Annotated in this window: 198 protein-coding genes, 5 pseudogenes, 2 CRISPR repeat arrays and 2 riboswitches (1 of these 207 running past the window's edge); of the genes and pseudogenes, 181 read left to right on the top strand and 22 right to left on the bottom strand. The window is 39.2% G+C overall.

Translation table 11 applies throughout. The features are described 5' to 3' along the window. The 12 genes from AC1TO5_RS13990 to AC1TO5_RS14045 form a co-directional block, all read left to right on the top strand. Window positions 1-385, top strand: partial view of an extracellular solute-binding protein gene (locus tag AC1TO5_RS13990; protein ID WP_482063437.1) — the 3' portion only. The gene continues 1,247 nt to the left of window position 1, outside the view; the window shows 385 of its 1,632 coding nt (coding positions 1,248-1,632); the start codon falls outside the window, past its left edge; it ends in the stop codon at window positions 383-385. A 74-nt stretch (window positions 386-459) separates the two neighbouring features. Continuing rightward, window positions 460-1,368 (top strand): ABC transporter permease, encoded by a 909-nt coding sequence (locus AC1TO5_RS13995; protein WP_482063438.1) that lies wholly within the window; start codon window positions 460-462, stop codon window positions 1,366-1,368. Between the two features lie 29 nt (window positions 1,369-1,397). Continuing rightward, a complete protein-coding gene (locus AC1TO5_RS14000; protein WP_482063439.1) occupies window positions 1,398-2,276 on the top strand; it encodes a carbohydrate ABC transporter permease in 879 nt (292 codons plus the stop codon). A gap of 9 nt (window positions 2,277-2,285) precedes the next feature. After that, window positions 2,286-4,538 carry a helix-turn-helix domain-containing protein gene (locus AC1TO5_RS14005; protein WP_482063440.1) on the top strand — a complete coding sequence of 751 codons (2,253 nt, stop codon included), beginning with the start codon at window positions 2,286-2,288 and terminating at the stop codon, window positions 4,536-4,538. 20 nt (window positions 4,539-4,558) lie between these two features. Next, window positions 4,559-6,298, top strand: coding sequence for a prenyltransferase/squalene oxidase repeat-containing protein (locus tag AC1TO5_RS14010; protein ID WP_482063441.1), 1,740 nt, complete (start codon window positions 4,559-4,561; stop codon window positions 6,296-6,298). 130 nt (window positions 6,299-6,428) lie between these two features. Beyond that, complete coding sequence (locus tag AC1TO5_RS14015) at window positions 6,429-7,586, top strand: YecA family protein (protein WP_482063442.1); 1,158 nt, start codon at window positions 6,429-6,431, stop codon at window positions 7,584-7,586. 50 nt (window positions 7,587-7,636) lie between these two features. After that, window positions 7,637-7,831, top strand: a riboswitch (cobalamin riboswitch). A 140-nt stretch (window positions 7,832-7,971) separates the two neighbouring features. After that, window positions 7,972-11,964, top strand: a complete 3,993-nt coding sequence (locus AC1TO5_RS14020; RefSeq protein ID WP_482063443.1) for an S-layer homology domain-containing protein — start codon at window positions 7,972-7,974, stop codon at window positions 11,962-11,964. Between the two features lie 69 nt (window positions 11,965-12,033). Beyond that, window positions 12,034-12,993, top strand: a complete 960-nt coding sequence (locus AC1TO5_RS14025; protein ID WP_482063444.1) for a DUF4430 domain-containing protein — start codon at window positions 12,034-12,036, stop codon at window positions 12,991-12,993. Continuing rightward, on the top strand, window positions 12,990-13,883 hold the full coding sequence (locus AC1TO5_RS14030; protein ID WP_482063445.1) for an energy-coupling factor transporter transmembrane component T: 894 nt from the start codon (window positions 12,990-12,992) through the stop codon (window positions 13,881-13,883). Before AC1TO5_RS14025 ends, AC1TO5_RS14030 begins: the two co-directional genes overlap by 4 nt. Continuing rightward, window positions 13,856-15,526, top strand: coding sequence for an ABC transporter ATP-binding protein (locus tag AC1TO5_RS14035; protein ID WP_482063446.1), 1,671 nt, complete (start codon window positions 13,856-13,858; stop codon window positions 15,524-15,526). The genes AC1TO5_RS14030 and AC1TO5_RS14035 overlap by 28 nt, the downstream gene beginning before the upstream one ends. Then, a complete protein-coding gene (locus AC1TO5_RS14040) occupies window positions 15,508-16,233 on the top strand; it encodes an ECF transporter S component (protein ID WP_482063447.1) in 726 nt (241 codons plus the stop codon). Before AC1TO5_RS14035 ends, AC1TO5_RS14040 begins: the two co-directional genes overlap by 19 nt. A gap of 136 nt (window positions 16,234-16,369) precedes the next feature. Beyond that, on the top strand, window positions 16,370-17,200 hold the full coding sequence (locus AC1TO5_RS14045; RefSeq protein ID WP_482063448.1) for a flagellin N-terminal helical domain-containing protein: 831 nt from the start codon (window positions 16,370-16,372) through the stop codon (window positions 17,198-17,200). 26 nt (window positions 17,201-17,226) lie between these two features. Here the strand turns inward: AC1TO5_RS14045 and AC1TO5_RS14050 are convergent, their stop codons facing one another. Next, window positions 17,227-17,535: a hypothetical protein gene (locus tag AC1TO5_RS14050; protein ID WP_482063449.1), complete on the bottom strand. Its 309-nt coding sequence runs from the start codon at window positions 17,533-17,535 to the stop codon at window positions 17,227-17,229. Window positions 17,536-17,695: 160 nt separating this feature from the next. Here AC1TO5_RS14050 and AC1TO5_RS14055 point away from each other — a divergent pair, with 160 nt between their 5' ends. The 5 genes from AC1TO5_RS14055 (at window position 17,696) to AC1TO5_RS14075 (ending at window position 22,373) form a co-directional block, all read left to right on the top strand. Then, window positions 17,696-18,082, top strand: a complete 387-nt coding sequence (locus AC1TO5_RS14055; protein ID WP_482063450.1) for a hypothetical protein — start codon at window positions 17,696-17,698, stop codon at window positions 18,080-18,082. A 322-nt stretch (window positions 18,083-18,404) separates the two neighbouring features. Next, window positions 18,405-19,385, top strand: a complete 981-nt coding sequence (locus AC1TO5_RS14060; RefSeq protein WP_482063451.1) for a ring-cleaving dioxygenase — start codon at window positions 18,405-18,407, stop codon at window positions 19,383-19,385. Between the two features lie 9 nt (window positions 19,386-19,394). Further along, the gene (locus tag AC1TO5_RS14065; protein ID WP_482063452.1) at window positions 19,395-19,994 is read left to right on the top strand and encodes an NADPH-dependent FMN reductase; all 600 of its coding nucleotides are present in this window, start codon (window positions 19,395-19,397) and stop codon (window positions 19,992-19,994) included. Window positions 19,995-20,187: 193 nt separating this feature from the next. Further along, window positions 20,188-21,087 (top strand): LysR family transcriptional regulator, encoded by a 900-nt coding sequence (locus AC1TO5_RS14070; protein ID WP_482063453.1) that lies wholly within the window; start codon window positions 20,188-20,190, stop codon window positions 21,085-21,087. A gap of 167 nt (window positions 21,088-21,254) precedes the next feature. Continuing rightward, a complete protein-coding gene (locus tag AC1TO5_RS14075) occupies window positions 21,255-22,373 on the top strand; it encodes a 5-methyltetrahydropteroyltriglutamate--homocysteine S-methyltransferase (RefSeq protein WP_482063454.1) in 1,119 nt (372 codons plus the stop codon). A 111-nt stretch (window positions 22,374-22,484) separates the two neighbouring features. On the opposite strand, the gene AC1TO5_RS14080 is transcribed toward AC1TO5_RS14075, so the two are convergent. The 4 genes from AC1TO5_RS14080 to AC1TO5_RS14095 form a co-directional block, all read right to left on the bottom strand. Beyond that, complete coding sequence (locus AC1TO5_RS14080) at window positions 22,485-22,670, bottom strand: YjzC family protein (RefSeq protein WP_482063455.1); 186 nt, start codon at window positions 22,668-22,670, stop codon at window positions 22,485-22,487. 208 nt (window positions 22,671-22,878) lie between these two features. Then, entirely contained in the window at window positions 22,879-23,271 is a 393-nt protein-coding gene (locus AC1TO5_RS14085) for a hypothetical protein (protein ID WP_482063456.1), read from the bottom strand. 66 nt (window positions 23,272-23,337) lie between these two features. Then, window positions 23,338-25,170 (bottom strand): ABC transporter ATP-binding protein, encoded by a 1,833-nt coding sequence (locus tag AC1TO5_RS14090; protein WP_482063457.1) that lies wholly within the window; start codon window positions 25,168-25,170, stop codon window positions 23,338-23,340. Further along, window positions 25,163-26,893 (bottom strand): ABC transporter ATP-binding protein, encoded by a 1,731-nt coding sequence (locus tag AC1TO5_RS14095; RefSeq protein WP_482063458.1) that lies wholly within the window; start codon window positions 26,891-26,893, stop codon window positions 25,163-25,165. Before AC1TO5_RS14095 ends, AC1TO5_RS14090 begins: the two co-directional genes overlap by 8 nt. Before the next feature lie 179 nt (window positions 26,894-27,072). On the opposite strand from AC1TO5_RS14095, the gene AC1TO5_RS14100 reads away from it, so the two are divergent. Then, complete coding sequence (locus AC1TO5_RS14100; RefSeq protein WP_482063459.1) at window positions 27,073-27,357, top strand: DUF6509 family protein; 285 nt, start codon at window positions 27,073-27,075, stop codon at window positions 27,355-27,357. 703 nt (window positions 27,358-28,060) lie between these two features. Here the strand turns inward: AC1TO5_RS14100 and AC1TO5_RS14105 are convergent. Both AC1TO5_RS14105 and AC1TO5_RS14110 read right to left on the bottom strand, forming a co-directional pair. Beyond that, window positions 28,061-28,222: a hypothetical protein gene (locus AC1TO5_RS14105; RefSeq protein WP_482063460.1), complete on the bottom strand. Its 162-nt coding sequence runs from the start codon at window positions 28,220-28,222 to the stop codon at window positions 28,061-28,063. A gap of 87 nt (window positions 28,223-28,309) precedes the next feature. Then, window positions 28,310-28,612 carry a DUF2627 domain-containing protein gene (locus AC1TO5_RS14110; protein ID WP_482063461.1) on the bottom strand — a complete coding sequence of 101 codons (303 nt, stop codon included), beginning with the start codon at window positions 28,610-28,612 and terminating at the stop codon, window positions 28,310-28,312. Window positions 28,613-28,899: 287 nt separating this feature from the next. Here AC1TO5_RS14110 and lpdA point away from each other — a divergent pair, with 287 nt between their 5' ends. Beyond that, window positions 28,900-30,324, top strand: a complete 1,425-nt coding sequence (gene lpdA, locus AC1TO5_RS14115; RefSeq protein ID WP_482063462.1) for a dihydrolipoyl dehydrogenase — start codon at window positions 28,900-28,902, stop codon at window positions 30,322-30,324. On the opposite strand, the gene AC1TO5_RS14120 is transcribed toward lpdA, so the two are convergent. Beyond that, on the bottom strand, window positions 30,290-30,517 hold the full coding sequence (locus tag AC1TO5_RS14120) for a hypothetical protein (RefSeq protein WP_482063463.1): 228 nt from the start codon (window positions 30,515-30,517) through the stop codon (window positions 30,290-30,292). The two genes, lpdA and AC1TO5_RS14120, sit on opposite strands and share 35 nt — an antisense overlap. 203 nt (window positions 30,518-30,720) lie before the next feature. Here AC1TO5_RS14120 and AC1TO5_RS14125 point away from each other — a divergent pair, with 203 nt between their 5' ends. From AC1TO5_RS14125 to AC1TO5_RS14145, 5 genes are all read left to right on the top strand, one after another. Beyond that, window positions 30,721-31,752: a thiamine pyrophosphate-dependent dehydrogenase E1 component subunit alpha gene (locus AC1TO5_RS14125; RefSeq protein ID WP_482063464.1), complete on the top strand. Its 1,032-nt coding sequence runs from the start codon at window positions 30,721-30,723 to the stop codon at window positions 31,750-31,752. Then, window positions 31,752-32,735 carry an alpha-ketoacid dehydrogenase subunit beta gene (locus tag AC1TO5_RS14130; RefSeq protein ID WP_482063465.1) on the top strand — a complete coding sequence of 328 codons (984 nt, stop codon included), beginning with the start codon at window positions 31,752-31,754 and terminating at the stop codon, window positions 32,733-32,735. The genes AC1TO5_RS14125 and AC1TO5_RS14130 overlap by 1 nt, the downstream gene beginning before the upstream one ends. A gap of 80 nt (window positions 32,736-32,815) precedes the next feature. Next, window positions 32,816-34,120, top strand: coding sequence for a dihydrolipoamide acetyltransferase family protein (locus tag AC1TO5_RS14135; RefSeq protein ID WP_482063466.1), 1,305 nt, complete (start codon window positions 32,816-32,818; stop codon window positions 34,118-34,120). Window positions 34,121-34,354: 234 nt separating this feature from the next. Further along, window positions 34,355-35,041, top strand: a complete 687-nt coding sequence (gene lipB, locus AC1TO5_RS14140; protein WP_482063467.1) for a lipoyl(octanoyl) transferase LipB — start codon at window positions 34,355-34,357, stop codon at window positions 35,039-35,041. 469 nt (window positions 35,042-35,510) lie between these two features. Then, entirely contained in the window at window positions 35,511-36,647 is a 1,137-nt protein-coding gene (locus AC1TO5_RS14145) for a M20/M25/M40 family metallo-hydrolase (RefSeq protein WP_482063468.1), read from the top strand. Between the two features lie 3 nt (window positions 36,648-36,650). Here AC1TO5_RS14145 and AC1TO5_RS14150 read toward each other — a convergent pair whose 3' ends face one another. Beyond that, on the bottom strand, window positions 36,651-36,818 hold the full coding sequence (locus AC1TO5_RS14150) for a hypothetical protein (RefSeq protein WP_482063469.1): 168 nt from the start codon (window positions 36,816-36,818) through the stop codon (window positions 36,651-36,653). A gap of 112 nt (window positions 36,819-36,930) precedes the next feature. Here AC1TO5_RS14150 and AC1TO5_RS14155 point away from each other — a divergent pair, with 112 nt between their 5' ends. The 35 genes from AC1TO5_RS14155 (at window position 36,931) to AC1TO5_RS14325 (ending at window position 68,892) form a co-directional block, all read left to right on the top strand. After that, the gene (locus AC1TO5_RS14155) at window positions 36,931-37,497 is read left to right on the top strand and encodes an NUDIX hydrolase (RefSeq protein WP_482063470.1); all 567 of its coding nucleotides are present in this window, start codon (window positions 36,931-36,933) and stop codon (window positions 37,495-37,497) included. Window positions 37,498-37,578: 81 nt separating this feature from the next. Beyond that, the gene (gene spoIIM / locus AC1TO5_RS14160) at window positions 37,579-38,187 is read left to right on the top strand and encodes a stage II sporulation protein M (protein ID WP_482063471.1); all 609 of its coding nucleotides are present in this window, start codon (window positions 37,579-37,581) and stop codon (window positions 38,185-38,187) included. 99 nt (window positions 38,188-38,286) lie between these two features. After that, a complete protein-coding gene (gene fur, locus AC1TO5_RS14165; RefSeq protein ID WP_482063472.1) occupies window positions 38,287-38,742 on the top strand; it encodes a ferric iron uptake transcriptional regulator in 456 nt (151 codons plus the stop codon). A 222-nt stretch (window positions 38,743-38,964) separates the two neighbouring features. Further along, complete coding sequence (locus AC1TO5_RS14170; RefSeq protein ID WP_482063473.1) at window positions 38,965-39,195, top strand: DUF4227 family protein; 231 nt, start codon at window positions 38,965-38,967, stop codon at window positions 39,193-39,195. Between the two features lie 104 nt (window positions 39,196-39,299). Then, window positions 39,300-40,190, top strand: coding sequence for a site-specific tyrosine recombinase XerD (gene xerD, locus AC1TO5_RS14175; protein ID WP_482063474.1), 891 nt, complete (start codon window positions 39,300-39,302; stop codon window positions 40,188-40,190). 117 nt (window positions 40,191-40,307) lie between these two features. Further along, window positions 40,308-41,489, top strand: a complete 1,182-nt coding sequence (locus tag AC1TO5_RS14180) for a phosphopentomutase (RefSeq protein WP_482063475.1) — start codon at window positions 40,308-40,310, stop codon at window positions 41,487-41,489. A gap of 96 nt (window positions 41,490-41,585) precedes the next feature. After that, window positions 41,586-42,413 carry a purine-nucleoside phosphorylase gene (locus AC1TO5_RS14185; protein ID WP_482063476.1) on the top strand — a complete coding sequence of 276 codons (828 nt, stop codon included), beginning with the start codon at window positions 41,586-41,588 and terminating at the stop codon, window positions 42,411-42,413. A gap of 127 nt (window positions 42,414-42,540) precedes the next feature. Beyond that, a complete protein-coding gene (locus AC1TO5_RS14190) occupies window positions 42,541-42,723 on the top strand; it encodes a Spo0E family sporulation regulatory protein-aspartic acid phosphatase (RefSeq protein WP_482063477.1) in 183 nt (60 codons plus the stop codon). Between the two features lie 183 nt (window positions 42,724-42,906). Then, the gene (locus AC1TO5_RS14195) at window positions 42,907-44,235 is read left to right on the top strand and encodes a pyrimidine-nucleoside phosphorylase (RefSeq protein ID WP_482063478.1); all 1,329 of its coding nucleotides are present in this window, start codon (window positions 42,907-42,909) and stop codon (window positions 44,233-44,235) included. A gap of 251 nt (window positions 44,236-44,486) precedes the next feature. Further along, the gene (locus AC1TO5_RS14200) at window positions 44,487-45,689 is read left to right on the top strand and encodes a D-alanyl-D-alanine carboxypeptidase family protein (protein ID WP_482063479.1); all 1,203 of its coding nucleotides are present in this window, start codon (window positions 44,487-44,489) and stop codon (window positions 45,687-45,689) included. 172 nt (window positions 45,690-45,861) lie between these two features. Beyond that, window positions 45,862-46,215 (top strand): anti-sigma F factor antagonist, encoded by a 354-nt coding sequence (gene spoIIAA / locus AC1TO5_RS14205; RefSeq protein ID WP_482063480.1) that lies wholly within the window; start codon window positions 45,862-45,864, stop codon window positions 46,213-46,215. Then, complete coding sequence (gene spoIIAB / locus AC1TO5_RS14210) at window positions 46,212-46,658, top strand: anti-sigma F factor (RefSeq protein ID WP_482063481.1); 447 nt, start codon at window positions 46,212-46,214, stop codon at window positions 46,656-46,658. Before spoIIAA ends, spoIIAB begins: the two co-directional genes overlap by 4 nt. A 19-nt stretch (window positions 46,659-46,677) precedes the next feature. Next, window positions 46,678-47,433 carry an RNA polymerase sporulation sigma factor SigF gene (sigF, locus tag AC1TO5_RS14215; protein WP_482063482.1) on the top strand — a complete coding sequence of 252 codons (756 nt, stop codon included), beginning with the start codon at window positions 46,678-46,680 and terminating at the stop codon, window positions 47,431-47,433. 225 nt (window positions 47,434-47,658) lie between these two features. After that, window positions 47,659-48,495: a hypothetical protein gene (locus AC1TO5_RS14220; protein WP_482063483.1), complete on the top strand. Its 837-nt coding sequence runs from the start codon at window positions 47,659-47,661 to the stop codon at window positions 48,493-48,495. A gap of 281 nt (window positions 48,496-48,776) precedes the next feature. Next, a complete protein-coding gene (locus AC1TO5_RS14225; RefSeq protein ID WP_482063484.1) occupies window positions 48,777-49,430 on the top strand; it encodes a stage V sporulation protein AA in 654 nt (217 codons plus the stop codon). Then, the gene (locus AC1TO5_RS14230) at window positions 49,423-49,851 is read left to right on the top strand and encodes a stage V sporulation protein AB (protein WP_482063485.1); all 429 of its coding nucleotides are present in this window, start codon (window positions 49,423-49,425) and stop codon (window positions 49,849-49,851) included. Before AC1TO5_RS14225 ends, AC1TO5_RS14230 begins: the two co-directional genes overlap by 8 nt. A gap of 28 nt (window positions 49,852-49,879) precedes the next feature. Next, a complete protein-coding gene (locus tag AC1TO5_RS14235; protein ID WP_482063486.1) occupies window positions 49,880-51,448 on the top strand; it encodes a spore germination protein in 1,569 nt (522 codons plus the stop codon). A gap of 118 nt (window positions 51,449-51,566) precedes the next feature. Continuing rightward, on the top strand, window positions 51,567-52,898 hold the full coding sequence (gene lysA, locus AC1TO5_RS14240; RefSeq protein WP_482063487.1) for a diaminopimelate decarboxylase: 1,332 nt from the start codon (window positions 51,567-51,569) through the stop codon (window positions 52,896-52,898). A 52-nt stretch (window positions 52,899-52,950) separates the two neighbouring features. Further along, entirely contained in the window at window positions 52,951-53,382 is a 432-nt protein-coding gene (locus AC1TO5_RS14245; RefSeq protein WP_482063488.1) for a peptidylprolyl isomerase, read from the top strand. Between the two features lie 31 nt (window positions 53,383-53,413). Further along, a riboswitch (FMN riboswitch) is annotated at window positions 53,414-53,587 on the top strand. A 289-nt stretch (window positions 53,588-53,876) separates the two neighbouring features. Then, window positions 53,877-54,539: a riboflavin synthase gene (ribE, locus tag AC1TO5_RS14250; RefSeq protein WP_482063489.1), complete on the top strand. Its 663-nt coding sequence runs from the start codon at window positions 53,877-53,879 to the stop codon at window positions 54,537-54,539. Between the two features lie 69 nt (window positions 54,540-54,608). Beyond that, window positions 54,609-55,820 (top strand): bifunctional 3,4-dihydroxy-2-butanone-4-phosphate synthase/GTP cyclohydrolase II, encoded by a 1,212-nt coding sequence (locus AC1TO5_RS14255; protein ID WP_482063490.1) that lies wholly within the window; start codon window positions 54,609-54,611, stop codon window positions 55,818-55,820. A gap of 64 nt (window positions 55,821-55,884) precedes the next feature. Further along, window positions 55,885-56,355, top strand: a complete 471-nt coding sequence (gene ribH / locus AC1TO5_RS14260) for a 6,7-dimethyl-8-ribityllumazine synthase (RefSeq protein WP_258203293.1) — start codon at window positions 55,885-55,887, stop codon at window positions 56,353-56,355. Window positions 56,356-56,639: 284 nt separating this feature from the next. Beyond that, complete coding sequence (locus AC1TO5_RS14265) at window positions 56,640-57,419, top strand: segregation and condensation protein A (RefSeq protein WP_482063491.1); 780 nt, start codon at window positions 56,640-56,642, stop codon at window positions 57,417-57,419. After that, a complete protein-coding gene (scpB, locus tag AC1TO5_RS14270; protein WP_482063492.1) occupies window positions 57,388-57,993 on the top strand; it encodes an SMC-Scp complex subunit ScpB in 606 nt (201 codons plus the stop codon). The genes AC1TO5_RS14265 and scpB overlap by 32 nt, the downstream gene beginning before the upstream one ends. 52 nt (window positions 57,994-58,045) lie before the next feature. Next, window positions 58,046-58,744 (top strand): DUF2953 domain-containing protein, encoded by a 699-nt coding sequence (locus tag AC1TO5_RS14275; RefSeq protein WP_482063493.1) that lies wholly within the window; start codon window positions 58,046-58,048, stop codon window positions 58,742-58,744. Window positions 58,745-59,070: 326 nt separating this feature from the next. Then, entirely contained in the window at window positions 59,071-59,541 is a 471-nt protein-coding gene (gene ytfJ / locus AC1TO5_RS14280) for a GerW family sporulation protein (RefSeq protein ID WP_482063494.1), read from the top strand. A gap of 245 nt (window positions 59,542-59,786) precedes the next feature. After that, entirely contained in the window at window positions 59,787-60,953 is a 1,167-nt protein-coding gene (locus tag AC1TO5_RS14285) for a D-alanyl-D-alanine carboxypeptidase family protein (protein WP_482063495.1), read from the top strand. 46 nt (window positions 60,954-60,999) lie between these two features. Next, on the top strand, window positions 61,000-61,671 hold the full coding sequence (locus AC1TO5_RS14290) for a nucleoside recognition domain-containing protein (RefSeq protein WP_482063496.1): 672 nt from the start codon (window positions 61,000-61,002) through the stop codon (window positions 61,669-61,671). After that, entirely contained in the window at window positions 61,664-62,200 is a 537-nt protein-coding gene (locus tag AC1TO5_RS14295) for a spore maturation protein (RefSeq protein WP_482063497.1), read from the top strand. Before AC1TO5_RS14290 ends, AC1TO5_RS14295 begins: the two co-directional genes overlap by 8 nt. Window positions 62,201-62,254: 54 nt before the next feature. Continuing rightward, window positions 62,255-62,995 carry a pseudouridine synthase gene (locus AC1TO5_RS14300; protein WP_482063498.1) on the top strand — a complete coding sequence of 247 codons (741 nt, stop codon included), beginning with the start codon at window positions 62,255-62,257 and terminating at the stop codon, window positions 62,993-62,995. Window positions 62,996-63,082: 87 nt separating this feature from the next. Next, entirely contained in the window at window positions 63,083-63,610 is a 528-nt protein-coding gene (locus tag AC1TO5_RS14305; protein WP_482063499.1) for a redoxin domain-containing protein, read from the top strand. Between the two features lie 135 nt (window positions 63,611-63,745). Next, on the top strand, window positions 63,746-65,413 hold the full coding sequence (gene resB, locus AC1TO5_RS14310) for a cytochrome c biogenesis protein ResB (protein WP_482063500.1): 1,668 nt from the start codon (window positions 63,746-63,748) through the stop codon (window positions 65,411-65,413). After that, window positions 65,410-66,672, top strand: coding sequence for a cytochrome c biogenesis protein CcsA (gene ccsA / locus AC1TO5_RS14315; RefSeq protein WP_482063501.1), 1,263 nt, complete (start codon window positions 65,410-65,412; stop codon window positions 66,670-66,672). Before resB ends, ccsA begins: the two co-directional genes overlap by 4 nt. Window positions 66,673-66,711: 39 nt before the next feature. Continuing rightward, window positions 66,712-67,428, top strand: coding sequence for a response regulator transcription factor (locus tag AC1TO5_RS14320; protein ID WP_258203281.1), 717 nt, complete (start codon window positions 66,712-66,714; stop codon window positions 67,426-67,428). After that, window positions 67,429-68,892: a HAMP domain-containing sensor histidine kinase gene (locus tag AC1TO5_RS14325; RefSeq protein WP_482063502.1), complete on the top strand. Its 1,464-nt coding sequence runs from the start codon at window positions 67,429-67,431 to the stop codon at window positions 68,890-68,892. A 186-nt stretch (window positions 68,893-69,078) separates the two neighbouring features. Here AC1TO5_RS14325 and serA read toward each other — a convergent pair whose 3' ends face one another. Together serA and AC1TO5_RS14335 are read right to left on the bottom strand one after the other, a co-directional pair. Then, entirely contained in the window at window positions 69,079-70,668 is a 1,590-nt protein-coding gene (gene serA / locus AC1TO5_RS14330) for a phosphoglycerate dehydrogenase (RefSeq protein WP_482063503.1), read from the bottom strand. A gap of 217 nt (window positions 70,669-70,885) precedes the next feature. Beyond that, window positions 70,886-71,800 carry a hypothetical protein gene (locus AC1TO5_RS14335; protein ID WP_482063504.1) on the bottom strand — a complete coding sequence of 305 codons (915 nt, stop codon included), beginning with the start codon at window positions 71,798-71,800 and terminating at the stop codon, window positions 70,886-70,888. A gap of 53 nt (window positions 71,801-71,853) precedes the next feature. Between AC1TO5_RS14335 and AC1TO5_RS14340 the strand changes: the two genes are divergently transcribed. From AC1TO5_RS14340 to AC1TO5_RS14650, 63 genes are all read left to right on the top strand, one after another. After that, window positions 71,854-72,456: a CPBP family intramembrane glutamic endopeptidase gene (locus AC1TO5_RS14340; RefSeq protein ID WP_482063505.1), complete on the top strand. Its 603-nt coding sequence runs from the start codon at window positions 71,854-71,856 to the stop codon at window positions 72,454-72,456. Beyond that, a complete protein-coding gene (locus AC1TO5_RS14345; RefSeq protein WP_482063506.1) occupies window positions 72,453-72,689 on the top strand; it encodes a hypothetical protein in 237 nt (78 codons plus the stop codon). Before AC1TO5_RS14340 ends, AC1TO5_RS14345 begins: the two co-directional genes overlap by 4 nt. 99 nt (window positions 72,690-72,788) lie before the next feature. Next, on the top strand, window positions 72,789-73,121 hold the full coding sequence (locus tag AC1TO5_RS14350) for a hypothetical protein (protein WP_482063507.1): 333 nt from the start codon (window positions 72,789-72,791) through the stop codon (window positions 73,119-73,121). A 223-nt stretch (window positions 73,122-73,344) separates the two neighbouring features. Beyond that, entirely contained in the window at window positions 73,345-73,959 is a 615-nt protein-coding gene (locus AC1TO5_RS14355) for a genetic competence negative regulator (protein ID WP_482063508.1), read from the top strand. Between the two features lie 144 nt (window positions 73,960-74,103). Beyond that, window positions 74,104-74,799 carry a glutamic-type intramembrane protease PrsW gene (gene prsW, locus AC1TO5_RS14360; RefSeq protein ID WP_482063509.1) on the top strand — a complete coding sequence of 232 codons (696 nt, stop codon included), beginning with the start codon at window positions 74,104-74,106 and terminating at the stop codon, window positions 74,797-74,799. A gap of 91 nt (window positions 74,800-74,890) precedes the next feature. Continuing rightward, window positions 74,891-75,043 (top strand): hypothetical protein, encoded by a 153-nt coding sequence (locus tag AC1TO5_RS14365; protein WP_482063510.1) that lies wholly within the window; start codon window positions 74,891-74,893, stop codon window positions 75,041-75,043. Window positions 75,044-75,116: 73 nt separating this feature from the next. Then, complete coding sequence (ypeB, locus tag AC1TO5_RS14370; RefSeq protein ID WP_482063511.1) at window positions 75,117-76,463, top strand: germination protein YpeB; 1,347 nt, start codon at window positions 75,117-75,119, stop codon at window positions 76,461-76,463. 63 nt (window positions 76,464-76,526) lie between these two features. Next, complete coding sequence (locus tag AC1TO5_RS14375; RefSeq protein ID WP_482063512.1) at window positions 76,527-77,186, top strand: flagellar brake protein; 660 nt, start codon at window positions 76,527-76,529, stop codon at window positions 77,184-77,186. 55 nt (window positions 77,187-77,241) lie between these two features. Further along, window positions 77,242-77,427, top strand: a complete 186-nt coding sequence (locus AC1TO5_RS14380) for a hypothetical protein (protein ID WP_482063513.1) — start codon at window positions 77,242-77,244, stop codon at window positions 77,425-77,427. 253 nt (window positions 77,428-77,680) lie between these two features. Beyond that, a complete protein-coding gene (cmk, locus tag AC1TO5_RS14385) occupies window positions 77,681-78,376 on the top strand; it encodes a (d)CMP kinase (RefSeq protein WP_482063514.1) in 696 nt (231 codons plus the stop codon). Beyond that, on the top strand, window positions 78,377-78,958 hold the full coding sequence (locus AC1TO5_RS14390) for a lysophospholipid acyltransferase family protein (protein ID WP_482063515.1): 582 nt from the start codon (window positions 78,377-78,379) through the stop codon (window positions 78,956-78,958). 145 nt (window positions 78,959-79,103) lie between these two features. Next, entirely contained in the window at window positions 79,104-80,318 is a 1,215-nt protein-coding gene (rpsA, locus tag AC1TO5_RS14395) for a 30S ribosomal protein S1 (RefSeq protein WP_482063516.1), read from the top strand. A 134-nt stretch (window positions 80,319-80,452) separates the two neighbouring features. Further along, window positions 80,453-81,091, top strand: a complete 639-nt coding sequence (locus tag AC1TO5_RS14400) for a hypothetical protein (RefSeq protein ID WP_482063517.1) — start codon at window positions 80,453-80,455, stop codon at window positions 81,089-81,091. 333 nt (window positions 81,092-81,424) lie between these two features. Further along, on the top strand, window positions 81,425-82,747 hold the full coding sequence (gene der / locus AC1TO5_RS14405) for a ribosome biogenesis GTPase Der (RefSeq protein WP_482063518.1): 1,323 nt from the start codon (window positions 81,425-81,427) through the stop codon (window positions 82,745-82,747). A gap of 11 nt (window positions 82,748-82,758) precedes the next feature. After that, complete coding sequence (plsY, locus tag AC1TO5_RS14410; protein WP_482063519.1) at window positions 82,759-83,355, top strand: glycerol-3-phosphate 1-O-acyltransferase PlsY; 597 nt, start codon at window positions 82,759-82,761, stop codon at window positions 83,353-83,355. A 4-nt stretch (window positions 83,356-83,359) separates the two neighbouring features. Further along, complete coding sequence (locus tag AC1TO5_RS14415; RefSeq protein ID WP_482063520.1) at window positions 83,360-84,388, top strand: NAD(P)H-dependent glycerol-3-phosphate dehydrogenase; 1,029 nt, start codon at window positions 83,360-83,362, stop codon at window positions 84,386-84,388. 69 nt (window positions 84,389-84,457) lie between these two features. Further along, window positions 84,458-84,730 (top strand): stage VI sporulation protein F, encoded by a 273-nt coding sequence (locus tag AC1TO5_RS14420; RefSeq protein ID WP_482063521.1) that lies wholly within the window; start codon window positions 84,458-84,460, stop codon window positions 84,728-84,730. Window positions 84,731-84,893: 163 nt separating this feature from the next. Then, window positions 84,894-85,073 (top strand): DUF2768 family protein, encoded by a 180-nt coding sequence (locus AC1TO5_RS14425; protein ID WP_482063522.1) that lies wholly within the window; start codon window positions 84,894-84,896, stop codon window positions 85,071-85,073. Window positions 85,074-85,112: 39 nt separating this feature from the next. Continuing rightward, complete coding sequence (locus AC1TO5_RS14430; protein WP_482063523.1) at window positions 85,113-85,412, top strand: 2Fe-2S iron-sulfur cluster-binding protein; 300 nt, start codon at window positions 85,113-85,115, stop codon at window positions 85,410-85,412. Between the two features lie 16 nt (window positions 85,413-85,428). Then, window positions 85,429-85,773, top strand: coding sequence for a 2Fe-2S iron-sulfur cluster-binding protein (locus AC1TO5_RS14435; RefSeq protein ID WP_482063524.1), 345 nt, complete (start codon window positions 85,429-85,431; stop codon window positions 85,771-85,773). A 6-nt stretch (window positions 85,774-85,779) separates the two neighbouring features. Beyond that, window positions 85,780-86,526: a hypothetical protein gene (locus AC1TO5_RS14440; RefSeq protein WP_482063525.1), complete on the top strand. Its 747-nt coding sequence runs from the start codon at window positions 85,780-85,782 to the stop codon at window positions 86,524-86,526. Between the two features lie 566 nt (window positions 86,527-87,092). Next, a complete protein-coding gene (gene spoIVA, locus AC1TO5_RS14445) occupies window positions 87,093-88,571 on the top strand; it encodes a stage IV sporulation protein A (RefSeq protein ID WP_482063526.1) in 1,479 nt (492 codons plus the stop codon). Window positions 88,572-89,147: 576 nt separating this feature from the next. Beyond that, window positions 89,148-93,951: direct repeats of the CRISPR family, unit length 32 nt; unit sequence GTCTCACCTCACGTAGGTGAGTGGATTGAAAT. Window positions 93,952-95,081: 1,130 nt separating this feature from the next. Continuing rightward, window positions 95,082-97,523, top strand: coding sequence for a CRISPR-associated helicase Cas3' (gene cas3 / locus AC1TO5_RS14450; RefSeq protein WP_482063527.1), 2,442 nt, complete (start codon window positions 95,082-95,084; stop codon window positions 97,521-97,523). A gap of 15 nt (window positions 97,524-97,538) precedes the next feature. Beyond that, entirely contained in the window at window positions 97,539-98,264 is a 726-nt protein-coding gene (cas5c, locus tag AC1TO5_RS14455; protein ID WP_482063649.1) for a type I-C CRISPR-associated protein Cas5c, read from the top strand. Continuing rightward, the gene (gene cas8c / locus AC1TO5_RS14460) at window positions 98,265-100,280 is read left to right on the top strand and encodes a type I-C CRISPR-associated protein Cas8c/Csd1 (protein ID WP_482063528.1); all 2,016 of its coding nucleotides are present in this window, start codon (window positions 98,265-98,267) and stop codon (window positions 100,278-100,280) included. After that, a complete protein-coding gene (cas7c, locus tag AC1TO5_RS14465; protein WP_482063529.1) occupies window positions 100,261-101,139 on the top strand; it encodes a type I-C CRISPR-associated protein Cas7/Csd2 in 879 nt (292 codons plus the stop codon). Before cas8c ends, cas7c begins: the two co-directional genes overlap by 20 nt. Next, on the top strand, window positions 101,129-101,785 hold the full coding sequence (gene cas4 / locus AC1TO5_RS14470) for a CRISPR-associated protein Cas4 (protein WP_482063530.1): 657 nt from the start codon (window positions 101,129-101,131) through the stop codon (window positions 101,783-101,785). The genes cas7c and cas4 overlap by 11 nt, the downstream gene beginning before the upstream one ends. Further along, window positions 101,782-102,813: a type I-C CRISPR-associated endonuclease Cas1c gene (cas1c, locus tag AC1TO5_RS14475; RefSeq protein WP_482063531.1), complete on the top strand. Its 1,032-nt coding sequence runs from the start codon at window positions 101,782-101,784 to the stop codon at window positions 102,811-102,813. Before cas4 ends, cas1c begins: the two co-directional genes overlap by 4 nt. Window positions 102,814-102,824: 11 nt before the next feature. Next, the gene (cas2, locus tag AC1TO5_RS14480) at window positions 102,825-103,115 is read left to right on the top strand and encodes a CRISPR-associated endonuclease Cas2 (protein ID WP_482063532.1); all 291 of its coding nucleotides are present in this window, start codon (window positions 102,825-102,827) and stop codon (window positions 103,113-103,115) included. A 167-nt stretch (window positions 103,116-103,282) separates the two neighbouring features. After that, window positions 103,283-108,156: direct repeats of the CRISPR family, unit length 33 nt; unit sequence GTCGCACTCTGTATGGAGTGCGTGGATTGAAAT. Window positions 108,157-109,508: 1,352 nt separating this feature from the next. Further along, window positions 109,509-109,787 (top strand): HU family DNA-binding protein, encoded by a 279-nt coding sequence (locus tag AC1TO5_RS14485; RefSeq protein ID WP_482063533.1) that lies wholly within the window; start codon window positions 109,509-109,511, stop codon window positions 109,785-109,787. A 163-nt stretch (window positions 109,788-109,950) separates the two neighbouring features. Next, complete coding sequence (gene mtrB, locus AC1TO5_RS14490) at window positions 109,951-110,172, top strand: trp RNA-binding attenuation protein MtrB (RefSeq protein ID WP_482063650.1); 222 nt, start codon at window positions 109,951-109,953, stop codon at window positions 110,170-110,172. Between the two features lie 192 nt (window positions 110,173-110,364). After that, window positions 110,365-110,895 (top strand): hypothetical protein, encoded by a 531-nt coding sequence (locus AC1TO5_RS14495; protein ID WP_482063534.1) that lies wholly within the window; start codon window positions 110,365-110,367, stop codon window positions 110,893-110,895. Window positions 110,896-111,013: 118 nt separating this feature from the next. Then, window positions 111,014-111,871, top strand: a complete 858-nt coding sequence (locus AC1TO5_RS14500; protein WP_482063535.1) for a heptaprenyl diphosphate synthase component 1 — start codon at window positions 111,014-111,016, stop codon at window positions 111,869-111,871. Then, window positions 111,868-112,584: a demethylmenaquinone methyltransferase gene (locus tag AC1TO5_RS14505; RefSeq protein WP_482063536.1), complete on the top strand. Its 717-nt coding sequence runs from the start codon at window positions 111,868-111,870 to the stop codon at window positions 112,582-112,584. Before AC1TO5_RS14500 ends, AC1TO5_RS14505 begins: the two co-directional genes overlap by 4 nt. A gap of 54 nt (window positions 112,585-112,638) precedes the next feature. Further along, window positions 112,639-113,613, top strand: coding sequence for a polyprenyl synthetase family protein (locus AC1TO5_RS14510; protein WP_482063537.1), 975 nt, complete (start codon window positions 112,639-112,641; stop codon window positions 113,611-113,613). A 32-nt stretch (window positions 113,614-113,645) separates the two neighbouring features. Next, window positions 113,646-114,089 (top strand): nucleoside-diphosphate kinase, encoded by a 444-nt coding sequence (ndk, locus tag AC1TO5_RS14515; RefSeq protein WP_482063538.1) that lies wholly within the window; start codon window positions 113,646-113,648, stop codon window positions 114,087-114,089. Window positions 114,090-114,111: 22 nt separating this feature from the next. Then, window positions 114,112-114,891 (top strand): CheR family methyltransferase, encoded by a 780-nt coding sequence (locus AC1TO5_RS14520; RefSeq protein WP_482063539.1) that lies wholly within the window; start codon window positions 114,112-114,114, stop codon window positions 114,889-114,891. Between the two features lie 621 nt (window positions 114,892-115,512). Further along, the gene (aroC, locus tag AC1TO5_RS14525) at window positions 115,513-116,682 is read left to right on the top strand and encodes a chorismate synthase (RefSeq protein ID WP_482063540.1); all 1,170 of its coding nucleotides are present in this window, start codon (window positions 115,513-115,515) and stop codon (window positions 116,680-116,682) included. 1 nt (window position 116,683) lies between these two features. Beyond that, window positions 116,684-117,781, top strand: a complete 1,098-nt coding sequence (aroB, locus tag AC1TO5_RS14530) for a 3-dehydroquinate synthase (protein WP_482063541.1) — start codon at window positions 116,684-116,686, stop codon at window positions 117,779-117,781. Continuing rightward, window positions 117,781-118,149, top strand: a complete 369-nt coding sequence (gene aroH, locus AC1TO5_RS14535) for a chorismate mutase (RefSeq protein WP_482063651.1) — start codon at window positions 117,781-117,783, stop codon at window positions 118,147-118,149. The genes aroB and aroH overlap by 1 nt, the downstream gene beginning before the upstream one ends. 315 nt (window positions 118,150-118,464) lie before the next feature. Beyond that, window positions 118,465-120,012: an anthranilate synthase component I gene (trpE, locus tag AC1TO5_RS14540; RefSeq protein WP_482063542.1), complete on the top strand. Its 1,548-nt coding sequence runs from the start codon at window positions 118,465-118,467 to the stop codon at window positions 120,010-120,012. A 16-nt stretch (window positions 120,013-120,028) separates the two neighbouring features. Next, complete coding sequence (gene trpD / locus AC1TO5_RS14545) at window positions 120,029-121,072, top strand: anthranilate phosphoribosyltransferase (RefSeq protein ID WP_482063543.1); 1,044 nt, start codon at window positions 120,029-120,031, stop codon at window positions 121,070-121,072. Beyond that, window positions 121,062-121,862, top strand: a complete 801-nt coding sequence (gene trpC / locus AC1TO5_RS14550; RefSeq protein ID WP_482063544.1) for an indole-3-glycerol phosphate synthase TrpC — start codon at window positions 121,062-121,064, stop codon at window positions 121,860-121,862. Before trpD ends, trpC begins: the two co-directional genes overlap by 11 nt. Continuing rightward, window positions 121,859-122,578, top strand: coding sequence for a phosphoribosylanthranilate isomerase (locus tag AC1TO5_RS14555; protein ID WP_482063545.1), 720 nt, complete (start codon window positions 121,859-121,861; stop codon window positions 122,576-122,578). The genes trpC and AC1TO5_RS14555 overlap by 4 nt, the downstream gene beginning before the upstream one ends. Then, on the top strand, window positions 122,575-123,771 hold the full coding sequence (gene trpB / locus AC1TO5_RS14560) for a tryptophan synthase subunit beta (protein ID WP_482063546.1): 1,197 nt from the start codon (window positions 122,575-122,577) through the stop codon (window positions 123,769-123,771). The genes AC1TO5_RS14555 and trpB overlap by 4 nt, the downstream gene beginning before the upstream one ends. 12 nt (window positions 123,772-123,783) lie before the next feature. Next, window positions 123,784-124,590 carry a tryptophan synthase subunit alpha gene (trpA, locus tag AC1TO5_RS14565; protein WP_482063547.1) on the top strand — a complete coding sequence of 269 codons (807 nt, stop codon included), beginning with the start codon at window positions 123,784-123,786 and terminating at the stop codon, window positions 124,588-124,590. A 220-nt stretch (window positions 124,591-124,810) separates the two neighbouring features. After that, on the top strand, window positions 124,811-125,908 hold the full coding sequence (hisC, locus tag AC1TO5_RS14570; protein WP_482063548.1) for a histidinol-phosphate transaminase: 1,098 nt from the start codon (window positions 124,811-124,813) through the stop codon (window positions 125,906-125,908). Between the two features lie 3 nt (window positions 125,909-125,911). Continuing rightward, entirely contained in the window at window positions 125,912-127,003 is a 1,092-nt protein-coding gene (locus tag AC1TO5_RS14575) for a prephenate dehydrogenase (RefSeq protein ID WP_482063652.1), read from the top strand. Between the two features lie 427 nt (window positions 127,004-127,430). Then, window positions 127,431-128,027, top strand: a complete 597-nt coding sequence (locus AC1TO5_RS14580; protein WP_482063549.1) for an RNA polymerase sigma factor — start codon at window positions 127,431-127,433, stop codon at window positions 128,025-128,027. Continuing rightward, window positions 128,024-128,632, top strand: a complete 609-nt coding sequence (locus AC1TO5_RS14585) for an anti-sigma factor family protein (protein WP_482063550.1) — start codon at window positions 128,024-128,026, stop codon at window positions 128,630-128,632. Before AC1TO5_RS14580 ends, AC1TO5_RS14585 begins: the two co-directional genes overlap by 4 nt. A gap of 64 nt (window positions 128,633-128,696) precedes the next feature. Continuing rightward, window positions 128,697-129,296: a histidine phosphatase family protein gene (locus AC1TO5_RS14590; RefSeq protein ID WP_482063551.1), complete on the top strand. Its 600-nt coding sequence runs from the start codon at window positions 128,697-128,699 to the stop codon at window positions 129,294-129,296. Window positions 129,297-130,426: 1,130 nt separating this feature from the next. Further along, on the top strand, window positions 130,427-132,283 hold the full coding sequence (locus tag AC1TO5_RS14595) for an ABC transporter ATP-binding protein (protein ID WP_482063552.1): 1,857 nt from the start codon (window positions 130,427-130,429) through the stop codon (window positions 132,281-132,283). Then, the gene (locus tag AC1TO5_RS14600) at window positions 132,273-134,093 is read left to right on the top strand and encodes an ABC transporter ATP-binding protein (RefSeq protein ID WP_482063553.1); all 1,821 of its coding nucleotides are present in this window, start codon (window positions 132,273-132,275) and stop codon (window positions 134,091-134,093) included. The genes AC1TO5_RS14595 and AC1TO5_RS14600 overlap by 11 nt, the downstream gene beginning before the upstream one ends. A gap of 507 nt (window positions 134,094-134,600) precedes the next feature. Continuing rightward, window positions 134,601-135,743, top strand: coding sequence for an SEC-C metal-binding domain-containing protein (locus tag AC1TO5_RS14605; RefSeq protein WP_482063554.1), 1,143 nt, complete (start codon window positions 134,601-134,603; stop codon window positions 135,741-135,743). Window positions 135,744-135,957: 214 nt separating this feature from the next. Then, window positions 135,958-137,130, top strand: a complete 1,173-nt coding sequence (locus AC1TO5_RS14610; RefSeq protein ID WP_482063555.1) for a hypothetical protein — start codon at window positions 135,958-135,960, stop codon at window positions 137,128-137,130. A gap of 55 nt (window positions 137,131-137,185) precedes the next feature. Next, window positions 137,186-137,692, top strand: a complete 507-nt coding sequence (locus tag AC1TO5_RS14615) for a gamma carbonic anhydrase family protein (protein WP_482063556.1) — start codon at window positions 137,186-137,188, stop codon at window positions 137,690-137,692. A 22-nt stretch (window positions 137,693-137,714) separates the two neighbouring features. Further along, entirely contained in the window at window positions 137,715-137,894 is a 180-nt protein-coding gene (locus AC1TO5_RS14620; RefSeq protein ID WP_482063653.1) for an IDEAL domain-containing protein, read from the top strand. Window positions 137,895-138,041: 147 nt separating this feature from the next. After that, window positions 138,042-138,464, top strand: a complete 423-nt coding sequence (locus AC1TO5_RS14625; RefSeq protein WP_482063557.1) for a DUF2487 family protein — start codon at window positions 138,042-138,044, stop codon at window positions 138,462-138,464. Between the two features lie 240 nt (window positions 138,465-138,704). Beyond that, the gene (locus AC1TO5_RS14630) at window positions 138,705-139,235 is read left to right on the top strand and encodes a Rieske (2Fe-2S) protein (RefSeq protein ID WP_482063558.1); all 531 of its coding nucleotides are present in this window, start codon (window positions 138,705-138,707) and stop codon (window positions 139,233-139,235) included. A 16-nt stretch (window positions 139,236-139,251) separates the two neighbouring features. Continuing rightward, window positions 139,252-139,923, top strand: coding sequence for a menaquinol-cytochrome c reductase cytochrome b subunit (gene qcrB / locus AC1TO5_RS14635; RefSeq protein ID WP_482063559.1), 672 nt, complete (start codon window positions 139,252-139,254; stop codon window positions 139,921-139,923). Between the two features lie 18 nt (window positions 139,924-139,941). Continuing rightward, window positions 139,942-140,808, top strand: a complete 867-nt coding sequence (locus tag AC1TO5_RS14640; RefSeq protein WP_482063560.1) for a c-type cytochrome — start codon at window positions 139,942-139,944, stop codon at window positions 140,806-140,808. Between the two features lie 60 nt (window positions 140,809-140,868). Beyond that, the gene (locus AC1TO5_RS14645) at window positions 140,869-141,507 is read left to right on the top strand and encodes a DUF1405 domain-containing protein (protein WP_482063561.1); all 639 of its coding nucleotides are present in this window, start codon (window positions 140,869-140,871) and stop codon (window positions 141,505-141,507) included. Between the two features lie 44 nt (window positions 141,508-141,551). Beyond that, window positions 141,552-142,424, top strand: coding sequence for a hypothetical protein (locus AC1TO5_RS14650; RefSeq protein WP_482063562.1), 873 nt, complete (start codon window positions 141,552-141,554; stop codon window positions 142,422-142,424). A gap of 186 nt (window positions 142,425-142,610) precedes the next feature. Here the strand turns inward: AC1TO5_RS14650 and AC1TO5_RS14655 are convergent, their stop codons facing one another. After that, entirely contained in the window at window positions 142,611-143,477 is an 867-nt protein-coding gene (locus tag AC1TO5_RS14655) for a YitT family protein (RefSeq protein ID WP_482063563.1), read from the bottom strand. A gap of 131 nt (window positions 143,478-143,608) precedes the next feature. On the opposite strand from AC1TO5_RS14655, the gene AC1TO5_RS14660 reads away from it, so the two are divergent. From AC1TO5_RS14660 to AC1TO5_RS14790, 27 genes are all read left to right on the top strand, one after another. Continuing rightward, window positions 143,609-143,959 (top strand): nucleotide pyrophosphohydrolase, encoded by a 351-nt coding sequence (locus tag AC1TO5_RS14660; protein WP_482063564.1) that lies wholly within the window; start codon window positions 143,609-143,611, stop codon window positions 143,957-143,959. Continuing rightward, a complete protein-coding gene (gene dapB, locus AC1TO5_RS14665; RefSeq protein ID WP_482063565.1) occupies window positions 143,956-144,753 on the top strand; it encodes a 4-hydroxy-tetrahydrodipicolinate reductase in 798 nt (265 codons plus the stop codon). Before AC1TO5_RS14660 ends, dapB begins: the two co-directional genes overlap by 4 nt. A gap of 36 nt (window positions 144,754-144,789) precedes the next feature. Beyond that, entirely contained in the window at window positions 144,790-145,212 is a 423-nt protein-coding gene (locus AC1TO5_RS14670; RefSeq protein ID WP_482063566.1) for a methylglyoxal synthase, read from the top strand. Further along, entirely contained in the window at window positions 145,212-145,904 is a 693-nt protein-coding gene (gene bshB1, locus AC1TO5_RS14675; protein WP_482063567.1) for a bacillithiol biosynthesis deacetylase BshB1, read from the top strand. The genes AC1TO5_RS14670 and bshB1 overlap by 1 nt, the downstream gene beginning before the upstream one ends. A gap of 57 nt (window positions 145,905-145,961) precedes the next feature. Next, complete coding sequence (bshA, locus tag AC1TO5_RS14680; RefSeq protein ID WP_482063568.1) at window positions 145,962-147,134, top strand: N-acetyl-alpha-D-glucosaminyl L-malate synthase BshA; 1,173 nt, start codon at window positions 145,962-145,964, stop codon at window positions 147,132-147,134. Between the two features lie 14 nt (window positions 147,135-147,148). Then, window positions 147,149-148,408, top strand: coding sequence for a CCA tRNA nucleotidyltransferase (locus AC1TO5_RS14685; protein ID WP_482063569.1), 1,260 nt, complete (start codon window positions 147,149-147,151; stop codon window positions 148,406-148,408). A 3-nt stretch (window positions 148,409-148,411) separates the two neighbouring features. Further along, complete coding sequence (locus AC1TO5_RS14690) at window positions 148,412-149,416, top strand: biotin--[acetyl-CoA-carboxylase] ligase (protein ID WP_482063570.1); 1,005 nt, start codon at window positions 148,412-148,414, stop codon at window positions 149,414-149,416. Window positions 149,417-149,926: 510 nt separating this feature from the next. After that, window positions 149,927-150,778 carry a 3-methyl-2-oxobutanoate hydroxymethyltransferase gene (gene panB, locus AC1TO5_RS14695; RefSeq protein WP_482063571.1) on the top strand — a complete coding sequence of 284 codons (852 nt, stop codon included), beginning with the start codon at window positions 149,927-149,929 and terminating at the stop codon, window positions 150,776-150,778. 5 nt (window positions 150,779-150,783) lie between these two features. Beyond that, entirely contained in the window at window positions 150,784-151,677 is an 894-nt protein-coding gene (gene panC, locus AC1TO5_RS14700; RefSeq protein WP_482063572.1) for a pantoate--beta-alanine ligase, read from the top strand. Next, window positions 151,670-152,053 carry an aspartate 1-decarboxylase gene (panD, locus tag AC1TO5_RS14705; RefSeq protein WP_482063573.1) on the top strand — a complete coding sequence of 128 codons (384 nt, stop codon included), beginning with the start codon at window positions 151,670-151,672 and terminating at the stop codon, window positions 152,051-152,053. Before panC ends, panD begins: the two co-directional genes overlap by 8 nt. Window positions 152,054-152,160: 107 nt before the next feature. Further along, complete coding sequence (locus AC1TO5_RS14710; RefSeq protein ID WP_482063574.1) at window positions 152,161-152,910, top strand: hypothetical protein; 750 nt, start codon at window positions 152,161-152,163, stop codon at window positions 152,908-152,910. A gap of 16 nt (window positions 152,911-152,926) precedes the next feature. After that, window positions 152,927-155,797, top strand: a complete 2,871-nt coding sequence (gene dinG / locus AC1TO5_RS14715; RefSeq protein ID WP_482063575.1) for an ATP-dependent DNA helicase DinG — start codon at window positions 152,927-152,929, stop codon at window positions 155,795-155,797. Between the two features lie 4 nt (window positions 155,798-155,801). Beyond that, the gene (locus AC1TO5_RS14720) at window positions 155,802-156,446 is read left to right on the top strand and encodes a redox-sensing transcriptional repressor Rex (RefSeq protein ID WP_482063576.1); all 645 of its coding nucleotides are present in this window, start codon (window positions 155,802-155,804) and stop codon (window positions 156,444-156,446) included. Continuing rightward, the gene (locus tag AC1TO5_RS14725) at window positions 156,439-157,734 is read left to right on the top strand and encodes an amidohydrolase (protein ID WP_482063577.1); all 1,296 of its coding nucleotides are present in this window, start codon (window positions 156,439-156,441) and stop codon (window positions 157,732-157,734) included. Before AC1TO5_RS14720 ends, AC1TO5_RS14725 begins: the two co-directional genes overlap by 8 nt. 1 nt (window position 157,735) lies before the next feature. Further along, on the top strand, window positions 157,736-158,263 hold the full coding sequence (locus AC1TO5_RS14730) for a hypothetical protein (RefSeq protein WP_482063578.1): 528 nt from the start codon (window positions 157,736-157,738) through the stop codon (window positions 158,261-158,263). A 279-nt stretch (window positions 158,264-158,542) separates the two neighbouring features. Next, window positions 158,543-159,085 (top strand): hypothetical protein, encoded by a 543-nt coding sequence (locus AC1TO5_RS14735; protein WP_482063579.1) that lies wholly within the window; start codon window positions 158,543-158,545, stop codon window positions 159,083-159,085. Then, window positions 159,078-160,571 carry an AAA family ATPase gene (locus tag AC1TO5_RS14740; RefSeq protein ID WP_482063580.1) on the top strand — a complete coding sequence of 498 codons (1,494 nt, stop codon included), beginning with the start codon at window positions 159,078-159,080 and terminating at the stop codon, window positions 160,569-160,571. The genes AC1TO5_RS14735 and AC1TO5_RS14740 overlap by 8 nt, the downstream gene beginning before the upstream one ends. 107 nt (window positions 160,572-160,678) lie before the next feature. Beyond that, entirely contained in the window at window positions 160,679-161,551 is an 873-nt protein-coding gene (locus AC1TO5_RS14745; RefSeq protein ID WP_482063581.1) for a 3-hydroxyacyl-CoA dehydrogenase family protein, read from the top strand. Beyond that, window positions 161,548-162,741 (top strand): acetate/propionate family kinase, encoded by a 1,194-nt coding sequence (locus AC1TO5_RS14750; protein ID WP_482063582.1) that lies wholly within the window; start codon window positions 161,548-161,550, stop codon window positions 162,739-162,741. The genes AC1TO5_RS14745 and AC1TO5_RS14750 overlap by 4 nt, the downstream gene beginning before the upstream one ends. Before the next feature lie 284 nt (window positions 162,742-163,025). Then, window positions 163,026-163,706 carry a DnaD domain protein gene (locus AC1TO5_RS14755; protein ID WP_482063583.1) on the top strand — a complete coding sequence of 227 codons (681 nt, stop codon included), beginning with the start codon at window positions 163,026-163,028 and terminating at the stop codon, window positions 163,704-163,706. Between the two features lie 122 nt (window positions 163,707-163,828). Then, a complete protein-coding gene (locus AC1TO5_RS14760; protein WP_482063584.1) occupies window positions 163,829-165,397 on the top strand; it encodes a response regulator transcription factor in 1,569 nt (522 codons plus the stop codon). Next, on the top strand, window positions 165,394-167,172 hold the full coding sequence (locus tag AC1TO5_RS14765; RefSeq protein ID WP_482063585.1) for a cache domain-containing sensor histidine kinase: 1,779 nt from the start codon (window positions 165,394-165,396) through the stop codon (window positions 167,170-167,172). Before AC1TO5_RS14760 ends, AC1TO5_RS14765 begins: the two co-directional genes overlap by 4 nt. A gap of 165 nt (window positions 167,173-167,337) precedes the next feature. Further along, entirely contained in the window at window positions 167,338-168,630 is a 1,293-nt protein-coding gene (locus AC1TO5_RS14770) for an ABC transporter substrate-binding protein (RefSeq protein ID WP_482063586.1), read from the top strand. 117 nt (window positions 168,631-168,747) lie between these two features. Continuing rightward, entirely contained in the window at window positions 168,748-169,641 is an 894-nt protein-coding gene (locus tag AC1TO5_RS14775) for a carbohydrate ABC transporter permease (RefSeq protein ID WP_482063587.1), read from the top strand. Beyond that, window positions 169,638-170,462, top strand: coding sequence for a carbohydrate ABC transporter permease (locus AC1TO5_RS14780; protein ID WP_482063588.1), 825 nt, complete (start codon window positions 169,638-169,640; stop codon window positions 170,460-170,462). Before AC1TO5_RS14775 ends, AC1TO5_RS14780 begins: the two co-directional genes overlap by 4 nt. 77 nt (window positions 170,463-170,539) lie before the next feature. Continuing rightward, a complete protein-coding gene (lacZ, locus tag AC1TO5_RS14785; protein WP_482063589.1) occupies window positions 170,540-173,569 on the top strand; it encodes a beta-galactosidase, LacZ type in 3,030 nt (1,009 codons plus the stop codon). 439 nt (window positions 173,570-174,008) lie between these two features. Further along, a complete protein-coding gene (locus tag AC1TO5_RS14790; protein WP_482063590.1) occupies window positions 174,009-176,135 on the top strand; it encodes a pectate lyase family protein in 2,127 nt (708 codons plus the stop codon). 107 nt (window positions 176,136-176,242) lie between these two features. On the opposite strand, the gene AC1TO5_RS14795 is transcribed toward AC1TO5_RS14790, so the two are convergent. Next, a complete protein-coding gene (locus AC1TO5_RS14795) occupies window positions 176,243-176,944 on the bottom strand; it encodes a glycosyltransferase family 2 protein (protein WP_482063591.1) in 702 nt (233 codons plus the stop codon). Window positions 176,945-177,070: 126 nt separating this feature from the next. Between AC1TO5_RS14795 and AC1TO5_RS14800 the strand changes: the two genes are divergently transcribed. The 5 genes and pseudogenes from AC1TO5_RS14800 (at window position 177,071) to AC1TO5_RS14820 (ending at window position 180,251) form a co-directional block, all read left to right on the top strand. Then, window positions 177,071-177,220 (top strand): hypothetical protein, encoded by a 150-nt coding sequence (locus tag AC1TO5_RS14800; protein ID WP_482063592.1) that lies wholly within the window; start codon window positions 177,071-177,073, stop codon window positions 177,218-177,220. Continuing rightward, window positions 177,174-177,644: pseudogene (locus AC1TO5_RS14805) on the top strand (CocE/NonD family hydrolase); the annotation flags it as partial. The gene AC1TO5_RS14800 and the pseudogene AC1TO5_RS14805, both read left to right, overlap by 47 nt. 116 nt (window positions 177,645-177,760) lie before the next feature. Further along, a pseudogene (locus AC1TO5_RS14810) lies at window positions 177,761-178,697 on the top strand (IS30 family transposase). A 279-nt stretch (window positions 178,698-178,976) separates the two neighbouring features. Beyond that, window positions 178,977-179,573 carry a TetR/AcrR family transcriptional regulator gene (locus AC1TO5_RS14815; RefSeq protein WP_482063593.1) on the top strand — a complete coding sequence of 199 codons (597 nt, stop codon included), beginning with the start codon at window positions 178,977-178,979 and terminating at the stop codon, window positions 179,571-179,573. 21 nt (window positions 179,574-179,594) lie between these two features. Beyond that, a complete protein-coding gene (locus tag AC1TO5_RS14820) occupies window positions 179,595-180,251 on the top strand; it encodes a CPBP family intramembrane glutamic endopeptidase (protein ID WP_482063594.1) in 657 nt (218 codons plus the stop codon). 176 nt (window positions 180,252-180,427) lie between these two features. On the opposite strand, the pseudogene AC1TO5_RS14825 reads toward AC1TO5_RS14820, so the two are convergent. Continuing rightward, a pseudogene (locus tag AC1TO5_RS14825) lies at window positions 180,428-181,036 on the bottom strand (DsbA family oxidoreductase). A gap of 414 nt (window positions 181,037-181,450) precedes the next feature. Here AC1TO5_RS14825 and AC1TO5_RS14830 point away from each other — a divergent pair. From AC1TO5_RS14830 to AC1TO5_RS14895, 14 genes are all read left to right on the top strand, one after another. Next, on the top strand, window positions 181,451-182,347 hold the full coding sequence (locus AC1TO5_RS14830; protein WP_482063595.1) for an alpha/beta hydrolase family protein: 897 nt from the start codon (window positions 181,451-181,453) through the stop codon (window positions 182,345-182,347). A 386-nt stretch (window positions 182,348-182,733) separates the two neighbouring features. Then, on the top strand, window positions 182,734-188,460 hold the full coding sequence (locus tag AC1TO5_RS14835; RefSeq protein ID WP_482063596.1) for a bacterial Ig-like domain-containing protein: 5,727 nt from the start codon (window positions 182,734-182,736) through the stop codon (window positions 188,458-188,460). A 262-nt stretch (window positions 188,461-188,722) separates the two neighbouring features. Then, the gene (locus AC1TO5_RS14840) at window positions 188,723-189,541 is read left to right on the top strand and encodes a methyl-accepting chemotaxis protein (RefSeq protein WP_482063597.1); all 819 of its coding nucleotides are present in this window, start codon (window positions 188,723-188,725) and stop codon (window positions 189,539-189,541) included. 409 nt (window positions 189,542-189,950) lie between these two features. Then, window positions 189,951-190,253, top strand: coding sequence for a hypothetical protein (locus AC1TO5_RS14845; RefSeq protein ID WP_482063598.1), 303 nt, complete (start codon window positions 189,951-189,953; stop codon window positions 190,251-190,253). Further along, a complete protein-coding gene (locus AC1TO5_RS14850; protein ID WP_482063599.1) occupies window positions 190,240-190,686 on the top strand; it encodes a DUF4760 domain-containing protein in 447 nt (148 codons plus the stop codon). The genes AC1TO5_RS14845 and AC1TO5_RS14850 overlap by 14 nt, the downstream gene beginning before the upstream one ends. Window positions 190,687-190,777: 91 nt before the next feature. Next, the gene (locus tag AC1TO5_RS14855) at window positions 190,778-194,455 is read left to right on the top strand and encodes an S-layer homology domain-containing protein (protein ID WP_482063600.1); all 3,678 of its coding nucleotides are present in this window, start codon (window positions 190,778-190,780) and stop codon (window positions 194,453-194,455) included. A 194-nt stretch (window positions 194,456-194,649) separates the two neighbouring features. Continuing rightward, on the top strand, window positions 194,650-194,958 hold the full coding sequence (locus AC1TO5_RS14860) for a hypothetical protein (RefSeq protein ID WP_482063601.1): 309 nt from the start codon (window positions 194,650-194,652) through the stop codon (window positions 194,956-194,958). A 306-nt stretch (window positions 194,959-195,264) separates the two neighbouring features. Next, complete coding sequence (locus tag AC1TO5_RS14865) at window positions 195,265-196,332, top strand: amidohydrolase family protein (protein ID WP_482063602.1); 1,068 nt, start codon at window positions 195,265-195,267, stop codon at window positions 196,330-196,332. Window positions 196,333-196,376: 44 nt separating this feature from the next. Next, on the top strand, window positions 196,377-197,270 hold the full coding sequence (locus AC1TO5_RS14870; protein WP_482063654.1) for an ABC transporter permease: 894 nt from the start codon (window positions 196,377-196,379) through the stop codon (window positions 197,268-197,270). Then, complete coding sequence (locus tag AC1TO5_RS14875; RefSeq protein ID WP_482063603.1) at window positions 197,270-198,145, top strand: carbohydrate ABC transporter permease; 876 nt, start codon at window positions 197,270-197,272, stop codon at window positions 198,143-198,145. The genes AC1TO5_RS14870 and AC1TO5_RS14875 overlap by 1 nt, the downstream gene beginning before the upstream one ends. A gap of 16 nt (window positions 198,146-198,161) precedes the next feature. Further along, window positions 198,162-198,554, top strand: a complete 393-nt coding sequence (locus tag AC1TO5_RS14880) for a Rieske (2Fe-2S) protein (protein WP_482063604.1) — start codon at window positions 198,162-198,164, stop codon at window positions 198,552-198,554. Between the two features lie 81 nt (window positions 198,555-198,635). Next, complete coding sequence (locus AC1TO5_RS14885) at window positions 198,636-200,105, top strand: extracellular solute-binding protein (protein WP_482063605.1); 1,470 nt, start codon at window positions 198,636-198,638, stop codon at window positions 200,103-200,105. Between the two features lie 94 nt (window positions 200,106-200,199). After that, complete coding sequence (locus tag AC1TO5_RS14890) at window positions 200,200-202,503, top strand: helix-turn-helix domain-containing protein (protein WP_482063606.1); 2,304 nt, start codon at window positions 200,200-200,202, stop codon at window positions 202,501-202,503. A gap of 19 nt (window positions 202,504-202,522) precedes the next feature. Further along, window positions 202,523-203,983, top strand: coding sequence for a glycoside hydrolase family 88 protein (locus AC1TO5_RS14895; RefSeq protein WP_482063607.1), 1,461 nt, complete (start codon window positions 202,523-202,525; stop codon window positions 203,981-203,983). Window positions 203,984-204,111: 128 nt separating this feature from the next. Here AC1TO5_RS14895 and AC1TO5_RS14900 read toward each other — a convergent pair whose 3' ends face one another. After that, the gene (locus AC1TO5_RS14900) at window positions 204,112-204,981 is read right to left on the bottom strand and encodes an AraC family transcriptional regulator (protein ID WP_482063608.1); all 870 of its coding nucleotides are present in this window, start codon (window positions 204,979-204,981) and stop codon (window positions 204,112-204,114) included. A gap of 204 nt (window positions 204,982-205,185) precedes the next feature. Between AC1TO5_RS14900 and AC1TO5_RS14905 the strand changes: the two genes are divergently transcribed. Both AC1TO5_RS14905 and AC1TO5_RS14910 read left to right on the top strand, forming a co-directional pair. Continuing rightward, a complete protein-coding gene (locus tag AC1TO5_RS14905) occupies window positions 205,186-206,709 on the top strand; it encodes a tagaturonate reductase (protein WP_482063609.1) in 1,524 nt (507 codons plus the stop codon). After that, the gene (locus tag AC1TO5_RS14910) at window positions 206,702-208,216 is read left to right on the top strand and encodes a UxaA family hydrolase (RefSeq protein WP_482063610.1); all 1,515 of its coding nucleotides are present in this window, start codon (window positions 206,702-206,704) and stop codon (window positions 208,214-208,216) included. The genes AC1TO5_RS14905 and AC1TO5_RS14910 overlap by 8 nt, the downstream gene beginning before the upstream one ends. Here AC1TO5_RS14910 and AC1TO5_RS14915 read toward each other — a convergent pair. Beyond that, on the bottom strand, window positions 208,206-209,015 hold the full coding sequence (locus tag AC1TO5_RS14915) for a helix-turn-helix domain-containing protein (protein WP_482063611.1): 810 nt from the start codon (window positions 209,013-209,015) through the stop codon (window positions 208,206-208,208). The two genes, AC1TO5_RS14910 and AC1TO5_RS14915, sit on opposite strands and share 11 nt — an antisense overlap. A 134-nt stretch (window positions 209,016-209,149) precedes the next feature. Here AC1TO5_RS14915 and AC1TO5_RS14920 point away from each other — a divergent pair, with 134 nt between their 5' ends. The 5 genes from AC1TO5_RS14920 (at window position 209,150) to AC1TO5_RS14940 (ending at window position 216,532) form a co-directional block, all read left to right on the top strand. Beyond that, a complete protein-coding gene (locus AC1TO5_RS14920; RefSeq protein WP_482063612.1) occupies window positions 209,150-210,433 on the top strand; it encodes a Gfo/Idh/MocA family oxidoreductase in 1,284 nt (427 codons plus the stop codon). A 32-nt stretch (window positions 210,434-210,465) separates the two neighbouring features. Then, window positions 210,466-211,575: a rhamnogalacturonan acetylesterase gene (locus AC1TO5_RS14925; protein WP_482063613.1), complete on the top strand. Its 1,110-nt coding sequence runs from the start codon at window positions 210,466-210,468 to the stop codon at window positions 211,573-211,575. A 53-nt stretch (window positions 211,576-211,628) separates the two neighbouring features. Beyond that, window positions 211,629-213,038 (top strand): glucuronate isomerase, encoded by a 1,410-nt coding sequence (gene uxaC / locus AC1TO5_RS14930; protein WP_482063614.1) that lies wholly within the window; start codon window positions 211,629-211,631, stop codon window positions 213,036-213,038. 301 nt (window positions 213,039-213,339) lie between these two features. Beyond that, window positions 213,340-214,041 (top strand): ABC transporter ATP-binding protein, encoded by a 702-nt coding sequence (locus AC1TO5_RS14935; RefSeq protein ID WP_482063615.1) that lies wholly within the window; start codon window positions 213,340-213,342, stop codon window positions 214,039-214,041. 13 nt (window positions 214,042-214,054) lie between these two features. After that, window positions 214,055-216,532 (top strand): ABC transporter permease, encoded by a 2,478-nt coding sequence (locus AC1TO5_RS14940; RefSeq protein WP_482063616.1) that lies wholly within the window; start codon window positions 214,055-214,057, stop codon window positions 216,530-216,532. 75 nt (window positions 216,533-216,607) lie between these two features. Here AC1TO5_RS14940 and AC1TO5_RS14945 read toward each other — a convergent pair whose 3' ends face one another. The 4 genes from AC1TO5_RS14945 to AC1TO5_RS14960 all read right to left on the bottom strand — a co-directional run bounded on the left by AC1TO5_RS14945 (window position 216,608) and on the right by AC1TO5_RS14960 (window position 220,813). After that, window positions 216,608-218,089: a copper amine oxidase N-terminal domain-containing protein gene (locus AC1TO5_RS14945; RefSeq protein WP_482063617.1), complete on the bottom strand. Its 1,482-nt coding sequence runs from the start codon at window positions 218,087-218,089 to the stop codon at window positions 216,608-216,610. Between the two features lie 489 nt (window positions 218,090-218,578). Further along, the gene (locus AC1TO5_RS14950; protein WP_482063618.1) at window positions 218,579-219,160 is read right to left on the bottom strand and encodes a 50S ribosomal protein L25; all 582 of its coding nucleotides are present in this window, start codon (window positions 219,158-219,160) and stop codon (window positions 218,579-218,581) included. A 451-nt stretch (window positions 219,161-219,611) separates the two neighbouring features. Continuing rightward, window positions 219,612-220,346, bottom strand: coding sequence for an AIM24 family protein (locus AC1TO5_RS14955; RefSeq protein ID WP_482063619.1), 735 nt, complete (start codon window positions 220,344-220,346; stop codon window positions 219,612-219,614). Further along, window positions 220,298-220,813: a hypothetical protein gene (locus AC1TO5_RS14960; RefSeq protein ID WP_482063620.1), complete on the bottom strand. Its 516-nt coding sequence runs from the start codon at window positions 220,811-220,813 to the stop codon at window positions 220,298-220,300. The genes AC1TO5_RS14955 and AC1TO5_RS14960 overlap by 49 nt, the downstream gene beginning before the upstream one ends. A 381-nt stretch (window positions 220,814-221,194) precedes the next feature. Between AC1TO5_RS14960 and AC1TO5_RS14965 the strand changes: the two are divergent. Both AC1TO5_RS14965 and AC1TO5_RS14970 read left to right on the top strand, forming a co-directional pair. Next, window positions 221,195-221,564, top strand: a pseudogene (locus AC1TO5_RS14965) (ATP-binding cassette domain-containing protein); the annotation flags it as partial. 369 nt (window positions 221,565-221,933) lie between these two features. After that, window positions 221,934-222,119, top strand: coding sequence for a nucleotidyltransferase domain-containing protein (locus AC1TO5_RS14970; RefSeq protein ID WP_482063621.1), 186 nt, complete (start codon window positions 221,934-221,936; stop codon window positions 222,117-222,119). A 31-nt stretch (window positions 222,120-222,150) separates the two neighbouring features. Here the strand turns inward: AC1TO5_RS14970 and AC1TO5_RS14975 are convergent, their stop codons facing one another. Further along, window positions 222,151-223,053, bottom strand: a complete 903-nt coding sequence (locus AC1TO5_RS14975; protein ID WP_482063622.1) for an ArsR/SmtB family transcription factor — start codon at window positions 223,051-223,053, stop codon at window positions 222,151-222,153. Between the two features lie 204 nt (window positions 223,054-223,257). Between AC1TO5_RS14975 and arfA the strand changes: the two genes are divergently transcribed. Further along, a complete protein-coding gene (gene arfA, locus AC1TO5_RS14980) occupies window positions 223,258-224,769 on the top strand; it encodes an arabinosylfuranosidase ArfA (RefSeq protein WP_482063623.1) in 1,512 nt (503 codons plus the stop codon). Window positions 224,770-224,885: 116 nt separating this feature from the next. Here arfA and AC1TO5_RS14985 read toward each other — a convergent pair whose 3' ends face one another. Then, window positions 224,886-227,120: an MMPL family transporter gene (locus AC1TO5_RS14985; RefSeq protein ID WP_482063624.1), complete on the bottom strand. Its 2,235-nt coding sequence runs from the start codon at window positions 227,118-227,120 to the stop codon at window positions 224,886-224,888. 646 nt (window positions 227,121-227,766) lie between these two features. Between AC1TO5_RS14985 and AC1TO5_RS14990 the strand changes: the two are divergent. From AC1TO5_RS14990 to AC1TO5_RS15000, 3 genes and pseudogenes are all read left to right on the top strand, one after another. Continuing rightward, a pseudogene (locus AC1TO5_RS14990) lies at window positions 227,767-228,036 on the top strand (4'-phosphopantetheinyl transferase family protein); the annotation flags it as partial. Window positions 228,037-228,321: 285 nt separating this feature from the next. Beyond that, window positions 228,322-229,134, top strand: coding sequence for an AMP-binding protein (locus AC1TO5_RS14995; protein WP_482063625.1), 813 nt, complete (start codon window positions 228,322-228,324; stop codon window positions 229,132-229,134). 395 nt (window positions 229,135-229,529) lie between these two features. Further along, window positions 229,530-230,477, top strand: coding sequence for a ketopantoate reductase family protein (locus tag AC1TO5_RS15000; RefSeq protein WP_482063626.1), 948 nt, complete (start codon window positions 229,530-229,532; stop codon window positions 230,475-230,477). Window positions 230,478-230,686: the final 209 nt, after the last annotated feature.

Raw genomic sequence — 230,686 nt, forward strand, 5'->3', positions numbered from 1 at the left:
TAGTAATGCTGATACGAAACTTCTATATAACACTGGTGATAATCTAATTATTACGAATGGTATTGATTTTGGTTCTCCAGAAAAAAATAATGAATACTTAGCACTTAATGTCGTTGAAAAGCATCGTGAACTTGCTATGCAATCTCGAGATTTCTCAAACAAAGATGCAGTTGCTCAACCTATTCGCTTCAACAAGCCACTTGACTCTGAAGCAAAATATTCTGTAGTGATGCTTGAGAAATATGAGGAGTTACTAGTTAAATCAATTATGGCAAAATCAACTGATTTTGATAAAGTGTATGATTCGGCGCTAAATGATTTCATGACTACTGCTGGAAATGAAGTTATCGAAGAGCGTGCAGCAGCATTTGCGGAATTGAAATAGTAACAAGTTGTGTGGGCGGGAGTTAGTGCTCTCGCCCAATTTAATAAAGCATGATTGAGGAGTGGGAGACAAAGATGATAAAAAACAACACAATCTACTTCATAAAGCACTGGCAATTATATATTATGTTGGTTCTTCCATTAGCTTTTTTTATTGTATTTAAGTATTTTCCAATATACGGTGTCCAGATTGCATTTAAGGACTTTAATGTCTTTAAAGGGGTTGCAGAAAGTGGATGGGTAGGTCTATCTGTATTTAAAGATATTTTTACTCAGCAAGGCTTCTACATCGCATTGCGAAATACTTTTTTGTTAAATGGATTAGATCTTTTATTCGGATTCCCGGCACCAATTATTTTAGCAGTTCTATTGAACGAAATAAAATTTATTCGTTTTAAGAAAATTGCACAAACTTTGCTTTATTTACCCCATTTTATCTCATGGGTAATTATTGGTGGCATTGTATATCAAGTGTTCTCAACAAACTTCGGGATGATTAATTTATTTTTAGATCATTTTGGCATAGGCCCTATTCCGTTCCTTTCTGACAAAAATTCATGGCTTGTAACTTATACAAGTGTAGGAATATGGCAAAGCATAGGTTGGGGAAGCATTATTTATTTGGCTGCTATTACTGGTATTAATAAGGAATTGTATGAGGCAGCTGAAGTCGATGGCGCAGGTCGTCTTCGTAAAATATGGAATATAACATTACCTGGTATTCGATCAACAATCATTGTGTTATTGATCCTTCGAATTGGTGATATGATTGATATTGGCTTTGATAGACCATTCATTATCGGTAACGTAATGGTAAGAGAGTATTCAGATGTATTAAGTACTTATATTTATCGAGTGGGCTTGCAAAGTGGACAATATGAAAATGCAACAGCGGTTGGATTATTCCAAGCAGTTGTCGGACTCGTGTTTATATTGTCAGCAAACTATATCTCCAAAAAGACTACCGACGAAGGAATTATCTAACAGCTGATGATCGAAAGGAGCCGAAATGAATGGTTAAGAAAAATAAAATTACATTATTCGATGGGTTAAATACGTTAATTATACTAATTTTAGTATTAGCATGCTTATTGCCATTCTTACATATTTTATCCGTGTCACTAAGCTCAAATGGACCGATTATGTCAGGTAAAGTTACTTTCTATCCAATTGACATTAGCTTTGAAGCGTACTCAAGAGTATTTACTGATATATTGATGTTAAAGTCATTATGGTTTACCATCATATTAACTTTAGGTTTTACATTACTAGCTATGATCATGACAACGATGGCAGCGTATACATTATCTATAAACAATCTAAAAGGTAAAAAGCTGTTTATGTTTATTATTGTTTTCACGATGTTCTTCTCGGGTGGTTTAATTCCTGAATATCTATTAATGAAAGATTTGAACTTATTAGATAGCTTATGGGTTCTAATTCTACCGGGCTTGATTAGTCCATTTAATATGATTATTATGATTAGCTTCTTTAAGAGTACCATTCCTGATAGTTTGATTGAAGCTGCTGAAATTGATGGTTGCTCAGACTTTGGCAAGTTATTCCGAATCGTATTACCATTATCTACTCCCGTATTAGCGACACTTAGTTTATTCTATGCAGTAGGTAGATGGAACGGTTTTCGAGATGCATTGTTCTATATTAGTAATCAAGAATTATATCCAATGCAATTAAAATTGTATCAAATGGTCATGAATAACATGGTCTCTGAAGTCACTTTGGCAGAGGGAGCTAATGCTGGGATACAATTGCTTCCAGAAAGTTTGAAGGCTGCGAGTATTATGTTCGCAACGATCCCAATTCTACTAGTCTATCCATGGTTACAGCGCTATTTTGTAAGCGGTTTAACACTTGGTTCTGTAAAAGGATGATGAATATATATGAAAAATAACTGGTATAAGAAAACATTGCTTTCTTATATTCCGATTTTATATGTCACGATAGCCATTATCGTATTTATCGCAATATTTGTCGTTGCGGAAATTTCGATGAAGGAAGCGGAGCAAACGAAGCAATATACGACGCAATATCTTGTAAGTTCACTTGAAACGCAGCTTGCAACGTTAGAGCGTCGTATGATCGAAAAGCTTCTTGTTGGAGACGGTTTATATGATTTTTATAATTATACGGATAATAAAAATGCGGGAGAGAGTGGTCTCATTAATTTTGAGGCGAATAAAACGATGCGATTTCTCTTAGCGGAGTTTCCTATTATACATTCTGTATACTTATATCGAGCATATGATCAGAAGGTACTAACACTTGATTCATATGAATCTGTTAATGATTTTGCTGATCAACCATTTATTTTTCATGAATTACAAAAATCAGATAAAACTCGTGCCTGGTCGATTCCTCGAAATTTTTCGGATGGAATCGGCCTTGAGCCATCACATGATCATGTTATTTCATTTACCCAGCGTACCCAGCTGCCAATGGGAGATCAAGGTATAATAGTGATTAACGTTTCGGTTAATAAGTTATTGTCAATTGTGGATCATATCGTTGATCCCAATCATACCTATATGATGATTTTTTCAAGCGATAATGAGCTAATTTACGCTACGAATGAGCTAGATGACTCTAAACGAATTACAACTACCATCGCATCTAAATACATGCAGTGGGAGTTTCAGAGTGGACTCCAGACGACGTTTTCACTGTACGCTTTAAGAACCATTTCACGAAGTTGGATAGCCTTTGGGTTTGCTGTCATATTAATTAGTCTAATCTACACCATTCATATTACAAAGCGTAATTATCGACCGATTGAGAAGATTGTTTCTCAAATTCAATCGTTTCAGCAACATGTCATTACGCATAAAGGTTCTACGGACGAATTTTCATTTATTCAAAAGGCACTTGAACGTTTAAATGATGAAAATATGCAGTATGAAGCCAAAGTTCAAGAAAGTATGCAACAAAGTAAAACGCAAGCCTTTATAAAACTACTTGAAAGTAATAATGAAGGTAATTACAAAAAATGGGGATTGACATTGAACAGATTAGTCATCCCTAACGAATTCAAACAAGCTGTAGTAGTCATTGTTGAAATTGATCACTATACTAATTTTGAGAAGAAATACAAAAATTCATATGATCAAGGTCTTATTAAGTTTGCGATTAGTAATGTGCTACATGAGTATTTATTCAATATTGGGCATGTATGGTCTGAATGGACAAGATTAAATCGTATGGGCTTTATTCAAATGATGAATAACGAGCAGCAATATGAGGAATGGAAGCAAGCACTAGACACGTTCCGTGTGTGGGTTGCTGTTAATATGGGCTTAACGGTTACGATAGGAGTAGGAAAAGTCATTCATAACTGGGAAGACATGCATCACTCCTATACGGATGCTGTTGAAACTTTGAAATATAAGTTTTCATATGGGAGTAATCGTATTTTGCCTTATGAGCAGGTGGTCCCGTTACGAAGTAATAATATTCACTTATATTATCAAGAGATTAATAGCTTAGTTCAAGATTTTCGAAGAAACCAGAAAGATTGGCCACAACGACTTGAACAGTTTTTTGCCAATTGGCAGGCTGAATTATTTACAAATGATGAAAATATGAACCTGATGCAGTATTTCAAAAGATTACTCGTCCAGCTACAGGCTAAGCTCCCATCCGAATTGAAGAAAACTTGGAATGAAGTTCTTGAAACGAAGTGGGATGTTATGGTTTATAAAGAGTCTGTACAAGAGGTAGCGCTTTCAATAGTTACTTTACTTCAAGATCTGTATAACCAGTTTACTGAACATATGAATGCAAAAGATTCAAAGCAGACTATTCATCATATCCGAAAATATGTGGATGAAAATTTTATAAGTCCAGAGCTATCTCTGAATCTGATCAGTGAACAATTTAACTTAAATAGTAAATATGTTAGTCAGTTATTTAAGGAGCAATTGGGTATTAATTTTGCAGATTATGTAATGGAGCGTCGTATTGAATTGGCAAAGACGTTGTTACTATCTACTGATGATTCCATCAATGAAGTCGCTTCTCAGATCGGTTACGAGATTCCATTATCCTTTGGTAGAGCTTTTAAGAAACATGTGGGAGTGAGTCCTACAGATTATCGTAAAAATAAGGTCGAAGAAGAGGGCATGAAAGAGGTTCAATAAAATAGAGAAGAGGATGACCGATGAATCCACAGCTTTTGCGGAAATTAGTTGTGCTTAATGATCAAGAAGTAGCCTATGCCTTAGAGAGACAAATCAGTGATGGTGGGCGGAATGACGGAGGAGTTAGAGAGCCGCATACTGGGTTGCCAACGCCAACCCATGTTGGAACCGGAAGTTCTGTTGCCTCGATGGTTGCTGCACTATATTCTAATGAATCATATTATTATCAAAGTAATACGGTGCGTGTAGCTTTATATAAAGCACTTGATTTTATTAATCGCCGCCAACATGAGGATGGTACGATTTCACTTGGTAGCACGAATTATAATTCTCCTCCGGATACTGCGTTTATGGTAAATGGGATGGCTCAAGTTTATAGCATTTTATTGAAGGATTCCTCTGAACAAGGGGGGGAGTTGGCTGAAAAATCGAGATTGTTTCTACTTCGTTCGATTCCAGCGATGCTGACAGGTGGTGGACATACGCCTAATCATCGATGGGTCATTACAGCAGCGTTATCATGGTTATATTATTATTTCAAGGATGAGGCTTTAGTTGCACGGATAGAAGAGTGGTTGGATGAGGGATTAGATTGTACATTAGATGGTGAATGGAGCGAGCGCAGTAACGGAATATACAATGCGGTTACGAATATTTCATTAATCTTTGCTTCACAGTGGTTGGAGCGACCAGAGTTACTAGATTCAGTTAGACGTAATCTGGAAATGATGGCTTACCTTATTTATGAGGATGGAGAAGTAATTACCGATTATTCTGGTCGTCAGGACTGGGGAGCACGTCATTCCATTTGTGAATATTTTCTATGTTATCAATGGATGGCAGCACAAGATCAACATTCGTTGTTTGCAACGATGCTTGATCTCGCAGGTCAGAATTTGAGTCATATGGGCTCAATCAATAACCATGTGTTGCTTGGTTCAATGGTCATGAATTATCCGAATCTTGACAATATATCACGAGTTCCACTACCTGATGGTTACACGAAGAAAATTAATTTTAACTATCCGATTGAAGAGCATTTAGAGCAGATGAAAACGGTTGGTCATCATGGTTTAATTGAACATAGTAGTATGCATACATCCTTTGGATCTCCAATTGTTCGTTATAAGGATGGCAACGAAACGGTTTTGTTAATGACGAGAACGCCTTCTTGCTTATCCGTAAGAAAAGGAGCAGCCAAATTACTAGCAGTAAGTATTGCAAGCACATTTAGCCCAGGAATTACTACGATGGAACAATTAACAGAAACCGAAACTGGCTTTGCTTTACGTGGTGGATTTAAGAAGGGATATTATGGACCGATTCGTAAAGATATATTACCGTCTTCTGCTCAAGAAGACATTAGTCCGTGGTATCTGCTACCACATCAGCATCGTCCATTAACGCATGTACAAGAACAACGGATTGATGTGAAAGTAGATCATCATGAGAAACAATGGATTGTAACGATTGAAAGTGATGACCGTCCCGATGTGATTACGCAAGTAGCCTTATTATTCTCACCAGACACCGTAATTTCTGGTGAAGGACTTGAGGCTACTGAACCGCATGTTTGGTATTGGAGTGGGGAACCATTGCAAGTTGCAGGAACTGATGGCAATACATTTGTCATGTCTGGTGGAGCTAAAGATCATCTCCAGGTTCAGTTACGCAATGCAATACCATCAGGATTATCGAAAAAGGTCATTATTAATTTGGTGACGCCATTTAAACATAAACTTGTTATTGATATGTCGTAACATAGAAAATCTAACTTCGGCAGGGTAATATAATTTCCTTTCGAAGTTAGTTCTCTAGTTGCTCTAATGCTATAATGTAATATACTAACTTAATAGTACAGAAATAATTCGAATAGATTGAGGGTTGAATATGAAGGAATCATCTGAAGCGGCATTATATCACGCATTGAATATAGAATATGCGATCCATAGTGAAGCTAAGTACAAGCTAGCTGAGCTGTTAACAGAAGTTAAAAAAGACGAGTTAATACAATTTGCGAAGAAAGTAAAACTTGTAGGTTACTCTAAATTGAATAAAGAAAATTTAGCGTCCGCATTAACGCAACATCTTGCAAGTGTTGAGTATTTAACAGAAAGTCTAATGTTATCGACGGATCAAGAGCTTGAGTTTTGGCAAGCTGTGTACCACAATCCTGAACAATTGACGGTAGAGATTATACCTGGAAAGTATCGCTTCCTTCAAATGCAAGGTATCTTGTACTCATTCTATCATCAAGAGAAGCTTATCTACGTCATCCCTGAAGAGATTAAAGCTCTGTATGATGAGTTAAATTGGAATGAATTAATGAAAGATCGTGAATTAAAGCAGTTAGTTTTACAATATACATTAGCAGCTGCTCATTTGTATGGAACAATTAGTTTACAGGAACTCGTTGATATATATAATGGACACAATGAACAAGTGATTACGATGGAAGAGTTTGAGAATATTGCTAATTACTATTTACAAAGACCTCAAAGCTATGATTGGTACAGTGGTCAATTCATTTGTACTTATTTTGAAGAGGACAATATGGATGAATATGAGGACTTACTTGAGTTAGTGCAGGATAAGCCTAGATATGTGCCGAGCAAAGAGAGCTTCTTAAAGTACGCGGATGATTTGTATTTCGAGATTACTCCTAGCTATAAGCAACTTTATCAGTACTTAGTTGATGAGCTACATGTGAATGTTATGCTAGCTACGGATATTACAGATGATGTACAGCTTGCTTGCTCAATGGAAGAACCGTTAAATGAAATTGTGTTCGAAATTGAGAGAAGAGATATAGTATTCAAAGGCAGGAAGCAAATACAAAAAGTAACGGCGTTGGTCATTGAACTATATAATGATACTAGGCTATGGTCCAATGTTGGATTTACTCCGGCCGAGCTAGCGAGTTTCTCGCAAGAGGTACAATCAAAACCGCCTGTACTATCTCTGGTAGGTCCCTCCAATAAGATTGGTAGAAATGATCCTTGCCCATGTGGTAGTGGCTTGAAATATAAAAAATGCTGTGGAAAGTAATACAATATAACAATGACAAATAGCTAGTTATCAGCTATGATGAACAAATAATTGTATATCCAACGATAGGTGCCGATATTGATCCTTTAAGGATTCGTTATTGGTTAAAAGGGAAGTGGGTGAAAATCCCACGCGGTCCCGCCGCTGTAAAAGAGGAGTTTATGCTTAATGCCACTGGGAAACTGGGAAGGCGGCATAAATGATGAATCTTGAGCCAGAATACCTGCCTATCGTGTCACACCAATTTTTCTACGATGGATAGGAAGGTGTTTATTTTTGCGTGCAAATGATAACCTATCGCAATTTTAAACCTCTTATCTCATGGTAAGAGGTTTTTTGTTGTGATTAGGATGCAACTAGAGAAGCTTGAGAGGAGTTTTTGGAAGTGAGAAGAAACAAATGGTTAGCGTGGTTATTGATTGTCAGTTTGATTTTATCGACATCTATGACCAATGGATCTGTAGCATTGGCAAGTGTTGGTGAAAGTATTGAGGTCGGACAAGTTGAGGTAAGTAATGATGCTATATTAATTAATACAGAGGGTCTATCTGCGGCTATTGATGCAATCGATAATAGTGCGATACAAGCGAAGCTCTTATCGAAATCTTATGTACTTGAAGCATATGATCAGGCTAATATAGTTCTTAACGATTTGGAAAGTGATCAAGTGAGTGTAGATCTAGCTCAATCTGAACTTGAAGATGCTATATTTCTTGCTAATCAACTAGAACTTAATCTAGCATATATTCTTCGCACAGTAACTAATCCGACGTTCGGTACTGGTGGTGGTGAATGGTCAATCCTTTCACTTGCTAGAGCCAATTATGATGTGCCAGAAGGTTACTATGATCTTTATTATGAAAATATCGAGAAAAATGTAGCACAGCTAATGGTTGCCAACAAAGGACTACTACATAAAGTCAAAGGAACAGAACATACCAGATTAATACTTGGTCTTACATCTATAGGAAAAGATATATATGATGTTGCCGGATATGATATTTCATATGCTCTTGCAGACTATAGTTATGTTGTTAAGCAAGGGATTAATGGTCCAATCTTCGCACTTATTGGATTGAATACATATCAGTATCCTTTCCCAATCAATGACTCTGTCGCTGTCCAATCAACTGAGGATATGTTAATTGAATATATTTTGGGTAAAGAGATTAATAAGGATTCAGTTTCCGCTGGTGGATGGGCATTAGGTGGCGCAGTAGCTGATCCTGATATTACAGGGATGGCGATTCAAGCACTAGCTCCATACTATGAAACCAATGCTGAAGTTCGAGAAGTAATAGATCGTGCAGTAATTTGGCTTTCTTCGGCTCAATTAGTGACTGGTGGATATATGACTTGGGGAGCAGAAAATGCAGAGAGCACCGCACAAGTAATTGTTGCGTTAACGGCAATTGGCATTAATCCACATTCTGATGATCGTTTCATTAAAAATGGATTATCAGCAGTCGATGCACTTGTGGAATACACGATTCCTAGCGGAGGATTTAAGCACACACTTACTACTGGTGTTAATGGGATGGCAACAGATCAAGGAACATATGCTTTAGTTGCCTACGAGCGTTTCCTAGAAGGAAAGACTGCGCTATATGATATGACGGATGTTGTATTGGAAAAAGAGGAAGCTCCTGATACACCTGATACACCTGATGAAGATGATGGTTCTATTAAAGTTCCAGAAGGTAATACGCCTGAAATTAAGATCGCAGATGATGGTAAGCCTTATGAAATTGCTATTACAGCGGATGATAACAATAAAGAGATTACTATTCTAATAGATAGTCAGAAAGTTGACCCTGTTCGTATCAATGTTACACCTGAAGAAGCATTGCCAGCTATTACGGCTACAAAAGGGAATGTATCTATTACAATTCCTAAAGATACAAAAGTCAAAAGTCATAATACAGGTTCAATTGAACTTCTTACGACTGCTACATTCGATGCTGATGCGCTAAGTCAACAGATTAGTACGATTATGGCAGTAAATAAAAAACTCGAAGATATCGCGTATTTTGTTACGATGGGCAGTTCTTCTAAAGTAGAATTTAGCAACGTTGTCACAATGACATTTGCTGGAGCGGCTGGTCAAGAGGCTGCCTATATTCAAGAGAATTCTATTTACCCTATTACGAAATTTGCAACAAAAGCTCAAGGGATAGTAAGTGGCTTATCAGAATTTGCTTATGATCAAGGTAATGATTTAATTATCGAAACGAATCACTTTACACAGTTCGTTGCCTACTCTACTGCTACCATTGATCAATCTGGTGGTGGAGGAGATGGAGGGAATTCCAGCAATCCAGGAAACGGTGGAGTTACTACAGCTACAGTAACTTTATCCGTTGATAAATTAACGATCGATAAAGGTTATGTTGTTAGTCCAATTACTGTCGAGCTGCAAACTGGTGATACAGCTTGGTCGGTGTTGAAACGAGTGTTAGATAGTAAGTCTATTGCTTATAACTATCAATGGACAGAAAAATACAACAGCGTCTACATTCAATCTATTGCTGATGATGGTGAATTTGACCATGGCGCAGGCAGCGGTTGGATGTACAATGTCAACGGGATCTATCCGAATTATGGCGCTAGTCTATATAATCTTCAAGGTGGAGAATCCCTACAATGGCGATATACGACTAATTTGGGTGATGATCTAGGTGTCGATCCATGTGAGTGGGACGACGATAATGCCACTTGTGATAGAGATGATGATTCTGTCGAAGATGGAGACGATAATTCTACTGAAGGCGGAGCCTCTGGAGATGGTAATAATCAAACAAATGGTAACAATTCAAATACGAATAATGGTAATGTTGCTAATTCTGAGACTGACCAGGAGCAAACGAATAAGCCTTCAATTAAAGCACTCTACAGTGATTACAAGTCAATTTCAGCTTGGGCAGTTGATGCTATCCAGCAAGCAACTAATCAAGGTTTTATTCAAGGTAGTAACGATAAGTTTAATCCTCAATCATCGATAACTAGAGCTGAATTCACCAAAATATTAGTATCACTATTAAATCTCGAAACTGAAGTAGATCAAGCGATAACATTTACCGATGTAGCAAGTAGAGATTGGTTCTATCCTTATATTAATGTAGCTTACAAAAATGGTTTAATTAATGGCTACAACAATAAATTCAATCCGCAGGCAACAATTACTCGTGAAGAAATGGCAGTCATTATAGCTAGAGCTTTGGAACTGACTAAGGGTGACTCTACAAGTTCCATTAAAGATATTGATAAAGTATCAGCTTGGGCTAAGCTAGATGTTGAAGCGGTAGTTGCCTTAGGTTTAATGGTTGGTGACGCAACAGGCTTTAATCCACAAGCAGCAGTGACAAGAGAAATGGCAGCTGTTGTAGCTGTCCGATCTTATTTATATAAGCAGGATACTACTGCTTATCAAGCATCGCTAGAAGTTACTAATATTAATAATCAGCTTAGAAAAACAGCTTCGTTCTTACAGGCATCTGTAACCGACCCTGTTATTGCTAGCATTGGCGGCGATTGGACTGTGCTTGGTTTAGCACGTTCTAGTCAGCAAATTGATCCATCCTATTATGCTAACTATTATGAAAATGTGGTACAGACACTTACAGACAATGCTGGGAAACTTCATAATGTAAAATACACGGAATATGACAGAGTGATTCTAGCACTTACTGCGATTGGAAAAGATATTAAGGATGTAGCTGGCTATGATTTGAGAAAGCCACTTGCTGATTATGAAACAGTAATTAAGCAAGGGATTAATGGTCCAATCTTTGCACTTATTGCTTTGGACAGTAACAACTATGAAATTCCAGTAGTTGAAGAGCTCAAAACGCAAACAACTAGAGAGTTGTTAATTCAATTTATTTTGGATAGGGAAGTATCTGGTGGAGGCTGGGCACTTGGAAGTAAACCTACGGGTGCAGACCCGGATATTACTGCGATGGCTATTCAAGGTTTGACACCATATTACAAGAGTGATGTGAAAGTGAAAGCTGCAGTTGACCGTGGACTTGCATGGTTATCTCAAGCACAACAATCCGATGGTGGTTATACAAGTTGGAATGCACTGAACTCTGAAAGTATTGCACAAGTGATCGTAGCATTGACTAGTGTTGGAATTAATCCTGATCAAGATCCAAGATTTGTTAAAAATGGTCATTCTGTCGTAGACGCACTATTGGGCTACGCTGCATCTAATGGCGGATTCTATCATGTGAAATCTGGTGGAGCAGATAATGGCGGTGCGAAGCCAGGTGAGGTTGATCTAATGGCGACAGATCAAGCTTTCTATGCACTATCTTCCTATGAAAGATACCTTACCGATAAGAACAGACTTTATGATATGACCGATGTAAAATAATACATTTACACAATAAGCAGAGGCGCAATGAAGCGCCTTTGCTTCATTGTTTCATGTGGAGGTTTTAAGATGAATAGAAAGAAATGGGTAACAGCGATTGTAATCGTTAGTATTCTTGCTGCCGCATTTTTCTGGGGAGGAGATTTTCAGAAAAAACCGATAACTACGATTGATCCTCCTACAGATATTGCTAACTTGGCTACCAATAATGAAGAATTCGAATCGACAATCACAGGTGAAGATTCTGAAATGATTGAAGAAGATGAAATAGTCGATGACACTGTAAATTTGGATGACTCCATTGCGATAGAGGATATAGCGAGTGAAAATATTGCGAACACTGGCTCCATAGAGCCAAAATTAACAGATGCGGTTGATAGTGGAACTAAGCAAGGAGTAGAAACTGAGCAACAGGCGAAGTCTGATGAAGTAACTGTGAAACCCACTACTACTCCGAAGGTTAAGCCAACTACAGTACCAGTTGCTACGCCAAAAGCTACTGTAGCACCTCAGGAAAAGGAAAAAGAAAAGTATGAAACGGATCCTATTCCAGCTGGAAAACCAAAGCCTGTCGAATGGCAAGATGTTGACATTGACACGGAGAAAGAGCTAACCGTTACATTATCTGTGTCAGCTGCAACGATACTTAATAACCTTAATATTTTCAATGAGGATAAGCTTGAAGTACTTCCGAAGGATGGCAACATATATGCAGCCCGAAAAGTTGTTTTCTATGAAGGTGAATCGGTGTTCGATGTTTTACTGCGAGAGATGAAAGCAAATAAGATTCATATGGAATTCGAGATGACACCCATCTACAACAGTAACTACATTGAAGGAATTAATAATCTATACGAATTCGATTGTGGAGAATTAAGTGGATGGATGTATAAAGTTAATGGATGGTTTCCAAATTACGGAGCAAGTAGATATGCATTACAAGATGGAGACATCGTGGAGTGGGTATACACTTGTGATCTGGGCCGAGATGTTGGTGGTTATGTTGCAGTAGCGGGAGATAAGCAATGAGTAGAGATACATTCTCAACCTATCATCCAATTGTTAATTTCACTTATTTTGCTGCAGTTTTATGCTTTAGTATGATCTTTATGCACCCAATTTTTCAAATTATTGCATTGATAAGTGCCGTGACCTATTCGATCTTGTTGAAGGGGAGAAAAGCAGTCATCTTCAACTTTATCTATATGCTACCGTTAATGCTATTCATGGCAGTGCTCAATCCAGTCTTTAATCATGAGGGAGTTACAATTTTATTTTATCTCAACAATGGAAATCCGATTACAATGGAATCGATTCTGTATGGAGTGGCAATGGCATGTATGTTTATTACAGTAATGATATGGTTTTCTTGCTATAACGCAGTCATGAGTTCTGATAAATTCATATATTTGTTTGGAAAAATGATACCTGCATGGTCACTTATATTGTCGATGGCATTGCGATTTGTACCACGCTATAGAGAGCAACTTATTATCATTTCAAATGCGCAAAAATGTATAGGTAGAGATATTACACAGGGGAATTTAATTCAGAGAGGACGTAATGGATTAACTATTCTTTCGATCATGACCACTTGGGCATTGGAAAATGCTATTGAAACGGCAGATTCCATGAAATCCAGAGGCTATGGATTGCCAGGCAGAACAAGCTTTTCAATTTACCGATTCGATGGTAGAGATAGAAAAGCATTTGGACTTCTTGTGCTATTCATTATCATTATTCTAATTGGAGCATCGTTAGGTGAGAATAGTATTCGTTATTTTCCTTCTATTAAATACGTAGATATTACTGCTATGAGCATAGTTACTTATGGCACTTATTTTATTTTGTGTATGGTACCAGTCATATTGAATATTGCGGAGGAATGGAAATGGAATTATATCGAATCGAACAATTAAGTTTTTCATTTCCAGAAAGTGTGCAAGAAACGCTTTCCAATATTAATTTAACGATCCAAAGTGGAGAGTTTATCGTGATGTGCGGACGGTCAGGTAGTGGGAAAAGCACATTTCTAAGACAATTGAAAACAGTACTTTCGCCGCATGGCAGTCGCAAAGGTGAAATTTATTATTGTGGAACAGAGCTAAGAGAAGTGGGATTTCGTACAGAAGCATCTGAAATTGGGTTTGTTCAGCAAAACGTAGATAATGGAATTGTTACGGATAAAGTGTGGCATGAGCTTGCTTTTGGACTTGAAAGTTTAGGCTTCGATCAAGCAACGATACGACTTCGTGTTGCGGAGATGGCTAGTTTTTTCGGTATTCAACATTGGTTTCATAAAGATGTATCAGAGCTTTCTGGCGGTCAAAAGCAGTTATTAAACTTAGCTTCTATTATGGCGATGCACCCTTCTATACTAATTCTGGATGAACCAACATCTCAACTTGATCCTATTGCAGCTACAGAATTTTTGACGACATTGAAAAAAATCAATCAGGAGCTAGGAACGACGATTCTAATGACTGAGCATCGTTTGGAGGAGGTTCTTCCACTGGCAGAGCGACTTATTGTCATGGATGAGGGAAGAATTTTACTAGATGATACGCCGCGTAAAGTGGGCCAAGAACTGGCTCATATGACACATCCTTTATTTACTTCGATGCCTTCTCCGATGCAAATTCAAGCTGCTGTTATGAATGATGGAGAAGCGCCTATTACGGTAAAGGAAGGACGACAATGGCTTGATACATTTCTTGTGGGCAAAGATTCTGTTACTACAGTTCCGCAGGCTGTACATATTAAGCGAAAAGAAGATCAGGTTATCGAGTTTAGAGAGGTGTGGTTTAAGTACGATAAGGCTGGACCGGACGTTATCAAAGATTTATCTTTTTCAGTGAGCAAGGGAGAGTTTTACTGTATCGTAGGTGGCAATGGTGCAGGTAAAACGTCAACATTATCACTCATCAGTCGTATTCATACGCCATATCGAGGGGAAATATGGCTTAGTGGTCAGAAGTTGAAAAGCTGGAGCAGTACGGAGTTATTTACTAATCATTTAGGAATATTACCCCAAAATTCGCAGACCTTGTTTGTCAAGAAAACAGTAGAGTTAGATCTCTATGAAATGTTGAAGGGTACTTCACTTAGTCTTGAGCAAAAGCAATTGAAGATTCGGGAGATTGTTCAGTTTGCGGAGCTGGAGCCACTACTGAATAGACATCCTTATGATTTGAGTGGGGGAGAACAGCAACGTGCAGCCTTAGCTAAAGTACTTCTATTAGAACCAACGATTCTGTTACTGGATGAGCCTACGAAAGGACTTGATGGTTACTTTAAAGAGAAGCTAGCGCAATTTTTAATAGCTTTGAATAAGCGAGGCATTACAATTGTGATGGTTTCTCATGATATTGAGTTTTGTGCACGCTATGGCGAGACATGTGCCATGTTTTTCGATGGAAATATGATTACTACGAATCAAACTAAACAGTTTTTTGCTGGAAATAGTTTTTATACAACTGTGGCCAACCGAATGTGTCGTCATATTTGGCAAGAAGCAGTCACCATTGAGGATGTGATTACACGATGTCGCAGCATCAGTTAACTAAGCAGCGCTTAAGTAGAAGGACATGGCTATCTGCAATTCTCATCTTAATTGTAATACCTGTAACGATTGCGATCGGTATTTTTATATTAGACGATCGAAAATACTATTTTATTAGTTTACTTATTATATTGTATTCGATGCTACCATTTCTAATGGTATTCGAGAAACGTAAGCCGGAGGCAAGAGAACTTATCGTCATTGCTGTGCTCGTAGCTATTGCTGTTGCGGGAAGGGCAGCCTTCTTTATGCTACCTCAAATTAAGCCAGTGGTAGCAATCGTTATTATAGCTGCTGTGTGTCTTGGTGCTGAAGCGGGATTTCTCGTTGGTGTTACTGCGGGATTTGTCTCGAATATCTTCTTTGGGCAAGGACCTTGGACACCATGGCAAATGTTTTGCTTTGGCATTATTGGATTTATTGCAGGTCATCTATTTCAAAAGGGTTGGCTGAAAAGATCAAGGCTTTCACTCTGTATATTTGGCGGATTAGCAACATTTATTATTTACGGTGGTATTATTAATATAGGATCACTGCTTATGTTTACTGCACAATTCTCATGGCCGGCATTATTAGCTACCTATATTTCTGGATTTTGGTTTGATATGATCCATGCCATAGCTACAGTTATATTTTTAATGGTATTATCCAAGCCGATGATCGAGAAGCTAGAACGAATTAAAATAAAGTATGGTTTAGTGGAGTAGTTTTTTATTTGAATTTGTATTAAATATTTACTTGAATAGCTTATTATTATATGTTAGTTGACTTATTGTGTAATTAGGTTAATTTCATTATAATGGAAATAGTAGAATACAAATATCTAGAGGGAGGGTTATATTCATGTATATTAGAACGAATATTATGGCAATGAATGTTCTCAACAATCTTTACGCTCATAATAATCAAATTTCTAAAGCAATGGAGAGACTTTCTACTGGATATCGTATTAACAGAGCGGCTGATGATGCAGCAGGCCTTGCTATTTCTGAAAACATGAGATATCAAATTAATGGACTTAATCAAGCTTCTAGAAATATACAAGATGGTATTTCTTTAATTCAAACTGCTGAAGGTGCGACGCAGGAAATTCATGCGATGCTGCAAAGAATGAATGTACTAGCGAATCAGTCTGCTAATGGTACTTATTCGGATTCGGATCGAGCAAAACTTCAATTGGAATTTTCGCAATTAAAGGAAGAAATTAATGCTATAGCTGAAAAAAGTAATTTTAATGGAATTAAGCTACTTAACGGTGATTTGTCATTACCTGGCCAGGGGCTAAGGATACAGGCAGGTTCGGGTGCTGATGATCATATCATTTTTGATATGCCGAATATTAGAGATGCAATGATCGGAATAGCTGGACTCGATATTTCTACAGCCGCAGGTGCAAGCGGGGCGTTAGCTTCCTTGGAAGTAGCTGTTGATGATGTGTCAACTGGGCGTGCGAAGCTCGGTGCTTATCAGAATCGGTTGGAGCATAGATATAATAGTGTAGTAAATATGTCTATAAATTTAAGTGCTGCTGAATCGAGAATTAGAGATGCTGACATGGCCCAGGAAATGATGAATCTTGTAAGATCACTAATGTTGGCTCAGGTAAGTGTAGCTATGTTGGCACAAGCGAATATGATGCCAAGAAATATATTGAAATTATTAGAGAGTTTATAATAGGTAGGCTATAGCTGGTAACTCAGCTATAGCCTTTTTTTCACGCTATAGTCCTCCAAATAATATGGGTTCAAGATCATTTTCACTTTATTGAGCGCAAACCATTCACCATCCATTTTAATGCTCCCCCGAGAGGTATCGATATCCTCAATCATTCCAATTAGCCGTAAGTCTTCATATTCATCAAACAATTGAAGCTCGATGACAGCATGCTCTAATTTTATAGCTGTAATGTGCTGAAGTATTTGCTCGTAGTGCGGATTGTAATCTATAGCTGTAGTTATATTAGACTGCGGTGCAGCTTTTAGTTCCAAGCATTCGTTTATGATTATCACCTCGTATATCATTATATACGAACGTTTGTTCTAATTCAATGTATTTTTTGAATTCGTGTCGCATATTGTGGGAAATATTTCGATTATTATATACACTAATAATAGTAGAATATTATACATACCTGAAAATACGGAATTACTATATAAAGGAGTGAATCGAATGGACGACGATACGATAGTAGAAAATACGACGATTACGATTAAAGGGAAGTACTATAAGCAATGGTTTTCATACCCTAAATTTGAAGGATCGTTTATTATTAATAATTATGAATCTACAAAAAATACGAATTCAAGCTATATAGCATTTATAGATAAGGATGATAGAAGGTCAATTGGTTATTTATCTTATTCTTTATTTAGTGAGAGGACATTCCAACCAACATTGAATGGAGTATTTAGAATGACTGATAATTTTGAAAATATAAGTATCAATTTGTTTGAACCAATATATGGTGATTCAAAATCTACGAAAGATTTGTGGATTGTTGCACCAGCAAGCTCAAGGGAAGAAGCACTTATCCTATTGAAGGATTTACAAGATTGATTTTGATTTCTTCATTCGATGGAGAGCGGATGTAAATTAGCGATCATACAAGAAATTTAGAAAAGTATTTGACATTAGAAATCACTCGTGATATTATTATCTTAAATTAAAGATGTTCGAAATTGAGATATGGAAAACTAATTATAACTTCAAGCTATTGTGTAGTTAATGACATTAGTGAGAGGATGGAATATGTCCGATTTTAATATCAAGTTAATATTTATTTTTAGCTTATATCTTTAATTAAAGATATATCATCATTTACATTCATATTGAGCATTCTAAAATCAATATATAAAAAGTGTAAGAGAGGGAGATACTAATGGTAAATGAATTAAAAGGTATACATCATGTTACTGCAATTACGAGTAGCGCGGAGAAAAATTATGAATTTTTCACTTACGTACTTGGTATGAGACTTGTTAAAAAGACAGTTAACCAAGACGATATTCAAACGTATCATTTATTTTTTGCAGATGATAAAGGTTCTGCTGGAACGGATATGACATTCTTTGACTTCCCGAATATTGCTAAAGGCGTACATGGGACGAATGAAATTTCCAAAACGTCCTTCCGAGTACCAACAGATGCTGCATTGCAATATTGGGTGAAACGTTTTGACCGACTTAAGGTTGAACATAGTGGAATTCAAGAACAATTTGGCAAGAAGACATTATCTTTCGTCGATTTTGATGATCAGCAATATCAGCTTATTTCAGATGAGCATAATAGTGGAGTTGCTTCGGGTACACCATGGCAAAAAGGTCCGATCCCACTAGAGCATGCAATTACTGGACTCGGTCCAATCTTTATCCGAATCGCTAACTTCGAATACTTTAAGGAAATGTTGGAAAAAGTAATGCTGTTCCGTGAAATAGCTCAAGAGGGCAGCTATTATCTATTTGAAGGCGGTCAAGGTGGTAATGGTGCGCAGATCATAGTTGAGCATAATGATAGCTTACCACCAGCTCGTCAAGGTTATGGTACGGTACATCATGCAGCTTTCAGAGTTGAAGATCGTGCGGTATTGGATGAGTGGACAGCACGTTTTGAGAGCTTTGGGTTTAATACTTCGGGTTATGTTAATCGACATTTCTTCGAATCTTTATATACAAGAGTTGCACCACAAATTTTGTTTGAGCTTGCAACCGATGGGCCTGGCTTTATGGGAGATGAGGAATATGAGACAGTTGGTGAAAAATTATCACTACCACCATTCCTTGAACCTAAGCGTGAGCAAATTGAGAAGCAAGTTAGACCTATAAATACGGTAAGAAGCACAATTGAATTTACTAAGGAGTAAAGAAAAATCATGGGGTTTTTAAGTAATCTATTTGGCACAAACAAAAAAGAAGAAAATAATGGAGGTATTCAAATGTTGAAAATTGGTATCGTTCTAGGTAGTACTCGTGAAGGTCGTGTAAGTCCACAGGTTGGTGAATGGGTAAAAAGCATTGCAGACAAACGTAATGATGCCCAATACGAAATTATCGATATCGCTGATTTCAAATTACCGCTACTTGGTGAAGCAGGCGGCGACGCATCAGGAGCAGGCGAATGGTCCGCTCGCATTAAAGATTGCGATGGCTTCGTATTTATTGTACAAGAATACAATCACTCGATTACTGGCGCTTTGAAAAATGCATTAGATTATCTTCGCGAAGAGTGGAATAACAAAGCTGCTGGTATTGTATCCTATGGTTCTGTGGGTGGAGCGCGTGCAGCTGAGCATTTACGCGGTATTCTTGGTGAACTATTAGTTGCTGATGTTCGTGTACATCCGGCATTATCACTATTCACTGATTTCGAAAATGGCACAGTATTCAAACCAAAAGAAGTTCAAGCGGATTCGGTGAATCAAATGCTTGATCAAGTTATTTCTTGGTCTACGGCGCTAAAAACTATTCGCTAATTGAATAAAGTATAATTGGCTTAGTAGTCATAAACCAGCATGTGCTCATTGCATATGCTGGTTTTTTGACTTTGCAATGAAATGAAATAATCTAACTACCTATAATGATGATACGTTTTCTATGATGCAAGTACTAGTCAATATGATTGTGTTTCGTTATGATGAAGTTATATCATGTTCGTAGGAGGAAATAATGACTCTTCAGCAATTGAAGTACGTGCTAGAAATTAATAAACGAGGCTCGATGAATGAAGCAGCTAGATTTCTCTTCATTTCACAACCAAGTCTCTCCAATGCGATCAAAGAGCTTGAAAATGAACTAAGTATTACGATTTTTGAGCGTACCAATAAAGGAATATCGTTAACACAAGAGGGTATTGAATTTTTGAGCTATGCTCGTCAAGTTGTTGAGCAAGCCGAGCTATTAGAAAATCGTTACTTGAATGCTGCTCCATCACCGCAACATTTCTCTGTATCTACTCAGCATTACGCTTTTGCGGTCAATGCTTTTGTACAGCTAGTGCAAGAGCATGGACAATTGCAATATGAACTAGCACTACGCGAGACAAGAACGTATGATATTATCGATGATGTGAAGTCGATGCGCAGCGAGATTGGCATATTATTTCTTAATGATTTCAACAGAAAAGTTATTTCGAAATTACTTCGTGAAGGTAGATTACTTTTTCACCGCTTATTTATTGCGAAGCCGCATGTATTTATTAGCGTCAATAATCCTTTGGCTAAGCAAGCGTCGGTAACAATGGAAGATCTTGAGGAATATCCGTATCTAAGCTTTGAACAAGGAGAATATAATTCGTTCTATTTTTCCGAGGAAATATTAAGCACCGTTTCCCGTCCCAAAAGTATTAAAGTAACTGACAGAGCAACTTTATTCAATTTGCTTATCGGTCTAAATGGGTACACGATTTCATCGGGTGTATTAAGTAAAGACCTCAACGGAAATGAGATTATACCTGTACCGCTTGATATTGATGATAATATTGAAATTGGTTGGATTGCACATAAAAATGTGAGTTTATCACATTTAGCGGAATTTTATATTGAAGCATTGCACCAGCATATCGAATAAATGCTTAATTTTTTAGTTGATATAGCTTAAAACTATATCTAGACATAGGTTATTGGCTTTACTTATAGGGAGCTTGGCTATGGTAATCTTAATTCAACGACTAATAGAACAGCGGCTTCTAGCAAATACGACTAGAATATGAGCCGCCTTCAGAGGAGAGATTATTTATGTGCACAACTCAGCAATCACCATTCAAAAATGATGTTGTAGGTAGCTTCCTACGACCAGAAATATTAAAACAAGCTCGTCAGCAATTTCTTGACGGAGCAATTACAGATGAGCAACTGAAAGCTATAGAGGATCAAGAGATTATTAATTTAGTAGCGAAGCAAAAAGAAGTTGGCCTACAAGCAGTAACCGATGGGGAATTCAGACGTTCATGGTGGCATCTTGACTTTATGTGGGGATTAGACGGCGTTGAGAAAGCGGCTGTTCCTCAAGGTTATGTATTTCATGGCGTAGAATCTCGTCCAGAAACGGCGCGCGTATCTGGTAAAATCGGATTCAGCTCGCATCCATTCATTAATGATTTCAAATTTTTGCAAGAGGTTGCAGGTGATAATGCGATTGCACGACAAACGATCCCTGCTCCAGCGCAGTTATTGCTTGAGCTGCAACGCTTTGAAAATCAAGCAGCATTGCAACAGTTCTATCCTAATTTCGATGAGCTATTGCATGATATTGCTAACGCTTATCAAGGATTTATTAAAGCGCTCTATGAAGCGGGATGCCGTAGCTTGCAAATAGATGATTGCACTTGGGGAATGCTTTGTGATGAATCGTTCATCACTGCTAGAGAAGCAGAAGGTATATTTGTTGGAGATATTGGTAAAGTGTATGCTGACCTGAACAAGCAAGCAGTAGCTAATTTGCCAGATGATCTTGTCATTACTTCTCATGTGTGCCGTGGTAATTATAAATCTACTTGGGCTGGTGCAGGTAGTTACGATCCAGTAGCAAATACATTATTCAGTATTACCGATTACGATGCATTTTATCTTGAATTTGATACAGACAGATCAGGTACATTTGAGCCGTTGAAGCATGTCCAAGGACAAAAAATCGTGCTTGGTCTTATATCTTCCAAAATTGGTGAGCTAGAAGAGAAAGAAGCGATTATTGCTCGTATTCATGAGGCTGCACAATACGTTCCTCTTGATCAGCTTTGCCTAAGTCCACAATGTGGCTTCGCCTCTACTGAAGAAGGTAATATTATATCAGAAGAGCAACAATGGAATAAGCTGAAATTCATTAAAGAGATTTCTGAAGAAGTATGGGGTAAGTAAGCCCCAATCGAAAAATTCTCTAAAATAATGCTGCCTCTTCAGAAAATGAGAAGGCAGCTTTTTCGTGCGAAAATAATTATTTCATCGATAGGCTACTATGCTACAAACGTTTTAATTTCTCTCCTTCTTTGACCACTTTCGATTGTGGTTTGAAGTGTTTGGAAATGTGTCTCCAGCAGACAATGATATCTGCTGTGGGTTTTTAACTCCCATAACGTGGTTCTTTTCTCCGATTTCGATATAATGAGCGGTATTGGGCGCCTTCTCACCTGCACTGAATACTGTTTTTTCTCCCATACATTTTCACCTCCACATAAGTATCGTTAGTATAAACAGCGGCATGATGAAATATGTATGCTTGCTTAAAATGTAATTATCCTTATAGCATTTTACAGTATTTAGTTTCCACATCTCCAATTAGATGTGATTCCTCACAAATCACTCCAGTTGATATTAAAAATTTAAACTTACCACTATGCTTTTCTAACCAAAAATTTATCTAAGATCACTCTGTCGTTTCTTCAAAGAACTGCTGAATTGAAATCGTTAAGCTTTCATCAGTAATATAGTTCTTATTATTAAATCGAGAAGGGGAGAAAACCATCTTGTGCTTCTCTCCTTCATATAGCTCTACTGCATAGCTGAACCCATCACGTTCGCCTTGATCAGAATCAAGGGTGAACGTCTCATCCTTAATCGCTTCCAGCAAGGAAACAATATGATCTACATCCATATAGCGCTTTAATTCTCCAGTTCCTCCATCCAAAATCTCAATTCTATCTACATTCATAATGTTCCCCTTATAGAGCTCACTAATCGTTTTCGGATTGCTATTTTCGTTGAAGCAACCCGTGCAGAGAATACAGATTAGTAACAGACCGATCATTATTTTTTGCATAAATTCACACACCTCAAAAATCTTGACATTTTCCTATTAGACGAATCGGAAAAGAGAATGTTGCACTTAACTATTCCGCTTAAATTGACTATTATATAGATCGTGGTAGAAGCCATGCTCCGCAAGTAATTCATCATGACTACCACGTTCAATGATCGAACCATCTTTAATAACTAATATTTGATCGGCATCACGAATCGTACTAAGACGATGGGCAATGACAAAGCTCGTTCGACCCGCCATCAACTTCTTCATCGCAGCTTGGATATGCATCTCTGTTCTTGTATCGATACTACTCGTAGCCTCGTCGAGTATAAGAATAGCGGGATTAGCAAGAACAGCTCTAGCAATGGTCAGTAGTTGTCGTTGACCTTGACTAATATTACTGCCACCACTTGTTAGCATCGTATCGTATCCAGCAGGCAACTCCTTGATGTATCGATGCGCGTTAGCAATCTTCGCTGCTTGTTCTACTTCCTCATCGGTAGCATCTAAGCGACCGTAGCGAATATTTTCACGAATACTCTCTGAGTACACATAGGCATCCTGGAGCACGATGCCGAGTTGACTACGTAAGTCATTTTTCTCATATTGATGTAACTCTTGACCGTCAATCCATATATGCCCTTGTTGGATGTCGTAAAATCTAGTTAGTACGTTAATGATCGTTGTTTTTCCTGCTCCTGTCGGTCCAACCAGAGCGATCGTCTGTCCTGGCTTTGCATGAAGCGATATATTTTTCAGAATCGGAGTATCTGCTTTATATCTAAAGTGAACATTGTCAAATATGACTTCACCAACAATTGGTTTTCTGTTCTGGTTCAACTGCGCATCACCGTATTCATCTTCCATATCTATCACTTCGAAGACACGCTCTGCACCAGCAACAGCGGATTGCACCATATTGAATTGATTGGCAAGATCATTAATTGGACGTTGAAATTGCTTAGAATAATTAACGAAGGCAACGATAATTCCTACTGATGTATACTCGCGGAATACCATCCAGCCACCAACAGCTGCGATAAGTGTGAAGCTAGTATGATTTAATACATTCATCGTAGGCCCAATTAAACCTGAGTATATTTGGGCAGAAATACTGCTTTTCGTTAATGTACTGTTCAGCTTGTTGAAATGTTCTTCTACAACTTGTTCTCTAGCATACACTTGGACAACTTTTTGACCGGAAATCGTTTCTTCAATATAACTATTCAATTCACCAAGCTTTTTCTGTTGTGCAGAGAACTGTTTGCGAGTATAGCCGGCTACATACTTAGTGAATAACATAACGACTGGAATCGTGACCATACTGAGCAACGTTAACCATACATTAAGGTACAGCATAATTGCTAACGACCCAATTAATGAAATAATACTAGATAGTAATTGTGTAGTCGTAGAATTCAATGTTACCGATACATTCTCAACATCATTCGTCGTGCGACTCATAAGTTCACCATGAGTGCGCGTATCGAAGAAAGAGATAGGCAATTTCTGCATCGCATTGAAGATAGATTGACGCATATCTCTTACTGTTAACAGTGATACTTTAACCATCATATGTTGTTGGACCCATGCCGTTAGCGAGACACTAATATAGACAATGAGTAAAAGTATCGCGCACTGAACAAGACCATTCCAATTACGAGGGATAATGTAATCGTCAATCGCAACGCCTAGCAGATAAGGCGCTGCAAGGGAAAGTAACGTCGTTACGATTGTCGCGATAACAACGATGATTAGACCGCTACGATTCATAGATAGGTAGTTCCATATTCGCTTCAACGTAGACCATGTATTTTTCGGTTTCACTTTCTTCATACCGATATGGCCTTGAGAGCCGCCGCGCATACTAAAGTCTGGAGTTGAAGGGGGTGGTGTGCTTGTTGACTTACTCATAGCTGACCTCCTCCTGTCCAAGTTGCGATTGATAGATTTCACGATATTGAGGAGAGTGAATGATTAATTGTTCATGTTTCCCTTGAGCAATAATTTCTCCATGTTCCAGTACAAAGATCTGGTCAGCATCAATGACAGAACTGATTTTCTGAGCGACGATAAATGTAGTTCGACCTTGCATAAGTTGACGTAGTGCAGCTTGAATATATCCTTCTGTACGAGTGTCAATTGCACTTGTACTGTCATCTAGTAGCAAGATGGCAGGCTTCATTAATAAAGCTCTCGCAATCGAGATCCGTTGCTTCTGTCCACCTGATAGATTGACGCCACGTTGTCCAATCAACGTATCGTAACCATCTTTCATCGTTACGATAAATTCATCAGCTTGAGCCGCCATTGCTGCATCGATTATCTCTTGCTCGGAAGCTTCTGGTCGTCCATAGCATATATTTTCACGAATAGTCCCAGAGAATAGAATCGTTTCTTGCAATACCATTGCAGTTTGTGATCGAAGACTCGCGAATGAATAATTTTTTACGTCAATGCCATCAATTAGAATCTGACCTTCTGACACATCATATAGCCTTGGTATTAGTTGAAGTAAAGTCGATTTACCTGACCCCGTTGCGCCGATAATAGCAATCTTTTGACCTGCTTCTACTTTACAATTAATATGTCGTAACGTATCACTAATTTGATCTGATCTATAGCGGAAGGACACGTTATGATACTCGACTTTCCCAATAATTTTACGATGCTGTGTCGTATTTTCGATAAGATCTGATTCGGTATTCAACACTTCTAACACACGATCTGCACTAATCTTCGCACTACTTACACGAACGAGATGCATTGCTACGGATGATACAGCAAATAGCACCTGTGTCACATAGTTAATGAAAGCTACTAAGCTACCAACTTCGAATGAGTCATTAATCACATCTTTACCGCCTAATAATAATACGGCGATTACACTGACGTTCAAGATCATCGATAATATCGGAGCATTAATAGATACAAGCCGTTGTGCTTTAACAGAATGAGTAGTGAAATCATCATTTACTTTTCCGAAGCGATCTTTCTCGTATTGACGTCTAACGAAAGCTTTGGAAACGCGCATACCAGCTAAATTCTCTTGTAATACCGTATTAATTCGATCAAGTCTCATTTGTACCTTTGTGAACAGCGGTAACGTCCCGCGAATGATGAAGAACATGACGATGAACAGGATAGGGACGGAAATAGCGACAATGATTGCTAGTTTCGGACTAATGAAAATCGTCATAACAATACTGCCGACCATCAACAACGGCGAGCGGACAAGTACTCGTAATAGCATTTGTACAACATTTTGTAATTGAACAATATCATTTGTTAATCGTGTAATAAGTGAGCCTGCTTCTAATTGATCAATATTACGAAATGAAAATTTTTGAACATGATGAAATACATCCTGCCTCAAGTCTTGACCAAAGCGCATCGAAGCATAAGAAGCAAAGATGGTACAGCCAACACCCCCGACTAATCCTATAATGGCTGCGGCAATCATATATAGTCCTGTTTGTAAAATATGTGATTGTGAACCTGCCATAATGCCATCATCAATGATTGTCGCCATAAATAATGGCTGAAGCAAGTCCATACTAACTTCCAGTATCATAAATAATGGAGCTAATATGGCTGCGGCCCAGTGAGGACGAATGTATTTGAATAATTGTTTCATATAACACCTCAGTATCTTTCATCAAATATGTATATTACTTTACTACAATAAACTTAATTGTACTGTAAATTTACGACGTATAATACGGATTCTCGAATAAAATGATGTAGTGATGGCATATGTTACACTCTAATGCTATAATCAGTATTACGCTAAGTTGAAACAAGAGGAGATAACCTATGTTTAAAATTAAAGAGTTTACTGTAGAAACGATTGCTGACCCGTTCAAAATTTTGGTGGGAGATCGCTACGAATTTATTATGGATCTTGAAGTAGAAGAAGATGATGAACTATTCCATGATGAAGGAGTTATTCTTCGTGTCATATATGTCGTTGATGAGGGTACAGAGAAAATCGTAAAACACGAGTTCCAAACCGGAGACGCAGGCAAGTATATTGATTTTGAGATGGAAGATGATGAACTTGAGATGGTAGCTGCTTTTTGTAAAGTGAACTTCTCTTAAGATCAGATGAAAAAGGCTTAAAACTGTTGCACGTCAAACGTGCTGTAGTTTTAAGCCTTTTTGTTTCGAATCGTAAGCTTTAAGGGGGAGTTCAAAACATTAAATGCTTAGAACAACACGTGTATAACGTTTAAAATCATCCAAATGGTTTTCGATGATTGCCTTCAAAATTTCCGGACGTTGTTCATTAAGTGATACATAAAGCGACAATGCTTTCATTCGTTCCTTATAAAGTGAGTTTTGATTTGCACAATGTAGGACTTCTCCTGTTGAGTAAATCTGTGCAGCGAATACAGTATCAATTTCTTTTAAATCGACTAAATCTACATCTATATTGACGATCTGCGCTAGTTCACCTGCTAATAAAAATCGTTAATAGTGGGAAAGAGTTACGTCACTGAAATAAGCGATTATCCAAAATTTCAACAACTTCTAATATTGGAACGTCCCTCATGATAACGCTTTCCTTCATTCTTATTAGCCAAAGAAGCCTCTTTTATTCAACATGTTCTCCATTAGAGCTACATTACCTTCTTTTTTTCTGTAAATATATTTCATGCAGTTTTTCGAAAATTGAGGTTGGAAGTATATATGGTGAAAATCACTCTATTTAGTGTGTTTTCACTAGGTGCCATGATGGGGGAATTAAAGTGCATATATTAAAAGTAGCTTATTTCAATACAAAAAAAATAGACAATTCGATTTAATATTCGAATCGTCTATTTAAGTGAACATTTTGTCCATACTTCTCAACTAATTGCTCAAATTGTTGCTCGATGAAATGTGTTAATTCTCTTAGCTTGGAAGTCATCGGTCGTAATGTATCAACTTTAGCTCCATCTACAATGACATCAAATACGATCATTCATATCACCTGCCTCTCTACTAGCATAATATTAGTATAGAGTAGGTTTGTTACAGGAATATTAAAGCTATATCAATTTAATGTTAATTATTGTGCTGATTTTGTAGGCTTAGGTGGTTTTTCACGTTTTACTTTGAATCGCGTAGCAACATAATTGCGTTTGCGATCACGGAAAAATGTCCAGCCTGCAATAAATCCTGTCCCAGCAAGGAACATAATTAGTCCTAACATGAATTTCCAAAATTGAAATGAAGGGTCGGCCCCATCTATGCCAAAGGAAACGAAATAATCATATAATGAATCCTTTACTTTCAAAAATCCAAAACAAGCAATTAATCCAGGAATAACAAGCATAAACATAGCTATAATACGTTGCGCAGTTAATTTCATAATTATCTCCTAAAACAGTTCGTATTGTTAAATGCAATCTGTACATTATATTACCACATAACGTCACCAACGGTATAGTGAATACGTTTACGATGATTTCTGAAGCGAAAAGATGTACAATAAGATATACTAAGCAATTACATATGGTTCAGTTTTAGAAAAAAGCAACTTAATATAGTTACTTGTAAATACGTTATTGTGCTGACAAACGTCACTTGGGACTTTAATTGAAAAAGGATATTTTATAAGTATGTGCATATATTGATAGAAATGATGGGGGTATATTAATGAGTATTCAAGTAGATGTTGCAATTCTCGGTGGTGGACCAGGTGGATATACTGCCGCTATTCGCGCGGCTCAAATGGGGAAATCCGTAGCTATCGTAGAAATGGATAAGGTAGGTGGGACGTGTCTGCATAGAGGCTGTATCCCAAGTAAAGCTTTACTTCGAAGCGCAGAAGTATATCGGACATTGTTGAATAGTTCGGACTTTGGTATAGATGTCAGTACAGATTTCTCAACGTTTCAATTCAATAATGTTCAACTTAAAAAAGAAGAGAAGGTAGAGCAATTATTTAAAGGACTGCAGGGTCTCATAAAACGTCATGGTATTCAAGTGATTAAAGGTAAAGGCCGTGTCGTGGGCCCTTCTATTTTCTCGCCACGCAGTGGAACTCTTGCTGTTGAATTATCAGATGGAGAAATGGAATCTGTTGTAAGTCAGAATCTTATTATTGCGACTGGATCTATTCCGCGTAATCTGCCTGGTCTTGAAGCAGATGGAGTTACAATACTGAATAGTGACCAAGCTTTAGTGATGGACAAGCTGCCTGAAAGTATGCTGATTGTCGGTGGTGGCGTCATCGGGGTAGAGTGGGCATCATTATTGAATGACTTTGGCGTTCAAGTAACGATTGTAGAGCTTGGTTCTCGTCTATTGCCAGGTGAGGATACTGAAATCTCAATGGAGATGACGAGATTGCTGGATAAGCGTGGTATTCGAACAATTACGGGCGTGCAGCTTGATGTATCTTCCTATACAGTGAGGGAGAATGATTTCTCGATTACAGCAAAAACAGCAGAAGGTAATGTCTTGCTAGAGGCTAATCAAATGCTTGTCTCTGTTGGTAGAATTGCCAATTGCCATGATATTGGCTTGGAAAATACGGATGTTAAGATCAAAAAAGATTTAATAGTTGTTAATGATTATGGTCAAACGAGTGAGCCACATATTTATGCGATTGGTGATTGCATTGGCGGTGTTCAGCTTGCCCATGCTGCCGCACATGAAGGATTGACAGCAGTAAATCATATCGCTGGGCGCCAAGTTAATCTTGTGGCAGCTCATCTTATCCCGCGTTGCATCTATTCATCGCCAGAGGTTGCTTCGTATGGCTATACAGAAGCGGCGGCGGTCGCTGCTGGATATGAGATTAAGAAAGCTAAAGTTCCATTTGCTGCACTTGGTAAAGCTATTGTAGCGGGACATCCATCAGGATTCGTTAAAGTTATTGCTGATAAGAGTTCAGATGACATTCTCGGCGTTCATATTATTGGCGAACATGCAACGGAGCTTATTTCTGAAGCGGCGTTAGCGGGTTGGCTGAATGCAGCGCCGTGGGAAGTGGGGGCGGTTGTGCATCCGCATCCAACCCTATCAGAAGCAATTGCAGAAGCTATGCTGGCGGTGGCTCAAATTGATCACCTGTGATCACGATGATTATGCTAACGTAGCGTAGTCGGCGGCGAATATGCCCTCCATCGAAAGCCAAGCATATGCTTCCGATGTATGTTTCTTGCAGAAACATTGAATGTGCTCGTGTACCAATAACATCTACTAGCGCTACTCGTTTTCGCTGTAGTGCATCTTCTTGGTGCTGACAGGCGACAATTTGAGCTTCCATTATAAGTCTCGTGTTTTGTTCGCTTGTGTACTTAGGTGTACACGTTGCTGGTATCTACTGGGGGCTGATTACTGCCATTCATCGAGGGCTTTAAGTTTTGTTATAAATGTCACATGTTATTTTTGGAAAGATAAGAGTATAATAGATATATGACGTGGTATTAGTACCAGGTTACAATTTATAAAGAGAAGGAGGAAGATAATATGACAGTATTGTCTTCGACAGGTCAGCAAGCCAAGCATCAGCAATTAGGCATTAGCGAGGAAACCGTTATTGCTATGTATACAAATATGCTGACAGCAAGGATGTATGATGAGCGGAGTATGCTTATGCAGCGAGCTGGTAAACTTAATTTTCACGTATCTGGTATCGGCCAGGAGGTTGCTCAGATCGCAGCTGCATTTGCGCTTGATCGGAACAATGATTATTTTCTTCCTTATTATCGGGACTACGGTTTTGTTCTTTCCGTAGGTATGACGCTCAAAGATTTATTTCTTTCTGCATTTGCAAAAGCTGAGGATCCTAATAGTGGTGGTCGTCAAATGCCTGGTCATTTTGGAAGTAAGAAATTGCGGATTGTTACTGGATCTAGTCCTGTAACGACACAAGTTCCGCATGCTGTTGGTTTTGCGCTTGCCGCAAAAATGAATAAGAAAGATTTTGTAAGCTTCGTTACGTTTGGTGAAGGTTCTAGTAATCAAGGTGATTTTCATGAAGGCTGTAACTTTGCTGGAGTACACAAGCTGCCTGTCATTTTAATGTGTGAAAATAATCAATATGCGATCTCTGTACCTGTTCATAAGCAATTGGCGGGTAAAGTATCCGATCGTGCGCTTGGCTATGGTATTCATGGCGAGCGAGTAGATGGCAATGATGCCTTTGAAGTATATCGAGTGGTGAAGGAAGCAAGAGAACGTGCCATCGCAGGTGAAGGTGCTACTTTGATCGAAGCGATGATGTATCGTATTTCTCCACATTCTACTTCTGATAATGATTTAGCATATCGTACCCAGGAAGAAGTCGATTATAATAAAACATTAGATGGACTTCCGAAATTCAAACAATATATGGTTGATCATGGCATCTGGAATGAAGAGCTAGAGGCTGAATTACGTGCTGAAATTAAGAAACAGCTTGATGAAGCGAGCACTTATGCAGATAAAGCTCCTTTCCCTACTCCTGAATCTGTTATGGATCATGTGTACGCTAATGATAATAAGGGAGGAGTAGAGTAATGGCTAAACTAGATTATATCGAAGCGATTCGTCTAGCGATGAAGGAAGAAATGGAACGAGATGAGAATGTGTTCATTCTCGGTGAAGACGTTGGCCTTAAGGGCGGTGTGTTCACAACGACAAAAGGTTTACAAGAGCAATTTGGAGAACAACGTGTAATTGATACGCCTTTATCCGAATCAGCAATCGTCGGTGCTGCCATTGGTGCTGCAATGTATGGCATGAAGCCGATAGCAGAGATGCAATACTCTGACTTTATGTTCCCAGCTACGAATCAAATTATTAGTGAAGCTGCGAAAATTCGTTATCGCTCTAACAATGACTGGAGTTGCCCGATCGTTATTCGTGCTCCTATCGGCGGTGGCGTATTCGGCGGATTATATCACTCGCAATGTCCTGAATCTGTATTTTTCGGTACACCAGGGCTGAAAATTGTCGCACCGTATACACCTTATGATGCGAAAGGTTTATTGAAAGCTGCTATTCGTGATGAAGATCCTGTATTATACTTCGAGAATAAGAAAAGTTACCGACTTGTCAGTGGTGAAGTGCCTGATGATGATTATATTGTACCGATCGGCAAAGCTAATTTGCTTCGTGAAGGTGATGATATTACCGTTATTAGCTATAGTCTCCCACTACGTTTTATTGAACAAGCGGCTGCTGAGCTAGCTGAAGAAGGCATTAGTACACATATTCTTGATCTACGTACGATTCAACCACTGGATAAAGAAGCTATACTTGAAGCGGTTCGTCGTACAGGTAAAGTGTTAATTGTCCATGAAGATAACAAAACAGGAGGAGTTGGCGCAGAAGTGGCAGCCATTATTGCAGAAGAGCTACTGTTTGAGCTCGATGCTCCGATTATGCGACTTTGTGGTCCAGATGTACCTGCTATGCCGATTAACCCGCCGGGCGAGAAGTTTTTCTTGCTGAATACAGATAAAGTTCGAGAAGCTATGAAGCAATTAGCTGAATTCTAGCTATTATTACTATAATAAATATAGAAAAATGCTAAAAAATTCGTACATAGCTTATTTATGACGATTGGAGTTGGAATAAGATGAGTGCAATAACTGAAATTACTCTGCCTCAATTAGCGGAATCTCAAATAACTGCAACAATCGATCGCTGGTTGAAACAACCGGGTGATTGGATTGAAGTGTATGAACCAATCTGTGAGATTAATACAGATAAAGTGACTGCGGAGATTCCATCTACTGTGGCAGGGAAATTAGTGAAAATTTTAGTAGGGACAGGTGAAGATGTACCTGTAGGTACGGTTATCTGTCTTATTGAAACAGAGGAAGAAGCAAGCAATGATACTGTAGCACCGGTCGCGTCTGTAGAAGCTACTGGAACATTGAATACATCAGTAGCAGCTGTACAAGCTACAGCTGACGATTCGATGCGCAATCGCTTCTCGCCAGCTGTTCAACAGCTTGCTGCACAGCATGATATACAGTTAGCCAACGTACCTGGTACTGGCATGGGTGGACGGATTACTCGTAAAGATGTACTTGCCTATGTAGCTGCTGAAGCATCAATGGTGCGTACACCTGCACCGCAACAAGAAGCAACGTCTTCACAAGTTCGTTCGACAGGTATGCATTTATCTGAATCACCTCGTATGCCTAAAATTGAAATTGATGATCCTTATGCACATGGTCGCGGAGAAACTTATATTGATATTACTCCAATTCGTAATACAATTGCTCGTAATATGCGACAAAGCGTCAGTGAAATTCCACATGCTTGGACGATGATCGAAGTCGATGTTACGAATCTAGTATTACTTCGTAACAAGTATAAGGAGGAATTCAAAAAACGTGAAGGTGTTAATCTTACGTATCTTGCGTTCTTATTGAAAGCTGCTGTTAATGCGATTCGTGATTTCCCAATTATGAACTCTGTGTGGGCGGTAGACAAAATCATCGTAAAGCGTGATATTAATATTTCTCTTGCAGTAGGAACAGAAGATTCTGTAATGACACCAGTTATCAAAAATGCGGATCTGAAAAACGTGGCCGGTCTTGCGAAGGAAATTGAAGAGCTTGCGCGTAAAACGCGTGAAGGAAAACTTTCACTTGCTGACATGCAGGGTGGCTCATTTACAATTAATAACACAGGTTCATTTGGTTCGATATTGTCATATCCGATTATTAACTATCCACAAGCGGCAATTCTTACGTTTGAATCTATTGTGAAGAAGCCAGTTGTAATTAATGACATGATCGCAGTGCGTTCAATGGCTAATCTTTGTTTGTCACTTGATCATCGTATTCTTGACGGAGTCATCTGTGGTCGTTTCTTGCAGCGTGTCAAAGATAATTTGGAAAGCTTTAACCTTGAAAGCTCGATATACTAAGGTCCACTTTTTGAACCACCCATTCCAATAAAGGTTCAAAAAGCGGGCTTTAAGAACCGAGCAGGTGGAGCGCTACTTGAGAAAGGCGGAAGCGCAAGTGTACATGATTACGTACACGCGAACCGTACTTTCCAAGTTCGTTTCAGATGCGATGTCGAGTACGCTGCGTTAGTGTATTCACCGTTATCAAAGTCCACTTTTTGAACTACCTTTAAATAAAAGGAGATAACCTTTATGTCTGAAGTGGATACAGTACGCAAAATGTTGGATGCTCGTTATATCGGTATGCTGGACTACAAAGAAGCTTGGGATCTGCAAAAAGCATATGTGAAGGAAATAGATAAGGGGGAGCGTCCTGAGACGCTGCTCCTTCTTCAGCATCCACCAACCTATACACTGGGCTCTGATCGTCACCCAGAGCATCTTCTGCTTGATAAGGATACATTGAGTCAAAAAGGAATATCGGTCTATGATATCGACCGTGGTGGGGATATTACATATCATGGTCCAGGTCAGCTTGTTGGTTATCCATTACTTTATCTAGATGCCATTGGACTGGATCTTCGTGGATATTTACGAAATATGGAGCAAGTAATCATTGATTGGTTAGCTCAATATGGTATAAAAGCTGGCAGAAAACCCGAATATACTGGGGTATGGATCGGTGATGAGAAGATAACTGCGATAGGTGTAAAGTTTAATAAAGCTAGGCAGCGTCGTGGCTTTATAACAAGTCATGGTTTTGCACTTAATATTAAGTCAGGAATCGCTGCCGAAGGCTTTAGTGGTATTGTACCATGTGGAATCGGACAATTTGGCGTTACTTCTTTTAATGATATTACAGGAAGCTCGATGACCGTTGAGGAAGCAGCAGAGCAAATTGCTCCGCTGTTCAAGGAGCAATTTGGCTTTTCACAATAATTATCTATGCTGCAACGCGATACCAGATGATGCTAAGGCAATGAAACAAACCCCAGCAACGTGTACGGCACGAGTACACAAGCGACCAAATGCTCGAAACTTACAATGAAGGTTCAAAAAGCGGGCTTTCAGAACCAAGAAGATGGAGCGCTACTTGAGAAAGGCGGAAGCGCAAGTGTACATGATTACGTACACGCGAACCGTACTTTCCAAGTTCGCTTCATCTTCGATGTCGGATACGCTCCGCTAGCATACCCATCGTTATCAAAGTCCGCTTTTTGAACTTCTGCTAAAGGAAGAAAGAGCCTATGCCTGCGAATAGTGTTGTAACTAACAGGGCAGCTGCAACGATAATTGCAACAAGACGAATAATTTTTTGTTGACGCATAATTGAAAAAGCTCCTTTCGATGAATAGAATTTCATTAATACATTCTATTGTATACGAAAGAGACGGATGGAGGAAACAAAATGGTACAAGAAAAACGTTTAGTAACGCAATTTATTGATTTGGTGACCGTTGATAGTGAATCTGGTCACGAAGGTGCAATCAGTAAAGTGCTGAAGGCGCGACTGACTGAATTAGGATTGACAGTTACAGAGGATGATGCGGCAAAGGTGACAGGACATGAAGCTAACAATTTATTCGCAATTCTTGAAGCGACGGAAGATGCGAAGGATCAGCCTGCGATCTTGTTTACTTGTCATATGGATACCGTTACCCCTGGGGTAGGTATTAAGCCGCAAATTGATACAGATGGATATATTAGATCTGATGGCACGACAATTCTCGGGAGCGACGACAAAGCAGGAATTGCCGCTTTATTCGAAGCGATTGAGACGATTAAGGCTAGCGGAGCATCACATGCGAAAGTTCAAGTCGTGATCACAGTTGGTGAAGAATCCGGATTGTTAGGTGCTCGTGCGATTGATCCAACGAATTTAGTAGCCAGTTATGGCTACGCGTTAGATTCTAATGGTGACATCGGTGATATTGCCGTTGCTGCACCTACTCAATCGCATATTGAAATTGAGTTTTACGGAAAGTCAGCACATGCTGGTGTAAGCCCTGAAAAAGGAATTAGTGCGATTCAAGTGGCTGCGAAAGCAGTGAGTGAGATGTCACTAGGTAGAATTGATGAGGAAACGACTGCGAATATCGGTCGTTTTGAAGGTGGAGGACCAACGAATATAGTATGTGACTATGTAAAGCTGATTGCTGAAGCTAGAAGTATTAAGCAAGATAAGCTTGATTCTCAAGTGGAAAGTATGAAGCAAGCCGTCGAAAGAACGGCGCTGAAATATGGAGCTACTGCAAAATTTAATAGCAATATCGTCTATCCTGCTTATTGTCATGATGCCAATTCGCCCGTTGTGCAATTAGCGAGCGCGGCAATTGAAGCGATTGGTGCTTCGCCACGGACTTTCCATTCAGGTGGAGGTAGCGATGCGAATGTGTTCAATGGGTTAGGAGTTCCAACGGTAAATCTTGCAGTGGGCTATGAACATATTCATACGACCAATGAACAAATAAAAGTAGAATGTCTTGTACAAACAGCAAAATTAGTTGTTGAAATATTGAAGCAATCCGCTACGTTCAAAATATAATTGTTACGAATCCAAATTGCCAAGAGTTATGCGCATCTGCGGTCGATTAGCAGTATATTGAGCTAACGTACAATGGCCATATTGACTCTTGGCAATACCATTCAATACGAGTTTAATATGCTTTGCTTTTCCAGAAAGCATAAGGTTATTTTTATTAATATGTTGTTTCAAAATTATCCAGCTCCTTAATCATCATAATGGAGACTATGAAAATTAAAGAAACATTATGACAACTTGTCTAAGTCGATCTAATTACATGTATCATGAATGGAGGTTATCGAACATGAAGGAAGATACGAATAAAACAATTTGGAATGAGCCTACTATTTCTACAGAGCATATATTTACAGGGAAAGTGATTAGTTTGCAAGTAGATACGATTGCTTTGCCAGATGGCAGAACTGCAACTCGTGAAATTATTAAGCATCCTGGGGCAGCGGCAGTCGTTGCGATCCATGATGAGAAATTAATTGTCGTGGAACAATATCGGAAGCCACTGGGTAAAACTCAAATTGAAATTCCCGCGGGTAAGCTTGATCCAAAGGAAGAGCCGATTGTAGCGGCAGCTCGTGAGCTTGAAGAGGAAACGGGCTATATTGCTCATAACCTACAATTATTGCATCAATATTACACTTCACCTGGCTTTGCTGATGAAATACTTTATACTTATTTCACCAATGAAGTTACAATTGGACAACAAAATCTCGATGATGATGAAGATGTTATTGTGAAATTAATTACAATTGAAGAGGCAGATGCTTATATTGCTAGCGGAGATATTAGCGATGCGAAAACTTTGTTAGCGGTAACTGCTTGGAAGTTATTGCAGCGGACAGGCTCTCTTACTTAAGTTTGAAAATAGTGTGATTTTGCATAAACTCTATCAATCTAGCATATGTGTAGTAGACATAAGTTAGATTGAAAGGGTGATATGATGTTGAAAAGTAATTTATCGAAGTGGATTTATCTTGGTGTGGTCATGTTTGCCGGTGCCGTATTTGGAAGTATATTTATTCAAGTATTACCTAGTGAGCAACAACTAGGACTGGGCCATCAGATTACGATATATATGAATTGGATGAAGCAAAGTAGCGATGTAAATAGTTCATATTTGTTTTGGGAAGCATTTTTCAAGTACTTCATATGGGTCGCTTTATTATTCGTTTTAGGAATTACGGTTATCGGCGTTCCGCTTATTATTGTATTAAACTTTTTGAAGGGCTTTCTTTTAGGGTGTAGCATTCATATTGTTGTACAAATGTTTGGTACTCAAGGTGTATTATTAAGTCTTGCAACGGTTGTTCCACATAATCTTGTAGCTGTTCCCGCCATATTGATACTTAGTTCAACAGCGATCGGGTTCTCTACTTATATTGTGAAAAAGCGACTAATGACGCATACAGGTAATTTACGAGATGCTTTTGTTTCCTATAGTACAGTTGCAATGTCGATGCTGATCTTGCTTGCGATTGCAGCATTTGTTCAAGTATATGTATCTCCTCAAGTGATGGAATGGTATTTGGTGCAACTGCCGTTGTAGTTTCATAGAGCAACAAACGATGAAAAAGTTTGACTTCTATTGCTCTATACTAATATAATTAAAACAGATTTAGCAGGGTGAAATAGTAGGAGGAGAGAGATGGAAGCCCAGATTAATAAGATAAAACAGCAATTGCTAGATAAGGGCTATAAGTTGACTCCACAGCGTGAAGCCACCCTTCGTATTCTGCTGGAAAATGAGGAAGATCATCTTAGCGCAGAGGATGTATTTTTACTTGTAAAGGCGATTGCTCCTGAGATTGGACTTGCTACTGTCTATCGCACATTGGAGCTTTTGACAGAGCTGCATGTCGTAGAAAAGATCAACTTCGGCGATGGTGTTGCCCGTTACGACCTTAGAGGAGATACGAATCATCACCATCATCATCATCTTATTTGCATACAATGTGGTACGATGAGTGAGATTAAGGATGATTGGCTGTTACCGCTTGAAGAACGACTATTGTCTCAATTGGGTTTTGTGACAGTCGATCATAGATTAGATTTTCATGGCGTTTGTCGAAGTTGTCGAGACTTGAACGAAAATAAACAATAACTGGTCCTGCTCATCCATGTAAGTGGTTGCAGGCCTTTTTTCATACTAAAGGTACTAGACTTCATAAATTGGCGTTACCTAACATACTACTTTAACAGGCATGTACATATAATTAGTATAGGCCTGTTAAAGTAACAAAATTTTTGGCTTAAGCTTTCGATGCTACTTTTTATTCGCGGTAGCATAGCAAGTAGTCAATTAAAAGTTTTGGGAGGTATGCTAATGATTATGGTGAAAGATATGGTACATAAATTAATATTCTTCTTATTATTTATTGTGTTGCTTGTCATGGTTGCATCTGCTTATCATTGGGTGCAGCAGGTTATCCAACCGAATACTCATTACCAAAAACCAATCGGTGATGCTGTGAAGGTTTTTGATAGTACACCGCATTACATCGATAAAAGCTCAATGCCAGATCGCTTAGTTTGGTTTTTATGGTATGGTGAATGAATAATAGGAAATGATATATCTCGTAAAAGCTTATGCTTTCGATGTGCTTTTCATTTGCGAGAATTATAACCGAGATGTTAATGAAAAGTTGAAGGAGTGGGAGGATGTACGAGCAATTACATCAATATTTGAAGGTTTTACAACAAGAACGTAAGCTTACGACAAACTCCTATCAGTCATATGAAAGAGACCTGTTGAAATTTACTGGTTATCTTGAGGGTGAAGGTGTTAAGGTGTGGACAAGCGTCCATAAGCATCATACTTTGAAGTATATGCTGGGATTAAAGGAAGCAGATCTAAAGTCTTCAACGATAGCTAGACATGTGGTGTCCATCCGTGCTCTTTTTCACTATCTCATTACTAATGATTACATATCACACGATCCATCCATATATATTGAAGCTCCGAAACTTGAAAAAAAAGCACCACAAATTATCTCTCAAGAAGACACGAATCGTTTGCTGCAAGTTCCTGACGTTGCTACAGCAGTCGGTATTCGCGATAAAGCAATGTTGGAGCTACTATATGCTACAGGGATTCGAGTAACAGAATTAGTTTCGTTAAATATAGAGCATATTCATCTATCGCTTGGTTTTATTCAAGTGATAAGTCCGAGTCAGAAGGAACGTTTTGTACCATTTGGACAATATGCCAAAGAGGCTGTAGAAGCTTACTTGGAACAAGGTAGAGCTCAGCTCGCAACTAAGAGCAGCTCAGAGGAAGTATTATTTCTAAATCATTTAGGTGGTCGCATGACGAGGCAGGGCTTCTGGAAAATCATGAAGAAATATGCACGTGAAGCGGGAGTATCAGATGAGATTACCCCGCATACACTTCGACACTCCGTTGCTGCTCATTTACTAGAGAATGGTGCTGATGTAAGAGCGGTACAAGAGCTGCTGGGACATGTTGATATTACTTCTACAATGAAATATACTGCGATTGCTAAGTCGAAAATTAAGGAAGTCTACAGCAACTCCCATCCGAGGGCATAAGGCGGAGAAGTACCTCAATTCGAAGCGATAAAAAGTTAAGTTAATGCTTCCGATGTTACTTTTCATTTACAAGTAGTGGATACAGGATGACTATGAAAAGTTGTAGGAGGGTTCATATTGAAGTTTGATCGGATTGCTGTCATTGTCATGGATAGTGTTGGTATTGGTGAATTGCCAGATGCTGATCAATTTGGTGATGTAGGAAGTCACACGCTCGGGTCTATTGCCCGAGAATATGCAACACTCGATTTACCTCACCTTCGAGCGTTGGGGCTGGATCGCATTGCGCCTATTCATAATTGGACGCCAGACTTAACTAAGCAACCTCAGGCGTATTATGGGAAAATGGCAGAGGCTTCAGTTGGCAAAGATACAATGACTGGTCATTGGGAGCTTATGGGATTGCAGATTGAAACCCCATTTCAAACGTTCCCTAACGGTTTTCCAGCTGAATTAATTGAACAATTCGAGTCTCGTACCGGCAGAAAAGTGATGGGCAATAAACCTGCAAGTGGTACAGAAATATTAGACGAGCTCGGTGAAGAACAAATGACGAGCGGTGCATGGATTGTCTACACAAGCGCGGATAGCGTATTCCAATTAGCTGCTCATGAGGATACTATTCCTCTTGAAGAATTATACAGAGCATGTGAAATCGCTCGAGAACTAACGATGGAGGATCGATTCTCGGTAGGTCGCGTAATCGCTAGACCATATGTCGGTACTCCAGGTAACTTTAAGCGTACACCGAACAGACATGACTACGCTTTGAAGCCACCACAAAGAACAGTGCTTAACGAATTGCAGGATGCCGGACTTGAGACGATCTCAGTCGGGAAGATTTATGATATATTTGATAGTGAAGGAATTAATCAATCACATCCTTCGAAAAGTAATGAACATGGTATCCAGCAGACGATTGAGCTATTGAAAACATCATTCAAGGGGTTTGTTTTTACAAATCTCGTTGATTTTGATTCTCTATATGGCCATCGTCGAGATCCCATTGGATATGGCAAGGCATTAGAACAATTTGATGCCGCGTTACCTGAAATGATGGAGCAAATAGGTGAACATGATCTATTAATTATAACAGCTGATCATGGTAATGATCCTACTCACCCGGGAACGGATCATACACGTGAATATGTTCCAATCTTGCTGTATAGTCCTTCGTTCAAAGAGCCGCAACAGCTTGATACAAGGTCAACATTTGCAGATTTGGGCGCTACAATCGCTGAAAATTTCGAGGTGGCTGCGACGCCGACGGGAAGCAGTTTCTTATCCTTATTAAAATAAAGTAGTTCAAAACATCACTTATGCTTCCGAAGTAACTTTTTATCACTCAAGAAGATACTTCGTGGAAGCTACAAAAAGTTTGTAGGGGGAATTGAAATGAGTATAATAACGGCAAGTCAGCAAATTAATGAGGCAGCACAATTTATTGCTCAGAAAATCAATGTGAAGCCAGAAATCGGGCTTATACTAGGATCAGGATTAGGTGTGTTAGGTGATCATATTGAAGGCGCAACGGTCATCGCCTATGAAGATATTCCTCATTTTCCTGTGTCAACGGTAGAAGGACATGCAGGTGAATTAATGATCGGTACAATTGCTGGTAAAACAGTTGTACTTATGCGTGGACGCTTCCATATGTATGAAGGATATGCTCCAGAAGTAACTGCGTTTCCAGTTAGAGTGATGAAAGCACTAGGTGTCAAATCGCTAATTGTAACGAATGCAGCAGGTGGTATTAATCTTGAATTCGCATCAGGCAATCTGATGTTAATTTCCGATCATCTGAACTTAACAGGTAAAAATCCATTGATTGGGTCTAACGATGCCGATCTAGGTGCGCGATTCCCAGATATGTCAGAAGCGTACAGTAAACGACTAAGAGCGATTGCCAAAACGGTTGCGGCAGAAAAAGAGATTGGTCTTGTTGAAGGCGTATATGCCGGATTACTTGGTCCGTCTTATGAAACACCTGCTGAGATTAGAATGTTAAGAATTATTGGTGCTGATGCTGTTGGTATGTCAACAGTTGCTGAAGTGATTGCAGCAAGACATAGCGGCATTGAAGTTGTCGGTATCTCATGCATTAGTAATATGGCAGCAGGAATTTTGGATCAACCATTGTCTCATGTGGAAGTGATGGAAACTACGGATCGAGTTAAATCGCAGTTTTTAGAGCTGGTTACGTCATTAATCGCCAAAATTTAGATTAACTGTCACAAATTTGTCACAACTCAACTGACGTAATGTGACAACATTCTAATATCACTTCGTCGTATAATGTCTCTAGACTTTGAGTAAATCAAGTAATTATGAAGAAGGATGGGTAGACAAAGTGATAGAAAGTCAGCTTAATACGAAAATTGAATTTCTCCGCAAGCAAATGGAATTAACGGCAAGCCAACGAGGTAGCCTGCTGCATCGTGATGTTATTGCTTTAAGTCAAACGCTGGATGAATACATCATGAAAGCACAGTATAGTCATTCGAGTTATCCGTTGCTAACTTGTGCCTTGTAAAGTGTGATCATAGAGCTTTCTATTGATCAAGAATTATAGAAGAAACATAATCGACATCGAAAGATTTGCAGTCGTGAATATAGCTTTGTCAAAGTGTTATGTTTCTTATCTTAAAATCTTAGATGCTCATATACATATTCAGTATATTGTGCATCTTTTTTTAGCTAATTGATGGAGGGACTCATGAGAGCAGTAGATTTTATTCAAAAGAAGCGTGATGGAAAAGAGTTATCTACTCAAGAAATTAATGAATGGATCCAGCAATATTGCGAAGGTAACATTCCAGACTATCAGATGTCTGCATGGACGATGGCTGTTTATTTTAATGGAATGACTGCGCGCGAAGTCGCAGATTTAACTTTAGCGATGGCTAACTCTGGTGATCAAGTTGATTTGTCAGCTATTAACGGTGTGAAGGTAGACAAGCATTCTACTGGCGGAGTCGGTGATAAGACAAGTTTGATTTTGGCTCCTCTTGTTGCTGCTTCAGGTGTCCCTGTTGCGAAAATGTCGGGTAGAGGTCTTGGTCATACGGGAGGTACGGTTGATAAGTTAGAGTCAATTACTGGTTTCCATACGGAGCGCACTCAGCAGCAATTTGTTGATCAAGTAAATAAGATTGGTGTATCTATTATTGGTCAAAGTGGTGATTTGGCACCAGCAGACAAACAGTTGTATGCTTTGCGCGATGTCACTGCAACGGTAGAATCGATTCCACTTATTTCGAGTTCTATTATGAGTAAGAAAATTGCTGCGGGTGCAGATGCGATCGTGCTTGATGTGAAAACAGGCAACGGTGCATTTATGAAAACGTTAGAAGAGTCCATTCAATTGGCAAAGATGATGGTTAGCATTGGAACGGAAGTTGGTCGTGATACGGCAGCAGTAATAAGCGATATGGATCAGCCACTAGGCTTTGCCATTGGTAATGCACTCGAAGTTGAAGAAGCGATTGTTACACTTCAAGGAAATGGACCAGCCGATCTAACGGAGCTATGTATAACACTTGCAGCCCATATGGTGGTGCTTGGTCAACGAGCTAATAGTTATGACGAGGCAAGAGTTATTGTTGAGAATAGCTTGCGAAGTGGCAAGGCATTACAGAAATTGCAAGAGCTTATAGAAGCGCAAGGCGGGGATGGTTCAATTGTTCATGATGTGAGTAAACTTCCCCAAGCATCTATGCAATATGATGTGTTGAGCCAGCGGTCAGGTTATGTGAGTGCGATTGGAGCTGAGCAGCTCGGTATTGCAGCGATGAAGCTTGGTGCAGGACGAGCGACTAAGGATGAGTCGATTGATCACGCTGTCGGCATTGTGCTTCGTAAGAAGGTAGGAGACGCCCTGCAGCAAGGCGAAGTGTTGGCTACACTTTATGTGAATAAGGAAGTTAACGAGCAGAGTGAGCCGGTCATCATGGTTCATAGCGCTTATGGAATCAAAGAGCAGCAGCCACAATTACGTCCTCTATTGATGGCGATTGTAACGAAAGATGGCGTAACCACTTTGTAATGTATAATATGACGACACGAAGCCTCTATTGAAAGTTTAGCGTTACGCTAAACTTTCAATAGAGGCTTTTTTGTATAATGGAATAAATTTCAGTCTATTCGTCAACAATGACTAAGTAAGTGAGACTGCGAGTGAACACATCATTCATCACGTCTAGTAGATCAACTAGTTTGGTTTATGCTTCCGAAGTAACTTTTCGTTACAAGGAAGCTTCTCAAGAAAATACGAAAAGTTTGTAGGAGGGACTTAAGTTGAAAAAAATAGTATTGATGTTTGTATTAACTTGTCTCATATCGACGAGTTATTCCGGGGCAACGATTGGCGCACTTACGCTATCAACTGAAGAGGTAGACACCATTGTAGCGAACTCTAACGTAGGGCCTTCGCTAGCACTTAACGCCGCCTCGGCGGTATTAATAGATGCTGATAGCGGCACCGTTATTTTCGAAAAAAATAGTAGTGCGAAGTTAGCTCCTGCCAGTATTACGAAAGTTATGACGATGTTGCTCGTTATGGAAGCAGTTGGAGAAGGTAAACTAAAGCTGACTGATATGGTTCGGACAAGTGCGAACGCTGCCTCGATGGGAGGATCACAAATTTTCCTTGAAGAAGGAGAAGAAATGTCAGTAGAGGAAATGCTGAAAGGTGTTGCGATGGCATCTGGCAATGATGCTTCTGTTGCATTAGCAGAAAAGCTGAGCGGAACAGAAGAAGAGTTCGTCAAGCTAATGAATGAACGTGCGAAGCAACTAGGAATGAATAATACGCATTTCATGAATTCTAATGGATTACCAGTCGAAAATCATTATTCTTCTGCTTATGATATCGCGATCGTATCACGCGAGCTAATGAAATATGATCTCATCAGACAGTTTACTGGAAAGTATCAAGACTATCTTCGTAAAGACTCGGAAAAACCGTTCTGGCTTGTCAATACGAACAAATTAGTGCGCTTCTATCCAGGTGCAGATGGCGTTAAAACAGGCTACACAAGTGAAGCGAAGTTTTGTTTGTCGGCTTCTGCATCGCGTGATGGAATGCGGGTTATCGCAGTCGTTATGGGTGCACCAAATACGAAAGTCAGAAATGCCGATGTCACTCAAATGATGGATTACGCATTTGCACAATATAGTAATCATGTCGTGATAGAGCAGGGAGCAACGATAGGTTCTCTCGAAATTGAAAAAGGCATGGAGAGCAGAGTTGATCTAATGGCAGAGCAACAATTCTCTATTCTTATTAAACGCGGTAGTGATACAACGAAAATTTACTATGAAGTGGATATGGACAAATCAATTAAAGCACCAATTGTTGCAGGTCAGCCAATTGGCAAGTTGACGATCTATCAAGGCGAGCAGGCGATGAAAGAATTTGAACTAATCGCACCGCAAACGGTTGAAAAAGTGAATTGGTTCAGATTATTAAAACGTTCAACTCAAAGCTTATTTAAGTAATTTTTTTGAATTACATATTTCAATGAAAGTCCGCTTGTCGGTAATTGACTGTTTTCTTCTACTTTTGTCGTGGTGCAGGAATTAACAACGCAAATGTGGAATGATTCTCTATTCGCCAAAAAGCAGCTAGTTTTATTTGAAACAAATATAACGATGAGGAGCTGAGCGATGGATGTCATTGCGCACAGAAGTGGTACACAATCGAAATGTTGTTATTGTACGCCTAACGGGAGAACTAGACCATCACACTGCGGAGGATGTTCGACTAAGACTGGATGAAGTACTGTTGAAGGAAAATTCACATCATATGGTGATGAATTTGGAAACTTTAACTTTCATGGACAGTTCAGGTATTGGTGTGCTGCTCGGTCGTTACAAGCAGTTGAAGAATAAGGGCGGGAAGTTAATTCTTTGTCATATTGATTCTCCAGTATACAAGCTTTTAGAGCTATCTGGTTTATTCAAAATTATTGATGTATATGACGATGAGGTTCACGCACTTTCTAGCTTGGAGGTGGTTTCATGAACACGGGAAACAAAATGAGACTAGTATTTAATGCTAGGTCTGAGAATGAATCGCTTTCGCGTATTGCGATTGCGTCATTTGCCAGTCAACTTGATCCGACACTAGAAGAAATAAATGATTTGAAAACCGTTGTATCTGAAGCTGTAACCAATTGCATTATTCATGGTTATGATAATGATCCAACCAAAGAAGTAGAGATTAATGCAAGTATTGAAGATGATCGTATTGTCATTGAAATTAGTGATAATGGTAAAGGGATTGAAGATATGGAGCTTGCACGTCAGCCATTATTCACAACTTTACCTGATGGGGAACGGGCTGGAATGGGTTTTACGATTATGGAAAATTTTGTGGATCATTTTGAAGCTTCAAGCACTGTCGGCGGTGGAACTCGTATTATGATGGCAAAGCGCATTGAATCAAAAAAAGCGCTCTATTACTAGAGCATAGGGGTTGAACCTCATGAAAGTTGATTTTAAGCAAACGGGCCAACCGTATTTGGAAGATTCTGAGGTGAAGCGATTAATCGCCCTAAGCCAATCAGGTGATAGGGATGCGCGAGATCGTCTTGTTAACTCAAATATTAGGCTTGTCTGGTCAGTCGTGCAGCGCTTTATGAATCGAGGATATGAGCCAGAGGATCTTTTTCAAATCGGATGCATTGGATTGCTCAAGTCAGTAGATAAATTCGATTTATCTTATGATGTAAAGTTCTCTACATATGCAGTTCCCATGATTATTGGTGAGATTCAACGTTTCTTACGTGATGATGGGACACTCAAGGTTAGCCGATCCTTGAAAGAAACTGCCAATAAGGTCCGTAAAATGAAAGATGAACTTTCCAAAACGATGGGAAGATTACCGACTATTTCTGAAGTTGCAGAGCGATTAGGGATTACACCTGAGGACGTTATCTTTGCTCAGGAGGCTAATAAGCCACCAACATCCATTCACGAAACAGTTTTTGAAAATGACGGTGATCCGATTACGTTAATGGATCAAATTGCGGATGACTCGCAAGATAAGTGGTTCGATAAATTAGCGTTAACAGAAGCGATTGGTGGGCTAAGCGAGCGTGAACGAATGATAGTATATTTACGTTATTATCGCGATAAAACTCAATCAGAAGTTGCCAATCGATTAGGTATTTCGCAAGTGCAAGTGTCACGGCTTGAGAAAAAAATATTGCAGCTTATTAAAGATCAGATTGCTTTATAAGAAATGTCAGCTATATTGATCAATATAGAGGGTTCGGAATGATTTTATTCCGAGCCCTTTATCTATGTACGACACGTATGGCGCAAAACGCATTAGTTGATTCGAACCCATTATTGATGTGTAGGAGATTAATCCCGAAAATCGTCATTAGTGCTAAAGAAGGTTGCTTAATCGCGGTACTCTCTATTACTATAGAAAGAACGATTATTTTTGGAGGGTCTCCCGATGACGAAAGAAATGACAGCAAACTTATCCCTTAATGAAGCGACACTCCAATTTGTTAATCTGTATGCTGAAAACGTATTGGAAATTATTGAGATTGAACCACATACATTACAGGAGCTTTTCCGAATGTCGCTTTTTTATAATAAACGATACGACGAGAACAATTCGTTAGCGGTTGGTAAATCAATCAGTTATGCATTGAGTCGTTCTGATTATTGGCAAAGAATCAAGATTGGTCTCTATCGAAACATACTGGTAGCAACGGATGAAATTTTTGTTGAATTGGAAGATGACATAGCACCAATCGAAGATATTATTATCCCTATTAGCCTACCTAGTACTGATTTTCGAAATGAGTTAATCGATTACCTTGCTGAGCGCTTATTCGATAAATTGAAGCTTAATCTCCATTCGGGGAATAACGATTATGAAAAGCAAAATATGAGTACGCAAGAAATCAGCTCTGATCTCTATTTTTTAATGGAGAGCTACTATAAGGAGCAAAAGCTTCCACATATGCCTTACAAGATGGGTGATTATGTTAGTGAAGAGGCGAAGCAGCTTATTGAGCTGAAAGGGAGAAAGAAGAATCTTGCCTTTGAACATATGGTGCCGACAAACCTTTATATTAATGAATTTATTAAGCTAACTGTTAATAACGAATTAACACAAGCATTCATTCATAGTAGTCTTCAGCGAAATTATTATACTTGTATCGTTACGCAGCAAGAAAGAGAGAAATTAATCCCATTCGTAATGGGTGAGGGCTGGGATGGTCAAGATCCGTTCTATCGATATGATGAAGCAGGTATTCGCTATTTTGAACAGGAGCGATGAGGAGCAATCGGAGATCGCTGTGAGAACCAATCGCTGTTCCGATCGCCGCTGGTGCACAGGGGAGATTAGTTCTCTCCGCTAAGGCGTAGGTGCAGGATGGAGAAGAAGGTTAGTTTTTCAATATACTATTTTAACTAAGATCATCGAACACGCACTCTTCGTTTCAACGGATGAGTGGTGATACGATTGATCTTTTTTTTGTTTTATAGAGTAGGAACAGCACAATTGCAAATACTATGTATCATCTAACTATTATTGCAGTCAAAAGAGGTGTAAATAGTATGGCTGGGGATAATAATACGCTTTATTTGCGCTTAAAACGGAGAATTAGTATTCGCCAGCAAGAGTGTGTAAAACTCTCTGATGCAGCGCATATTCTTGTTAATGACAAAGAAATAGAGGGTCAGCTTGCTGAGCTAATTCTTTATAAGCACAGTCTTAAGGATGGCAATCGAGTTGTTATTGATCTTCTACAAATTATTGAAAAGGTAAAACAACAATGGCCTACTATGGCAATTGATGTCTATGGTGATCCTCAAGTATTAGTGATGATTTCAAGTGATGAGAAAAAACCACGCTACATATTACTTGTCGTATGTTGGTTATTACTATTTTTCGGATCTGGATTAGCACTTATGAATTTTCACTCTGATGTCAACATGAAGGATACGCATATTCGCATCGTAGAGCTAATTACAGGAAAACGTGAAGATCATCCACTGTGGTTTCAAATTCCTTATTCGGTGGGAGTAGGAGCCGGAATGATTATATTTTTCAACCATATTTTCCGCAAAAAATTTAATGAAGAACCTAATCCACTCGAAGTTGAAATGTATATGTATCAAGAGAATGTTAATACATTTGTAATTGCTGAGGAAATTAGAAATCGACAAGATAAAACGAAAAATTCGGTAGGAGAGGAAGGATATGATTGAGTTTTTGCAAATAGGTTTTATAATGTTTATTGCACTCTCTGGTGGGGTTGTTGTCGGGACGAGCTTTGTAGCCTTACTCGTTATTTTCGATCTTATTCCGAGACTTGCGCAGTTAACGAATAGCTATCACTTGTCTATTTGGTTTGAAACGGCATTAATTAGCGGAGCGCTGTATTTTACATTAACAGATTTTTTGAATATCCAATTGCATTTACCGCTGCCGCCTTTAATTGGATTTATAGGGCTGCTTAATGGCATGTTTGTAGGCATGCTAGCAGCAGCGTTAACAGAAGTGATGAACGTCCTGCCGATTATTGCGAAGCGACTAAGTTTGTCACGGGCTATGGTTGCCTTAGTGATGGCGATGGTAATAGGGAAGACTGTAGGCTCATTTTTCGATTGGCTCATTTTCCAGTGGTAATTCAACTATAGTAAAGGAGTGAAGGGCAATGACCTATGAAAATCAGGATGAACAAAAAGAAGATCAATCCGACGGGGAAGGCGAGCACTATCATTCTAGTGAAGTTAGGCGTCAAAAACAGACAGCTCCTGTAGAGCCGATTCCTTCTAATATTGATGATATTCTGATTCGACTTGAAGAAGAAATTGGGTACAAAAAAAGTTTTGATGTATCTGTTAGAGAGATGACAATCGGCAATACTCGAATTGCCATGCTCTGTGTAAGTGGATTAGTTAATTCCACAATTATGCTAGAAATATTGAAAAGATTAACTTTTCTTGAAGCAAAGGATTTGGGATATGATGCGCTACATAGCTTTTTCACTTACTATGTGCCCTCTGCACAAGTACGTAAGGAAGAAGATTGGAATTTGTTGATTGCGAGTGTGCTAGGCGGTGAATGTGCATTATTTATCGACAATCAGCCAATCGCCTTATCTATTGAGGTTCGTAATTTTCCTGCGCGTGGGTTATCTGAGCCTTCATTAGAGAAAGTTGTTCGTGGTAGTAGAGATGGTTTCAATGAAACATTGATGGTTAATATCTCACTCGTAAGACGACGTTTGAAAGATCCGATGCTTCGTTACGAATTATTACGGGTTGGTACAAGAACGAAGACGGATGTTTGTATTGCCTATATTGACGATATCGTTGATAAAAAACTGTTAGCATCCATTAAAGAGAAAATCGAAGCTGTACGTATTGATGGACTGCCGTTAGCGGATAAACAACTAGAAGAGGTGACGATTAATCGAGCTTGGAACCCATTTCCGCTTGTGCGTTATTCGGAACGACCAGACACTGTTGCCTCTCACCTGCTAGAAGGTGCTGTAGCGGTATTTGTTGATACTTCTCCAAGTGTAATGACAATGCCGACGACTTATGCGGATTTGATGCAGCATGCCGAGGAGAACCGTCAAACTCCGTTCGTTGGAACCTATTTACGCTGGGTACGGTTCATTGGCATAATGATGTCGTTGATGTTATTACCATTATGGTTATTATTTGTGTTGCATCCAGAATATCGCCCGGATTTTCTTTCATTTGTTGGTCCCAAAGAGACCGGTGAAATTCCAATTGTTATTCAATTTATAATAGCCGAGATTGGGGTTGACCTACTGCGAATGGCTTCGGTGCATACACCGACTTCGCTCGCAACTGCGATGTCACTCGTTGCTGCTATTCTGATCGGAGACATTGCTGTACAAACAGGATTATTTGTTAATGAGGTCATCCTTTATATGGCGATTGCTGCAGTAGGCATGTTCGCGACGCCGAGTTATGAGTTAGGACTGGCCAATAGGTTAATTCGCTTGCTATTAATTGTTACGGTTTCGTTATTTGGATTAGCGGGGCTAGTTATCCCTGTTACACTAATCATTGTGGCACTTTCTATGGAGCGTTCCGTGAACCGACCATATCTTTGGCCGTTTATTCCATTTGATCTAAAAGCGGTCATCAATATTTTAATTCGAAAGCCAATGTTGTATAATCGTACGAGGCCGAATATTATGAGACCACAGCAATATGATCGTATGCCGAATGAGGATACCAACTGAAAAATACAAACTTCATGTGAAAATATCCATTTCTTAATGCTTACGATATGAGTTATACTGTGGGAAATGATGAATATTGGTCTATCTTGCAGTGATAGAGGAAAGCAGAGGAGAATATATGTATTTACACGGTACAACTAAAGTGAATAATAATGGTCACTTGGAGATTGGTGGAGTTGATGTAGCCAATTTGGCGAGTGAATTTGGTACTCCGCTATATATAGTAGATGAGGCATTAGTGAGACAACGTGCGCGTGAGTATGTAGATGCATTCACTGCTACAGGATTGAAATTCCAAGTTGCTTACGCAAGTAAAGCATTTTCAGTAAAAGCGATGTGTATATTAGCAGAGCAAGAAAACTTATCTCTTGACGTTGTTTCGGATGGGGAATTATATACAGCGCTTGAAGCGGGTTTCCCGGCTTCACGTATTCACTTCCACGGAAATAACAAAACAGAAGAAGAAATCAATATGGCTTTAGCAGCCGATATTGGTTGCTTTGTTGTAGATAACTTTATTGAATTACATGTTCTCAATGATCTTGCAGCACAACAAAATAAAGTAGTGAATGTGTTATTGCGAATTACACCAGGCGTTGAAGCGCATACTCATGACTATATTTCAACAGGTCAAGAGGATTCGAAGTTCGGCTTTGATCTTGGAAATGGTTCGGCAAGAGAAGCAGTTATTCAAGCGAATGATCTAGCTAACTTGAAACTATTGGGTGTTCATTCCCATATCGGATCGCAAATTTTCGAGGTTGAAGGCTTCCGAATGGCAGTTGAAAAGGTGACGAAATTTGCGGTAGCTGTTCGTGATGAGTTAGACATTATATTCACAGTAATTAATGTTGGTGGCGGCTTTGGTATTCGTTATGTGGAAGGTGATTCTCCACTGCCAATTAGCGAATATGTCAATGCCATTGCCAATGCGATTATAACTAATTTCACAGAAGCTAACTATGCTTTACCTGAAATTTGGACGGAACCAGGTCGCAGTATGGTTGGTGATGCTGGAACAACATTGTATACAATCGGTACAAGCAAAAATATTCCTGGTGTACGTAAATATGTTGCAGTTGACGGCGGGATGACAGATAATCCACGTCCAGCTTTATATCAATCACAATATGAAGCGGTATTAGCTAATCGTGCGAATGAAGAAGCTACAGAACTTGTTTCTATCGCGGGTAAATGCTGCGAGAGCGGTGATATGTTGATCTGGGATGTTAATCTTCCAGAATCAAAAAGTGGCGATCTGCTAGCTGTATTCTGTACAGGAGCATACAATTATGCAATGGCAAGCAACTACAATCGTATTCGTCGACCAGCAGTCGTATTTGTGAAAGATGGTCAAGCTGATCTCGTTGTAAAACGTGAATCTTTGGAAAACATTGTGTGTAATGACGTCGTTCCTGCACGTCTGCAAAAATCTTCACTTGCGAAATAGGCTCAAAATTGGTAACGTATTGTTATCTCTATGAAGGAAGGTAGATGTCAAAATGGCAAAACAAGCAAAAATTAAATTAGCTGAAGGTGGAGAAGTTGTTATCGACTTATTTGACCAAGACGCTCCCAATACTGTTGCAAACTTCGAAAAACTTGTAACAGATGGATTTTATAATGGACTTTCATTCCACCGCGTTATCCCTGGTTTCATGGCTCAAGGTGGCTGTCCAGATGGTCGTGGTACTGGTGGTCCAGGCTACAATATTAATTGTGAGATCAACCCTAACAAACATGAGCGCGGAACACTAGCGATGGCACATGCTGGTCGCAACACTGGCGGTAGCCAATTCTACATTTGTTATCAAGCTCAACCGCATTTAGATGGACAACATACTGTATTTGGCAAAGTTTCAAAAGGTATGGAATTCATTGATGCAGTATCTAATGGTTCCAAAATGGAGACAGTTGAAGTTTACGAAGTATAATATTGCAGTAACTCCAATTGAATAGTAGTTAGCTAACCTTCGGGGGTAGGGTGCAATTCCCAACCGGCGGTGATCGCACTATGAGGTGAGTTTCGCTTCATAGTGTGTAAGTCCGCGACCCAATCTAATTATGGCAACATAATGGATTGGCTGATCTAGTGTGAATCTAGAACCGACAGTAAAGTCTGGATGGGAGAAGGGGAAGCTTCGGTATATCTTTGTGATGAATGATACTTTTTTGAGTATATCCATTATGTAAGGTATATTTGTATTCGCTTTTTTATGGGATGCATACAATGAAACCGTCTACGTAGCATTATGTCAATTTTGACGTATAGCTCTAGGCTTTTTCAGCGTCGAAAACTCTACATAATCTACCCCCGATGGCCTTTGCCGTTCGGGGGTTTTTATATTTTTAGCAATCATCCAGAACGAGTTTTCCTATTTATGAAGAAATAGTAGATCTGAAGGTTGAAAGGAGGGATGAAAGGATTATGTTTACTGGACTTATTGAAGAAATTGGAATCATTAAAGGGATTCATAAGCACGGGGAAGTTATGCAAATCAATATAGCGGCCAAAAAGATTATGGATGACGTTGCTATTGGCGACAGTATCGCGGTTAATGGTGTGTGTCTAACCGTAACGAAGTTCCATGCTAGTGATTTTACTGCTGATGTTATGCCCGAAACTTTTCGGAAAAGCTCATTATCCCAACTTTCAATAGGACGTACCGTTAATCTAGAACGCGCAATGATCGCTGGTGGTAGATTTGGCGGTCATATTGTACAAGGGCATGTTGACGGGACAGGAGCTATCGCAGCACGATATATTGACGGAAACGCAGTGGTGTTCGAGATTGAAGTAGAAGATCGAGACTTGCTTAAATATATTCTACCTAAAGGTTCAATAACGATTGACGGTGTTAGTTTGACGATAGTTAGTGTTCACCAACGTATTGTAAAAGTATCCGTCATTCCCCACACTTTAGCCGAGACAGCATTACAGCAGCGAGTTGCTGGCGATATTGTGAACCTCGAAGGTGATATTATTGGCAAATATGTAGAGCATTTATTACGTTTTCAAGATAAAGATGTAGAAAAGCCCAAAAAATCTAATTTATCGAGTGCATTTCTGACCGAACATGGATTTTTGTAGTTATGAATAGTTATAGCTCATGCTTTCGATGTTACTTTTTGCTCACAAAAAGTTTTAGGAGGAATACCGATGAGTGGACATACCGATACGTTTGACAGCATTGAATCTGCATTAGAAGAATTGAAACAAGGTAAGGCAATCATTGTTGTAGATGATGAAGACCGTGAGAATGAAGGCGACTTAATCGCCCTAGCTGAGTATGTAACGCCAGAGGTTGTTAATTTCATGATTACTGAAGCAAGAGGGCTTGTCTGCGTACCGATTACAGAGGAAAGAGCAGTAACGCTTGATTTGCCTCCCATGGTAAAACAAAATACTGATTTTCATGGTACAGCATTTACAGTTTCGGTAGATCATGTATCAACAACAACTGGAATATCTGCACACGAGCGAGCGATGACCATCCTTGCATTAATTGATGATAAAGCAATATCTACAGATTTTCGTCGCCCGGGACATATTTTTCCGCTTATTGCCAAACCAGGTGGCGTTCTGCAACGGGCTGGTCACACAGAAGCAGGGATTGATTTGGCAAAATTAAGTGGTGCGAAGCCAGCGGCACTTATTTGCGAAATTATTAAAGAAGATGGCAGTATGGCTCGAATGGATGATCTCAAAGTATTTAAGGAAAAGCATCAGTTGAAATTAATTACGATTAAGTCGCTTATTGAATATCGCAGTCATACAGAAAAATTAATTACTCGTGAAGCTTCATGTAAGCTACCTACCGACTTTGGTGACTTTACAGCAGTTGCTTATACTAATGTAGTTGACGACAAGGAGCATATTGCCCTTGTGAAAGGGGAGATCGACTCTGCCCAACCAGTATTGCTGCGTGTTCATTCCGAATGTCTGACCGGCGATGTATTCCATTCTCATCGTTGTGACTGTGGGCCTCAACTTGAAGCGGCACTTCGTCGTGTGAATGAAGAAGGTACAGGGATCGTATTGTACATGCGTCAAGAAGGTCGCGGCATAGGACTAATTAATAAGCTGAAGGCTTACGAATTGCAAGAGCAAGGACTGGACACTGTTGAGGCCAATATTAAACTTGGATTCGCTGCTGATTTGCGCGAGTATGGCATTGGTGCTCAAATCTTAAAAGATCTTGGTGTCAAACAGATCCGTTTGCTGACGAACAATCCACGTAAAATTAAAGCGCTAGAGGGCTATGGTCTAGAAGTAGTTGAGCGTGTCCCGATTCAGCTTGAGCATAATAAAGATAATGAAAAATATTTGCATACGAAGAAAGATAAACTGGGTCATATGTTGAAATTTTAACGAAATCTTATAAAAGTAATGCTTTTATAAGAAATAATCATTAGAATAGAGAGGGGAAATTAAGATGGCATTTGTATATGAAGGTAATTTAATTTCTGAAGGATTAAAATATGGAGTTGTTGTTGGACGGTTCAATGAATTTATTTCAAGTAAGCTATTAGCTGGAGCATTAGATGGATTCAAACGACATGGTGCGCAAGATAATGAAGTTGAAGTAGCATGGGTTCCTGGAGCATTTGAAATTCCACTTATTGCCCAAAAGATGGCCGAGAGTGGAAAGTATGATGCCGTCATTACATTAGGTGCAGTTATCCGCGGAGCAACACCTCATTTTGATTATGTATGCAATGAAGCTGCAAAAGGCGTTTCTGCTGTAGCATTAAAGACAGGTGTACCAACGGTATTCGGTGTCTTAACTGTTGATTCGATCGAGCAAGCGATTGAGCGAGCTGGAACGAAGGCGGGTAATAAGGGGTATGAGTCAGCCATCACAGCGATAGAAATGGCCAACCTTTTGAAGGAAATTCAAAAGTGATCGCATGTGATCACTTCGTTGCATAAGCATCATCATAGCTTTGCTATGATGATTTTGAAAGATAAATTGAACTAACTTAAAATGAAAGTTTAAAAAGCGGGCTTTCAGAACCGAGCAGGTGAAACGCTACTTGAGAAAGGCGGAAGCGCAAATGTACATTATTGGTACATGCGAACCGTACTTTCCAAGTTCGTTTCAGATGCGACGTCGATTAAATTTCGAAGCATACGCATCGTTATCAAAGTCCGTTTTTTAAACATCCTTACAAGACAGGAGGTTATGATGTGTCCGTACAATACAAGCTAGATTCCTTCGAAGGTCCGCTCGATCTATTGCTGCATTTGATTGATCGCTCGGAAATTGATATTCAAGATATTTCCATTAGTGAGATTACGAATCAGTATATGGAATATTTGAATGCAATGAAAGAATTGGAGCTAGACATCACAAGTGAATTTTTGGTAATGGCTGCTACGCTATTAGCAATTAAGAGCCAGCAGTTATTACCGAAGCCTCCTGTATTCGAGAATGAATATGAAGAGTGGTATGATGATGGACCTGACTTGCGGGATGAATTGATTCAGAAATTGATTGAATACCGTAAATTCAAACAGATTGCACAGGATTTGAAGGATAAGGAATTTCAAAGAAGTCTTGTTTTTTCGCGTGAGCCTGAAGATATGACCGCATTTATGAAAGAGTCTTATGTTAATCCTTTAGAAGGTATCCAATTATCTGATCTTGTCTTAGCATTGCAGAAGGCTATGAAACGTGCGAATCGCCGAGAGGTTATTGCAACGATACAGCGAGACGAAATATCGGTTAAGGATCGTATCCGAGATATTGTTGAGGTGTTGAAGCAATTCGAGACGGTGCGATTTTCTAAGCTTATTCGCGAAAATATGTCCAAGCATGAAATCATTGTTACTTTTCTATCTGTTCTCGAATTGATGAAGATGAAGCATATCCGGTGCTATCAGCACGGACTCTTCGATGATATTGTTATACAGTGGAGAGGAGAAGGTTTGACCGATGGAATTTCAGCAATTGAAGTCGATTATTGAAGGTTTGCTATTCATGGCAGGAGATGAAGGGCTTAACAAACGTCAGCTTGCCGATATTATGCGCATTGATCTAGAGTATGTAGAAGAGCTCGTTTTTGATTTGCAGCGTGATTTGGAACGTGATGGACGAGGCGTACAGATTGGGATTTTTGCTGGGTCGTACCGATTAACAACACATCCAGAACACGCGGAATATTTTGAACGAATGGCATATACGCCAACGAGAGCACAGCTTTCGCAAGCAGCACTAGAAACATTATCCATTGTGGCATATAAACAACCGATTACACGAGTAGAGATTGAAGAAATTCGTGGTGTAAAATGTGAGCGTGCGATACATACATTAGTCGCTAAAGATCTGATCGAGGAAGTTGGGCGAGCTGAAGCGATTGGCAGGCCGATTTTATATGGAACAACGAAGGTGTTTCTTGATAGTTTTGGTCTTGCTTCGATCAAAGAGCTTCCAGAGGCGAAGGAAGTATCTCTAGATGCTGAAGATATGGACGAGCAAACACAGCTATTATTCGAAAGATATGAAGGTCGTCAGATGACGTTAGATGAAGTGAAGGAATGATAACAATAAGACTGGTCATACTATGGTCAATATACTTAAGTAGAGGAGGTAGATGATGCTACCTTGGATTCTGAGTAATTGGGCGTGGTGGATCAGTCTTTTTATTGTTGTAATAGTTATCGCTGCTGGTTTCTCAACACTTACTTTTGATTGCTACGCACGGAGTCGTAAGGACGAAGATTATATTTTAATCAAAATTGTCGGCTTGTACGGTCTCTTTAAGTTCAAAATTGTAATGCCTCAATTTGAGCTAGGTAAAAAAACATTTCAGACTAGCGACGGAAAAAATGATACTAATGTTAATAATGGTAATGAGCAAAATTATCCATCGGAATGGGATGTAGATGTAGCGCTTGCGCAATATAAACAATGGCATGCAGCATTAGAATTAGTTCGTAATGTTAAAGGGAGATTCAAGAAAGTTTTAAGAAGAGGTATATTAACGGAATGGAAATGGTACAGCTATGTAGGGACAGGCGATGCGATGACAACAGCGATGACATGTGGTTTGTTATGGTCTGTAAAAGGAATGATTTTCGGAACATTGTCTGGAATGGTTAGAGTTAAAGAGTCACCCATCGTTAAGATTGAGCCTATTTATCAGACAAGCTTTTTTGCGACGGAATGGTCTTGCTTAGTTCAAATGAGACTTTGGCATGCGTTATATTCAGGTGCATATATAATGTATCGCGTATCAGTATGGAAGAAAAGATTTCTAGTACGCAGTAATATACCAGCGGGCACAAGCTAATACTTCTTGCTAAAGGTGCAACCTCAAAAATCAAACTTTTTGAATTTTCTTAAAATGAAGGTTCAAAAGCGGGATTTCAGAACCGAGCAGGTGAAACGCTACTTGAGAAAGGCGGAAGCGCAAGTGTACATGATTACGTACACGCGAACCGTACTTTCCAAGTTCGTTTCAGATGCGACGCCGAATATGCTACGTTAGCAGACCCATCGTTATCAAATTCCGTTTTTTGAACTTCCTCTTAAGGTAATAATTGATGCTTATATTATGGGGTGATGTTGAGCAACCTATTGTGTAGGCTTCATATTATCAATTAGGAGTGAGTGCAGATGTCAGAACACCCTATTCAAGGACTAATGTCCACCAGCTTAGAAAACATTAAGGAAATGCTAGGAATTAATACGATTGTCGGTGATCCGATTCATACACCAAGTGGCGATACGATTTTACCGATCTCACGCGTTGGTGTAGGGTTTGTTGCTGGAGGTAGTGAAATTCGGATGGAGCATGATGAACCACATCAAAATCAACATGATGGACTAAACATGATATCGAATTCGTTGCCGTTCGGTGGTGGTAGTGGTGGCGGTGTATCGATTACACCAATCGCATTTCTAGTTGTAGGTGCACAAGGTATTAAAGTCGTTCCGCTAGATAATCAAACTCATTTATTAGATAAAGTTATTGATTCGGCCCCTGTCTGGATGGATAAAATTCAATCGATGATTACTTCGAATACAAATTCAACTACTTCACCAACGGAACAAGGATCTAACGATACGACAGGTAATTATCAGTAATAAGTCGCTGAAAGACTCAATAATTGAATTACTTGTTACGTTTATGCCAACTAACGATGGATAACCTTCATTGTTAGTTGGTTTTTTGTGCTAATCAGCAATGACTTTGAATATGCTAATGGAAAGAGCTGGGGGCTCGTCTACAATTCCAACTTTCTGCATATACTACATCAATAGGTTGTTCAAAAAGCCCACTTTTTGAACTTGCACTTTATGGTAAGTCTAGCGACAGCAGGAGGAGAATTATGAAGACTACACATTGGATGAAGGGCTTAATTGGAACAATTATCGGATGCTTGTTCTTTGGCATTGTTAGCACCGAAATAGTACGAGCTACGCCGGATATATCAACTCATGCACAAGCAACGACGTTAATTGATGTGCAATCTGGGCGGATTTTGTATAGTGAAGATGGTGACACACCTATGCGGATCGCCAGTTTAACAAAAATTATGACAGCAATTGTTGCTATAGAATATGGTGATTTAAGCTCAAAAGCTAAAGTAACCAAACGAGCAGCGGGAAGAGAAGGTTCCTCTATCTATCTAAAGCTTGGCGAGGAAATGACGTTGTCGAATATGCTTTATGGTCTTATGCTGCGAAGTGGAAATGATGCTGCTACAGCCATTGCTGAACATGTTGGAGGGTCAGAAGCAGGATTCGTATATCTAATGAATGAGAAGGCTCGTGAACTAGGGTTGGTTAATACTCAATTTCGTAATCCGCATGGGTTAGATGAAGAGGGACATATATCCTCTGCCAATGATCTAGCCATACTAACGGCTTACGCACTGAAAAATAAAGTTTTTGCTGAAATCGTCAAGACAGAGGAGAAACAAGCTCCAAATCCATATGAGAAATGGAATTATTCATGGCGCAACAAAAATAAGATGCTTTATATGTATGAAGGGGCAGACGGAGTGAAGACAGGCTATACGAAAAAGGCGTTTCGTTGCCTTGTTAGCTCAGCAACGAGAAACGGCCAGCAATTAGTTGCAGTTACGTTGAATGATGGAGACGATTGGCAAGACCATAGTAAATTACTAGATTGGGGCTTCAAACATTATCCGTTATCCATTATAGCGAAAAAAGCTGATACGATTACAGGCAGTACATTTGTATATGGACAACAATACGTTTACCCTTTGGATGAAAATGAGCTTGGGAAAATTACAGCAGATATTGAGCTTTTAGATCCTAAATCAGTTTATTTTTCTTTAGGAGAAAGAGGGAAAATGAATTTCTATCTAGAGGGCGAGGTTATCGGGAATGTTCCGATTTATGAATCAAATAGTCCAAGACTTTCATTAGGGCAACAAGCTGCATCCGAAGAGACATTTGCGAAATTCAAGAAAAATAGTAAGGATCATATCAGCTGGCTGGAGAGGATGTCAACTTGGCTAGAAGAGTAATGTAAAGAAATATCGATAATCGTTTCATGTTGGGGGAGGCATGGGAATGGTCAATTGGATATGGTTATTTCTAATTGTAGTCAGTGTTGTTTTTGGCGTAATTAACGGAAATTTGGATGTGATTACGCAAGCGGCATTTGACGGAGCAAAATCTGGTGTTACGGTTAGTTTTGGTTTAATTAGTATTATGGTGTTTTGGCTTGGTATGATGAAAATAGCGGAGGAAGCGGGATTACTAAATAAGTTATCTCGCTTACTTCACCCTATTGTTCGGTGGTTATTTCCTGATATTCCAAAGGGTCATCCTGCACTGGGCTATATTATGAGTAATTTAAGTGCTAATATGTTTGGACTTGGTAATGCGGCAACACCGATGGGAATTAAAGCTATGCAAGAATTACAAACGCTTAATCCGGACAAGCATACAGCAACACCTGCGATGTGTACGCTGCTTGCGCTTAATACGTCAAGTATTACGCTAGTTCCGACAACGTTGATTGCGATCAGAATGAATTATAACTCCGCTAATCCAGCGGAAATTATTGGAACAACATTAGCTGCGACTTTCGTTGCAACACTAACAGCTATATTTGTAGATCGATGGTATCGTAGTCGAGATAAAGGACCACCTAGTACATACACCACGATGACTGCCTCGGTAAAAAGCAATTCAACAACGATAGAGCGTGCCTCGAGTGGAGGTGAGCCATTTGTATAATATATTCACACAACTATCATCCTACTTGATTCCAGCTATTATTGTATTTATTCCTCTATATGCGTTACTTAGAAAAAAACAGCCAGTATATGAAGTATTTGTAGATGGTGCCAAAGATGGATTTGAAACGGCAATTGCTATTATTCCGCATCTCGTTGGTATGATGGTCGCGATTAGTATGTTCAGGGCATCTGGCGCCATGGATATGATGCTTCTAGCGTTTAGACCGATCTTTGATTCGTTTGGCGTACCAAGTGAAGTATTGCCTCTTGGTATATTGCGACCAATTACGGGGGCGGGCTCATTAGCATTTACAGCTGATCTAATTGCGACCTATGGACCAGACTCTTTAATCGGCAGAATTGCCTCAACAATACAGGGAAGTACAGATACTACGCTATATGTTTTAACGGTATATTTCGGTGCGGTAGCAGTGCGTAACTCCAAGTACGCCTTGAAGGTAGGCTTGATCTCAGATTTGGTTGGTTTTGTAGCTGCGATCGTAATTTGCATGCTTGTTTTCGAGTAGGAATACTTGTGCTTTGGCGTCGTAATCGTTATGATGGTAGATGAGGTGAACATAGTGGAACGATTACAAAAAATATTGGCTCAGGCTGGTGTTGCTTCTCGTCGTAAATGTGAGGAGTTAATATTGTCTGGAGCTGTTGAAGTAAATGGCGAGCAAGTGACTACAATGGGTGTAAAAGTAAATCCAAATGATGATGTCATCACGGTGAACGGTCGTCCAATTCGTAGTGAGAAAAAAATATATGTTATGTTAAACAAACCAAAAGGTGTAATTACGAGCGCAAGTGATCCACAAGGTCGTAAAGTTGTATCGGATTTCTTACCAGGAATTAAGGAACGCGTCTATCCTGTAGGTCGTCTAGATTATGACACAGAAGGATTGCTACTGCTAACGAATGATGGAGATTTTGCGAATATGTTAACACATCCCAAGCATCATGTGCCCAAAACATATTATGCAACGGTAAAAGGTGTACCACACGGTAGTTTGTTAGAAAAACTACAGCGTGGGGTAGAGCTTGAAGATGGTATGACTGCTCCAGCGGCTGTCGAATATCAAGATGTGAAGATGGAAAGTAATGAAGCTACCATATCTATTACGATTCATGAAGGACGTAATCGTCAAGTTCGACGTATGTTTGAAGCAATCGGCCATAAAGTTGTTCGTTTGAAACGTGTTCGTTTTGGTGAAGTTACACTTGAGGGATTACCTCGTGGCAAGTTTCGTCATCTAACGGAATCCGAAATAAAACAGCTTATAAAAGAAGCGAGTAAGACACAAAAAGTTCATAATTAAGGAATGACGACGGCATATTATGCCGTCGAATTTTCGTTATAATGAGAATATCATTTAGTTGATATAAATAGTGGTGGTGTATACATAATGGGTAAGTATAGGAAAAAGGTGCAAGTCGTCGTTTTACTTGCAGTACTTATTATTGGCGGTTATGCAATTTTCCAGTCGTTCCAAAGCAATGATCGTACTAATTTGGTCAAAGTTGGTCAAATGGCACCGGATTTTAGACTAGCTAACTTGAATAATGAACCTGTTACACTTTCAGATTATATCGGAACTCCAGTTGTCATTAATTTTTGGGGTACTTTTTGCGAGCCTTGTATTCGTGAAATTCCGTCGTTTCAAAAGCAATATGAGAAGTGGAATGAACAAGGGCTCGAAATTATCGGAATTAATCTAAGTGAAGATTCATTAACCGTTGCCAACTATGCTCGTAAGTTCAATATGACCTACACGGTTGTAAGAGATGTTGATCGTAAAACAGAGAAAAAATATGGGCTTCGTTCTTATCCAACAACATTTTTCATGAAAGCTGACGGCACGCTGCAAGCTGCAGTCGTTGGTGAGATGACAGAGCAGCAAATGGATGAGCATATCGAGCAAATAATGCAGTGATGCTTCCGAAGCAACTTTTCGTTTCCAAGAAGTAGCTCTAGAAGTTACAAAAAGTTTTAGTGTATGCTTTCGAAGCAACTTTTCGTTTCTAAGAAGTAGCTCAAGAAGTTACAAAAAGTTTTAGGAGGTTGAAGTGTGCTTTTACCAGAGAATACAAAATGTGAGTGCGGGCATCAGAATGCAGTAGGTACTGTATTATGTGAAACATGCGGTAAACCTATTGTTCAAGAGATTATTGAGTCTAGTGAGCCTCTTGAGATGCGTTATGATGGTGTAGCACGTCGTTCACAAAAAGCAAATCCTGATCTGCTAGATAAGATTTGGAATTTCTTTTCCTCTGTGAAGATCGCTATTTATCTAATCATTGCTACATTTGTTGGAGCGATGTTCGGTACTATTTTCCCGCAAGCAAACACCTTTATTAATAACTTTGATCCAAGTATTTATTATGAAGAAACGTACGGAACGCCGGGTAAAATATATTATTTGCTAGGACTTCATAATACTTATAATAGCTGGTGGTTCATTACTTTGCTTGTTATGATCGGAACTTCACTTGTTATATGTAGTATTGATCGAGTACTTCCGTTATATCGCGCATTGAATAAGCAACAAATACGTAAGCATCATTCCTTTCTCACGCGTCAGAAAGTTACTTATACAACAACGATTGAAGGTAATGCGCAGCAGTGGGTGCAAAATTATGGACAAGCTCTTCGAAAAAAGGGATACAAAGTCCATATTGATGATACAGCATTACTAGCCGAGAAAAATCGTTTCAGTCGTTGGGGTCCGTATATTAATCATATTGGCCTTATACTCGTCCTATTAGCACTGCTAGCTAGAGGAATCCCTGGCTGGAATTTGGATGGTTATGTTAAAGTTGTAGATGGTGATACTGTGCCGATTAGTGGTACGAACTACTATGTGAAAAGCGAAGGCTTTAAGATGGAGCTGTATGACAATGCAGAACTGCCTGAAAGTCTGCAAAATACCGGTCGTGTGAAAAATTTTGAGACGAACGCTGTTTTGTATGCGTGTGAAAGCAATTGTAATGATGATTTTGAGCAGCCTCAGCTAACGGAAGTGCTTCGCCATACTATTCTTATTAATGATCCGTTACGCTATGAGGATTTGAAGCTGCATCAATTTGATTATGATCTTACGCCTCGTATCAATGCGGTGTCACCTATGATTATTAACAAAGAAACGGGTGAATCGTTTGGTCCGTTTGATCTGTCCATGGTAGATCCTGAGCTGAGTTATGAGGTTGGCCCATATCGAATGAAATTAATAGATAAGTATATGGACTTCTCCATTAATAGCGATGGAGAGCCAATTACGTTATCTCGTGAACCGAATGCACCTGCGTTTATCTTTAATATTCAAGGTCCTAATCTGAAAGAAACAGGAGAAGTGTTTATGTACTTCCCACTTCAAAAGGATAAAGTTCGGTTCTCACAAAATACAATTAACCGTGAACTAACAGATAAAATCGATATTAAAGTCGATGGGATGGAAAACGTTTCTTTCTCAGAGGCAACGACCTTTTTGAATGTGCGCATGGATAAAGCGGTCAAATATTTATGGATAGGTGCAATTATTAGTATGTTTGGCTTATTGCTAGGAACGTATTGGCAGCATCGTCGGATTTGGCTACGAATTGATGATGATACATTGACACTTGGTGCTCATACGACTAAAAACTGGTATGGTATGCGAGCAGAAACATCCTATGCACTGGGAAAAGTTGGGATTGAGTTAGAACCTAAGAGTCTTGATAACGGAGGAAACAAAGGATGAGTTTATTAGATTTTAGTAGTTCGATTTTTATTGTTGCATTCTTTTTATATTGCTTTGCGTTTATTTTTTACTGTATTGCTGTTTCTGGTAAAAAGTGGAGCAATCGTGATCCGAAAGAGCATGAAGCACGTTGGAGTAAAATTGCCTTTATCACTTCTTCATCAGGCTTAATTGCTCATATTGTATTTTTCGTCACACGCTGGATTGGTGGCGGCCAAGCGCCCGTAAGTAATATGTATGAGTTTATTACGTTTTTAGGTATGGCGATTATGGTTGCTTATACGATTATTCATTTCATATATCGGAAACCATTATTAGGTATGTTTGCTTTACCGTTAACGATTATTATTGTTGCTTATGCATCCGTATTCCCACAAGAAGTACAACCATTAATACCAGCATTGCAATCGATTTGGTTGAAAATACATGTAACGATGGCAGCTACTGGAGAAGCTTTCTTCGCAGTTGGTTTTGCAGCGGGTCTAATGTATTTACTCCGAGTGGTAGACTTTAAGGACACGTCCAAAAAAGGGCGTAAAGCGCAGCGTTGGGTAGAGTTTACGCTAATTTGTATTCTTATTATTTGTGGATTTATCGTTGCTTCGTTTGGTTTCAAAGGCGCAGGCTACATTGCCCAATTCGAACAAGAAACGGTGTTAGTTTCGGGACTTGGGGAAATTCAAACTAAAGTGGCAACGGTAGAATATACGATGCCTCCAATTTTCAAGCCATTCAATAGTACAGCGCAATATGTCACACCGTTTTTAGGTGTCGATAATGCGTTGTTAGAAACGCCATCTTGGTTTGATGGGGTCAATGCAGGTCGCAAGCTTAATACAGTTGTTTGGTCTATTATCGTAGGACTATTAATGTATGCTATCATTCGTCTTATTATTAGAAAGCCAATTGCAGCGGTTATCCATCCAATGCTTGATGGCATTGATCCCGATGATTTGGATGAAATAAGTTATCGCGCTATCGCTATCGGTTTCCCGATATTTACACTTGGGGGCTTAATCTTTGCAATGATCTGGGCTGAGATTGCTTGGGGCAGATTCTGGGCTTGGGATCCGAAAGAAGTATGGGCATTAATAACTTGGTTATTCTATAGTGCATATCTCCATTTCAGACTTTCTCGCGGCTGGCATGGTAGACCGTCAGCTTGGCTTGCAGTTATAGGGTTTGTTATTGTACTATTCACATTAGTAGGTGTTAATCTATTGATCGCTGGTATGCATTCATATGCGGGCGTCGACTAAGTAAAGGTTAATGATTGTCATAGGAAGGGGTATGCTATAATGACAGAATATTTGAGTCGTATATTAGTCGTTGATGATGAGGAAAGAATTCGCCGTTTACTGAAAATGTATTTGGAAAAAGAAGGATATGAAATCGAGGAAGCAGAAGATGGAGAAACAGCGTTATCGCTTGCGATGAATAGAGATTATGCGCTGATTTTACTTGATGTTATGTTGCCAGGCATTGATGGGATCGAAGTATGTACACGGCTTCGTCAAGTAAAAGCAACACCAGTTGTTATGTTAACTGCAAAAGGTGAAGAGATGAACCGAGTCCAAGGCTTTGAAGTAGGCGCCGATGACTATGTGGTTAAGCCATTTTCACCTAGAGAAGTGATCTATCGTGTGAAAGCGATTCTGCGTCGTTCTTCTGCAACGGCATTTTTGACAAAAGAGATGAACACATCCAATAGCATTGTATTTCCACATCTCATTATTGAGCATGATGCGCACCGTGTAACAGCTGGTGGGCAAGAAGTAAGCTTAACGCCAAAAGAGTATGAATTGCTTCATTACTTAGCGGTATCTCCTGATAAAGTGTTCTCTCGTGAAGAGTTATTGAAAGATGTATGGAATTATGAATTTTTCGGTGACCTTAGAACCGTTGATACTCATGTCAAACGACTGCGTGAGAAATTGAACAAAGTATCTGCAGAGGCTGCAAGCATGATTACAACGGTTTGGGGAGTCGGTTACAAGCTAGAGGTGCCGAAGTAGATGAAATGGCTTCGTAGACTGTTCGGGATGCTGTGGCACAGTGTTGTAGGCAAGCTATGGGTAACGATTATGGTATTAGTAGCAGTAGTGCTACTAATACTAGGTGCTTTTTTGCTGCAATATATTGATGTCTCTTTTGATGAAAATGCTCATGACATTAAGGTGCTCTTCATTATTACAGCAATTATTGGTTTCTTGCTATCAACATTTTTTGCTTTTTTCTTGTCGGCGAAAATTCAGCAGCCACTTCTCCAACTAAAGGATGCTGCCGTTTCGATATCAGAAGGAAATTACTCGACCCGTGTTCATATTGACTCCTCGGATGAGATCGGTCAACTGGCACAAACATTTAATAATATGACTGAACAGCTAGAGAAGCTTATTCATGAACTTCATCATGAAAGTAATCACTTATCAAGTATATTGCGTAGTATCGGTGATGCTGTTATTACATTTGATGCTAACGGTGAAATTATATTGACTAATCCTGATGGACATTTGTTAACACAAATGTGGCAAAATATGGAGGAAGAATGGTCAACTGGTGAAATCGTTAATTATCCGATGGTTCCTGCACCGATTCGTGATAGTTATGTGAAGGTACTCCATCATGGTAAAGAAATTACAGATAAAATACATGTACAGAGTCTTGTATGGTCTGTTGTATTAACTCCGTTAATGTCTGCTAGTAAGATGCGAGGTGTCGTCGCTGTTATCCGTGATGTGACGGAAGAGCATAAGGTTGACAAAATCCGGCGAGATTTTGTTGCAAATATTTCACATGAAATACGCACCCCTTTGCAAATGCTACAAGGCTATAGTGAAGCGCTATTAGATGACATTGTTGTTTCTCCAACAGAACGTCAGGAGCTCGTTCAAGTTATTCATGATGAATCGCTCCGAATGGGTAGGCTAGTCAATGATTTTCTCGACGTTGCTAGAATGGAAGCCGGTCATATGAATATGAAGTTCCAGTACGTAGATGTTAATATGCTTCTCTCGCGTGTTACACGCAAGTTTATCGTGTTCGCTAAGGAAAGAGATGTAGAACTAATATCGGAGCTATCAGAAGCAGCTCTGGAGCTGCAACATGCCGATGAGGATCGACTTGAGCAAGTGTTTACGAATTTGATTGATAATGCATTCCGTCATACAGATTCCGGAAAACAAGTTGTCATTCGTTCGAGTAGTGTTATATTGAATCATGAAACATTTATCCAATTACAAGTGAAGGATCAAGGACACGGAATTCCGTCCGAAGATATTCCTTATATATTTGAACGTTTCTACAAAGCGGATAAAGCTAGAAAACGAGAAGATAGCTCAGGAACGGGGCTTGGACTCGCAATCGTGAAAAATATTATCGATCAGCATCATGGTAATATTGCAGTTGATAGTATGATTGGTCACGGTACGACGTTCACGATTCTTTTGCCAGTGAAAGTCCATGAGATGATGCAATAATAAAAAAGGTTCCTTGAATCGGTAAATGTGATGTAGATTGCTGTAGCAATTTGGCAGTCGCAGCTAATACCGTCGAGGAACCTCTTTTTTCGTAGAATTGTCATTGTTTTTCTTGTTAATCGTGGAACATGAAAAAGGGTATCGAGAAGAATTCTCGATACCCTTTTTATTAACATTAACTTAATATTAGATAATAATTTCTTTTGCTGTAATCAATTCAGGAAGGTCTGTTAGCTGAGTTAGAACCTCTTTTGGAGTTCCTTTATCAACGCGTAGTATCATGACTGCACTACCGCCTTCATCTTGACGACCAACTTGCATCGTAGCGATGTTAACATCGTTGCTACCAAGCAATGTACCAACGCGACCAATTGTACCTGGTTTATCATTGTGAGAGATCAGAATGAAGTGACCACGAGGTGTAACGTCGACATTGTACTTGTCAATTTGAACAATACGAGGACCGTAGCCAGATAATAAAGTACCAGCTGCAGAACGCTCTTCTTTATTCGTGCGTAGTGTAACCGTTACTAAGTTAGTAAACGTGTGTGCCGTACTAGATTTTTGAACAATGATATTAACATCACGTTGTTTTGCAGTATGCATAGAGTTAACAACATTTACAGTGTCTTTACCCAGATAATGAGCTAGAATTCCACGAACAATATAACGTGTTAGTGGTTGTGTATCTACATCAGCTAGATCGCCAGAATAGTTAACAGAAATTTCTTCAACAGCACCTTCTGTACCTTGGGCGATAAAGCTACCAAGTGTTTCACCAAGCTCGAAGTAAGGCTCAAGCACTTTACGTACTTCCGCTGGAATTGGAGGCATGTTAACAGCATTCATGAACGGCTCATCGCGCAAAATATGGATAACTTGCTGGGATACATCGATTGCAACGTTTTCTTGTGCTTCAACAGTTGATGCACCAAGATGAGGCGTTACAATAATTTTTGGATGATTCAGGAACGGGTGATCCGCTGCTGGAGGTTCAACTTCGAATACGTCGAATGCCGCACCAGCAACAATACCTTCATTAATTGCATCAACTAGTGCGATTTCGTCAATAACGCCACCACGAGCGCAGTTAACGATACGCATACCAGGCTTCATCACTTCGAATTGGGCTTTACTAATCATATGTTTTGTCTCAGGAGTTAATGGTGTATGAACCGTCATGAAATCTGCATTACGAATAATTTCATCAACTGTAGCTAATGTAATACCTTGCTTTTGCGCACGTTCTTCAGTTAAGAATGGATCATAGCCAAGAATGTTCATGCCAAATGCTTTAGCACGTTTTGCTACTTCGCTACCGATACGTCCCATACCAAGCACACCTAATGTTTTTGTGCGAAGTTCAACACCAAGGAAAGACTTGCGATCCCAAATTCCTTCAGTAGTCTTTTTGTAAGCTTGTGGAATGTGACGAGCAAGTGCCATCATCATTGCAAAAGTATGTTCACATGTTGTAATAGTGTTACCGTCTGGAGCATTAATTACGATGACGCCAAGTTTCGTTGCTGCTTCAAGATCGATGTTATCTACGCCAACACCAGCGCGACCGACAACTTTTAATTTTTTTCCAGCTGTCAAAATTTTCTCAGTTACTGTTGTTTGGCTTCTTACAAGTAAGGCATCGTATTCACCAATAATGGATACTAATTCATCTTCAGATAGACCAGGCTTTTTGTCTACTACGATATCTTCGGCATCAACAAGTTGTTGAATACCAAGGTCACTAATTGGATCGGATACAAGTACTTTGAACATAATTACAACTACCTCCTGGATGTGCGATGTAATCATCGCAATTAGTATAGACTTAAAAAACTCTCTTCCGCACCGATGAAAAGTGGGTCGAGAGTTTCATCAACGAACATAACGGTCATTCTTATTCTATAGCAAATCGATACATAAAATCAATGCTCTAGAATGAACAAAAAGCGAATTTTCGATCTGATTTGTGAAATTCCGCAAAAATCCAACTTTATTCTACATTAGGATAGAAGAAAGGAATTTGTGGAAGAAACTCTTGTGAATACAACTTATTCTTATTAAGATTATAATCGCCAGGTCTTACAGCTGCAGTATTCATTAATAAAGTCATAATCTCATCAATAGTCGTTAGATTCATGGCTTTTGCTTGTCCAGAAGCAATAAATTGATCAATTGAACTTGTCAAATCATGTGGCAAAAATTCAACAAATGTTTTTTGCTCCGCTAAATAGTTCGCAATAATTTCATTTTTAATTACGAGTGGATATTTGCTCCATGTTGAAATTTTTTGACTAACGTTTTTGTCGAAATCAGCTGGAATGTTCGGATCTATCGATTTTGCCCATAAGTACATTGTCTCAAAATAAAGGTCTTGACCTGTTAATGCTTGAGATATGGCTGTTTGATAAGCATCGTTAGCGTTTAGCAACTCAATGACCTCTTCATACGTAATAGATGAAGATTTCTTTTGCAGTGTAGCGGCCACCTTTTCGAATTGATTAAGGCTGCGAATATAATTTTGTTGTGCTTCGCCTAGCTGTCCAGCTGCTTGTAGGTTGAAACTTGCAGCTTCAATTGCTTTTTTACTTGCTTGACCTTCTAATTCTTTATATAGTGAAGAAACATTACTGACTTTTCGATTAGAAATATTATAGAGTGCCTCAGACCAATCTAATTGAAATTCTCGGTAAGGAGAGTATACAGTAAGATAGAATGAAGCAAGCTCTTGTTGTTGATATTGATAATCAGTTTTGTCTACGTGTACCTCATTAAGATGAGCATATTTTGTTTCGACACGCTGTGTACCAAGATTCAAACCATAGAAAAAAGCGACAACTGCAAAGACAAGCATTCCTAGAAACATAATTGTGTAAAGAGTGGCAGTTCTTGAAAATCGGTTATCCATTTTATTTCTCCTTTATGTAAAATAATGATCTAACTAAGAACGGATGTGTACAGATGAAAAAAAATAAATTCAAATTTAGAAAAGTTCAGTTCCGCAAAGTAACGATTGATGATCTTGATGATCGGATGTTGCTCATTAACTTATATGCAACTCAAGCACTTACTCTTATTATCGGCTTAGTCTGGGTAATTTTACAACAACAAAATTTGTTTTCATTATTATCTATTCCTTCATCAATTACAAATGTTTTTTTATGGGGTGCAGGATTAGCGGCTGTAGCCATTTGTGTCGATTTGGTGTTATCCAAATTTGTGCCTGACGAGGTTGGGGATGATGGAGGGGTTAATGAGCGAATATTTGGCACACGTGCTGTATGGCATATCGCACTTATTTCGTTTGTTGTTGCCATATGTGAGGAACTATTGTTTCGCGGAGCAATGCAGCACGCAATTGGCCCCTATTGGACAAGTATTATTTTTGCTGCCATTCATGTAAGATATTTGAAGCACTGGATACCAACAGGTCTTGTTTTCTCGATTAGCTATGGGTTAGGATGGATATATATCCAAACAGATTCTATTTGGGCTCCAATTATTGCACATTTTCTCTTCGATTTTATAATGGGCTTAATGATTCGTTTTAGGAGGGAATCATGAGTAGGAAAGAAAAGTTCAGTCGTACTACACGAAAATTTAGACAGCGAGAGACGTACGATCGTATTTACTTAGATAGTGACAGCGAAGAGACGAAGCTTCCAGCACGAAGCAAAAAACATCCTTCAAGTAAAAATAAGCTTAGTCGTATTTATTATAATGTTTTATTTATTTTGTTTGTTGCTCTTGTTGTATTTTTATTTTGGTACGGCAACAAATATTATTCATCAGCTTAAGGGAAGTTTGCACCTATTTACCTTTCTAATTTTACGTATGAGCTCTTGAGTGGATGGTCATTCTATAGAAGAAGTCATAAGAGAAGAGAGGTGTCAGTTATGCGAATGAATAGCTTAATTGTAGGTGGCGTAATTGGGATGATGGGTGCGGTGTATATCATGCAGCGCAAGCCAGAAACGGTTAAAACGGTGACGAACATGATGTCTGATGTGAAAAATAATATGTGGAATAAGGCGGCTTCTAGTCTCTTCGCGGGTGGAACATCAACTAGCGCAAGTAAGATGGGGGCATCCGCTTCAAGTGAAACAGACATCAAAAAGCAGGAACATGGTAGTAATGAAACGCTCATTAAAGACATTATTGAAAGTGATCCGCAATTACAAAGTCAATTTAATGAAATTACAAAAGAGTCTCAAACTGTTAAGCACTAATCAATATTAATTATTGGACTGATCCTCTTCATAGGGGATCAGTTTTTATTTTTTAAATTACTAATCTAATGATGAATTTATAAGAGGTATAATTTTTGTTTTTGTAGTGCAATCATGTTCAAGACATGATAAAGTATGCTTATAGCGTTGTAAAAGAATTTGGAAACATTCGCTTTTTCTTCACATAAGCTATAGTCAGATGCTGCAAAGGGGGGATCCTGTCATGAAGATCGAAAGATTAGGTCAGGACAAGATAAGGATTTTCCTCACTTACGACGATTTGTTGGAGCGGGGTATCCAGAAGGAAGATATGCTGCGCGAACCTCCAAAGCTACATGATCTATTTATGGAATTAATGGAACAAGCTTATACTGAGCTTGGCTTTGAGGCAAGTGGTAGACCATTAGCAGTGGAAGTGTATGCGATGCCTGCACAAGGCATGTTTGTTGTCGTTACACGAGGTAAGCGTAGCGGTGAATCTGTTAATGGCTTTGGTGAGGACGATGATCTTGATGATGAGTTATATGATCTAGATGTAACGATGGAGCATAGTGACATCATCATGTATTCTTTTAATGACTTTGAGCATATCATTTCGGTTTGTAAAGCCTTAAAGGCTTCTCAATTAACAGACGGCGGAACATTATTTTCGTATAAAAATAAATGGATCTTATCCATTGAACCATCAGATATAGAATCAACAAGCTTTAATTCTGTATTAGCGATTCTAGCCGAATACGGTGATGCGACGTCAGTAACTTATGCAATGTTAGAAGAATACGGTAAAATCATTATGGCTGAAGAGGCTGTAGATCAGATTTGTACTCACTTTCAATAATGTTCAATTAACAGGAAAAACGAAAAAAGAACTTTGACAGTTAAAAGTCAATGTTCTTTTTTTCGTTTTTCGTTATAATGTAATAGTGAAATATAATTTGATTAAACTTGTACATTTCCAATCTGAAAGAAAGCAGGCAATATAATGTTACTATTTTCCGTTATTTCTGCCGCGGTTGCTCCAGGGCTCTCATTACTTACTTATTTATATCTTAGAGACAAATACGAAGCCGAACCGATTCATATGGTTATTCGTATCTTTTTATTAGGCATATTACTCGTTATTCCTATTTTAGTATTACAACGTGGTGTTGAACTATGGCTCGGAGATGGACTCTTTGTGCAAGCCTTTATCCAATCTTCAGGTGTCGAGGAAAGTATTAAATGGTTTGTTCTGTTTCATCTGATCTATAATCATACTGAATTTGATGAGCCTTATGACGGTATTTTATATGCTGGGGCAATCTCACTTGGTTTTGCTACACTCGAAAATATTTTGTATTCGATTTTCATGCCAGCAGATTTCAGTGCAATGCTATTGCGTGCATTATTACCGGTATCAGGTCATGCATTGTTTGGTGTGTTAATGGGCTACTACTTAGGCCGAGCGAAATTTTCTCAAGGCAAGGAACGGAAATATTATTTGGTAGTGTCACTGCTTGCGCCAATTCTAATGCATGGTGCTTATGATTGGATCATCCTCGTAAGAGAAAATGATTGGATCTTTGTTATTGTTCCGTTTATGATCTTGATGTGGATATTTGGTTTATCCAAAATGAAATCTGCCCATCTGCGATCACCTTTTCGATATGTTCGTGCAAAAGACGAGGTTAATTTATAAACTTTCCGTTCATACTATGACTACTGGTGAAAGTTCAAAAGGTCTGCTTTTTGAACTACCTCTATTAGTTTTGAATGTGGAGGAATAAATAATGACTCGTATCAAAGTATCAATACGTTGTAGAGTATGTGGTGAAAAGTATATTTTGCGAGGTCGCAAAGATAATGGAGTATATGATACCGGATTCAAAATGTGTATTTGTGATAATTGTGACGACCTAGATATTGAAGAACACCCAATCTAATACTAATGATGCATAAAGCTTCCTATAAGAAACCAAACTATAGTCAAATTGGTTTTCAAGGAGGCTTTTTTGTATGTACAAACGTTTAAGTGCTGTTTTGTTCCCACTTATGACAATACTGTTTATAGGTGCTATGTATTGGGGCTATCAGGAACATCAAGAAAAGAACACGGTATTAATGAAAGCCGAGAATCAGTATCAGCGAGCATTTGGCGATTTGACCTATTATGTAAATCAATTGAACGGTGAGCTTGGCAACACGCTTGCTGTCAATGCGACTTCTATGGACTATCATCGCAAGGGATTAGTCAATGTTTGGAGAATATCGAGTGAAGCGAAGAATCAAATCGCCCAGCTGCCACTTAGTTATTTGCCATTTGCAGATGCGAATAACTTTTTATCGCGCGTATCTAATTTCGCCTATAAAACCGCAGTCCGTGATTTGACAAAACAACCACTTAACGATGATGAATTTCAAACGCTTCAGTCACTATATAAAAATTCAGATGAAATTTCCAATCAGTTAACCCAACTACAAACTAACATTATGAACAGTAGCTTAAGGTGGATGGATGTAGAACTTGCGTTGTCCGTTAATGAATCTGGAACCGAAAATCCAGTTATAAGTGGTCTTCGTGGCGTCAATGATGATGTTAGCCAATATGCCGAGCTTAATTGGGGCCCAGCGGTTAATGGGATGTATAATGATGACAATATTGAGCTGTTAAGTGGAGTACCTGTGACTGCTGAGCAAGTGGTTGAACTAGCGAGTCAATTTACAGGAGTAGATGCACAGCAGATTGAAGTAACTGAAAATGGTAAGGAAAGTGATTACGCTACGTTCACTGCATTAGTTAAGCAAGATGATAATGATATGAAGCTTACATTTTCAGTGAAAGGTGGTCAATTACTTTCTTTTGTTCATATGAGAGAGGTGAACGGGAGTGAGTTAACGATCGAACAAGCAAAAGTAAAGGCAGAAACCTATCTACAAGAGCATGGATATAAAGATATGGCAGCTGTAAGTTATGATGAATTCGCCAATACGGGAACGTTCACATATGTGTACAATCAGGATGATGTATATATTTATCCAGATAAACTTACAATTAAAGTAGCGTTGGACGATGGTGAAATCGTTGGCTTCCAAGCAAATGAGTTCGCAGCACATCATCGTGAGCGTCAAGTTCACGAGCCTGCAGTTTCTCTTGCAGATGCGAAGCAAGCTCTCAATCCGAATTTGCGAATGAAGGAACAGCGGATGGCAATTATTAAGGGCGACCTAGGTGCGGAAGTACTTTGCTATGAATTCACAGGTGCGATTAACGGTAATTTGTATCGCATCTATATTAACAGCGACACGGCACTTGAAGAAACAATTGAAAAATTGAGTAAAGAAGATCAAAAAGCTAGTGATTAAGTAAAGTTTATGATAGCTCCTCCTGTACGTAAGTGGTATAATATCACTTGCGGAGGGGGAGCTATGTTGATTGTACCTAAAGTTAGTCAAATGATGTTCTTTCATCTTAAGTCTGATGAGGTTGAGGATTCATTAATGGAGTTCAAATCTCGTGTAGCTGATGAAAATGAAGATAGTTTATTTATTGAATTTCCAATTGAAACAGTAACGGGAAGAGTAAAAAGATTGCATGTTGGAGATGTACTATCCGCTCATTTTATTACAACAACAGGAGTAAAACATTTTTTTGAAACTCATGTTACGAATGTAATGCTGGGGGAATTTCCACTTGTTGAATTAGCTAGACCAACTCAAGATAACATGACGTCTATCCAACGTAGAAACTTTTTCAGAGTTATGATAGAAGTCGATATAGCGGTTCGTGATGAGAAAGGGCAACAGTTAATATTTAAGACGGATGATATTAGTGGCGGCGGAATTTCTTTTATAATCGACCGACATATACATTTTGAAGCAACTGAAAAACTTAATTGCTGGGTGTTATTACCGCATCGTAACGGAACGATTGAACATAGTAATTTCATAGGCGAAGTATTACGATTGAAGGAATTAGAAACAGGTCGTAAAATTGTTATGATGAAGTTTGACGAAATTGTTGAAACAGAGCGTCAACGAATTATTCGTTTCTTATTCGAAAAACAGATCGAATTACGCGAACGATGAATATTAGATACACAATGGGATACGATAACGATATCTAACATTTCGAGGTGTCATTATGAAATCCCGCAGCCCATACATAAAATGGATTGATCGATACAGTAAATTAGCGATGAAATGGATCTTTATCTGCTTACTAGTCATTATAATTGTGCAAACAATATTGCAGGTTGAGAGCATAAGGCAACTTATTGTACCAACGGAACGATGGGAAGGTAAAGGTAGTTCAAAAAGTGGACTTTGATAACGATGATTGGCTATCGTAGGTTACTCGACATTGAATATGAAGCGAACTAATGCTTCCGAGGTATGTTTCTTTCAGAAACATTGTAAGTTCGCGTGTACGTAATCATGTACACTTGCGCTTCCGCCTTTCTCAAGTAGCGCTCTATCTCCTTAGTTTTGCAAGCCCATACTTTCTATGTTATAATTTGTTCTACTCGCGGGCTATGCCTGCTTTTTGTTTTGCGTTAATTTGAAGGGGGTTGTCTTATAGCATGACAATGGATGGAGTGAGTCGCATTAATATTGCGATTGATGGACCTGCTGGAGCTGGGAAAAGCACAGTAGCACGTCAAGTAGCTTCTAAGTTAGGCTATATATACGTCGATACTGGTTCGATGTATCGTGCAGTTACATTACATGCACTGCGTAACGGTGTAAGTGCTAATCAATCATCGGCATTACAGCAAATGGTTGAGCAGCTAGAGATTGAATTGATTCCAACTTCAGTCGGACAAATGATTCTATTGCAGCAAGAAGATGTTACTGCATTGATTCGTACGCGAGAAGTTACAACGGAGGTTTCACATTATGCATCCAATGAACATGTGCGTAGCCATCTAAGTAAGCTGCAAAGAGCACTTGCTGTTAACAAAGGAATCGTTATGGATGGCAGAGATATTGGCACACATGTATTGCCTAATGCAGAATTGAAAGTTTTTCTAACGGCATCCGTAGAAGAACGTGCACTTCGTCGTTATAAGGAATTAACATCTGACAATTACATTCCACTAGAGCAACTCGAAGCGGAAATCGCGACGAGAGACAAGTTAGATGAAACAAGAGAAATCGCACCTCTTATTCAAGCTGAAGATGCTATTCTAATAGATAGTAGTCATATCGGTATTGATGAGGTTACCGATCTAATTGTAAGTCTAAGTCAAAAAAAACTAGCGGGGGTAATGGGATAGATGTCATATAAAATTTTTCGAGCTATATTACGTTTCTTCTACCGTATACTATTCCGAATCAATGTGGTTGGCACAGAAAACATTCCAGCTGATGGAGCAGTAATTATAGCTTCCAATCATACTAGTCTATTAGATCCGCCCGCGGTTGGGATATTAATTAATCGTCAAGTTCGCTTTATGGCAAAGGAAGAATTGTTCAAAGTGCCTGTACTGGGCTTGTTAATTCGATCTTTCGGTGCATATCCTGTGAAGCGTGGTGGGGTAAGTATCGATGCTATAAAGTCTTCTATTAACCTATTGAAATCGGGAGAAGTAATGGGAGTATTCCCAGAAGGTACTCGCAAAAAAGGCGATGATGGTGCAGGAGCTAAAAAAGGCACAGCTATGATTGCCTTACGTAGTAAAGCGACGGTTATTCCTACCGCAATTGTAGGTAATTATCGTTTATTTAGAAAGACGACCATTGTCTATGGCAAGCCTGTTGATATTCAAAATGTTACAGCAACAGAAGATATCGATCAATATGAAGCGGTAACGAATGAAATCATGAAGCAAATTTATTTGCTTAAGGCACCAGTATAAATGTTTTATTGCTGAATACCATTTCAAAGTATTGAGCTTTAAATAATAAAGTAGGGTAATGAATTTTGCCCATGCTTACGATGAGACTTTTTGTTAACTTAAGAAGTCGTTCGAGAAGCTACAAAAAGTATAGGAGGTTATGAACATGTCAGAAGAAGTAAAAGAACAAGATTCTGTAGTTGAAGAATCCAATCAGGCGGCATTAGATCATATGGTGTCATTAAAGAAAGGTGACTTCGTAAAAGGAACGATTGTTAAAATTGAAGACAACGTAGCTTATGTTAGCGTTGGATATAAATATGACGGTATTATTACTCTTCGTGAATTATCATCCGTTCAAGCTCAGCAAGCTACTGATGTTGTTCAAGTTGGTCAAGAAGTGGAACTTAAAGTGCTTTCGATCGACGACAACAAAGAAACGATGACACTTTCCAAACGCCTTGTTGATAATGAAAAGGGTTGGGATGATATCGACAAGCTTTTTGAACAAAAAGAAGTTTTCGAAGTCGTTGTTGCAGAAGTTGTTAAGGGTGGATTAGTAGTAGACGTTGGCGTACGTGCTTTCATCCCAGCTTCTATGGTAGAACGCCATTTCGTAGAAGATTTCAGTGATTATCAAGGACGTACATTGCGCGTTATTGTGAAAGAAATCGATCGTGAAAATAATAAAGTTATTTTGTCGCAAAAAGATGTCCTTGAGGCAGAATATCAAGAACAAAAGGCTGCAAAGCTTGCTACTATTCAAGTAGGACAAGAGCTTACAGCTACTGTACAACGTACTACAGCTTTCGGTGCATTCGTTGACCTTGGCGGTATTGATGGTCTAGTTCACGTATCTGAGCTTGCTTGGGAACATGTGACGAATGCAGCAGATGTTGTAACTGTTGGACAACAAGTACAAGTGAAAGTGCTTAAAGTTGAAGCTGAAAAAGGAAAAATTAGCTTGAGCATTAAAGCAGTACAACCAGGACCATGGGAAAACATTGGTTCACAATTCAATGTTGGTGATATCGTTACTGGTAAAGTGAAACGTATTGCTACTTTCGGTGCATTTGTTGAAGTTGCAGCTGGAGTTGAAGGTCTAGTTCATATTTCTCAACTCGCATATCGTCGTGTTAACTCACCGTATGAGGTTGTTAAAGAAGGACAGGAAGTACAAGTTAAAATTGTAGAGTTCAACCCTGCCGACAAACGCATAAGCTTGAGTATTAAACAAACACAAGAAGCTCCTGCAGGCGAAGCAGCAGATATTGAAGTTAATATGGACGAAGTGGATAAATCCAATGTTAGTCTTAATGGCGACAATATGAGTTTCTCTTTAGCTGAGCTTTTTGGCGATAAATTAAGTAAATTCAAATAAGATAATGTTATCTATCGATCGTTAGATGAAGTATGAATAGTCTTGTTACAACAGCGGGTCTGTTGTAGCAAGGCTTTTTCTTTTTCATGCGTGAAATCCAGCCCAATAGCGCATATTAATGCTAGGTGATCAATATGACAGAAGGCTACTGGACAATATTACTATTCATTATGTTACTTATATTGCTTTTAACTGGCTGGAAAGCTTGGCTTGCTCAGCATTTCAGTATTGCGTTTATCTGTTTATCATATGTAAGTATATGGATATCAAATTGGCTTGATTGGGTTATCCCGTTAAATGTTCATAGCTTTGAACTGACGATAGATGGCTCTATTATACTGATCGTACTATTACAACTAGCGTTTTTATTGAAAGGGCTACCGCAAAAATCTCAAATGTTGTACAGCACGATGTATATATTACTAATAGCATTTCTCGCTACAATTAGTCATGCTATCATTATATATTCACCGTGGGTTAAAGCTAATATTACTTTGTGGTACATTCCAGTATGCTCTGGAATGTTGTTAGGGGCACTTGGAGTATCATTTAAGCAACTTGGTGTAATTGTATTCTGGGGCGCTATTGTTGCAGATGCCTTGTTGCTATGGCAACAAAAAGGTGAATATATTGCTCGGATAGGCACTTTATTATGGTGGGATCTGATTTCTATGACTATAATATTTAGTTTCATATTCATTCTTGTATTGGAAACTATAGTGAGAATTGGACGTAATTTCATAGATGAACGATTAAATAGAACGAAAAGTTAGCCAATTGTTAACTTTTTTGCTATGATGGGTAACGAAAGTGTGATGAGCCATGCTTCAGAAGTAACTTTTCATTTAGATGAAGTTTATTAAAGAGGTACCACAATAAAAAGTAAGTTTATGCTTTCGAAGCAACTTTTTATTTATAAGAAGTTACTCGAGAAGTCAAACAATAAAAAGTAAGTTTATGCTTTCGAAGCAACTTTTTATTTGCAGGAAGTTGATTCAAGAAGTAAACAATAAAAAGTAAGTTTATGCTTACGAAGCAACTTTTTATTTGCAAGAAGTTGATTCAAGAAGTAAACAATAAAAAGTAGTAGGAGTGGAAATAACTATATGGCTAGACCCGTTATTGCAATTGTAGGTCGACCGAATGTTGGTAAGTCAACAATATTCAATCGTATTATTGGTGATCGACTTGCTATCGTTGAAGATAAACCAGGTGTTACCCGTGACCGCTTGTATGGTACAGCGGAGTGGGCCGGAAAAGCATTCAGTATCATTGATACTGGTGGTATTGAGATTGATGGTGAAGATGAAATAATGAAGTCTGTTCGTATGCAAGCTGAGCTTGCTATTGCTGAAGCAGATGTAATTATATTTATGGTTGATGCAAAAATTGGTATCACTCATGCGGATGAAGAAGTAGCCCAAATGCTATATCGTTCAAAAAAACCGATTGTACTTGCGGTTAATAAAGTAGATAACGAAGGTCGCCAAGATGAAGTCTATGAATTTTACTCTCTAGGTTTTGGTGAGCCAATTGCTATCTCTGGTTCTCATGGTATCGGTATCGGAGATTTATTAGAAGCTGCGACTGAGTTATTGCCTGAACCGAAGGAAGATGAGTACGATGATGACGTTATTAAAGTAGCTTTAATTGGTCGCCCGAATGTTGGGAAATCATCGCTTGTCAATGCTTTATTAGGCGAAGAACGCGTCATCGTAAGTAATATAGCTGGTACAACGCGTGATGCAATCGATACACCATTTGAAGTGGATGGTCAAAAGTATGTATTGATCGATACAGCGGGTATGCGTAAGCGTGGGAAAGTATATGAAAACACTGAAAAATATAGTGTTATGCGCGCGATGAAAGCTATTGAACGTGCTGACGTTACCTTAGTCGTCATTAATGGTGAAGAAGGTATTATTGATCAAGACAAACATATTGCTGGTTATGCTCATGAAGCCGGTAAAGCATCTATATTTGTAGTCAACAAATGGGATGCTGTAGAAAAAGATGAGAAAACGATGCAGAATTTCACAGCTAGCATCCGCGATGAGTTTTTATTTATGACTTATGCACCAATAGAATATTTATCCGCAACAACAAAGCTGCGATTACATAAGTTAATCCCAGTTATTAACTATGTATCTGAACAGCATGCTTTGCGAATTGCAACTCATCTTCTGAATGATGTCGTATCGGATGCAGTTTCAATGAATCCTACGCCAACTGATAAAGGTAAGAGACTAAGAATTAACTATGTGACGCAAGTTGCTACTAAACCACCAACGATCGTCTGCTTTGTAAATCATCCTGAATTGATGCATTTCTCCTATGCACGTTATTTGGAAAACAAAATCCGTGCTGCATTCAACTTTGAAGGTACACCTGTGCGCATCTTTTCTAGAAAAAAATCTGATCAAGATTAGGGGAGAACAGTGTGGTACCATTTTTATTAATTATTATCAGTTATTTAGTAGGGTCGATTTCTTTCAGTATTGTTATTGCAAAGTTATTCAAAGGGATCGATATTCGAAGTCATGGAAGCGGCAATGCCGGTGCGACCAATACATTACGAGTACTAGGAGTAGGCCCAGCTATTCTAGTACTTGTGCTTGATTTGCTGAAGGGTATGGCTAGTGTATTAGTTGCCAGTAGCTTGTCAGATCTATCTTGGCTGCCAATTATGTGTGGATTAGCTGCTATTATTGGTCATAACTGGCCAATCTGGTTCAAATTCAAAGGTGGAAAAGGGATTGCGACTGCTATAGGTGTGCTTACTACAATAGCGTTTATTCCTGCATTAATTGCAGGGATAATTGCCATCCTTTCAATCGTCTTTACTCGTTATGTATCATTAGGGTCGTTGATTTTCACATTCTTAACACCGATTTTTATACTTAGTTTACAATTTAATTGGCCTAACTTTATCGGAACGCTAATCATTTGTATTTTTGCATTCATACGTCATCGTTCTAATATTGTGAAACTGATGAATGGAACTGAGAACAAATTAGGTAGTAAGAAAGGAGCATAGTGCTATGTCTTTGAGCGAAGCCAAACGAAAAGCGACCGTTCTCGTTGCAGGTAGCTGGGGAACTGCGCTTGCTTTTGTACTGGCATCCAATCAATATGATGTCGTAGTATGGACGAGAACGGAGCAACAAGCGGAAGAAATTAATGTGAGTCATCACAATAAAAAGTATTTGCCTAATATTACATTGCCAAACAATATTAGAGCTACTACGAATATGGAAGAAGCATTAGCTCATTCAACGCTTGCATTGTTCGTTGCGCCTTCAAGTGCGATGCGATCCGTTGCAGAGTTGGCAAAACCATTTCTTGCAGATGATACGATTGTTGTTCATGCAACGAAGGGCTTTGAGCCTGAGAAGCTGAAGCGTATGTCTGTTGTGCTATCAGAAGCTCTTGAGCGTCCGTTAGCGAATATAGCTGTATTATCAGGGCCTAGCCATGCAGAAGAAGTTATTTTGAAGTTGCCAACGACCGTTGTTGTAGCTGCGGAAAATATACATATCGCTGAGAAGGCACAAGAAGCATTGATGAATACGGCTTTTCGTGTATACACGAATTATGATGTCATCGGCATTGAGGTTGCAGGTGCATTGAAAAATATTATTGCATTGGCTGCGGGTATTATTAATGGCTTAGAGCTAGGAGATAATGCAAAAGCAGCACTGTTAACTCGTGGTTTGGCGGAAATCTCAAGACTCGGAACAGCAATGGGGGCCAATCCATTGACGTTTATTGGACTTGCTGGTGTCGGTGACTTAGTAGTTACTGCAACAAGTCAGCATAGTCGAAATTTCCGTGCAGGCTATATGCTTGCAGATGGAACACCACTATCCACTGTTCTTGAGAAAATGGGAATGGTTGTTGAAGGTGTTAAGACGACTAGGGCAGCTCATGAACTTTCTCAAATTCATGGCATTGAAATGCCTATAACGAATCAATTGTTTGATGTGTTGTTCAATAGCAAGCCGATTAATAAAGCGGTTGAAGTGTTGATGGGTAGAGTTCGTACGAATGAGATGGAACCTAATTCATAATTGAAATCACAACCTAATAAACCTCCTCATATGATATATAGAAATTGTATCGTAAGAGGAGGTTTTGTTATGTCCAAAGATTTATCGAATGATGTACTTGGTGCCATCAAAAGAAAAACAGGTAAAAATATTAGTACTAATTCTGTTACTAAAATTGCAAATACTGTTCAGCCTGATTCATTAGAAAACGAAGATGAGCTACGCAGGCTAGTTAAATCTGTCGCCAATATGGCCAAAGTGAAAATGAGTGACGCACAATTTGAGCATATTGTAAAGACGATCAAGTCAAGCGGTATGAAAACTTCAAACATTGAAGCATTGATGAAAATATTAATGAAATAGCAAGCGTTGGCATTGGCATAGACTAATGATTTTCATTCCGATGAACATTACTCTATGTCATTTTTTTGTCTATCACGCGACTAGCTTTGTCACAATATTAGAGAGATGCTATAATGATGTAGAATAAATAATACAAACATAGATAGATAGGAGTTAATTTTACATGGATCCAATGGCTAAGATGTGGATGTCTCTAATCGGAATTGGCTTAATGGCAATTGCGGCAGTAATGATTACAGTTGCAAGAACGAAAACAAAAGGTGTCGTTAAAGGCGTTTTATCTGGAATTGCTTTTATATTTCTATGTATCGGATTTTTATTGGGTCTTCTTTCCATTATATAATACGCAATATTGTTAGCGAAAGGAATTGAGGTTGTACATATGGAACTAGAACTTAGAGGCAGAACGATTACAAGTACTGTAGAGGCTGAGGATGGATTAACGATCTTGGATCATGCCATTAAGCATAAAGTAGATTGGAGCTTTTCCTGTACAAGAGGGACATGTGCTCGTTGCCGCTGCCTTATTGTTGAAGGCGCTGATCTTCTGGATGAGGTTACTGATGCAGAATGGGATCGTCTTGAGCCTGAAGAATTTGAAGAAGGCTATCGTTTAGGCTGCCAAGCCGTTATTACAGGAACTGCAGGCAAAATTGTAGCAATAAATAAGACATATTTCTAATTGTGGGGTGTTCCCTATGGATGCGGATGTTGTTTTCTTGCCGTTGAATCGATCAATTAAAGTAAGACCAGGTACAACCGTGTTACAGGCTGCTAGAAAGGCCGGTATTGCCATTGTCACTAGATGTGGCGGCAATGCTGCTTGCTTTATGTGTAAAGTGAATATCGCTGATTGTAGTGGCTTAGCGCCAATGAAAGATAATGAACGTCGCAAGCTCGCAGGTCTTGAGCTGACAGGTACTCGCTTAGCATGTCAAGCAATTGTACAGACTGCGGTTACTGTGGAGTTACCGCCTGATCCACTTCGTGCGGCAATTGCAAGGCAAATTAAAATGCAAGAAGAAGAAGACTCTCTATGGTAGGAGATTATGATGAATAAACTAATTGAGAAAAGTAAAATAAGCTCTGTAATAAAGATGTTACTGATCGTTACTACTTTACTTGTCGTTATGACGGGTTGTATGTATCCCAAGCCCGATTCAAGCTCAGGAGTTGTTGTATCCAAAGAGGCCATTCGTAATATACAAGGTGCGATTGAGCAGTATCTTACGACTACGGGCGTGCTACCTATTCAGAATAGTGATAGCTCTGTTGGGAAATATGAAAAATTCCGTATTGATTTTGAAAAATTAACAAAGGGAAGTTATATCGAATATATACCTAATTCCGCATTTGAATCTGGTGGAAACTTCTATTTCTTAGTATTGAATGAAGAAGAAGAGCCTATAGTGAAGGCTCAAAGTATTTTATTAACTCAACAAGTTATTGATCTGCAGTCCAAAGTATCGGATTATATTGCCGCTAAAGGTGAGATTCCAGCAGGAATGGAAGCCTATGACGGAATCTACTATATTGATTTCGATAAGCTTAACATCAAGAAGCCTGCACTGAAAAGTGTATATACTGGAAATATAAGTGAATTACTCGTTAGTAGTAACGGTACAGTCTATATTGACTATGCATTGGATATTATGCAATTACTGCAAAAGGATAGCTCGTTAATCGTATCTGACCAGCTTGATCTAAGAGAATTGCTTGTAGCTAATTCCGATTATGTACCTGTCAAATCGACGGCGTATAAGTTAGTTAATGGTGAGCCTGTAGCTTATGAATAAGGTTAGAAGTTGTTCAAAATTAACGACTGTGATCACGCGGTAATGCTAACGTAGCATATTCGGCATCTAATATGCCCTCCATCGAAAGCCTGCGTGTGCTCGTGTACTAATAACGTACACTGTGCTACTCGTTTCCGCTGAAGAGCATCTTCTTGATGCTGACAGCCGATCATTTTGAACCTTTATTGGAAGAGGTTGTTCAAAATGAACGACTGTGATCACGATGTGATACTTCGGAGACTAAATGTAATAACAGGGGTGCTCCTTTAAGTCTTGTAATAATGACTTAAAGGAGCATCCTCTTTTTTTGCGCTAATTTATATGTTGAAAGATCATAATCTAGTCATTTGTGGAATATAACATTATCTATATACATATATTTGAGTCTTGAAGGGAAGGCAGGTAGCCATGAAAAACTAAAAACTTTTCGAAGCTATCGGAATAATTGGACAAAGTGAACATAAGCTATTACTAGTCCAATAAGTATGTACGAGTTGCGTCGCTGGCCTGCCCTCTTGTCCGGTGGATGGCGGCGAACCGGAAAATCAATTGGGAGGGGATATTCAGTGGATAAAGTAGATATTTTCAAGGACATTGCCGAAAGAACTGGCGGGGATATTTACCTCGGCGTGGTCGGTGCGGTCCGTACGGGGAAATCAACGTTTATCAAAAGATTCATGGAAACGGTGGTTCTTCCCAACATTGCAGTAGAGTCAGAACGAATTCGTGCTGTTGATGAGTTGCCACAAAGTGCCGCAGGTAAAACAATTATGACGACTGAGCCGAAGTTTGTACCCAATCAAGCGGTGCAATTAAGAGTAGCTGAAGGCTTAGAAGTAAATGTAAGACTAGTAGATTGTGTTGGGTATGCAGTTGAAGGTGCGAAGGGTTATGAGGATGAGAATGGACCTCGCATGATCACTACACCTTGGTTTGATGAAGCAATCCCGTTCCAAGAAGCAGCAGAAATCGGTACTCGTAAAGTTATTCAAGAACATTCTACTCTTGGTGTTCTTGTTACAACGGATGGTACGATAGCTGAAATTCCGCGTAGCTCATATGTGGACGCTGAAGAACGAGTAGTTGAAGAGTTGAAAGAAGTAGGCAAACCATTCGTAGTTATTATTAACTCTACTCGCCCACGTAGTGAGGAAACTCAAGCTCTACGCCAAGAGCTGCAAGACAAGTACGATATTCCGGTAATCGCACTTAGCGTTGCGACAATGAACGAAGAAGAAGGACTTGCGATACTACGCGAAGTACTATATGAGTTCCCTGTTCATGAAGTGAATGTCAATCTTCCTAGTTGGGTTATGGTGCTTGCTGAGCAGCATTGGTTACGTAGCAACTTTGAAAATTCTGTACGAGACACAGTTAAGGATATTAAAAGATTGCGTGATGTAGATCGCGTCGTCCAACAATTCCTTGAGTATGACTTTATTAGTCGTGCAGGGTTGAGTGGTATGGATATGGGGCAAGGCGTCGCTGAAATTGATTTGTACGCTCCGGATGAACTATACGACCAAATTCTAATGGAAGTGGTTGGCGTAGAGATTCGTGGTAAAGATCATTTGCTATCTTTAATGCAAGAATTCGCTCATGCTAAAAAAGAGTATGATCGCTTCTCAGAAGCACTCGAAATGGTGAAAACAACCGGCTACGGCATTGCAGCACCATCGCTTGCAGAAATGGCACTTGATGAACCAGAATTGATCCGTCAAGGTTCTCGTTTCGGCGTTCGCTTGAAAGCGACAGCACCTTCTATCCATATGATTCGTGTAGATGTGGAGTCTGAATTTGCTCCAATCATCGGCACTGAAAAACAAAGTGAAGAGCTTGTACGATACTTAATGCAAGATTTTGAAAATGATCCAATTAAAATTTGGGAATCCGATATATTTGGTCGTTCTTTACACAATATTGTGCGTGAAGGTATTCAAGGTAAAATTGCGATGATGCCTGACAATGCACGTTACAAGTTGCAAGAAACGCTTGGTAGAATTATTAACGAAGGATCAGGTGGCTTAATTGCGATCATCCTCTAGTAAGATGTGAAAACGGCAGTCTTAGTCGACAATATCGTCGCTATGACTGCTTTTTTTCTGTTTACCTAGTGTACGCAACGAGAACCAATCGCTGTTTCAATTGGAGACCACTGCGAGAACTAATCACTGTTCCAATCGCCGTTGTCTTCGGAAATATTCAGAACAAAGAAAAAAATTGCTTTAAATTGAGTAGGAGCACTGTTTGTGCGGCAAACAAAGAAAAAAAATTGTTATTTCACACGGTGGAAATGACATAGACTGCATAAATCGGATAGTTATTATGTTAAAATGAAATTAACACCAATCTAAGAAGAAGAAGAAAAATTCTATTTGACACTTGATAAGTAAGGTCCGTCATCATTGCTTGATATCGAACTGTTAATAATACTACTGTGAACATTCTGTTGGTGCGAATGCTAAGCTCACATGTATTTACTAGTAGTTTCGCACCACGTTTTTCGCTATATAAAGATTGGACCTGAGTGTATTGATCTCAATTAGTGATAGATAGTAGGGTATTTTGATAGTTTGTTAAAGAAATAGCGGATATTGAGATCATTTTCTTCGATATTCGCAGTCTCACCTCACGTAGGTGAGTGGATTGAAATTATGAGGTGATCAGATGAAAATAGAACTTTTAGCGTCTCACCTCACGTAGGTGAGTGGATTGAAATAACTTTATTTGTTAACCTTACCGTTTCATATCCCGTCTCACCTCACGTAGGTGAGTGGATTGAAATTTCCAGTGTTCCGACTTGTTTAGCGATGTGAATGGTCTCACCTCACGTAGGTGAGTGGATTGAAATAAGTGACTATTGGATATATCTATAGCAGATTTCGTCTCACCTCACGTAGGTGAGTGGATTGAAATAGTAGTATCATTAGAAAGATTGATACTTGTTTTAGGTCTCACCTCACGTAGGTGAGTGGATTGAAATTCTATATTGACGATTGAACGCAATTAAATCATGGTCTCACCTCACGTAGGTGAGTGGATTGAAATCCCTAAAGGGGGCTATACCTTTTAGTGATCCCATGGTCTCACCTCACGTAGGTGAGTGGATTGAAATCGTAAATGCTGTAAAATCTACAGCCGAAGTAGTGTCTCACCTCACGTAGGTGAGTGGATTGAAATCAGTGATTGATTAGCTTGCCTTTTTCGCCAAATTGTCTCACCTCACGTAGGTGAGTGGATTGAAATGCCTCGTAAAACACTGTCGCTGTTCCGTCATTACGTCTCACCTCACGTAGGTGAGTGGATTGAAATAACTTTATTTGTTAATTTTACCGTTTCATATCCCGTCTCACCTCACGTAGGTGAGTGGATTGAAATGTCCAGCAAAAGTAATGTACTATCTTCCTTTGAGTCTCACCTCACGTAGGTGAGTGGATTGAAATTGGTGTCAACCCATCGAATTCACCTTCAATATCGTCTCACCTCACGTAGGTGAGTGGATTGAAATATCGAATATACAATTAGATAAATTTACAGATGATGTCTCACCTCACGTAGGTGAGTGGATTGAAATTTCATTGTATCCAGCAGCGTGCAACGCACTAGCTAGTCTCACCTCACGTAGGTGAGTGGATTGAAATTTCGATTAACATTTCTAAGCCTGGAAGCTTCCGTGTCTCACCTCACGTAGGTGAGTGGATTGAAATTCTTGAAGGCACTGTTTCCGCAGTGTCTTTTTTTGTCTCACCTCACGTAGGTGAGTGGATTGAAATCATTTTTTCACCACCATTTAATCATATCTTTAAGGTCTCACCTCACGTAGGTGAGTGGATTGAAATAACACTTGCAATAACATCATCTTCATTATGAATTGTCTCACCTCACGTAGGTGAGTGGATTGAAATAAAATACACTTGATCATCTGTAAATTTATCTAATTGTCTCACCTCACGTAGGTGAGTGGATTGAAATCAGCGTCATCGTTTTATATGCAGCGCCCCTCATAGTCTCACCTCACGTAGGTGAGTGGATTGAAATATTAAGTGTGAGTTCGTATACTTTCATCGTTAATGGTCTCACCTCACGTAGGTGAGTGGATTGAAATTTTACATTCTTGTTTGTGCCAATCTGTTGTCCGTGTCTCACCTCACGTAGGTGAGTGGATTGAAATGATTGTGTAGGGTAAATAGACTCTATAAACTCATAGTCTCACCTCACGTAGGTGAGTGGATTGAAATCGATGTTAGTTTCGGTTACAAACAATTTGTCAGGTCTCACCTCACGTAGGTGAGTGGATTGAAATCACCCAAGGGAAATATACAACTCCAATCCCCTTCGGTCTCACCTCACGTAGGTGAGTGGATTGAAATTATTCATCGTGTGGATCATAGTCTTTCCGTTTGATAGTCTCACCTCACGTAGGTGAGTGGATTGAAATCAGTATTGCATTGTATAAGCACTAGTTAGCGGAGCGTCTCACCTCACGTAGGTGAGTGGATTGAAATGTTTAGCGTATAATGATTGATCTCGTACTAATCTGTCTCACCTCACGTAGGTGAGTGGATTGAAATGTTTAGCGTATAATGATTGATCTCGTACTAATCGTCTCACCTCACGTAGGTGAGTGGATTGAAATGAATATTGGAGATAGCAGCATGTATATGCCGTCAGTCTCACCTCACGTAGGTGAGTGGATTGAAATGAATTTAAGGCGAAGTTTATATAAAAACGGAGGTTGTCTCACCTCACGTAGGTGAGTGGATTGAAATCACCGTGGCGGTATCGTCGGACAAGGTAACTTTTGTCTCACCTCACGTAGGTGAGTGGATTGAAATCGTGATCGCTATGTTTAGGTTGGGGGTGCGGCATGTGTCTCACCTCACGTAGGTGAGTGGATTGAAATTTTTTAGTCGTTGTTGCATCGGCGGCGTATTGTGCGTCTCACCTCACGTAGGTGAGTGGATTGAAATATTTTTAGTTAAAGGTACTGATACAAATAAAGCACGTCTCACCTCACGTAGGTGAGTGGATTGAAATCCAACACCACCACCGAATAAGACGAATGAATTTTGTCTCACCTCACGTAGGTGAGTGGATTGAAATATTTCATCAGCTCCTATTAAAATAAAAAAAAGGGGTCTCACCTCACGTAGGTGAGTGGATTGAAATACTATATGGAGATCCAAACGCTATTTTCATTACCGTCTCACCTCACGTAGGTGAGTGGATTGAAATACCATCATCAGCTACGGTTAACCGAATTAGATAAGTCTCACCTCACGTAGGTGAGTGGATTGAAATCGTTTGACAACGCCGCTTAATCCTGCATTATCGGGTCTCACCTCACGTAGGTGAGTGGATTGAAATTTTTACAAAAGAGAAATCCACCTTCTCAACAGCGTCTCACCTCACGTAGGTGAGTGGATTGAAATCAATTGTTGACGAACCAGTTAGCTACGTCTACGACGTCTCACCTCACGTAGGTGAGTGGATTGAAATTACTGGTAAATCCGTTGTCGTAAATGTAAAAATATCGTCTCACCTCACGTAGGTGAGTGGATTGAAATCGACAGATGACGGCATGAAAGTAATACCAGGTATTGTCTCACCTCACGTAGGTGAGTGGATTGAAATTAATGGGCGTTACAGTTAAAAGCACTAATAACAGTCTCACCTCACGTAGGTGAGTGGATTGAAATTAATGACATTTAACTCTGTCGTGTATGCCGCCAACGTCTCACCTCACGTAGGTGAGTGGATTGAAATTCCCTTGTGCTACTGTTGAAAATATTCTTGCTGCCGTGTCTCACCTCACGTAGGTGAGTGGATTGAAATTCCTGCGCCACTTTCCCTTTAACACATCGTACAACGTCTCACCTCACGTAGGTGAGTGGATTGAAATCATATCCCCATTCGCTCGTTTTTATTAGCCTCACCGTCTCACCTCACGTAGGTGAGTGGATTGAAATGTTTAGCCATCTCACTCACCGCCTTTGTAATACGTCTCACCTCACGTAGGTGAGTGGATTGAAATTCTAGTTGCTCTATGAGCCAAGTGATATCCGTTGGGTCTCACCTGACGTAGGTGAGTGGATTGAAATTCATCACGAATAAATCTATAATTTTCTCGTTCTAGTCTCACCTCACGTAGGTGAGTGGATTGAAATCAACTAGCGTTAAACTCTGCATATCTATTAGCAGTCTCACCTCACGTAGGTGAGTGGATTGAAATCGTCATATCTCTTTATAGGATCTACTCCGTTTGAGGTCTCACCTCACGTAGGTGAGTGGATTGAAATTGTATATATGGTTTTACTTCTGAATCATCCTTAAAGTCTCACCTCACGTAGGTGAGTGGATTGAAATCAAAAACTCTACATTATCGGCAAATTCCCCACTTTGTCTCACCTCACGTAGGTGAGTGGATTGAAATAACTTTGTTACCGCTCGCCTCAATGTCTGCCCAGTCTCACCTCACGTAGGTGAGTGGATTGAAATCAAGAATTCTACGATTACATCTTTTGCAAAAATGTCTCACCTCACGTAGGTGAGTGGATTGAAATTCCCAACGTAAATAACCTTGAATATAAGCCAGTGTCTCACCTCACGTAGGTGAGTGGATTGAAATCGTTGTCTCCAGACGGCGTATAAGTATAATCCTGTCTCACCTCACGTAGGTGAGTGGATTGAAATCGAGGACGCAACACATTGACGGTGAAGCAGCTAAAGTCTCACCTCACGTAGGTGAGTGGATTGAAATTCTCGTTACCTTAATTAACGTCGCCAAACGGTAAGTCTCACCTCACGTAGGTGAGTGGATTGAAATTTTATCATCCACGACTAGATGAAAACTTGCTACACGTCTCACCTCACGTAGGTGAGTGGATTGAAATCATAAACCCTTTTCGATACACACTGAACATTTCCGTCTCACCTCACGTAGGTGAGTGGATTGAAATGGCCGATGAAAATAAGATTGAACAAATGATTGCAGAGTCTCACCTCACGTAGGTGAGTGGATTGAAATAAGCGTGTAACCTTCTCTGAATCTAGCATTAATCGTCTCACCTCACGTAGGTGAGTGGATTGAAATGTTACGTCCAGGGAAAGAATCATCTAGAAGCTTAGTCTCACCTCACGTAGGTGAGTGGATTGAAATTGTTTCTTGGAATACAGGCGTATATGTTGGTCTAAGTCTCACCTCACGTAGGTGAGTGGATTGAAATTCTCTTGCAATGTAATCCTCATACTTAGTTCTGAAGTCTCACCTCACGTAGGTGAGTGGATTGAAATCATCTTCAATCGTAATGATGTAATCTGTACTAGCGTCTCACCTCACGTAGGTGAGTGGATTGAAATGGTATACCGGTAATCAATCAGATAGACAAGAGTAGTCTCACCTCACGTAGGTGAGTGGATTGAAAAAAAAGTACCTCCGAATGGTTTCAAATCAATGTATGATAATTCAGTCGCGTCTTTCGTCGATGAATGGATTGATATTCATTAAAAACATGATACAATACTAAAGTTACTTGTCGCACTTCGAACGGGGTGTGTGGATTGAAAATATATATTATTTTATATGAAGGAAAACAGGCCTTTTTTACTTTTAAGTAAAAAAGGTCTTTTTCTATTGATAACACTGCAAGTGTAATTGAATACCTCTCTCAACAGACGATAGCTAATAGCATCTTTAGCAAATATAATTAATATGATTATTTTTTTGAAATTTAGGGTTCAGCATATGCTTCATTAAAATTAGATTATAAAATTACGGAAAATTGTCGAATTCAAGGGGGATAAGGTGAGCTGATGTCGAAAGAGTAATTAATAAGATGAATTAACACATAATGGATATGAGTATTGGTAGTTTACGTAATATTGACTTTATTAAATAAATAGTCTATATTATGGTTATTATTAATTTCTATATATAATAATATATAGAAATAAAAAAAAGTCGACTATAGATTGTTTATCAACATTCCCTAAGATACCATTAAGTTTATCCAACTTTTATTAATATATCTGATACTAGTGCAATGAACTTCGAGCATTGCTGGACTAAGAGTAGACAATCTGGATTAGCTATACTTGATTGGATAGAAAAATAAGGGTTAATAGAATGAATAAAACATGTGGAGGAGCGATCTAATATGTCAAGACAACGCCTTAATTATATCGATGATTTCAAAAAAAAGAAATGGTTCGGCTAAGCAAGAATGAAATCATTGCTTTGCAGGAAAAGGATCAGTGCCACCGAGCTGAAAGTGATATTTTACAGCAAGCTGTACTTATTATTGGTCGAAGATAACGATCATCAAGCGTAATTGAGACAAATATTCGGTATGAGCAATGAGTGACCTCTTATCATCTAAAAACGAACAAACTATTATAAAGCGTCAGAAAGTGATCCTTTTAATTGAAAGATTATTGGTTCATAAGCGATGTAGCAATAGAATGTAGGAATTTCATCAATTCTAGAAGATTCACTTCACAAAAAAAGTCTTATTTACTGTTAATAATTTTATCAGTTATAAATAAGGAGAGTTGTCATGATTGCTCATATGAGAAAATCGGATTATAAAGAACAGACGGTACAGGAACATTTGGAGGCGGTATCATTTATTTCGGGGAAACATGGGAATAAGATAAATGTTCAGAGAATGGCTGAGTTGGCTGGTTTCTTGCATGATATGGGAAAAAATACGGAAGCCTTCAGTACATATATTGAAAATGCGGTGAAAGAGACAGGGGTGCCACTAGAAAAAATTGATCATTCATCTGCAGGAGCGAAATATTTATATGAAAGATATTATGTCGGTTCACCAAAACAATTAAATGAAATGATATCGAATATAGTTATTGAAATAGTAGGGATGGTTATCCTTTCACATCACTCGGGATTGCAAAATTTTGTGCAGACGGATGGAAGTCAATCGGACTATTTTAGAAGAGTGTGTAGGGAAGATCTCCCTTATTATGAGGAAGTATGTACTACCTTTTTGGGCATCACAGGTAATGAAGAGAGAGTTGAGGAACTTTATCAAGAATCGTTGAAGGAAATGAAAACATTTTTATTGAAGCTACTACAATTAAAGGAGCAATGGCAGAGCACAACCCCGATCTCTGATTTTGTTTACTATAGCATTTTGATGAAATATATTTTTAGCTGCCTTATTGATGCGGATCGCACAGATTCTCGCCGATTTGATGAAGAAGATCAATCGGATTTATTTTCGTCTCATCAGCAGTTTTTCAAAAAGAGTTATGAGAATCTGATAGAAAAAGTACAAGAATGGGCAACAGATTCAAAGGTATCACATCCAATCAACGAACTGCGCGCTTCAATGTCAGAACAATGTGATCGATTGGCAGAAGAGCCTTCATCTATTTACCAACTTTCAATACCTACCGGAGGAGGTAAAACATTTGCGAGTCTACGATATGCATTAAAGCACGTACAATTAGAGGGGATAGAAAAGGATAGAATCATCTATGTCGTTCCATACACAACCATACTGGAACAAAATGCGGATGCTGTACGGGAAATTATTAAGAATAGGGACATGGTTTTGGAGCATCATGCGAATGTCATTGATGATGCGACAGGCGATGATCAGTTGGATTATTACCAAAAGTCTACGCAGAAAAAAATGCAGCTAGCTCGTGATAATTGGGATCACCCGATTATTTTTACGACGATGGTACAATTTCTGGATACATTCTATGGGAAGGGGACTCGTAAGGCACGTAGATTGCATAATCTAGCCAATGCCGTTGTTATTTTTGATGAAGTACAATCTGTCCCTGTTAAGCATATTTCTTTATTTAATAGTGCAGTTAACTTTTTGCATTACTTTGGAAAAAGCAGCATTGTATTATGCACAGCTACACAGCCTTCACTTACAACTACAGCCTACCCACTGCTAATGCATTCAAAATCTGAAATGGTCAAGGATTTATTGAATGTCGTGAAAGCGTTTCAACGAGTAAGCATTAAAAGCGAAATAACATCGGAAGGATGGACCGCGACCGATATAAGTAGTTTTGCTTTAAAGGAATTAGCAGATAAGCAATCAGTTCTTATTATTTTGAATACTAAAAAAGCAGTTCTAAACGCTTATCATGAAATGAAGGAATCGACAGGACATAGCGTATACCATCTAAGTACATCGATGTGTCCGCAGCATCGAAAAGATATATTACAAGAGGTCAAGAAGAAACTTAAATCTAGTGATGAGAAAGTAATCTGTATAAGTACACAACTCATTGAGGCCGGGGTAGATATTAGCTTCGAATGTGTAATTCGTTCACTAGCTGGACTAGATTCTATTGCTCAGGCAGCAGGTCGCTGCAATCGTAATGCTGAGTATGCACAAGGGACTGTATATATCATTCGTGCACAGGATGAGAGTTTATCGCGATTACCAGAGATCGCATTGGGTCAGAGAGTAACCGAAGAAGATGTGCTAACTCGAAAGGAATTAGCAGATGATTTGCTTAGCCCGGCAGCGATTCAGACGTATTTTGATTACTATTTAGCGAAGGCAGCAAGAACGATTCGAATGTCGGATAGCAAGCTCGACATCCCGCTTATTCAATTAATTGACGACTGTGCAAAGTACGTTCAGGCACCATCGAAAGAGAAGCCTCAAACTTCAGTGCGATCAATGTATAAGACGCTAGAGTCTCGCTTTGAAGTGATCGAAGCCCCGACAACAGGTATCTTAGTGCCATATAAAGGAGAAGGTCGAAATTTAATTGCAGATCTCAATGAGGAGGTGCGCGATTATGATAAATTGAATCGTTTGTTGAAAACAGCGCAGCTATATAGTGTCAACGTATATAGTCATACGTTACGTCAGCTAGTTCATGAGGATTTGATCTATCCACTGCATAATGAGGGGATATACGCACTTAGAGATAATGGCTATCATAAGGAATTTGGTCTGTCTCTTTCTGGTGAAGGGGAATGGAATTTACCTATTTTTTGAAGGAGGTGAGAAATGATGAGAAATAGTATTGAATTTATTGTACATGGAAAATATGCTCTGTTTACTAGCCCTGAAACGAAAATTGGAGGGGAAAAGTTTACGTATCAAATTCCAACCTATCAAGCGCTAAAAGGAATTGTCGAATCGATCTATTGGAAGCCGACTATCATTTGGTATATCGATCGAGTGAGAGTTATTAATCCAATACAAACAGAAGTGAAGGGATTACGTCCTACTAAATATGATAGCGAAAAAAATGAACTAGCCTATTACACCTATTTGCGAAATCCATCCTATCAAGTTCGTGCATATTTTGAATTTAATGAACATCGTGAAGATCTTGAGCATGATCGCAATGAGCATAAGCATCATAACATAGCTGTGCGGGCTGTTCAACGTGGAGGACGTCGAGATATTTTTCTTGGGAGTAGAGAGTGCCAGGGTTATGTTGAAGCCTGTGATTTCGATAGCGGTGAAGGCTATTATGATCAGTATGGTGACATTAATTTTGGACCAATGTTTCATGGATTTAACTACCCGGATGAGACTGGGAAAAATGAGTTAGAGGCACGGATTTGTAATCCTACAATGAAAAATGGTGTTATTGAGTTCGATAGACCTGAAGTCTGCTTGGCTGTTCGTCCTATTAAAGAGAAGGAACTCAAATCATTTATACTAGGTAAGAATCTGAAGTCTATAGAGGAAGAATATTCCGAAATTTTTCAAGAGGGAGGTGAATAAATGAGTTGGATGAAACGTTTGCACGATGTTTATGAAAACAATACCGATGAAGTAGGAGTATTTAAAACGCGGGGTGAGGGTCAGCGTTTCACTTTATTGCCAATCTCTCATGTAACTCAAAGTGCTCAAATTGAAGTGACATTAGATCGTGAGGGGAATTTCTTTAAGGCAAAGGTTGTACAAAAAGAAGAAGCACGAACGATTGTACCGGCAACGCTAGATTCTGCTAATCGCGCTGGAGCAAAGGTAGCGGGTCACTTCATACATGATAAGTTGTTTTATGTCGCAGCAGATTATATGAAGTATGGTGGGGAACAAAAACGTGCAGATAATTACACACAATATATTAATCAAATGAAAGATTGGGTGGCAAGTGAGTTCTCACATCCCAAGGTTGAACTGATTTACAACTATGTGAAGCATGGTCATATTATCCGCGATCTGATTGCAGCAAAGGTTCTGTTTATAGATGAGACTGACAAGTTAATCGAAAAGTGGACAAGTCGGGACGATACAAAATACGGAATTGATAAACCTGATATTTATAAAACTGTAACCGGGGATAGTAGCGAGTCGCTAGTACGCTTTAATATATTAAGCGAATATGCAGCCGATCCTCCAGTGTGGGAGGATACAGAGTTATTTCATACCTTTCAAAAATATCTTGCTCATAGGATGGAAGAAACAGCTGCCAAAGGAATCTGTTACATAAGTGGTAAGTTTACAATATTGGCAGAACAGCATGGATCAAGACTACGAAATGCAGGAGACATGTCCAAGTTAATTTCTTCTAATGATGACAAAGGTTTTACGTATCGTGGTCGTTTCGAGCTTCCGATTCAAGCTGTCCAGATCGGATACGATGTATCACAGAAAGCACATAGTGCGTTAAGATGGCTCATTCAACGGCAAGGGTTTCGTGCGGATACACGGAATTTTATTACATTCGGAATCAGGGAATCAGAGCTGGTACAACCATTTCACGGATCGTTGGATTTATTGAAGAGCCTGAATGAGTCGGAAGAAGTGACAAACCTAGAGGAATTGAATGAACTGGAGCTTGGACTAAAGTCTGTACTGTCATCTAATAATGTGATTGCAGGAGATGATACCAAGCTTATCGTCGCTGAGCAAGTTCAACTAGCATTTAAAGGAATGAAGCATAATCTGAATTTGGAAGATGTAGATCATGCTATTGTTATGGCTGTTGATGCCGCAACTACCGGTAGATTAGCAATCGTGTATTATCAAGAGTTAGATAGTAAGCTATTTATCGAAAGTTTATCTCATTGGCATAATACGTGTAAGTGGTATCAGACTTATTATGATAAGGATTCGGGCAAGGTAGTAAATTATCTCGGAACACCATCGACATACCATATTGTTGAGTCAGTCTATGGTGACAGAGCAGATCCTAAAATTAAAAAGGAATTGTATACGCGACTGCTGCCTTGCATCGTTGACCGTGCGGTAATACCTAAAGATATCGTAAGAACGATCTTTAATCGAGTTAGAAATCCAATGAGCTTCGAAGATGATTTATTAAGTGCGACAGGTGATTGGCAAAGGACATTGAACATCGCTTGTGCATTGATTCGCAAACAATATGAAACGGAGGAGATCGATATGGCATTAGATGAAGTAAATCCAACACGTGATTATTTATTTGGCAGATTGCTTGGCGTGGCAGAAGTGCTTGAGCGTAATGAGTTACATCGCCGTGGAGAGAGACGTGCAACGAATGCATTACGGTATTTCAATGCATTTTCCCAACGTCCAGCACGTACATGGATGACGATCCGTAAACAAATCCATCCCTATCAAGTAAATCAAGGGGAAGACATGTCTTATTATAATAAGTTAATTCGAGATATTGAGGATCGTATTGAAGCTAAAGATATGAATAACGATGCCTTAGGACCGTTATTTTTACTTGGTTATAGTAGTCAAGTGAAGGAGCTTTACACAAAAAAAGAAAAGAAAGAGGAGATAATCGATGAATCCAATTCAAAATAAAATCGACTTCGCTATTGTATTTACTGTAGACAAAGCTAATCCAAACGGTGATCCACTAAATGGAAACCGTCCTCGTCAAGATTATAATGGACACGGAGAGGTATCTGATGTCGCAATTAAGCGAAAGCTTCGTAATCGGCTGCAAGATGCAGGGGAAGCTATTTTAGTACAATCCGACGAACGGCGTTCTGACGGCTATCGTAGCATTTTGGCTCGTGTAGAGAGTAACGAAGTCATTGCTCCATACTTTGCTAAGAATAATAAAACTGCGAATAAAGAAGAATTAATTGAAATAAATGCAAGTAAAGCATGGTATGATGTTCGAGCATTTGGACAAGTATTTGCATTTAAAGGAACGGATGTTTCCGTTGGAGTGAGAGGTCCTGTCTCTATTCATGCGGCTACGAGTGTTAGTCCAGTGGAAATTACAAGTATGCAAATTACGAAAAGTGTTAATTCTACGACGAATGATAAGGATCCTAGTAAAAAGACTTCCGATACGATGGGGATGAAGCATCGCGTTGATTTTGGGGTATACGTATTTTGTGGAAGTATCAATCCGCAATTAGCTGAGCGAACAGGATTCTCGGAAGAGGATGGCGAGAAGCTGAAGCAAGCATTGATAACATTATTTGCAAATGATTCGTCTTCAGCTAGACCGGATGGAAGTATGGAAGTGAATAAAGTATTCTGGTGGGAGCATAACTCGAAATTAGGTCAGTATTCCTCTGCTAAGGTCCATCGTTCAGTTAAGGTAGAATTGAAAGAAGAAGATAAAATTCCGAGCTCGATCAATGACTATGAAATCACGGTAGATGAGCTTGAGGGTCTACTCGTGGAAAGATACAATGGACTATGATGCATCTGAACTTCTCCTATTATCAGGCATTCAGCATTTCGAGTTTTGTGAAAGACAATGGGCGCTGATCCATATTGAACAGGAATGGCAAGAAAATGTGCTCACTATCGAGGGTAGTCATCTGCATGAAAAAGCAGATGATCCCTTCATTAGAGAAAAGAGAAAAGATGTCATTTATGTACGTGGATTACCTGTACACTCATCAAAAATGGGACTTACAGGAATTTGTGACGTGGTAGAGTTTCATAAAGATCCTCTCGGTGTACCGCTCCAGAATGAAGCAGGGACATATGTACCGATACCAGTTGAATATAAAAGAGGCAAGCCTAAAAAAGATCTATCCGATATATCTCAACTTGTAGCGCAAGCCATTTGTTTAGAGGATATGTTATATTGTACGGTTACGCTAGGGTACCTCTTTTATCATGAAACAAGGCGTCGTGTGGAAATTGAAATAACAGAAGAATTGAAAAATAATATTAGACAAACTGCTCAACGCATGCATGATTACTATGTAAGGCGGCATACACCTCGTGTGAAAACAGGGAAGCATTGCGAGAGCTGTTCGTTACGTCATATTTGCTTGCCAGAATTGTTAACGAAGGAATCTGTCACACGATATATGAAAAGGATGTTAGCAGAATGAGAAAACTGTTAAATACGATATATATCACCACACCTGATGCATACCTTGCTTTGAAAGGCGAGAACATCGCCATTATTAAAGATGATGAAACGATTGGTCGAGTACCGTTGCACAATGTAGAAACCATTTGTACGTTTGGACATCAAGGTGCGAGTCCTGCGCTAATGGCTGCTTGTGTAGAAAGGAATATCGCAGTTGTATTTCTAACAAGTAATGGTCGATTCAGGGCAAGAGTAATAGGACCGTCTAATGGAAATGTTATATTAAGGAAGACGCAATATAGAATTTCTGATAACGAGATGAAAAGTGCACATATTGCCAGACATTTTCTAATTGGAAAGTTGTACAATGCTAAATGGACTTTAGAGCGAATGACAAGAGATCATGCACTTCGCATAGATGTGGATCGATTTAAGAGGGTATCAGCACATTTAACAGAATCAATGCAACAACTGATGACTATTGATGATCTAGAAGTGCTGCGAGGTATAGAAGGAAATGCGGCTAGCGCATACTTTGCGTTGTTTGACGATATGATTTTACAGCAGAAGCGGGATTTTTACTTCAAAGGGAGAAATAGAAGACCACCACTGGATAACGTTAATGCACTTTTATCATTTACTTATTCATTGCTATCTACCGAGGTAGGAGCGGCTTTAGAAGGTGTTGGCTTAGACGCTTATGTTGGGTTCCTACATCGAGATCGTCCAGGAAGGATGTCGCTTGCGCTTGACATGATGGAAGAATTGAGAAGTGTCTATGCTGACAGATTCGTTCTTTCTTTAATTAATTTGAAACAAGTACAGGCTTCTGATTTCCACAAAAAAGAAAGCGGAGCCGTACTTATGACTGATGATGCACGTAGAAAGATACTAGAGTTGTGGAAAGAGAGAAAAGAAGAGAAGATTACACATCCATTCTTAAAAGAAAAAATATCTTGGGGACTTGTCCCGCATGCACAAGCTCTGCTGTTGGCACGATTTATAAGAGGTGATATTGATGCATACCCACCATTTTTGTGGAAGTAAGTGTCTATATAATGCTAGTATTGATTACGTATGATGTGAGTACAATGTCAGATGGCGGTAAAAGAAGATTGAGGATGGTCGCGAAAAAATGCGAAGACTTCGGTGTACGTGTACAAAATTCAGTCTTCGAATGTATTGTAGATGCAGCACAATTTAAAAGGCTAGAAATAGAGTTAGAACAATTGATTGATCCATCCACTGATAGTTTAAGATTCTATATACTAGGAAACAACCATAAACAAAAGGTCAAACATATCGGTGCGAAGCCAAGTCTCGACGTTGAAGGTCCGTTAATATTTTAGTGCGAACCTGAAGCACATACGAAAAGTCTGGGCGGTTCGCACTGAATTCAAGTAGTAAATATCCATAAAGTGGGTATTAATGAGGAGTAAGTGAGTGTTTTTTAGGAAAAATAGATGTATTTCGTTATAAAGTGATTGAATATACGCTTATATAATGATTTTTCGCAGTCGCACTCTGTATGGAGTGCGTGGATTGAAATTGACCATGATATACGAACAGCTGTTGACATTAGTGTCGCACTCTGTATGGAGTGCGTGGATTGAAATTCGATATGTAGTGGAATCAATGTCTTTTGCTCTTGTCGCACTCTGTATGGAGTGCGTGGATTGAAATAGTATGCCACCAAAGATAAACAAGGCGACAGCCGCGTCGCACTCTGTATGGAGTGCGTGGATTGAAATAATATCATCAGAACCAACGTCAACCACATTTTCTGTCGCACTCTGTATGGAGTGCGTGGATTGAAATATTTCTGTTAGATTTGTTGATATATTATTCAAGGTCGCACTCTGTATGGAGTGCGTGGATTGAAATCATGTGACTAGCAGCTCTTTCTTTTTATCTACCGGTCGCACTCTGTATGGAGTGCGTGGATTGAAATAATTTGAAAATCGTATAACGCTTAAGCTCGGCCCGGTCGCACTCTGTATGGAGTGCGTGGATTGAAATTACAACCTTCACCAGTGATAATAATATGTATGCCGTCGCACTCTGTATGGAGTGCGTGGATTGAAATTGTAAAAGTTGATGATGCTGAGTTGCTATCTATGGTCGCACTCTGTATGGAGTGCGTGGATTGAAATTGGCTACGTGGTAAGTTCAAGCAATCCGTTTCTGGTCGCACTCTGTATGGAGTGCGTGGATTGAAATTTCATCTAATAGCTCACTCCAAATTTCGTTGAGAGTCGCACTCTGTATGGAGTGCGTGGATTGAAATTACTATGCGATCTGAGAGAAAATGACCGCTTACGGTCGCACTCTGTATGGAGTGCGTGGATTGAAATACTAGCTTTATACTCATACCAAACTTCATTGACCGGTCGCACTCTGTATGGAGTGCGTGGATTGAAATTACTAGTAACATATCGTTAAGCAAGAAAATCACCTGTCGCACTCTGTATGGAGTGCGTGGATTGAAATCACACTATTCTAGCTACTGGCAAAAAAATTGCTGTCGCACTCTGTATGGAGTGCGTGGATTGAAATTCATCATTTAAACAACACTCCCAATAGCAATACTCGTCGCACTCTGTATGGAGTGCGTGGATTGAAATATTTCCTGCCGTATCAATGGCAGTTACATAGATACGTCGCACTCTGTATGGAGTGCGTGGATTGAAATCTTTGATATCTCAATAAAATCTTCAAACGTTTCGTCGCACTCTGTATGGAGTGCGTGGATTGAAATTGCATCACCTTTATCCTCAAAATACACTTGATCATGTCGCACTCTGTATGGAGTGCGTGGATTGAAATTAAAGAAGCCAACAACAATGGCACCGAAAAATTGGTCGCACTCTGTATGGAGTGCGTGGATTGAAATAGTTAATTTATCAACACCATCTGCAATCATTTGGTCGCACTCTGTATGGAGTGCGTGGATTGAAATAAGGATGGAGAGAACAACGACTATGTTGTTATACCGTCGCACTCTGTATGGAGTGCGTGGATTGAAATAAAATGGCATATACAGACGCAATAAGTGTTGCGTGGTCGCACTCTGTATGGAGTGCGTGGATTGAAATCTGCCGAGGTATTGATGGATGTACACAACCGCTTACGTCGCACTCTGTATGGAGTGCGTGGATTGAAATACATCATCACCACCATTTAATTAATGACTTAAACGTCGCACTCTGTATGGAGTGCGTGGATTGAAATCGGTATACAATTCATTCAGTGTCAGTTTATGCACGTCGCACTCTGTATGGAGTGCGTGGATTGAAATTAGTACCACGATCCGTGGCAAGCTACACCTTGTAGTCGCACTCTGTATGGAGTGCGTGGATTGAAATTGTTACATCAGGTGTAGCTTGATAAGATAAATCACGTCGCACTCTGTATGGAGTGCGTGGATTGAAATGAGCTTCGTTGTTGCTTTCTGCTTGTTGTTTCTGTCGCACTCTGTATGGAGTGCGTGGATTGAAATAAACTTCGATGTTCTTTGTCTAGTTTCTTTCGCCGTCGCACTCTGTATGGAGTGCGTGGATTGAAATCTCAAAAATTATGCTTCGGGGAAATTACGCTATAGTCGCACTCTGTATGGAGTGCGTGGATTGAAATTTACAAGCCAGTAGATATAAAAAGTGTCAAAAAAGTCGCACTCTGTATGGAGTGCGTGGATTGAAATTGCTTGTTGATTTGTAAGTGATACACCATTATCGTCGCACTCTGTATGGAGTGCGTGGATTGAAATATTATCATTATTATCTAATAGCATTGTTGTCATGTCGCACTCTGTATGGAGTGCGTGGATTGAAATTATCTAAGTTTGGTTTGATAGATTTAACGGATGGTCGCACTCTGTATGGAGTGCGTGGATTGAAATTCTTTAGCTTTGTTCTCTACCTTTACCTTGGTGAGTCGCACTCTGTATGGAGTGCGTGGATTGAAATCTGTTCCATGAAAACTACAACTCTTGCATTACCTGTCGCACTCTGTATGGAGTGCGTGGATTGAAATGTCAAAATGGTGACAAGTAAAATTTTCTTTGCCCGTCGCACTCTGTATGGAGTGCGTGGATTGAAATTTTAAGCATTTCATACCCAGATGAGGGATAGTTGCGTCGCACTCTGTATGGAGTGCGTGGATTGAAATAATAGCACCTTTGAATCTTTCGGGGTCAGCAGATGTCGCACTCTGTATGGAGTGCGTGGATTGAAATCTCCTGGATACAACATATGAAGAATCGTTAAGAGTCGCACTCTGTATGGAGTGCGTGGATTGAAATCGAAAATTGCTCATCACTCATCAAGTACTTCCTCGTCGCACTCTGTATGGAGTGCGTGGATTGAAATCGCCCCTACCGTGTACCCATTTACGCCATTGCCTGTCGCACTCTGTATGGAGTGCGTGGATTGAAATACCTTCGGACGGAATCCAACCGAAATGGCTGCCGCGTCGCACTATGTATGGAGTGCGTGGATTGAAATGCCATTGCTGCGTTACCATCACGTATAGCTATATCGTCGCACTCTGTATGGAGTGCGTGGATTGAAATTTACCGAACACTTTCAGTATGCCACCAAAGATAAACGTCGCACTCTGTATGGAGTGCGTGGATTGAAATTGCATGTATTCCTCACCGAACTGATGAAATGATGCGTCGCACTCTGTATGGAGTGCGTGGATTGAAATTTTTTAATCCCCACAACTTTGCAAGGCGGTCTATGTCGCACTCTGTATGGAGTGCGTGGATTGAAATCACTCGCTATGTTATTTTCGATTATCGACTTGATAGTCGCACTCTGTATGGAGTGCGTGGATTGAAATCCTTGTGGTAAATTTACATTGTCTCCGTATGTTGTCGCACTCTGTATGGAGTGCGTGGATTGAAATTTCCTGCGCCAGCACGTTTTCCGCCCCGAGCATTTGTCGCACTCTGTATGGAGTGCGTGGATTGAAATACCAGTGATAATAATATGTATACCCATATCATCTGTCGCACTCTGTATGGAGTGCGTGGATTGAAATCTTTAAGTTTGCAGATATAAAAGTTCCATTTACTGTCGCACTCTGTATGGAGTGCGTGGATTGAAATTCTGCACCCTTGACCAGTCATTTGCAAGTGTATGGTCGCACTCTGTATGGAGTGCGTGGATTGAAATTTATTCCACTTATTGAATGTTTCTTCTGTCATGTCGTCGCACTCTGTATGGAGTGCGTGGATTGAAATATAGTTTATTTTATCTATTGACTTTTTTCTTGATCGTCGCACTCTGTATGGAGTGCGTGGATTGAAATTCTTTCGCTCATTTGCGATCAGCTCGTTTTAATGTCGCACTCTGTATGGAGTGCGTGGATTGAAATAAATTTCTAAGTCTAGAAGCTTCGGACTTATTATTGTCGCACTCTGTATGGAGTGCGTGGATTGAAATTTCCAACACATCAGCATTATTTGATATTTTCGCTAGTCGCACTCTGTATGGAGTGCGTGGATTGAAATCCACAATAACCATCCAGTGACCACGACTGGGAAACGTCGCACTCTGTATGGAGTGCGTGGATTGAAATTGTTAGATGTTGGAACGCTCAAAAAGTCCATGCGGTCGCACTCTGTATGGAGTGCGTGGATTGAAATTCTGCGATCTTGACCTGCAGCCTGGAGTCCAGCGTCGCACTCTGTATGGAGTGCGTGGATTGAAATTCCTGCTGATGTAAACAAATCTCCAAAACTTTCCCGTCGCACTCTGTATGGAGTGCGTGGATTGAAATTGTTGGATGTATTAATTGCATAGGGTTGTTCGTCGTCGCACTCTGTATGGAGTGCGTGGATTGAAATATCCCCAAACCACTAAAGAAAACGATAGAAATTGTCGCACTCTGTATGGAGTGCGTGGATTGAAATTGATTGCTGTTCTATCCATAACAGATCGTTTATAAGTCGCACTCTGTATGGAGTGCGTGGATTGAAATTCTTACTTCCTTGCTCTCCGCCATCCTCTTGCACCGTCGCACTCTGTATGGAGTGCGTGGATTGAAATAAATAGAGAGGGGTTTATCAGATACCTACCTAGAGTCGCACTCTGTATGGAGTGCGTGGATTGAAATTAGTGATATTGTGGTAGAAAATGTGGTTGACGTTGGTCGCACTCTGTATGGAGTGCGTGGATTGAAATATCGTCAATGTTAAGTATTACTTGCATGGTATCGTCGCACTCTGTATGGAGTGCGTGGATTGAAATCGTTGGTATCTTGTGTGTATGCATCACCCGTGCGTGTCGCATTCTGTATGGAGTGCGTGGATTGAAATCATTAAGTATTAATGGAGCTGTAAATCATACGCCTGTCGCACTCTGTATGGAGTGCGTGGATTGAAATTGCACTACGTAGCGCTTGACCTGCTGACGTAATAGTCGCACCTCACATAGATGCGTAAAGTGAAATGTTTTCGTCGTAATCTTTTTCGTACTGCGACATATTGTTTTCTATCTATTACCTCATCAATATGTTAAAATTACCCATAAAGTGTGGCAATCTAATTTGTTTATTGCGTGGGTTGCCTTATTGAACTATTGGGCAGTTAAATTCGGTATTATACGGTACGATTATCCATAAGAGATGGGGTGCCTTTATCAAGAAGAAATATGCTTTCCTAATATTTTTCATATTATTATTTGTGATGGTTTATACAAAACCAAGTACTCAAGATTATAATAATTACCTCCATAAGGTCCATGGTCTTAAATGTGACAGTTCCGAAATCTCAAATTGCTTTCATACTATTAATGATTTGAAATCATCAAGTCTCACACATCAGCTTATTTTTATGACAGCAGAAACAAAGATTTTTGGAGAGGTAGATAATAAAATACGAGTAGTAGGTATTTTCAATCATTTTTTGTAATAGAAAATAGTCTTCATCCTAAATCGGATAATAACAATAATATCGAAATTCCGTAGCTAAGGGGAACATTAGCTGAATAAAGAAACTTCATTTAGGATAAATCGTATTAACTATTTTATTAAGGGTGGTTACTATTAATCAAGAAAACTTAACTTGTAAAGCTTGTGGAAGTACTACATTTACTAAAGGTGAAGTGAACAATGAGTATGCTAGAGTCAAGCCCATTGGAAAAATATTCACTTTTGGATCCCCAGTTATATATACTTTTTGTAAAAATTGCGGAGAAGTGGCATCAATTAAAATTGCAAAACCAGAGAAATTTTGAGCCCACAATATGGGCTTTTTTGAATTCCCCTATTGCGCATTATGTGTCTACTCTGTATTATCCGTCGTACCATAGCAGACACCAGAAACCTTATTTGCTGTGTATGCCTCTATTATCGATCTTTACCGGACACAGACGCACTTATTCCACACCAATTGATGCATTTTGGCTCCTTTAAGGACAAATAACGGTTTCTATGTCCGTTAGAATGCCATTCGACCCTAAAATTCACAAATAACTACTTACAACATTACTAATCAGAAAAAAATGATGAAATTTCTCGGAATTTACAAGTAATTAGTTCTAAAGTTCCTAGTACATTAGATGCATTAGCGTTATGCTCAATAAATGTGATTTAGTTTACTTCCCCACTTGTAATTGTCTTTTTGCTGTATTACTATAGTTTTATTGCGAAAAAGGTATATATTTCAAAAAAACAGGTCAATATGAGGAATAATAAAGTACTCAATAAAGGAATGCCTATTTTAAGGAGGTGAAACAATGAACAAAACAGATTTGATTAACCAAGTTTCTGAGCTTTCTAGTCTTTCCAAAAAAGATGCTGGTAAAGCTGTAGATGCAGTGTTTGAAGCAATCGGTGAAGCATTACAAGGTGGAGATAAAGTACAACTTGTTGGCTTTGGTAACTTTGAAGTGCGTGAGCGTCAAGCTCGTAAAGGTCGCAACCCTCAAACGGGACAAGAAATCGATATCGCTGCAAGCAAAATTCCTGCATTTAAACCTGGTAAGCAACTTAAAGAATTAGTTGCTCAACAATAATTTGCAATTTAGAGGCTACTTTTCGTATATTCTGTATACTGAGAAGAAGCCTCTTTTTAATAGTAAACACTATCTTTTCGAGCTAAGCATTGCACAATAGAGTTGATTCTAATATAATGCTTTGAGGTAAACTAGATTGTCTTCAAGAATGCGAGGGAATGAGATGGAGCAACAGGCAAGTGATTATGTAGTAATTAAAGCCAAAGATCAAGGCGTAACCGTAATGGGGCTGACAAGAGGTCAAGATACTAAATTTCATCATACTGAAAAACTTGATAAGAATGAAGTACTTATCTGTCAGTTCACTGATCATACATCCGCAATTAAAATTCGCGGTAAAGCTACCGTCTTGACGAAATATGGTACCGTCCATACAGATGAATAGAATTACTAGAAATATCGCATCCCAATAGATGACATCCATGTCTCTGTTGGGATTTTTCTGTGAAAATGAATATTGCTCGTACTACTACCGTACACTATAGATAAGCTGCACTAGAGCTTAAGCTTTCGATGCTACTTTTTATTTGCTGTAAATATCTTAAGTAGTTAATAAGAAGTTTTGGGAGGTAGTAGGTTGAGGCATATGAAGGGCTTATTACTAGGATCGATGATAACGCTAATCATTAGTCTTATTTTATATTACAGTATGCTGCATACGAATGAAGATTCATATAATCAGCTATCAGTAAGCGCGGGTGTGCATGTGAAGCAGGTGACGCTGAATAATGACAACATCGTTGATATGATAAGTAACTATATAAATACAGATCATTTATCTAAAGTTAGTTTGAATAGACATGTTCTGGAGGTAGTACTTTCAGTCGATGATAACCAGACAGCAGAGCAACTTGTCTACGCTGAGTTTCCGCAATTTGTTTCTTTTGCATTTGAACGTACATTGAATATTGAACAGTTGAAGATAAAAGTGATGCAAAATCAACTCAATCGTAACGATAGTGTCATAATTTTGACTTGTAATCTGTATCGTAATGATGCATGGTTAAAGAATGGAAGCGGGCAGCTGAGAGAGCTGCAATGGCTTATTGACCCTGACTGGGAGCAAAGACTACGGATCAAAAAGACGATTTATTGGCAGCAGCATTAGAGACTCTAGTTAGCCGATCCAATTGCAAATAACCTTTCTAGGAAACAAATCATATTTGTGTTATAATGATTAGCATTGTTATGCGGATATAACCTAATTTTGTACGGAGGCTTCATAGATGAAAAAATACTCTGTAGCGGATGCGGCAGAACCATACGTAAGCTACGATATGATCCACGCTCATACTGAACTACCGTCGTATTCGGAACCTAGATTACAGTTATTATATGCTGTATTAGCGCAATCTAAAGAGACGAGAGAACGTAGTGAATTATTTAGTCTTGTGACGGCTTTAGTTCAACTTGGTATGGATACGCATGATCTTGTTGACACGGAGACTGGACAACGAACAGAAACGCAAATGCGTTCTAGACAATTGAAAATTTTGGCGGGAGATTTCTTTAGTGCGAGATTTTATCAATTGCTTGCTGTTAAAGGTGAAATTGAATTAATTTCCATATTAAGTAAAGCGGTTGCAGATGTTAATCGTTTGAAAATTTCTTTCTATACAGCAGCTGAATCGGCTTCATTAACGGCAGAACATTACTTAATGAACAGAATATCGCTGAAAAGTGAATTGTTTGTTCCATTTCAAAAATATTTGAGTCAGCCTATTGCGAAAGTATGGAAAGAATTATTACAACAAGTTACGGCCTTTGAAGTAATGCACGATGAGTTGGGAAATATTTTCGAAGCCGGTGGATACGCTCGTAGTTTTGCATATTGGAATTTACATAATGTGGTCACTTCGACTGAAGAAAAGAAAATGCTACAACAAAATAGCTATAACCTACTAGTAGACAAGTACCATGTACGTCGCTATATGCTTGATTATTTACATACAGCTTATGAAGCGGTAATTAGTATACTTGAAGCAGAGCAGCTTATAGAACTTAAGAACGAATTTGCTCAGACAGTTGAATATATGAAACATCAACTTGGTAATTTTTCGATGAAAGAAGTTGAAGCACAATGAGTAGTAATAACTTAAATGATCCAAAAAGCCATGTTCATGATCTATTTGAGACAATTGCACCGAAATACGATATGATGAACGATCTAATGAGCTTCGGACAACATAAAGTATGGCGTAAAAAGACGATGAAGATCATGAACATGCAAAGGGGTCAAACGGCACTTGATCTATGCTGTGGAACTTGTGATTGGACGATTGATCTTGCCAAAGCAAGTGAATCTGGTCACATAACAGGGCTTGATTTCAGTGAGCAAATGCTTGCAGTAGGACGCCAAAAAGTAGCTGAAGCAGGATTGGGTCAACAAATTACACTTGTGCAAGGCAATGCGATGGAGCTTCCGTTCGAAGATCATTCGTTTGATTATGTAACGATTGGATTTGGCTTAAGAAATGTACCCGACTATGAACAGGTCGTTGCAGAAATGCTTCGAGTTGTGAAACCAGGTGGGCAAATTGTTTGTCTTGAAATGTCCAAACCTCAGGCGCAACCATTCAAATTCATGTACTACTTATATTTCGAAAAAATGGTTCCCTTGTTAGGAAAAATGTTCGCGAAGCAGTTTGCTGCATATAAATGGCTTCCAGATTCTTTGAAATTATTTATGGATGCTAAAGAGTTACGTCAGCTATTTGAGAAAGTTGGAGCTGTTAATGTTTTTGTCAAAAACTTTTTCTGGGGTGTAGCAGCATTGCATATCGGTAGAAAAAACTAATCATGTTAGAAGCTATGTTATATAGTAACCTAGAGTAATTCAAAAGGTGAGATCATGAAACTATTAGAAATATACGCCAAGATGAAGGGCGACATTAACAAAATAGAGAATGAGCTAGAACGAGTTGTCACGGATGAGCAGCCGCTATTATCTGAGGCAGCACTCCATTTACTCAAAGCTGGTGGGAAAAGAATTCGTCCAGTTTTTGTTTTGCTAGGTGGAAAATTCGGTGTGTATAACTTGAATGAACTGAAGACGGTGGCCGTAACGTTGGAATTAATCCATATGGCTTCGCTTGTTCATGATGATGTTATTGATGATGCCGAGACACGCCGAGGTCAGCTAACTGTGAAGTCCAAGTGGGATAATCGAATTGCGATGTATACTGGTGACTATATTCATGGAAAAGCACTTTTACAGATTTCACAAATTCATAATAAAGATGTACATACGATGCTTTCAAAAGCACTTGTTCAAATGTGTATTGGAGAAATGGAACAAATTCGTGATTTTTTCAATACAGATCAAACAGTGCGTAACTATTTATTACGTATTCGTCGCAAAACAGCGTTATTGCTTGCTATCAGTACGCAATTAGGTGGTATTGTAGCGGGCTGTACACCACAGCAATATAATGCGCTATATCGTTATGGATACAATGTGGGGATGGCGTTCCAAATTATTGATGATCTTCTTGATCTATATGGTACAGAGAAGCAAATCGGTAAGCCGCCTGGGTCAGATATGCGCCAAGGAAATATAACGTTACCTGTTATTCTTGCACTTCAGGATGATGATATTCGTGATGATCTATTAATCGAAATTCGTAATATCCATGCGAATGGAGATGCAGCTAACACAAAAAAAGCAATTCAGCTTATTCGTAATAGCAAAGGAAGTCAATTAGCTGAGGAGATGGCAAATCGATATATTGCGAAAGCACTTGCGGTACTTGAAGAACTGCCGTCGATCCCAGCCAAGAAGAACCTTGTTGATATTGCTCATTTTGTAGGGAAACGCAATTATTAATATACCGCCTACTAGCGGAAGGGGCATATACTGTGGAGAAAACGTTTTTAATGATTAAGCCAGATGGAGTACAAAGAGGTTTGATTGGTGAAATTGTAGCACGTTTTGAGAAGAAGGGGCTGCAACTTAATGCCGCTAAATTCATGATGATATCGACTGAACTAGCGGAAACACATTATGGTGAGCATAAAGGGAAAGTATTTTATGAGCCGTTGCTCAAATTTATTACTTCAGGTCCTGTGTTTGCAATGGTCTGGTCTGGTGACAATGTTATTGCTTTGTCGAGAGCCATGATCGGTAAAACGGATGCTGTGGAAGCTTTTCCTGGTACGATACGTTCTGATTTTGCAGTCCATACTAATTTTAATCTTATTCATGGCTCTGATTCTCCGGAAAGTGCAGAACGAGAGATTCAATTGTTTTTCAATGAGAACGAGCTTGTACAATTTGAGTATACGATTCAACGCTGGATTTAACATGAGCTTTGGAGGTTAGGTTATGTCAGAAGATTTGGATTTTTCTAGATTCATAGAACAAATTAAGAAGAAAACCGATATTGATCTTTCTTTATACAAAGAAGCGCAGATGAAAAGACGTCTAACAACATTACGGACGAAACATGGTTATAATACATTTGATGCTTATTTTCAGGAGTTATCAAAAAATCGAGTTTTGCTCGATGAATTTCTTGATCGGATGACCATTAATGTGTCAGAGTTTTGGAGAAATCCACAGCGTTGGGAAACGTTGCGAGCTAAGTTTTTGCCTGAGATGATTCAAGCTCAAAGTCGCTTGAAAATATGGAGTGCAGCTTGTTCTACGGGTGAAGAGCCTTATACGCTGGCAATGATATTAGATGAACTACATGCACTGCAAAAGACGCAGTTGTTAGCAACAGATCTTGATGCAGGCGTAATAGCTAAAGCAACGCAAGGCTATTATCTTGATCGTTCTATTCGTGATGTTCCGCAAATATTTCGTGGAAAATATTTTCAAGAAGACGAGGGCGTTTACTCCATCGTTGATTCATTGAAAAAAGCGGTCCATTTCAAACAACAAAACTTATTGTTCGATACATTTGATAGAGATTTTGATCTGATCGTTTGTCGTAATGTGATGATCTATTTCACGGAAGAAGCGAAGCATGAGTTATATCATAAATTCGCAAAAGCATTGAAAAAAGGTGGCATCTTGTTTGTCGGAAGCACGGAACAAATATTTACGCCATCGCAGTACGGATTCGAGACGGTGGATACTTTCTTCTATCGTAAAATGTAGTAGTGAATGAGCACTTATACTATTTTATTAAAAGTGAGCTAGAGGTGATCTTAACAGATCCTCTAGCTCATTTTTTTGTGTTTTGTTGAGAGCGTCGGAAGCGCAAGTATACATAATTTTGTACATGCGAACCTACAATGTTTCTGTAAGAAACATACCTCAGAAGCATTAGTTCGCTTCATATTCGCTGTCGAATAAGCAACAAAGCCATTGTAACATTACCCAGCAACGTGTACGGCACGAGTACACGAGCGGTCAATGTCCAGCTCGAAGCTTAAGCACGATGTTTAATCATGAAGCTTAAGCACGATGTTTAATCACGAGGCTTAAAATAGAGGTTCAAAAAGCGGGCTTTCAGAACCGAGCAGGTGGAATGCTACTTGAGAAAGACGGAAGCGCAAGTGTACATGATTACGTACACGCGAACCGTACTTTCCAAGTTCATTCCAGATGCGACGTCGAGTACGCTACAACGCATCACTTCGTTATCAAAGCCCGCTTTTTGAGCTACATTGCTATACGCTTTCTTGTCAAACTAGCACTGCTGTACTATAATAAGCAAAGATGTTTACGGCATGTAATGGAGAGCAGAAAGTTCTGCTTGTGAAGGAGGAACTAGTGTTGAGTTTACGATATTTGACAGCTGGGGAAACCCATGGGCCTCAATTAACTACGATTATTGAAGGACTACCTAGTAATTTGAGCCTTGATTTCGAGGAATTGAATTTCCAATTACAACGTCGTCAAAAAGGTCATGGACGTGGTCGCCGGATGCAAATCGAACAAGATACTGCTAACATTGTTGGTGGTGTACGTCATGGCAAAACTACAGGTGCTCCAATAGCGATTGTTGTAGCGAATAATGACTGGACACATTGGACTAAAGTGATGAATGTTGAGCCGATTGAAGGTAACGATGAAACAAAACGTCGTGTTCATCGTCCGCGTCCTGGACATGCTGATCTGAACGGTGGCTTGAAATATAATCAACATGATCTTCGCAATATTCTTGAACGCTCCAGTGCTCGTGAGACAGCAGCTCGTGTTGCTGTTGGTGCCGTTGCACGTCAATTTCTTGCTGAATTCGGTATTAAAGTAGCTGGTCAAGTCATTCGTATCGGTGAAATTGAAGCTCCACCTAATCAACTTCCAGTTGACGAACTTATTGCTCTAACAGAAGAATCTTCCGTACGTGTTGTAGATAAAGCTACTGAAGAGAAAATGACAGCTTACATCGATCAAATCAAGCAAGAAGGTGATTCTATCGGTGGAATCGTAGAATGTATTATTGAAGGCGTTCCGATTGGTCTAGGAAGTCATGTTCAATATGATCGCAAGCTAGATGCTAGAATCGCACAGGCAGTCGTTTCTATTAACGCATTTAAAGGTGTGGAGATCGGGATTGGTTTTGAAGCTGCGAAAATTCGTGGCTCGCAAGTGCATGATGAAATATTGTATACTGCTGAAAAAGGCTATCATCGTGCAACGAACCGTCTAGGTGGATTTGAAGGCGGCATGACAAATGGCGAGCAAATTGTTGTAAGAGGTGTAATGAAGCCGATTCCAACATTGTATAAGCCATTACGCAGCGTTGATATTGATACAAAAGAACAATTTACTGCACAAGTTGAGCGTTCTGATAGCTGTGCCGTTCCTGCTGCAAGTGTAGTTATGGAGCATGTTGTGGTATGGGAAGTCGCTCGTGCTTTTCTTGAAAAATTCGGTGGGGACTCTATGGAAGAGATTCATGCCAACTATAATAGTTACAAAGAACAATTGGAGAGATATTAATATGCATAAACTAATGGTTGAACTTGGTGATCGCTCGTATCCAATCTATATTGGAGCAGGCCTGTTAGACACGGTAGCTACTTATTTCTCAAATCATGATATTAGTAAAAAATCACCGCTTATGATCGTTACAGACGAGAATGTTGCTGCTAACTATCTTGATCCATTAGTACAATCGTTAAGCGCGGATGGTTTCACTGTTGTTACTGCAGTCGTAGCTGTAGGGGAACAGTCTAAGTCGCTTGCTAATCTAGAGTTACTAGTCGGGATCGCTTTGGAGGGTGGACTTGATCGTAAGTCGGCAATCGTTGCGCTTGGCGGTGGTGTAGTAGGAGATCTAGCTGGTTATGTTGCAGCAGCTTATATGCGCGGCGTGAAATTCGTACAAATTCCAACAACAATTCTAGCTCATGATAGTAGTGTTGGAGGTAAAGTAGCCGTTAATCATCCGCTAGCGAAAAATATTATTGGTGCTTTTCATCAGCCTGAATTCGTATTGTATGATTTGAATACGCTGCAAAGCTTACCTGATCGTGATGTGAAATCAGGATTAGCGGAAGTTGTGAAGCATGGCTTGATCTGGGATGCCGAATTCGTAGACTGGTGTATCGCACATGCCGATAAATTGGTAGCGAAGGATGCTGAAAGTCTCGGTTATGCACTATATAAAGGCTGTAGTGTAAAGGCTCAGGTCGTATCGCAAGATGAACGAGAAAATAGCTTGCGTGCTATTCTTAATCTCGGACATACGATCGGTCATGCACTTGAAGCTGTAGCAGGCTATGGTGAGTTAATGCATGGTGAAGCGATAAGTATTGGGATGATCGGCTCAGCAAAGCTTGGCGTTCGTTATGGCGCGTCAGAAGAACTTCTGCGCATTACGACTTTAGCGCTTGAAAGCTGTGGTTTGCCAACATCTATTAGCAGTCAATACGATACAGATGAAATAATAGCTGCAATGATGCATGATAAGAAGTTTTCAGAAGGAACAACAGTGTTTGTCGTGCCAACAGAAATTGGATCAGTAGAAATTAAGCCTAACGTGCCTGTAGAATGGGTACGTGAAATTATCGAAGAGCTGAAGCAGGAGGACAAATGATGAACGTACGTGGAATACGAGGAGCAGCAACAGTAGAGTTTAACGACGCTGCACTTATTAAAGAAGTTACCCTTGAGATGGTTAAGGATATCGTCAATCAAAATAATGTAAATCCAGCAGACATATCCTGCGTATTTATTACAGTTACGCAAGATCTTGATCAAGCATTTCCAGCACAAGCTATTCGCCAATTACCAGGGTGGGAGTTAGTTCCACAGATGTGTGCACTAGAAGTTCCTGTTAAAGGGAGTCTTGAGAAATGCGTGCGTTTAATGGTTCTAGTCAATACGGACAAATCGCAAGCAGAAATTCAACATGTTTACAAAGGTGGAGCGATTGCACTTCGTCCGGATTTAGCGCAAAAATAAGATCATTGACATTATAATATTTATTAAGATATAGTAGAAGCTAGATGAGAAGATTTTAGATGAGATAGGTTTTATCGAGAAGAGATGAGATGAGCGTAGGAAATAAGATGAGGTCAGACGAGTTGTAACAATTGTAATGACAGAGAGCTGTCGTTAAATTGTGTGCACGAACGTTTGTCGATATTTTCTTATTTCTATTTCATACTTAATTTCGATGGCTCCTGCTCTAATAGCAGGGGCCTTTTTTGATAAATATAACTAATTTCTTATCCCAAAAAGATCGGGCATATGCCTTGGAAAGTGAGAGTGAAGAATATGACTACTGAATTACAACAAGTTATTTCGTTAGCTAGCCAATATAATCTAATTCCAGTTGTACGCCGTGTAATGGCTGATACGGAAACTCCTATACGATTATTTAAGCATTTTGCTAAGAAGGAGCATGCCTTTTTACTAGAAAGTGTTGAAGGTGGCGCCAAATGGGCTAGATATTCTTTTATCGGAACAGATCCTTTCTTAATGCTATATGGAAAAAATGGTGAAATGGTTTTTGAACAAAATGGGGAAAAGACTTTTTCTTCAGATAAGCCGATTGAACTATTGAAAGCAAAGCTTCGTTCGTTCCGTACTCCTGCGAATACTGATCTTCCTCCATTTACAGGTGGAGCCATTGGATTTTTTGGGTATGATCTATTGCAATATTATGAAAAATTACCTGCGCACCGCGTTGATGATCTGAATATGAACGATATTCAATTTATGTTCTGCGATCAAGTCATCGTCTTTGATCATTTGAAGCAGCAATTGTTATTAGTAAGCAATGTTCATATTGCAGAGGGAGCTACAGATACTCAAATTCAGCAAGCTTATGAGCATACACTTGGCCGCATTGAAGCGATGATTGAAGAAATTAGTCTGGTGAATGTAGCAACGGATATTCCTAGAGGGACGATGGATATGGACCCAGATCTAGGAGAAGTAGAATCTAATGTTACGAAAGAAAAATTTATCGATAATATTCATCAAGCAAAAGAATATATTCGAGCGGGTGATATATTCCAAGTCGTTCTTTCTCAACGTTTCAGTATTGAAACAACGGTTGATCCGCTTCATGTATATCGTGTACTTCGTGTGATGAATCCATCTCCATATATGTACTATTTGAAAATGGGAGAACAAGTAATCGTTGGTACTTCTCCGGAAGCATTAGTGAAAGTGAATGATGGAAAAGTAGAAACTCGTCCCATTGCTGGAACTCGTCCACGTGGTGCTACGGTTGAAGAGGATAAACGACTTGAGCAAGAACTGCTTGCTGATGAGAAAGAGAAAGCAGAGCATTTGATGCTAGTTGATCTAGGCCGTAATGATATTGGCCGTGTATCCGAGTATGGCTCCGTTCGTTGTGATGCATTTATGGAGGTTGAGCGTTATTCTCATGTGATGCATATCGTATCCAATGTATCTGGACAATTACGTGAAGATAAAGATTTCTTTGATGCATTTGTATCTTGTCTTCCTGCTGGAACGGTATCAGGAGCGCCCAAATTACGCGCGATGCAAATTATTGCGGAGCTAGAAAATGAAGCCCGTGGTGCTTATGCAGGAGCAATCGGCTATCTTGGCTTTGGTGGTTCAATGGATACATGCATCACGATTCGTACGATCATATTTCAAAATAACCGAGCTTATGTACAGAGTGGTGCTGGAATTGTATGGGATTCTAATCCTGAAAGTGAATATATGGAAACCGTCAATAAAGCTAAAGCGAGCTTAAAAGCAATTCGAGCGGCGGAGCAAATGTTTGGTACGACGAAAGAGCCTGTGCGGGCATCTATTAATACTGATTATGAAGTGTTAAATTAAGGAGGGATCGAGCCATATGAGCGAATCAATTAGTATGCAGCAAGCGATCGCGAAATTAGTGTCTAGCAACGATCTTACGAGAGCAGAAGCACAATCCGTCATGACGAAAATTATGAGCGGAGAAGCAACGGCGACGCAAATCGGAGCTGTTGCGATTGCGCTAAGAATGAAGGGTGAAACGAAGGATGAGATTACTGGTCTAGCAGAAGTGATGCGTAGCTTCTCTAATCATGTTGATAGCAATCAAAGTGGCTTGCTAGATACTTGTGGTACCGGTGGATCTGGAATAAGCAAATTCAATATTTCTACAGCATCTTCACTTATCGCAGCGGCGGCAGGAATTACTGTTGCCAAGCATGGGAATCGTGCGATGTCAGGTAAATCAGGTAGCGCGGATGTGCTGGAAGCACTTGGTGTTAATATCAATGTTACGCCTGAGCAAGCAAAAGCTTGTCTTGATGAAGTTGGCATCTGCTTTATGTTCGCTCAGCTCTATCATCCTTCATTGAAGCACGCAGCTGGTCCGCGTAAAGAAATCGGAACGAGAACGGTTTTCAATATGTTAGGTCCACTTACGAACCCTGCTGGAGCAGATCGACAATTATTAGGTTTATACGATGCTAATAAGACGGAAGTTATTGCTGAGGTTCTGCAGGAATTGGGAATTACGCGCGCGCTTGTTGTAAGCAGCTTCGATGGCTTGGATGAGATTAGCATTTCAGCGCCGACGAAGGTGTCTGAATTAAAGGACGGCATTGTGCGCACATACCAAATATCGCCCGAAGAGTTAGGTTTAGTAACGCATACTCTTTCTGATGTATTAGGGGGCGAGCCAGCTTATAATGCGCAAATTATTCGTGAAATATTTGCCGGCACACGCCGAGATGGCTATCGTGATATCGTATTAGCTAATGCGGGAGCATGTATATATTTGGGTGGACTTTGCAGCACTCATGTAGAAGGTGTGAAAATCGCAGCAGAGATTATTGATTCTGGAAAAGCTGCGATGAAGCTAGATCAGCTTATTCAAAAGACAGGAGAATTAGATTATGTTTCTTAATAAAATTGTCGAGACGAAAAAGGTTGAAGTACAGCAGTTAGCGGAAAACTTCAAATTGGAACAGTATGAACAACTTATCGCGACACTTCCTCCATGTCGTGGCTTCGAACAGGCTTTGCGCGCAGGTGGTCGTAATCGCGAACTAGCATTAATTGCAGAAGTGAAAAAAGCTTCTCCGTCTAAGGGATTAATTCGCGAAGATTTTCACCCTGTAGAGCTGGCACTTGCTTACGAGGCTGCAGGTGCAGATTGTTTATCAGTGCTAACTGATGTTGATTATTTCCAAGGATCCAATGAATATTTGCAAACCATATCGCAGGCCGTAAAGGTTCCATTACTGCGTAAAGACTTTATTATAGATTACCGTCAAATTTATGAAGCGAGAGCAATCGGTGCGGATTGTATATTACTTATTGTAGCGATTTTAAGCGATGAGCAGCTTAGTGAATTCCATGACCTTGCGAAAAAACTAGGTATGGACGTGCTTGTTGAAGTTCATGATGCAACTGAACTAGAACGTGTTTTGAAGTTAGATAAAGCGACTTTGATCGGCGTTAACAATCGTAATCTACACACATTCGAAACAAAGCTTGAAACGACGGAGCAATTGATCGGTATGATGCCAGCACATGTACTGAACATTAGTGAAAGTGGTATATTGAGCGAGCAGGATTATGAATATGTACGCTCGGTAGGCGCGCAAGGATTGCTGATCGGCGAACATTTTATGCGCCAAGGTGATGTTGGTCAAGCGATTGAGCAATTAATGGGTCAGGTTACTAAAGTATGAAGCAAGAACGAATAGAATTGTTGCCAAACAAACCACGTATCAAAATATGTGGCTTACGCGATGTCGCTACGATAGCGGCGATGGAAGGACTGCCGATTCAAGAGGTAGGATTAGTGTTTGCACCAAGTAAGCGCCAAGTAACGGCTATAGAGGCAGAAGAGCTTGTCGAGGCCATTCATCAGCTTAATGATGAGACTGTGCGTGCTGTCGGCGTGTTCGTGAATCATCCATTAGCAGACATGACATCATTATTGCAGCATGTTCCGCTCGATGTTGTGCAGCTACATGGCAATGAAGATGTACAATATTATGCCCAGCTACATAATGGTTTTCCCGATGTAGCATTGTGGAAAGTAATCTCGATTGAACGAGAGCGTGAGCATAATCGTCAAGAAGAACAGTGGTTCAATGAAGAGCAACAAATTATCGAAGAGCTTACTCCTTATGTACCGTATATTGAAGCGATATTAATTGATGCACCAGGTGGCGGAACAGGAAAACCATTCAATTGGGAAGCGATTGCCACTTATCGTGCCGTAGCAGATCGCTTGGAACGTCCACTTTACGTTGCAGGTGGGTTACATGAAGACAATGTGGTGGAATTAATGACAAGCTATCATTGCAATGGTATTGATGTATCGAGTGGTGTAGAATCAGATGGTAAGAAAGATCTGAACAAAATAAATGAGTTTGTCAGAAAGGTGATAGAGGCATGACACAAGTTCCAGATATGAATGGTCGCTTTGGGCCGTTCGGGGGCAGATATGTTCCTGAAACACTAATGAACGCTTTATTAGAATTAGAGAAAGCTTATCTTCACTATTCCAAGGATACCGCATTCCAAGCGGAAATCATTGATTTACTATATCGTTATTCAGGTCGTCCAACGTCATTATATTACGCTCCCAACTTAACGGAAAAGCTTGGTGGAGCAAAAATCTACTTAAAGCGTGAAGATTTGAATCATACAGGGGCACATAAAATTAATAATGCGATTGCGCAAGGTTTACTTGCTAAGCGCATGGGCAAAACGAAAATTATTGCCGAAACTGGAGCGGGACAGCATGGGGTTGCATCTGCTACAGTCGCAGCTTTGCTAGGTCTTGAATGTAAAGTGTTCATGGGTGAAGAAGATATGAAGCGTCAACAGTTGAACGTTTTCCGGATGAATTTACTTGGTGCTGAAGTAGTGCCGGTTACTAGTGGAACTCGTACATTGAAGGATGCTTGTAATGAGACACTTCGTTACTGGGTTAGCAATGTAACCGATACGTATTATATTCTTGGTTCGGCAACAGGTCCGCATCCATATCCAATGATGGTTCGCGATTTCCAGCGTATTATTGGTGATGAGGCTCGTGAGCAAATACTGAAATATGAAAATAAATTACCGGATTATGTTGTTGCGGCTGTCGGTGGTGGTAGTAATGCGATCGGAATCTTCTACCCATTCATCCAAGATGAAACTGTAAAACTATTAGGTGTTGAAGCTGCTGGTCGTGGCGTTGAGACCGATGAGCATGCTGCTACGATGACCAAAGGTCGTCATGGTGTATTCCAAGGCTCCATGAGCTACGTTCTGCAAGATGAGCACGGTCAAGTTCTGCCTGCGCATTCCATTTCTGCGGGTCTAGATTATCCTGGAGTTGGTCCTGAGCATTCTTACTTGAAGGATAGCGGTCGTGCTCAGTATGTACCGATTACGGATGCGGAAGCATTAGCTGCTTTGCAGGAACTGTCTCGTACAGAAGGAATTATTCCAGCACTAGAATCAGCGCATGCGATCGCACAAGTGATTAAGTTAGCTCCAACATTAAGTAAAGATCAAACTATCGTAGTAAGCTTGTCTGGTCGTGGAGACAAAGACGTAGAAGCTATTATGGGCTACTTAGGTAATGAACAACTATAGGAGGTGACCACAATGAATTTAATCGATAAAAAGTTTGCTGAACTGAAGGAACAGAATAAAACGGCATTAATACCGTTTATTTCAGTTGGTGATCCAACGATTGCAATAACAGTAGATATTATCAAAACGATCGAAGCGGCAGGAGCAGATATTGTTGAGCTAGGTGTGCCTTATTCTGATCCGTTAGCAGATGGTCCAGTTATTCAACGTGCATCTCAGCGAGCGCTACAACATAGCATCACATTAACGGATTGTATTAATCTAGGCAGTACATTGCGCGGTGAAGGTGTTAAAATTCCATTAATACTGTTTACCTACTATAATCCGATTTTCCAATTTGGCTTAAAGCCATTTTTTGACCTTGTGAAAAGCAATGATATTAGTGGACTTATTATACCTGATCTGCCGATTGAAGAGGATCTTGAAGTTAGACAATTAGCAGAGGAATATGAGATTCATCTTATTCCATTGGTTGCACCAACATCCAATGAACGTATCATTCGGATTACGCAGCATGCGAAAGGCTTCGTATATTGCGTATCTTCACTAGGTGTAACTGGCGAGCGAACGAATTTTCATGATGGTATTGATGAATTTCTAAGCGTAGTTAAAGATGCAACGTCAGTTCCGATTGCGATTGGCTTTGGTATTTCAAGTCGTGAGCAGGTAGCGCGTTTCGAAGGGAATTGCGATGGTGTTATTGTAGGTAGTGCCATCGTTCGTACGATCGAGAATAGCATACCATTGCTACAGGACGCAGCTACAAAGCAAGAGGGACTCAAACAAATCGGTGATTTTGTTGCGAGCCTGAAAGGATAATAGGTGTAGTAACGTTATTATTACTTACTAAGCTTTGAATGGATACAATAGTCACTAGGAATATGAGTCGTATACATGATGGACATTTGTCTTTCGTGTATACGACTTTTTCTATAAATGTTTCAACGTCTACTTTAAAAGCAACATAAGTTGTGAGACAATACGAAGTAGTCGCTATTTAACGCGTTAATGCAAATATAGACAAAGAGGTGAATGGCCCATGCAGCCAAAATTGAATATTATGCATCTACCAGTGTATCAGCCTGGTAAACCAGTTGAAGATGTCAAAAGAGAATTAGGTTTAGACGAAGTTATTAAATTAGCATCTAATGAAAATCCGCGAGGTTATTCGCCGTTAGCTAAAGCAGCGATGCTTGAAGAAATAGATCAACTACACTTGTATCCTGACGGTGCAAGTGTTGAATTAACAGAAGTCCTTGCACGCAAAATTAATGTCAATAGCGATCAAATTATTTTTGGTACAGGCTCAAGCGATATTATATTGATGATTGCCCGTGCATTCCTAGTTGCTGGCGATGAGACAGTAATGGCAGACGAGACGTTCTCCCAATATAAACATAATGCTGAGATCGAAAATGTGAAGTTAGTTGAGGTACCGCTGAAAGATGGTAAGCATGATCTTCCGGCAATGCTTGCAGCAACAACTGAGAAAACGAAAGTGCTGTGGATTTGTAATCCAAATAATCCAACAGGTACAATTATTGCTCATGAGGATATGCTCTCCTTCTTAGATCAAGTACCTAAGCATGTGTTAGTTGTTCTTGACGAAGCATACGGAGAGTATGTATTCGATACTAATTTCACAGATGGCGTTCAATTACTAGATAAATATAATAACTTAGTTGTACTACGGACGTTCTCCAAAGTATATGGACTCGCTGCGAATCGAATTGGTTATGGAGTAGGTAATACTGCAGTAATTCGTACCATTAATCAAGTGCGTGAGCCATTCAATACAGGTCGCTTAGCGCAAGTTGCAGCAAAAGCTTCGCTTCAAGATGATGCGTTCCTAGAACAATGTCGCACAGCAAACCGTGCCGGATTAGATTATTTACATGGGCAATTTACACGTATGAAGCTGGAGTTTTTCGAAGGTCATGGTAACTTCGTTATGGTCGATGTGCGTACGCCTTCTATGGAAATATTCAATCTTATGCTGCGTAAAGGTATTATTATTCGAGCGGGCTGGAAGCAATATCCAACCTGTATTCGAGTGTCTGTTGGTACAGCGGAGCAAAATGAAAAGTTCATTAACGCTCTTGAGCAAGTTCTAACAGAATTGGCGGTGCTAACTTAATTGATGACAAAGGTAGCAATATTTGGTGTAGGTCTTATCGGAGGCTCTATCGCGTTATGCTTAAAGGGACAACCGAATATTACCGTTATTGGATATTCTAATCGTAGTTCTTCTGTTGAGAAGTATGTTCAACGTGGCGTTGTAGATAGTGGCACGACATCGGTAGAAGAAGCGGCACTAGACGCAGATTTTATTTTCTTATGTGTACCGGTTGGTCTAATGGATGACTATATGAAGCAGCTAAGCGAGCTTGATCTTAAGCCAGGCTGCATTATAACAGATGTTGGCAGTACAAAAGCGTCTGTAATGGCATCTGCGCAAGTGTTCAAGCATACTTCAGCAATATTCATTGGTGGTCATCCAATGGCCGGATCAGAACGTTCAGGTGTCGAAGCGGCATCTAGTCGATTGTTGGAAAATGCTTTCTATGTACTTACCGCAGCGGAAGATACACCAGCAGCTAGTCTTAATCAGTTGATCGAGCTATTGAGTTACACACGAGCTCAAATTGTCCCCGTTGATGCAAAGGCTCATGATACGATTGTAGGAGCAATTAGCCATTTGCCACATATTATTGCAGTTGGGCTTGTGAATCAGATTCGTGGCTACAATGATAATGATGGTCTCTATGAAACGTTGGCTGCGGGAGGCTTCCGCGATATTACACGGATCGCGTCGGGTGATCCATCATTATGGCGCGATATATTGCTAGATAATAAAGTTGTGCTGTTGAAGTTGCTTAATGATTGGCAAAACAATATGGATCAGTTCAAGCAGCTACTGGAGCAGGATGATGGCGATGGCATTGTACATGCGTTTCATCAAGCGGGCAATTTCCGCAGTAAAATGCCAGAAAGAAGAAAAGGAATGCTGCATTCAATTTACGATTGTTATGTAGATATTCCCGATCATCCTGGTATTATTGGTTCTATTGCAAGTGAATTGGGTAATGCTCAAATCAACTTAAGCAATATTCAAATTATTGAAAATCGCGAACAAATTCCTGGCGTGTTGAAGCTTAGCTTTAGAACGCAAGAACATCTTGATCAAGCGATTGTTTTGTTAGGGCAACAAGGGTATAAAGTAGAGCAATAACTTAGAATAGATCATAAATATAACGCTTATGAGAGGATTTTCCTTTCATGAGCGTTTTTTAATGTTACATTCTTACAATCTATTCTATCAATAAAAAAAGAGGTAAATACAAGTGAATTGTACAATTTTAGGGAGAAATATATTAAAAATAAAAATGTAAGCGCTTATTGACAAACTGGAAGCGTATACATATAATGAATATATAGTATGGTTTCTCTCCACTCCTATCCAATAACTCTTGTGTTCATAGATGGACACGGACCACTCCTTCAGAGTGGTCTTTTTTTTTCTTTTAACATAAACGATAATAGACTATGATAGTAAGTGATGATTGATTATATATAAAACGCAACTTTTTGATCCGAAATCAGTATAAATGTATAGTGGATTTCGGGAATAAATTGCAGGTGGAGGAGGTTCGCCTGTCATGACAGATTCCCAGATAATACGTGAAATAAAGGATGGCAATGTCGAACTCTACTCTGAGCTTATGAATCGCTATCAACGTAGAATCATGGCCTTTATCTATCATATGTTGAAGAGCGCCAAACTAGAGTCTCTCTCTGAGGATCTATGCTCTGAAACTTTTTATAAAGCGTACCGCAGTTTGCATACTTTTCGCGAAATAGATGCGACCTTTTCTACATGGCTTTATACGATTGCGCGAAACACAGTATTAAGTGAGCTACGTAAGCAAAAAGCAGCTTATGTTTCGATAGAGGAAGTCAACATGGAACCGATTGTTTCAGATGCTGCAACACCAGAACAGCAGCTTCTTATTAATGAACGAATGGAAAAGGTTCGTGCTGCGATCAATAATTTGCCTGAAAAACAACGTTCAGCTATTATTCTTCGTGAATACGAACAAATGGATTACCAAGAGATTGCCAATATACTAGGACAAACGGTTAGCTCGGTGAAGTCGTTATTATTCAGAGCTAGAGCCAGTATTAAACAACAGCTTGAGGCGTATATTGAGCAGGATAGATCAAGCGATGATTATGAAAGGATGTATCGGAAATGAAATGTAATGAGATCGAACAATTCATAGATAGCTATTTAGAACTGGATGAAGACGATCCGTTGCGTATTGAAATCGAAGCCCATTTATTCGATTGTGAGCATTGCTCATCATTATTAGAACTGGACTTTAGTTCTATTTCATTCTCTGAGTTGTCTTTCGCGGATTCTGACATAAAACAAACGAATATTGATTATATTAACAAACATGTAATGGATAGAATTTATGCTGAAGAAGCATGGTACATGCCGATCGCAACCAAAAATTATCATTTTTCACGCAATTTTAGACGTAATATTGCCATGATCATCGCTTGTTGCCTGGCGATGTTTTCGATCGCATTATTTGTATTTATTTTTGATTATAAGGAAGATACGAAATCCACAATTGCTGCAAACATTTCTGGGGTAGTAGATATTGCATCTGCTGAAAGTGTTAGCTTAGTTAGTTCTAATATTTACAAAGGTCAAATACCTGTTGCAAGTATTAGCGACCCGATTGTCATGCAAGTCGTTCCAACCTTTCCGCAATATTACGTAGCTTTATCACTACTTGGAATAATCATGACTATCCTTGTGTTAAATTGGTTTACGAGAACGCGTAGTTAACCTGCATCACTTCGTTATCAAAGTCTGTTTTTTGAACAACCTCTAAAAAAAGGAGAGAGATATTGTGTTAATAGGTCTTGTCCGCCACGGCGAAACACACTGGAATGCGATCAAACGAATTCAAGGTCAAACGGATATTCCGCTCAATGAGAATGGGATTGCGCAAGCAAAATTGCTAGCAAGCCGACTTCAATCCGACGAAGTGATTTGGGATTACGTCGTGACAAGCGATTTGGAACGCGCTAAAGCAACAGGCGCCCATATTCACGAGATGCTACAAATACCGCTTCTTACTGTGGATGAGCGTCTTAGAGAACGTTTTTTTGGGCAGGTTGAAGGAACTACTTTAGAAGAACGTGTTGCTAAGTGGGGAGAAGATTGGAAAGAACTCGATTTGGGAGCGGAAACGATTGAAGATATGCGTTCAAGAGGCGTTGCAATATTAGACGAGCTATATGTGAAGTATCCGAATTCTAATATTTTGTGCGTTACGCATGGTAGCTTTATTGCGAATTTGCTGCTGGAACTGTTTCCGGATCTTGCAGATGAGCGGATTGGGAATTTATCATACTCCATATTAGAACGTAATGAAGCGGGATGGAAATTTTTATTATACAATTGCAATAAACATCTTGAACAAGATACTATATCTAGCACCACATAATTTCAAGTCGACATGAAATATTATTGCGTAGCAGAAGTAACTTAATTATGGAAGACCTTAATTAATTGAGGTGGGAAAAGGTTGCATGAAATGGTTTGGAGAGAAAAACTTATGCTAGAGCCAACATCATCGGAGTTTGTTGAAGTAAACACAAAAATAGAACTGTCGCAGATAAATACGAAAAATTAGTACATGATTATTTTAGGGGAAATAAAAAATAATGCTTATTTTATATGGCTCAATCTCATAATAAGTGCTGGACTGTTTAAATTTGTATACGTTAGCGGATATTAGGTACGTTATGGGCATGATTGATCATTTTTCAGATAGCTTTCGCTGGCCCCTTAGTACTCGTGTATATAACAAAGCCCAAATTAGCCTTAATGTGCGCTGGATAGGGCTGCTGAGCGCAGTATATCCCAAACCCATAGTGGACTCACAGGACCTTATTTCTGCGTTCTCCGCTCGGTTGTGCTTCATTCCCCACTTGCGGCGTAGCAATACCAAAAGTAGCGTCAATAGTACGTGAAATGGAGCTACTTCGACACATCCGTACGTCCATTCATATTTCAACGTTTTTTTCCAAAAAAAATAAACACATCATTGAACTAACGAGAAACGTTAGTTCAATGAAAGACTGTATACAACGATGAAGGAGCTGCCACGGCAGCTCCTTTTACATATTCATAAAATAGGGCGATTTCGTACATATATCCGACATGTACGAGACTTTTACAATGTCATGATGGAACTTTAAAATACAGACCAATCCTATTCCAGGGATGAAAAAGCAACCCCGCCTCCATTATAAAATCTCCATAGTCTACCACGACAATCCTTCCTTTGTACATGGCTGAATTGAAACGTCTCATCCATAAGCTGAATTCCTGCTTTCCCAAACTTCTTTCTGAGCCAGTTTCAAAAAAACATACTTAAATCTTCTAGGATTCATAACTCACATAACGGCTATACCTTTTTGTGTTTTTTTGTATAAAAATGACAATACATATAATCTCTGGGGTTGTTTTTCATTATTCCTTGTAGTAAATTTTAATTACCAATTATTAGGTTGAATCTTTTTCAAAAGGCTGATTGAATGTTCTTAACGATACAGGGGGGAAGGAACGATCTTGCAGAAGCTAAGCCATACATTCCAACATATTAAAGTCAATATCGCCAACAACTTATTTATGTTCAAATTAGCATGGAGTATACATCCGCAGAGAGTGGTGGCTGAATTTGCAGTTCAAGCCGGCAGACAGCTTGGTAATGTATTTTTTACCGTATATTTCATGAAGTACATCATTGAGTCCATATCAATAGAAAGGGATTTTCAGCAAATTGTCTATTTCATAATCCTGACATTGGTTTTGATGCTCGCATTAGTCTTGCTGGACAATTGGTATGATTATCGCTTCAGGCCTTTAAGCGATCTCAAGTTATATGAGAAGCTGTATCTCATTCTTTTTCGCAAGGCTGCATCCGTGGAATTGAAGTGCTTTGAGGATCATGAGTTTTATAATAAATATACCAAAGCCATCCAAGAAGCGGATCAACGAGTAAGCGCTGTTCTTGAAAATCTCTCTAGAATTATATTCGTCTCGCTTGCAACGATTAGTATATTTGCCGTGATGTACGCCATAGATCCGTGGGTGGTATGGTTTGCTTTATTGCCGATTATCGGAAATTTTTATTTTGGAAAAAAGCTGAACCGAATTCAGTTCCAGCAAAATGATGAGCGAGTACCCTACCAAAGAAAAATGGACTATGTAAACCGTGTCATTTATTTATCGCACTTTGCCAAGGAAATTCGGTTGTCCCGCATTTTTTCAGTTCTGAGAAACACTTATATAGAAGGGTATGACGGTGTCATTTCTGTCGTTCATAAGTATCGAGTAAAGGCGGGAGTTATTTCCTTTTTCAAAATATTTACTACCTTCACGCTCATATTCCAAGGGATTTTGCTGTACGGTGCTTATCTAGCAATTGTTAAGCAATCGATTTCTATCAGCTCCTTTATCGTTCTTGGAAGCGCAATGGTTGGTGGCGCATGGTCGCTCATTCGGCTGTCTGACAGTTTTGTAGAGATCAACAAAAACGGCATATACATCGAAAATTTAAAAACTTTTTTAAACTATGTTTCCGAAATCCAGGAGGATGCCGATCCAGTCAAACCAATCGCGCCGCCGATACAGAAATTAACATTTCGGCAGCTTCAATTTACGTATGATGGAGCAGATAGGCCCTCTATTCGCCATATTACGATGGAAGTGAATAAGAATGAGAAAATTGCTCTTGTCGGCCACAATGGAGCAGGCAAATCAACGTTAATCAAGCTCATGATGCGATTGTACGATCCTACTGAGGGAGAAATATTGTTAAACGGCCGCAATATAAAAGAGTTTGATCTCATGTCCTATCGCTCACTGTATGGAACCGTATTTCAGGATTTTAAGATTTTTTCGATGACAATTGCAGAGAATGTACTTATGCGCGATGTGGACACCGAAGCTGACCGCCAGCTCGTCATAAATGCGCTCAAGAAAAGCAGAGTATACGATAAGGTAGCCACTTTGCCGGAGGGAATAGATACGATGCTTACGAAGGAGTTTGATGAACAAGGAGTTGTTTTATCAGGCGGCGAGTTTCAAAAGATTGCGATCGCGCGCATTTTTGCACAACAGGCCGAACTACTCATTCTTGATGAGCCAACAAGCGCCCTCGACCCGATTGCGGAATTTGAAATTTTTGAAAGTATGATGGAAGCCTGCAAGGATAAAGCCGTTGTCATTATTTCTCACCGCATGTCATCCGCTATGCTGGCAGATCGCATTTATTACATGGAGGATGGCGAAATTCAAGAGTCTGGCTCACACATGGAATTGATGCAGCTGCAGGGGAAATATGCGGAGCTATTCTTAAAGCAAGCAGAAAAGTATGTTGATCAAGAAGAGTTGGCTGGGGTGGTGAATCTGCATGAAGCCTAATAAGCATAGCTTTACTCGGGTCCTTAAAAATAATTGGTTTATTTTGAAATACGGGCTGCGCTATTCGCGCAAATATATCATCTTTACATGTTTGTATGCATGCTTGCAGGAAATCGAAATTTTTATCGAACATGTCCTTTTGATTAAGTTTGTGTTCGACAGCGTTCAATATGGAACTTCCTTTTCTACGGTTGCCTTATATATCGGACTAACAATTTTGTTTATCGCAATCTGTTTTGTGCTGGACAGTATTTACTACCAGAGCGTTGAACCTAAAGGAAAAGAATTGCTGTATCAAAAGATAAGGATGGATCTCTACGAAAAAGCGATTAGTACCGATTTGGCGAATTATGACGATCCCGTTTTTTATAATGATTATGTGTGGAGCGCCAATGATGCTCATAATCGAATTGATGCTACGATAAACACCATCAGAACAATTTGCAAATCCGTTACGGTTATCATGACCTCTATAAGCTTTTTCCTGTTCGTTGACAAGCTCGGTCTGCTGTTTGTGCTCGTGTCCTTCATTTTAACCCTGATTGTCAGCATGATCACCAATAAAATCAGGTACAAAATGAGGATGGAGCTTAACGAAAAGGATCGTAAACGAATCTATTTGAAGCGGTTGTTTTACTTGGCTGATTATGCGAAGGAATTAAGACTTTATTCCATCAAGGAGAAATTTTTTAGAGATTTCACTGATACACATAAAGAGATGCACGGAATCGTGCAAAAGCATTCGAAAAAGCAGTTCTGGTTAAACTTCTCCTCTGAGTATTTTTTTAGTGAGTTGATTTTGAGCGGCTTGTACGTCGTATATGTTGTGTTTATGACGTTAGTGAAAGGAACGTTAAGCTATGGAAGCGCGGTCACGCTGCTCAATTCATCCTGGCGTTTAAAGGGCAATTTGCAATATATGACGACACTTATTAGCCAGATGCAAGAAAACAGCCTCTATATTGAGAAGTTAAGAAGCTTCCTAGATCAAAAGAACGGTCTGATAGAAGCTGAAGATCCAATACCTGTGCCGAATAAGTTTACTGGATTAACTCTAAGAGAGTTATCATTCCAATATGGTCAATCCGGGCCGCCAATCCTCCAAAACGTTAATCTAAGCATCAAGCCTGGAGAGAAAATTGCAATCGTTGGCTACAATGGTGCGGGAAAAACGACATTGACGAAGCTGATCATGCGTCTATACGATGCAAGCTCGGGAGAAATTCGTTTAAATGGGATACCAATCGATCAATTGAAGCTGGACGATTACCGAATGAAGATTAGCTCCGTGTTTCAGGATCATCAGTTGTTCGCTGCTACGCTTTCTCAAAACGTCGTCATGAACCATGCTACATCAGGCGATTCCTATCTGATAAGAGAAGCGCTGGAGAAAAGTGGTTTTGGCAGTAAGCTGCAATCTTTGCGACTAGGGACCGAGACTTCCGTTACTAAGGAATTTGACGATACCGGGATCGAGTTATCTGGCGGAGAGGCTCAGAAGGTGGCGATCGCAAGAGTATTCGCCAAGCCGACTCTACTTATTATATTAGACGAGCCTTCCAGCGCATTGGACCCTATGAGTGAATACCATTTGAATCAAGTCATGCTAGAGAAGGCAGAAGATAGACCGATCATTTTCATTTCCCATCGCTTATCGACTACCAAAATGGCGGATCGCATTCTCATGATGGAAAATGGTCAAATTATTGAGCAAGGTTCACACGAAGAACTTATGAAAATGGACGGGAAATACGCTCAAATGTTTAACCTTCAGGCGTCCAGATATCGCCTGGTCGTTGGAACTTCTTAACAATGCATTATCTTCATTACTCATGTGCTCCATTCAATTTGAATGAGAATTCGCCTTTATCTATTTAGGTTCATTTTATAGACGCTAAATACACACGTTTTTCAGTGGCCACGTTGCAGAGGCGCTCTTTTTTATGCAAAGTCCAAATTATTCGTTTTACAGGAATTCTAACGGGGAACGTTAGCTGAATAAATCGCCGGCATGGAGGGCGGTTTTCTTCAGGTTGAAAATCAAATGCAAATATAGATAAGCAGTCAAGTTGGTTGATATATGAGCTATGGATTAGTCCGAATAATGACAAGGTGGAAATTGTTACAGGCGGCAAATTGTCTGACCTAGAATGAAGCGATAATTACTAACTAATCTAGCGAAATAAAGCTTCTTAATGATCTATTCACTCATTTTCAAATGAATGAAAATTTTGAGCAATTGTTGTGCAGACTTATGATTTACGGTATCATATACTTTTGGACATGTTATTAAGAATGAGAAATGAGGCTTTTAAAAATGTCAGTAGCTACAGAGAATGCAACACGCACTCAAGCAAGTCAAGTATTTGATTTACAGCTTGCGCTTGAGGGCTTGTCTAAAGATATATTAACAAATATACGCAAGCATGCCGTTATCAAAAATGCTAGTAAGTTGAATCGAGAACAACTTAAGCAAACGATCATCGAACAATTATCTGGTGCTTATGAACTCGAATTACCTTCACTACTTGAATTGTTTGATGAGGAGAGAGTAGAGCTTCTGCAAGAGGTTGTTCGTCGTAAAGGTATCCTTGCTTTCAATGAACAGTTAACAGCGCAGCAACTTCGGTATTGGTTGGAATTGGGACTGTTATTCCAAACGACGATTAATGGACAAGCTGTTATTGCTATGCCGAATGAATTAATTAATGTAGTCGATCAACATCTACAGAAGCTAGATTTCAAACGAATAGCTTTGAATAGTAATTTAATTGATACGGTTAAAGGAATGATGTATTACTATGGTGCGCTAACACATGAGCAACTTAATACGATCCTTTCTAGATATGCTGTATTTGGCCAAATAGAAGTTCCCTATATGCATCTCGTTATTAACTACCGCCATTATCATAATGATCTAGGGTTGAATGAACAGTTTGTACATCATGCTGCGATACCTGATCCTACTCTAATTGCGAAAGAACATAACCAACGTCAAGAAGTAGATTATGCTTATTTCACAGCGCTAGAATTGCATAAAGCGGGTGCAGAGCGCTATATCCACAGGACACAAGCTCATCGGCTCCTCGTTGATTTCTTAGTAAAACAATTCAAAGTGCTGCAACAAGATGCCAATCTGATTGCTGATCAGGCTGAATTCGGCATTCGTGCTGGTTTGCAGCTTCAAGACTTGGTTGAATATATTCAGCGAGAACTAGTTATTCAAGACGAACAGCTACTTAATTTGTTGTTGCCTCGATTAATAATTATGTACAATAATACGCCGCAATGGTTTTTGAAGGGACATCATGCTACTAGTTTAGCTAACAATAGTGAGCATGCGGAAACCTCGCAGCAACAACCGATATCTAATGAGCACGCTGCGCCACAGATTGGTCGCAATGATCCTTGTTATTGCGGTAGTGGCAAGAAATATAAAAAGTGCTGTATCAACAAATAAATAGATAGATAGTCAAGGCAATCTCCATTCGTTCATTTCGGGCGAGTATAGATTGCCTTTTTGTTTGCGCAATAGGTGAACCAATTATAATTTGCTGAGATTAGTAGTCAATTTTTGTCGCAAAGTATGAAATAAGTAAAAATAGTAATACTAGAAACTATAAGCTAGAACTTTTGATCAACGTAATTACGATGTTTGCGAGAAAGGAGATCCAATGAATTTATCAGATATGCTGAGCTATGCCGATATTACTCAACTCACAAAAATAGCTTCTGTGTATGGTTGTGAGTGTAATGGAAATTCAAAGCATGAATTAATTCAGTCCATTCTAGCAACGGTACATAGACGTGATGTCATTAAAGAGAAATTAGCAAAAATGGAGCTAGAGGAATTAAGGTTCGTCAATTATTTATTGTTTGAAACTCGGAAGTCCTATAGCTTAGAAGATTTACTTGCTAGAGTGCAACAGTGTAGATTTCCAGCTAGGAATGAAGTTCGGAATACAAGTGTCACGGTCGTAGAAACAAAGCCGAAAGTAAAATCCAAAAAATCTACTAAGCAGCAAGTCATTGAATTAACACCGCGTGAAATTATTGCAAAATTCAAACAGCAAGGTTGGTTGTTCAATGGATATGGTGGCAGTGATCGTTATTTGTTCCATGTGCCCCAGGATTTGAAGGAAAGATTCAAAGTCACATTGGCTGAAGTGTTATCGGTTTCGATTGAGCGGGGGGCAGAACCACCAGCTTATCGCGAAGAAGGAGGTCAATTATTACTAGATATGAAAGTGATGCTCAATTTCATCGATACTTATAAGCCAAACGTTGCTATTGATGGGATTATGCACAGAAGATTTGTTGTTCAACTGAATGAACTATTTGCAATACAAGAAGAATTACCTGGCAAAGGTGCATGGAAATTTGGCTATGGTAAAGGTTTTGGAGACTATCCAGATCGGATGGCATTTATGAACGATTATTGCTATGCAAAGGGTTGGCTAGCTATCGAAAGTGACACGATTGTCTTAACTAGAAGCGGGAAATTGGCTAAAGACAATATGAATTATGAAGAGATGCAAGCTATAGTCTCACATTGGCTCAAGCTTTATAAAGGAGCAATTCCGAATGTTACTTCGTTATATTATTGGATTTGTAGTTTGTCTAAGGAATGGACGACATTGAAATCTTTTGAAACGGTACTTGAGCCTTACATAAGACCTTACTATTTCGATTCAGCCGGAGCTATTTTGCATCAACGGATTGTGAAAATGCTGCTGCATTTCGGTATCATTGCAATCGGAGAAACGGAGCAAGGAGTCGTAATGAAAAGGTCGGTCTTCGGTCATAAAATGATCGATAGCTTTCCAGTCAGTAATGAGAAACATTGACAATCTGTAAGCTCATTGTTAGAATTTCCCTACGTTTTAAGAGGGGGATGATCGTATGTTATTGCCGTATAAAGGCTTAATGCCAACACTTAGTAACGATGTCTTTGTTGCTGAAGGTGCGAAAATAATTGGAGAAGTTTCAATCGGTCAACAAAGCACAATTTGGTATAATGCTGTACTTCGTGGTGATTTGGCTCCAATTCGGATTGGTGATCGCTGTAATATACAAGATGGTGTTGTTGGACATGTGAATACACTGCAGCCGCTAATTTTGGCGGATGAAGTATCTGTCGGACACGCTGCGATTATTCACGGCTGCAATATTGGGAGAGGAAGCTTAATCGGCATGGGGGCTATTGTACTTAATGGTGCAGAGATTGGTGAATATGCTTTAATAGGGGCAGGTGCTGTCATTACGGAAAATAAAAAAATCCCGCCCTATACATTATCTCTTGGGACGCCCGCTAAAGTTGTTCGTGAGTTAACGGAAGATGATCTAGCTAGAATGAAAAGAACAATGGAAAGCTATGTAGCTAAAGGATATGAGTATAGGAATGTATAGCACCGTTATGGAGGTGTTACCTATCGATAAGATGAATGTAAAATACGAAGCGATGTTAGCATTAACCGCTGAAATGATATTGGACGATGCCTTAAAAAATTATCAGCGCAATAAGCTTGAAACGAAAATAGATGAAGCACTGGCAACAGGTGATGAACATTTGTTTTATGAACTTAGTACTCAATTAAAGCAGTTAAAATAGTGGAATCAATAATAAAGGCCTTCGGATGCGAGTTAGCTATAGCATTTGAAGGCTTTCTTCTGTAATATTATAAGAGGAAGTTCAAAAAGCGGACTCTCATTGAAATAGGTAGTTCAAAAAGAAGCAAAAGTTTCAGGAGGGACAACAGTGAAATTTAGTGAAATACAGCAGGAGCAGTGGGAGGAACTTAAGCCTTATCTTGACACTTGCTTGCTACCGATAACTGGATTAGACGGTAGTGAATCACCTGTTGAAGCAACGTTAGCATTAGAAAACCTAAGAGATATTATGGATTTGGTTGAAATCCCTTACAAAGGCAGAGTTGTTACTTATCCTGCCTGCCATTACATTAGCATCGACCCGGCTGCCCAGGCGCAAATAGCTTCATATTGTCGTGCTTTAAGAGGACAAGGCTTTAAGTACATCATCCTTATTACTGCCAAATTACATACTCAGTTTCAAATTAATGAAGCGGATCTGTGGATTGCCCCTACAGAAAATGGCGAAATTCCATCATCTGATCAAGTGAATTTACAAATTCGTGAACTGTGGAGTCACAATAGGACATAAATAACATGATAAATATGTATGAAATGGTTCGTAATAGGGGAAAACAATGCCAATAGAATGCTAATTGTGACAAATTGACAACAAATTATTGAACGATATTTCCTAATTGTCGCAAATGTCCTGTCAAATTGTTGACGGTATTTGGTAGCTAGGCTATTATAATTATGTCCTAGTTCATCATTTGGCTTTGCTTTTGAGCAATACGGAAGAATTGGTTGGCAAAGGGGGTTAGAACAGAAAATGAGTAACCATGAACAACATGATTCGGAGCATCAACCGGTTAAACGCAAAGAAATGTCCCGGCGTCAATTTTTATCATACACGCTTGGCGGCACAACTGCCTTCATGATAGGTGGCGCAGTTTTACCGATGGTTCGCTTTGCAGTAGATCCTTTATTAGCTAAAGGTAGCGAAAGCGCGTTCGTAAAAGTATTAGATGAAAATAAAGTTACGTCTGAACCGCAAGAAGTAAGATTCAAAGTGCATCAAGTTGACGCTTGGTATGAAAGTGAAACTCAGAAGGTGGCTTGGATTTCCAAGGATGCTTCTAATAAAGTATTTGCACTTTCTCCAATTTGTAAGCATTTGGGTTGTACAGTAGCTTGGAACACACACGGAAAAAGTGAATATGACTGTCCTTGTCATGATGCACGTTATTCCAAAGACGGTAAAAACATTACCGTTGCAAACTCACCACTTGATGAGTATGAAGTTGTAGTAAAAGATGGAGTCGTATACCTTGGCGGTATTATTTCAAACACTAGAGCATAAGGAGGGCGTATGTTAGATGTTTAAAAGTATATATAATTGGATTGACGAACGTCTTGATATTACGCCGCTTTGGAGAGATGTAGCTGACCACGAAGTTCCTGAACACGTTAACCCAGCGCATCACTTCTCAGCATTCGTATATTGCTTTGGTGGTCTGACGTTCTTTATTACAGTAATTCAAATTTTGTCAGGTATGTTTTTAACAATGTATTATGTACCAGATATCGTTCACGCTTATGCAAGTGTTGACTACCTACAACACCAAATTCCATTTGGTAACATTGTTCGTGGCATGCATCACTTCGGGGCGAGTTTAGTCATTGTTATGATGTTCTTACATACACTCCGAGTCTTCTTTACAGGTTCTTATAAAGCACCTCGTGAGATGAACTGGGTAGTTGGAATGCTTATCTTCTTTATTATGCTAGGTCTTGGTTTCACAGGGTATCTACTTCCTTGGGATAACAAAGCTTACTACGCTACTAAAGTAGGGGTAGAAATTGCCGCATCTGTACCTATAATTGGTGATTATATCGCTAAGATCTTATATGGTGGGGACATCGTAGGCGCTCGTACATTAACAACATTCTTTGCAGTGCATGTATTCTTCTTACCAGGTGCATTGATTGCAATGCTTGCAGCGCACTTTATTATGATCCGCAAACAAGGGATTTCAGGTCCACTATAAGCGAAGGAGGCTACAATTATGGCAAATGGTCATAAATCGAATGAGAAAGTTGTATATGTCGGCGATTCTCGTGTGAAAGTTAACAATATGGATCCCACACCGCCAGACTATACGGCTTACCCAGGTAAATCGGAAGCCTTCATTCCTAACTTTCTTCTGAAAGAGTGGATGGTTGGTTGCGTAGTATTAGTTGGTTTCTTAGTATGGGTAATGGCTGAAGCAGCTCCACTTGGCTACCCTGCTGACCCAACGAATGCTTCATTTATACCGATGCCTGACTGGTATTTCTTGTTCTTATACCAATTTTTGAAATATCCATATGTATCACAGCAATATGTATTAATCGGAACGCTAATTATTCCAGCGATTATGTTCGGAGGATTGCTATTAGCACCATTCCTTGATACAGGTAAAGAGCGTCGTTTCTACCGTCGCCCAATTGCTTCTTCACTTATGATTTTATCGATTGTTGCAGTTACTTACCTTACTGTTGTTTCTTGGTCACATTACCAGGATCAATTAGAAGCAAAAGGTATGACGCCAGAGCATCATGTTCGTGCTGAAAAAGCAAAAGAAGCACATGAAGCGGGAGAACCGCGTCCTAATCCATTAAAAGCAGTTGCAGTTCCTGCTATTATTGAAGCTGATGACCCGGCAATGAAAATTTACGAGTCGAAGTGTTTAGCATGTCATGCTGTAGATCTTAATGGTGGTCCAGGTGCTCCCGCGTTACTAGGAATCGGTAACTCTAAGTCAGCTGAAGAAATTCAAGACATTATTACTATTGGAAGAACTGAGGCTGGAATGCCATCATTCCAAGGTACATTGAGTGATGATGAGATTGGTCAACTAGCTTCTTGGTTAGCGAAACAAACGCAAGAGTAACATATCTGTTAAGACCTGATCGCAAGTTGCGATCAGGTCTTTTTTGAAAGGATAACTATTATGAATGTTAAATGGTTTTTCAGTAAATCGTTTTTAATGAATCGTAATTTCCTATGGCCGTTATTTCTAATCAATTTATTAGGTACAATTTACGGTTATATTTGGTATGATAATCAGTTGCAATGGACGATTACGAATTATGAAAATTGGCGTTGGTTAATAGTATTTGTTCCAGATTCACCAACGGCAAGTCTCTTTTTCACCATAGCTGTGCTGTATATGCTATTTCCTCCAAAGGGGACTTCGCGCTTTGTAAGCTGGAGTCGCACAATAATTGAAGCACTTGCGGTCGTATGCTCAGTGAAATACGGGATATGGGCAACTGCGATCATAATAGCTGGTGCTACGCAAGGTGAACCGCTTGAATGGCAAAGTTATATGCTGATGACTTCACATCTGGCAATGGCCTTTGAAGCGCTGCTTTACGTCCGCTTTATGCGTGTAACTGGTATTTCATTAACGATTGCAACAGGCTGGCTACTGCTTAACGATACATTAGATTATCACTACGGCATTTATCCATTTTTGCCAACAGCATTACATGATTATGTTACCGAAGTGAAATGGTTTACGATTAGTTTGTCATTGGTTAGTTTATTGGCGGGCTATGTTGTATGGAAAAAGAAATGGCGGTCATAACTTGTCCTCGCCTCTCATAGATTAATAATGGGAGGGTTGCTGATATGAAATTTAAAATAGTTTTATTAGCGTTGTTTTGCATCATTTGTTTGTTATCGTCTGGAGCTTCTGTGTTAGGATATTCTGATAATAGGACAAGCGATATTGAAGATCCATCCTATGCGCGATTGTTGAAATTAGATCGTTCGATATCTGAATTGTATGCTGAGGGTAATGAATCTCATAAACAAGCAGCCTATAAAACGGTGAAAAATATAAAAAATCAACTGAATCAACCTGAGTTATTACAATATGGAACAGCTGCAGCTTGGAAGCAAATGAAGCAGGATGTGTTGGCAATTGAGCAAGGTATCGTTAATAATAAGCCTAATGTCGTTTGGCGAGAGCCTATTAGTTCATTATTGTTAGCGATTGATGCGCTGCTACAGGCTGAACATGGTCCGTGGCTTCAATATGAGTCCGTATTGTTAGATGATTTGCAATCGATTCGTACAGCAACGATATTGACAGTGCCACCAGATGACAAGACGAAGTATGTGATTGCTCATCTAACGATTTTCAAACAAAGAGTTGACCGCATGCAAACAGCAGCTTATATGGTCGGGGATGAACTGCGGATGGCGGAATTACTGCAGCGTACATTGCAGCTTAATGGATTTTTTACAGTAGCTTCACAAGTAACTTGGACACCGCAACAAGCTAAAGAAATAGAGACCGCAATAAATAATATCGAAGAGACGATTCATACGCTATTTGCGCAAGCGGAAGAGACGATCACAGTTCCAATCGTGGACGCCTCAAGTGGATGGAACCCAACAACATTGGCATTGTTAATCGGTGCCTTTATATCCGGCTTGCTAACCTTTACAGCGTATCGCAAATATAAGCAAGCACCGTTCGGAGTGAAAAAAGTATAATGAGGTGCAAGCTACTGGACGATCTCCCGCTAAGAAGATGCCAGCAATGTGTACACTTGTGTACACAAGCGATCAAGAGGTCGAAGCTTTAAATGAAGATTCAAAAAGCGGGCTTTCAGAATCGATGTCGAATAAGCTACACGCACAATCATCGTTATCAAAGTCCGCTTTTTGAATTACATCTAGCTACTCTTCTTTGAAGCCTTCGCCTAGTACGTCTTGCACCTCATCAATTACAACAAAAGCGTTAGGGTCGATATTGCGCACAAGCTGCTTCAGACGATGAGTCTCGGAGCGGTGGACAACGCAATATACGACCTTTTTTTCTTTTCCTGAATATGCTCCTACGGCAGGAACAATCGTTACCCCTCGCTCAAGCTCCATTGTTATTCTACGAGCAATTTCATCGCCTTTATCTGTAATAATGGAGAAGGCTTTGGCAGTGTATGCTCCATTTTGAATAAAATCAATCATTTTGGACGCGATGAAAACCATGACTAGTGTGTATAGCACTTTATCAATTGAAATGTAGAACACAGAGATACCAATTATAATAACATCAAACACTAATATGATCTGTCCCATACTATATCCTCGCCAACGAGACAAAATACGGGCAATAATATCGATACCACCCGTAGTTCCACCATAGCGAAACACAATGCCGAGCCCAGCACCAAGCGTTACGCCGGCATAAAGTACGATTAGCATGGAGTCATAACTTTGATTGAATGAGATTAAATAATGGTTACGTACTGAGTATTCTAACAAAGCGAGAAAAATAGACAGCATAACAGAACCGTATATTGTATAAATCATTTTTTTGCCACCGAGTATTTTCCAGCCAACTAGAAATAGGGGAATATTAATGAGCAAAGTCGTAATTGACATCGGTAGGCTAAAAATATAATTTAATAGAACAGCTATCCCTGTAACGCCGCCTTCCATAAGCTGGTTAGGGATCACGAAAACCTGTAAACCAAAAGCGTATAAAGCAGCACCGATTGTAATTGGAATTAACTGTCTTAGAGATGTTTTTATTGTTGAGGGCATATGCATCAATCCTTTTCGCACAGTATATTATGCATTAGTATGCCTTACTTTCTCTCGCAAAAAACATTGTTTTATTAATAGTGATACGGTAACATATAAGTGAATGGTTCTTGAAGAAGGGGCGTATGAAAATGGCTGAGAAATCATTAGCACAATTACAGCGTGAAGTCGATGATTACATTTCACAATTCAAGGAAGGCTATTTCAGTCCACTCGCTTTAGTTGCCAGACTTGCTGAAGAAGTTGGAGAGCTAGCTAGAGAAGTTAATCATACTTACGGTGAAAAACCGAAAAAACATGATGAAGCAGATAATTCTATTGAATTAGAACTTGCTGATATTTTGTTCATATTGAATTGTTTTGCAAATTCATTGAACATCGATCTTACCGCTGCTCATGATAAAGTTATGGAGAAATTTAATACAAGAGATGCAAATAGATGGACAAAAATTGATTCAGATAACGAAGGAGAACAACGATGACAATAAAAGTTGCAGTTATAGGTGCAAGTGGTCGTATGGGTAAAGAAGTTGTGAAAATGGTGTTAGCGGATGAAGCATTGCAATTAGTAGCTGCAGTTGCTCCTTCTTTCGAAGGACAAGATGCAGGTCGTATTGTAGGAGCTGATTTGACTGGCGTAACTGTTGTTTCAACATTGGAAGAAGCATTAAGCTCAACAAAAGCGGACGTTATGGTTGATTTTACTGTCCCTCATCTTGCATACGAGCATGCAAAGCTTTCAATAGAATATGGCGTACGTCCAATTATGGGGACAACAGGATTTACACCTGAACAAATTGTTGAATTAGAAGTACTTTGTAATGATAAAGGAATTGGCGGATTAATTGCGCCAAACTTCTCCATCGGTGCCATTCTTATGATGAAATTTGCGCAAGAAGCAGCGAAATATATGCCGCATGTTGAAATTATCGAGTATCATGGGGATCAGAAGCTAGATGCGCCCTCTGGAACATCTATTAAAACTGCAGAATTAATTGCTCAAACTCGCCAGGAATTGCGTCAAGGAAATCCTAATGAGCAAGAGACAATTGAAGGTGCACGTGGCGGGTATTATGAAGGTTTCCGTATACATAGTGTACGCTTACCTGGAGTTTTTGCTCAGCAAGAAGTCATTTTTGGCGGAAATGGGCAAACATTGAAAATTCGTCATGATTCCTATGATCGCGCAGGCTATATGCCTGGGGTTAATGTGGCAATCACAAAAGTTATGCAATATGTAGGATTAGTATATGGATTTGAACATATTATGGATTAGCATACAATTATACGACAGCAAAAGAGGAGAATTATAATGTTGAATGTTGCATTTATCGCGCATGATAGAAAAAAAGATGAAATGGTCAATTTTGTTATTGCTTATGAACATGTATTTATACCACATAAATTATATTCAACGGGTACGACGGGTCTGCGAATTATGGAGCAAACTGATTTGAAAATTACTCGATTCTGTTCAGGTCCACTTGGTGGCGACCAACAAATAGGTGCATTAGTCGCTCAAAATGAAATGGATCTTATTATATTTATGCGTGATCCATTAATGGCACAGCCGCATGAGCCAGATATTACTGCTTTACTTCGTCTTTGTGATGTACAGGGTATTCCGGTTGCGACAAATATCGCGACTGCGGAATTACTAGTTAAAGCTGTTGAACGTGGAGATTTCTCTTGGAGAGAACTTGTACATAAATACAAGCCAGGAGTGGAAGAATAATGCAACAACTAGACATATTAGTTTTCGGTGCTCATCCTGATGATGCAGAAATCGGTATGGGTGGCACAATCATAAAACATGTTCAAGCCGGTTTCAAGGTAGGTATATGTGATTTGACGAAAGCAGAAATGTCATCTAATGGCACCGTGGAGCTAAGGCAGCATGAAGCTGCTATGGCCTCTGCGGTGCTTGGTCTTTCTGCACGATCCTGTATAGGCTTACCGGATCGAGGGCTACAGCTAGTTAAGGAGCAAATTGATCAGGTGGTGTCTCAGATTCGCGAGCATCGTCCACGAATTGTGTTTGCACCATATTGGGAAGATCGACATCCTGATCATGTTATATGTAGTAGGATGGTTGAGGAAGCGGTATTCAATGCGAAGCTTCGCAATTATATGCCCGAGCAGCCTGCCTGGAAAGTTGATCAAGTCTTGTTCTATTATATTAATGATGTGCGCAATGTATCTATTGCAATTGATATTAGTGAACAACAAGCGGCAAAGGAAGAAGCATTACGCTGCTATGCTTCGCAATTTGATACATCGGCAACTGAGAATGGTGTAAGTACGCCATTGACGAATCGCTATATAGAATCAGTACAATATCGCGATGCGTTGTTAGCGCAACCACAAAGTTGGGGGTATGCGGAAGGGTTTGCGACGAAGAATCCGTACCCAGTGAATTTACTTTAAGATGAAATGCAACCAATTTAAGTATTACAGTTATAAGTACAGGGGGGTGCGTCGTAGTTGACGCGTAAACTAAAAATAGGGATTACTTGTTATCCATCACTTGGCGGTTCAGGCGTAGTTGCAACTGAACTTGGAAAATTACTTGCTGAAAAGGGACATGAAATTCATTTTATAACGCATAGTATACCTTTTCGCTTAGGCAAGTTTCATAAAAATATATTTTTTCATGAAGTTGAAGTCAATGATTATTATGTATTCCGCTATCCACCGTACGATCTAAGCTTAGCAAGTAAGATGGCTCAAGTAGCTAAGATGCAAAATCTTGATATATTGCATGTTCATTACGCTGTTCCGCATGCGGTATGTGCCTTTATTGCCAAGCAAATGCTTAATAATGGCATGAAAACTGTAACAACACTGCATGGAACTGACATTACGGTGCTAGCTCAAGACGAATCTCTTAAAGATTTAATTCGTTTGGCGATTCATCAAAGTGATGCGGTTACAGCTGTTTCACAGGATCTTATTCAAGAGACTCGACAATTATTAGACATTACAACACCGATCGAGCTTACATATAATTTTGTAGATAAACGTATTTATTATCCGCGAGATGTATCTTCATTACGCAATGATTATGCAGCTCCAAACGAGAAAATATTGATGCATATTTCAAATTTCCGTCCTGTAAAACGAGTGTCTGATGTTGTTGATATATTCGAAAAAGTTCAGCAACAAATACCTTCCAAACTACTATTAGTAGGAGAAGGTCCTGAATTAACGAAAATTCAATGTAAAATAAATAGCCTTGGGCTTGAAGATAAAGTGTTATTCCTTGGAAAACAAGAGGATGTAGCGCAAATTATTTCGTTAGCTGATATTTTACTATTACCATCTGAGAAGGAAAGCTTTGGACTGGTTGCGCTTGAAGCAATGGCTTGTGGTGTTCCGACGATTGGTTCGAATGCTGGTGGTATTCCAGAACTTGTTACACATGGTGAAACTGGTTTTCTTTCTTCAATTGGCGATGTAGATTCGATGGCTGCCGATGCATTGCAATTATTGCGTGATGAGAATTTACATGCACAATTCAAAGCTGCTTGTATTAAGCGTGCGCATGAAGAGTTCTGTAATGACCGTATTACGTATGAATATGAAAGTATTTATTATAAAGTGTTAGGTTTGGAATCGGAAATTGAGCCTCTTCCAGCTGATATATGTCTCTCCTAACAAATTAGGTGGTAATGATGAACAATCAATTACAGAAAAGTAACATTCAGCCTGCACTAGTTGAAGCTTGTCTTATATTAGATCAGCTTCAACATGCAGGTTTTACTGCCTATATCGTTGGCGGTGCCGTTCGAGATACACTTGTAAATCGTAATATATCAGACGTTGATATCGCTACAAGCGCGACTCCAGAACAAGTGATGGCTATTTTTCCGCGGTGTATCCCTACGGGGTTGCAACATGGAACGGTTACTGTATTACAATATGGTCATAGTTATGAAGTGACGACTTATCGTGCAGAGGACCATTACAAGGATCATCGCAGACCAGAGACGGTAAGCTTTGTAGAAGATATCTATGCAGATTTAGAGCGTCGTGACTTTACGATGAATGCAATGGCCTTAGATCGTAATTTTGTACTGCATGATCCGTTTCAAGGCTATTCCGACCTTATTAATGGACAATTGCGCTGTGTTGGCAAAAGTGATGAGCGGTTTCAAGAGGATGCATTACGTATGTTGCGAGCGGTACGCTTTTGCACTACATATGAATTAACACCGCTGCTTTCATTATGGAGAGCTATAACGAAGCATCGCCCGTTACTAGCTTATATTGCGATGGAAAGAGTCAATTATGAATTGACACGCATGCTTTTGCATCGCTCATTTGTTAATGGGATACAATTACTGCAACGGAATTCATTGCTGCTACATACGAAAGAACAGTTACTGCTTGCCAGCAGTTGGAAGGTTTTAAGTTTTAAACATTTTGCTAAAATAGATACTAATGTACTTACTCATATTGACGCAAGATGGGCAGCGATATTTATCGCCTCTAATCTGTCAAGTGAACATACTGCTAGTGATCTTCGAGCGCTTAAATTCTCGAATGATCAGCGAGCAACGATTGTTGGCTGTGTATCTATAGATGAAGCAGTTAGGCAAATGCGCTTAGATATACTGCAACGTAATTGGGTGGAACTCTTATTAATTAATCGCTTAGATCAGCTTGAGCTATGGCTGTACCAGCTTGCGCCAATCTTTGCGCCAACATTACATGAAAAGTTAGTCACAATCCATCATTCACTGCGTATCCATTCCGTAAAGGAGCTTTGCATTAGAGGCAATGATCTAATGAAATGGAGTGGGCAACCAGCGGGTCCATGGGTAAAGGAACAACTTGCACATATTATGAAGCAGGTTGCCATTGGTCAACTAGATAATGAACGTGAAAAAATTCAAAGTTATGTCAATGATAGAGTAGAGGGTGAATAGTTATTGCATAAGACGACACAGTCACCATTAATACGAATGCTACTAGAAAATCCAAAGCAGTATGTTTCAGGCGAAATGATTAGTCAACAGCTAGGGATTAGTCGAACTGCAGTATGGAAGCAGATTAAGAAATTAGAAGCAATAGGCTATGAGATTGAAGCTGTGACGAAGCTTGGTTATCGGTTACTATATTATCCAATAGCAATTGATCATCTTCAAATTGAGCAGCAGCTGCAAGGGCGTCGTCTAGGAAATGTCATTCATCATTATGATGTTGTTGACTCTACCCAAGTGATTGCGAAGCAATTAGCTGAAGAAGGTGCAGCTGAAGGAGCTGTTGTACTCGCTGAGCAGCAGGTTAAAGGTAAAGGTAGACTAGGCCGTCATTGGCATTCTCCTTACGGCAAAGGGATATGGATGAGTGTCATCTTGCGTCCGCAAATACCGATTCAATTAGCGCCGCAATTGACGCTGCTAACGGCGGTTGCACTTTGTCGTGCAATTCGTACCTATTCCGGATTAGCAATAGGCATCAAATGGCCTAATGATTTGTTATATCAAGGAAAAAAAATAAGTGGAATATTATTGGAGTCAAGTAGCGAAGATCAAATGTTGAAATATGTCATTGCCGGAATCGGTATAGATGCTAATTTATCAGCACATGACTATGATGAACAATTACAGCTTAAGGCGACCTCTTTGCGATTATTGATGGGAAAAGAAATTGATCGTACAGAATTGATTCAACTGTTTTTGACAGAGTGGGAATTGTTAATGGAAATACACGAACGCAGCGGTTTCCGTCCTATTGCAGAGCTATGGGAAGCAGATGCTATTTCGTTAGGTCAAAAATTAAGTCTTACGACGCCGACGGAAACGTTTATGGGGACTCCATTGCGACTAACTGATGCAGGTTCTATCATTGTACGACTTGAGGATGGATCTGAAAAAGAAATATACTCAGCAGAAATGGGAGAGGTTAGAGGAAGTTCAAAAAGCGGACTTTGATAACGATACTAGGCTAACGTAGCTTAGTCGCATCGAATATGAAGGGAATTTTGGAAAGTACGGTTCGCGTGTACCAATAACGTACACTTGCGCTTCCGCCTTTCAAAAATTAACTCCATCTTCTTGGTTCTGAAAGCCCGCTTTTTGAACCTTCATTTTAAGCCTCGTGCTGAACATTGACCGCTTGTGTACTCGTACCGTACACGTTGCTGGGGTTTGCTTCGTGCCTATTCGACATCGAATATGAAAACCCGCTCAATAGCCAACGTATATTTACGGCAAAACAATTTTCTGATACACTAATCGTACTAGGCGGTATTCTTGGAAGCTGCACTAGAAATTGTGTTAAATTCTAATATAGATTTTAGAATGCACACTCTGCTCAGAGCCTAAAGGACCGAGACAGAAGGAAGCATTACTATTGATGATTTCCTTTTTATGTTTGGGGACCTTTTTAGCATGGCTAAAAGGTTTTTTTGTGTTAACCAACAATTAAAGGAGTTGAACTTCATGAAAAAAAGATTAACGATTTCTGCTATGGCTAAGATGAAGCAGGAGGGAAATGCTATCTCTGTACTAACAGCCTATGATTATCCTTCAGCTAAGCTTGCAGAGGAAGCGGCAATAGATGTTATTTTAGTAGGGGATTCTTTGGGAAATGTTGTGCTCGGATATGATACAACGATTCCCGTAACAATAGATGATATTGTATATCATTCCAGAGCTGTTGCGAGAGCGGCTACAAGTACATTTATTGTAGCGGATATGCCGTTCATGACTTATGGAATAAGTAAAGAGCATACATTAATAAACGCTGCCAAAATTATGCAAGAAGGTCATGTACAGGCTGTTAAGCTTGAAGGCGGCATCGAAATTATGGAGCATGTCAAGGCATTAGTTGGTGCAGGTATTCCTGTAATGGGACATATCGGATTAACGCCGCAGGCTGTTCACCAGTTAAGTGGCTATAAAGTACAAGGTAAGCTTGAAGGCGAAGCGAAGAAGCTGCTTGACGATGCCATTGGGTTACAAGAAGCAGGTGCTTTTGCTATTGTGGTGGAGCTAGTTACAGAGCAAATTGCTACAATTATTGCTCAGACCCTCCACATCCCGATCATTGGTATCGGCGCGGGTAGAGGCTGTGATGGTCAAGTTCTTGTGTATCATGATATTTTACAATACTCTTCACCTAATTATCCGAAGAAATTCGTGAAAACTTATGCTAATCTCGGGGAAACGATTCGTAATGCTATTGGAGAGTATGTGGCAGATGTGAAATCTCGCCAATTTCCAGAGGAAGAGCATTCTTTTCAATCGCCACAGCAAGATATAGACAATTTATATGGTAACAGAGAGGAATAAAAAGGATGAATATTTGTCGCACGAAGCAACAGCTGAAATTAGCGGTTAGAGAGGCGAGAAAGCAGCAACAATCGATTGGTTTTGTACCAACGATGGGATTTTTACATGAAGGTCATGCGAGCCTGCTACGTGAAGCGAAAGTCGATAATGATGTTGTCGTACTTAGTATATTCGTTAATCCGATGCAATTTGGTCCAAATGAGGATTTGGATCGTTATCCTCGCGATGAGGAAAGAGATATAGCACTTGCGGCATCATGTGGCGTTGATATTGTATTTTTGCCAACTACGGAAGAAATGTACAAGGCAAAACCATTAACGACAATTAAAGTTGAGGAAGTAACGAATCGCTTATGCGGGGCATCCAGACCAGGACATTTTGATGGTGTTGGATTAGTCGTTAGTAAGCTATTCAATATCGTTCAGCCTGATAGAGCTTACTTTGGGATGAAAGATGCTCAACAAGTAGCAGTAATTGAGCAAATGGTTCAAGATCTTGATATGAACGTAGATATTGTACCTTGTCCGATTATTAGAGAGCCAGATGGTCTTGCGCTGAGCTCTCGCAATGTGTATTTATCTGCAAAACATCGTGCAGAGGCTGCGACGTTAAGCCAGTCACTTAACAAGCTCCATCATAAGCTGAGTGTAGACGGTAATATGTCAGCAGATGAATGTATTACATTTATTAAAGATGAGATATTAACAAATACTACTGGTGAAATTGATTATGTAGAATTATTACATTATCCGTCATTGACAGTGATCAATGGACAAGCTGCCATTGCAACAAGTGTTGAAAATCAAAGGTTTATTGTAGCGGTTGCCGTAAAGTTTGGTACTACTCGCTTAATTGATAACGCGTTATTCCAAGTTAGTGAGGTGATCGAGCGTGTATAGAACAATGATGAAATCTAAGCTGCATCGTGCTACAGTAACAGAAGCAAATCTTAATTATGTTGGTAGTATTACGATTGATGAAGATCTTATGGACGCTGCGGACCTATTAGAAAATGAAAAAGTGCAAATTGTTAACAATAATAATGGTGCTCGTCTAGAAACTTATGTTATTAAAGGTGGACGAGGCACAGGCGTCATTTGTCTTAATGGCGCTGCGGCAAGACTTGTACAACCAGGTGATAATGTTATTATTATATCGTACAGCTTAATGACGGAAGAGCAAGCACATTCTTACAGTCCAACTATTGTTGTGCTTGACGAGAATAACAAGCCAACACAATTTATGAATGGTGAAATTCACTCGACCATACTATAATCAAGTTAATCCCTTCTTTATGTAACGACTGCCATGCTGAATGAAAAGATCACTTTCAACAGAAAATGACCGTAGACTCCTACATTCAAAAGAAGGCGGGATACGGTATGATAAGTGATATGTTTTCGTCAATGCATGAGCTGCTTGATTACATTATTCAGCATTATGAAGAAGCTGACGCTGAGGAAAGAGAAGAATACTGCTCTCGTATTCAAGAATTGAAGGAAACAAATGATTTATTTATGGATCATTGGGTGTCATTCGAAGAAAAGCTTGCTATATTTTTTGAATCTTATCGTGAGCGAGAGCATGAAGCAATCAGTGCAAAGTCGGAGCATCAGGCGGCATTAGATGAATCCACGTTTACTCAAGTGATACATGCTAAGGAAGTAATCGACACGTACAGTCAAGAACAAGCATGCAATGAATGTGATCTTTATACACCACTTGAAGATGAGCTAATTCTTGATCGGGCACAAGGTTATTATAAACTTTTTATGTTTACGGAAGCTGCAGGTTTATTTAATCAAATTATTACGACTACTCCAGAATGCAATATGGCAAGATTATATTATGGTATGACATTAATGCATATGCGCAACTGGAACGAAGCGCAAAGACAATTTCAATTGTTAACGGTATTGAGCGATTTTCCCAAATGGTTAGCATTAAGTTTCAATGCGCTCGGTTGTATTCATGCGATCAAGCTGAATATGAACCAAGCTGAGCAATTATTCCGTAAAGCTTATTCCATCTATCCACAGTTTGAAGATTCACTTAAAAATTTACAATGCTGTATGGAAACTCCAGAGCAGCTATCATTATATTTTGGAAGCACAGAGTTGATCTGTACGTGAGAGGAACGGTCACTGAATGAAGTATGCCATTTTTGATTTGGAGACAACTGGACATAGTGCCTTGGATGAAATTATACAAATCGGACTAGTTGTCGTATCTGATGAATTAGAGATTATCGATACGTATAGTACATTTGTTAAGCCAACTGTTGAGATTCCTGCGTTTATTTCAGGTCTTACAGGGATTCAATACAGTGATGTTCAAGATGCTCCTGATTTGAATGATGCTTTAGTTGGACTAATACCACATCTTGATGATGCTGTTCTCGTTGCTCATAACGTGGGCTTTGATGCGAATTTTTTGAATCATGCCCTTGATCAATGTGGATATCTCCCTTTCAATGGGAGAAGATTAGATACAATGGATTTTTTGCGTATTTTATACCCATCGATCACTTCGTATCAATTAGGGACGGTAGCTGAGCAATTAGGCGTAGAACATGAAATGCAGCATCGTGCCGATAGTGATGCACTTGCTACAGCTCATATTTTCATTGATTGTGTATCAAAGCTTCGTTCTTTGCCGCTGCTCACATTGCAGCGGCTATCTTCATTTTTTGATGAGTCACGAGACATCGGCTGGTATATGAACTATACGGAAAAATTAATGGAGCAGCAAGCGGTATTTGATTCAGCTGAATACGATTATTACCGTCAGTTCGCCTTAAAGGCAACGCCTTGGTCAGATGAAACGTCCGCTAGAGAAAAAGAAAATGCCAACGAATATTTTGAACGCGTAACAAGCTTCGAGCAATATATTGAAGATGTCCAAAATCGCTTTAAGGAAATGTTTGAGAACTATGAAGAGCGTAAACCGCAAATTCAAATGTATGATGAAGTATTTGAGGCACTTACTGATAAAAAGCATTTGCTTATTGAAGCAGGAACGGGTACTGGTAAATCATTAGGTTACTTAATTCCAGCGCTATATTACGGCATAAAAGCGGAAGAGAAAGTCGTCGTAAGCACTCATACAATTAATTTACAAGAACAGCTTCGCAATCGAGATATTCCTTTACTTAATGAAATATTACCATTCCCTTTCCGAGCATCGTTATTAAAGGGAAGAGGCAACTATCTTTGTATGCGGAAATTTGAACATAAATTGAATATGAAGGACTTCGTTGCACCAGTTGATGATCCTGTGACAGCAGCACAGATGGTTGTCTGGTTATCAGAAACGGAAACGGGCGATCAAGAGGAGCTTAATCTTGGATTGCGTGGTGCAGACTTTTGGGGGACGGTTTCAAGTGACGCTGATTCATGCTTGAATCGCGCTTGTCCTTGGTTCAAACGTTGTTATTATCATCGTGCAAAGCATGAATCGACGATATCTGATGTTTGTATTACGAATCATTCGATGATTTTTACAGATATTCAAGCCGATCATCGACTTTTACCTGGTTACACCAATCTCATATTAGATGAAGCACATCATCTTGAGGAAGTTGCTGGTAAACATCTTGGTAACCAAATGACCTATACTTCGTATATATATGCAATGAACATGCTGTATAAAGACATGCGAACAGGAGTGCTTCCATCGCTTCGTATTCGTATTCAAGAGGATGGGGACGATCATACTGCTGCGTGGAATGAAGTGATCGATAGTGCCTATCCACAGCTTCAAGATATGAAAGAGCATTGGGATAAGTTGTTCGAATGGCTCTATAGTATTGTTAGTTCCGATGCGATGCAAAGTAATGAGGTAGAATCTGTTGGTACAGCAAGTATGGTGCTGCGATTAGATCGACATAAGCTGCCGCATGAATGGAACGAAGCGATGGAAGTGGAAAACAATTTCCATGTATTACTGTCGCGATTTATTAAATCAATTGAAAAGCTTTCGAATGAAGTGAAGGAAAGACTTGATGAGGATACAGGCTTGCAAAGCATTCTCATTGATTTGAATGGTATATTACGTGATTTGAATAGAATCAAAGACGAATTGCGGATGTTTATGAAGCTTGAACAGGAAGATTATGTGTACTGGATGGAAGGAACGCAAGCGTATAAGTTCAGATCATTACAGCTTTATTCTGCCCCAGTCGATGTAAGCGGATTGTTGAAAAAATATTTATTTGAAGTGAAGGATACTGTCGTTATGACATCTGCTACATTATCTATTCAGAAAAATTTTGAATATATTGCCGAGCAGCTTGGATTATCGTCATATGAAAACACCAATCGGTTAAAAGCAGTCATGCTTGATTCACCTTTTAATTATCGTGAGCAGGCTTTAGTTATTATCCCGCGTGATTTCCCTGTCTTGAAGGGTGCTCATGTTGACGCGGCATATTTGGATAAATTAGTAGGCTCATTAGCGGAAAGTGCACAGACACTCGGTGGGAAAATGCTGATCTTATTCACTTCATATCGATTGTTAAAGCAAGTATATGATCCGCTGAAAGCAACGCTGCAAGGTAGCAATATTCAAGTGCTTGGACAAGGTGTTGATAGTAATAATCGCACGAAATTAACGCGTAGATTTTTGCAAAATCAAGCATCGGTGTTGCTCGGTACAAGCAGCTTTTGGGAAGGCGTAGATATTCCTGGAGAAGCGTTGCAATGTCTTGCGATTGTGCGACTGCCATTCCAACCACCTAATCATCCACTTGTTGAGGCGAAGTCGGAATTGCTAGTGAAGCAGAAGAAAAATCCATTTATGAAATTATCGATCCCGCAAGCAGTCATTCGCTTTAAGCAAGGCTTTGGTAGGTTAGTTCGTACAGCTACTGACAAAGGGATTGTAATCATATATGATACTAGAGTAATTGAAGCTTATTATGGTAAACATTTTTTATATTCATTACCTGCTCCGAAAATCGAGACGATGCATACAAGTCAGATGGCCAAGCGGATGGAAGAGTGGTTAAAGGAGGATTGAACGGATGAAGCAAACAAAAATTTCTGAAGCTGTTGTTAGAAGATTACCTATCTATTTGCAAGTACTTCATGAATTGAAAAGTCGTGAAATTGGGACGGTTTCCTCACAAGATCTCGGTAATCGATTAGACCTCAATCCAGCACAAATTCGAAAAGACCTTGCTTACTTCGGTGATTTCGGACGTAAAGGAATAGGATATGAAGTAGATTACTTGATTGATAAAATACGTCATATACTTAAAATTAATCAGACTATTAATGTAGCTTTGATCGGTGCTGGTAACCTAGGGCATGCATTATGTAATTATAACAAGTACAGTAATGATAACATGCAAATTGTTGCTGTATTTGATAATGTTGAAAATAAAGAGGGTTCAAAAATTAATAACTTAACCGTTCAGCCGATGTCTGAATTAGCGAAAACGATCGATGAACTTAATATTCGTATTGGTATTATTACTGTACCTGCTTCTGAAGCACAAAATGTTGCTAATCAATTAACTGAAACAAGAATCGAAGGTATTCTTAATTTTGCTCCAACAATATTACGTGTGCCAGATCATGTTCGGATCCAATATGCTGATTTTACGAAGGAATTATTGAGCTTAGCTTACTATTTGAATAATAAAGAGGTGGCCGACGATGAGTAAGATATGGGTTGAAAACGGTTTGTTCGTTACGATGGCAGGTGCAATACCTGAAGTGTTAAGTGGGCATATGATCGTAACAGATGATGTCATCACATATATTGGTGCAGATCGACCAGTAGATATAGCAGATGCCGAGCGTGTAGATGGTAAAGGATTAGTGTTCATGCCTGGTTTAGTGAATACACATGGTCATGCAGCGATGACATTACTTCGCGGTTTCTCAGATGATTTGAACTTACAAGTGTGGCTACAAGAAAAAATGTGGCCGATGGAAGAAAAATATGTTGATCAAGATACACGGGCAGGAAGTAATCTTGCGATTGCTGAAATGCTGCTAAGTGGTACAACAACATTTGTAGATATGTATGATCGCATGGATCAAGTCGCTGAAGCTTCGGTGCAAGCAGGTATTCGTGCTTTTCTTACTAGAGGAGTCATCGGACTTTGTCCACCTGAAGTACAAACAGCCAAATTAGAAGATGCAATTTCATTTGCAAAACAATGGAATGGTCAAGGTAATGGAAGAATATCTACAATGCTTTCGCCGCATTCACCTTATACTTGCCCTCCAGATTATATCGCTCGTATTGTACAAGCTGCACATGATCTGAATTTGCCGTTACATACTCATATGTCAGAGACGAAAGCTGAAGTGCAGCAGAATGTAGATGAGTACGGAAAACGTCCAGTTGCGCATCTGGATGAGCTAGGCTTCTTCTCACGTCCAGCATTATTAGCGCATGCTGTTCATCTAACGGATGAAGAAATTGAACTGTTAGCAGCAAGAGGTGCATCAATTTCTCATAATCCGATTAGTAACTTAAAGCTAGCAAGTGGTGTAGCAAGAGTACCGGAACTATTGAAAGCTGGTGTGAAGCTTTCGCTTGGTACTGATGGTGTTGCAAGTAATAATAACTTAGATCTATTCCAAGAAATAAGAGCTGCTGCATTGCTTCATAAAGGAGTGTCAGGTGATCCGACTGTAGTTCCTGCTTATACAGCTCTGCAGCTTGGAACGTCAATGGGTGCCGAAGCCATCTGGAACTCGCAAATCGGTACGCTTGAAGTTGGAAAAAAAGCTGACTTTATTGCAATTAATATCGATCAACCACATTTCTTCCCACGTACTGATCTTATTTCTCATCTTGTCTATGCAGCTAATGGTCGTGATGTAGCTCATGTATGGATTGATGGTAAGCAAGTTGTTAGTAATAGAAAGCTACTTACAATGGATGAGGAGAAAGTTCGCTACGAGGCGCAAGCTAGCTTTGAGCGTCTGTTGAAATAAGATGAGAGCCATTGAAAAGAAACGATCCCCTTGGATGACGCCACGCAAATGGATAGCTTTCAGTATATTGCTTTTCATTGTTATTATTGTGTTACTCGTTATGTTTTATCGTAATATCCAGATGGATCGTTGGAATGAAAAAGATGAAGTCCGTGCAAGTCTTGCTCAGCAATATGATCTTTCCACTGAAAATTATCTTGAAAAATATATATGGGAAGAGCAGTATTGGATAGTGCTGGCGGAAACATTGGATGGACAAGAGCAGTATGCGGTATGGCAAGATAATAACATATTAGCCTCAGCGAATACGAACGCTATTGTTTCATCTGAAGTTGTCTTACAAAAGCTACAATCATCTAAGCCAACTGCAAAAAACGTTACGATAAAGGAAGCATATTTGGCAAATCAGCTAGCGTGGGAAGTTCATTATGGCGAGGATGATAGCAATTATATTATCTATGCCTTCTATGCAATGAGCGATGGAACTTTAATAGATGAATATACAATTCCTAAGGAAACGAGATCATAACGATCTCGTTTCCTTTATTTATGCAATTAATTCGTATAGCAAAGATGATATACTAATTGCTATAAAGGTAGTTCAAAAAATGGACTTTGATAACGAAGTAGTGCGTTGTAGCGTATTCGCGTCGAATATGAAGCGAACTTGGAAAGTACGGTTCGCGTGTACTTACTAATGTACACTTGCGCTTCCGCCTTTCTCAAGTAGCGCTCCATCTTCTCGGTTCTGAAAGCCCATATTTTGAACTTTCATTGTAGTTAAAAATTGATAATTGAGGTGGACTAATTGCAAAATTTTAAGCTAAAGCCAATGATTATCGCATTTATAGTTACGATTATAGTTGTAGTTACTGGTGGATTTACTTATCAGTATGTAGCTCAGCAAAAACCATTAGAAAATCAACTTAAGCAGGCTCAATTTTCAGAAGTGACGTTACCAATTGTAGAAGACGGAGATCGTGTCTTTATTGAGATTGCGCCGCTTCCTAATGTTACTTTGGAAGAAGCCGTTCATGAAATAGAACTAATTATGACCCAACATTCTTATAAGTCTAATCTTGTTACGATTTCTCTTACTAAGCAAGAGCAACGAGAGTTAGATTCACTTTGGGATACTCAGCTGTTCAATGTTGCTGAAGTAATGTCCTTACAGCAATACAGTAAGCTACCGAGCTTAATGGACTCATTAGAGCAGCAGAATACAGGCTTAGAAGCCAATGCCACGATTGATGACAACTATGTGTATATAACGATTAGAAAAGATCTGCAAGTGAAACATATATTACTTCCGATTCATAATCAGGAGATGGAGGTATGGCGCAATGCGTAACTATGCAAAGGAAAGTGCGATTGGTATACTTGCCGCCTTATTAAGTGTCACATTTGGTTATTTCATAAATATAGGAGCGGGCATATTTACAGTAGCTTTATTTGTTGTCGTCTATATGATGGCCACACAGTCTAATAAACAGGTAGGATTAGCTAGTCTGAAAAATCAAAAGGAATCAGTCATTGATGCGATTACTTTTGAACAGGTCGGTGGGCAATTACATGTCAAACAAGAATTAAGAGAAGCATTAGATTTTCTCGTTCAACGGGATCAAATTGCCGAGCGTGGCATTCGGATGATGAAAGGTATTTTACTTACAGGTCCTCCTGGTACGGGGAAAACGATGTTAGCAAAAGCAGCAGCCAATTATACAGATAGCGTCTTTATCGCCGCATCCGGTAGTGAATTTGTGGAAATGTATGTCGGTACAGGGGCTAACCGTGTTCGTGAATTATTCAATAAAGCGAGAAAACAAGCGAAAGAGCATAATAAGAAAAATGCGATTATATTTATTGATGAAATAGATGTTATCGGTGGTAAACGTGATGGCGGCCAGCATCGCGAGTATGATCAAACATTGAATCAATTGCTAACGGAACTAGATGGTATTTATCATAATACTGAAGTAAATGTTTTGTTAATTGCTGCTACGAATCGGAAAGATATACTAGATGAAGCGCTATTAAGACCTGGTCGATTTGATCGACATATCGAAGTATCTCTTCCCGATAAAAAAGGCCGTCGTCATATTATAGAATTGCATGCAGCGAATAAAACAATTCATGAAGAGGTAGATTTTGATCAGATCGCCAAAGACACGTATCAATTTTCAGGTGCGCAGCTTGAAGCTGTGATGAATGAAGCAGCAATTTATACGATGCGTGAAGGGCAAGCAGAAATTACAAGAGATCATATTCAAGCGGCTATTGATAAAGTTTTATTAGGCGAAAGAAACAATCGAGAAGCTACTGTCGAAGACAAATTAAGAGTAGCACGACATGAAATAGGTCATGCTATTATGGCAGAAATAACGGCACCTGGGTCCGTCGCACAGATTGTTCTAACGCCCCGTGGTGGTGCGCTAGGCTTTGTGCGTCATACACCAACAACAGAAAAATTTTTATATACGAAAACTGATTTAGAAGGAAAAATTATGGTGACATTGGGTGGCTCAGTGGCCGAAGAGTTATTTTATGGAGAACGGAGTACAGGTTCTAAAGGGGATTTTGATCAAGCATTACAGCTCGTAAAAACGATGGTAGAGTCAGGATTAACATCTATTGGAATTATAGATAGTAGCATGATGACAGCCGATCGCTGGAATGAGATCACAAATCAAGTTTTAGATGAATTATTATTGAAGACGAAGCAAAAATTAGAAGAGCAATATGTGATTTTCGATCAATCCTTGCCACAATTAATGGAAGAGGAGTTTGTAAGTGGTGACAACTTTAGAAAATTATTGTGGAATAACGACTTAAATTAGATTTATTTTCGACAAATTGCATAAGAGCGCTTACCGAGCCTGCAAAATATCTCGAAAAGAGTTATAATGAATAGGATAAAATGTTGTAAGGGAGAAACGAAAAACCTATGATTAAGAAAGTTGGAGTTGTTGGAGTAGGGACAATGGGTCAAGGAATTGCTGAGATGCTAGCTAAAAATAGTTTAGATGTCTATATGCTTGAAATTTCTAATGACCGATTAAAGCATGCTTTGAACATGATTGAGATGAGCCTAGATAAACAAATAGAGAAATGGGCTATTACATCATCAGAGAAAAAATTAATTCTTTCTCGTATTCATACTATTTCGAAAATGGAAGAGTTAACGGGTTGTGAGTTGATTATCGAATCCATTACGGAAGATTTGGATCAAAAGAAAGAGATATTTAAGCAACTTGATCAAGTAACAAGTGCTGATACAATTCTTGCAAGTAATACTTCATCACTTAGCTTAACTGAAATTGCAAGTGCAACATGTTCTCCAGAGCGTGTTATTGGTATGCATTTCATCCATCCTGTATCGTCAATTGATATGGTTGAAATTGTACGTGGCTTGAAAACTTCCGAAGAAACTGTGGAAGTAACCAAGCAATTTGTCGAGGAAGACATTCAGAAAAAAGCAGTTATGGTATTTGAATCTCCAGGTTTTGTAACGACTCGTTTAATGTGTCTATTCATTAATGAGGCGCTTCATGTACTTGAAGAGGGTGTTGCTACAGCTGAAGATATCGATAATGCTATGCGTGTTGGATATTCATTCAAACTCGGTCCATTCCAAATGGCAGATCAATTTGGCTTAGATTCGGTTCAAGCTGCACTTGAAAACATGTTCCGTGAATATGGTGAGTTGAAATACCGACCATCTATCGTACTGAAGAAAATGGTGCGAGCTGGACATCTTGGAGTTAAAGCTGGGGTAGGATTTTTCAAATATGATGCGGATGGAGATCGAGTCGAATGAAAGTACTTGTAATTAATGCTGGAAGTTCATCTTTGAAATATCAATTATTCGATATGACGAATGAATCTGTATTAGCAAGTGGTCGTGTAGAGCGTATCGGGATGGATTCTTCGATCGTTACACATGAGCCAGTAGGGAAAGAAGAAGTTGTTGAAGTAAAAGAAATATTGGATCATGTAACTGCTGTTAAGCGAGTGATCGATATGTTAATTCATGCCGAGCATGGCGTAGTAAAATCGATGGCTGAAATCGATGCAGTAGGTCACCGTATTGTTCATGGTGGCGAGATTTTCAAAAATTCTGTTATCGTTACGGATGCAGTGAAGAGCGAAGTCAAACGATTGTTTGAGCTGGCGCCACTTCACAATCCAGCGCATATGATGGGAATTGTAGCTGTAGAAATGAACTTGCCAAATGTACCGCAAGTGGTTGTATTTGATACAGCATTCCATCAAACGATGCCAAAAACATCTTACTTATATGCGATTCCAAAATCATTGTACACGCGTCATAAAGTTCGTCGTTATGGATTCCATGGAACATCCCATGCTTATGTTAGTGATGTTGCAGCGAAAGTGCTTGACAAAGAGTTAGCTTCATTGAAAATGATTACTTGTCATATCGGTAACGGTGGTAGTCTTACAGCGATCCTTAATGGTCAATCGTTCGATACAAGTATGGGAATGACTCCACTTGAAGGACTGATGATGGGTACTCGTAGTGGTGATTTAGATCCTGCAATTGTTCCTTTCGTTATGAATAAAGAAGATCTAACATTGAACGAAGTGAACTCTATGTTGAACAAGCATAGTGGACTATTAGCAGTATCGGGCCTGAGCTCTGACATGCGTGAGATTACTGATGCGATGGATGAAAACGAAGAAGCGAAACTTGCATTCGATATGTACGTATATCGCGTGAAAAAATATATCGGTAGCTATGCTGCAGCAATGAATGGTCTAGATGTTATGGTATTCACAGCGGGCGTAGGGGAAAACTCTGTTGTTCTTCGTAAAGCAGTATGCGAAGGTCTTACATTCCTAGGACTTGATCTTGATGAGGAATTGAATGCGAAGCGCAGCAAAGAGCCGCGTGTTATTTCCAAGCCAAATTCTCGTGTTAAAGTAATGGTTGTTCCGACGAATGAGGAGTTATTAATTGCAAGAGACACATATAATTTAGTGAAGTAAGGTAGTTCAAAAAGTGGATTTTGATAACGATGAGTATGCTAACGTAGCTTAGTCGACATCGAATATGAAGCGAACTTGGGAAGTACGGTTCGCGTGTACGTAATCATGTACACTTGCGCTTCCGCCTTCCTCAAGTAGCGCTTCATCTTCTTGATTCTTAAAGCCCACTTTTTGAACCTTTATTGGAAGTGGTAGTTCAAAACAGTCGCATGTAATCGCGATGCGCATGCTAACGCAGCGTAATCGATGGTGAATGTAAGTTATCCAATGAGAGGAAGGTATTTATGAGCGATCATATATGGAAGGCTTACGCCCATGGTATGAATGTGGTTTTGCAGGAAGGCGGAATTCATGTCTCTTCCTTGTTACTACGCAGCTATCGTGCACTTGGGTTAGATGATTCGGAAGCTATGCTGCTACTTCATATTATTCAGTTTGCTGAGGTTGAACATAATCCTTTCCCAACTCCAGAGGAGCTTTCTGAGCGAATGGGTGTTCATAGTCACATTATTACCGGGTGGCTACAGAAGCTTTCCAATGCTGGCTTCATCACGATTGAACAGGAAACGATTCATGATATTATTGGAGAAACCTATAATTGGTCAGGCTGGTATATGCTTGCTACGAATTGGTATGCCAAAGAATTACGAGCTACGAAGAAAGCAGAGCGTCAGAAAGTACATAAAGTAGTTCATCAAGATCAAGCGGCTCAGCTATTCACATCGTTTGAACAAGAGTTTGGTCGGCCATTATCACCAATGGAATATGAAACAATAAGTGCTTGGATTGATCAAGATCGTTACTCCGATGAAATTATTCGATTTGCATTGAAAGAAGCTGTCTTTTCTGGAAAACTAAGCTTAAAATACATCGATCGTATTCTTATTGAATGGGCTCGCAATCGAGTGACAACTGCGGAAGAAGCTAAGTTACATTCGCAAAAGTTTTATTCTAAAAACCTATAAGTCAGTAGTGAGAACGTGATGCAAAAAAATGTATCGTACTCACATGACTTATAGGTTTTTATTTGTGCTATTATATTAAGTGTTATTCTGCATGATAACAAAAAGTTTAGGAGGATATCAAGATGAATCCAACCTGTCATATTCTCATTGTTGACGATGAAGTACTAGTAAGGCAAGGTATAAAGCATTTATTGAACTGGGAAAATGAAGGGTTCAGTATAGTAGGCGAAGCATCGAATGGTAAAGAAGCATTAGAAATGGTAGAGCAACTATCACCGCATATTGTCATTACAGATATCGTCATGCCGCTAATGGATGGTGTTGAATTTACAAGTATTCTAAAAACAAGCTATCCACATATTGAAGTTATCGTATTAAGTAGCTTTGGAGAATTCAATTATGTACGCTCAACCTTCCAAAGTGGGGTTGCAGATTATATACTAAAGCCAAAATTAGAGGCGAATCAATTATTGACTATATTGAAGCGAGTAGCTAATAAAATACCATCGCTTCAGCTTATTGAAAATATGAAAGAGGAAAATCTTAGTATTAAGATGACATTAGATAAATTGATGTCTGGCTATGAAATCGATACTTCAATGGAAAGTGTTTATGATGTTTTTCCACATAATAGTTTTCGGTTTTTTGGAGCCGAAATGAAAAATATAGCTAACGCAAATAAAGATTATTGGCTTGAGCAATTAAGTGCAATGTTTCTTTCGCATGAAGGGAATATGGTAGCTATGCCGTTGCCAACGGATAATAACTTGGCAGTCTACATTTTGAATATGAATGATCGGGATTGGGAGCAGATTATGCCAGAGATTCGTAGTTTTGCAATCCATACTACGACATCAATAGCGGGATTATGCTGGACTTTAGGAGATCCATTTACAAAAATTAGTGAGTTATATGAGCAGTATCATCAAAGGTTTTTGAAAATGTGCTCTTACCGTTTTTATTTGCCTCACCATACCATACTTATTACTAGAAATGAATTACCGAAACTACATCATGAATCGGTCGAATTTAATATGAGTCAGTTTACTGAGCTTATGCAAGCACGTAATTTTAGTCAAGCGTTAGAAGTGTTATTTGAATATTTCAAATATGCATCAGCCGACTACGAACAAGATGTATTCGCCTTCAAAACGGTACTAGGCAACATCATATTCAATATTACAATCATTTTGGGGAAGCTAGAAATGGATACGGGACATATAGAAAGTAAAAAATACAATTATTTCAGATCGATTAATGAGGCAACTCATGCTTCCGTCGCCCTAAAAGAATTATATGATTTTATCGATGAAATGAATGTAACATTAGCAACGAGTAAGCAAACTTCGGCTAATCCCAACATGACGATGATTATTAGTTATATAAGGCAGCATTATATGGAGCCGATTAATTTAACGGATATTGCGAATCATTTTCACTTCAATCCATCTTATCTTTCGAGCTTCTTTTCGGCTCATAATGATGAAGGTTTCAGTGAGTATTTGAATCGTGTTCGAGTGGACAAGGCTGCTGAATTACTGCAACAAGCGGAATTATCAATTTTTGAGATTAGTGAGAGGGTAGGCTACTCCGATCAAAGTTATTTTACTAAAGTGTTTAAAAAACATAAAAGTGTTTCACCTAGTCAATATCGTAAAGGAAACCAAACACAGAAAAGAGAACTGTTATGAAGTGGTTGAAGGACAAATTTAGATACAAAGGGTTATTTATTAAGATGTTTTCCGTTACATTGATTAGTGTAATTATGGTAGCATGGCTTACTTGGTCTGTCATGCTCCAGATGTCCGAGAAAGTATTTATGGATACATTTAGCATTACGAATAGTAAAATTATTAATCAAATTCAAACAAGTGTAGAAAACATGAACTATGCTGTTTCTATGACAGCAAGTAATGCTAATGATAGTGGGGAAATTAAGCGGTTTTTAACAGTAGAAAATCAAACGACTATAGAAGCATTACGTAGTCACTATCTCGTTTCGCAGGAGATGAATCGACTGCAATCCACAGTTTCCGTCTATCCCATTTCTATGATGATATCAGGAATGAATGGGAATCGTCATGAGACGAAAAATTCAATTTGGCCTACTGCTTATTATGATATGAAAGACGATGAAATTACGATAAAAGCATTAGAGGAACCAAAAAAGCTACAATATCATTTGGATCAGACTGAGCAACAAGGAAACGCAGTAATAGTTGCTGCCAAAGCTTTATTTGATAGGTCAAGCGGTTTTCAGTATGGAGTAATATATTTTGCAATCAAAGAAACAGAATTTAAGAAGAGCTATACAGGATTTACAAGTGTTGGAAACGATGTGTTGTTAATAGACCAAGAAGGACTTGTCGTTTCGTCGAATCGAGAGTCCTTAATTGGGACGAATGAAGGACAATTATTATCGAATATTATTGAGATGGATAATAATGGAGTAAAAGTAACGGAAATAAAAAGGGAAGGTAAACAGCATCTTCTGTTGGCAACATATTTGCCAACGTATGATCTGTACATTGTGAATACGATTGACAAAAGTGCTGCTTTAAGTCAAATGATGAACTTTAAAACGGTAGCTGTTATTTGTGCATTAATTGTTTGCATCGCTTTATTCATTGTATTTATTATTACTAGCCGAATTACGAGATCATTAACATTATTAGCTAGGCAAATGTCTCGAATTACAAAACGTAATTTTGGCAATTATTTCACCGTATCAGGTAGTTATGAGATAAAGGAACTTGGAAATGCCTACAACTACATGCTTGACGAATTAAATGACTATATTAATCAATTAATTCAGACGCAGAAAGATCAACGGAATGCAGAACTGTCAGCATTACAGATGCAAATTAACCCGCATTTTCTCTATAATACATTAGCATCTATTAAAATTTTGGTACAACAGGGCAATAAGGAAAAAGCTGCACTTACAATAAATGCTTTAATTGAGTTACTGCAAAATACGATAGGAAATGTAAGTGAAACAATAAGTGTGGAAGATGAACTAGTCAACTTGAAAAATTACGTATTAATCAACCATATTCGATATGGTGAGCAAATAAATGTAAGTTATTTCATCGATGAGAAATGTAAAGATTATCAGATCCCAAAATTAATTATACAACCATTTATCGAAAATTCCTTCTTTCACGCATTCCAAGGGCGAAGCGATGGATATATATACGTTATGATTTCACGAGAAGAAAGCAATCTTGTATGTGAAATTGTCGATAATGGAATAGGTATCGAACAAAAAATGCCTACAAAGCAACAAAACACAAGACATTCTAGTCATTTCTTCTCAGGAATAGGAATTCGCAACGTTAATGATCGCCTTGAATTGTTATATGGAGATACTTATGGCGTGAATATTATTAGCTCGGCAGATCAAGGTACACGTATTGTTATAACGATGCCGTTAATATCACCACAAAAAAATACAAAAATATAAAAAAAGTCACAATTCATAATTTCAGCCCCTTAAGGAACAATAGATATGACCAATCCATACAAAGATATTTCTAACGAGAGCGTAAATGAAGTTGATATAATGTAAATGTTAGCTGGCAAACGCTTTCAACTTAAAGTATAGAAAAGACAAAGGGGCTGAATTAAAATGAAGAAATTATTAACAGTAGTGTTAGCAAGTTTTATGCTTCTAACGGCTTGTTCTAACAATGCGAATACTGGAAACACTGGTACTCAACCATCAGGCAAACAAGAAATTACAGTATGGGCATGGGATAAAGCTTTCAACGTTGGTGCAATGGAAAAAGCTAAAGAAATGTACACAGAGACAAATTCAGATTTAACAGTGAATATTATTGAAAATGCACAAGATGATATTATTCAAAAATTGAATGCTGGTTTTAACTCTGGGACTACGAAAACTCTTCCGACAATCGTTTTGATCGAAGATTATCGCGCACAAAGCTTCTTACAAGCTTATCCAGATTCTTTCTTTGCACTTGATGAGTACATCAATGCTGCAGATTTCGCAGATTACAAAATTGGACCAACTAGCTACGAAGGTAAACAATATGGTGTGCCTTTCGATACAGGTGTAACTGGTCTTTATGTTAGAACTGATTACTTAGAGCAAGCTGGTTACACTGTAGCAGATCTACAAGATATTACTTGGGATCAATACATTGAAATCGGTAAAGTAGTAAAAGAAAAAACAGGCAAACAAATGCTTACACAAGATCCTAAAGATCTTGGATTAATTCGTATGATGATTCAATCCGCTGGTTCTTGGTACTTACAAGAAGATGGTGTTACACCAAGCATCGCTGACAATGCAGCTTTAACTCAAGCTTTTGAATCGTACAAAAATATTATGGATTCTGGAATTGTAAAAGTTATTTCTGACTGGAGTCAATTTGTTGGTGCTTTCAATAATGGTGATGTAGCTTCTATTCCTACAGGTAACTGGATTACAGCATCAATCAAAGCTGAAGCTTCACAATCTGGAAATTGGGCAGTAGTACCATTCCCAACGCTTCCAAATGTTGCTGAATCTGTTCACGCATCTAACCTTGGCGGTAGCTCTTGGTATGTATTGAATGTTGATGGCAAAGAAGCTGCTGCTGAATTCTTGAAAGCAACTTTCGGTTCTAGCGTAGAACTTTACCAAACTTTAGTAACTGATATTGGAGCGATTGGTACTTTGAAAGCCGCTGCAACTGGTGAAGCTTATACAACTGCAGATGAGTTCTTCGGTGGTCAAAAAGCTATTTCTGATCTTGCTGCTTGGACAGAGCAAATTCCAAATGTAAACTACGGTATGCACACTTATGCAATTGAGGATATTTTAGCAGCTGAAATGCAAAACTACTTGGGTGGTACTGAACTTTCTAAAGTATTAAGTAACGCTCAAACACAAGCTGACACACAAATTCGTAAATAAAATTATTCCTTAGAGTAAATAACATTAACAATAGATTCTTCTGATCAACTGTTCTATTTCTGGCAGGGGATGGGAGAATCTAATGTTTTTGCAACAGTGAAGAAAGGGGCTATCTAAGTGGAAGCAACCAAGAAGGGTTTGGGTTCTCAGACTAAAGCGAATCTTACAGGATGGGCTTTTATAAGTGTCGCATGTATTATGATTGTCATTTTCTACTTCTATCCGATGATTCAAGCATTAATATTATCTTTCAAATCAGGTAATGGTATGAATCTTGAGTTTGTTGGTTTTGATAATTATGTAAGATTATTTAGTGACAAAACGTTCAGAGCAGCCTTAACAAACACAATGATTTACTTAATTATCCAAGTGCCGGTTATGATTCTATTTGCACTATTTATCTCGGTGTTACTGAATAGCAGCACTTTGAAATTCAAGGGTTTTTTCCGGACAGCAATGTTTTTGCCTGCCGTTACATCATTGGTAGCTTATTCTATTGTTTTCAAATACTTATTTGCAACAGACGGTTTAATTAATAAAATGTTAATGAAGGTACATTTACTTAATGCACCAATCGAATGGATTAACGATCCTTTTTGGGCGAAAGTAACGATTATTATCGCAATAACTTGGCGTTGGACGGGTTACAATATGATTTTCTACTTATCCTCATTGCAAAATATTGATAATTCCATTTATGAGGCAGCACGTATTGATGGTGCTTCAGCAACTAGACAATTTTTTGGTATTACCATTCCATTGCTTAAACCGATTATATTATTTACGTCAATTACATCGACAATAGGTACATTACAGCTATTTGATGAGGTCGTGAACATAACAAAAGGCGGTCCTGGTAATAGCACATTGTCGATTTCTCAATACATTTATAATTTATCATTCAAATATTCTTCAGACTTTGGTTATGCAGCGACGGTTTCTTATTCCATCGTGATTATTATAATCATATTAGCATTCTTGCAGTTCAAATTGGCAGGTGACGACAAATGAATAAGTTAAAACAAATTTCAATGTATTCGTTTTTAATTATAGCTTCAATCGTCGCGATATTCCCATTTATTTGGATGATTATTAGTGCGACGAATGAATCTAAAGATGTAACAAAGGGAACGATCATTCCGGGGACGCATCTTTTTGAAAATATTAAAAACTTATTTGCCACAGTTGATATTGCACCTGCATTATGGAACTCCGCCAAAATATCGATAACTACGACGATATTAGCGTTAATCATTGCATCATTAGCTGGCTATGGTTTTGAAATATTCCGTACCAAAGCAAAAGATAGAGTATTCTCAATTATGTTAATGTCTATGATGATTCCCTTCGCAGCGATTATGGTGCCTTTATTCCAAATGTTCGCGAAAGTATCTTCAGTAGCACCAGCTATTGGTGTAGACACATTGGCAGGAGTAGTTTTGCCAACAATGACAACAGCATTTCTAATTTTCTTCTTCCGTCAGAATGCGAAAATGTTCCCGAGAGATCTTTTGGAAGCAGGGCGTATTGATGGATTAACAGAATTAGGTTTGTTCATACGAGTTTTTATGCCTACAATGAAAACAACATATGCAGCAGCTGGTATTATCACGTTTATGTCAAGCTGGAACAACTATCTGTGGCCACTAATTGTACTACAGTCACCAGAGAAGAGAACCGTACCGATGTTAATTTCTAATCTAGGTTCGAGTTATACACCTGATTATGGTATTATTATGACTGCGGTTGTTATTTCTACAATTCCTACAGCACTTGTGTTCTTCTTTATGCAGAAGCATTTCGTGGCAGGTATGACAGGTTCTGTGAAATAACTTGATCTATCTAAGCCAGACAATGCTCCTCATGGGCATTATCTGGCTTTTACATTATGAATTGGAGGGTTTATTTCATGACAACAATTACACCACAACTAGCTTGGTTAACGGACACAGCAGTATTTGCCGTCAATCGTGTACAAGCACATTCTGATCACAACTATTATGAAACGTTCGATGAAGCGATGCAAAGGGCTCCGATGGCATTACGTCATTCATTAAATGGCAACTGGAAATTTCAATACTCGCCAAACCCTGTAGATCGTCCTGCAACATTCTTTGAAAGTAATCATGATAGCTCTAGCTGGGGCTATATCGAAGTTCCTGGTCATATTCAACTACAAGGGCACGGTAAACCGCAATATGTAAATACGATGTATCCATGGGATGGTCAACATGAACTTAGACCACCTGCGGTTGCAATGAACGATAATCCTGTTGGCAGTTATATTACTTATTTCAATGTTCCTTCAGCAATGAAAGATAAAAAAACATATATCTCTTTCCAAGGTGTTGAGTCAGCGTTTTACGTATGGCTGAATGGTCAATTTGTTGGATATAGCGAAGATAGCTTTACACCATCAGAATTTGAATTAACACCGTACTTAATTGAAGGTGAAAATAAACTAGCGGTAGAAGTATATCAACGCAGTACAGGTAGCTGGCTAGAGGATCAAGATTTCTGGCGCTTCTCAGGTATTTTCCGTGATGTATACTTGTATGCTACTCCTGAAATTCATGTTCAGGATATGTTTATCCATGCCGATCTTGATGATACGTATGTATTGGGTGATCTATCTGTAGATCTTACGTTACAAGGCGATAAAGCTTACACAATTGCCATGCAATTATATGATGCGAGTGGTGCGCCAGTTGCCGAGACTAACTCCATATTAAGTTCAGCTAACAAAGTAACCGTTAAGCTAGATGCTGGTGAGGTTAATCCTTGGAGTGCAGAGTCACCTTATCTATATGAGCTTTTCGTCATGATATCCGATGAGCAAGGTGAACTAATTGAAGTTGTTACTTATCGTGTTGGATTCCGTCGTTTTGAGATGATTAACAAAGTCATGCATATTAATGGTAAGCGTATTGTGTTCAAAGGTGTAAACCGTCATGAATTCAATAGTCGTCGTGGACGTGCCATTACAGATGAAGATATGCTAATGGATATTAGAACCATTAAGCAAAACAACTTGAATGCGGTTCGTACATCGCATTATCCTAACCAATCACTTTGGTATCATCTATGTGATGAGTATGGTGTCTATCTTATTGATGAGATGAACCTTGAAACACATGGTTCTTGGCAAAAAATGGGAGCAGTTGAGCCTTCTTGGAACGTTCCTGAGAACAAGCAAGAATGGCAAGATATCGTCATGGATCGTGCGATTTCAATGGTCGAACGTGATAAGAATCACCCATCTATTCTAATCTGGTCTGTAGGTAACGAAGCGTACGCTGGTGAAGTGTTATTGAACGTTTCTAACTACTTCCGTAGCGTAGATCCATCTCGTCTTGTACATTATGAGGGAGTATTCCATAACCGTAAGTACAATGATACAAGTGATATGGAAAGTCGTATGTATGCCAAACCAGTTGATATCGAAGAGTATTTGAACGGTAATCCAGACAAGCCTTATATTAGCTGTGAATATATGCATGCGATGGGTAACTCTGTTGGCGGATTGCACAAATATACGGAGCTTGAAAATAAATACGAGATGTATCAAGGTGGCTTCATCTGGGATTATATCGATCAAGTGATTGTGAAAGAAGATCGCTATGGTAAGGAGTTCCTTGCATATGGTGGTGACTTTGATGATCGTTCGACTGATTACAACTTCTGTACAAATGGAATTGTTTATGTTGATCGTCAAGAATCGCCGAAAATGCAAGAAGTGAAATTCCTTTATCAAAATATGAAATTAACGCCTGATGCTAATGGTGTAAAAGTCGTCAATGAGAATCTGTTCATTGGAACGGATGACTATGAACTAGTGATTGCGCTTCATCATAACGGCGAGCTAGTAGAAGATATTGCACTTGATATCGATGTAGCCGCTGGTAATGAATTGTATATCCCGGTTGACTTCTATACGGAGATAGAAGCAGGAGAGTATACAGTAACGGCTTCATTGAATTTGAAGGAAGCTACTCTATGGGCAGAAGTTGGACATGAAGTTGCTTTCGGTCAACATATCTTCATTGTTGAAGCAGAAGTAGTGGCACCAACGAAACGTACATTCCGCGTAGCGGAAGGCGATGTGAATATTGGTGTTCATGGTAGAGACTTTAGCATTATGTTCTCTAAGCAGGCCGGTACACTGATTTCAGTGAACTATGCTGGTCGTGAGATGATTGCTAGTCAACCAGCACCATTGTTCTGGAGAGCGATGACGGATAATGATAAAGGCTTTGCTCAAGGCTTTGAGTCAGGTGCTTGGTTTGCCGCGAGCTTAACTCGTAAATGCGTTAATCTTGAGCTTATCGAAACGGATACTGCTGTGACAGTAAAATACACGTACAAGCTAAATATTAGCGATGCAGTGACGGTAACGGTTGCTTATACGGTAACAGAAGGTGGAGCAATCCATGTGAAATCAGAATACTTTGGTGCAGAAAACTTACCAAAACTTCCGATCTTCGCGCTTTCCTTCAAGGTTCCAGCAGATTACGATCAATTAGATTGGTATGCTATGGGACCAGAAGAGAACTATATTGACCGTGCTTTCGGAGCCCGTCTAATGACGTTCAGTAACGAAGCGAAAGACAATGTGTCTGCGTATGTCGTACCACAAGAATCGGGTAACCGTACTGGTGTACGTCGTGTAGCGGTAACGAATAAGCTTGGACAAGGTATTAAGTTATCTTCACCTGCAACAGCACCTGTGGAATGCAATATTTCACCATACACTGCTTTCGAACTTGAAAGTGCTGCACATCATTATGAATTGCCGAATGTTCACTACACAGTTGTAACGGTAGCTGGCAAGCAAATGGGTGTTGGTGGAGACGATAGCTGGGGTGCTCCGGTTCATGATGAGTATTTGATTCAAGCGAATCAAAACTTAAGCTTTGAGTTCACAATCGAACGAGCATAATGAAAAGTTTATAAAGATGTGATCATATGAAATAGGCAGGGGAGGGGATTGAGTATCCCACTTCTAGCTGTGTAGGGCGTGTCCAGAATGTTAGTGAAAACTGACTTTCTGGACACGCCCTGCTTTTATTTTAGGGACTTATTGGGCAGCCCTTTGTTATGTTTGTAGCCATTTTGTAGACATGACACAGAGATGGGGTTGAATTGAAGTAGTATCATATATTGAGTATCATCCCACTTGTCCGATAATCATTAGTTCAGAAATGTCGTGGTATGCAGGCGAAATGAGTAAATGATTGTATCGAAAACGCTTTTACAGCTGATAAGATAATGATGTTCCAAGAGTATGATTTTCTGAGGGGTGATAAGAGGGCTTCGTAGTTTGTGTTGCAAGCGATTACATTCGCGTCGGTAACAATTAAAACTCAGGAGGGCTGTTAATGAAAAGAAGGGTTTCTAACGTAGCCAGTATTGTTTTGTTGTTGTCTCTTGCACTATGTTTAGTAGTAGGTGGATTCGCAAATCTCACAGTCGATGCTGCCGGTCTTTCGATAACTGGTAGTGGAGGGTGGAATGAGACGGCCTATGTAAAATGGTCATCTGTAAGTAATGCGGATGGGTACAATGTCTATGTAAAACCTGCAAGTGCTTCGGATTCACAATATAAACTAATGGATAGCCAATTAATCCGAAAATATGCTACCTACTGGAGAGCTGATGCTGTAGGGCTTGCAACTGGAAATTATGTGATGAAAGTTGAAGCCATGCAATCCGGCGCTTCAGCGGCCAATGCTGTGACGAATCCGTTAACCGTAACGTCATATGATAGATCTGGATTTGCTTTTTCATCGAACTCACAATTTGGCACAGCATCAGGTGCATACAATAATGACGGAACCCTCAAAACTGGCGCTCAAGTGCTATATGTAACATCCGAGACAGCTCAAACCGTTACTCTTAATGTGAAAACGAACAGTTCGGGCGCTGTACAAACAGGTGTTGGAATTGGCGAGATTATGGCACTGAGACAAAAAGGTTATGATAAAACACCTCTAGCTATCCGAATAATTGGAAAAGTTACAGACGATGATATGAGTGGACAACTGAACAGCAGTGGATATCTTGAATTGAAAGGAAAAAGTAATTATTCCGAAATGAATGTGACGATTGAAGGTATCGGAGAAGATGCTTATGCTTATGGCTGGGGGATGCTTCTTAGATACGCTGGTAATGTAGAAGTAAGAAACTTAGGCTTGATGTTATTCCCTGACGACGGCATCTCAATGGATACTGGAAATGCTAATGTTTGGGTGCATAATAATGATATTTTCTATGGATCTGCAGGCGGAGATGCAGACCAAGCCAAGGGCGATGGTTCCACAGACCTTAAAAAAGGTTCGACTTATATTACAATCTCGTACAATCACTATTGGGATTCTGGGAAAGCTTCTCTTGTCGGTCTAAGCGAATCATCGGAATTCTTTGTCTCGTTCCACCATAATTGGTTTGATCATTCGGATTCTCGTCATCCTCGTATAAGAGTGGCCTCTGTTCATATCTATAATAACTTCTATGATGGTGTCTCAAAATACGGCGTCGGTGTTACAACGGGTGGTTCGGCATTTGTAGAATCTAATTATTTTAGACATGCCAAATTTCCGATGATGAGCTCTCTACAAGGTACTGATGCTTTAGGGGAAGGTACGTTTTCTGGAGAGAACGGCGGCATGATTAAAGCTTATAACAACAGGATTATTGATGCTCAAAGTCTAATTTATGCTAACTCCAATAGCGGAACGACTTCGGCTCATACAACATCATTCGATGCATACTTGGCTTCATCGAGGAATGAAATTGTTCCAAGCGCTTACAAAGCATTAAAAGGTGGAACAGTCTATAACAACTTTGATACGAGTAACGATATGGGAGTCAATGTGTCAGCTATTGATAATGTTAATGATGTTGAACAAATAGTTACTGCTAAAGCTGGACGTCTAAATAAAGGCGACTTCGCATGGGAATTCAATGATTCAGTTGATGATGCTTCGTATTCACTTAATACGGCTCTGATGACTAAAATAAGAAACTACACTACTCAACTTGTATCTGTAGGAGGTAATTCAATACCTACTCCAACAGCAACACCTTCACCGACGGTAACACCAACACCAACTCCAGCACCAACAGCGACTCCAACTCCGACGGCAACACCTACTCCAACACCTCCGACAACTGGAGAATATGTTCATAATTTTACGACGAATGGAACTGCAAGTGATTTCTTCGATATTCAAGGAAGTCTTTCAACAAGTAAGGGAACAGTGCAGTATAATGGTTTGACACTTAATCAGTGTTTGAAAATTGAAAGTTCAACCCGTATTGAGTTCACCACTACCGAAGCTTCAACTTTAACGTTGGTATTGAATTCGGCAAACGGGTCCAAGATCAAAATTGATGGAACAAGTTATACAATAACAAATGGTGTTGTTAGCATATCTCTTGCCCCAGGCGCTCATACGATTACAAAAGATAGTGTAACCAATCTTTACTATATGGAATTAGAATAAATAGTTAATGATTAACATGTGAATTTAGCGATGGAAAAAACGGACTCGCCTTATTCGAAGGTGAGTCCGTTTTGAATGTAATGGAACAACGACTAATCTAAGTTCACTCAATATTTGCGCACGGCGTAATGGCGAAAATTATCGGTCACGGCAACAGGCTGGCCACCGTGCAGAAATTCTTTATCGCCCACTTGCCATGTGTGAGTACTTTTGTTTTTTCGACGAATATAGACGTAGTTGTAGGGAGAAGTAGCATATATGGTATAGCCTTTCTTGGAGCAATCTCGTAAAAATTTGACGTCCTCTCCAAGTGAGAGATCTGAGAAACGCACCTTCTTGAGGATGCTCTTCCGAAATAAGATTGTGCCTCCTTGAACGAAATCTACAGATTTATTCTTTTCAAATGGAGACCGAATGACAAGCTTTTTGCTTGCAGTTAGATAGACCAAACATGCATGCTTGCCGACTACCGGGCTTCCTGTACGTAGTAGCGCCTTGACCTGCTCCTTTAAGTAGTATGGAGAATAAAAATCGTCGTTGTCAAATTTTGCAATAAGGGGATATTTGGCTTTACTGATGCCGCAATTTAAGCATTGGCCCAATGAGATTCGCTCAGGCACTTTATAGACGGTGACATTGGGATACTTGGCTGCTTTTTCCTGACATTCCTTTAAACTGATACTATCCTTATTAATAATGATAATCAATTCTTTGCGTTTGTAGTTCTGCTTCTGGTAATTATTCAAGATGTTCATGAGAAAATCAGGATGATTCGTACATGTGATAATGGATACACCAGGCTCTGACAAGAACTTCCCCTCCACTTGTTATTTCTTCATTTTTTATTGTATAGTATTCAAATCTATGGAGGGTGCTTGGACTAAATAAGCTATTTGACAAGTGATCATTAAATCGAGAGTAGAGGAGTAATAACGATGGCAACTACAAATGATAAGCTTTTTCAATTGCTAGGTGATTTACCGACAGAAGGTGTTACTAATGTGCAACTAATGGATGAAAAGATGGAAGACGGATATCGATACACGTTGCTTGCTAGATTTTATGTTAACTCGATCAGATATTGATGCAGGGCGTGTAGCTACGATGGGCATGTCTATGGGTGGACTGATGTCGTGGTGGCTAGCAGCATTAGATGAACGTATTAAGGTGGTAGTGGATATATGTGGTCAAGTGGACGCACATACATTGATCAGCAAACGAGGATTAGACCATCATGGTTTCTATTACTATGTTACTAGTTTGCTTAAGCACTTTACAACTTTAGAAATTCAAAATCGAATTGTACCACGTCCAAGACTTAGCTTAACGGGTCAGCATGACCGACTATGTCCAGTGGAAGGTGTACAGCTGTTGAAAGAAGGTTTAGATCAAGCGTATTCAGCTGCTGGATATCCAGATAACTTTCAAACGATTGAGACAACAGGTGGTCATATGGAAACAGTAGAAATGCGTACTGCATGGATACAATTTTTACAGAAATATTTATAAATGAGACGGATTGTAATATGAAGTGCGACAGTTGCTAAGAGAATAAAAAATGGCCCATGGCTGATTCGTGTAGAATGAAGTTACCACAACACCATTCACACAAGGAGAATCAGACCATGAGCTACACTCATCTTAGCATAATCGAACGAAGTCAGCTAGACATCCTAAACCGACAAGGGTGGACTGCTCGTGCTATTGCCAAAGAGATCGGGCGGCACCACTCCACTGTAGCCAGGGAAATTAACCGAAACCAAGTGGAGGGCGTTTATGAGGCAGGAGTCTCTCAACGAGCCTATCAGAATCGGCGTGAATGCTGTATACCCGTAGGGAAATGGACAAATGAACTAGCCCAAGAAGTCGAGGGAAGGCTGGAGCAGACATGGTCTCCTGAACAGATATCACAGCGCTATAAAACGGACGGGAACGCTATGGTCTCTTTCAAAACAATCTACCGTTGGCTATACGATGGACGCTTAGCACGTGCAAAGATAAGCATGCTTCGCCACAAAGGAAAACGCCGTAAACCGTTAGAAACACGAGGACGCTTTCTCGTGGGTAAATCGATTAAACAGCGGCCTAAGGAAATCCGATCCCGCGAGACATTTGGACACTGGGAGCTCGACACGGTTGTCTCCAGTCGTGGCAACCTTGATTGAGCGAAAGACACGACTATATACGGCTATTAAAATGCCTGACCGGACAGCACTTTCTATGGAGGTTGCTGTTGGCGTTGCTGCATCTCAGTATCCTCAGGGCACTTTTCAAACCGCAACCACGGATCGTGGAAAAGAGTTTGCCTGTTATGCCTCTTTAGAGTTCACTCACAACATCGATGTCTATTTTGCTGATCCCTATTCATCTTGACAACGTGGTTCCAATGAGAATGGAGATGGCCTCCTTCGAGAGTTCTTTCCTAAAGGCAAAGACTTCGCTGAGGTGACGGATGAAGAACTGGCAACAGCTCTCCATTTCATTAATAACCGGCCGAGGAAATGCTTAGGTTGGAAGACCGCTCACGAATCATTCATGGATGCCCTGTCGCACTTGGCTTGACAATCCGTCTTATGAATAACACGATAATGACTTCCGCCTACATATTTCAACATAATGGATTGCCCCTTCCTATGACTTCTTATCAATTATGATAACTTCAATTCATGCTTTTCACCACAGAAAGTTAATTCAGGGTCAGGATCCTTTTGGTTAGAAAAACCATTGTGAGATGTGACGAAGGAATGATAGCACAGTCCCGTTATTGAAATCATTTGACAAAATTTGTTTTATAGCTTATTTTTATATTGACTGATTAATCAATTCAAAGGAACTTTGATAATGCCGAGAACCGATATTCAAAATTTAGAATTGCGTGATCAAAGACGCGAGCAAATATTAATAGCTGCGTTAAAAGTATTTTCTAGAAGAGGAATGGCTGCAACAAAAATTAGTGAGATAGCTAAAGAAGCCAGTTTAAGCCATGGACTTGTATATCATTATTTTAAGTCGAAGGAGGATATCTTTACGCTTCTAGTGCAACGAGCTGCAGAAAGTTCTATTCAGATTATAGAGAGGGCACAGCTACAAGATGGAACACCATTAAGTAAAATTAAATGGATGACAGAAGAGATTCTCCAAGGTTTGTCTGAGGGAGATCAAATCTTATTATTTTTAATAATGATTCAAGCTAGTACATCCGATGCTGTTCCAGAAGAAGTGAAACAACTTTTAACTTCACCGGAATACAAATCACCGGTTAGTTGCTTAATTCCTTTAATTATAGAGGGGCAACAGATCAATGAAATCATTCAAGAGGATCCGATCATGTTAGCAGTTAGTTACTATGCTTTTATTCAAGGGTTTTCCATTAATAAATTGCAGTGGAATGAATGTCCGATCCCAGAAGCAGATTTGATTATCAAGATATTTAAGTAATTCATTTGGAAGAGGTATGGAATGATATTAAATAATCGGAATTTTAAATTTTGGTGCTTATTTATTTCACCCTTTATCATTATATTACTAGGGTTTTTGACAGCTACAGTTTTCAATTATTACATTGGGGGTTGGGCTTGGATTCCACTAGCGATTGTATATTGGGGTTTACTTGGTCTTTCTGTTTGGACTTTTAAAGATAACAAAAATCTAGGTGATCGGTTTAAAAAGTCAAAGAAAGCTCCTTTTTGGATAACAATAACAATGCTAGTCGGAATGTTTCCATTAACAATTCTTATGATGAATTACCATTTGTTTGATTCAATATGGTTAATTATTTTTTGGTTATTGTTTGCGGTAATTAATCCTTGGTTTGAAGAATACTATTGGCGAGGTGTTTTATTAGAAAGTTTATTAACTAAATTTCCCAAATGGTTTGCTATTCTATATACAACTATACTTTTTGTTATTAGCCATCCATTGATGTGGGGAGTATTTTCTTATGCAAGTAAGTCTTATCATTTATATATATATTTATCTGTAGCAGGTATCGTATGGGCAATTACATATTTAAAAACGAAAAGTTTACGTTACATTATTTTATCTCATTTTATTGTAGACATAGGAAATTTAACCGTATTAACTTTCTTAAATATTTACTCGCCACCTACAATGTAATAAAACTTTATTATTAAACTAAGTATGTTAATTGTTCTAGAACTGTTATTCTTTTGGATAAACTACAAATCGAGCTCCTCAGTGATACATGAAAATGGCGTAGCCATTTTATGCCTACGCCATTTTTATTATTATTTTGTGTAATTATTTGACAAGGGGGTCAGTTAACGGCTTCTTCATATCTTTTTTTGATCGGCTTTTTCTTCCCAAACTTTATTCAAGACTTGTATAAAATAGGGAACCGGCTGAGCTCCCGAAACAGCATACTGGTTGTCAAACACATAAAAAGGCACACCTTGAACACCAACCTGGCGTGACTCAGCGACATCCATTGTCACCTTATCGGTATACCCTTTGCTTAGAATGATTTTGCGTACCTACCCTCTATCAAGACCTACCTCTTCCGCCAAACGGACAATCGTTTCCGTATCACTAAGAATCTCACCTTCTATAAAATGAGCAGCGTAAAACCGGTCAAAAAACTCATTTCCTTTGCTCTGCTCTTTTGCGTATTGGAATACTTGATGTGCATCAGCTGTACTAGCAAATTTTGCTTTATCGTAATTGATTTCGACTCCTGAATTTTTTGCCTTATCCATAACTTGTTTTAACATCGCCTTGGACTGTTCTAGAGGAACTCCCTTTAAATTAGCAAATGATTCATAGTATTTTTCACCTGAAACGTATTCTGCATCTGGCGATAGGAGGAAGCTTTTATATTCGATTTCAATTTCATCGGCATGTTCAAAATTCTCCATCGCTTTTTCTAAATGTGATTGCCCAATATATCAGAATGGACATACAAAATCAGACCATATCGTAATTTTCATACTTTTCCCTCTTTCTCTTGAGTTATCGGGCCACAGAATCCGGCATTAATATCGCAATATTGTTATCTTTTTATTTATTTTTTATTTCTCGTCTTACTTGTGGCATTACTTTAGTAGCTCTGTTTTTTTAATGTTCAAGGCATAAAAAGTGATGAGTAAATACAAAATATATTCCATATAATTCTATCTTTTATGTCTTATTCAACAAAAAATCAAGTTTCCCTGCAACAATAAATGTGGAATTTCAGGGCTGTATTGATAGATGCTATTGCAGCTTGTGTTCCTCATTGTATGCCAAAATCTAGTGCTTTATAGTAGATATCATTTACAATAAGTTACAGTTAATCCGAAAGTAGAGGGGTACCAACGATGGCTACTACAAATGATATGCTTTTTCAATTGCTAGGTGATTTACCGACAGAAGGTGTTACCGATGTACAACTATTAGATGAAAAGATGGAAGACGGATATCGATTACAAACCGTGTTATTAGAACTTGGGTTTACGGAGCGGGTATCTGTGTCGATTGCTCTACCGACAAAGCAAGAGGGTCCCCATCCGCTCGTTATGTTTAATCATTCACACGGTGGTAATTATGCAAATGGAAGAAATGAATTAGTACGTAGTAGTACATATTTACAGCAGCCCTCCTTCGCTCATACACTGACAAGCATGGGATATGCTGTTTGTTGTATGGATATGCGAGGTTTTAATGAACGCACTGGTAAAACAGAAAGTGAATTAGTAAAGGAAATGCTTTGGCAAGGTAAAGTGTTGTGGGGGATGATGCTCTACGATACACGTTGCTTGCTAGATTATATGTTAACTCGATCTGATATTGATGTAGGGCGTGTAGCTACGATGGGAATGTCTATGGGTGGACTGATGTCGTGGTGGTTAGCAGCATTAGATGAGCGTATTAACGTAGTAGTGGATATATGTGGTCAAGTGGACGCACATACATTGATCAGCAAACGAGGATTAGACCATCATGGTTTCTATTACTATGTTCCTAGTTTGCTTAAGCACTTTACAACTTTAGAAATTCAAAATCGAATTGTACCGCGCCCCAGACTAAGCTTAACAGGTCAGTATGATCGGCTATGTCCAGTGGAAGGTGTACAGCTGTTGAAAGAAGGTTTAGATCAAGCGTATTCAGCTGCTGGATATCCAGATAACTTTCAAACGATTGAGACAACAGGTGGACATATGGAAACAGTAGAAATGCGTACTGCATGGATACAATTTTTACAGAAATATTTATAAATGAGAAATAACAGAATAGATGAAAACATAAGAGATCTCTAAAGAGAATATATGAGTTTAATTAAGAAAGTCAGCTGGTGCTGTGGGCTATATACTAGTCCACAGTGCCAGCTGCCTTTGCTATGCAGTAATGTTTAGCCAATATAGACGTTAAACATTTACGTTTTCAGCAATAATCATTTTCCGATGCAATAAGCATTTTATTAGATATTTAAGTGAATGCAGTATAAATAGGTGCTAGTGTAAGAGTCTGTTGAGATGATTATCGAAGTAATACGTTTCATCTGTCATAGTGTAAGAGAAGAGAGAAGGTGATGAGAACTAGCGATAAGTAAGCCCGCGCAATCGAAACAACAAATTCGATTATAGGAGTTGAAAACTATCGTATGAGTAAAAAATTAAAGAGCAGAGTATTTACTTCATTACTTGCAATAATGCTTATATTACCTACCAATATAGGGGTAGTAGCTGCTGAGGACGAGGGTAACGAAAACGTTCCGGTCCAAGAGCCAGCTATTGTAAACTTACAGCCTGATACAAGCTGGAACGCTTCTGTATTTGGAGATGTGGGTGGACAGGATAAAATAACGGCAACAAATTTTAGTATAGTCGAAGATGAACAAGGAACTGTTCAGATGAAAAGTATGAATGATCGCGGTAAAATATCTTCGTCATCAGATGGGATCGCCTATTTGTATCAACCAGTACCAGTAGATCAAGATTATGAATTTTCAGCTACTGCAACCGTGAATAGCTTTAGCGATAATAATCAAACATCATTCGGTATTATGCTGAGAAATAAAATATATGAAAATATACATGGAACTGAATATGGAAAAGATGATTATCTAGCAATTGGAGGATTAGATAAAAAGCTTAAAATATTTAATCGAGTTAACACAGCACAGGTAAAGCAGGATTTGGAAACGTTATTAACGGTGCCGGCAGCTGGCAGCAGCTATCAACTTTCCGTTGAAAAATCAGAAAATATGTATGTAATTACGGTGAATGAATTTAGTTATGTTGTAGATAACTATGCTCCAGAGGTAAGTTACTTAGGACTATTTACTGCTCGTAATGCTGACGTTACATATAGTGATATTCAATTAGATATCATTGAAGAGGAGCAACCAGAGCTTGGAGAACTTCAATTCTATTCTTTCGGGGGTAATACTTCTGTTGAGAAAAATCCAGATCCAGTCTCAGACGAATTAGGTGCATATACTTTGGAAGCAACAGGTGGAAAGTTAGCTGGAGCAGATGAAGGGATTTCATATCTAGCCTATGAGGTACCAGCAAATGCTAGCTTTACATTAGAGGCAACAGCGACGATTGAATCATTTAATGATAACACATCGATTTCCACTCCTAATCAAAAGTCATTTGGATTAATGCTTCGTGACACCATTGGCGAGCATCGTTCAGCTACAGCTACTACTTCGAATTATATTACAGTAGGTGCTTTGGATACTCTAATGAAAGGATTTTATAAATCTGGTGTAGTTAATGGTAGTGGAGGTACTCAAACAAAGCTAAATACTTATTCTACTGCTAACGTGCCGACAGCAAATGAAGTTTATCAGTTACAAATTGAAAAAAATCAAAATAGCTATACGTTAACAGTTGATGGGGAAAGTCAGCTTGTAACGGTAGAAGATTTATTCACGGAGCAATTATATGCAGGCGTTTATGTTGCGCGTGATGCTAAGGTAAACTTTTCTAATATTAAGCTAGCAATAGAAACGGCAACAGTGAGCTCTTTAGAGATTGATGCTTCTACTATGAAAACATATTATCGTCTGCAAGAGAAGCTTGATCTAGATGGCTTGGTTGTCACAGCAATGATGGGTGATAACAGTGAAAAAATACTATCAAACGGAGATTATGTTGTTACAGGTTTTGATAGCGCTGAAGTAGGAAGTAAAGTATTAACGATTCATTATAAAGGGAAAACAGCTCATTTGAATTACGAAGTGGTGGCGCTAGAAGTGACTTCACTTGATATGGTATACGCACCTGCCAAAACAACTTATTATGTGGGCGATGTGCTTCAGCTTCAAGGCTTAACGATTGAAGCAAACTATGAAGATGGCTATTTATATCAAGAGCTCACACCAGACTTATACACGATAGCTATTCAAGATAAAGTGTATGATGGTTATGGTTATAATGGGTTAGGTGAAAAGCATCAATTTACTGCTGCTGGTACTTATAGTGTCACTATCAACTCAACAGAAAATACTAATATATCTACTGAGTTTACAATTGACGTAGTGGATGCAAGCCTTACTAGAATAGAAATCCGTCAGCTTCCAACTAAAACAACGTACTTTATAGATGAAGCGCTGCAATTAGATGGATTGATTGTTTATGGACATTACAGTGATCATTCCAGTAAACGTATTTCCAGAGAAGATCTAACATTATCCGGCTTTAGATCAGCTTTTGCTAGTCACCAGGAGCTAGTAATCTCTTATCGTGGCCAGACTGCAACACTATCCTTATTGGTCAAAGAAAAGGAAGAAATCCAGTTAGTCGTAACAAGTTATCCCAAAACAACCTATAAGTTAGGTGAGCAATTAGATTTATCGGAATTAGAGCTAGCTATTGCTTATGATAACGGCGAATTGAAAACGATTACAGATGAGGATTATACCATGGATACCTCTAAGTATAATGCGGAAGCAACAGGCCAATATATGCTTACAATTACACCTAATGATGAAGAACTAGCATCGCTAGACTTGCTAGTTACCGTACGTGATGAAACGCCAGCTATATGGAAGAGCATTCGGTTTGGTCAATCAACTTCATCGAGCAATAATACGATTGAAGTAGCTGACAATGGTGTAGTTACTCTGAAAGCAATTGGTGGCTCAGCAGGGAAAGTTACTGGCGATCATGATGGAGTTAGCTTCTATTATGTGGAGTTAGATGCTGTAGAAGATAACTTTGAACTATCTGCAGATATTAAAGTCATTGAATATGCGAAGTCTCCAGATCATGACGGACAGGAATCCTTCGGGATTATGGCTCGTGATGCGATAGGAATTGCTAATGATTCTTCAGTGTTTGCCTCTAACATTGCGGCAGTCGGAGGTTATAGTGGAGGAACGAGTAATCCGAATGGCACGCAGCTATTTGTACGTACAGGAGTAGAAACATCAGATGGCAGCGGTAGTCAAGGAATTAAGTCTAGTTTGATTCAAGGTGGACGTCCTACGGAGGCTAATACTTATCCTGCACAAAATTACAGACTGACTTTAGCGAAAACGAATAGCGGCTTTACAGGAAAGCTGAATGACGGTAAGCAAGAGATCTTGTACACACCAGAGATTCTAAATGTACAAGATAATAAAATGTATGTAGGTTTCTATGTTGCACGTCTGGCAACAATTGAAGTTCATCATATGGAGCTTAAAGTAACATCAGCGGCATCGGATGCTCCTAAGGTCGAGCCTCCATTAGTACCATTAGCTGCTAGTATTGAATTTGTTTCCCTGCAGCAAACTTCAACTACAGAGCAATATGAAGTTAAAGTAAAAGCAAATACGTCAGGTTCGGTTACGATTAAGCAAGCCAATACGATCATTGTTGATGATGTAGCGATTGAAGCTAATCAAGTGTTGTCGAAGGCAACGAATGTAATGGTAGGTAATAATCCGTTTACGATCAGCTTTATTCCAAGTGATACTGAATATTTAGAAAGCTATGAAACGATTATTTTAAATCGTACCGTTATCGTTAAACAATACGGAGATGACCTATACGTTGCTCCATATGGAAGTTCAAATGGTGATGGGACTGTAGACAATCCACTTGATCTGGATACGGCAATCACCTATGTAGCTCCTGGTCAAACGATTATTGTTCAAGATGGACAATATTTACGTAATTCCAAGCTGGAAATAAAAAAATATAATGATGGAACAGCAGATGCTATGAAAACATTAAAGGCAGCAGAAGGCGCTCGACCTGTTATTGATTTTGATAAAAAATCTGAGGGAGTAGTGCTTAGGGGGAACTATTGGCATGTGATCGGTCTAGATTTTGCTCGTTCAGCAGGTAATAAAAAAGGATTTACGGTAGGTGGTAGCCATAATATTATTGAGCTGTCTCGCTTCTATGAGCATGGAGATACAGGATTGCAAATTAGTCGAACGGATGATTCCAATAAAATAGCAGATTGGCCGTCCTACAATTTGATTCTCAATAGTACTTCATTTGCCAATCGTGATCCTTCTGATAACAATGCGGATGGTTTTGCAGCTAAGCTGACCTCTGGAGTAGGTAATGTATTCCGTGGCACTATTGCCTACAACAATGTGGATGATGGATGGGATTTATATACGAAGGCAGGATCAGGTGCTATTGGAGCGGTAACGATTGAAGATAGTATTGCCTACAATAACGGATATCCGATGGGATCCACAGAGTTAAAAGGGGATGGCAATGGCTTTAAGCTTGGTGGTGAAGGCATTCACGTGGCTCACGTTATTCGTAATAGCATTGCCTTCAATAATGGAACTGTAGGCTTTGCAAGTAATAGTAATCCAGGGGTTATTGCTAACGATAATATTGGCTTTAACAATCCAAAAGGCAATATTGTATTTACGACCTATAGTCAAATTACGCCTGACTTTACGATTGATGGATTCGTTTCCTATGCAACAGCTTCTATCGCTAGAGATCAAGTGCCGCAATCCACACGTGCTAAAAATAATTATCTGTATGATGGAACGAAGTTTGCTAATAGCGTTGGCACGGTCATTGCCGAAAGTAACTTTAAAAACTTACAGATACCACTAGAATTTGCTCGTGACAATGAAGGCAACATTATTTCAACTGATTTCTTAAGCTTTACTGCTCCGAAAGATGCGGATAACGGGGGTAATTCTAACAATTCGATAACTGAACCAGCCCCAACGCCGTCAACTTCCTTTAAACTTAAGGGAACTATCGAGAATGGAAAGGTAACCGGCGAAATTACTTCAGAACAAGCTAAAGCAGCAATTGCCTTATTGAATACCCAATCAAGTTCAGGAATTACGATTACACTAGGAGAAGATCCAAAGGAGAAGATCTATCGGATACTATTGCCAACCGATCTATTTGTAACCGCTAATCAAGATTACAATGTTGAAATCATTACTCCTATTGGAAGCATCATTATTCCTAGTAGAGCTTTTGTGAATGAAAGCAATGCTAGCAACGGTGAATTAATTGTAGAAATTCGTGATGTTACGGATGTAACTAATGGAACAGGTTGGTCTAGTGATGCAATAGTAAGGCCAGTCATAGAGTTTGATTTTTATTGGAATGGTCAATGGATTGATTATAATAATCCAGCTCTCTCATTACAATTGTTTGTACCGTATACACCAAGCGTTGATGAGCAAAATCATCTGTCTAAGCTAACGATTTGGTATATTGCTAACAATGGTGAGATTTCTCCAGTACCTAACGCGTATTATGATGAAAAGGCAAAAGGTATAAGATGGAGGACGGATCATCTCAGTCAATATGCTGTAGTATTCAATGCGAAGAACTTCTCAGATGTACCGACTACCCATTGGGCTTATGAAGCGGTTAGTACGCTTGCCGCAAAAGGAGCAATTAATGGGACCAATGAATCTAACTTTGCTCCAAATGAGGCAGTTACTAGAGCAGACTTTGTCGTTATGCTCATGCGCGCCTTGGGACTTACTGCGAGTATAGACAATTCATTAGGTTTTTCAGATGTAGCATTTGATGCTTATTACTATGAAGCACTAACGATAGCTGAGCAACTTGATATTATTAATGGGTATCCTTCAGGTGAATTCAAACCTAATCAAGAGATTGAGCGTCAAGAAATGTTTGTTATTGCTTATAAGGCAATCCAGAAGGTAGAGAAGCTCCAGTTAAGCTTAGCTAAAGATCAGAAGGCGTTAGAGCAATTTAAAGATTCAGCGACAATTGCTAGTTATGCGAAGGAGATCTTATCTACATTAGTTGAACACGGAGTAATACAAGGATATAACAAACAGATTAATGCCATGGGAGTAACAACTCGTGCCGAGGCAGTTGTGTTGATCGAACGCTTAGTGTTCAGTAATCGGAGTGATCAATAAACGCATAATACACTCTAGAAACAATGTATGATTGCTTATGACCAGATAGTAACAGAGAAGACACCGTGAGGTGTCTTCTTTGCGGTTCTACATTATTGTAAAATGTTCCTTGCTTGTCGTAAAATATCTCCTTATAATGAGACAGTTAGAAGAGTACGGAATGAGCCGGAAAAATAGTTCTGAAGATCATTAATCATATCATTCCAAATCCAATGGGATATAATATTAATAATTATAAAGATAGTATTAAGGAGAATCTGAGATGAATTGCATTGAATCGCTAGAAACTATCGTTGCAATGGTTCCAATCTTAAAGACGGCAGTTCCTGCTGATTTATCGATTGCTATTTGTGATACAGAAAAATTTATTGCTTATTCGCCTGGAGAAAATATTGATTTGAATATACGTGTGGGTCAATTTTTGCATCACGATGAACCGTTAATGCAGGCGATTAGAAATAATGAGGCGCTAAGATCGGAAGTGCCTGCTACATTTTACGGTTTTGAATTTATTGGGACGGCAACTCCGTTACATGACTCCAATGGTAATGTGATAGGTGGCATAGCTATTCAACTTCGCAAACAAACGGAGTTAATAGCCATTGCAGACCAAATCTCTACTTCACTAATACAAGCCAACAATCAGCTTTCCCAAGTTGCGGATGGATCGGTTGTATTGGCAGAGTCTGCACAGAAGCTTCTTACGCTCGCTCATCAGACGGTAGATCAGGTCAATGAAACGGATGAAGTTGTATCGATGGTTAGAAGAGTAGCTGACCAAACGCATTTATTAGGTATAAATGCGGCCATTGAAGCTGCTCATGCAGGGGATCAAGGAAGAGGATTCGGCATTGTAGCGAGTGAAATACGAAAACTATCCAAAGATACGGTTAACTCCACGAACACGATTCAGCAGACACTGAAAATATTTGAAGAAGCGATAACTGGAATGCGTGTATCCATTGAACATATGACGGCAATTGTTGATCAGCAGGCGACGTCTTCCAGACAGATATCAGACTTTATCGAAGAGGTTCATCGGATGTCAGAGCAGTTGAATCAATTTGCTAAAAAATTATAAGTAATGAGATTAACTAATTCAACTTAAATCCTATTCTAGCGAAATAAAATAACCAGTCGTCGAGTAAATTTCGATGACTGGTTATTTAAAGTTGCATGGAAATTTGACCGCTGTCTCACTTTTGTTCATGAGACATACATTGTTCAATTAGAACAGCTTCTTAATCGAGCCGAGCATGTCGCCTGCTTTGTCTAGCGATATTTTCGCTTTTACGCCATCAATCAGTGCATTAATCTGATCATTCGGCAGGTTGATCCGACAACAGATTCGATCGCCGAAGCGGGTCACTCATAAATTTAGAAGAGAATTCCTTATCATTTTTAACTTTGGTAACTTCAAATATAATATATTGTGTTATGATGTTTTTGTTATTATACAGTTCAGAGAATCTAATAAAGGGGGCTGTGAGATGAAGGATAATCTTGTTGTAGTATTTCAAGGAGATTCCATTACGGATGGTAATAGAGATCACGGTATAAGTGGAGATCGGATTTCAGATTTGTATGCTCGTTGGAAGGAGCTGATCACCAAGTATCAGCAGAGTGTAAGGGAGCTTGCGCAGCAGTATGATGCTATATTTGTTCCCTTGCAGGACGTGTTTGATACGGCAGCTAATTCTTATGTGAAATCAGTTAATGAGAAGGAATATCATATAAACTATAATTATAATTTCAAGAAATTACTGGGGGTTAATATATATGTACTTGAGTAATTTTGAGGATATCTTTGTGATTGCAACGGGAGTCATCGCATCGATACTAGCCATTCTAGGTTTTTTCATAATTAAATGGAATAAGAAGAAAGTACAACTTGATGTTATTCTTGAATATTACAAAGAAGCTGCTGACGAAAAGTTAATTGAAAGTCAAAAAAACATTCTGAATAAAACGAATGAAAACAAAAATTATAAAATGGAAGAGTGTAAGGACGAGTCAATGGTATGCAATTTTTTTGATAAGTGGGGATTCATGGTGAAGGCTAATTATCTTCCATTCTATATTTTTAAGGGTTCATCAGGAACAGAAGTAATGAAACTATATGAGGCATTAGTCGAATACATTGAATGTAGACAAAAAGATAATCCAAAGTATTGTAATGAATTCGTGTATCTATATTATAGAATCAAAAATAATAAGTTTATTTAGAGGTATGCCTAGTTAACATCACACGAATCCTTTCAGAATCCTTTCATTACATTCTGATACGCTTAGACCAAAAGGTTATAGGAGGAGAAACATGATTAAAGGTAGTATGAAAAAAGGTCTTCTATTGCTTGTCGCAGTTCTATTATGCATGAATATGTTTGGGATCAGACCTGCTCAAGCTGTTAGTAATAGTGATGAAGAACTCGGAAAATTAATAGTTTCAGTTTTAGTAGAAGGAGTATGGGTTGAGCAAGGTTCGCTGCCATACGGTAAGTTTATATCTGAGAAATCGCTAAAAGTAACAGGTACTCAAGCTGATGAACCTACAGTAATTAGGCTACAACAGCAGGGGGGCGGGAAAGCGCATCTTGATTCCGTTGTACTCGGAACGCAATCCCTGATCGAGGTGAATGGAGATACAGATGCGTATGTTCGCAAGCTGGCTACTACTGACCAGGATTTAATTAATGTCGAAGTATCTGGAGTAGTTTTGAAGTTTACAGATGGGGATTCCGATAGCATATTAAAAATTGCTGCGCGTGTTGAACCAGAGGTTATTAGTAAAACACCTTTCCAATATCCGACTAGCAATCTCTATAAGGAGTTTAATCTTGAGTCCGAGTATTATACATATCAACTTAACTCCTCACGGGGTAGTCTTGCAATGGACGGGAATTTGAATGAAATCGCATTGCGAGCTCCATTCTTTACGCAGTATACAATACCGGATTCAGGTCACCCTGAAGGTATTACGTATGGATGGGTTTGGAATGACGATGAAAATCTGTATGTAGTCATTGATTTTACTTCTGACAATACATTTGACAATGATGCTGATTATACGAAAGTTTATGTGAAAACGAATACAGGCGTCAAGGAATTTAAGGTGTCTGTTCTCGAAACAACTTGGGGTCAACAATTTTTTACGTATACAGACAAAGTATCTTATGAGCATAAAGTATACGAATACCGAATTCCTTTAACAAATTTAGAAATGGAAGGAAATCAAAAAGAACTACAACTAGGTTTTGCAGCTTATGGAACGGCAGCTCCTGGCCCGGCAACGGATAATGATGATACCTATATCGGAGTAGATGGAAGAGATATTTCTATTCAATGGCATACTTATTCAGGAGTGGAATCCACTGTTAATATATATCTTTTGCCGGCCAATATTGTATTGGATCTAGACAATCATGATCCAATCGCGGCTTCTATTCCTCAAACTAATTTTCTGTCGAGTTGGACAGGAACTTCCTCCGAGACAATGGACAGTGCGGGGAATCAATTGACTGGTGGGGCTTATAAATTTTACATCTATAATAATACATCAAATAGTTTGACAGATCCGGGAGTAGTAGATCCTACTATTGTTCTTAGATCAGACGTAGATGCTTCTATGTTTACGGCTGTAGATAACTTTACAGGAACGCAGGATAAGCTCCAAGGTGCTGCGAATGCAACAGGTGGGGAGAATCTGGAGATTTCAGCGTATTTATGGAAGGACAGCAATCCCGATGGCATAGTCGATCTACCTGGAGAGTTGGGACCAGCTATCCCACTTGGCACTAGTAATGCAGATGGATCGGTCAACGCGGCTAATATCGGTGATTTACCCGCAGGAATTTATAAGTTTGTGATCACTGCAACATCTAATGGAATCGAATCTATCAAGGATGCGGCACATGTTGTTACCGTAACGTTAATGAAGGAAGAACTACCACTGAGTTTGACGATAGATAGTATTATGAGCAATAATCCGACGGCAGGAGTAGCCAAAGTGGGCGATACAGTGACCGTGACGTTTACATCAAACAAGGAGCTTAGCTCTATTCCAACTGTATACATCGGATTTATGGCAACAGAAGTAACCGCAACGAAAGTTAGCGATAATGTGTATAGCGCAGCGCGTACTTTCACAGAAATTGACAACGAAGGTGATGTGTTCATTAACATCGTTGCGATGGCTGCCGGTGAATATGTCACCGTATATACGACGACGGACAGTAATGGTCATAGCGTTAACTTCGATAAAACGACTCCTGAGGGAACATTAAGTATTAATGGGGGTGTTTCGACGACCGACTCAGCATCGGTTACTTTGGCAATGACAGGCACTGATCCTGATGGGACAGGAGCTATTATTCTGAACAAGGCAGACACTCAGCCTAAATGGTTTGCATTCAATGACAACTCGATCGTAGCGGCATTGGCTACCTCAATGAGCATGTCACTTGCTTCTCTACCTCCAAAAGTGCCAGGCTCAGCAAATGTTCAGATGTCATTCTCCAATGATAATGAAACATGGAGTGCATGGGAGCCCGTTGCTACGACGAAAGCATGGACTTTATTAGCAGGCAACGGCAGCAAAACAGTGTATATGAAGCTGAAGGATGCAGCAGGCAATGAGATTAAGGAGGCTATTGCAGCGAACATTACATTGAAAGTTGCTTCTTATGGAGGTGGTAACACTACTCCGCCAAGTGAAGCGATCACAGTCAATGTAGAAAACGGTGTAAATTGGAAAGGGACAGTCGTTTCGACTGCCTTAATCAACCGTGTAACAGATGCAAACGGACGTAAAAAAGAAGAGGTTACATTCCCGCTAGATCTAGTGAATAAAGCGATTGATGAGCTTACGGCAGCTGGATCGGACGTAGCGAGAATCGTAATCCCTGATCTGCAAGACGAAGTTGCAGAACTGACCGTGAATTTTCCGAAAGCTTCAACAGAGCAATTGGTAAAGGGGAATGTTGGCGTAGAAATATTTACAAAAAACACGCAAATCGATATTCCGAAAAGCTCATTAGAAGGGGTACAGGAAGATATATACTTCCGTATCGTACCGATTAAGAATGAGGAACAGCGTAAGGAAATCGAGCAGCGTGCAACAACCGAGCAGGCAGTTCGTGATATCGCAGGTAATGACATCCTTGGCGTAATAGGCCGACCGGTGACACTTGCAACAAATCTACAAAGCAATGCTGTCACATTGATACTCCCGCTTGGAGATACGAGTCTAACCGAACAGCAATTGAAAAATCTAGGCGTCTACATTGAGTACAATGATGGAACGAAGGGTTTAGTAAAAGGGGAAGTTGTATCTTACGATGGTAGCGGCAAGTATGGTATAAGCGTTACACTTTCTAAGCTTGGAACATTGGCAATTGTAAATATGAAAGCTTCAGAACCAGAGCATCACAAAGCATATATATCTGGTTACCCTGACGGCACATTCGGTCCTGAAAGAAGCATTACACGAGCTGAAATGGCTGCATTATTGGCGAGAGTTTCCAAGCTAGCAATGCAAGAAGTCAATATCTCTTATACTGATGTTGCTTCAACCAACTGGGCGAACAAGGCCATTGAAGAAGTTTCGAAGATGGGCTTAATGATAGGTTATACAGATAGAAGTTTTAGACCAGAGCAAGTGATTACTCACGTAGAAATGGTCGTAATCTTGTCTCGCTGGTTAGGCAATGACCAAAGCGGCGGCGATAGCTTGCCGAATACAGAAGGACATTGGGCACAATCAGCGATGGAGCTCGTGAAAGCGGCTGGTATAATCAGTGGTAATACTAACGATACATTCCGACCGGATCAGATATTAACTCGTGCTGAAGCAGTTAATATGATTAATAAGTTGCTGGGTCGTGGAGCATTAACTACAACAATGGCTCCATGGTCAGACGTTCCCAATACTCACTGGGCGTTTGAACAAATCCAGGAAGCATCCATCGATCATGAGCATAAGGATGCGACTGAATAAAACTAGAGTATTGGAACTGAAATAGCTTCAAAATGGAAATATAATTGTAAAAACTCAAAAAGCAGCTCGTCCCTTCATTGATTCGGAGGGAGGGCTGCTTTTTTATGTTATATGGGAAAAGCAGCAGTACATATATGCTATACTTAATTTGTTGAATTGAAGTATCATATAAGTTGTTAAAGTGAGGGTTAAAGATGAATACTAGATATAGAATTACTAGAAATCTTCATGGTGATCAGTACGAAAATACTATACCACTTGAAGAATGTAAATTTTTTTTTGGAAAAGAAACTGATTTTACACATATGGAACAATATTCTACTCGCTCAGGTGAAACGGTGATGACGATTAAGGGTGAGTTTTTTATGTGGCAGGTTGGAGAGGTGCAAATTCCATTTCGCTATTTTGACGGTGATGTGTATGTATCCGTATCCCATGAAATGATCTATCATAAAATGTTAGAAGTAGCTGAAGGATTGAATGCGCAATATATTGAAGGCTAGTAAAGTTGAATGGATAATCTTAGTATGACAACGAACCATGAAGACCGAGAGGCCTTCATGGTTCGTTGTCATTTTCTATGCTAATTATATCAAAAATATGAAGAAGCATTACACCTCTAGATGGTTTCTAATGTCATCTATTGATTATTCATGGTCAAGAGATGATTACTATAAGCTAAATATTTAACGTTTACCCCTTTAGTTTATTGATGTTTTGTATTGGTCATGAAGTGATCATTCAAAGAAAGCGCTTTCTTGAATATGCTTAAGTCATATCTTCATCAAAAAAACTGCGAGGTGTTTGGGATGAGTAATAAACCATTACTAATTGATACTGATGTTCATAATGGCATTAAAAGTCCAACGGATTTATTACCATATTTATCGAAAGTTTGGCATTCGCAATGGTTGGCGTCTGGAACGGGTCTAGGACAGCCGTATTATTCACCAGTTGGTGTCCTTCGAAAAGATGCCGTTCCTGATGATGGTTCAACCTCAGGTAGCGATCCTCATTTTATGGTAAAAGATCATGTTGAAAGATTTGGTTTTGATTATATCATTTTGACTGGCCAAAGCATTTTAGAGTTATCCTTGCATCCTGATATTGATTATGCAAACGCTGTAGTTTCTGCGTACAATGATTATTTAATTGAGCAATGGCTTAGTGTAGATAAAAGGTTCAAAGCGGCGATGGTTATTAACCACTCTGATCCTTCCCATGCTGCTAAAGAAATAGAACGTATTGGAAAGCACCCTGATATCGTTGAGGTTGTTATGTGTAGTGCAGCCAATAAACTGTATGGTCATCGTGTATATCATCCTATATATGAAGCATGTGTAAAAATGAATTTGCCAATTGCGATACATCCTGGTACCGAAGGAAGAGGTCAGACTGGTGCTCCGACTGCATCAGGTTATCCATCTCGTTATATGGAATGGCATAATATACTACCTACAAATTATATGGCGCATGTAAATAGTCTTGTATGTGAAGGAGCTTTTGAAAAGTTTCCAGATCTAAAGGTAGTTCTGATCGAAGGCGGCATAGCATGGTTAGCTCATCTCATGTGGAGAATGGATAAAAACTATAAAGCACTACGTGATACTACACCTTGGCTAAGAAAAATGCCTTCTGAATATATAAGAGAGAATGTTTTTCTAACAACTCAACCTATTGAAGAGCCAGAAAATCCGCAACATTTAGTTGATATTATTAAAATGTGTAAGGCAGAATCACAAATTTTATTTTCAAGTGATTATCCTCATTGGGATTTTGATCATCCCAAACTAGCATTACGTTCCTTTCCAAAGGATCTTAAGCAAGCAATAATGGGTGATAATGCAGCCAAACTATATGGCTTAACGCGAGTCTAATGATAAGAGGAGGGGGTAGTTTGAAAACTTCCGCAGTGCAAGTGATGAAAGATATGCGTAAAGACTATTGGCTCTATTTGATGGCAATCCCTGGTATTTTGTACTTTATCATATTCAAATATCTCCCAATGGGTGGCATAATTATTGCATTCCAAGATTTCCATCCTTTCTCGGGGTTTTTAGGTAGCAAATGGGTAGGTTTTAAACATTTTGAGCGACTATTTACAGATTTGGATTTTTGGATGCTTCTGCGAAATACATTGATGCTTTCTGTATATCAGCTTGTATTTGCTTTTCCTGCTCCCATTATAGTAGCCATTATGCTTAATGAAATTCGCAAAGAGGCTTTTAAACGCTGGATTCAGACTATAATCTATATTCCTCATTTCATGTCTTGGGTTGTAGTTGTTTCCATGTTCTTTGTTATCTTTGAATCCGAGCGTAGCTTATTGCAAAGTTTTTTATCCTCGTATAGCGTTGATAATTTTACAATTATGATGAGTGAAAAGCTATTCAGACCTATGTATATATTACAAGTGATATGGCGAGATACAGGCTGGGGAACAATTATTTACTTAGCTGCATTGTCTGCAATAAGTCCAGAACTATATGAAGCAGCTAGAATGGATGGTGCAAATCGTATTCGTCAAATATGGCATGTTACACTCCCAGGTATACGTAGCACAATTGTCATCCTATTTTTATTAAAGCTAAGTGATATTCTAGAAACGAGCTTTGAACATGTGTATGTTTTAGTTAACTCATTAAATCGTCAGGTGGCTGAAGTTTTTGATACGTATGTATATCGAGTCGGTATAGAGAGCGGTCAACTAAGCTATGCTACGTCAGTTGGATTATTTAAAGGTCTTATCGGCTTGCTACTTGTTGTAATGGCAAATAAAATAGCCAAAAAATTAGGTGAGGAGGGACTTTATTAATGAAGGAAAAATCACTTGGAAAATATACCTTTGATATCGTTAATATTAGCCTGCTTACTATATTTGCACTTATAACAATTATTCCATTTATTCATATTATTTCGAGCTCCTTTGCTTCAGTCGAAGAATACAATTCAAAAAGCTTTTTGTTATTTCCAACAGAGTTTTCACTGTCCGCCTACAAATACATTTTTTCAACGAATGCACTGCCTACGAGTTTAATGATAACGGCAGGAATCACGATCATTGGTACATTGTTTAGTTTACTAATGACTACGTTACTTGGATATCCTCTATCTCGGCGTAGATTTCATTTTAAACGAACAATAATGTTTCTCATTGTATTTACAATGATCTTTTCTGGTGGTATGATTCCAGATTACTTGGTAGTCAAAGAATTTGGCTTACTGAATAACTACGCTTCACTTATTATTCCTAGAGCGATTATCGCTTTTTACTTAATAATCTTAATCAACTTTTTTAGAGGCATTCCCGAAGAGATTGAAGAATCTGCTAAGATTGATGGTTGTGGTGATCTAACGTTGTTGTTCCGTATTATGCTCCCTTTAGCATTACCTGCCATTGCCACTTTAACGTTGTTTTACGCGGTATTTCAATGGAACACTTACCTACATGCCATTTTATATATTAACGATACTGAAAAGTGGCCGATTCAAGTATTACTTCGTCAAATTGTAATGGTCTCACAGGCTGGTTTTGTTGAACAAGGCTCTGTTGAAGGTGAGTCATCCATACCTCCTGAAACGGTAAAAATGGCAGTAATTACAGTAGCTACATTACCTATACTTTGCGTCTATCCTTTCTTGCAAAAGTATTTTGCTAAAGGTGCATTAATTGGATCTGTTAAAGGTTGATGAAGGGAGAATTCTTATGCAGAAATATTTAGTTGCATCGAAAGATGAAGTAGTTGAGGGCAAATGCAAAATCGTCAAAGTGAAAACTACGGAGTTTGGACTTTATTATGTAAATGGGCAATATTATGCTTGGAAAAATGCCTGTCCCCATTTCGGAGCACCTGTGTGCAAAGGAGTTGTTACCGGAACAAGACTTCCCTCTCTCGTATACGAATATGAATATGGACGAGAGAATGAGATTGCACGTTGTCCTTGGCATGGATGGGAATTTGATCTCATGACCGGTGAGCATCTTGTCGATCCAGATACGAAGCTCTTTAAAGGAAAGCTTCATAATAACAACGAAGATGAGCGCTTAGAAAAAGGCGAGCTTGAAGCGGACGAGAATAATCTATATATTTGGTTGTAATTTCACGCTTGGTTTGTAGCATCGCTAATTTCTTACTTAGTAGCGATGCTGGAAATAGATAATTATAATGGAGGTCATGACATGAAGAAGAAAAAGATCTGGGGTACTGTATTTAGTGCTACTTTAGCATTGTCGATTTTTTTGAGTGGCTGTAGTTCGAACAATGCTGGTACCTCAGCAACGGGAACTAATGGTACTTCATCTGAGGGATCTCAGGAGAAGAACAAGGTAACGATGATGAACGTATTCTTCTCGAATACAGCACCTTCTGACGATGGTCCAATTGTATCTGAAACGGAAAGGATTACAAATACCGACTTAGAAATCACCTACGTACCCTTTAATGTATACGCAGATAAATTAAATGTAACGTTAAGTTCTGGTGAATTACCACAAGCAATTATGGTTGAAAACCCTTTTATTACGACTGTTCTTAACGGGATTGAATCTGGAATGTTTTGGGACATCACCCCTTATCTAGATGAGTTCCCTAACTTGAAAAATTATGACCAACAAATTCTAGATAATCTAACGATTAATGGGGGTTATTATGTTATTCCAAGGCCTCGTCCACTCGTTCGTCCGGCAACAATCATTCGTAAGGATTGGCTTGAAAATGTTGGAATGTCAGAACCAACTACGGTAGACGAATTTTACAGCCTCTTAAAAGCGTTTAAGGATAATGATCCTGACAAAAACGGAGTCGATGACACATACGGCCTTATGTTTTATGAAAACAATATTTCTCCTGAAATCTTCTCATGGTTTGGAGCACCAAATCAGTGGAAGGTAGATGACAGTGGATCCTTTATTAGAGACATTGAGACAAAAGAATTCCGCGAAGCATTAACATTCGTAAGGAAGCTTTATGTCGAAGGATTAATCAATAAAAACTTTGCAATTACAGTACGAAATGAAGCTCGTAAGGATCTGTATAATAACAGGGTTGGTCTAAGTATCGAAGCAATTGACGCAGTTGTGCCATTCTATTATTTCCAAATGGAAGAAACGAAAAATGTCTATGATATGACAGTAGGTCCACCTGTTAACAATAAGGCCTTTGCTGATACTGGACATTTTGGTGGAGCTTTAATTCCAAAAACAAGTGTGAAAACCGAAGAAGAATTAAAGAATGTCTTAAGCTACTTCAACTCAGTTAATAGTGATGAAGCGAAGGCTGAATTCGTTAGAATTGTACAAGAAAATGGACTGAAGCCAGCTGAAGAACAGTTCAATCTTGATGACTTGAAAAACTTAATTACGACAGATGCCGTTATTTATCCTATTAGTGATTCAGAAACAGATATAATGTTAAATGGACGCATGGTCGAGCATGCCGCAGTTGGTGTTTCCAATCCATCAAATGGCTTAATCTCACCGACACAAATCGAAAAAGATGAGCAGTTAAAAACAATTATTGCTGATGCAAAAACAAAATACGTGATGGGTGAAATTGATGATGCTGGCTTTGACGCTGCTGTAGAGCTGTGGAAAAAAGCAGGTGGTTCGAAGGTAGCTCAAGAATTTTCTGAGCTTTATAAAAATAAATAGAGAATAGTCAAGTAGGGGGATTATATCGAGAGATATTTCCCTCTTCTTGCACTATATATTATGGTATGATAGTGAAAAAAATGGGAGGAATAACATGATAAGGCTTGTGCCGAGAAGCTTTTTTAATAAAATGCTCATCATCAGCTGTCTAATTGGTGTTTTTCCTATTCTATTATTAGGATACCTATCATTCTATAAATCTACCTCAGTATTACAAGATGAGTTAACTGCAAGCAATAAACTTATATTGCAGCAAAATAAAGCTAGGGTTGAATCGGTGTTAAAGACAGTTGATACATTAACAACACAGACGATTATTACTCCAGTTACGACCAATGCTATATCTATGCAAAGCGTTTTGGATTTACCATTTGATTACGAGCATCGTGAGGTATTTGAAAAACTAATCATTAGTTTGGTGCAAATTCAAGTGTTTGAGCTAGGTATTACAGATATTAAACTAGTCAGCTTTAAAGAGGATTGGTTAGTAGATAGCGGTGCAGTATATAAAATGAAAAATCGTGTTCGCGTCGATAAACATGATGATCTACTATCTAAAATTTATGATGATCTCACATTAGGTAGCGTTACAGGTAAATCTTCTTATTGGAAGCTGAATTTTGAACAAAATGGTAGATATATCATCCAATTAAATAAAAACATACCATTAAATTCAAACAATCCATATGGTCTAATTTCAGTACATATTCCATTAAGCGAGCTTAATAAACAGCTATCTGGAGATATTAGCAGTGGCAATACTTTTGTCGTCGATTCCAACGGTCAAATTGTTTCTAGTCTTATTCAGTCAGATATTGGAAGCTTAATTTCAGAGCAAGCCTACTTCAAACAAATTCAACTTAGTGATTCGTTAGAGGGATACTTTATCGACACAATCAATAAGCAACAGTTACTTATTCAATATAATAAGGCTCAATATAATGACTGGATTTACATATCAGTAACGCCTATTGAAGCACTTATGAACAAATCAAACAACATAAAATTTTACACAATTATTAGTGTATCAATATTAATTTTACTAGTTATCGCGACTTCATATTTTTTCTCTAATCGTATGTCTTCTCCTATTAGAAGATTGTATCGGTCAATTACGAATCATCAAGGAGAGCCTGATCGTAACGAGATCCACTTTATAAGCGATCATCTTAGTGAGCTTACGACATCTAAGCATCAATTAAAGGTACAGGTAAATCAGTTACATAAGCAAGCACAGGAATTTTTTGTAATTAAGCTTTTATTGGGAAGATTTAACACAGATACTATTGAAGAACAACTAGATAAGCTTCATTTACCCGCCAACTGGTCAACCTGGAGCATTGTATCCATGCAGATAGATCGAAGAGATTCACGTTATTCAGCTGAGGACTTGGATTTAATGTTGTATGCGATTTGTAATGTTATCAATGAGACGATGGATAAAGCGCATACACTTCCTCCTGTCATTAACAATCATATGATCCATCTTATTGTGGGTAGTCCGCTCGAGAGTGCAGTAGCATTAGATATATTTACTTATAATGTTATGGTCCAGCTGCAAAGTGATGTTAAAACCTATTTAAAGCTTGCAGTAAATATTGGGATAAGTCGTGAGCATCATGACTGGATGTATACCTCCTTAGCTTATGATGAAAGTATTCATGCGCTTTATTATCGAGCACGCTTGGAAGATGAATCTATTTTAAGAATTGAAGAGGTAGAACCATCTAACTCGGAATTATTTCGATATCCGAAAGAATTAGAAAATCAGCTCATTGAATCGATTAAACGTTCAGAAGTAGAGCAAGCAGAGATACAATTGGATATTCTACTTGAGCATATTTATTCCTTCGCCAATCATCATACTGATTATCAACATGCGATAAATCGATTGTTTAATAACCTAACAGGCATCATTCAGGATACTGGCGAATCCATTAGCAAAGTGCTTGAGTGGCATCGTTTGCCAGGGTATTTGCTCGAAAGCTCTCGATTAGTTGATGAAATGAAACAATGGCTTATTAATAATGTAGTAACACCTTTAATCATGTGGAATAGACAGAAGATTCAAAAGTTAGAAATTAACATTTCTCAATTTGTGAGTCAAGTGATTATGGAACGCTATGATCAAGATCTAAGCATTGAATATTTTGCAAGCCAGTTGAATTATCATCCAAGCTATATTAGTCGTGTATTTAAAAAGGATGTTGGGGTTACTTTCTCGGACTACTTATCTAATTATCGAATTGAAAAAGCTAAATATATGCTAAAGCATACAGATATGAAAATTTCAGAAATTGCAGAGAAATTAAGATATAGTACTGCTTCTAATTTTAATCGCCAGTTTAAAAAGATGGTTCAGCTAACTCCTAGCCAATATAGGGAGCAGCAAAATTGATGGTTGAGGAGGAGTAAATATGAGTGAAATGGGAATGCAATGGACTGCTAACGTTAGTAAGACTACCGATGAGATGAGCGTTCTAGCTGGCAAGCATATTCCTAGAGGTTGGTCAGCATCGATGATCGGTGATGAAGATCACTCTATTAACTTTAGCTGGAGTGATGTTGATTTGCAAAGGTTCAATCGTGAACAAATTGCCGAATATCGTTTGCGAATTACAAATGCTGTGGATTATCGTGATGAGCAGCTTATAGTTGTAAAGCTAAAGCAAAGTAATGAGATTATCGGTACGATGGATGTTCGGTATAGTTATACCTTTCAATATTTTGAATTAATACTAGATAAAGAAACTGCGAGAAAGGCTATAACAGAAGGGTTAGTTTTAAGCTGTTCAGGTAAGCTACAACAGCTATGGATCTTTAATAATGATAACAGAAGTACCGATCAACATTTTTTTGTTCCCCATATTCTCGTTATACCTGCTGAGCATAATAAAATTGAAGCAGCTATTCATAGCTTGCTTTCTTTCAAATCGATGCAGCCTTTTGGCTGGATCGAAGGGTGTGTACTAGATGGAATAGACAGTTTTACGAAGGGTAAATATGCGGAAAAAGCTAAGCAAGCACTCGACATGCATCTAGGTCATTATGTAACAACGGATGGAGAACTTCTATATGAAGATTTGCATGGCAACATTGCTGATGGTTCCTTTACAACCATCGAAGCAACCTTGCCTGTTGCGATTATCGCCAAGCGTAATCCTCAACATCCATTAATTGACCAAGCAACTGATTTTTTCAAGCAAAAGATGCTAGACTCAGAGCTTATTATTGATCATGATATGATTTCTGCTGAGGGATGCTATACAGTCGCTTATCCTCTGGCAGTGATAGCAAATGTCTCACAAAATGAAATGATTGCGAAGCAAGCTATCAGGCAAATATTACTTCGGAAAAAATATTTAACGACAGATCAGGATGTCTATTTGCGCTATATGCTTGACACTCATTCACATACTTTTAAAAATTGGTCTAGAGCTTATGGATGGTATTACTTGGGGCTTGTTAAAACCTATTGTACGCTAAAGCAATCTGTATTTAATCAGTTACCTGAATTGGATGAGCTCAAGCAAGAAATAGTGAGAATGAGTGAACTCGTCTTAAAATGGCAGCAGCCACACAGATTATGGAATATATTTTTAGATATGCCTGATACGATAGTTGAAACCTCTGGTTCGGCAGCAATTGCAGCGGCAATGGCTATATCAGTCAAAGAAAAAGTGATAAGTCAGAGTTATTTGCAGGAAGCTGAAAAATGCTATCAAGCATTGTCACAACATTTATCAACGGATGGATTATTAGGTGGAGTATCTCAGCATAACGCAGGTGGTATGCAGCTACAGTTAAGTAGTTATCGTGTATTGTCTCAAATGGGTTTAGGTTTATGGGGACAGCTTCATAGTGCTTTATATGAATGAATGGGTATTTCACAGTACGAAGTCGACACAGTTTCGCTTCCAATAAACAGGATATCTTCCCTCAATTTTCGTGGAAGGATATTCTGTTTTTCTATGAAATAACTACTTCAATTTCTTACGTGATGCTTCTACAAACTATGCTTGTACTGTGCCGGTGTCATACCAGTGAGTATTTTGAATTTACGATGGAAATGAGGAATGCTTCCAAATCCACATGCTTCTGCAATCTGTGCAATATTTCGATCATTCAGCTGTAACATTTCTTTCGCCCGAATTACCCGTTTGGCAGTAACGTAGTCGGTAACATTCATGCCTGTTAATCGTTTGAATACTCGTGAAAAATGAGCGGGCGAAATAGCAGCGTTTCGAGCAAGATCAGCTAATCCAAGAGCTCCCTCCAAATGTGAATCAATGTAAGTTAAAGTCTGCTCTAGCCATTGTGGTAATATGGCTGCGTACTGGCGCTGAAGCGGGTTCCCCCAAGTTTTTTCTGCATGGCGACTAAGCAATAATAAGATATGTTGAATATGCATTCTAATCGCCTGCCTGAACCCTATTGTTTCCTCACTATACTCATGATGAACCTGCTCTATTAGATCAACGATCTGCTTGCGGTAAGGTTCTGGTACTGTGAAGCGAAAAGATTGCTTTAATTGGGCGATTTCAAAAGGCTGCAAATAATGAAATCGCTCACCGATAGCCGACGTATCATGTACAAATGCTGCACTAAAATAGAAAGCAGTTGCTCGCTTTGGATCCTCCCCAGCAGGGAAAGAGCGATGAATGGTATTACTAGGTATTAAAAAAATATCGCCTGCTTCTGCATCATAAAAGGTATGATCAATAAAAAAAGTTCCTCTCCCATCATAAACATATACAAATTCATACCAATCATGAACATGATTAGGCAATTCAAATTGTTCGCTTTTGGAATCACGATATACATATTCAAAAGGAAATTCAGCTTCAAAGTTAAACATTTTACGATACGGATTCATGAGTGCCTCCAATCTCTATATAAAAGTTATTATTCAGTCTATAGAAATATCAATATAGAGTATAAATAAGCAATAATTAGCTATATATCCATTCAAATTTGTTGTCTATAATTAAGGAAATAATATATGATTCTCTCGAATAAGGGAAGCTTTTTTTCATGATGGTACGGAATATGATCATAGCTTAAAGGAGAGTGAGTAGACATGATGTCCCAACGATTAGATAAAAAGGTACTAACTACAAAGCAAAACCTAATGTATAACGAGATGATACATTCACCGATTAAGGTGCTGCAAATTGGTGAAGGGAATTTTCTGAGAGGTTTTTTTGATTGGATGCTTTATGAAAGCAGAAAGCAAGGTTTATACGATGGAAGTGTAGCAGTTGTGCAGCCGCGTCCAACTGGTAAGCCTAATATCGAAGCATTATCGGTTCAAGATGGGATATACACTTTAGTAACTCGGGGCTTAGAAAATAATGTTCCCATTGAACGGGTGGATCAGATTACGGTCTTCAGCACCGCATTTGATCCCTATGAGCATTGGGATAAGTTTATGGCACTTGCCGAACTACCTGAGTTGAAAATCGTAGTCTCGAATACGACAGAAGCAGGCTTGACATATCGACCAGAGCAGTGGAAAGAGGGAGAACCCATTGCTTCTTATCCTGGTAAATTAACAGCATTGTTTTATCATAGATTCAAAGCATTTCAAGGAGATCCGGAGCGCGGATTCATCTGTTTGCCATGTGAATTGCTAGAGCGTAACGGAGACACTTTGCGAGATTGCATATTGCGTTATTGTGAAGATTGGCAGCTTCCTACAGATTTTAGAGATTGGGTTATTGATCATAATTTATTTCTAAATTCACTTGTAGATCGAATTGTGACAGGATATCCGAAGCAAGAACAAGCAGATGCTTGGTTCGATGAGTGGGGATATCGCGATCCAATGCTTACAACAGCTGAGCCGTATCATTTATGGGCAATAGAAGGTGATCCTTCACTAGATCGGGAGTTGCCGCTTGCCGCCGCAGGATTGAATGTGCTATGGGTCGAAGACTTAAAGCCATATCAAGTGCGAAAGGTAAGCATATTAAATGGAGCCCACACGTTTATGGCGCTATATGGTTTGTTACAAGGTGTACAAGAAGTACGGTTAGCGATGGAAGATCCACATATTAGTAAACTGATTAAGCGAACGATTCAGACTGAGATTATTCCATCATTACCTTATGATTCGGCCGACTTACAGCAATATGCCGAGCAGGTGTATCAGCGTTTTTTGAACCCGTATATCCAGCATCGTTTAACCGATATTGCGATGAATAGTTTGAGTAAATTTAGAACGAGATTATTGCCAGTAATTCAATATTACCTGCACAAGGAGCAGTTTGCCCAACTACCTAAAGGGTTAGCTACAGCGTTGGCTGCATTAATCCGATACTATCAAGTTGAAAAAGTTGAAGCGGGCTATCAAGGGAAATCTTTTGCAGGCGAATCGTATATTTTGCGTGATGATCCAGTTTTACTAGATCAGATAGCTAGCGTCTGGAGCAGCTACAGTTACTTTTCAAGAGACAATACTTCTACATCTTTACATCAAGCTGTAACTCTCATACTCCAATTAGAAGCGCTATGGGGCTTCAATATCCATGTCAGCAATCCCAATTTGGCAGAGCAATTAACAGCTATTATGATGCAATGGGAGGAATTCGGCAATGAATAAGTGGATTAAATTACATGAAAAAGATACGGTAGCCATTGCACTTAAACCCTTTTCCAAAGGCGATAAACTTCAACTGGACGATAAATCTTCGATCGAATTACTTGATGATGTACCATTTGGTCATAAAATTGCGCTCTATTCCTTGCAGGAAGGAGAACATATTATTAAATTTGGTAATTCAATCGGAGTAGCGACAACTGCCATCGCAGCTGGTCATTGGGTTCATACACAAAATATTAGATCCGGCTTAAGTGGGATTTTGAGCTATGAATATACTCCAAGTGTTGAAGCATTTGCTGAGGCAGCTGTTGCACAGCAACAATCCCAAGATACTTCTCGCGTTTTTCAAGGTTATGTCAGAGCGGATGGCGAGGTCGGTATTCGCAATGAAATATGGATTATTAACACGGTAGGCTGTATTAATAAAACATGTGAAATTGTCGCGCGTCGTGCGTCGGCATTATATGAGGATCGAGTGGATGGCATCTATCATTTTGCACATCCTTATGGTTGCTCGCAATTAGGCGATGATTTGAGCTACACACAAAAATTGCTAGCTTCATTGGTTCGACATCCGAATGCAGCCGGAATACTAGTCATTGGTTTAGGCTGTGAAAACAATCAGATTGAGTTGTTCGAGCAAGTAATTGGTGACTATGATCCTCGTCGTATTAAATTCTTAAAGGCGCAGCAGGCAGAGGACGAAATTGAAGAAGCGTTATCATTAATGGAGGAATTGGTTGGATTTGCAGAAAGTTTTTCAAGAGAACCTGTACCTATATCTCGCTTAAAGTTAGGCTTAAAATGTGGTGGTTCCGATGGTTTATCAGGTATAACAGCAAATCCTCTAGTAGGTCAAATGGCAGATCGATTAATTGCAGCCGGTGGTTCGGCTATTTTAACCGAAGTGCCTGAAATGTTTGGTGCTGAAACGATATTAATGGAGCGATCAGCAAACGAAGAGATTTTTCAAGATGTCGTTGGTCTGATTAATGAATTCAAACAATATTTTATTCGCCATGGTCAAGAGATTTATGAAAATCCTTCTCCAGGAAATATTGCTGGTGGCATCAGTACATTAGAAGAAAAATCTTTAGGCTGTACACAAAAAGGTGGTCATGCCATTGTAACAGACGTTATTGGTTATGGTGAGCGCGTCCTGCAAAATGGTTTAACTTTGCTTGAAGCACCAGGCAATGATCTTGTTTCGGTCACAGCGCTGAGTGCAGCAGGGGCGCATATCGTATTGTTTACAACAGGTAGAGGGACACCATTTGGTGGACCAGTACCGACGGTGAAAATTTCTACGAACACCGAATTAGCTCAGCGTAAGAAAAACTGGATTGATTTTAATGCCGGACGTCTTCTTGACAATATGACAATGGAAGCGCTAAGTGATGAATTTTGGGAACAGCTTATTGCGATTGCATCTGGAGATGTTCAGACGCATAATGAGCGCAATGGATTTAAAGAAATTGCGATATTTAAAGATGGCGTTACGTTGTAGGTTGTCTCTTTCGATACTGCAGGGGAGAGTACCCAGTCGTATGCTTAAACAGCTTGTAAAAATTTGCCACGGACTCCATACCAATTTGTTCAGCGATTTCGTTCATTTTCAGATTCGTTTCGCGAAGTAAGCGTTGAGCCTCTCTCACTCTAACTAATTGCACATATTCTGCAAAGCCGAAGCCAGTGCAATGTTTGAATTTTCTGCTTAAGTAGTAGGGGCTAATGAAAAATTGAGCAGCAACGTCATGAAGGCGTAGTGCTTCAACGTAATGGGTTCCTACATAAGTCGCAATTTCATACATCGTTTGATGAACAGATGAGGGTTGAGCCTCAACCTTAGGCTGCTCATCTTGCGCTCGGAAAACTAGCAATAGTAGTTGACGTAGTAATGATTCTAGCATGATATCCCGACCGCGGGCATTATCCTTTGCTTCCGAAAGTAAGTCCTGAACAATATTTTCTCCTTTATATTGCACTTGTGGCGGTAACGCAATAACCCCACTTAAAGTAGCAAATGGAAAATCTGCTAGAAATGAATCACCGAAGTTGATTACGAGTCTTTCGTGATCAGGGATACCAGTATCGATCGTTCTATGCAATTCATGCTTGTCTACAAATACAAAGCTTCCTTGCTTTACTCGGTATGTGCGATCACGAATGAAATAATCACGTTCACCAGCAAATAAATAATAGAGTTCATATTCATCATGCGAATGTTGATCTTGCATCGTAAAAAAGCCTTTCCGCTTTGTATGGTCGATCATCATTGATTTTTCACTATTATAGTTGATACTCATTTTGACCTCCGCGAGTAAAGTGCAAGAATTGCGACTTTTTATTGATTTGAGCAATTATTATAGACGATTATAACTCATTATTGCAGTATATTAAAGGAGATCGTTTACATTCATCTAAAAGGGAGCGTTTCCATATGAAAAAGAAATATGCACTTATTGGTACTGGCGGGCGAGCACAATTTTTTTATGGTTCTTTGGTAAGAGATTATGGTGAAACGTCTGAGCTCGTTGCATTTTGCGATACAAATCAAACAAGAATGAACTATGCGAATAAGCTACTTGTAGATACTTATGGTTACAAAGCGATTCCAACGTATAAAGCAGATGAATTTGAAAAAATGATTCAAGTAGAAAAGCCCGATACGATTATCGTTACGACGATGGATCGCACTCATCATACTTATATTATTAAAGCAATGGAGTTAGGCTGTGATGTTATAACGGAAAAACCAATGACAGTGGACGAGGAAAAATGCCAAGATATTATTGATGCAGTTAATAATACAGGTCAAAAGCTTCGTGTAGCTTTCAACTATCGTTATGCACCGCATAATACTAAACTTCGTGAATTGATTATGAATGGTACTATCGGTGATGTGCATTCTGTACATTTCGAATGGTTACTTAATACAGAGCATGGTGCAGATTATTTCCGTCGCTGGCATAGAGATAAACGTAATAGTGGTGGAATGCTCGTGCATAAATCGACTCATCATTTTGATCTGATTAACTTCTGGCTAGACACTCAGCCTCAAACGGTTTTCGCTCAAGGCTCATTGATGTTTTATGGTAAAGAAAATGCGGAAAAACGTGGTGTAACAGAGTTTTATAATCGTGCTCGTGGTAGCGAAATTGCAAAAAATGACCCGTTTGCCCTTGATTTGGAGAAGAGTGAAGACTTAAAAGGACAGTATGCAGATGCTGAACATGAAGATGGTTACTATCGTGATCAAAGTGTGTTCGGAGATGGTATTTCGATTGAAGATACACTAGGCTTACTAGTACGTTACAAAAATAAAGCAATATTAACATATTCTCTTAACTGCTATATGCCATGGGAAGGCTTCCAGGTCAATATTAACGGTTCAAAGGGACGTATCGAAATGAAAATTGTGGAAAAATCTTATGTGAATTCCGGTGGGAAGAAAGAAGATGAAGGTGCGCTTCAATCCAAGAGCATTAAAGTAATTCCAATGTTTGGAGAAGCGTATGACGTGAACATTGAAGACAGTGAAGGTGGTCATGGTGGTGGGGACCCAATTCTGCTTAATGATTTGTTTGGAGTTCCAGAGGAAGATCCGTATCATCGCGCGGCATCACATGTTGATGGTGCAATGTCTATTCTTACTGGTGTTGCAGGTAATATTTCTATGAAAACAGGAATGCCTGTAAATGTAGATCAGCTTATTAAATTTTAATGTAGTTGAGAAAATCAGTTAGAGGTGAATCTATGTCATATCGGTATGACTTTGGTCCAGTAGGAGTAGCTCAAGAAGGCTATCAAAAGGTTACGAATACTACATTATATGATGAAAACATAGGTTTCGGTTTTACTACGACTCATAAAGTGTCAGCGAAAAAACGGACAGATGAGCTATTAACTGGTGATTTCTGCATTCCTTTTGATTCAACCTTTGTTGCTGATGTACCTAATGGCAATTATATCGTTACTTTACTGATGGGAGATGCTCATGCACCAACTCATGCTTCATTAAAGACAAATGGTGAGCATCTTGTTTTGCAAAATTATGAAACGGTAGCAGGACAGTGCGCTCGTGAACAGTTTGGCGTCAATGTACGGAACGGACAGTTGAAATTAAGTTTTGGCGGACTTGCACCACGCTTGAATGCGGTTGAATTGGTTCAGACCTCACAGCAAGTAACTATTTATTTGGCAGGAGATTCAACCGTTACAGATCCCTCGGTTGACGGTTTTCCGTTCTCAGGTTGGGGGCAAATGCTGAATTACTACTTTAGACATGACGTTGTTATTGCGAATCATGCGATAGGTGGTCGAAGCTCAAAAAGTTTTATTTCTGAAGGCAGACTAGACGGGATAGTAGACGAGATCAAAGAAGGTGACTTTTTATTCATTCAGTTTGGTCATAATGATCAAAAATCTGATGAGGAAAGATTCACCGATCCACAGACAACCTATCCCGAGCATCTGCAAAAATATATCGATGCTGCCCGTTCGAAGAAGGCAACACCAGTGTTAATTACTTCGGTGCACCGTCGCGATTATGATAGCGATGGTGGGATCATTAACTCACACACAACGTATTTGGATGCTGTAAGAAAGCTAGCAGAGGAAGAAAATGTAGCACTCATTGATTTGGCAGATCGCAGCAAACAATTGTTTGAAGAACTTGGTGAAGAAGCGACAAAATCGATTTTTCTATGGGGAGAGCCTGGAGAGTGGAAAAATTTCTCGAATGGCACGAAGGATAATACCCATTTCCAAGAACAAGGCGGTTTGCAAATTGCCCAATTAGTGGTTGCTGGTATTCGAGATCTCAATCTCATGCCGCTTAAGATGTTTCTGAAACTTAAGGGATGAGATATTATATGAGTTAAATAGTATACGACTAAATTTTCTGAGGTGATTAATCAGTGAGAGCATTTATGGATGAACAGTTTTTGCTAAGTAACGATACGGCAGTTAACTTATATGAGCAGTTTGCAAAGCCAATGCCTATTATCGATTATCATTGTCATCTTGATCCACAAGCAATTTATGAAGATAAGCCATTCGCTAATCTGTCAGAAGTTTGGTTGTATGGTGATCATTATAAATGGCGGACGATGAGAGCTAATGGTGTAGAAGAACAATATGTTACTGGTGGCCAAGGGATAAGTGATTATGAGCGTTTTGTAGCTTATGCCAAAACCGTACCAATGCTGATTGGCAATCCATTATATCATTGGTCTCATCTAGAACTTAGACGACTATTTGGTATATATGAAATGATTAATGAAAAAAATGCACCAATCATTTGGGAAAAAGCCAATGAGCGTCTAAAGGAAGAGGGTTTTTCACCGCGCGGTCTAATCCGTAGCTCCAATGTGCGAGTGGTTTGTACAACGGATGATCCAGTAGATTTATTACAATATCATCTTAAATTAAATGAAGAACAAAACCTCGGATTTCAAGTAAGACCTACTTTCCGACCTGATAAGGCGTTAGAAATTAACAGGGCAACATTTTTTCCGTGGTTACAGCGCTTAGAAGATGTATGTGGATATGACGTCAACCATTATAGCTTACTGTTAAAAGCGCTAAAGGATCGCGTGCAATTTTTCCATGACACAGGCTGCTTATTATCTGATCATGCATTAGATAAAGTGATGTATGCAGATGCAACGATGGAGCAAGCAACAGAGATTTTTGCTAAAGCGCTACGTGGGGATGCAGTAACAATAGAAGAAGAAGCTGCATATAAAACCTATACCTTGATCTATCTAGCAGGCTTGTATGAGCAATTTGGTTGGACGATGCAGCTTCATATTAAAGCCCATCGCAATAATAATACAGCGATGTTTAATCAACTTGGTGCTGATACGGGATTTGATTCAATTAATGATGGACCATTAGCAGAGCCACTTGTGAAACTACTAGATGCAATTGAAAAATTGCCACGTACCATTCTCTATTCGCTAAATGCTAGTGATAATGAAGTGCTAGCAACGATGATGGGCAGCTTCCAAGGTGGCGGCATTCCAGGTAAAATTCAGCTCGGTTCCGCATGGTGGTTTAACGATACGATCGATGGTATGCTGGCTCAGCTTAAATCACTGGCGAACATGGGCGTACTTGGCCGATTCGTAGGGATGTTGACCGATTCTCGTAGCTTCCTTTCCTACCCAAGGCATGAGTATTTCCGGCGTGTTTTGTGTAATCTGTTAGGTGAATGGGTTGAGTCAGGTCAGCTGCCAGAAGATATGGAGCTGCTGCAAACGATCATTGAAGGAATATGCTATCGCAATGCGGAGGAGTATTTCCGGTTTGGTTCGGGTCAGTAAGACGTTATTCTAATTTGAAGTAACCTCATAAAGTTAAATAGATTATTTTCGTAGGCGATTTGTTAGGCATGGGTTCGGTACTTTACCGGGCTTATGTCTTTTTTTTTGAGTAAGCAGGATTACTTCTTTACTATTAAAATATTCAAGAAATAGCTAAAACCATGAATCTGAAAGCACTACTGGGCTTGACCTTTGTATGTATGATAAGCTAATAGAATGGAAAGCCGCACCAGACAATAGTCATGAGATGGTTATAGAGCGAAAACTCTGCTTGGTATGGATAGAGACAGGAGGATGAGGAATGAGCTTTGTTACTGTAAAGGATGAGTTCAAGCGTTACAAAATGGGCGAGAATATGATTGTTGCCAACGATGGAATTGATTTTGAGATTAATAAAGGTGAGTTTGCTGTGATCGTAGGTCCCAGCGGTGCGGGGAAATCGACCGTGCTTAATATTCTTGGCGGGATGGATTCCGCTGACGAAGGCCAGGTCATCGTAGACGGTATAGATATCGCTAAGTTCAGTGCCAAGGAGTTGACAGACTATCGTCGAAATGACGTAGGGTTTGTTTTTCAGTTCTATAACTTGGTACCCAATCTGACAACACTGGAAAATGTTGAGCTTGCTGCTCAGATTTCCCCACGTGCATTAGATGCACGTAAGGTGCTAGAGGATGTGGGGTTAGGGGCACGGCTTGATAATTTCCCAGCGCAATTGTCCGGTGGCGAGCAGCAGCGCGTCGCCATCGCTAGAGCACTGGCAAAGCAGCCCAAGCTGTTACTTTGCGATGAGCCAACGGGTGCGCTTGATTACAACACTGGTAAGCAGGTGCTGAAGTTACTTCAGGATACCTGTCGCAATACAGGAACGACGGTAATCGTAATTACGCATAATCTTGCGATTGCGCCGATGGCAGACAGAGTCATTGAGATTAACAACGCTAAGGTACGGAAGATGGTAACCAACCCTACACCTGTATCCGTTGACGATATCGAGTGGTAAGGAGTAGGCATCTATGAAAAAGCAAGCGTTGTGGAAAGATATTTTTCGTGAAATAGGGCATACGAAGGCCCGCTTTATTTCGATTTTTGCAATCATTATGTTAGGTGTTAGCTTTTTTGCCGGAATTAAGGCGACTGGTCCAGATATGTTGGATACGGTGAGAACCTATTATGAGGATTTGCAGCTGATGGATCTGAAGGTGCAGACCAGCTCCGGACTATCAGTAGAAACTATAAAACTGCTTAGTGATGTCCCGGGTATCGATGAGATCCAGCCTAGTTACAGTACGGATGTGTTTATCGGTGACAATTCCTTAGTACTCAAGGTCAATTCATACAACACAGATAAACCGCTTAACGAGTATCGTATTATTGAAGGGCATCTTCCGGAGCAATCTGGAGAAATCGTACTAGATGATGGGTTAGCCGGAGAGTATGCAGTTGGTGACAAGGTTACTTTCCGTGGAAATGGCCCAAGTCCGGAGCTGGCGAACCAGTTCGAGACTCTAGAATATACCGTAGTGGGCTTTGTTCGTAGTCCCCAATTTATCGAAAAGCACAACCGGGGCACCAGCGGGATCGGTAATGGTACAGTAGATGCGTTTGCCGCTATCTCGGAGGTAGACTTCAAGTTACCAGTGTATACGGAAGCTTATCTGAGCTTCACGGATACTAACGGTTTGCAGGCTTATACACCGGAATATGAGTTGCTAATTGAACGACATACCCAAGCTGTAGAGGAGATGCTGTCCGGCATAACGGATGATCGGCTTGAGGCATTGTCGACTGAAGCTCAAGGTGAGAAAGTACTTCCGCAAATCTATGTTACGGACAGGAACGCCAATCCGGGTTATACCGAATATAAAGACAACGCTGACCGCTTGTCGGCGATTGCTAGTGCATTTCCAGCGTTCTTTTTCCTAATTGCGGCGCTGGTCAGCTTAACAACTATGACGCGAATGGTTGAGGAGCATCGCCTTCAGATCGGTACACTTAAAGCGCTTGGTTATAGCAATCGATACATTATGGCTAAGTTTCTAGTCTATGGTACACTTGCCAGTCTGTCGGCTTCGATTGTGGGGCTTGCTATCGGCTTTACGCTGTTCCCGACCATTATTTATAATGCGTACAGTTCACTCTATAATCTACCAGACATTATTAAAAGCTTCTATCCTTCGTATTCCATCGTCTCCATCATTGTGGCGCTAATATGCACTACGTTGACGGCTTGGATTGCTTCTCGGGTAGAGCTGCGGAGTAACGCTTCCGTATTGATGCGTCCGAAGGCACCGAAGAGCGGACAGCGGATTTTGTTGGAGCGTGTTACCTTTGTCTGGAAACGGATGAACTTTGTTCAGAAGGTTACCGCACGGAATCTGTTCCGCTATAAGCAGCGGATGTTTATGACTGTAATCGGCGTAGCTGGCTGTACGGCGTTGATTCTGACTGGGTATGGTCTCAAGGACTCGATTGGCAGCATTTCCGGACAGCAATTCGGCGCGATTATGAAATATGATGCATTTATCGTGTTGAATGAAGATGCGTCAGCTGATGCACTGAAAGACTATGATCAGTTGATTGCTAGCGAGTCAGTCATTACTGGATCGCTGAATGTGTCGCAGGAAACGATGACCGCACGCGAAAGCGGTGTAAATGATCAGGATATTAATCTGTTCATTCCGGCATCCATTGACACTCTGGCTGATTATGTAGAGCTGCGGGACCGAATCAGCGGAGAAGCACGGACGCTAACGGAAGAGGGCGCTATTATCTCGGAGAAGCTTGCTCAATTGTACAAACTTGAGCCGGGAGACATGTTGACCGTAGTGGATAACGATAATGAAACCTTCAACATTCAAGTAGCGGGGATCACGGAGAACTATGTGATGCACTATATTTATATGACACCGACGTATTATTCTTCCGTATTTAAGAAAGATCCACTGTTCAATACAGAGCTGCTGAACTATGAAGCTCAGGAGAAAGCCTGGGAAGACTGGTTTGGCGAACAATTAACGGCCAATGAGCATGTTACTGCGATCAGCTTTTCCAGCGGCGTCGGCTCTGCCTTCGACGAAACGATGAAGAGTATGGACGTTGTAACCTTAATACTCATTGTGTCAGCGGCAGCACTTGCGTTTGTTGTACTTTACAATTTGACTAATATTAATGTATCTGAGCGAATCCGAGAGCTGTCGACAATTAAGGTACTCGGCTTTTATGACAAAGAAGTAACGATGTATATTTATCGTGAGAATATTTTTCTAAGCGTACTCGGCATTATTGCTGGATCGGGACTTGGCATTGTGCTGCACAGATTCGTGCTGAAGACGGCCGAGCTAGATGCGACGATGTTCGCCCCGCTCATCAAGTGGCAAAGCTATCTTTATGCCGCACTTTTGACACTGTTGTTCTCTGTAATTGTTATGGCTTTCATGCACATCAAGCTCAAAAAAATTGATATGATTGAAGCTTTGAAGTCTGTGGAATAGCGTTATAGGATGGAAGAGACCCTTTCGAATATATTTAAAGGGTCTCTTCGTCTTACCGTATGTACGGTAAGACTATTATTTGTTAATTACGATTTCCTTGTTATTGATAGAAGCTTCACTTAATTGTGCAACATCTGTGAAGAAATTAAGCGGTACATAAGTGTTTCCTTCTACAATAATCGGTGCAGTGCCTAGCTCAATAGGAGCCATTCTAGCGAAAGTATAGCTATCTTTTCCAACTTGCAATGAGATTGCTATTCCAAGTGTAATTTCTCTGGTTTTATTTTCCCAGCCAACTTCATAGCCTAATGCTTCTGCAATTGCACGAATAGGTACCATAACAACGCCATTTTCATCGGAATATGCTGCTGGTGCTTCGATTGCTTGACCATCAACAACAATTGATTTTTCTTCAATAGGAGCTGCTTCATCCTCTAATACAACAACTCTCACCGGAGTCGTTTGAGCAGGAATGCTTCTAGTCGTGATAGAATATTCAACAAACAAGTTTTTGTCATGCAGACTGCCCTCGTATGCTTTACCGTCAGCAGTTAGCACCTTTGTATCGTCTCCAATTTTAAGCACTAAATTGCCGGCAGCATTTTTAAGATTGCTATCAAAACGATCTACCATAATTTGACGATCTTCTTTTACAAGAGAAATTGCAGATACATTATAACGCGGTGGATAAATCATTAACATTGGTGCATTAGTTTTGTAGAAAGCGATGATTTCTGCGCCAACTTCAAGTTTTTCATCAACAAACGTTAGCTCGGAAACATTTAGATGTACTGTAGTATCTTTGTCAAGTTGTACTTCTACTAATTGCTGTTTTCCGTCTTCGCCTGCTGGATTGATTGACTTAATTGTGCCGCGGACTTCTGCATAATCAGCCGTTACTTCAGGGGTTTCCTCCACAACTTCTTTATGGTCTAGCACAGTAATCTGTGCAGGATTAGTTTGAGCAGGAATACTGCGAGTTGAAACTGTGTAAGTTACCGCTAATAGGCGATCAGTGATTTCTCCTTCAAAAGCTGCACCGTCAGGTATAACAATTTTTGTATCGTCAGACGGATTAAGCTGTAAAGTGTTGTCCGTATTAACCAGTTCAGAATTGAAGTGATCTACGACAACATTACGTTCTTCATTGACAGCTGCGATAACAACTGCCTTATATTGAGGTGGGAAAATTAATATTGCAGGTGCTTGCTGATCATAGAACGCCAACATTTCAGCACCAATCGTTAGTTCATCCATAATATAAGTTGCATCTGTTACAACGAAATGAGTAATGCTGTTATCACTAGATTTTAATTCTACTAGCTTAGCATTTTCGATCGCATTATAATTTGTAATCTCTTGAACAATGCCTGTAATGGAAGCGAATTGTTGAGTATTTACTTTCGCTTCTGTGTTGGATTCATTTTGAATCGAAATGTTTGTAGGGATAGAAGTTGTTGTTGTTCCGTTTGAAGCAGATACCATACCTGCAGCCGACATGGAAAGGACAGCAACTGATAGTGAGCTTACTAAAGTTTTCTTTAATTTCTTGTTCATGTTGTAGGTCTCCTCGTTTGTTTAATAAGTATAGTCTAGCTGTTGTTGCTATAAAACAGGTTGCTTATATAAACGGAGGATTGTCCAAAAAGGTTGCAATTATATGAATTAAATAGGGAGGAGGCAGGAAAGAATGACAACAAACACAGCTAAAAACTGTCCGATTTGTCACAACGATAATAAATGTGACAATGATGCAGATACACTACATGGAGCCTGCGGGTGCAGTAATTCCTCGATTATTCACCACACAACACAAAATCCCAGGAAAAAGCGGATTTATCGGCTTTTTCCTGGGATTCTCTTGTTCACTTAAAATAACTATTATATCGAAAAACACCTTGCATTTCACCCGATATCGACTCTTCTCCCACCAAAAAGGCTGATTTTTGCCTCCTTAATATGAATAGTAGCAGGCTCTTCACTATAGGAAGGCAGCAGATGTATGTTTATGCAACATGAGTCCATTGTCTGCAGTAAATGATCTTATTATGTTGCTTCTTCTTCGCTTGCTTCTTCAGCAATTCGAGGTGCAATTATCGACACTAGTGTCTCATTCGGAGAGGACACTAAGCTGACGCCTTCAGGCAATTTAACTTCACCGCCACGCAATACTTCACCAATATCAAAATCGGTAATATCAATCGTAATCGATGCTGGTAGATTTACAGGCAATGCTTGTACCTCAATGGCAGTGCTGTCTGTTTGAATAATACCGCCTAGCTTGGTACCTATTGGAGTACCTGTTATAATAATAGGAAGAAACATACGAACTTCCTCATCTTGGTTTACTATCAAAAAATCGATATGAATATATTCTTGTGTAATTGCATCCCGTTGTGCGTTTTCCAGCAATACTGGGAATTTTTCGGTATCACCAATCTGAAGCTGTACAATGCCAGCCCCTCCGCCTTTTGCCCATTGGTGAAAATCTTTCCGCGATATATGAATCATGGTATTGTCCAAACCTCTTCCAAAGATAATACCCGGTAAACGTCCTTTACTGCGTAATTGCTTCAATCCTGAACGGTTCAAGTGCTGTCGATGTTCTGCATGTATGGAAATACTCATAATAAATTAACTCCCTTTAAAATGTATTTGTATGCCCCAAAATCTTTCGCCACTATTGACTACTGATTTTACCCCCAACGTGGGGGGAGGTTGAGCAACATGAGATCGCCCCCTTTCAACTCACTAATATTCACATTAATATATAGCTGAAGGCACCCCGTCCCAATCGGAACGAAATGCCTTACTTTCTATAATCTTAACTCATTTTCATCATTATGTCGAATTAGGCAGCCTCTAAGGGGACTCAATTCATTTATTTGTGCGCTTGGAAAAGATATCGTTATGCCGTTCTCCATCAGGAATGATGCATAAGCATTCCTGATGGAAGGTGCGTAGTTATTGAATTGGATGTAGGTGAACTAGTGGGAAATTAATAGGGGATATGACACATTTCACGTAGCAGGAAATGTCGATAGGATTGATGAAGTTTTCGTGTTGCCGGATAAATAAATTATTTAATATATACGCTGCCGAACGGTAATACTTCCCTGAGTAATCGCTTTATCCAACCATCCTCAGAAAGTCTGTTCTCCAACTGTCGATCCCGAGAGCCGGTTTGAACAAGCACTGGTCCCGTACCACACAATTCCCATTGTACATTCATATGCTGGCTGGCCAAAGAATTACCGTAAACTGACAAACGAATCGATGCGTCCTCAGGATATGCGACTAATGCGCTTGTATCGACAAATAAAGGTGTATTTGGATCAAGCTGCATCGTCACAATATCACCAACTGTAATAATGCCTAATTTGCCTGGCCCAGAAAACTTAATGCGAATAAATTCCTTCGTTATCCATGCCGTTTTTAATTTGAGTACTTTACTGCGAAAGTTCATCCCTTCCGAGAAAAATACAACATGGCGAAAATCAAAGAGCAGATTACTTTCCGCAGGAATATCAATTGACTCCATCGAAAAACCGGCAGGCAAACCGAGTAAAAAAGATGAAGGTCCTTGCAATCGTGTACGAATCCATTTTTTCTTACGATAAACGCCGCCAATATCCATCAGCCTATCTTCGCGTCCAAGCGGCGAGCCTTGATAAGAGATGATAGCCTTAGAATGCAGTACATGCAGCGTTTCATCATCCTCTAGTGTAATATGAACATGCCCAATTGGCGGAGGTAATACTACATTCATGGCAATAATACCTTTCGCCTGCGATTGCGTTCTTGCTTGCGCCAAACAGCAAAGCGCCAGACCCGGATAGAAAGGCTATAAAGAATAAACAACGCAATAAAAGTGCTGATTGTTATGATTAATTTTTGAAAAAATGATTTGCGATCCTGTTCTAACTTTTCCATTGTTAACAGCAAATTTTTATTTTCTTCAGCCAGCATTTGGGTCTGTTCACGATATTGTTCATTCTGCTCGCGATAATGCTCATTGATCTGCTGCAATTGTTCTTGCTGGAGTAGTAATTCCTCAGCCTGCTGCTGGGAAAGCTCAAGCAGTTCGCGCTGCTCAGCAATTTGACCTTCCATCGCCTGCTTAGTAGCATCATATTGTTGTTGGATTTCTTCTACTCGCTCCGGAATATCATATATATCCTTCACTCGGCCAAAGAAGCCAGCTTCTGCCGACGTTGCCATCATAGACATTATATTGAATGCTATGATCAACACAATACTATGTTTTAAAAAAGATTTCATAGTTCTCACCCGCTTCAACTCTGTTATCATCTTTATTATCTCATATCTACTATAAATTTGTCACCTATTGTCGCATAGTGAGAGAAAAAACTCTATTAAGGAATTCCAAGAAAGAGTGAGCGTGTTTACAAACGTAATATTAAGTAACATATATTGCATTTGCTTGATTTGGATCATTTCACCAATACGTATAATGTAGCTGTTCCAGTTACGGAGTCCCGTAATCCGACGGGGACAAACCTTTGTCATTCTAAAGAAATGTTCCAAATCAATAATCCGTGTAGCTCTAGTGTTGGATCTCCATCTTCTAGCCACTAGCGCAAAGAAAGCAGAATTCTATTCGGGATTAATGATGCCGATTATGATGTTTGTGGTCAATGAGTCGCAATTGTCGGACCGAATGGAGCGGGGAAGACCACGATTGTCAAAACTGCTTATGAGGTTTCACGACCTCGACGGAGGTATGATACTTATCGCTGGGCATGATCTCACTACATTCACACGACAGGATATTCGGAGTAAGTTCGGTATGGTGCTGCAGGATACTTGGCTGTTCAATGGCACGATTATGGAAAATATCCGATATGGTAACTTAAATGCGACTGACGAGGAAGTTATTGAATCTGCGAAGGAAGCTCAGATGGATCACTTTGTGAGAACATTAACCGATGGTTATATGATGGAATTGAGTGAGGATACGGGCAACGTCTCGCAAGGACAGAAGGAATTGCTCACTATTGCTAGAGCGATATCCCTCGTATTCAAATGATGAAACTGTTCGTATTGCTATATCCGAAGTATTAAACAAAAAAGTCCACAGTGATTTACTTAGTTTTGAAGGGAATATAAAATGGGAAGGTAATCTAGATGAATTGAGGGACGGAAGGCAATGATCCTCGTAGATACAAGCCTATTCAACATCCTGTACCTATCAAAACTTACCTTCACGCTGCAGAAATATATCGCCAATGTCGTGAAAAAGGGTTTACAATAAGAAAAATAAATGATTGTTTAATCGCAGCTGTTACGATAGAATCTGAGAGTACTTTACTTCATAAAGATATTTAAGAGGCATTGGTTACCACTAGCCTCTTTTTGCTAAAATTAAGGAGTTGAGAATATGGCCGAAATCGATATTAGAGGAAAAGTAAACGAAATCGCTTTGCAATTCGCTGAAAGTTTACAGGGTCATATTCAAATACGCAGTCTTTACGTTTATGGTTCCTCCGTTAACGGAGGATTTACTGAAGATAGTGATATTGATATTGCGGTTGTTGCAGCTGAATTTAGGATTTCAGATCATTAAGTAGGCTGCACAATAGAATATGCTTAAGAGCTCACTCATAAAATACTCTAAATACAATATCTTGGTTATAGTTACCGAAGCCGCGCCCAAATAAAGTTAAGCCGCCTCGTCTACGACCAATATCTTCTGCTGTAAAGCGGAATGACCATTGGTCGTTTTTCCAATGGACATCGTCTAAGGTAATATCTGATATTTGTTGACCATCGACAAATGTTCCCCCAGCATTAATTTTAAGTACTTTTAATAATCCATATTGATTGATGTCAGAGCTCCACCAGTCAGGTGTTAAGCGTCCTCGCAAATTTCCGAAATCACCTGGGCTAGTCCATTTCCCAAGTTCTATTCCATTCATCGTAAACTCTATATCTGAAGGCCATTTCTCATTGATATTGGGCGCTTCTGATCCAATTTCCATCGATATTTCAATTTCCTGCACAATTTGATCGATAAATAAATAGTTCGGAACCTTGTACTCTACATAGCCTTTCGCGAACCAAAGTATTCCAGCATTAACGCGTTCCTGATCTAGAAAATATCTTGGATCATCGTAAAATCCAATCAACTTCTCAGTCGTTGCAATTCCACAAGTTGGTTGTGCCTGTAAATCATTGTAATGCCCCACAGGAATAGATAGCTCAACAACTTTTCTTGCAATGTCTGAAGAACTTGATAGTTTAATTTGCATAAAATTAGCGGATAGGGAGCAATATTTATAAGTGCCTGTACCGACTCTTTTCATCTGAGAGCTGACGATCCCTGCTTTTTGAAGCTTAGTGACATGAGAACTGACGATTGCGCTACTAAGATATAATTGTTCAGCCAATTCTTTAATATGCATTTCCCTCTTATCAAGTAGATCAATAATTTTAAGTCTTACTTCGCTTCCAAGTGCTTCATAAACACGAAGTGAATCTGCGTTTGTTGTTAAATACATGATAATACCTCCGAAATTCAATAGAATAAGCATTTATGTTAATCCTCAATAATTTGATTGTATAAATGTCGTTGATATACTTATAATTGTAGTATAAACGAATACAAGGATTAATAATATAGTTAACCCATGCTTTCGAAGCTACTTTTTGTTACAAAGAAGCTATACGAGAAGTTACAAAAACTTTTAGGAGGAACAACAATTATGACTTTGAAATCAACGATGATTGTAGACAAAGATTTTCAGATAGCTGAGGTAGATCCTAGAGTATATGGTTCTTTTATCGAGCACTTGGGCCGCGCAGTATATGGTGGTATCTATGAGCCCGGTCATCCTACTGCGGATGAACAAGGTTTTCGTCGCGATGCATTGGAAGCGATTCAATCGTTACAGGTTCCTATTATTCGATATCCTGGCGGGAATTTCGTATCTGGATATAACTGGGAAGACGGTGTTGGTCCGGTAAATGAACGCAAGCACAAGCTAGACCTTGCTTGGTGGACGACAGAACCGAATCTTGTAGGTACGAATGAATTTGCAGAATGGGCTAAGCTAGCTGGATCAGAAGTTATGATGGCAGTTAATCTCGGCACTAGAGGCGTTGATGCCGCAAGAAACCTGGTGGAATATTGTAACCATCCTTCAGGCTCTTATTGGAGTGACTTAAGGATATCTCATGGCTATAAGGAGCCACATGCTTTCAAAACATGGTGTCTAGGCAATGAAATGGATGGACCATGGCAGATTGGATCCAAAACCGCTTACGAATATGGCAGACTTGCTAATGAAACAGCTAAAGCGATGCGCTGGGTTGATCCAACATTGGAATTTGTCGCTTGTGGTAGCTCTAGTAGCAGTATGAGTACATTTGCAGAATGGGAAGCTACTGTATTAGACCTTACTTATGACAATGTGGATTACTTATCTCTACATCAATATTACAATAATAATGAGAAAAACTCGGAAAACTTCTTAGCCAAATCACTCGATTTGGATCAATTCATTAGTAGTGTCGCAGCTACTTGTGATTATATTAAAGCGAAAAAGAAAAGTAAGAAAAAAATCTATCTATCTTTGGATGAATGGAATGTATGGAATACAATCGGAACAAGTACTGCGGAGCAACGCTGGCAAATTGCACCACCAGAGCTGGAAGATGTCTATAATCTTGAGGATGCACTAGTTGTTGGTTGCTTGTTAATTACGATACTGAAGCATGCGGATCGCGTGAAAATGGCTTGCATGGCACAGCTTATTAACGTTATTGCGCCAATTATGACTGAGAATGGAGGAGCACTGTGGCTACAAACGACATACTATCCATTCCTGCATACGTCTACTTTTGGTCGTGGAACGGTGCTTCATCCAATAGTAAATAGTCCGAAGTACGATTCGAAGGACTTTACAGATGTTCCTTATTTAGAGTCAATTAGTGTGTACAATGAAGAATTAGGCGAGGTAACTATTTTTGCGGTGAACAGACATATGGAGGAAAGCTTACAGCTTGATCTTGATCTTCGCAGCTTTGGTTCAGTGACATTGATTGAACATATTGTAATGACTAATCAAGATATTAAAGCAGTGAATACGAAGCATAATCCGAACAATGTTGTACCTCAAACATGTGAAACAACGACAGTAGACGGTAGTCGCATTACTGCTCAGCTTTCAAAAACTTCGTGGAATGTTATTAGACTTAAAGTGAATGAAAAGTAAGTAATTGCAGTTATGAATGATGTAAAGATACGACTGGTAGGGTGTGATTTCGGTAATATACCGAAGTCACACCCTTTAATTTTCAGAACTTAACTAATGTGTAATCATAGTTGGTATCAGTCTATATTTAATGATTGCTCGCTCTGTTTTTTTTGCTGAATCGGTTTTACCCAACGAGGAGCCCACCAATTGGCTTTACCTAGTATTTTCATGAGAGCAGGTACAAGTATAAGACGAATTATAGTTGCATCCAAAATAATAGAAATAGTTAGTCCTAGTCCGATAGCTTTAATGAGTTCAATATCAGTAAAAATAAAGGCCCCAACTACACTGACTAGAATAATCGCTGCACTGGTTATTAGCCCGCCAGTTTTATTTAATCCCTCTGCTGTACTCAGTTCATTATCACCAGTATTTTCATATTCCTCCATAATTCTTGATATAAGCAATACTTCGTAGTCCATTGATATACCAAAGACAATGCCAAATATAATAACTGGTAGAGTAGAAGTAACATATCCGATAGAGGTAATATGAAAGAAATCAGCTAGAATTCCGAATTGGAATACAGATACAACGACACCTAAGCTAGCACCAAGGCTGAGAACATTCATTAATACTGCTTTGATGGGCAGAAGTATTGATTTGAAAACAAAGAACAAAACTATAAATGTGATGCTCATAACAAATGCTAAAAGCGGTAGAAGTCCGTCTTTAATTAATTCTAATACATCAACATCATTTGCAGCTTTACCTGTTACCCAATTTTCAAGTGGGGTTTCTAAGTTCCGAATTGCAAGTACGAGATTAGTTGTTTGGGAATCTTTGGGTTTCGAATCTGAAATTACAGAAATGATTGCTGCTTGAATGTTAATAAGTTTATTATTTTGGAGTTGTTCACTTATTTCTGGTGTAGCCAATAATGCCTCAATTTGTTCGGGATCATTTGTGTTTAATACATCCAAATAGCTTTTAACTTCTCGAACGTTAGGTAGTTCCTTAATTTGCTGAACAAAATTTTGAACATCTATTGTTGTTGAAGAATTTCCTATGTCAGTCGGAGTCTTCACCAATATTAAAATCGGGTTGCTTTCACTTTCGTCATATGTAGACTTCAGGAGATCAGACCCTTGTCTAGAATTATATTCCACAGGAATAACTTCTTCACTTGCCTCAGAAACTTTTATATCTGTTAACGGAATCATTAGGAAAATCATAAATGCAATGCAACTTAATGATGCAATTATTGGACGTTTCATTACAGATAGTGCGAATTTTCCCCACCACTTTTTATCTTCTCTATTTCTCCATCTAACAGGAATGACTTGAAGTTTATTAACTTTGTCACCTAAAATCCCAAAGATAGCAAGTAGAAGTGTATTGGCAGCCAAAACAGATATTGCTACGACCAAAACTCCACCTATAGCAAGACTTAAGAAAATATTCAAATCTATAAACAACAAGCCGAAGAGTCCAATAAATACTGCTAAACCTGAAAATACTATAGATCGACCAATGGTATGGCTTGTCATCGCTACAGCATTAGATAGAGAACTTTGTCGCTTCAATTCCTCTCGGAACCTACTGACCATAAATAGTGCATAGTCTATTCCGATAGCTAGTCCTATCATTGTCACAATATTAGGTAGAAAATTACTTAAAGCAACTTGTTCCCCAATGATAGAAGATATGCCTAATGTTATCGTAATACTCATCATAGCGATAATGACAGGTATTGAAGCAGCTATTAATGATCCAAAAACGATAAGAAGTACAATTAGTGCAACGGGAATTCCTATTGTTTCTGCTTTAATTATGCCCGATTGGCTTGCAGTCTGAAAATCATGGAATAATGCACCTTTCCCAGTAATATAAGTTTGAATCCCATCTAATTCAGTGACATGCTCTTGGATTTCATTAAATTTATCAATAGAATCATTTTGATTCAAATTCGTTGAAATGATTACGGATTGAGTATGTTTTGATTCACTGACTCGTTTTGTGTCGTTAAAAGAAATTCCAGTTACATAGTCCAAAGATTGAAGATCTTGTAAGGAAGACAAGAGTCGGTCTTTCTGCTCAGTTGAAGTTAAATCAAGATGGTCACTTTTATAAACGATTGCTAAGGATGATAAGGGGAAATCAAACTCATCTACAAGTGCAGTCGTTCCAATATCAGATTCAGTTCCATAAGGAGTAAAGCCGTTTTCTTTGAATAGCTCAGGGGCTTTTACGGCGTATTGTGCAAATATGGCAAAGATAATAATCCAAACAATAAGAATAATCCAACGAAATCGATACATTAGATGACCCCAATTCCAATAAAACCCTCGTTTCTGCAATTCCTTCAAAGCATGATCCTCCTTTAAAATTAATTGTAGTATGTATGAATAAGTAATGATAATATAGCTATAATACATTTACAATAACTAACATTTATATGTTAATATTCCAAACGTTTTTAGTCAATGTTTAATTTGTTTTACATATTATTCGTTTTTTTTTGTAATTCGACATAAAGCTACAGCCCTCGCTATTGAACAGAATAAGGAAATTAGTTATAGTTTATAAAACCATTTATTATATTTTTTGGTAATAGATAGAATTAAACTAATAGGAGGTTTTCTATAGAGGAATTTCATGATAATAAATTCTTACGTCTATATATGGGAAAAGTTTCATTTTTATGTAGGAATAGGAGACTTAAGTGATATGGATGTGTATGCAGTAAAGTTATATGAAAACCAAGCATCATGTTTAGTCTCACGTTGGATTTCATATGTGTCAAGAGAGAAACAGGAAGTCATTAAGAGATATCGTAACCCGGCAGACGCCCTTCGATCTTTAACTGCGCCATAGACAATAGACATGTAGGTGTTGATGTCGAGAGGATTAGAAAAATAGAGCCAATAGTAGCTGAGCGCTATTTCTCAAAAAAAGAAGTAGTTGAATTAAGAAACTTGAGAGAGAACTGCTTTTTGGAACGTTTTTTTTGACTATTGGACAATCAAAGAAAGTTGTATAAAGGCTATTGGCCGTGGATTATCTATCCCGTTACAAAATGTGACCACTTGCTGGGATGAAGGGATAGGCTCAGGAACAGTAAGAATTGATAGAAATGATCGTAAGTTCTATTTCAAGCAATTTATAATCGATCCGACATATAAGCTTACAGTATGTTCAGAACGTAACGAGTTCCCGAAATATGTGGAAAAATGCTCATGGTCTCAATTGGAAGCGTCGATGATTGAGTTGGCTGACGATTGATCATTAACATCTAATTCATTATTAAGAAGGAAGGTATCGATTATGAAAATATTTTTGATCATAATTATTGTGATTATTTTGGTTGGAATAGTTATATGGCAAAGTATGAAAAGGTCAGCGCTTAGCAAACGAATGAAAGCTCCAGAAATAATCTTGCCATCCTTAAATGGCGAGAACTCCTTAATCGTCCCTAACAATAATAAGCCAACTTTTGAGTTTAATGATTGCATTATGGACAAAGCAAGTACCTGATCGAAAAGCGCTTATCTAGTTGGAAAACGTGCATTGCTACTATTTCCTTCTGGGATTGATTATGTAGTTGTCTTTTTAGAATGTTTATATGGGGGAGTGATAGCGGTGCCTGTCTATCCACCAAAAAGCAATCACCATGCGCTTCGAGTTACAGTCATTGCACAGAATGCAGATGCACATATTGCATTAACTTTATCAAGTATATTGAAAGATAAAGCGATTCAAATGAATCATTTCAGAGATGGTAATCATATTGAAATGCTAGCTCTTGATGAATTGGATTTTTCCGTATCAGGCTGGATGAATAAAGAAGTTAGTTCTGAAAAAATTGCTTATCTGCAATACACTTTAGGTTCCACTGGAAACCCCAAAGGCGTCATGGTCTTACATCAGAATATTGTTCATAACTTAACACTGATTCGGAATAATGTTGATTTTAAAGAGGGAGAGATTAATGTTTCATGGCTTCCTGTATTTCATGATATGGGTCTAGTTCAAGGGATCATGTTACCGATAGCTTTTGGTGGCACAGGAGTGTTTATGCCCCCTGTTTCTTTTATAGAAAAGCCGATTCGTTGGTTAGAAGCCATTTCCAATTATAAAGCAGTTACAAGTATTGCACCTAATTTCGCCTATGATCTATGTGTAAGGAAAATAAATGAAGACCAACTACATTCTTTGAATTTATCTGCATGGAGATGTGCTGGCAATGGAGCAGAACCAATCTCTAATTCTACGATACAGAGCTTTTCTGATAAGTTTTTTAGTTGCGGATTTCAGAAAGATTTCATAGTTGGTGCCTATGGACTTGCAGAGGCAACACTCTTTGTAACAACTAAGCCTTAATCTCGATACGGCTGTTGAAAGACTTAATTATCGTTCGCGGGACAAATCATTATCCTCAGGATATTGTGAATACGGTGGAGATGACTAGTTCTATTCTTCGTGCAGGTGGTTGGGGAGCTTCTTACAACTAATCGAGAGGTCATAACCGTGGTTCCAGAAGAACGCAAGAAATTAACAGGGTATGCTGCGGGTAATAATGATGCGTATCGTTGGGGCGGATTTATATCTGGCATCGATCAATTTGTTCCATACGCGTAGCGATAAAACTAATTTTATTTTAGAGATGCTTGGTTTTAATTGGGTAGAGATTAATCATTCACATATTAAAAACATGTTGGATTACTCCAGAGAAGTTAAGTTTATCTAGAACTTCCTCTGAAATGAAGGAGATTGGTATGAATATTATCATTATTGGAACAGGAGTTATTGGGACTTTATACGGATATATCTTTTCCAAGGCTGGGCATAAGATTACACATTACATTCGCCCAGGTAAGCTAGACAGCTTGAAGAATGGCATTAAGCTGGAACTATTAGATGGTAGAGTTAAGAAGAAGCCTGTGGATGTTCAGGATCATTATATGCCAAACGTTGTAGATCAATTGGATGACTTAGATAGGTTTGATCTTGTCATCGTATGTGTTAGACATTATCAAATGGAATCCGTACTACCTTTATTGGAACAGGGCAATAGAAAAACAAATATCATGTTCTTCCACCACTCGTGGAAAGATATAGCGGATATGAACACCAGTTTACAACTGGACAAATGCTTATGGGGATTTCCTGGTGCTGGTGGTGGATTTGATCCTGAGGATCGAAATAAGTTAAAAGGAGTACTAATGCACCAGATTAACTTGGGAGAGGGAGATGGTAACAATAGCTCTCGACTCCAAGACGTAGCGAAAATGTTTCGTCAAGCGGGTGTTAATGTTCAACTGCACAGTAATATACAACAATGGTTGTGGAAACATTTTGCGCTGAATGCCGGTTTAAGTAGTGCCATGCTGAAAGCAGGCGGCCCGGTGTCTTTTATAAACAATATTCGTAGCATTCGTGAAGGAGTACTGGCGGCCCGTGAAGCGTTTGAGGTATGTAAAATTCGTGGTGTAAATGTAAAAGCGTTTCCTGATGCCAAAGCTCTATATTTACCTTCGTGGGTAGTAGCGTTCTCCTTTTGGCTTATGCTAAAAGGAGATAAAGCCCAAAGAACCATCTTTGAATTGTTTGACGGAGAAGAGGAAGTAAAGCAAATATATAGTGACGTGCTGGAAACGGCACGTTTTCATCAAATACCAATGCCTCTCTTTAAGGGTATGGAACCCTATATTAATCGTAAATAAATAAAGAAAGTTAAACGGAAATACATAAGGTATTTTCCCCTTTATGGTAGACAGTAAAATGGTACCTATACACTGGACAAACCTTTTTGAATGCTAAAGTGAAAAGTGGAAGGCGAGCAAATGAGCAAAAAACACTTTAACAAATATGAACAGGAACAGTTAGCAAACAACCCGTACGTGCGAATCATTATACTCATGAAAGAATCAAA

Source organism: Paenibacillus sp. Y930, from assembly GCF_056786375.1.

Bases quoted from the DNA above. Each gene is read 5' to 3' on its own strand.
- AC1TO5_RS14010 (WP_482063441.1), top strand. From the start codon at position 4,559: ATGAATCCACAGCTTTTGCGGAAATTAGTTGTGCTTAATGATCAAGAA.
- AC1TO5_RS14920 (WP_482063612.1), top strand. From the start codon at position 209,150: ATGAAAAAGAAATATGCACTTATTGGTACTGGCGGGCGAGCACAATTT.
- AC1TO5_RS14660 (WP_482063564.1), top strand. From the start codon at position 143,609: ATGGCTGAGAAATCATTAGCACAATTACAGCGTGAAGTCGATGATTAC.
- lacZ (WP_482063589.1), top strand. From the start codon at position 170,540: ATGACAACAATTACACCACAACTAGCTTGGTTAACGGACACAGCAGTA.
- AC1TO5_RS14345 (WP_482063506.1), top strand. From the start codon at position 72,453: ATGAGTAGGAAAGAAAAGTTCAGTCGTACTACACGAAAATTTAGACAG.
- prsW (WP_482063509.1), top strand. From the start codon at position 74,104: ATGTTACTATTTTCCGTTATTTCTGCCGCGGTTGCTCCAGGGCTCTCA.
- AC1TO5_RS14845 (WP_482063598.1), top strand. From the start codon at position 189,951: ATGAAGGATAATCTTGTTGTAGTATTTCAAGGAGATTCCATTACGGAT.
- AC1TO5_RS14120 (WP_482063463.1), bottom strand. From the start codon at position 30,517: ATGGAAGCTCAAATTGTCGCCTGTCAGCACCAAGAAGATGCACTACAG.
- ribE (WP_482063489.1), top strand. From the start codon at position 53,877: ATGTTTACTGGACTTATTGAAGAAATTGGAATCATTAAAGGGATTCAT.
- AC1TO5_RS14285 (WP_482063495.1), top strand. From the start codon at position 59,787: ATGAAGACTACACATTGGATGAAGGGCTTAATTGGAACAATTATCGGA.
- trpA (WP_482063547.1), top strand. From the start codon at position 123,784: ATGAATTTAATCGATAAAAAGTTTGCTGAACTGAAGGAACAGAATAAA.
- AC1TO5_RS14925 (WP_482063613.1), top strand. From the start codon at position 210,466: ATGTCATATCGGTATGACTTTGGTCCAGTAGGAGTAGCTCAAGAAGGC.
- AC1TO5_RS14420 (WP_482063521.1), top strand. From the start codon at position 84,458: ATGTCCAAAGATTTATCGAATGATGTACTTGGTGCCATCAAAAGAAAA.
- AC1TO5_RS14510 (WP_482063537.1), top strand. From the start codon at position 112,639: ATGAAACTATTAGAAATATACGCCAAGATGAAGGGCGACATTAACAAA.
- AC1TO5_RS14005 (WP_482063440.1), top strand. From the start codon at position 2,286: ATGAAAAATAACTGGTATAAGAAAACATTGCTTTCTTATATTCCGATT.
- AC1TO5_RS14430 (WP_482063523.1), top strand. From the start codon at position 85,113: ATGGAACTAGAACTTAGAGGCAGAACGATTACAAGTACTGTAGAGGCT.
- lipB (WP_482063467.1), top strand. From the start codon at position 34,355: ATGTCTGAAGTGGATACAGTACGCAAAATGTTGGATGCTCGTTATATC.
- spoIIAB (WP_482063481.1), top strand. From the start codon at position 46,212: ATGAACACGGGAAACAAAATGAGACTAGTATTTAATGCTAGGTCTGAG.
- der (WP_482063518.1), top strand. From the start codon at position 81,425: ATGGCTAGACCCGTTATTGCAATTGTAGGTCGACCGAATGTTGGTAAG.
- AC1TO5_RS14025 (WP_482063444.1), top strand. From the start codon at position 12,034: ATGAATAGAAAGAAATGGGTAACAGCGATTGTAATCGTTAGTATTCTT.
- AC1TO5_RS14320 (WP_258203281.1), top strand. From the start codon at position 66,712: ATGACAGAATATTTGAGTCGTATATTAGTCGTTGATGATGAGGAAAGA.
- AC1TO5_RS14585 (WP_482063550.1), top strand. From the start codon at position 128,024: ATGAAATGTAATGAGATCGAACAATTCATAGATAGCTATTTAGAACTG.
- AC1TO5_RS14355 (WP_482063508.1), top strand. From the start codon at position 73,345: ATGAAGATCGAAAGATTAGGTCAGGACAAGATAAGGATTTTCCTCACT.
- AC1TO5_RS14235 (WP_482063486.1), top strand. From the start codon at position 49,880: ATGACCTATGAAAATCAGGATGAACAAAAAGAAGATCAATCCGACGGG.
- AC1TO5_RS14055 (WP_482063450.1), top strand. From the start codon at position 17,696: ATGGACGACGATACGATAGTAGAAAATACGACGATTACGATTAAAGGG.
- spoIIM (WP_482063471.1), top strand. From the start codon at position 37,579: ATGATGTTGAAAAGTAATTTATCGAAGTGGATTTATCTTGGTGTGGTC.
- AC1TO5_RS14100 (WP_482063459.1), top strand. From the start codon at position 27,073: ATGTTTAAAATTAAAGAGTTTACTGTAGAAACGATTGCTGACCCGTTC.
- ribH (WP_258203293.1), top strand. From the start codon at position 55,885: ATGGCATTTGTATATGAAGGTAATTTAATTTCTGAAGGATTAAAATAT.
- AC1TO5_RS14350 (WP_482063507.1), top strand. From the start codon at position 72,789: ATGCGAATGAATAGCTTAATTGTAGGTGGCGTAATTGGGATGATGGGT.
- AC1TO5_RS14730 (WP_482063578.1), top strand. From the start codon at position 157,736: ATGAGAGCCATTGAAAAGAAACGATCCCCTTGGATGACGCCACGCAAA.
- AC1TO5_RS14905 (WP_482063609.1), top strand. From the start codon at position 205,186: ATGATGTCCCAACGATTAGATAAAAAGGTACTAACTACAAAGCAAAAC.
- AC1TO5_RS14860 (WP_482063601.1), top strand. From the start codon at position 194,650: ATGAATACTAGATATAGAATTACTAGAAATCTTCATGGTGATCAGTAC.
- AC1TO5_RS14960 (WP_482063620.1), bottom strand. From the start codon at position 220,813: ATGAAATCTTTTTTAAAACATAGTATTGTGTTGATCATAGCATTCAAT.
- AC1TO5_RS14305 (WP_482063499.1), top strand. From the start codon at position 63,083: ATGGGTAAGTATAGGAAAAAGGTGCAAGTCGTCGTTTTACTTGCAGTA.
- AC1TO5_RS14500 (WP_482063535.1), top strand. From the start codon at position 111,014: ATGAAAAAATACTCTGTAGCGGATGCGGCAGAACCATACGTAAGCTAC.
- AC1TO5_RS14380 (WP_482063513.1), top strand. From the start codon at position 77,242: ATGAAATCCCGCAGCCCATACATAAAATGGATTGATCGATACAGTAAA.
- AC1TO5_RS14765 (WP_482063585.1), top strand. From the start codon at position 165,394: ATGAAGTGGTTGAAGGACAAATTTAGATACAAAGGGTTATTTATTAAG.
- AC1TO5_RS14145 (WP_482063468.1), top strand. From the start codon at position 35,511: ATGGTACAAGAAAAACGTTTAGTAACGCAATTTATTGATTTGGTGACC.
- AC1TO5_RS14790 (WP_482063590.1), top strand. From the start codon at position 174,009: ATGAAAAGAAGGGTTTCTAACGTAGCCAGTATTGTTTTGTTGTTGTCT.
- AC1TO5_RS14390 (WP_482063515.1), top strand. From the start codon at position 78,377: ATGTCATATAAAATTTTTCGAGCTATATTACGTTTCTTCTACCGTATA.
- ytfJ (WP_482063494.1), top strand. From the start codon at position 59,071: ATGTCAGAACACCCTATTCAAGGACTAATGTCCACCAGCTTAGAAAAC.
- AC1TO5_RS14015 (WP_482063442.1), top strand. From the start codon at position 6,429: ATGAAGGAATCATCTGAAGCGGCATTATATCACGCATTGAATATAGAA.
- AC1TO5_RS14725 (WP_482063577.1), top strand. From the start codon at position 156,439: ATGAGTAAGATATGGGTTGAAAACGGTTTGTTCGTTACGATGGCAGGT.
- hisC (WP_482063548.1), top strand. From the start codon at position 124,811: ATGCAGCCAAAATTGAATATTATGCATCTACCAGTGTATCAGCCTGGT.
- AC1TO5_RS14425 (WP_482063522.1), top strand. From the start codon at position 84,894: ATGGATCCAATGGCTAAGATGTGGATGTCTCTAATCGGAATTGGCTTA.
- ypeB (WP_482063511.1), top strand. From the start codon at position 75,117: ATGTACAAACGTTTAAGTGCTGTTTTGTTCCCACTTATGACAATACTG.
- AC1TO5_RS14335 (WP_482063504.1), bottom strand. From the start codon at position 71,800: ATGGATAACCGATTTTCAAGAACTGCCACTCTTTACACAATTATGTTT.
- AC1TO5_RS14155 (WP_482063470.1), top strand. From the start codon at position 36,931: ATGAAGGAAGATACGAATAAAACAATTTGGAATGAGCCTACTATTTCT.
- AC1TO5_RS14075 (WP_482063454.1), top strand. From the start codon at position 21,255: ATGTGCACAACTCAGCAATCACCATTCAAAAATGATGTTGTAGGTAGC.
- AC1TO5_RS14770 (WP_482063586.1), top strand. From the start codon at position 167,338: ATGAAGAAATTATTAACAGTAGTGTTAGCAAGTTTTATGCTTCTAACG.
- AC1TO5_RS14640 (WP_482063560.1), top strand. From the start codon at position 139,942: ATGGCAAATGGTCATAAATCGAATGAGAAAGTTGTATATGTCGGCGAT.
- mtrB (WP_482063650.1), top strand. From the start codon at position 109,951: ATGGAGCAACAGGCAAGTGATTATGTAGTAATTAAAGCCAAAGATCAA.
- AC1TO5_RS14615 (WP_482063556.1), top strand. From the start codon at position 137,186: ATGTTATTGCCGTATAAAGGCTTAATGCCAACACTTAGTAACGATGTC.
- AC1TO5_RS14225 (WP_482063484.1), top strand. From the start codon at position 48,777: ATGGCTGGGGATAATAATACGCTTTATTTGCGCTTAAAACGGAGAATT.
- AC1TO5_RS14035 (WP_482063446.1), top strand. From the start codon at position 13,856: ATGGAATTATATCGAATCGAACAATTAAGTTTTTCATTTCCAGAAAGT.
- AC1TO5_RS14645 (WP_482063561.1), top strand. From the start codon at position 140,869: ATGAATGTTAAATGGTTTTTCAGTAAATCGTTTTTAATGAATCGTAAT.
- AC1TO5_RS14630 (WP_482063558.1), top strand. From the start codon at position 138,705: ATGAGTAACCATGAACAACATGATTCGGAGCATCAACCGGTTAAACGC.
- AC1TO5_RS14555 (WP_482063545.1), top strand. From the start codon at position 121,859: ATGAAGCAAGAACGAATAGAATTGTTGCCAAACAAACCACGTATCAAA.
- AC1TO5_RS14135 (WP_482063466.1), top strand. From the start codon at position 32,816: ATGAGTGCAATAACTGAAATTACTCTGCCTCAATTAGCGGAATCTCAA.
- dinG (WP_482063575.1), top strand. From the start codon at position 152,927: ATGAAGTATGCCATTTTTGATTTGGAGACAACTGGACATAGTGCCTTG.
- trpC (WP_482063544.1), top strand. From the start codon at position 121,062: ATGTTTCTTAATAAAATTGTCGAGACGAAAAAGGTTGAAGTACAGCAG.
- AC1TO5_RS14095 (WP_482063458.1), bottom strand. From the start codon at position 26,893: ATGAAACAATTATTCAAATACATTCGTCCTCACTGGGCCGCAGCCATA.
- AC1TO5_RS14000 (WP_482063439.1), top strand. From the start codon at position 1,398: ATGGTTAAGAAAAATAAAATTACATTATTCGATGGGTTAAATACGTTA.
- AC1TO5_RS14915 (WP_482063611.1), bottom strand. From the start codon at position 209,015: ATGAGTATCAACTATAATAGTGAAAAATCAATGATGATCGACCATACA.
- trpD (WP_482063543.1), top strand. From the start codon at position 120,029: ATGAGCGAATCAATTAGTATGCAGCAAGCGATCGCGAAATTAGTGTCT.
- AC1TO5_RS14060 (WP_482063451.1), top strand. From the start codon at position 18,405: ATGGTAAATGAATTAAAAGGTATACATCATGTTACTGCAATTACGAGT.
- AC1TO5_RS14975 (WP_482063622.1), bottom strand. From the start codon at position 223,053: ATGTATTTAACAACAAACGCAGATTCACTTCGTGTTTATGAAGCACTT.
- lysA (WP_482063487.1), top strand. From the start codon at position 51,567: ATGTATTTACACGGTACAACTAAAGTGAATAATAATGGTCACTTGGAG.
- AC1TO5_RS14580 (WP_482063549.1), top strand. From the start codon at position 127,431: ATGACAGATTCCCAGATAATACGTGAAATAAAGGATGGCAATGTCGAA.
- AC1TO5_RS14830 (WP_482063595.1), top strand. From the start codon at position 181,451: ATGGCTACTACAAATGATATGCTTTTTCAATTGCTAGGTGATTTACCG.
- qcrB (WP_482063559.1), top strand. From the start codon at position 139,252: ATGTTTAAAAGTATATATAATTGGATTGACGAACGTCTTGATATTACG.
- AC1TO5_RS14085 (WP_482063456.1), bottom strand. From the start codon at position 23,271: ATGCAAAAAATAATGATCGGTCTGTTACTAATCTGTATTCTCTGCACG.
- cas2 (WP_482063532.1), top strand. From the start codon at position 102,825: ATGCTAGTATTGATTACGTATGATGTGAGTACAATGTCAGATGGCGGT.
- AC1TO5_RS14070 (WP_482063453.1), top strand. From the start codon at position 20,188: ATGACTCTTCAGCAATTGAAGTACGTGCTAGAAATTAATAAACGAGGC.
- AC1TO5_RS14745 (WP_482063581.1), top strand. From the start codon at position 160,679: ATGATTAAGAAAGTTGGAGTTGTTGGAGTAGGGACAATGGGTCAAGGA.
- sigF (WP_482063482.1), top strand. From the start codon at position 46,678: ATGAAAGTTGATTTTAAGCAAACGGGCCAACCGTATTTGGAAGATTCT.
- cas1c (WP_482063531.1), top strand. From the start codon at position 101,782: ATGAGAAAACTGTTAAATACGATATATATCACCACACCTGATGCATAC.
- panC (WP_482063572.1), top strand. From the start codon at position 150,784: ATGAATATTTGTCGCACGAAGCAACAGCTGAAATTAGCGGTTAGAGAG.
- serA (WP_482063503.1), bottom strand. From the start codon at position 70,668: ATGTTCAAAGTACTTGTATCCGATCCAATTAGTGACCTTGGTATTCAA.
- panB (WP_482063571.1), top strand. From the start codon at position 149,927: ATGAAAAAAAGATTAACGATTTCTGCTATGGCTAAGATGAAGCAGGAG.
- AC1TO5_RS14685 (WP_482063569.1), top strand. From the start codon at position 147,149: ATGATGAACAATCAATTACAGAAAAGTAACATTCAGCCTGCACTAGTT.
- xerD (WP_482063474.1), top strand. From the start codon at position 39,300: ATGTACGAGCAATTACATCAATATTTGAAGGTTTTACAACAAGAACGT.
- AC1TO5_RS14110 (WP_482063461.1), bottom strand. From the start codon at position 28,612: ATGAAATTAACTGCGCAACGTATTATAGCTATGTTTATGCTTGTTATT.
- AC1TO5_RS14275 (WP_482063493.1), top strand. From the start codon at position 58,046: ATGATGCTACCTTGGATTCTGAGTAATTGGGCGTGGTGGATCAGTCTT.
- AC1TO5_RS14840 (WP_482063597.1), top strand. From the start codon at position 188,723: ATGAATTGCATTGAATCGCTAGAAACTATCGTTGCAATGGTTCCAATC.
- bshB1 (WP_482063567.1), top strand. From the start codon at position 145,212: ATGCAACAACTAGACATATTAGTTTTCGGTGCTCATCCTGATGATGCA.
- AC1TO5_RS14855 (WP_482063600.1), top strand. From the start codon at position 190,778: ATGATTAAAGGTAGTATGAAAAAAGGTCTTCTATTGCTTGTCGCAGTT.
- AC1TO5_RS14900 (WP_482063608.1), bottom strand. From the start codon at position 204,981: ATGAATCCGTATCGTAAAATGTTTAACTTTGAAGCTGAATTTCCTTTT.
- AC1TO5_RS14245 (WP_482063488.1), top strand. From the start codon at position 52,951: ATGGCAAAACAAGCAAAAATTAAATTAGCTGAAGGTGGAGAAGTTGTT.
- AC1TO5_RS14040 (WP_482063447.1), top strand. From the start codon at position 15,508: ATGTCGCAGCATCAGTTAACTAAGCAGCGCTTAAGTAGAAGGACATGG.
- cas8c (WP_482063528.1), top strand. From the start codon at position 98,265: ATGAGTTGGATGAAACGTTTGCACGATGTTTATGAAAACAATACCGAT.
- AC1TO5_RS14230 (WP_482063485.1), top strand. From the start codon at position 49,423: ATGATTGAGTTTTTGCAAATAGGTTTTATAATGTTTATTGCACTCTCT.
- AC1TO5_RS14220 (WP_482063483.1), top strand. From the start codon at position 47,659: ATGACGAAAGAAATGACAGCAAACTTATCCCTTAATGAAGCGACACTC.
- AC1TO5_RS14815 (WP_482063593.1), top strand. From the start codon at position 178,977: ATGCCGAGAACCGATATTCAAAATTTAGAATTGCGTGATCAAAGACGC.
- AC1TO5_RS14605 (WP_482063554.1), top strand. From the start codon at position 134,601: ATGTCAGTAGCTACAGAGAATGCAACACGCACTCAAGCAAGTCAAGTA.
- AC1TO5_RS14030 (WP_482063445.1), top strand. From the start codon at position 12,990: ATGAGTAGAGATACATTCTCAACCTATCATCCAATTGTTAATTTCACT.
- AC1TO5_RS14105 (WP_482063460.1), bottom strand. From the start codon at position 28,222: ATGATCGTATTTGATGTCATTGTAGATGGAGCTAAAGTTGATACATTA.
- AC1TO5_RS14935 (WP_482063615.1), top strand. From the start codon at position 213,340: ATGAGCTTTGTTACTGTAAAGGATGAGTTCAAGCGTTACAAAATGGGC.
- AC1TO5_RS14090 (WP_482063457.1), bottom strand. From the start codon at position 25,170: ATGAGTAAGTCAACAAGCACACCACCCCCTTCAACTCCAGACTTTAGT.
- cas7c (WP_482063529.1), top strand. From the start codon at position 100,261: ATGAATCCAATTCAAAATAAAATCGACTTCGCTATTGTATTTACTGTA.
- AC1TO5_RS14720 (WP_482063576.1), top strand. From the start codon at position 155,802: ATGAAGCAAACAAAAATTTCTGAAGCTGTTGTTAGAAGATTACCTATC.
- cas5c (WP_482063649.1), top strand. From the start codon at position 97,539: ATGAGAAATAGTATTGAATTTATTGTACATGGAAAATATGCTCTGTTT.
- AC1TO5_RS14895 (WP_482063607.1), top strand. From the start codon at position 202,523: ATGAGTGAAATGGGAATGCAATGGACTGCTAACGTTAGTAAGACTACC.
- AC1TO5_RS14440 (WP_482063525.1), top strand. From the start codon at position 85,780: ATGATGAATAAACTAATTGAGAAAAGTAAAATAAGCTCTGTAATAAAG.
- AC1TO5_RS14780 (WP_482063588.1), top strand. From the start codon at position 169,638: ATGAATAAGTTAAAACAAATTTCAATGTATTCGTTTTTAATTATAGCT.
- AC1TO5_RS14505 (WP_482063536.1), top strand. From the start codon at position 111,868: ATGAGTAGTAATAACTTAAATGATCCAAAAAGCCATGTTCATGATCTA.
- AC1TO5_RS14185 (WP_482063476.1), top strand. From the start codon at position 41,586: ATGAGTATAATAACGGCAAGTCAGCAAATTAATGAGGCAGCACAATTT.
- AC1TO5_RS14130 (WP_482063465.1), top strand. From the start codon at position 31,752: ATGGCTAAACTAGATTATATCGAAGCGATTCGTCTAGCGATGAAGGAA.
- AC1TO5_RS14880 (WP_482063604.1), top strand. From the start codon at position 198,162: ATGCAGAAATATTTAGTTGCATCGAAAGATGAAGTAGTTGAGGGCAAA.
- AC1TO5_RS14125 (WP_482063464.1), top strand. From the start codon at position 30,721: ATGACAGTATTGTCTTCGACAGGTCAGCAAGCCAAGCATCAGCAATTA.
- AC1TO5_RS14365 (WP_482063510.1), top strand. From the start codon at position 74,891: ATGACTCGTATCAAAGTATCAATACGTTGTAGAGTATGTGGTGAAAAG.
- AC1TO5_RS14610 (WP_482063555.1), top strand. From the start codon at position 135,958: ATGAATTTATCAGATATGCTGAGCTATGCCGATATTACTCAACTCACA.
- cas3 (WP_482063527.1), top strand. From the start codon at position 95,082: ATGATTGCTCATATGAGAAAATCGGATTATAAAGAACAGACGGTACAG.
- dapB (WP_482063565.1), top strand. From the start codon at position 143,956: ATGACAATAAAAGTTGCAGTTATAGGTGCAAGTGGTCGTATGGGTAAA.
- AC1TO5_RS14820 (WP_482063594.1), top strand. From the start codon at position 179,595: ATGATATTAAATAATCGGAATTTTAAATTTTGGTGCTTATTTATTTCA.
- AC1TO5_RS14970 (WP_482063621.1), top strand. From the start codon at position 221,934: ATGGCCGAAATCGATATTAGAGGAAAAGTAAACGAAATCGCTTTGCAA.
- AC1TO5_RS14415 (WP_482063520.1), top strand. From the start codon at position 83,360: ATGTCTTTGAGCGAAGCCAAACGAAAAGCGACCGTTCTCGTTGCAGGT.
- AC1TO5_RS14945 (WP_482063617.1), bottom strand. From the start codon at position 218,089: ATGAACAAGAAATTAAAGAAAACTTTAGTAAGCTCACTATCAGTTGCT.
- cmk (WP_482063514.1), top strand. From the start codon at position 77,681: ATGACAATGGATGGAGTGAGTCGCATTAATATTGCGATTGATGGACCT.
- AC1TO5_RS14065 (WP_482063452.1), top strand. From the start codon at position 19,395: ATGGGGTTTTTAAGTAATCTATTTGGCACAAACAAAAAAGAAGAAAAT.
- lpdA (WP_482063462.1), top strand. From the start codon at position 28,900: ATGAGTATTCAAGTAGATGTTGCAATTCTCGGTGGTGGACCAGGTGGA.
- fur (WP_482063472.1), top strand. From the start codon at position 38,287: ATGGAAGCCCAGATTAATAAGATAAAACAGCAATTGCTAGATAAGGGC.
- cas4 (WP_482063530.1), top strand. From the start codon at position 101,129: ATGGACTATGATGCATCTGAACTTCTCCTATTATCAGGCATTCAGCAT.
- AC1TO5_RS14290 (WP_482063496.1), top strand. From the start codon at position 61,000: ATGGTCAATTGGATATGGTTATTTCTAATTGTAGTCAGTGTTGTTTTT.
- AC1TO5_RS14655 (WP_482063563.1), bottom strand. From the start codon at position 143,477: ATGCCCTCAACAATAAAAACATCTCTAAGACAGTTAATTCCAATTACA.
- aroH (WP_482063651.1), top strand. From the start codon at position 117,781: ATGAACGTACGTGGAATACGAGGAGCAGCAACAGTAGAGTTTAACGAC.
- AC1TO5_RS14435 (WP_482063524.1), top strand. From the start codon at position 85,429: ATGGATGCGGATGTTGTTTTCTTGCCGTTGAATCGATCAATTAAAGTA.
- AC1TO5_RS14940 (WP_482063616.1), top strand. From the start codon at position 214,055: ATGAAAAAGCAAGCGTTGTGGAAAGATATTTTTCGTGAAATAGGGCAT.
- AC1TO5_RS14375 (WP_482063512.1), top strand. From the start codon at position 76,527: ATGTTGATTGTACCTAAAGTTAGTCAAATGATGTTCTTTCATCTTAAG.
- AC1TO5_RS15000 (WP_482063626.1), top strand. From the start codon at position 229,530: ATGAATATTATCATTATTGGAACAGGAGTTATTGGGACTTTATACGGA.
- AC1TO5_RS14485 (WP_482063533.1), top strand. From the start codon at position 109,509: ATGAACAAAACAGATTTGATTAACCAAGTTTCTGAGCTTTCTAGTCTT.
- AC1TO5_RS13995 (WP_482063438.1), top strand. From the start codon at position 460: ATGATAAAAAACAACACAATCTACTTCATAAAGCACTGGCAATTATAT.
- AC1TO5_RS14890 (WP_482063606.1), top strand. From the start codon at position 200,200: ATGATAAGGCTTGTGCCGAGAAGCTTTTTTAATAAAATGCTCATCATC.
- AC1TO5_RS14045 (WP_482063448.1), top strand. From the start codon at position 16,370: ATGTATATTAGAACGAATATTATGGCAATGAATGTTCTCAACAATCTT.
- AC1TO5_RS14670 (WP_482063566.1), top strand. From the start codon at position 144,790: ATGTTGAATGTTGCATTTATCGCGCATGATAGAAAAAAAGATGAAATG.
- AC1TO5_RS14340 (WP_482063505.1), top strand. From the start codon at position 71,854: ATGAAAAAAAATAAATTCAAATTTAGAAAAGTTCAGTTCCGCAAAGTA.
- scpB (WP_482063492.1), top strand. From the start codon at position 57,388: ATGGAATTTCAGCAATTGAAGTCGATTATTGAAGGTTTGCTATTCATG.
- AC1TO5_RS14520 (WP_482063539.1), top strand. From the start codon at position 114,112: ATGTCAGAAGATTTGGATTTTTCTAGATTCATAGAACAAATTAAGAAG.
- ccsA (WP_482063501.1), top strand. From the start codon at position 65,410: ATGAGTTTATTAGATTTTAGTAGTTCGATTTTTATTGTTGCATTCTTT.
- trpB (WP_482063546.1), top strand. From the start codon at position 122,575: ATGACACAAGTTCCAGATATGAATGGTCGCTTTGGGCCGTTCGGGGGC.
- aroB (WP_482063541.1), top strand. From the start codon at position 116,684: ATGCATAAACTAATGGTTGAACTTGGTGATCGCTCGTATCCAATCTAT.
- AC1TO5_RS14950 (WP_482063618.1), bottom strand. From the start codon at position 219,160: ATGAGTATTTCCATACATGCAGAACATCGACAGCACTTGAACCGTTCA.
- AC1TO5_RS14600 (WP_482063553.1), top strand. From the start codon at position 132,273: ATGAAGCCTAATAAGCATAGCTTTACTCGGGTCCTTAAAAATAATTGG.
- AC1TO5_RS14650 (WP_482063562.1), top strand. From the start codon at position 141,552: ATGAAATTTAAAATAGTTTTATTAGCGTTGTTTTGCATCATTTGTTTG.
- AC1TO5_RS14325 (WP_482063502.1), top strand. From the start codon at position 67,429: ATGAAATGGCTTCGTAGACTGTTCGGGATGCTGTGGCACAGTGTTGTA.
- AC1TO5_RS14910 (WP_482063610.1), top strand. From the start codon at position 206,702: ATGAATAAGTGGATTAAATTACATGAAAAAGATACGGTAGCCATTGCA.
- arfA (WP_482063623.1), top strand. From the start codon at position 223,258: ATGACTTTGAAATCAACGATGATTGTAGACAAAGATTTTCAGATAGCT.
- AC1TO5_RS14750 (WP_482063582.1), top strand. From the start codon at position 161,548: ATGAAAGTACTTGTAATTAATGCTGGAAGTTCATCTTTGAAATATCAA.
- AC1TO5_RS14575 (WP_482063652.1), top strand. From the start codon at position 125,912: ATGACAAAGGTAGCAATATTTGGTGTAGGTCTTATCGGAGGCTCTATC.
- AC1TO5_RS14710 (WP_482063574.1), top strand. From the start codon at position 152,161: ATGATAAGTGATATGTTTTCGTCAATGCATGAGCTGCTTGATTACATT.
- AC1TO5_RS14885 (WP_482063605.1), top strand. From the start codon at position 198,636: ATGAAGAAGAAAAAGATCTGGGGTACTGTATTTAGTGCTACTTTAGCA.
- AC1TO5_RS14400 (WP_482063517.1), top strand. From the start codon at position 80,453: ATGACAGAAGGCTACTGGACAATATTACTATTCATTATGTTACTTATA.
- AC1TO5_RS14850 (WP_482063599.1), top strand. From the start codon at position 190,240: ATGTACTTGAGTAATTTTGAGGATATCTTTGTGATTGCAACGGGAGTC.
- rpsA (WP_482063516.1), top strand. From the start codon at position 79,104: ATGTCAGAAGAAGTAAAAGAACAAGATTCTGTAGTTGAAGAATCCAAT.
- trpE (WP_482063542.1), top strand. From the start codon at position 118,465: ATGACTACTGAATTACAACAAGTTATTTCGTTAGCTAGCCAATATAAT.
- AC1TO5_RS14255 (WP_482063490.1), top strand. From the start codon at position 54,609: ATGAGTGGACATACCGATACGTTTGACAGCATTGAATCTGCATTAGAA.
- AC1TO5_RS14080 (WP_482063455.1), bottom strand. From the start codon at position 22,670: ATGGGAGAAAAAACAGTATTCAGTGCAGGTGAGAAGGCGCCCAATACC.
- AC1TO5_RS14195 (WP_482063478.1), top strand. From the start codon at position 42,907: ATGAGAGCAGTAGATTTTATTCAAAAGAAGCGTGATGGAAAAGAGTTA.
- AC1TO5_RS14755 (WP_482063583.1), top strand. From the start codon at position 163,026: ATGAGCGATCATATATGGAAGGCTTACGCCCATGGTATGAATGTGGTT.
- AC1TO5_RS14870 (WP_482063654.1), top strand. From the start codon at position 196,377: ATGAAAGATATGCGTAAAGACTATTGGCTCTATTTGATGGCAATCCCT.
- AC1TO5_RS14865 (WP_482063602.1), top strand. From the start codon at position 195,265: ATGAGTAATAAACCATTACTAATTGATACTGATGTTCATAATGGCATT.
- spoIIAA (WP_482063480.1), top strand. From the start codon at position 45,862: ATGTCATTGCGCACAGAAGTGGTACACAATCGAAATGTTGTTATTGTA.
- AC1TO5_RS14800 (WP_482063592.1), top strand. From the start codon at position 177,071: ATGGCAACTACAAATGATAAGCTTTTTCAATTGCTAGGTGATTTACCG.
- AC1TO5_RS14835 (WP_482063596.1), top strand. From the start codon at position 182,734: ATGAGTAAAAAATTAAAGAGCAGAGTATTTACTTCATTACTTGCAATA.
- AC1TO5_RS14760 (WP_482063584.1), top strand. From the start codon at position 163,829: ATGAATCCAACCTGTCATATTCTCATTGTTGACGATGAAGTACTAGTA.
- AC1TO5_RS14740 (WP_482063580.1), top strand. From the start codon at position 159,078: ATGCGTAACTATGCAAAGGAAAGTGCGATTGGTATACTTGCCGCCTTA.
- AC1TO5_RS14170 (WP_482063473.1), top strand. From the start codon at position 38,965: ATGATTATGGTGAAAGATATGGTACATAAATTAATATTCTTCTTATTA.
- AC1TO5_RS14875 (WP_482063603.1), top strand. From the start codon at position 197,270: ATGAAGGAAAAATCACTTGGAAAATATACCTTTGATATCGTTAATATT.